Annotated in this window: 200 protein-coding genes, 4 tRNA genes, 2 rRNA genes, 2 pseudogenes and 2 riboswitches (2 of these 210 only partly in view); of the genes and pseudogenes, 77 read left to right on the top strand and 131 right to left on the bottom strand. The window is 64.6% G+C overall.

What is annotated here, in order from left to right; all coding sequences use genetic code 11:
- The 4 genes from AKN83_RS25460 to AKN83_RS25445 all read right to left on the bottom strand — a co-directional run.
- Positions 1 to 959 (bottom strand): 23S ribosomal RNA (locus AKN83_RS25460) (it extends 1,881 nt beyond the left edge of the window).
- 415 nt (positions 960 to 1,374) lie between these two features.
- Positions 1,375 to 1,450: transfer RNA gene (locus AKN83_RS25455), tRNA-Ala, on the bottom strand.
- Positions 1,451 to 1,485: 35 nt separating this feature from the next.
- A tRNA-Ile gene (locus AKN83_RS25450) sits at positions 1,486 to 1,562 on the bottom strand.
- A 210-nt stretch (positions 1,563 to 1,772) separates the two neighbouring features.
- Positions 1,773 to 3,261, bottom strand: a 16S ribosomal RNA gene (locus tag AKN83_RS25445).
- The 16S and 23S rRNA genes sit together here with 2 tRNA genes alongside, the layout of an rRNA operon.
- A 1,004-nt stretch (positions 3,262 to 4,265) precedes the next feature.
- On the opposite strand from AKN83_RS25445, the gene AKN83_RS25440 reads away from it, so the two are divergent.
- Together AKN83_RS25440 and AKN83_RS25435 are read left to right on the top strand one after the other, a co-directional pair.
- Positions 4,266 to 6,329 carry a M23 family metallopeptidase gene (locus tag AKN83_RS25440; RefSeq protein ID WP_050405005.1) on the top strand — a complete coding sequence of 688 codons (2,064 nt, stop codon included), beginning with the start codon at positions 4,266 to 4,268 and terminating at the stop codon, positions 6,327 to 6,329.
- 105 nt (positions 6,330 to 6,434) lie between these two features.
- Positions 6,435 to 6,701: a hypothetical protein gene (locus tag AKN83_RS25435; RefSeq protein WP_050405006.1), complete on the top strand. Its 267-nt coding sequence runs from the start codon at positions 6,435 to 6,437 to the stop codon at positions 6,699 to 6,701.
- Positions 6,702 to 6,754: 53 nt separating this feature from the next.
- Here AKN83_RS25435 and clpB read toward each other — a convergent pair whose 3' ends face one another.
- A complete protein-coding gene (gene clpB / locus AKN83_RS25430) occupies positions 6,755 to 9,406 on the bottom strand; it encodes an ATP-dependent chaperone ClpB (RefSeq protein ID WP_050405007.1) in 2,652 nt (883 codons plus the stop codon).
- Between the two features lie 192 nt (positions 9,407 to 9,598).
- Positions 9,599 to 10,162 (bottom strand): helix-turn-helix domain-containing protein, encoded by a 564-nt coding sequence (locus AKN83_RS25425; protein ID WP_050405008.1) that lies wholly within the window; start codon positions 10,160 to 10,162, stop codon positions 9,599 to 9,601.
- A gap of 57 nt (positions 10,163 to 10,219) precedes the next feature.
- On the opposite strand from AKN83_RS25425, the gene AKN83_RS25420 reads away from it, so the two are divergent.
- The 3 genes from AKN83_RS25420 to AKN83_RS25410 all read left to right on the top strand — a co-directional run bounded on the left by AKN83_RS25420 (position 10,220) and on the right by AKN83_RS25410 (position 12,639).
- Positions 10,220 to 10,735, top strand: a complete 516-nt coding sequence (locus AKN83_RS25420) for a GNAT family N-acetyltransferase (RefSeq protein WP_050405009.1) — start codon at positions 10,220 to 10,222, stop codon at positions 10,733 to 10,735.
- Positions 10,736 to 10,790: 55 nt separating this feature from the next.
- Entirely contained in the window at positions 10,791 to 11,573 is a 783-nt protein-coding gene (locus AKN83_RS25415) for an MOSC domain-containing protein (protein ID WP_050405010.1), read from the top strand.
- Between the two features lie 133 nt (positions 11,574 to 11,706).
- Positions 11,707 to 12,639 carry a YARHG domain-containing protein gene (locus AKN83_RS25410; protein ID WP_050405011.1) on the top strand — a complete coding sequence of 311 codons (933 nt, stop codon included), beginning with the start codon at positions 11,707 to 11,709 and terminating at the stop codon, positions 12,637 to 12,639.
- Between the two features lie 79 nt (positions 12,640 to 12,718).
- Here the strand turns inward: AKN83_RS25410 and AKN83_RS25405 are convergent, their stop codons facing one another.
- Positions 12,719 to 13,393 carry a TIGR02594 family protein gene (locus AKN83_RS25405; RefSeq protein WP_050405012.1) on the bottom strand — a complete coding sequence of 225 codons (675 nt, stop codon included), beginning with the start codon at positions 13,391 to 13,393 and terminating at the stop codon, positions 12,719 to 12,721.
- A 245-nt stretch (positions 13,394 to 13,638) separates the two neighbouring features.
- Here AKN83_RS25405 and AKN83_RS25400 point away from each other — a divergent pair, with 245 nt between their 5' ends.
- Positions 13,639 to 14,511 carry an alpha/beta fold hydrolase gene (locus tag AKN83_RS25400; RefSeq protein WP_050405013.1) on the top strand — a complete coding sequence of 291 codons (873 nt, stop codon included), beginning with the start codon at positions 13,639 to 13,641 and terminating at the stop codon, positions 14,509 to 14,511.
- A gap of 146 nt (positions 14,512 to 14,657) precedes the next feature.
- Here the strand turns inward: AKN83_RS25400 and metW are convergent, their stop codons facing one another.
- Both metW and metX read right to left on the bottom strand, forming a co-directional pair.
- Entirely contained in the window at positions 14,658 to 15,323 is a 666-nt protein-coding gene (metW, locus tag AKN83_RS25395; protein WP_050405014.1) for a methionine biosynthesis protein MetW, read from the bottom strand.
- Positions 15,320 to 16,525 carry a homoserine O-acetyltransferase MetX gene (metX, locus tag AKN83_RS25390; protein WP_050405015.1) on the bottom strand — a complete coding sequence of 402 codons (1,206 nt, stop codon included), beginning with the start codon at positions 16,523 to 16,525 and terminating at the stop codon, positions 15,320 to 15,322. The genes metW and metX overlap by 4 nt, the downstream gene beginning before the upstream one ends.
- Positions 16,526 to 16,609: 84 nt before the next feature.
- Positions 16,610 to 16,689: riboswitch (SAM riboswitch) on the bottom strand.
- Between the two features lie 185 nt (positions 16,690 to 16,874).
- Here metX and AKN83_RS25385 point away from each other — a divergent pair.
- From AKN83_RS25385 to AKN83_RS25375, 3 genes are read left to right on the top strand one after another with little or no spacing between them, the layout of a single operon-like run.
- On the top strand, positions 16,875 to 17,723 hold the full coding sequence (locus AKN83_RS25385) for a chorismate mutase (protein WP_050405016.1): 849 nt from the start codon (positions 16,875 to 16,877) through the stop codon (positions 17,721 to 17,723).
- A 24-nt stretch (positions 17,724 to 17,747) separates the two neighbouring features.
- Positions 17,748 to 18,845 carry a histidinol-phosphate transaminase gene (gene hisC / locus AKN83_RS25380; RefSeq protein ID WP_050405035.1) on the top strand — a complete coding sequence of 366 codons (1,098 nt, stop codon included), beginning with the start codon at positions 17,748 to 17,750 and terminating at the stop codon, positions 18,843 to 18,845.
- 8 nt (positions 18,846 to 18,853) lie between these two features.
- Positions 18,854 to 19,786, top strand: coding sequence for a prephenate/arogenate dehydrogenase family protein (locus tag AKN83_RS25375; RefSeq protein ID WP_050405036.1), 933 nt, complete (start codon positions 18,854 to 18,856; stop codon positions 19,784 to 19,786).
- Between the two features lie 149 nt (positions 19,787 to 19,935).
- On the opposite strand, the gene AKN83_RS25370 is transcribed toward AKN83_RS25375, so the two are convergent.
- The 3 genes from AKN83_RS25370 to AKN83_RS25360 all read right to left on the bottom strand — a co-directional run bounded on the left by AKN83_RS25370 (position 19,936) and on the right by AKN83_RS25360 (position 23,612).
- On the bottom strand, positions 19,936 to 20,415 hold the full coding sequence (locus AKN83_RS25370; RefSeq protein WP_244522086.1) for a hypothetical protein: 480 nt from the start codon (positions 20,413 to 20,415) through the stop codon (positions 19,936 to 19,938).
- A 133-nt stretch (positions 20,416 to 20,548) separates the two neighbouring features.
- Positions 20,549 to 22,117, bottom strand: a complete 1,569-nt coding sequence (locus tag AKN83_RS25365) for a hypothetical protein (protein ID WP_244522085.1) — start codon at positions 22,115 to 22,117, stop codon at positions 20,549 to 20,551.
- A 307-nt stretch (positions 22,118 to 22,424) separates the two neighbouring features.
- Entirely contained in the window at positions 22,425 to 23,612 is a 1,188-nt protein-coding gene (locus AKN83_RS25360; protein ID WP_050405019.1) for a DUF2125 domain-containing protein, read from the bottom strand.
- A 176-nt stretch (positions 23,613 to 23,788) separates the two neighbouring features.
- On the opposite strand from AKN83_RS25360, the gene AKN83_RS25355 reads away from it, so the two are divergent.
- The 3 genes from AKN83_RS25355 to AKN83_RS25345 all read left to right on the top strand — a co-directional run bounded on the left by AKN83_RS25355 (position 23,789) and on the right by AKN83_RS25345 (position 29,785).
- Positions 23,789 to 24,397 (top strand): gamma-glutamylcyclotransferase, encoded by a 609-nt coding sequence (locus AKN83_RS25355; protein ID WP_050405020.1) that lies wholly within the window; start codon positions 23,789 to 23,791, stop codon positions 24,395 to 24,397.
- Positions 24,398 to 24,509: 112 nt separating this feature from the next.
- Positions 24,510 to 26,321 carry a caspase family protein gene (locus AKN83_RS25350; protein WP_050405021.1) on the top strand — a complete coding sequence of 604 codons (1,812 nt, stop codon included), beginning with the start codon at positions 24,510 to 24,512 and terminating at the stop codon, positions 26,319 to 26,321.
- Positions 26,322 to 26,491: 170 nt separating this feature from the next.
- Positions 26,492 to 29,785 (top strand): efflux RND transporter permease subunit, encoded by a 3,294-nt coding sequence (locus AKN83_RS25345; protein WP_050405022.1) that lies wholly within the window; start codon positions 26,492 to 26,494, stop codon positions 29,783 to 29,785.
- Positions 29,786 to 29,900: 115 nt separating this feature from the next.
- Here AKN83_RS25345 and AKN83_RS25340 read toward each other — a convergent pair whose 3' ends face one another.
- Positions 29,901 to 30,305, bottom strand: a complete 405-nt coding sequence (locus AKN83_RS25340) for a carboxymuconolactone decarboxylase family protein (RefSeq protein WP_050405023.1) — start codon at positions 30,303 to 30,305, stop codon at positions 29,901 to 29,903.
- 330 nt (positions 30,306 to 30,635) lie between these two features.
- Here AKN83_RS25340 and AKN83_RS25335 point away from each other — a divergent pair, with 330 nt between their 5' ends.
- Entirely contained in the window at positions 30,636 to 32,117 is a 1,482-nt protein-coding gene (locus tag AKN83_RS25335) for an aldehyde dehydrogenase (protein WP_050405037.1), read from the top strand.
- 29 nt (positions 32,118 to 32,146) lie between these two features.
- Here AKN83_RS25335 and AKN83_RS25330 read toward each other — a convergent pair whose 3' ends face one another.
- From AKN83_RS25330 to AKN83_RS25315, 4 genes are all read right to left on the bottom strand, one after another.
- A complete protein-coding gene (locus AKN83_RS25330; RefSeq protein ID WP_244522084.1) occupies positions 32,147 to 32,767 on the bottom strand; it encodes a c-type cytochrome in 621 nt (206 codons plus the stop codon).
- Positions 32,764 to 33,300, bottom strand: coding sequence for a c-type cytochrome (locus tag AKN83_RS25325; RefSeq protein WP_244522083.1), 537 nt, complete (start codon positions 33,298 to 33,300; stop codon positions 32,764 to 32,766). The genes AKN83_RS25330 and AKN83_RS25325 overlap by 4 nt, the downstream gene beginning before the upstream one ends.
- 112 nt (positions 33,301 to 33,412) lie before the next feature.
- Entirely contained in the window at positions 33,413 to 34,216 is an 804-nt protein-coding gene (locus AKN83_RS25320; RefSeq protein WP_050405024.1) for an outer membrane protein, read from the bottom strand.
- A gap of 21 nt (positions 34,217 to 34,237) precedes the next feature.
- On the bottom strand, positions 34,238 to 35,737 hold the full coding sequence (locus AKN83_RS25315) for a cytochrome C (protein ID WP_244522082.1): 1,500 nt from the start codon (positions 35,735 to 35,737) through the stop codon (positions 34,238 to 34,240).
- 233 nt (positions 35,738 to 35,970) lie between these two features.
- Between AKN83_RS25315 and AKN83_RS25310 the strand changes: the two genes are divergently transcribed.
- Positions 35,971 to 36,717: a c-type cytochrome gene (locus tag AKN83_RS25310; RefSeq protein WP_244522081.1), complete on the top strand. Its 747-nt coding sequence runs from the start codon at positions 35,971 to 35,973 to the stop codon at positions 36,715 to 36,717.
- Here the strand turns inward: AKN83_RS25310 and AKN83_RS25305 are convergent.
- From AKN83_RS25305 to ftsE, 5 genes are all read right to left on the bottom strand, one after another.
- Positions 36,701 to 37,225, bottom strand: a complete 525-nt coding sequence (locus AKN83_RS25305; protein ID WP_157113546.1) for a MarR family winged helix-turn-helix transcriptional regulator — start codon at positions 37,223 to 37,225, stop codon at positions 36,701 to 36,703. The two genes, AKN83_RS25310 and AKN83_RS25305, sit on opposite strands and share 17 nt — an antisense overlap.
- A gap of 340 nt (positions 37,226 to 37,565) precedes the next feature.
- Positions 37,566 to 38,327 (bottom strand): lysophospholipid acyltransferase family protein, encoded by a 762-nt coding sequence (locus AKN83_RS25300; RefSeq protein ID WP_050405027.1) that lies wholly within the window; start codon positions 38,325 to 38,327, stop codon positions 37,566 to 37,568.
- Position 38,328: 1 nt separating this feature from the next.
- The gene (locus AKN83_RS25295; RefSeq protein ID WP_050405028.1) at positions 38,329 to 39,048 is read right to left on the bottom strand and encodes a YdcF family protein; all 720 of its coding nucleotides are present in this window, start codon (positions 39,046 to 39,048) and stop codon (positions 38,329 to 38,331) included.
- A gap of 159 nt (positions 39,049 to 39,207) precedes the next feature.
- Positions 39,208 to 40,179: a cell division protein FtsX gene (locus tag AKN83_RS25290; RefSeq protein ID WP_063695513.1), complete on the bottom strand. Its 972-nt coding sequence runs from the start codon at positions 40,177 to 40,179 to the stop codon at positions 39,208 to 39,210.
- A complete protein-coding gene (gene ftsE, locus AKN83_RS25285) occupies positions 40,172 to 40,831 on the bottom strand; it encodes a cell division ATP-binding protein FtsE (protein ID WP_063695512.1) in 660 nt (219 codons plus the stop codon). Before ftsE ends, AKN83_RS25290 begins: the two co-directional genes overlap by 8 nt.
- Positions 40,832 to 41,003: 172 nt before the next feature.
- Between ftsE and AKN83_RS25280 the strand changes: the two genes are divergently transcribed.
- Complete coding sequence (locus AKN83_RS25280; protein ID WP_050403445.1) at positions 41,004 to 41,864, top strand: MJ0042-type zinc finger domain-containing protein; 861 nt, start codon at positions 41,004 to 41,006, stop codon at positions 41,862 to 41,864.
- Between the two features lie 38 nt (positions 41,865 to 41,902).
- The gene (locus AKN83_RS25275; RefSeq protein ID WP_029079732.1) at positions 41,903 to 42,280 is read left to right on the top strand and encodes a response regulator; all 378 of its coding nucleotides are present in this window, start codon (positions 41,903 to 41,905) and stop codon (positions 42,278 to 42,280) included.
- A 146-nt stretch (positions 42,281 to 42,426) separates the two neighbouring features.
- Here AKN83_RS25275 and AKN83_RS25270 read toward each other — a convergent pair whose 3' ends face one another.
- Positions 42,427 to 45,036 carry a TIGR02302 family protein gene (locus AKN83_RS25270; RefSeq protein WP_050403444.1) on the bottom strand — a complete coding sequence of 870 codons (2,610 nt, stop codon included), beginning with the start codon at positions 45,034 to 45,036 and terminating at the stop codon, positions 42,427 to 42,429.
- Between the two features lie 186 nt (positions 45,037 to 45,222).
- Between AKN83_RS25270 and AKN83_RS25265 the strand changes: the two genes are divergently transcribed.
- Together AKN83_RS25265 and AKN83_RS25260 are read left to right on the top strand one after the other, a co-directional pair.
- Positions 45,223 to 45,606, top strand: coding sequence for a carboxymuconolactone decarboxylase family protein (locus AKN83_RS25265; protein WP_018268955.1), 384 nt, complete (start codon positions 45,223 to 45,225; stop codon positions 45,604 to 45,606).
- Positions 45,607 to 45,708: 102 nt separating this feature from the next.
- Positions 45,709 to 46,620, top strand: a complete 912-nt coding sequence (locus AKN83_RS25260) for an NAD(P)-dependent oxidoreductase (RefSeq protein WP_050403443.1) — start codon at positions 45,709 to 45,711, stop codon at positions 46,618 to 46,620.
- Between the two features lie 94 nt (positions 46,621 to 46,714).
- On the opposite strand, the gene lysA is transcribed toward AKN83_RS25260, so the two are convergent.
- From lysA to argH, 3 genes are all read right to left on the bottom strand, one after another.
- Positions 46,715 to 47,980: a diaminopimelate decarboxylase gene (gene lysA, locus AKN83_RS25255; RefSeq protein WP_050403442.1), complete on the bottom strand. Its 1,266-nt coding sequence runs from the start codon at positions 47,978 to 47,980 to the stop codon at positions 46,715 to 46,717.
- Positions 47,981 to 48,076: 96 nt separating this feature from the next.
- Positions 48,077 to 48,346 carry an LPS translocon maturation chaperone LptM gene (gene lptM / locus AKN83_RS25250; protein WP_050403441.1) on the bottom strand — a complete coding sequence of 90 codons (270 nt, stop codon included), beginning with the start codon at positions 48,344 to 48,346 and terminating at the stop codon, positions 48,077 to 48,079.
- 92 nt (positions 48,347 to 48,438) lie between these two features.
- The gene (gene argH, locus AKN83_RS25245) at positions 48,439 to 49,836 is read right to left on the bottom strand and encodes an argininosuccinate lyase (RefSeq protein WP_050403440.1); all 1,398 of its coding nucleotides are present in this window, start codon (positions 49,834 to 49,836) and stop codon (positions 48,439 to 48,441) included.
- A gap of 128 nt (positions 49,837 to 49,964) precedes the next feature.
- Between argH and tlpA the strand changes: the two genes are divergently transcribed.
- Positions 49,965 to 50,645: a thiol:disulfide interchange protein TlpA gene (tlpA, locus tag AKN83_RS25240; protein ID WP_050403439.1), complete on the top strand. Its 681-nt coding sequence runs from the start codon at positions 49,965 to 49,967 to the stop codon at positions 50,643 to 50,645.
- Here the strand turns inward: tlpA and AKN83_RS25235 are convergent, their stop codons facing one another.
- The 3 genes from AKN83_RS25235 to AKN83_RS25225 form a co-directional block, all read right to left on the bottom strand.
- Positions 50,646 to 50,834 carry a putative motility protein gene (locus AKN83_RS25235; RefSeq protein ID WP_050403438.1) on the bottom strand — a complete coding sequence of 63 codons (189 nt, stop codon included), beginning with the start codon at positions 50,832 to 50,834 and terminating at the stop codon, positions 50,646 to 50,648. It lies immediately after the preceding gene.
- Positions 50,835 to 50,902: 68 nt separating this feature from the next.
- Complete coding sequence (locus AKN83_RS25230) at positions 50,903 to 51,121, bottom strand: helix-turn-helix domain-containing protein (protein ID WP_050403437.1); 219 nt, start codon at positions 51,119 to 51,121, stop codon at positions 50,903 to 50,905.
- Between the two features lie 10 nt (positions 51,122 to 51,131).
- On the bottom strand, positions 51,132 to 51,707 hold the full coding sequence (locus tag AKN83_RS25225) for a DUF2975 domain-containing protein (protein ID WP_050403436.1): 576 nt from the start codon (positions 51,705 to 51,707) through the stop codon (positions 51,132 to 51,134).
- Between the two features lie 198 nt (positions 51,708 to 51,905).
- On the opposite strand from AKN83_RS25225, the gene AKN83_RS25220 reads away from it, so the two are divergent.
- Positions 51,906 to 52,163, top strand: a complete 258-nt coding sequence (locus AKN83_RS25220) for a hypothetical protein (RefSeq protein ID WP_157113545.1) — start codon at positions 51,906 to 51,908, stop codon at positions 52,161 to 52,163.
- Between the two features lie 22 nt (positions 52,164 to 52,185).
- Here AKN83_RS25220 and AKN83_RS25215 read toward each other — a convergent pair whose 3' ends face one another.
- Entirely contained in the window at positions 52,186 to 53,043 is an 858-nt protein-coding gene (locus tag AKN83_RS25215) for a LysR substrate-binding domain-containing protein (protein WP_083992205.1), read from the bottom strand.
- 107 nt (positions 53,044 to 53,150) lie between these two features.
- Between AKN83_RS25215 and AKN83_RS25210 the strand changes: the two genes are divergently transcribed.
- The 3 genes from AKN83_RS25210 to AKN83_RS41770 are packed head-to-tail and all read left to right on the top strand — an operon-like array spanning position 53,151 to position 54,864.
- Entirely contained in the window at positions 53,151 to 53,534 is a 384-nt protein-coding gene (locus AKN83_RS25210; RefSeq protein ID WP_050403434.1) for a tautomerase family protein, read from the top strand.
- Positions 53,531 to 54,742, top strand: a complete 1,212-nt coding sequence (locus AKN83_RS25205) for a pyridoxal phosphate-dependent aminotransferase (protein WP_063695510.1) — start codon at positions 53,531 to 53,533, stop codon at positions 54,740 to 54,742. The genes AKN83_RS25210 and AKN83_RS25205 overlap by 4 nt, the downstream gene beginning before the upstream one ends.
- Positions 54,739 to 54,864 carry a hypothetical protein gene (locus AKN83_RS41770; protein ID WP_283807399.1) on the top strand — a complete coding sequence of 42 codons (126 nt, stop codon included), beginning with the start codon at positions 54,739 to 54,741 and terminating at the stop codon, positions 54,862 to 54,864. Before AKN83_RS25205 ends, AKN83_RS41770 begins: the two co-directional genes overlap by 4 nt.
- 14 nt (positions 54,865 to 54,878) lie before the next feature.
- Here the strand turns inward: AKN83_RS41770 and AKN83_RS25200 are convergent, their stop codons facing one another.
- From AKN83_RS25200 to AKN83_RS25180, 5 genes are all read right to left on the bottom strand, one after another.
- Complete coding sequence (locus AKN83_RS25200) at positions 54,879 to 55,760, bottom strand: 3-hydroxybutyryl-CoA dehydrogenase (RefSeq protein ID WP_050403462.1); 882 nt, start codon at positions 55,758 to 55,760, stop codon at positions 54,879 to 54,881.
- Positions 55,761 to 56,007: 247 nt separating this feature from the next.
- Positions 56,008 to 56,958 (bottom strand): electron transfer flavoprotein subunit alpha/FixB family protein, encoded by a 951-nt coding sequence (locus AKN83_RS25195; RefSeq protein WP_063695509.1) that lies wholly within the window; start codon positions 56,956 to 56,958, stop codon positions 56,008 to 56,010.
- Positions 56,958 to 57,707 (bottom strand): electron transfer flavoprotein subunit beta/FixA family protein, encoded by a 750-nt coding sequence (locus tag AKN83_RS25190; protein WP_050403433.1) that lies wholly within the window; start codon positions 57,705 to 57,707, stop codon positions 56,958 to 56,960. Before AKN83_RS25190 ends, AKN83_RS25195 begins: the two co-directional genes overlap by 1 nt.
- 117 nt (positions 57,708 to 57,824) lie before the next feature.
- On the bottom strand, positions 57,825 to 58,397 hold the full coding sequence (locus tag AKN83_RS25185) for a cob(I)yrinic acid a,c-diamide adenosyltransferase (protein ID WP_050403432.1): 573 nt from the start codon (positions 58,395 to 58,397) through the stop codon (positions 57,825 to 57,827).
- 51 nt (positions 58,398 to 58,448) lie between these two features.
- The gene (locus AKN83_RS25180; RefSeq protein ID WP_050403431.1) at positions 58,449 to 58,643 is read right to left on the bottom strand and encodes a twin transmembrane helix small protein; all 195 of its coding nucleotides are present in this window, start codon (positions 58,641 to 58,643) and stop codon (positions 58,449 to 58,451) included.
- Between the two features lie 165 nt (positions 58,644 to 58,808).
- On the opposite strand from AKN83_RS25180, the gene AKN83_RS25175 reads away from it, so the two are divergent.
- On the top strand, positions 58,809 to 59,669 hold the full coding sequence (locus AKN83_RS25175; protein ID WP_430641575.1) for a YihY/virulence factor BrkB family protein: 861 nt from the start codon (positions 58,809 to 58,811) through the stop codon (positions 59,667 to 59,669).
- Here AKN83_RS25175 and AKN83_RS25170 read toward each other — a convergent pair.
- Together AKN83_RS25170 and gluQRS are read right to left on the bottom strand one after the other, a co-directional pair.
- Positions 59,596 to 60,897 carry an ATP-binding protein gene (locus AKN83_RS25170; RefSeq protein WP_050403430.1) on the bottom strand — a complete coding sequence of 434 codons (1,302 nt, stop codon included), beginning with the start codon at positions 60,895 to 60,897 and terminating at the stop codon, positions 59,596 to 59,598. The genes AKN83_RS25175 and AKN83_RS25170 overlap by 74 nt on opposite strands.
- A 178-nt stretch (positions 60,898 to 61,075) precedes the next feature.
- Positions 61,076 to 61,945 carry a tRNA glutamyl-Q(34) synthetase GluQRS gene (gene gluQRS, locus AKN83_RS25165; protein ID WP_050403429.1) on the bottom strand — a complete coding sequence of 290 codons (870 nt, stop codon included), beginning with the start codon at positions 61,943 to 61,945 and terminating at the stop codon, positions 61,076 to 61,078.
- A 266-nt stretch (positions 61,946 to 62,211) separates the two neighbouring features.
- Here gluQRS and AKN83_RS25160 point away from each other — a divergent pair, with 266 nt between their 5' ends.
- Both AKN83_RS25160 and AKN83_RS25155 read left to right on the top strand, forming a co-directional pair.
- Entirely contained in the window at positions 62,212 to 62,865 is a 654-nt protein-coding gene (locus AKN83_RS25160) for a DNA-3-methyladenine glycosylase family protein (protein ID WP_050403428.1), read from the top strand.
- 121 nt (positions 62,866 to 62,986) lie between these two features.
- Positions 62,987 to 64,600, top strand: coding sequence for a glycoside hydrolase family 17 protein (locus tag AKN83_RS25155; protein ID WP_050403460.1), 1,614 nt, complete (start codon positions 62,987 to 62,989; stop codon positions 64,598 to 64,600).
- A 9-nt stretch (positions 64,601 to 64,609) separates the two neighbouring features.
- Here the strand turns inward: AKN83_RS25155 and AKN83_RS25150 are convergent, their stop codons facing one another.
- On the bottom strand, positions 64,610 to 65,497 hold the full coding sequence (locus tag AKN83_RS25150) for a LysR family transcriptional regulator (RefSeq protein ID WP_050403427.1): 888 nt from the start codon (positions 65,495 to 65,497) through the stop codon (positions 64,610 to 64,612).
- Between the two features lie 170 nt (positions 65,498 to 65,667).
- Here AKN83_RS25150 and AKN83_RS25145 point away from each other — a divergent pair, with 170 nt between their 5' ends.
- The 4 genes from AKN83_RS25145 (at position 65,668) to AKN83_RS25130 (ending at position 71,276) form a co-directional block, all read left to right on the top strand.
- Positions 65,668 to 66,639 carry an NAD(P)H-dependent flavin oxidoreductase gene (locus tag AKN83_RS25145; protein WP_050403426.1) on the top strand — a complete coding sequence of 324 codons (972 nt, stop codon included), beginning with the start codon at positions 65,668 to 65,670 and terminating at the stop codon, positions 66,637 to 66,639.
- A gap of 30 nt (positions 66,640 to 66,669) precedes the next feature.
- The gene (locus AKN83_RS25140) at positions 66,670 to 68,187 is read left to right on the top strand and encodes an acyl-CoA synthetase (protein WP_050403425.1); all 1,518 of its coding nucleotides are present in this window, start codon (positions 66,670 to 66,672) and stop codon (positions 68,185 to 68,187) included.
- A gap of 103 nt (positions 68,188 to 68,290) precedes the next feature.
- Entirely contained in the window at positions 68,291 to 69,376 is a 1,086-nt protein-coding gene (locus AKN83_RS25135) for a DUF2855 family protein (protein WP_050403459.1), read from the top strand.
- 112 nt (positions 69,377 to 69,488) lie between these two features.
- Positions 69,489 to 71,276 (top strand): flavin-containing monooxygenase, encoded by a 1,788-nt coding sequence (locus tag AKN83_RS25130; RefSeq protein ID WP_050403424.1) that lies wholly within the window; start codon positions 69,489 to 69,491, stop codon positions 71,274 to 71,276.
- A 272-nt stretch (positions 71,277 to 71,548) separates the two neighbouring features.
- Here AKN83_RS25130 and AKN83_RS25125 read toward each other — a convergent pair whose 3' ends face one another.
- Positions 71,549 to 73,309 carry a chloride channel protein gene (locus AKN83_RS25125; RefSeq protein ID WP_050403422.1) on the bottom strand — a complete coding sequence of 587 codons (1,761 nt, stop codon included), beginning with the start codon at positions 73,307 to 73,309 and terminating at the stop codon, positions 71,549 to 71,551.
- 192 nt (positions 73,310 to 73,501) lie between these two features.
- Here AKN83_RS25125 and AKN83_RS25120 point away from each other — a divergent pair, with 192 nt between their 5' ends.
- From AKN83_RS25120 to AKN83_RS25115, 3 genes are all read left to right on the top strand, one after another.
- Positions 73,502 to 74,059, top strand: coding sequence for an HNH endonuclease (locus tag AKN83_RS25120; protein ID WP_016845270.1), 558 nt, complete (start codon positions 73,502 to 73,504; stop codon positions 74,057 to 74,059).
- Positions 74,060 to 74,282: 223 nt separating this feature from the next.
- Positions 74,283 to 74,423: a hypothetical protein gene (locus AKN83_RS39870; protein WP_157113544.1), complete on the top strand. Its 141-nt coding sequence runs from the start codon at positions 74,283 to 74,285 to the stop codon at positions 74,421 to 74,423.
- 312 nt (positions 74,424 to 74,735) lie between these two features.
- Positions 74,736 to 77,030: a heavy metal translocating P-type ATPase gene (locus tag AKN83_RS25115; protein ID WP_050403421.1), complete on the top strand. Its 2,295-nt coding sequence runs from the start codon at positions 74,736 to 74,738 to the stop codon at positions 77,028 to 77,030.
- Positions 77,031 to 77,124: 94 nt separating this feature from the next.
- Here the strand turns inward: AKN83_RS25115 and AKN83_RS25110 are convergent, their stop codons facing one another.
- Positions 77,125 to 77,502: a hypothetical protein gene (locus tag AKN83_RS25110; protein WP_063695508.1), complete on the bottom strand. Its 378-nt coding sequence runs from the start codon at positions 77,500 to 77,502 to the stop codon at positions 77,125 to 77,127.
- Between the two features lie 61 nt (positions 77,503 to 77,563).
- On the opposite strand from AKN83_RS25110, the gene AKN83_RS25105 reads away from it, so the two are divergent.
- From AKN83_RS25105 to AKN83_RS25085, 5 genes are all read left to right on the top strand, one after another.
- The gene (locus AKN83_RS25105; RefSeq protein ID WP_050403420.1) at positions 77,564 to 78,778 is read left to right on the top strand and encodes a hypothetical protein; all 1,215 of its coding nucleotides are present in this window, start codon (positions 77,564 to 77,566) and stop codon (positions 78,776 to 78,778) included.
- Between the two features lie 431 nt (positions 78,779 to 79,209).
- A complete protein-coding gene (locus AKN83_RS25100; protein WP_050403419.1) occupies positions 79,210 to 79,728 on the top strand; it encodes a MarR family winged helix-turn-helix transcriptional regulator in 519 nt (172 codons plus the stop codon).
- Positions 79,729 to 79,730: 2 nt separating this feature from the next.
- Positions 79,731 to 81,782: an FUSC family protein gene (locus AKN83_RS25095; RefSeq protein ID WP_050403418.1), complete on the top strand. Its 2,052-nt coding sequence runs from the start codon at positions 79,731 to 79,733 to the stop codon at positions 81,780 to 81,782.
- Positions 81,779 to 81,985, top strand: a complete 207-nt coding sequence (locus tag AKN83_RS25090) for a DUF1656 domain-containing protein (RefSeq protein ID WP_050403417.1) — start codon at positions 81,779 to 81,781, stop codon at positions 81,983 to 81,985. Before AKN83_RS25095 ends, AKN83_RS25090 begins: the two co-directional genes overlap by 4 nt.
- On the top strand, positions 81,982 to 82,848 hold the full coding sequence (locus AKN83_RS25085) for an efflux RND transporter periplasmic adaptor subunit (protein WP_050403416.1): 867 nt from the start codon (positions 81,982 to 81,984) through the stop codon (positions 82,846 to 82,848). Before AKN83_RS25090 ends, AKN83_RS25085 begins: the two co-directional genes overlap by 4 nt.
- Positions 82,849 to 82,898: 50 nt before the next feature.
- On the opposite strand, the gene AKN83_RS25080 is transcribed toward AKN83_RS25085, so the two are convergent.
- Together AKN83_RS25080 and AKN83_RS25075 are read right to left on the bottom strand one after the other, a co-directional pair.
- Positions 82,899 to 83,765, bottom strand: coding sequence for a tetratricopeptide repeat protein (locus AKN83_RS25080; RefSeq protein WP_050403415.1), 867 nt, complete (start codon positions 83,763 to 83,765; stop codon positions 82,899 to 82,901).
- A gap of 73 nt (positions 83,766 to 83,838) precedes the next feature.
- Positions 83,839 to 84,495 (bottom strand): FecR family protein, encoded by a 657-nt coding sequence (locus AKN83_RS25075; protein WP_244522080.1) that lies wholly within the window; start codon positions 84,493 to 84,495, stop codon positions 83,839 to 83,841.
- Between the two features lie 468 nt (positions 84,496 to 84,963).
- On the opposite strand from AKN83_RS25075, the gene AKN83_RS25070 reads away from it, so the two are divergent.
- Positions 84,964 to 88,440, top strand: a complete 3,477-nt coding sequence (locus AKN83_RS25070) for a DUF5801 repeats-in-toxin domain-containing protein (RefSeq protein ID WP_157113543.1) — start codon at positions 84,964 to 84,966, stop codon at positions 88,438 to 88,440.
- Positions 88,441 to 88,510: 70 nt separating this feature from the next.
- On the opposite strand, the gene AKN83_RS25065 is transcribed toward AKN83_RS25070, so the two are convergent.
- On the bottom strand, positions 88,511 to 90,280 hold the full coding sequence (locus AKN83_RS25065; protein ID WP_050403412.1) for an alkaline phosphatase family protein: 1,770 nt from the start codon (positions 90,278 to 90,280) through the stop codon (positions 88,511 to 88,513).
- 300 nt (positions 90,281 to 90,580) lie between these two features.
- On the opposite strand from AKN83_RS25065, the gene AKN83_RS25060 reads away from it, so the two are divergent.
- Positions 90,581 to 92,011, top strand: a complete 1,431-nt coding sequence (locus tag AKN83_RS25060; protein ID WP_083992204.1) for a cytochrome c peroxidase — start codon at positions 90,581 to 90,583, stop codon at positions 92,009 to 92,011.
- A 10-nt stretch (positions 92,012 to 92,021) separates the two neighbouring features.
- On the opposite strand, the gene AKN83_RS25055 is transcribed toward AKN83_RS25060, so the two are convergent.
- The 4 genes from AKN83_RS25055 to AKN83_RS25040 form a co-directional block, all read right to left on the bottom strand.
- Positions 92,022 to 92,708, bottom strand: a complete 687-nt coding sequence (locus tag AKN83_RS25055) for a hypothetical protein (RefSeq protein WP_244522079.1) — start codon at positions 92,706 to 92,708, stop codon at positions 92,022 to 92,024.
- 115 nt (positions 92,709 to 92,823) lie between these two features.
- Entirely contained in the window at positions 92,824 to 94,881 is a 2,058-nt protein-coding gene (locus AKN83_RS25050; RefSeq protein ID WP_244522078.1) for a phospholipase C, read from the bottom strand.
- 238 nt (positions 94,882 to 95,119) lie between these two features.
- Positions 95,120 to 96,496 carry a cytochrome c peroxidase gene (locus AKN83_RS25045; RefSeq protein ID WP_050403410.1) on the bottom strand — a complete coding sequence of 459 codons (1,377 nt, stop codon included), beginning with the start codon at positions 96,494 to 96,496 and terminating at the stop codon, positions 95,120 to 95,122.
- Positions 96,493 to 97,320: an EfeM/EfeO family lipoprotein gene (locus AKN83_RS25040; RefSeq protein ID WP_244522077.1), complete on the bottom strand. Its 828-nt coding sequence runs from the start codon at positions 97,318 to 97,320 to the stop codon at positions 96,493 to 96,495. The genes AKN83_RS25045 and AKN83_RS25040 overlap by 4 nt, the downstream gene beginning before the upstream one ends.
- 189 nt (positions 97,321 to 97,509) lie before the next feature.
- On the opposite strand from AKN83_RS25040, the gene AKN83_RS25035 reads away from it, so the two are divergent.
- Positions 97,510 to 98,001, top strand: a complete 492-nt coding sequence (locus AKN83_RS25035; RefSeq protein WP_050403408.1) for a prepilin peptidase — start codon at positions 97,510 to 97,512, stop codon at positions 97,999 to 98,001.
- A 19-nt stretch (positions 98,002 to 98,020) separates the two neighbouring features.
- Here the strand turns inward: AKN83_RS25035 and AKN83_RS25030 are convergent, their stop codons facing one another.
- The 10 genes from AKN83_RS25030 to AKN83_RS24985 are packed head-to-tail and all read right to left on the bottom strand — an operon-like array spanning position 98,021 to position 106,203.
- Positions 98,021 to 98,665, bottom strand: coding sequence for a hypothetical protein (locus AKN83_RS25030; protein ID WP_244522076.1), 645 nt, complete (start codon positions 98,663 to 98,665; stop codon positions 98,021 to 98,023).
- On the bottom strand, positions 98,665 to 99,228 hold the full coding sequence (gene gspM, locus AKN83_RS25025) for a type II secretion system protein GspM (protein WP_050403406.1): 564 nt from the start codon (positions 99,226 to 99,228) through the stop codon (positions 98,665 to 98,667). Before gspM ends, AKN83_RS25030 begins: the two co-directional genes overlap by 1 nt.
- On the bottom strand, positions 99,225 to 100,298 hold the full coding sequence (locus AKN83_RS25020; protein ID WP_050403405.1) for a PilN domain-containing protein: 1,074 nt from the start codon (positions 100,296 to 100,298) through the stop codon (positions 99,225 to 99,227). Before AKN83_RS25020 ends, gspM begins: the two co-directional genes overlap by 4 nt.
- Positions 100,298 to 101,203: a type II secretion system minor pseudopilin gene (locus tag AKN83_RS25015; protein WP_050403404.1), complete on the bottom strand. Its 906-nt coding sequence runs from the start codon at positions 101,201 to 101,203 to the stop codon at positions 100,298 to 100,300. Before AKN83_RS25015 ends, AKN83_RS25020 begins: the two co-directional genes overlap by 1 nt.
- Positions 101,203 to 101,913, bottom strand: coding sequence for a PulJ/GspJ family protein (locus AKN83_RS25010; RefSeq protein WP_050403403.1), 711 nt, complete (start codon positions 101,911 to 101,913; stop codon positions 101,203 to 101,205). The genes AKN83_RS25015 and AKN83_RS25010 overlap by 1 nt, the downstream gene beginning before the upstream one ends.
- Entirely contained in the window at positions 101,910 to 102,314 is a 405-nt protein-coding gene (locus tag AKN83_RS25005; protein WP_157113542.1) for a prepilin-type N-terminal cleavage/methylation domain-containing protein, read from the bottom strand. Before AKN83_RS25005 ends, AKN83_RS25010 begins: the two co-directional genes overlap by 4 nt.
- Positions 102,295 to 102,759, bottom strand: coding sequence for a type II secretion system protein (locus tag AKN83_RS25000; RefSeq protein WP_050403456.1), 465 nt, complete (start codon positions 102,757 to 102,759; stop codon positions 102,295 to 102,297). The genes AKN83_RS25005 and AKN83_RS25000 overlap by 20 nt, the downstream gene beginning before the upstream one ends.
- 15 nt (positions 102,760 to 102,774) lie before the next feature.
- Positions 102,775 to 103,257 carry a type II secretion system major pseudopilin GspG gene (gene gspG, locus AKN83_RS24995; RefSeq protein ID WP_050403455.1) on the bottom strand — a complete coding sequence of 161 codons (483 nt, stop codon included), beginning with the start codon at positions 103,255 to 103,257 and terminating at the stop codon, positions 102,775 to 102,777.
- 53 nt (positions 103,258 to 103,310) lie between these two features.
- On the bottom strand, positions 103,311 to 104,522 hold the full coding sequence (locus AKN83_RS24990) for a type II secretion system F family protein (RefSeq protein WP_050403402.1): 1,212 nt from the start codon (positions 104,520 to 104,522) through the stop codon (positions 103,311 to 103,313).
- A gap of 4 nt (positions 104,523 to 104,526) precedes the next feature.
- Positions 104,527 to 106,203: a GspE/PulE family protein gene (locus AKN83_RS24985; protein ID WP_050403401.1), complete on the bottom strand. Its 1,677-nt coding sequence runs from the start codon at positions 106,201 to 106,203 to the stop codon at positions 104,527 to 104,529.
- Between the two features lie 319 nt (positions 106,204 to 106,522).
- Here AKN83_RS24985 and gspD point away from each other — a divergent pair, with 319 nt between their 5' ends.
- Positions 106,523 to 108,886 carry a type II secretion system secretin GspD gene (gene gspD, locus AKN83_RS24980; RefSeq protein ID WP_172803604.1) on the top strand — a complete coding sequence of 788 codons (2,364 nt, stop codon included), beginning with the start codon at positions 106,523 to 106,525 and terminating at the stop codon, positions 108,884 to 108,886.
- 76 nt (positions 108,887 to 108,962) lie between these two features.
- Positions 108,963 to 109,439, top strand: coding sequence for a tetratricopeptide repeat protein (locus AKN83_RS24975; RefSeq protein WP_050403453.1), 477 nt, complete (start codon positions 108,963 to 108,965; stop codon positions 109,437 to 109,439).
- Between the two features lie 6 nt (positions 109,440 to 109,445).
- Here the strand turns inward: AKN83_RS24975 and AKN83_RS24970 are convergent, their stop codons facing one another.
- The 6 genes from AKN83_RS24970 to AKN83_RS24945 all read right to left on the bottom strand — a co-directional run bounded on the left by AKN83_RS24970 (position 109,446) and on the right by AKN83_RS24945 (position 118,658).
- Entirely contained in the window at positions 109,446 to 110,945 is a 1,500-nt protein-coding gene (locus AKN83_RS24970) for a peptidase (protein ID WP_050403400.1), read from the bottom strand.
- A 2-nt stretch (positions 110,946 to 110,947) separates the two neighbouring features.
- Positions 110,948 to 113,230 carry a TonB-dependent receptor gene (locus AKN83_RS24965; protein WP_050403399.1) on the bottom strand — a complete coding sequence of 761 codons (2,283 nt, stop codon included), beginning with the start codon at positions 113,228 to 113,230 and terminating at the stop codon, positions 110,948 to 110,950.
- Positions 113,231 to 113,336: 106 nt separating this feature from the next.
- Positions 113,337 to 113,531: riboswitch (cobalamin riboswitch) on the bottom strand.
- A 152-nt stretch (positions 113,532 to 113,683) separates the two neighbouring features.
- Complete coding sequence (locus AKN83_RS24960; protein WP_050403452.1) at positions 113,684 to 114,613, bottom strand: CobW family GTP-binding protein; 930 nt, start codon at positions 114,611 to 114,613, stop codon at positions 113,684 to 113,686.
- Between the two features lies 1 nt (position 114,614).
- Entirely contained in the window at positions 114,615 to 116,105 is a 1,491-nt protein-coding gene (locus AKN83_RS24955) for an amidohydrolase family protein (RefSeq protein ID WP_050403398.1), read from the bottom strand.
- 151 nt (positions 116,106 to 116,256) lie between these two features.
- The gene (locus AKN83_RS24950) at positions 116,257 to 116,649 is read right to left on the bottom strand and encodes a hypothetical protein (RefSeq protein ID WP_063695507.1); all 393 of its coding nucleotides are present in this window, start codon (positions 116,647 to 116,649) and stop codon (positions 116,257 to 116,259) included.
- Between the two features lie 152 nt (positions 116,650 to 116,801).
- On the bottom strand, positions 116,802 to 118,658 hold the full coding sequence (locus AKN83_RS24945; protein ID WP_050403397.1) for an ABC transporter ATP-binding protein/permease: 1,857 nt from the start codon (positions 118,656 to 118,658) through the stop codon (positions 116,802 to 116,804).
- Between the two features lie 199 nt (positions 118,659 to 118,857).
- Here AKN83_RS24945 and rpmE point away from each other — a divergent pair, with 199 nt between their 5' ends.
- Complete coding sequence (gene rpmE, locus AKN83_RS24940; RefSeq protein ID WP_016845230.1) at positions 118,858 to 119,085, top strand: 50S ribosomal protein L31; 228 nt, start codon at positions 118,858 to 118,860, stop codon at positions 119,083 to 119,085.
- Between the two features lie 86 nt (positions 119,086 to 119,171).
- Here rpmE and AKN83_RS24935 read toward each other — a convergent pair whose 3' ends face one another.
- Both AKN83_RS24935 and AKN83_RS24930 read right to left on the bottom strand, forming a co-directional pair.
- Positions 119,172 to 119,789, bottom strand: a complete 618-nt coding sequence (locus AKN83_RS24935; RefSeq protein ID WP_050403396.1) for a LysE family translocator — start codon at positions 119,787 to 119,789, stop codon at positions 119,172 to 119,174.
- A gap of 143 nt (positions 119,790 to 119,932) precedes the next feature.
- Positions 119,933 to 120,559 carry an FMN-binding negative transcriptional regulator gene (locus AKN83_RS24930; protein ID WP_050403395.1) on the bottom strand — a complete coding sequence of 209 codons (627 nt, stop codon included), beginning with the start codon at positions 120,557 to 120,559 and terminating at the stop codon, positions 119,933 to 119,935.
- Between the two features lie 59 nt (positions 120,560 to 120,618).
- On the opposite strand from AKN83_RS24930, the gene AKN83_RS24925 reads away from it, so the two are divergent.
- Positions 120,619 to 120,939 carry a hypothetical protein gene (locus tag AKN83_RS24925; RefSeq protein ID WP_050403394.1) on the top strand — a complete coding sequence of 107 codons (321 nt, stop codon included), beginning with the start codon at positions 120,619 to 120,621 and terminating at the stop codon, positions 120,937 to 120,939.
- 15 nt (positions 120,940 to 120,954) lie between these two features.
- Here AKN83_RS24925 and rcdA read toward each other — a convergent pair whose 3' ends face one another.
- Complete coding sequence (rcdA, locus tag AKN83_RS24920) at positions 120,955 to 121,467, bottom strand: protease adaptor protein RcdA (protein WP_050403393.1); 513 nt, start codon at positions 121,465 to 121,467, stop codon at positions 120,955 to 120,957.
- Positions 121,468 to 122,065: 598 nt separating this feature from the next.
- A complete protein-coding gene (locus tag AKN83_RS24915; RefSeq protein WP_050403392.1) occupies positions 122,066 to 122,257 on the bottom strand; it encodes a DUF1192 domain-containing protein in 192 nt (63 codons plus the stop codon).
- Between the two features lie 257 nt (positions 122,258 to 122,514).
- Here AKN83_RS24915 and metG point away from each other — a divergent pair, with 257 nt between their 5' ends.
- The 3 genes from metG to AKN83_RS24900 all read left to right on the top strand — a co-directional run bounded on the left by metG (position 122,515) and on the right by AKN83_RS24900 (position 128,259).
- Positions 122,515 to 124,194, top strand: a complete 1,680-nt coding sequence (gene metG, locus AKN83_RS24910; RefSeq protein WP_050403391.1) for a methionine--tRNA ligase — start codon at positions 122,515 to 122,517, stop codon at positions 124,192 to 124,194.
- A 69-nt stretch (positions 124,195 to 124,263) separates the two neighbouring features.
- Positions 124,264 to 125,262 carry an NAD(P)H-quinone oxidoreductase gene (locus AKN83_RS24905; RefSeq protein ID WP_050403390.1) on the top strand — a complete coding sequence of 333 codons (999 nt, stop codon included), beginning with the start codon at positions 124,264 to 124,266 and terminating at the stop codon, positions 125,260 to 125,262.
- Positions 125,263 to 125,382: 120 nt separating this feature from the next.
- Complete coding sequence (locus AKN83_RS24900) at positions 125,383 to 128,259, top strand: EAL domain-containing protein (RefSeq protein ID WP_050403389.1); 2,877 nt, start codon at positions 125,383 to 125,385, stop codon at positions 128,257 to 128,259.
- On the opposite strand, the gene AKN83_RS24895 is transcribed toward AKN83_RS24900, so the two are convergent.
- On the bottom strand, positions 128,256 to 128,513 hold the full coding sequence (locus tag AKN83_RS24895; protein ID WP_050403451.1) for a DUF7662 domain-containing protein: 258 nt from the start codon (positions 128,511 to 128,513) through the stop codon (positions 128,256 to 128,258). The genes AKN83_RS24900 and AKN83_RS24895 overlap by 4 nt on opposite strands.
- Before the next feature lie 122 nt (positions 128,514 to 128,635).
- Between AKN83_RS24895 and AKN83_RS24890 the strand changes: the two genes are divergently transcribed.
- Complete coding sequence (locus AKN83_RS24890) at positions 128,636 to 130,129, top strand: sensor domain-containing diguanylate cyclase (RefSeq protein WP_063695523.1); 1,494 nt, start codon at positions 128,636 to 128,638, stop codon at positions 130,127 to 130,129.
- Between the two features lie 252 nt (positions 130,130 to 130,381).
- Here AKN83_RS24890 and AKN83_RS24885 read toward each other — a convergent pair whose 3' ends face one another.
- From AKN83_RS24885 to AKN83_RS24855, 7 genes are all read right to left on the bottom strand, one after another.
- Positions 130,382 to 132,433, bottom strand: a complete 2,052-nt coding sequence (locus AKN83_RS24885; RefSeq protein WP_050403388.1) for a DEAD/DEAH box helicase — start codon at positions 132,431 to 132,433, stop codon at positions 130,382 to 130,384.
- 158 nt (positions 132,434 to 132,591) lie between these two features.
- On the bottom strand, positions 132,592 to 133,185 hold the full coding sequence (locus AKN83_RS24880; RefSeq protein ID WP_050403387.1) for a GNAT family N-acetyltransferase: 594 nt from the start codon (positions 133,183 to 133,185) through the stop codon (positions 132,592 to 132,594).
- A complete protein-coding gene (locus AKN83_RS24875; protein WP_083992201.1) occupies positions 133,185 to 134,009 on the bottom strand; it encodes an ABC transporter ATP-binding protein in 825 nt (274 codons plus the stop codon). Before AKN83_RS24875 ends, AKN83_RS24880 begins: the two co-directional genes overlap by 1 nt.
- 12 nt (positions 134,010 to 134,021) lie before the next feature.
- Positions 134,022 to 134,819: an ABC transporter permease gene (locus AKN83_RS24870; protein WP_050403386.1), complete on the bottom strand. Its 798-nt coding sequence runs from the start codon at positions 134,817 to 134,819 to the stop codon at positions 134,022 to 134,024.
- 25 nt (positions 134,820 to 134,844) lie between these two features.
- The gene (locus AKN83_RS24865; protein WP_157113541.1) at positions 134,845 to 136,308 is read right to left on the bottom strand and encodes a phenylacetate--CoA ligase family protein; all 1,464 of its coding nucleotides are present in this window, start codon (positions 136,306 to 136,308) and stop codon (positions 134,845 to 134,847) included.
- A gap of 542 nt (positions 136,309 to 136,850) precedes the next feature.
- On the bottom strand, positions 136,851 to 137,210 hold the full coding sequence (locus AKN83_RS24860) for a hypothetical protein (protein ID WP_050403384.1): 360 nt from the start codon (positions 137,208 to 137,210) through the stop codon (positions 136,851 to 136,853).
- 158 nt (positions 137,211 to 137,368) lie between these two features.
- Positions 137,369 to 137,971, bottom strand: coding sequence for a CGNR zinc finger domain-containing protein (locus AKN83_RS24855; protein WP_050403383.1), 603 nt, complete (start codon positions 137,969 to 137,971; stop codon positions 137,369 to 137,371).
- Positions 137,972 to 138,133: 162 nt separating this feature from the next.
- Between AKN83_RS24855 and AKN83_RS39865 the strand changes: the two genes are divergently transcribed.
- A complete protein-coding gene (locus AKN83_RS39865) occupies positions 138,134 to 138,307 on the top strand; it encodes a hypothetical protein (protein ID WP_244522075.1) in 174 nt (57 codons plus the stop codon).
- 39 nt (positions 138,308 to 138,346) lie between these two features.
- Positions 138,347 to 139,201: an alpha/beta fold hydrolase gene (locus AKN83_RS24850; RefSeq protein ID WP_050403381.1), complete on the top strand. Its 855-nt coding sequence runs from the start codon at positions 138,347 to 138,349 to the stop codon at positions 139,199 to 139,201.
- A 15-nt stretch (positions 139,202 to 139,216) separates the two neighbouring features.
- Here AKN83_RS24850 and AKN83_RS24845 read toward each other — a convergent pair whose 3' ends face one another.
- Complete coding sequence (locus tag AKN83_RS24845) at positions 139,217 to 140,518, bottom strand: PQQ-dependent sugar dehydrogenase (protein WP_050403380.1); 1,302 nt, start codon at positions 140,516 to 140,518, stop codon at positions 139,217 to 139,219.
- Positions 140,519 to 140,969: 451 nt separating this feature from the next.
- Here AKN83_RS24845 and AKN83_RS24840 point away from each other — a divergent pair, with 451 nt between their 5' ends.
- Positions 140,970 to 141,260: a hypothetical protein gene (locus AKN83_RS24840; protein WP_050403379.1), complete on the top strand. Its 291-nt coding sequence runs from the start codon at positions 140,970 to 140,972 to the stop codon at positions 141,258 to 141,260.
- A 93-nt stretch (positions 141,261 to 141,353) separates the two neighbouring features.
- Here the strand turns inward: AKN83_RS24840 and AKN83_RS24835 are convergent, their stop codons facing one another.
- Positions 141,354 to 142,625, bottom strand: coding sequence for a serine hydrolase domain-containing protein (locus tag AKN83_RS24835; protein ID WP_063695506.1), 1,272 nt, complete (start codon positions 142,623 to 142,625; stop codon positions 141,354 to 141,356).
- A 65-nt stretch (positions 142,626 to 142,690) separates the two neighbouring features.
- A pseudogene (locus AKN83_RS40930) lies at positions 142,691 to 142,960 on the bottom strand (UDP-galactopyranose mutase); the annotation flags it as partial.
- Between the two features lie 67 nt (positions 142,961 to 143,027).
- Between AKN83_RS40930 and AKN83_RS24825 the strand changes: the two are divergent.
- Positions 143,028 to 143,867, top strand: coding sequence for a hypothetical protein (locus tag AKN83_RS24825; protein WP_206600810.1), 840 nt, complete (start codon positions 143,028 to 143,030; stop codon positions 143,865 to 143,867).
- A 74-nt stretch (positions 143,868 to 143,941) separates the two neighbouring features.
- Entirely contained in the window at positions 143,942 to 145,099 is a 1,158-nt protein-coding gene (locus AKN83_RS24820) for a caspase family protein (RefSeq protein WP_050403376.1), read from the top strand.
- A gap of 38 nt (positions 145,100 to 145,137) precedes the next feature.
- Here the strand turns inward: AKN83_RS24820 and AKN83_RS24815 are convergent.
- Positions 145,138 to 145,638, bottom strand: a pseudogene (locus AKN83_RS24815) (DUF488 domain-containing protein); the annotation flags it as partial.
- Between the two features lie 225 nt (positions 145,639 to 145,863).
- Between AKN83_RS24815 and AKN83_RS24810 the strand changes: the two are divergent.
- Positions 145,864 to 146,412 (top strand): hypothetical protein, encoded by a 549-nt coding sequence (locus AKN83_RS24810; RefSeq protein ID WP_050403375.1) that lies wholly within the window; start codon positions 145,864 to 145,866, stop codon positions 146,410 to 146,412.
- A 215-nt stretch (positions 146,413 to 146,627) separates the two neighbouring features.
- Positions 146,628 to 147,299 carry an SOS response-associated peptidase gene (locus AKN83_RS24805; protein ID WP_050403374.1) on the top strand — a complete coding sequence of 224 codons (672 nt, stop codon included), beginning with the start codon at positions 146,628 to 146,630 and terminating at the stop codon, positions 147,297 to 147,299.
- Between the two features lie 19 nt (positions 147,300 to 147,318).
- Here AKN83_RS24805 and AKN83_RS38500 read toward each other — a convergent pair whose 3' ends face one another.
- Positions 147,319 to 147,612, bottom strand: coding sequence for a hypothetical protein (locus AKN83_RS38500; RefSeq protein WP_083992219.1), 294 nt, complete (start codon positions 147,610 to 147,612; stop codon positions 147,319 to 147,321).
- A gap of 133 nt (positions 147,613 to 147,745) precedes the next feature.
- Between AKN83_RS38500 and AKN83_RS24800 the strand changes: the two genes are divergently transcribed.
- Positions 147,746 to 148,090 (top strand): hypothetical protein, encoded by a 345-nt coding sequence (locus AKN83_RS24800; protein ID WP_050403373.1) that lies wholly within the window; start codon positions 147,746 to 147,748, stop codon positions 148,088 to 148,090.
- Between the two features lie 2 nt (positions 148,091 to 148,092).
- The gene (gene ligD, locus AKN83_RS24795) at positions 148,093 to 149,016 is read left to right on the top strand and encodes a non-homologous end-joining DNA ligase (protein WP_050403372.1); all 924 of its coding nucleotides are present in this window, start codon (positions 148,093 to 148,095) and stop codon (positions 149,014 to 149,016) included.
- A gap of 90 nt (positions 149,017 to 149,106) precedes the next feature.
- On the opposite strand, the gene AKN83_RS38495 is transcribed toward ligD, so the two are convergent.
- The 14 genes from AKN83_RS38495 to AKN83_RS24725 form a co-directional block, all read right to left on the bottom strand.
- A complete protein-coding gene (locus tag AKN83_RS38495; protein ID WP_083992198.1) occupies positions 149,107 to 149,517 on the bottom strand; it encodes a response regulator in 411 nt (136 codons plus the stop codon).
- Positions 149,518 to 149,779: 262 nt separating this feature from the next.
- On the bottom strand, positions 149,780 to 150,784 hold the full coding sequence (locus AKN83_RS24785; RefSeq protein WP_157113540.1) for a hypothetical protein: 1,005 nt from the start codon (positions 150,782 to 150,784) through the stop codon (positions 149,780 to 149,782).
- Entirely contained in the window at positions 150,705 to 151,748 is a 1,044-nt protein-coding gene (locus AKN83_RS24780; RefSeq protein WP_063695504.1) for a tyrosine-type recombinase/integrase, read from the bottom strand. Before AKN83_RS24780 ends, AKN83_RS24785 begins: the two co-directional genes overlap by 80 nt.
- A 179-nt stretch (positions 151,749 to 151,927) precedes the next feature.
- Positions 151,928 to 152,003: transfer RNA gene (locus tag AKN83_RS24775), tRNA-Phe, on the bottom strand.
- A gap of 140 nt (positions 152,004 to 152,143) precedes the next feature.
- Positions 152,144 to 152,326: a DNA gyrase inhibitor YacG gene (gene yacG / locus AKN83_RS24770; RefSeq protein WP_050403369.1), complete on the bottom strand. Its 183-nt coding sequence runs from the start codon at positions 152,324 to 152,326 to the stop codon at positions 152,144 to 152,146.
- 210 nt (positions 152,327 to 152,536) lie between these two features.
- The gene (locus tag AKN83_RS24765) at positions 152,537 to 153,166 is read right to left on the bottom strand and encodes a Maf-like protein (protein WP_050403368.1); all 630 of its coding nucleotides are present in this window, start codon (positions 153,164 to 153,166) and stop codon (positions 152,537 to 152,539) included.
- A gap of 195 nt (positions 153,167 to 153,361) precedes the next feature.
- Positions 153,362 to 153,826 carry an arsenate-mycothiol transferase ArsC gene (locus AKN83_RS24760; RefSeq protein WP_050403367.1) on the bottom strand — a complete coding sequence of 155 codons (465 nt, stop codon included), beginning with the start codon at positions 153,824 to 153,826 and terminating at the stop codon, positions 153,362 to 153,364.
- Between the two features lie 111 nt (positions 153,827 to 153,937).
- The gene (locus AKN83_RS24755; RefSeq protein WP_050403366.1) at positions 153,938 to 154,444 is read right to left on the bottom strand and encodes a UPF0262 family protein; all 507 of its coding nucleotides are present in this window, start codon (positions 154,442 to 154,444) and stop codon (positions 153,938 to 153,940) included.
- On the bottom strand, positions 154,441 to 155,736 hold the full coding sequence (gene hisD, locus AKN83_RS24750) for a histidinol dehydrogenase (protein ID WP_050403365.1): 1,296 nt from the start codon (positions 155,734 to 155,736) through the stop codon (positions 154,441 to 154,443). The genes AKN83_RS24755 and hisD overlap by 4 nt, the downstream gene beginning before the upstream one ends.
- Before the next feature lie 122 nt (positions 155,737 to 155,858).
- Positions 155,859 to 156,287, bottom strand: coding sequence for a DUF2948 family protein (locus AKN83_RS24745; RefSeq protein WP_050403364.1), 429 nt, complete (start codon positions 156,285 to 156,287; stop codon positions 155,859 to 155,861).
- Positions 156,288 to 156,719: 432 nt separating this feature from the next.
- The gene (locus AKN83_RS24740) at positions 156,720 to 157,544 is read right to left on the bottom strand and encodes an alpha/beta fold hydrolase (protein WP_050403363.1); all 825 of its coding nucleotides are present in this window, start codon (positions 157,542 to 157,544) and stop codon (positions 156,720 to 156,722) included.
- 111 nt (positions 157,545 to 157,655) lie between these two features.
- Entirely contained in the window at positions 157,656 to 158,156 is a 501-nt protein-coding gene (locus tag AKN83_RS24735; protein WP_050403362.1) for a hypothetical protein, read from the bottom strand.
- Positions 158,157 to 158,326: 170 nt separating this feature from the next.
- On the bottom strand, positions 158,327 to 158,635 hold the full coding sequence (locus AKN83_RS24730) for a UBP-type zinc finger domain-containing protein (RefSeq protein WP_050403361.1): 309 nt from the start codon (positions 158,633 to 158,635) through the stop codon (positions 158,327 to 158,329).
- A gap of 146 nt (positions 158,636 to 158,781) precedes the next feature.
- Positions 158,782 to 160,476: an FAD-dependent oxidoreductase gene (locus tag AKN83_RS24725; protein ID WP_050403360.1), complete on the bottom strand. Its 1,695-nt coding sequence runs from the start codon at positions 160,474 to 160,476 to the stop codon at positions 158,782 to 158,784.
- 664 nt (positions 160,477 to 161,140) lie between these two features.
- On the opposite strand from AKN83_RS24725, the gene AKN83_RS24720 reads away from it, so the two are divergent.
- The 3 genes from AKN83_RS24720 (at position 161,141) to AKN83_RS24710 (ending at position 162,933) form a co-directional block, all read left to right on the top strand.
- Positions 161,141 to 161,215: transfer RNA gene (locus tag AKN83_RS24720), tRNA-Thr, on the top strand.
- Positions 161,216 to 161,521: 306 nt separating this feature from the next.
- Positions 161,522 to 162,355 carry a bis-aminopropyl spermidine synthase family protein gene (locus AKN83_RS24715; RefSeq protein WP_050403359.1) on the top strand — a complete coding sequence of 278 codons (834 nt, stop codon included), beginning with the start codon at positions 161,522 to 161,524 and terminating at the stop codon, positions 162,353 to 162,355.
- The gene (locus AKN83_RS24710) at positions 162,352 to 162,933 is read left to right on the top strand and encodes a hypothetical protein (RefSeq protein ID WP_050403358.1); all 582 of its coding nucleotides are present in this window, start codon (positions 162,352 to 162,354) and stop codon (positions 162,931 to 162,933) included. The genes AKN83_RS24715 and AKN83_RS24710 overlap by 4 nt, the downstream gene beginning before the upstream one ends.
- On the opposite strand, the gene AKN83_RS24705 is transcribed toward AKN83_RS24710, so the two are convergent.
- The 4 genes from AKN83_RS24705 to AKN83_RS41765 form a co-directional block, all read right to left on the bottom strand.
- Positions 162,930 to 163,592 (bottom strand): hypothetical protein, encoded by a 663-nt coding sequence (locus tag AKN83_RS24705; RefSeq protein WP_050403357.1) that lies wholly within the window; start codon positions 163,590 to 163,592, stop codon positions 162,930 to 162,932. The genes AKN83_RS24710 and AKN83_RS24705 overlap by 4 nt on opposite strands.
- The gene (locus AKN83_RS24700; protein WP_050403356.1) at positions 163,585 to 164,580 is read right to left on the bottom strand and encodes a M48 family metalloprotease; all 996 of its coding nucleotides are present in this window, start codon (positions 164,578 to 164,580) and stop codon (positions 163,585 to 163,587) included. Before AKN83_RS24700 ends, AKN83_RS24705 begins: the two co-directional genes overlap by 8 nt.
- A 16-nt stretch (positions 164,581 to 164,596) precedes the next feature.
- Complete coding sequence (locus tag AKN83_RS24695; protein WP_050403355.1) at positions 164,597 to 165,364, bottom strand: hypothetical protein; 768 nt, start codon at positions 165,362 to 165,364, stop codon at positions 164,597 to 164,599.
- 259 nt (positions 165,365 to 165,623) lie between these two features.
- Positions 165,624 to 165,749 carry a hypothetical protein gene (locus AKN83_RS41765; protein ID WP_283807396.1) on the bottom strand — a complete coding sequence of 42 codons (126 nt, stop codon included), beginning with the start codon at positions 165,747 to 165,749 and terminating at the stop codon, positions 165,624 to 165,626.
- Positions 165,750 to 165,863: 114 nt separating this feature from the next.
- Here AKN83_RS41765 and AKN83_RS24690 point away from each other — a divergent pair, with 114 nt between their 5' ends.
- The 3 genes from AKN83_RS24690 to AKN83_RS24680 all read left to right on the top strand — a co-directional run bounded on the left by AKN83_RS24690 (position 165,864) and on the right by AKN83_RS24680 (position 169,539).
- Entirely contained in the window at positions 165,864 to 166,184 is a 321-nt protein-coding gene (locus AKN83_RS24690) for a hypothetical protein (protein WP_050403354.1), read from the top strand.
- A 227-nt stretch (positions 166,185 to 166,411) separates the two neighbouring features.
- Positions 166,412 to 167,158: an outer membrane protein gene (locus AKN83_RS24685; protein WP_050403353.1), complete on the top strand. Its 747-nt coding sequence runs from the start codon at positions 166,412 to 166,414 to the stop codon at positions 167,156 to 167,158.
- 236 nt (positions 167,159 to 167,394) lie between these two features.
- Positions 167,395 to 169,539, top strand: a complete 2,145-nt coding sequence (locus tag AKN83_RS24680) for a methyl-accepting chemotaxis protein (protein WP_050403352.1) — start codon at positions 167,395 to 167,397, stop codon at positions 169,537 to 169,539.
- Positions 169,540 to 169,627: 88 nt separating this feature from the next.
- Here the strand turns inward: AKN83_RS24680 and AKN83_RS24675 are convergent, their stop codons facing one another.
- Positions 169,628 to 170,218 (bottom strand): TetR/AcrR family transcriptional regulator, encoded by a 591-nt coding sequence (locus AKN83_RS24675; RefSeq protein ID WP_206600809.1) that lies wholly within the window; start codon positions 170,216 to 170,218, stop codon positions 169,628 to 169,630.
- A gap of 312 nt (positions 170,219 to 170,530) precedes the next feature.
- On the opposite strand from AKN83_RS24675, the gene AKN83_RS24670 reads away from it, so the two are divergent.
- The 5 genes from AKN83_RS24670 to AKN83_RS24650 all read left to right on the top strand — a co-directional run bounded on the left by AKN83_RS24670 (position 170,531) and on the right by AKN83_RS24650 (position 181,331).
- On the top strand, positions 170,531 to 171,793 hold the full coding sequence (locus AKN83_RS24670; protein WP_050403447.1) for an efflux RND transporter periplasmic adaptor subunit: 1,263 nt from the start codon (positions 170,531 to 170,533) through the stop codon (positions 171,791 to 171,793).
- Positions 171,794 to 171,847: 54 nt separating this feature from the next.
- Complete coding sequence (locus AKN83_RS24665; RefSeq protein ID WP_083992197.1) at positions 171,848 to 175,057, top strand: efflux RND transporter permease subunit; 3,210 nt, start codon at positions 171,848 to 171,850, stop codon at positions 175,055 to 175,057.
- Between the two features lie 143 nt (positions 175,058 to 175,200).
- Positions 175,201 to 176,265: an MBL fold metallo-hydrolase gene (locus AKN83_RS24660; protein WP_050403351.1), complete on the top strand. Its 1,065-nt coding sequence runs from the start codon at positions 175,201 to 175,203 to the stop codon at positions 176,263 to 176,265.
- 182 nt (positions 176,266 to 176,447) lie between these two features.
- Complete coding sequence (hemA, locus tag AKN83_RS24655) at positions 176,448 to 177,677, top strand: 5-aminolevulinate synthase (RefSeq protein WP_050403350.1); 1,230 nt, start codon at positions 176,448 to 176,450, stop codon at positions 177,675 to 177,677.
- Positions 177,678 to 177,821: 144 nt separating this feature from the next.
- A complete protein-coding gene (locus tag AKN83_RS24650; RefSeq protein WP_050403349.1) occupies positions 177,822 to 181,331 on the top strand; it encodes a PAS domain-containing hybrid sensor histidine kinase/response regulator in 3,510 nt (1,169 codons plus the stop codon).
- Between the two features lie 192 nt (positions 181,332 to 181,523).
- On the opposite strand, the gene AKN83_RS24645 is transcribed toward AKN83_RS24650, so the two are convergent.
- Positions 181,524 to 182,702, bottom strand: coding sequence for a YncE family protein (locus tag AKN83_RS24645; protein WP_063695502.1), 1,179 nt, complete (start codon positions 182,700 to 182,702; stop codon positions 181,524 to 181,526).
- 158 nt (positions 182,703 to 182,860) lie between these two features.
- Positions 182,861 to 183,535, bottom strand: a complete 675-nt coding sequence (locus AKN83_RS24640; protein WP_050403130.1) for a response regulator — start codon at positions 183,533 to 183,535, stop codon at positions 182,861 to 182,863.
- A 315-nt stretch (positions 183,536 to 183,850) separates the two neighbouring features.
- Between AKN83_RS24640 and AKN83_RS24635 the strand changes: the two genes are divergently transcribed.
- On the top strand, positions 183,851 to 185,515 hold the full coding sequence (locus AKN83_RS24635) for an MFS transporter (RefSeq protein WP_063270686.1): 1,665 nt from the start codon (positions 183,851 to 183,853) through the stop codon (positions 185,513 to 185,515).
- Between the two features lie 79 nt (positions 185,516 to 185,594).
- Here AKN83_RS24635 and AKN83_RS24630 read toward each other — a convergent pair whose 3' ends face one another.
- From AKN83_RS24630 to AKN83_RS24620, 3 genes are read right to left on the bottom strand one after another with little or no spacing between them, the layout of a single operon-like run.
- Complete coding sequence (locus AKN83_RS24630; RefSeq protein WP_050403128.1) at positions 185,595 to 186,068, bottom strand: secondary thiamine-phosphate synthase enzyme YjbQ; 474 nt, start codon at positions 186,066 to 186,068, stop codon at positions 185,595 to 185,597.
- A gap of 55 nt (positions 186,069 to 186,123) precedes the next feature.
- Complete coding sequence (locus AKN83_RS24625; RefSeq protein WP_050403127.1) at positions 186,124 to 186,633, bottom strand: hypothetical protein; 510 nt, start codon at positions 186,631 to 186,633, stop codon at positions 186,124 to 186,126.
- Positions 186,634 to 186,664: 31 nt separating this feature from the next.
- Complete coding sequence (locus AKN83_RS24620; protein ID WP_050403126.1) at positions 186,665 to 187,288, bottom strand: 2-hydroxychromene-2-carboxylate isomerase; 624 nt, start codon at positions 187,286 to 187,288, stop codon at positions 186,665 to 186,667.
- Positions 187,289 to 187,565: 277 nt separating this feature from the next.
- Here AKN83_RS24620 and AKN83_RS24615 point away from each other — a divergent pair, with 277 nt between their 5' ends.
- From AKN83_RS24615 to AKN83_RS24595, 5 genes are all read left to right on the top strand, one after another.
- On the top strand, positions 187,566 to 187,937 hold the full coding sequence (locus AKN83_RS24615) for an AtpZ/AtpI family protein (protein ID WP_050403125.1): 372 nt from the start codon (positions 187,566 to 187,568) through the stop codon (positions 187,935 to 187,937).
- Between the two features lie 72 nt (positions 187,938 to 188,009).
- On the top strand, positions 188,010 to 188,759 hold the full coding sequence (locus AKN83_RS24610) for a F0F1 ATP synthase subunit A (RefSeq protein ID WP_050403124.1): 750 nt from the start codon (positions 188,010 to 188,012) through the stop codon (positions 188,757 to 188,759).
- 55 nt (positions 188,760 to 188,814) lie between these two features.
- Positions 188,815 to 189,045: a F0F1 ATP synthase subunit C gene (locus tag AKN83_RS24605; RefSeq protein WP_016847054.1), complete on the top strand. Its 231-nt coding sequence runs from the start codon at positions 188,815 to 188,817 to the stop codon at positions 189,043 to 189,045.
- 114 nt (positions 189,046 to 189,159) lie between these two features.
- Positions 189,160 to 189,726 carry a F0F1 ATP synthase subunit B gene (locus AKN83_RS24600; RefSeq protein WP_050403123.1) on the top strand — a complete coding sequence of 189 codons (567 nt, stop codon included), beginning with the start codon at positions 189,160 to 189,162 and terminating at the stop codon, positions 189,724 to 189,726.
- Positions 189,727 to 189,729: 3 nt separating this feature from the next.
- Positions 189,730 to 190,215 (top strand): F0F1 ATP synthase subunit B family protein, encoded by a 486-nt coding sequence (locus AKN83_RS24595; protein ID WP_050403122.1) that lies wholly within the window; start codon positions 189,730 to 189,732, stop codon positions 190,213 to 190,215.
- 107 nt (positions 190,216 to 190,322) lie between these two features.
- Here the strand turns inward: AKN83_RS24595 and AKN83_RS24590 are convergent, their stop codons facing one another.
- The 11 genes from AKN83_RS24590 to AKN83_RS24540 all read right to left on the bottom strand — a co-directional run bounded on the left by AKN83_RS24590 (position 190,323) and on the right by AKN83_RS24540 (position 204,331).
- Positions 190,323 to 190,970, bottom strand: a complete 648-nt coding sequence (locus AKN83_RS24590; protein ID WP_050403121.1) for a hypothetical protein — start codon at positions 190,968 to 190,970, stop codon at positions 190,323 to 190,325.
- 129 nt (positions 190,971 to 191,099) lie between these two features.
- Positions 191,100 to 191,687, bottom strand: coding sequence for a GNAT family N-acetyltransferase (locus tag AKN83_RS24585; RefSeq protein WP_021076543.1), 588 nt, complete (start codon positions 191,685 to 191,687; stop codon positions 191,100 to 191,102).
- Between the two features lie 59 nt (positions 191,688 to 191,746).
- Positions 191,747 to 193,036, bottom strand: a complete 1,290-nt coding sequence (locus AKN83_RS24580) for a M16 family metallopeptidase (protein WP_050403120.1) — start codon at positions 193,034 to 193,036, stop codon at positions 191,747 to 191,749.
- Positions 193,036 to 194,451 carry a threonine synthase gene (gene thrC / locus AKN83_RS24575; protein ID WP_050403135.1) on the bottom strand — a complete coding sequence of 472 codons (1,416 nt, stop codon included), beginning with the start codon at positions 194,449 to 194,451 and terminating at the stop codon, positions 193,036 to 193,038. The genes AKN83_RS24580 and thrC overlap by 1 nt, the downstream gene beginning before the upstream one ends.
- A gap of 1,057 nt (positions 194,452 to 195,508) precedes the next feature.
- The gene (locus AKN83_RS24570; RefSeq protein WP_050403119.1) at positions 195,509 to 196,135 is read right to left on the bottom strand and encodes a glutathione S-transferase family protein; all 627 of its coding nucleotides are present in this window, start codon (positions 196,133 to 196,135) and stop codon (positions 195,509 to 195,511) included.
- 154 nt (positions 196,136 to 196,289) lie between these two features.
- Positions 196,290 to 196,883 carry a GNAT family N-acetyltransferase gene (locus tag AKN83_RS24565; RefSeq protein WP_050403118.1) on the bottom strand — a complete coding sequence of 198 codons (594 nt, stop codon included), beginning with the start codon at positions 196,881 to 196,883 and terminating at the stop codon, positions 196,290 to 196,292.
- A gap of 268 nt (positions 196,884 to 197,151) precedes the next feature.
- Complete coding sequence (locus AKN83_RS24560) at positions 197,152 to 199,596, bottom strand: penicillin acylase family protein (protein WP_050403117.1); 2,445 nt, start codon at positions 199,594 to 199,596, stop codon at positions 197,152 to 197,154.
- A gap of 60 nt (positions 199,597 to 199,656) precedes the next feature.
- On the bottom strand, positions 199,657 to 201,159 hold the full coding sequence (gene glpK / locus AKN83_RS24555) for a glycerol kinase GlpK (RefSeq protein ID WP_050403116.1): 1,503 nt from the start codon (positions 201,157 to 201,159) through the stop codon (positions 199,657 to 199,659).
- A gap of 108 nt (positions 201,160 to 201,267) precedes the next feature.
- Positions 201,268 to 202,281 carry an SGNH/GDSL hydrolase family protein gene (locus tag AKN83_RS24550; RefSeq protein WP_050403115.1) on the bottom strand — a complete coding sequence of 338 codons (1,014 nt, stop codon included), beginning with the start codon at positions 202,279 to 202,281 and terminating at the stop codon, positions 201,268 to 201,270.
- A gap of 14 nt (positions 202,282 to 202,295) precedes the next feature.
- Positions 202,296 to 203,069 carry an SGNH/GDSL hydrolase family protein gene (locus tag AKN83_RS24545; RefSeq protein ID WP_050403114.1) on the bottom strand — a complete coding sequence of 258 codons (774 nt, stop codon included), beginning with the start codon at positions 203,067 to 203,069 and terminating at the stop codon, positions 202,296 to 202,298.
- Entirely contained in the window at positions 203,066 to 204,331 is a 1,266-nt protein-coding gene (locus AKN83_RS24540; protein ID WP_063695501.1) for an OpgC domain-containing protein, read from the bottom strand. The genes AKN83_RS24545 and AKN83_RS24540 overlap by 4 nt, the downstream gene beginning before the upstream one ends.
- Positions 204,332 to 204,605: 274 nt before the next feature.
- Here AKN83_RS24540 and apaG point away from each other — a divergent pair, with 274 nt between their 5' ends.
- Positions 204,606 to 205,004 (top strand): Co2+/Mg2+ efflux protein ApaG, encoded by a 399-nt coding sequence (gene apaG, locus AKN83_RS24535; RefSeq protein ID WP_050403113.1) that lies wholly within the window; start codon positions 204,606 to 204,608, stop codon positions 205,002 to 205,004.
- Between the two features lie 29 nt (positions 205,005 to 205,033).
- On the opposite strand, the gene AKN83_RS24530 is transcribed toward apaG, so the two are convergent.
- The 3 genes from AKN83_RS24530 to AKN83_RS24520 form a co-directional block, all read right to left on the bottom strand.
- Complete coding sequence (locus AKN83_RS24530) at positions 205,034 to 206,035, bottom strand: Hsp33 family molecular chaperone (RefSeq protein WP_050403112.1); 1,002 nt, start codon at positions 206,033 to 206,035, stop codon at positions 205,034 to 205,036.
- A 194-nt stretch (positions 206,036 to 206,229) separates the two neighbouring features.
- A complete protein-coding gene (argF, locus tag AKN83_RS24525) occupies positions 206,230 to 207,156 on the bottom strand; it encodes an ornithine carbamoyltransferase (protein ID WP_050403111.1) in 927 nt (308 codons plus the stop codon).
- A complete protein-coding gene (locus tag AKN83_RS24520; protein WP_050403110.1) occupies positions 207,156 to 208,361 on the bottom strand; it encodes an aspartate aminotransferase family protein in 1,206 nt (401 codons plus the stop codon). Before AKN83_RS24520 ends, argF begins: the two co-directional genes overlap by 1 nt.
- 495 nt (positions 208,362 to 208,856) lie before the next feature.
- Here AKN83_RS24520 and AKN83_RS24515 point away from each other — a divergent pair, with 495 nt between their 5' ends.
- Entirely contained in the window at positions 208,857 to 209,369 is a 513-nt protein-coding gene (locus tag AKN83_RS24515) for a GcrA family cell cycle regulator (protein WP_021076557.1), read from the top strand.
- Between the two features lie 140 nt (positions 209,370 to 209,509).
- On the opposite strand, the gene phoB is transcribed toward AKN83_RS24515, so the two are convergent.
- From phoB to AKN83_RS24450, 13 genes are all read right to left on the bottom strand, one after another.
- The gene (phoB, locus tag AKN83_RS24510) at positions 209,510 to 210,220 is read right to left on the bottom strand and encodes a phosphate regulon transcriptional regulator PhoB (RefSeq protein ID WP_016844067.1); all 711 of its coding nucleotides are present in this window, start codon (positions 210,218 to 210,220) and stop codon (positions 209,510 to 209,512) included.
- 131 nt (positions 210,221 to 210,351) lie between these two features.
- The gene (gene phoU / locus AKN83_RS24505; protein ID WP_050403109.1) at positions 210,352 to 211,068 is read right to left on the bottom strand and encodes a phosphate signaling complex protein PhoU; all 717 of its coding nucleotides are present in this window, start codon (positions 211,066 to 211,068) and stop codon (positions 210,352 to 210,354) included.
- Positions 211,069 to 211,079: 11 nt separating this feature from the next.
- Positions 211,080 to 211,898, bottom strand: coding sequence for a phosphate ABC transporter ATP-binding protein PstB (gene pstB, locus AKN83_RS24500; protein WP_050403108.1), 819 nt, complete (start codon positions 211,896 to 211,898; stop codon positions 211,080 to 211,082).
- The gene (gene pstA / locus AKN83_RS24495) at positions 211,895 to 212,740 is read right to left on the bottom strand and encodes a phosphate ABC transporter permease PstA (protein WP_050403107.1); all 846 of its coding nucleotides are present in this window, start codon (positions 212,738 to 212,740) and stop codon (positions 211,895 to 211,897) included. The genes pstB and pstA overlap by 4 nt, the downstream gene beginning before the upstream one ends.
- Positions 212,741 to 212,744: 4 nt before the next feature.
- Positions 212,745 to 213,734, bottom strand: a complete 990-nt coding sequence (pstC, locus tag AKN83_RS24490) for a phosphate ABC transporter permease subunit PstC (protein ID WP_050403106.1) — start codon at positions 213,732 to 213,734, stop codon at positions 212,745 to 212,747.
- A gap of 221 nt (positions 213,735 to 213,955) precedes the next feature.
- Positions 213,956 to 214,966, bottom strand: a complete 1,011-nt coding sequence (pstS, locus tag AKN83_RS24485) for a phosphate ABC transporter substrate-binding protein PstS (protein WP_050403105.1) — start codon at positions 214,964 to 214,966, stop codon at positions 213,956 to 213,958.
- Between the two features lie 136 nt (positions 214,967 to 215,102).
- Positions 215,103 to 216,416, bottom strand: coding sequence for an ATP-binding protein (locus AKN83_RS24480; protein WP_063695500.1), 1,314 nt, complete (start codon positions 216,414 to 216,416; stop codon positions 215,103 to 215,105).
- Positions 216,417 to 216,500: 84 nt separating this feature from the next.
- On the bottom strand, positions 216,501 to 217,556 hold the full coding sequence (locus AKN83_RS24475; protein ID WP_050403104.1) for a putative bifunctional lysylphosphatidylglycerol flippase/synthetase: 1,056 nt from the start codon (positions 217,554 to 217,556) through the stop codon (positions 216,501 to 216,503).
- Positions 217,557 to 217,909: 353 nt separating this feature from the next.
- Entirely contained in the window at positions 217,910 to 218,137 is a 228-nt protein-coding gene (locus AKN83_RS24470; protein WP_050403103.1) for a SelT/SelW/SelH family protein, read from the bottom strand.
- 16 nt (positions 218,138 to 218,153) lie between these two features.
- The gene (locus AKN83_RS24465) at positions 218,154 to 219,062 is read right to left on the bottom strand and encodes a haloalkane dehalogenase (RefSeq protein WP_050403102.1); all 909 of its coding nucleotides are present in this window, start codon (positions 219,060 to 219,062) and stop codon (positions 218,154 to 218,156) included.
- Entirely contained in the window at positions 219,059 to 219,649 is a 591-nt protein-coding gene (locus tag AKN83_RS24460; RefSeq protein WP_050403101.1) for a TetR/AcrR family transcriptional regulator, read from the bottom strand. The genes AKN83_RS24465 and AKN83_RS24460 overlap by 4 nt, the downstream gene beginning before the upstream one ends.
- 108 nt (positions 219,650 to 219,757) lie before the next feature.
- Positions 219,758 to 220,054 carry a hypothetical protein gene (locus AKN83_RS24455; RefSeq protein ID WP_050403100.1) on the bottom strand — a complete coding sequence of 99 codons (297 nt, stop codon included), beginning with the start codon at positions 220,052 to 220,054 and terminating at the stop codon, positions 219,758 to 219,760.
- 2 nt (positions 220,055 to 220,056) lie between these two features.
- Positions 220,057 to 221,443, bottom strand: partial view of an OmpA family protein gene (locus AKN83_RS24450; RefSeq protein ID WP_050403099.1) — the 3' portion only. 8 nt of this gene lie beyond the right edge of the window; the window shows 1,387 of its 1,395 coding nt (coding positions 9–1,395); its start codon lies off the right edge, out of view — the gene reads right to left on this strand; it ends in the stop codon at positions 220,057 to 220,059.

Raw genomic sequence — 221,443 nt, 5'->3', positions numbered from 1 at the left:
AGCCCATCCAGTGCTCTACCCCCTGAGGTATTCATCCGAGGCGATACCTAAATATCTTTCGCGGAGAACCAGCTATTTCCCAGTTTGATTGGCCTTTCACCCCTAACCACAAGTCATCGGAGCCTTTTTCAACAGGCACCCGTTCGGTCCTCCAGTGAGTGTTACCTCACCTTCAACCTGCTCATGGCTAGATCACTAGGTTTCGGGTCTAATACAACGAACTTGACGCCCTATTCAGACTCGCTTTCGCTGCGCCTTCGCCTATCGGCTTAAGCTTGCTCGTTAAATTAAGTCGCTGGCCCATAATACAAAAGGTACGACGTCACCCAGAACGTATCTTGGGCTCCGTCTGTTTGTAGGTGTCCGGTTTCAGGTCTATTTCACTCCCCTCGTCGGGGTGCTTTTCACCTTTCCCTCACGGTACTGGTTCGCTATCGGTCGCTGAGGAGTACTTAGGCTTGGAGGGTGGTCCCCCCGTGTTCAGACAGGATTACACGTGTCCCGCCTTACTCGTGGATACATCATCGCATTACTCGTACGGGGCTATCACCCTCTGAGGCCCAGCTTTCCTGACTGGTTCCGATTGTCTTTGATGTATCACTGGCCTGGTCCGCGTTCGCTCGCCACTACTAACGGAGTCTCGATTGATGTCCTTTCCTCCAGGTACTTAGATGTTTCAGTTCCCTGGGTTTGCTTAAAACCTCCTATTTTATTCGGAGGTCTCATACCTTCTCTTGATAACCGGAAATCCAAAACCTCGCGGTCTGATTTCTTCCATTTCTGGTCGAACCCCAAAACACAAGGTCTTGGAGTTCCGGCTATCGAAGGTGGGTTTCCCCATTCGGAAATCCGTGGATCAAAGCTTCTTCGCAGCTCCCCACGGCTTATCGCAGCGTAGCACGTCCTTCATCGCCTCTCAGCGCCAAGGCATCCACCGAACACCCTTAAGGCACTTGATTGCTCTCATTATCAATGTCCACACACTCGGCAGAATGTTGTCTGCGCAACTGCCCAAAGACCGAAGTCTCAGGCACGCATCCTCGATGAATGCGATTGCACAGCCGGACATTGACTAGAAAGACCAGCTTGCTTCGTAAGATCGGCCCGATAGCGAGGCGGTCAAGCTTCGCTACAAAGATCGTTTTACAACTCGCTCATCTCACTCATCTTGCGATGAACTGCGATGCGCGAGCGCCGAAAACGATCTGGAGATTAGGAATGGTACCCGCGAATTGCTTCGCAGATCCAAACTCGGATCGATCTCCTCTTTACGATGTCAGAAAACACGCACGTCACCGTCCATCCGGACCAATGAGTGCGAAGTGATGTTTCGCGGACGATTTTGACGAGGCATTCTCGAGCTTCAATTCCATCTGGTGGAGCCAGACGGGATCGAACCGACGACCTCATGCTTGCAAAGCACGCGCTCTCCCAGCTGAGCTATGGCCCCGTACCAGAAGACGAATGCTCCGCACTCGATCAAAATGGTGGGCCTGGGAAGACTTGAACTTCCGACCTCACGCTTATCAAGCGCGCGCTCTAACCAACTGAGCTACAAGCCCCTAACACGAGAGACATGCCGGCGCGCACCCGACGTGAAGTCGGTGCACCGCACAGCGCTCAGCCCCTGGCGCGTGTTCGTCCGCGAAGAAAGAGAAACGAAGACGGCGAAATCCCGCCAATGGAGCTCAACAATCCGAGGACTGTTGGCCCCTGAATGTTTCTAAAACGGTTCGATAGTGAGCGTGAGCTCGCTGAAGAACCATCCTTAGAAAGGAGGTGATCCAGCCGCAGGTTCCCCTACGGCTACCTTGTTACGACTTCACCCCAGTCGCTGACCCTACCGTGGCCGGCTGCCCCCTTTCGGTTAGCGCACCGTCTTCAGGTAAAACCAACTCCCATGGTGTGACGGGCGGTGTGTACAAGGCCCGGGAACGTATTCACCGTGGCGTGCTGATCCACGATTACTAGCGATTCCAACTTCATGGGCTCGAGTTGCAGAGCCCAATCCGAACTGAGACGGCTTTTTGAGATTTGCGAAGGGTCGCCCCTTAGCATCCCATTGTCACCGCCATTGTAGCACGTGTGTAGCCCAGCCCGTAAGGGCCATGAGGACTTGACGTCATCCCCACCTTCCTCGCGGCTTATCACCGGCAGTCTCCTTAGAGTGCTCAACTAAATGGTAGCAACTAAGGACGGGGGTTGCGCTCGTTGCGGGACTTAACCCAACATCTCACGACACGAGCTGACGACAGCCATGCAGCACCTGTCTCCGGTCCAGCCGAACTGAAGAACTCCGTCTCTGGAGTCCGCGACCGGGATGTCAAGGGCTGGTAAGGTTCTGCGCGTTGCGTCGAATTAAACCACATGCTCCACCGCTTGTGCGGGCCCCCGTCAATTCCTTTGAGTTTTAATCTTGCGACCGTACTCCCCAGGCGGAATGCTTAAAGCGTTAGCTGCGCCACTAGTGAGTAAACCCACTAACGGCTGGCATTCATCGTTTACGGCGTGGACTACCAGGGTATCTAATCCTGTTTGCTCCCCACGCTTTCGTGCCTCAGCGTCAGTATCGGGCCAGTGAGCCGCCTTCGCCACTGGTGTTCTTGCGAATATCTACGAATTTCACCTCTACACTCGCAGTTCCACTCACCTCTCCCGAACTCAAGATCTTCAGTATCAAAGGCAGTTCTGGAGTTGAGCTCCAGGATTTCACCCCTGACTTAAAGACCCGCCTACGCACCCTTTACGCCCAGTGATTCCGAGCAACGCTAGCCCCCTTCGTATTACCGCGGCTGCTGGCACGAAGTTAGCCGGGGCTTATTCTTGCGGTACCGTCATTATCTTCCCGCACAAAAGAGCTTTACAACCCTAGGGCCTTCATCACTCACGCGGCATGGCTGGATCAGGCTTGCGCCCATTGTCCAATATTCCCCACTGCTGCCTCCCGTAGGAGTTTGGGCCGTGTCTCAGTCCCAATGTGGCTGATCATCCTCTCAGACCAGCTACTGATCGTCGCCTTGGTGAGCCATTACCTCACCAACTAGCTAATCAGACGCGGGCCGATCTTTCGGCGATAAATCTTTCCCCGTAAGGGCTTATCCGGTATTAGCACAAGTTTCCCTGTGTTGTTCCGAACCAAAAGGTACGTTCCCACGCGTTACTCACCCGTCTGCCGCTGACATATTGCTATGCCCGCTCGACTTGCATGTGTTAAGCCTGCCGCCAGCGTTCGCTCTGAGCCAGGATCAAACTCTCAAGTTGGACTTGAAACCTTGAACCGGCTGATCACAACGTTTGACGAGGTCCCACCATTCTTCGTCGACCGAAATCAACGAGCCGCCCGCGATTCACATCGTTGGCAGCGATGGTGTAACCTTTAAAACGTGTACCGCCGAAGTCTTTCGTCCACTCTCAGAAGTCAAAAGCCGAAGCTTTCAAGTTTTCCGAGAGACGCAAGGACTCCGCCGTCCACGTTTCTCTTTCTTCATCTTCACTTGTCAAACAGCCCGGGGTCCGACGACCCCACACCCTTAGAGGGTGGTTCTACCCTTCACCGGCAGACAGTGAACCTCAACCGATTTATGTCGGCTGTTGTGTCACTCATCTAAGTGAGGAGCATCAGAGGCGCGTTCGCTCGCCTTGGTCAGTGACCCGGCGGCGCCGCGCTCAGTGGTTGGTTTATAGTCCCCACCCCTCGGGATTGTCAACGGCCATTGTCAACAAATCGTCGCACGCCCAAATCGCTTGTGCAGTGCAAAGAAATTCTCGTTCTTTCCGTGACTTAAGCTGGAGGTAAAAATCCGTCGTCCAGCCCTCGCGCCAAAAAACTTTAAAAAAGTTTGTCGCCGAGCAGCTCGTGAGACCCTCCGGAACGGGTTCCCCGGGGCTCCAGACCGGGCCGCGGCATCGACGTGCATCAGGAAGCTTTTCCATCTCAAATGCCGCACTTGAGCCACAATCCTGCGACGTTCTCGCTATAACGAATGCATTGGACCGCTCGAAACCTGTGGGGGCTCGGGTGGTTTTTCTGGGGGACCAGGCGATTTTCTCCAAGAACCCGTCGCCTCTTCCCTTCGCGGCCGAGCAACATCGAGAGATCTGCACACCATTGACGTTCGAGATCGCGGCTAGCTAATGGCCATCGGCTTCTCGATTTCGATGCGTGTGGCTCGCCAGACTGCCGGGATTCCTCTTCCGGGGATGAAGGCGGGGACGAGAACGAGCAGAGGTCGATCGCAGTTGCGGGAATTTGGGGGGATATCGGGTTGAGCCAACGGGCGTCACGCGGAAGCGGCATTGGGCGCGAGACCGGGATGATCGATCTCGGTCACGAACCGCCGCTTTCAGTCGACGGCACCGAGGCTGCGGTGATCGATCGCCGCCGTGTCTCCGTACAATGGTTCAGCGGCACCATTCTGACCGGACTATGTGGCGCGGCCCTGATCGGCGGCGCCGTTTTTGCGTCGCTCGACGGCGAGATGACTTTCGCCAAGGTGCCGGAGCGCGTCGAAGGCGCGCTGCGCGGTGCCTTCAACGGCAATGATCGCGTCGTCAGCCTGCACAAGGGCGACCGCCTGCCGCCGCCGAGCGAATCCTCCGCCTCCCGCAGCCTGGTGCGCGTGTCGACCGTGACCCGCGTCGGCAATCGCGACGTGATGCGGGTGCGGCCCTTTATCCGGATTTCAGGCAATCTCTCGATGACCACGAGCGATCTGTCGTCGAAAATACCCGCCTTCAACGCGCAGCGTCTGTTGACCGATGTCGGCTCCGACACACCGGCGGCGACCGAGGATCCGAATGCGGCCGCTGCCGCCGAGCCCGACGCCGAGGTCTCTTTCGTCACCAAGGATCTCGGATCCGTGCTGCCGAAAGCCAAGCTCGCCGCCGTCGTCGCGCTCGACGACATCCTGATGCGGGTGCGCGATGCCGCCAATTGGCGCGGCTCCGGCGGCTCGGTGCGCTACGCCTCGCTTGCCAATGCGGCAGCCGACGCGACCGGCGCCGGACCCGACATGCGGATGGCCTACGCCACCGAGGGCAACACCGCTGATCCCTATGCGGGCTTCGAGACCCGCGTGGTGCCGGAGAACGTCACGCTGCTGCCGAAGACCAAGGAGCAGGTCACCGGCGGCAATCCAGTCGGCGAACGGGTTCACCTCGTCAAGAAGGGCGACAGCATTACCTCGATCCTGCGCGATCAGGGCGCAACGCCCGACGAGGCGAAGGCGATTGCCGCAACGCTCGGCCCGCGCGGGCGCGACGGCGGCCTGAAGGAAGGCCAGAAGGTGCGGATCCTGATGGCGCCGGCGGCGCCGGGCGCCCGGCTGCAGCCTTATCGCGTGATCGTCGCCAACGAATCCGTCGTCGAGGCCGTCGCCGCCCTGTCCGATCTCGGCAAATACGTCGCCGTCGACGTGCAGAGCATGAACACCACGACCGACACCGCCGACAATTCCAGCGACGATGACGAGGATGATGGCAGCGGCGTGCGGCTCTATCAGAGCATTTACGAGACCGCGCTGCGCAACAAGGTGCCGCCGACCGTCATCGAGGACATGGTCAAGATCTACTCCTATGACGTCGATTTCCAGCGCAAGGTCCAGCCCGGCGACTCGTTCGACGTGTTCTTTGCCGGCGAGGATGAGGGCGTCACCAGCACCGAAAAGACCGAAGTGCTCTACGCCGCGCTGACCGTGGGCGGCGAAACCAAGAAGTACTACCGATTCCAGAGCTCGGACGATGGCCTCGTCGACTACTATGACGAGACCGGCAAGAGCGCGAAGAAGTTCCTGGTGCGCAAGCCGGTCAACAACGCGATCATGCGTTCGGGCTTCGGCGGCCGCCGCCATCCGATCCTCGGCTATGTGAAGATGCACACCGGCGTCGACTGGGCCACCGCCTACGGCACGCCGATCTTCGCTTCCGGCAACGGCGTGCTCGAGAAGGTCGGATACGAAGGCGGGTACGGCAAATATATCCGCATGAAGCATTCCAATGGCTACGAGACGGCCTACGGCCACATGTCGGCCTTCGCCAAGGGCATGGAGATCGGCAAGAAGGTTCGGCAGGGCCAGGTGATCGGCTTCGTCGGTTCGACCGGCCAGTCCACCGGACCGCACGTCCACTACGAAATCCTGGTCAACGGCCGATTCGTCGATCCGATGCGCGTGAAACTGCCGCGCGGCCGCTCGCTCGAAGGCCCGATGCTGGCGAACTTCGAGAAGGAACGCGACCGGATCGAAGCCCAGATGTCCAGCCGCGGCAGCTCGCGCATCGTCTCGGATGCCACGAGCTCGACGTCGCAGACGCGCTCCATCACCAACCGCTAATAGCGTCCCGTCTGCCGGCGGGAACCCGGCAACCGTTCGGGACGGAACGATTCGCACCGGATTCGGCTTGTTCAACCTGGGCCCCCCCGTGCAGAGGAGGCAAGCATGACCAACCTCACCCGTGACGACGTGCTGAAAGCCGTCGGCCACGCCGACGATGTCACCATCGCCAGAATCATCGCATCGGGCGCAACCGTCGCCGAACTCGCCGAGGCGCAGGCCTGGCTCGCCAACGACGAGCCGCTGATGAATGCCGGCAGGCCGCTGGCCACCGGCCGCGCCCGCGAGCTGGTCGACATCCTGTCCGAACTCGAACCCGCTGATGACGACGAGCCCGGTCAGCTCAGCCCACCGACCGCTCCGCAAGAATAGCCTGGATGACGAAGCCCTCCCCGTGATCGCGGGGAGGGCTTTTTGCACGCGCGTCAGTTCAGTTTGCGCTTCGAGACCGGGGCATCGAACTGCACGATCTCGGCGGTCTTGGACACCTGACCGTTGAAGGTCAGCACATTGCCCTTCTCCGAGATCACAACGCGATCGCCGTCCTTGACCTCGCCGGCCAGGATCATCTCGGCCAGCGGGTCCTGCACGCTGCGCTGGATCACCCGCTTCAGCGGGCGGGCGCCGTAAGCCGGATCCCAACCCTTTTCCGCGAGCCAATCCCGCGCCTTCGCATCCAGCACGAGCTCGATCTTGCGATCCTCGAGCAGCCTGGTCAGCCGTGCGAACTGGATCTCGACGATGCGGCCCATCTCGCTCTTCTGCAGGCGGTGGAACAGGATGATCTCGTCGATGCGGTTCAGGAATTCCGGCCTGAAATGCGCCCGCACGACGCCCATCACCTGGTCGCGGACCGCCGCGGTGTCCTCGCCTTCCGGCTGATTCACCAGGAACTCCGAACCGAGGTTCGAGGTCATGATGATCAGCGTGTTGCGGAAGTCGACGGTGCGGCCCTGACCATCGGTCAGGCGGCCGTCGTCGAGCACCTGCAACAGCACGTTGAAGACGTCGGGATGCGCCTTCTCGATCTCGTCGAACAGCACCACCTGGTAGGGCCGGCGCCGCACGGCTTCGGTCAGCGCTCCGCCCTCGTCGTAGCCGACATAGCCGGGAGGCGCGCCGATCAGTCGCGAGACCGAGTGCTTCTCCATGAACTCGGACATGTCGAGGCGGACCATCGCGGTCTCGTCGTTGAACAGGTCAGCGGCGAGCGCCTTGGTCAGCTCGGTCTTGCCGACGCCGGTCGGCCCTAAGAACATGAACGAACCGGTCGGCCGGTTCGGGTCCTGCAGGCCTGCACGGGCACGGCGCACCGCGGTTGCCACCGCCCGCACCGCTTCGGCCTGGCCGACGACGCGCTTGGCAAGCGCATCCTCCATTTTCAGGAGTTTGTCCTTTTCGCCCTCGAGCATCTTGTCGACCGGCACGCCGGTCCAGCGCGAGACGACCTGCGCGATGTGGTTGGCGGTGACCGCCTCTTCCATCATCTCGCCGCCGTTCGGCTTGCTGCTCTCCTGCGCCTCGATGTCGGCGAGCTTGCGCTCCAGCTCGGGAATCCGGCCATAGGCCAGCTCGCCCGCCTTCTGGAATTCGCCGCGGCGCTGCGCATTGGCAAGCTCGACGCGGAGTGCATCGAGTTCGCTCTTCAGCTTCTGGGCGTTGGAGAGCTTGTTCTTCTCCGCGCTCCAGCGCGCCGTCAGCGCGGCCGACCGCTCCTCGAGCCCTGCGAGCTCCTTCTCCAGGGTCTGCAGGCGGCTCTTCGAGCCGGCATCGCTCTCCTTCTTCAGCGCCTCCTGCTCGATCTTCAGCCGGATGATGTCGCGATCCAGCGAATCGAGCTCTTCCGGCTTGGAATCGACCTGCATCTTCAGCCGCGCCGCCGCCTCGTCCATCAAATCGATGGCCTTGTCGGGCAGGAAGCGGTCGGTGATGTAGCGGTTCGACAGCGTCGTCGCGGCCACCAACGCGGAGTCGGTGATGCGCACGCCGTGGTGCTGCTCGTATTTATCCTTGAGGCCGCGCAGGATCGAAATGGTGTCCTCGACCGTCGGCTCGCTGACATAGATCGGCTGGAACCGGCGGGCCAGCGCGGCATCCTTCTCGACATGCTTGCGGTATTCGTCGAGCGTGGTCGCACCGATACAGTGCAGCTCGCCGCGCGCCAGCGCAGGCTTCAGGAGGTTGGACGCGTCCATCGCGCCGTCGGTCTTGCCGGCGCCGATCAGCGTGTGCATCTCGTCGATGAACAGGATGATGCCGCCCTCGGCGGACGAGACCTCCTGCAGGACGGATTTCAGCCGTTCCTCGAACTCGCCGCGATATTTCGCGCCGGCGATCAAGGCGCCCATGTCGAGCGACAGCAGCTTCTTGTCCTTCAGGCTCTCCGGCACGTCGCCGTTGAGGATGCGCAGCGCTAGGCCCTCGACGATCGCGGTCTTGCCGACGCCGGGCTCACCGATCAGGACGGGATTGTTCTTGGTCCGCCGCGACAGAACTTGAATCGTGCGGCGGATCTCCTCGTCACGGCCGATCACCGGGTCGAGCTTGCCGTCACGCGCGGCCTGCGTGAGATCGCGGGCATATTTCTTCAGCGCGTCATAGGCGTTTTCTGCCGTCGCGGAATCCGCGGTGCGGCCCTTGCGCAGCGCTTCGATCGCCGCGTTCAGGTTCTGCGCCGTGACGCCGCCCTTGCTCAGGATGGAGGCGGCCTCGCTGCCCTTCTCGAGCGTCAGCCCGAGCAGCAGCCGCTCCACGGTGACGAAGCTGTCGCCGGTCTTGTCGGCGGCCTTTTCCGCTGCATCGAAGGCGCGCGCCAGCTCCGGCGACAGGTAGACCTGTCCGGCACCGCCACCCGAAACCTTCGGCAGCTTGTTCAGCGCCTCTTCGGTCGCTTTCAGGATTGCCCTGGAATTGCCGCCGGCTCGGTCGATCAGACCGCCAGCGAGCCCCTCATTGTCGTCCAGCAGCACCTTCAACAGATGCAGCGGCGAGAACTGCTGGTGACCGTCGCGCATTGCGAGCGATTGGGCAGACTGGATGAATCCGCGCGAGCGCTCGGTGTACTTCTCAATGTTCATTCGTTTTCCCTCGGCCTGCCGTCACCACCCATTCAGGCGTGGTTCCGGCATCTTCATTGGGTTTTCCGCGGGCCGCGTTGACGTTCCTCAACCAGCCTCTGGTCGTCGCCATCATTTTTCAGGCTTGCCGCAGATGTGGGCACTTGGTTCCGAAACGGAAGAGCCACAGTCTGCGATTTCACCCGATCGAGCTCAGCGCCGCACGATGGCGACAAGGTAGCGGCAGGGCTGAGCAGTTTCGTTACGGAAGACGATGTCCGACGGCGGCCCGAGCTCGACGCGGTCACCCGCAGCGAGCTCATGACGTTCCGCCCCCTCCATCAAGGTGAGGCGGCCGCTGATCACCCAGACCACCTGACGGATCAGGTGATAGGCGCTGGCCGGGAAGCCGGCTTCCTGTCCCGCAGGCAGCTCGACTTCTACCAGCTCCAGCGGATTGGCCGGATGCAGGAACACCTGCCGCCGCAGATAGGCCGCCTTTGGATCGCGCCACACCGGCTGATCCTTAGCCCGCTGCAGGCGGGAACTGGCTGAGGCAACCTCGAACAGCGCGGCCATGGTCAGGCCATAGGCCGTGGCAATCCGCGACAGCGTCGCCGCCGTTGGGCTCGCCTCCGCCCGCTCGATCTTGCTCAGCATGGCCTTGGACACGCCTGCCCGCCCGGCGAGTTCTGCCAGCGACCAGCCGCGCCCCTCCCGCTCGGCGCGAACCCGCCGCCCGAGGGCCTCATCGGGCCTGTCTTCTATAATTGACATGACGTCTCATATAGTGGACGATCGGGCCTGTGCAAGAGGCCCGTCGAGGAAAGACCAATGATTATCCGCCCCGCCGCCGAGCAGGACATTCCCGCAATCACCGCGATCTTCAACGAGGCGGTGGTCAACTCGAATGCGATCTGGACGGAGAAGCAGGACACCGAGGCCGAACGGCTGGCCTGGATGAAGGCCCGGCTGGCGTTGGGCTACCCGGTGCTGGTCGCAGCCGAAGGGCCCGTGGTGCTTGGATACGGTACGTTCGGCGACTTCCGCGCCTTCCCAGGTTACCGCTACAGCGTCGAGCACAGCGTCTACATCCATGCCGACCACCGCGGCCGCGGGCTCGGCCGGGTCATTGTCGACGAGCTGATCGCCGCGGCCATTGCGCTCGGCAAGCACGTCATGATCGCCGGCATCGACGGCGGCAATCCCGCCTCGCTCCGGCTGCACGCGCAGGCCGGCTTTGTCGAGGTCGCGCGGATGCCGGAGGTCGGGCGCAAGTTCGGCCGCTGGCTCGAACTCGTGTTCATGCAGCGCGTGCTGGACACGCCTGGCGCGGCGCGGCCCGACTAGCTGCCTTGGCGTTGGCGGTGGTTCTCCTCGTCCGCCAAACAAGATAGAGCGGGGCATGGACAATACGCACGCTTGCTCCGCCCGGATCACCGGCATCTATCGCTATCCCGTCAAGGGTCTGACGCCCGAGCCGCTGCCCCACGCCGAACTCAAGGTCGGCGAGACGCTTCGCTCGGATCGCCGCTACGCGATCGAGAACGGTCCGAGCGGTTTCGATCCGGCGGCGCCGAAATGGCTGCCGAAGCCACATTTCCTGATGCTGCAGCGGGACGAGTGGCTGGCGCCGCTGCAGGCCCATTTCGACGATGACAGCCATGTGCTGACACTGCGGCAGGATGGCGCAATGGTGGCTCAGGGCGATCTCGAAACGGCAGAGGGGCGCCTGGCGATCGAGCGCTACTTCGCCGATCGTCATGCCGGCCGGATCAAGGGGCCGCCCAAGGTGCTGGTCAGCCCCGGGCACAGTTTCTCGGACGTGCCGCGCAAGGTGGTATCGATCATCAACCTGGCGAGCCTGCGGGCGATCGAGGAGATGGTGCAGGCGCCGGTGCATCCGCTGCGCTTCCGCGCCAACCTCTATGTCGAGGGCTGGCCGGCCTGGCATGAAGCTGGCCTGCTCGACCAGACCATTGCGATCGGCAGCGCGCGGGCAAGGGTTGTGAAACGGATCACACGTTGTGCTGCGGTCAATGTCGATCCCGACACCGGCGTGCGCGACCTCTCGGTCCCGAACACGCTGATGCAGCGCTTCGGCAACAATGAATGCGGCATCTACGCGGAGATCATCGGCGACGGCGGCGCAGCCGTCGGCGACACCATTGTCGCGGAACCGCACTAGGTCACGCCAGGTTCCGTATTCCTTGAAGACGGCATAAACGTGGATCGAATTGCAATGTTCGGTTGCGTGCAATAGACTTCACTCGAAATTTTGAATGCAGCAAATTTGTCGAAATTGATTGCACGGGGTTGCCATGAGCATGATCATGGTTTCGTACCGGCGGGTCGATCAGGACACAGCGGGCCGCATCGCCGACCATCTGATCGAGAAGTACGGTGAGAAATCCGTCTTCTTCGACGTCAACAGTATTCGCACCGGCGCCAACTTCGTCGACCGGATCGCCAAGGCCATCGTCGCCTGCGACATCGTCATCGCGGTGATCGGTCCGCATTGGATCGGCAAGACCGACGATGGGAAACCGGCGCGTCTGGAGGATCCCGCAGATTCCGTGCGCTTCGAGATCGAGACGGCGCTGAAGCACAACAAGACGCTGCTGCCGCTGCTGGTGAACGGCGCAACCATGCCGGAGGCTGCCGAGCTGCCGGAATCGCTTCGCTTCCTGCACTTCTGCAACGCCGCCCGGGTCGACTCGGGTCAGGATTTTCGCATGCACATGACCCGCCTGATCGATACGATCAACGAGGTCCTGAGTGAGGCCGGGCGGTCGCCGCTGCGTGAAGTTTCGCCGATCAAGCGCTACTGGAAGTACGGCGCAGGCCTCGCCGCCGCAGCATTGGCGCTGGCCGTATGGACCGTCGGGCCCGCGTTCGAACATACCGTGGTGAAGTCAGGCGGACAGGGCGATCAGACCACCGTCGGACGCACGACGCCGCCCGCCGTTCCGACCTCCGTCACGCAGCGCGCCAAGGCGCATGACGGTTTTCTCTTTCCCGATTCCGATCGACGATTTCTAGCCGAGGCAGACCTCAAGGATATGTCGGCGATCGAGCTGCGGATCGCGCGAAACGAGATCTTCGCGCGGCATGGCCGGTTCTTCAAGGATCAGGTGCTCGCGAACTACTTTTCGCAATTCGCCTGGTATCAACCCGCCGCGGTCGAAGTCCCCCTGAGCAATCTCGAGGCAACCAACGTCGACACGATCGAGGCGAAGGAGCACGAGAAGTAAGGCCAGCCGGCCCTATCGGTTGACGTCGCACCGCGCATGGCCACCTCCCCCTTCTCTGAGAGAGGTGGCCAGTCCCTGATCAATTCGTCGGCATTACATAGGCGTAGATCCGGCCACGCGGGACCGGCAGCTCGCGGACGCGGTGGCTGCTGTTGCCGGAGATCATGATCGGATTGCCCTTGGCATCGACGCCGGTGATGATGCCAACATGACCGCCGCCGCGGCGGCCCATCACGGCGATGGCGCCGACCTGCGGACCGGAAACGCGCTGGCCATATTTGGCGAACGAGCTCGCCATGTCGGAGCCGGTGCCGCGATGGCCGGTCTGCTGCAGCACCATGTTCATGAAGCGCGCGCACCACAGGCTGGAGCGGCCGGTCGGGTTGCCGCCGCCGAGGTAACGGCGCGCCGTGTCGACGATGCCGGATGAGCCGAAACCGCCGGTCGCGCTCACGCCGCCGGTGTTGGGCACGGCTTCAGCGGAGCTCGGCAACCGGGCCGCGTTGGCCTCGGTGAAATCTCCGCCCGCCTCCGCCTGTGCGCGGCGCTCGGCGCGCGACAGCCGCGCGGTGTGCCGATAATAATGATGATGACCGGTGTGGCGCGCGAGATGGCCGTCATGGGCCGAATGCGCGTGGTGCGAATGACGCGGGCGGGCGGAGGCCGAAGAAGCCGAAACGACAGCGAGAGTGAGCGAACACAGAGCCAGCGCCAAGACTCGAAGCGACCGGCGATACGCAAGCAACTGAACCATACTTCACGAGATCCTCTGAAACGCCCCCCCAACTCCCCGTCGCGCTCCCAAGGAAACACCCAAGGGAATGCGGCGGTGGGTTTTGAAAATCGGGATGTGGCGCGAGGAAGATTTCATGCGGCGCGGCGAGAACGATTTTCGGGTCATTCCGCGCAATTTCCGTGACGAAAATCGCCAGAACTGCCGCATTGCGGCCGCGGAAATTAACTGCAAATCTGGAGGCGGCCAACGAGAGGAGAATTTCAATGCCCCATGCCATCACGAAAGATCATGTCCGCCTCTATTTCGAGGAGGCCGGCAGCGGGACCCCGATCATCTTCCTGCACGAATTCGCAGCTGATCACACCAATTGGGAACCGCAGATGCGCTACTTCTCGCGCGGCCACCGCTGCATCGCCTATTCGGCGCGCGGCTACACGCCGTCGGACGTGCCGGCGGACGCCGAGGTCTACACCTACAAGCATTTCTACACCGACGCGCTCGCGGTGCTCGACCATCTCGGCATCGCGAAGGCACATTTCGTCGGGCTCTCGATGGGCTCCTATTCGTCGCTGCAGATCGCGCTCAACGCGCCGCAGCGCGCGCTGTCGATGACGCTGGCTGCGATCGGCTCCGGCTCCAGCCTCGAGAATCTCGATGCCTTCCGCGCGCAGTGCCGCGCCAATGCCGAGCAATACGAGGCCATCGGCGCGGTCGAGGTCGCCAAGGTGACGCGCGAGGCGCCGAGCCGGATCCCGTTCCTGGTGAAGGACCCGCGCGGTCACGCGGATTTCTACGCCGCGCTCGCCCGCCACGACGCGAAGGGCTCGGCCAACACGATGCGCAGCTTTCAGGGCGGCAGGCCCTCGATCTACACCATGACCGAGGCCATCAGGCGCGTGCCGACGCCGGCGCTGATCCTGTGCGGCGACGAGGACGACAATTGCATCGCGCCCAGCATGTTCCTGAAGGCGCACCTGCCGGCCGCCGGCCTCTCGTTCTTCCCGAAGTCAGGCCACGTGCTCAACCTCGAGGAGCCGGCGCTGTTCAACGAGATGGTCGAGCGCTTCATCGCCCTGGTCGAGGCCGGTCGCTGGCCCGTGCGCGATCCGCGGTCGCTGGTGGCGGCACCGGTCTAGGCCGTCATTCCCCGGTGCGCAATTGCGCAGCTGAGGGCGATGCCTAGCATCGAACCCGGAATCCGTTCATCCACGGAATTTGCGGCCCGATGGATTCCGGGTTCTCGCTTCGCGAGGCCCGGAATGACGATCGCAACTAACCGCTCCTACTTCCTCCCACCCCGGCTGAGCAGGAACACGCCTTGCTCGCCGAACATGTTCCACACCCACCAGGGCAGGTTGAGCGGCACCGGGCGGCCGTAGAGATCGAGCGCCACGGCGCGCTCCATCTTGACGTTGATCTCCTCGCAAAGCTGCACGAAGTCCTTGATGGTGCAGAAATGGATGTTCGAGGTGTCGTACCAGCTCGCCGGCAGATTCTCCGTGCGCGGCATGTGGCCGCCGATCAGGAGCTGCAGCCGCATCTTCCAGAACCCGAAATTCGGGAACGAGACGATGGCGCGCTGGCCGATCCGCAGCAGGTTCTCCAGCACCACCTTGGGCTGCCGCGTCGCCTGCAGGGTCTGCGACAGGATCACATAGTCGAAGGCGTCATCGGGATAGTTGACGAGATCGGTGTCGGCATCGCCCTGCACCACCGCGAGGCCCTTGGCGACGCAGCCATTGACGCCCTCGCGCGACAATTCGATGCCGCGGCCGTCGATGCCGCGGCTCTCCAGGAGCTGCAGCAATTCGCCGTCGCCGCAGCCGACGTCGAGCACGCGCGAGCCCGGCCTCACCATCTCGGCGACCAAAAGATGATCCCTGCGATAACCGCCGCCGGTCCGCTCCGGCGCGACGCCCGGCAAGGGCAATGTCTGCTGCATGCTCATGACTGGCCGTCGTCCTTCAGTCCGCGCGCCTTGCCTGCGGACAGCAGGAAGGCGCGGGAGATTTCGAGGAATTCCGGCACGTCGAGCAGAAACGCGTCATGGCCGCGATCGGTCTCGATTTCGGCGAACGACACCCGCGCGCTCGACGCGTTCAGCGCATGCACCAGCGCGCGCGATTCCGAGGTCGGGAACAGCCAGTCGCTGGTGAACGAGACCACGCAGAACCGCGTCTTGATGCCGGTGAACGCCTTCGCCAGCACGCCGTTGTGGTCGGCGGCGATGTCGAAATAGTCCATCGCGCGGGTCAGGTACAGATAGGAGTTGGCGTCGAAGCGCTCGACAAAGGACGAGCCCTGGTAACGCAGGTAGCTCTCGACCTGGAAATCGGCGTCGAACGAGAAGGTCGGCAGCTCGCGGTCCTGCATCCGCCGTCCGAACTTGCGGTGCAGCGCGGCGTCCGACAGATAGGTGATGTGCGCGGCCATTCGCGCCACCGCCAGGCCGCGATGCGGATGGGTGCCCTCGTCGACATAGCGGCCGCCGCGCCAGTCCGGATCGGCCATCACGGCCTGGCGGCCGAGCTCGTGGAACGCGATGTTCTGCGCCGAGTGCCGCGTCGAGCAGGCGATCGCGAGTGTCGCGAACACGCGCTCGGGATAAGCCGCGGTCCATTGCAGCACCTGCATGCCGCCCATCGAGCCGCCGACCACGCAGAACAGCGTCGCAATGCCGAGGCGATCGATCAACATCGCCTGGGCGCGCACCATGTCGGGGATCGTAATGATCGGGAAATCGAGCCCCCACACCTTGCCGGTCGCAGGGTTCAGCGACGCCGGCCCGGTCGAGCCCATGCAGCCGCCGATCACGTTGGAGCAGATGATGAAGTATTTGTCGGGATCGATCGGCCGGCCCGCGCCGACCATGGTGTCCCACCAACCGGGCTTGCCCGTGACGGGATGGGTGTTATTGACGTGCTGATCGCCGGTCAGCGCGTGGCAGATCAGGATCGCGTTGGACCTGTCGGCATTGAGCTCGCCATAGGTTTGATAGGCGATCTGGAATGGCGCGAGATCGACGCCGCAATCCAGCTTCAGCGGCTGATCCATGCCGAACTTCGCCACCAATGACGACGGATGATCGGCCTCATGGGCGCGATCATCGGTTGGGGTCTGCGGGCTCGGTATTGGACGCACGTTGCTCATCTAGGCGACCCTGCCTCCGCGCGGGAGGGCTCGAACAGAAAATCAGGCCATAAAAAACCCGGCCTGAACAAGGTTCGGCCGGGAGCTGATCTGTCCCCGGCCTGTTTAGCGAGTTGTTTAACGTGGCTGCAAGCCGGCCGGCTCAAATGACCACGGAGTGCAGCGAACCTAGTCCTCAGGCCCCCCGTCGTCAAGGCGGCCAGCGAACGTCCCCTTGCCCGGCGCCGATGGTTAACCGAATGCGCAAGGCACGCCTGCGACGTTTCTCTTTGCTTTCGCTGCCCGTCTTTCCTAATCAGGGACCTGTCCGGCACGGCATCGGGCCGCCCGGACGACAAGGTTTGAGAGCATGTCCAACCTACCCCCGTCGCCACCCTCGCTGCAGGAGCTGCGCAAGGAGATCGATGCGATCGACGAGCAGGTTCACCGCCTGCTGATGGCGCGCGGCGACATCATCGACCGCCTGATCCAGGTCAAGAAGACTCAGGAGGTCGGCTCGGCGTTCCGCCCGGCGCGCGAGGCCAGCATGATGCGCGAGCTGGTGCGGCGCCATCGCGGCATCCTGCCGCTCGACACCATCGAGAGCATCTGGCGCGTCATCATCTCGACCTTCACCTACGTGCAGGCGCCGTTCGCGGTGCATGCCGACGTTTCGGTCGGCGAATCCGCGATGCGCGACTCGGCGCGGTTTCACTTCGGCTTCGTGGTGCCCTACGTCTCGCATTTCAGCGCCCAGGCCGCTATCGAGGCCGTGGCCAAATCGAAGGGTGACCTCGCGCTGGTCTCTGCGATCGCGAGCCGTACGCCGTGGTGGAATGCGCTCGAGACCGATGGCGCGCCGAAGATCATCGCGCGACTGCCGTTCCTCGAACGCGCCGACCATCCCGCGGCGCTGCCGGTGTTCCTGATCTCGCGGGTCGCCGACGACGCCATGGTGACGGAGGTCGAGATGTGGAGCGTGCGCGTCTCCGGCTGGAACGCCGATGTCGCCCGCGCGCTGGCCCCGCTCGCCGAGATCGTGGCGGTCCCCGACACCGCCTTCGACGGTGCCGCCCTGCTGGTCTCGGTCACCGGGCAAGACTTCGAGAAGATCAAGCTCGCCTTGATCGAAGCCGGCGCCTCGGTCCGCTCGTCGGCCCTCGTCGGCAGCCACGCAACGCGCTATACGGTCCCCTCTAACGGGTCGCCAAAGAGCTAGCCGTCTGTTTATCCGGAGTTGATGATGTCCCGCCCCGTGCCGAACCCCGGCATCCTCGATATTGCGCCCTACACGCCCGGCAAGAGCCCGGTGCCGGAACCGGGCCGCAAGGTGTTCAAGCTGTCCGCCAACGAGACGCCGTTCGGGCCGTCTGCGAAGGCGATCGCGGCCTACAAGGCCGCCGCCGACCATCTCGAGGACTATCCGGAGGGCACCTCGCGCGTGCTGCGCGAGGCGATCGGCCGCGCTTACGGGCTCGATCCCGACCGCATCATCTGCGGCGCCGGCTCCGACGAGATCCTCAATCTCCTGGCGCACACCTATCTCGCCCCCGGCGACGAGGCGATCTCGACCACCCATGGCTTCCTGGTCTACCCGATCGCCACCATGGCGAACGGCGCCAGGAACGTGATCGCGGCCGAGACCAACTTCACTGCCGATGTCGACGCCATCCTCAAGGTGGTGACGCCGCGCACGAAGCTGGTCTGGCTCGCCAATCCGAACAACCCGACGGGCACCTACATCCCGTTCGACGAGGTCAAGCGGCTGCGCGCCGAACTCCCCTCGCATGTTCTGCTGGTGCTCGACGCCGCCTACGCCGACTATGTCTCGCGCAACGACTACGAGCTCGGCATCGAGCTGGTCGCGACCACGGACAATACGGTGGTGACGCACACCTTCTCGAAGATCCACGGCCTTGCGGCGCTCAGGGTCGGCTGGATGTTCGGCCCGGCGCATATCGTCGATGCCTGCAACCGCATTCGCGGTCCGTTCAACGTCACGACGCCGGCGATGCTGGCGGCGGTGGCGGCGATCGAGGACACCGAGCATGTGCAGATGTCGCGGACCCACACCGAGCAATGGCGCAACTGGCTGACCGAGGAGATCGGCAAGCTCGGGCTCAAGGTGACGCCGAGCGTCGCCAACTTCGTGCTGATCCATTTCCCGACCGACAAGGGCAAGACCGCGGCAGAAGCCGACGCCTATCTCACGCGACGCGGTCTCGTGCTGCGCGCGCTCAACAATTACAAGCTGCCGCATGCGCTGCGCATGACCATCGGCACCGAGGAAGCCAACCGCCTCGTGGTCGAGGGCCTGCGCGACTTCCTGGGTGGAAAGTGAACACCGACGTGACCACCGCTCCGCTCTTCAACCGCATCGCCCTGATCGGCTTCGGCCTGATCGGCGGCTCGATCGCGCGCGGCGCACGCGCGCAGGGCCTGGTCGGCGAGATCGTGACCACCGCGCGCTCTTCGAAGACGCGCGCCCGCGTCGCCGAGCTCGGCATCGTCGATCGCGTCGTCGAGACCAACATCGAGGCGGTGAAGGATGCCGACCTCGTCATCCTCTGCATCCCGGTCGGCGCCTGCGGCCCGGTCGCGGCCGAGATTGCCGGCCATCTGAAACCCGGTGCCATCATCTCCGACGTCGGCTCGGTGAAGGGAGCCGTCGTCAAGGACATGGCGCCGCATCTGCCTGACGGCGTGCACTTCGTGCCGGCGCACCCGGTGGCCGGCACCGAGCACTCGGGCCCGGATTCCGGCTTCGCCGAACTCTTCATCAACCGCTGGTGCATTCTCACGCCGCCCGAGGGCACCGATCCTGTGGCGACCGACCGGCTGCGCACATTCTGGGCCGCGCTCGGCGCCAAGGTCGAGATCATGACGCCGGATCATCACGATCTCGTGCTCGCGATCACCAGCCATCTGCCACATCTGATCGCCTACACCATCGTCGGCACCGCCGACGAGCTGGCGCAGGTGACGGAATCCGAGGTCATCAAGTTCTCCGCCGGCGGCTTCCGCGACTTCACCCGTATCGCGGCCTCGGACCCGACGATGTGGCGCGACGTGTTCCTCGCCAACAAGGACGCCGTACTCGAGATGCTCGGCACCTTCACCGAGGATCTGTCGAAGCTCACCCGCGCGATCCGGCGCGGCGACGGCGAAGCGCTGTTCGACCATTTCACCCGCACTCGCGCCATCCGCCGCGGCATCGTCGAGATCGGCCAGGATTCCGCCGCGCCCGATTTCGGCCGGCCGCATGCGAATTTGACGAAGTAGGCGCTCTTTCCACTCGTCGTCCCGGCCAAAGCCGGGCCCACATGTGGTTCGGCCGGAGAGTCACACGTCCGCATTCCCGCGACATGAATCGTCCGAGCTGTGCATCTCGCTTGGCCGCTCTGAGCGGATGGATAGGGTAACGGCGGCGCTCACCGTCGCAACCGCTGATCCCGGATCGGCCCCGCGGCCGATATCAGCGCAACCTTCTGTGTCAGCCGCTGGCGGCCGACGAGGCCGGCGGTTGCCAGCATGACGCCGCCGCCGAACCACAGCGAGCCGATCACGAACTCCCAGGCACGCGGCGGAATCTCATCGAACACGATGCCGTAGACCGACACCAATGCCGACAGCGCGGCAAGGAAGATGCCGCCCGCGCTCAGCAGCTCGACAGCATCGATCCGCCCCGTGGCGCGCAGGGCGGGCCTTGGAATATCGATGCCGAGATAGAAGCCGACGGCGCCGATCACGATCGCCGTCGCGATGAAGGCGAGTGTACCGAAGAAAGCGATGTGCCCTTTCGCAAGCTGGGCCGCAACGAAGGTGCCGGCCATGGCGCCGGCCATCGCCAGACCGGTTCGCTGCAACACATGCGCGGCGCGGCTGACCATCATCAGTTCGCGGGCGAGCACGGCTCTCTCCTTTCTGCTCATGATCCTCATCTGCAGGTGTCCTTTCCAGAGCAGTACGAATTCCGCCTCTCCCCGTAAGAACGGGGAGAGAGTGCTGAGCCGTCGCGGTTGCACAGCCGAGTCCCACCACCGTTTAGAACGGGTAGTAGCGGATCTGGGTCATGACGATGTGGTCGTCGGTCTTCGGCGCGCCGCCGACGCCCTCGAAGGCAAAGCGCTGGGTGTAGGAATATTGCGCGCCGGCCTTGATGGTGCCGTAAGAGCCCTTGAAGATCGTGTCGTAGAAGCCGACGGTATACTGCCTGACCTCCGAAGTGTTGCCGTTGCAGGTCGCGGCCGGCGAATTCTCGATGTTGCAGCCGAGATTGTTGTAGAGCGGATTGCCATAGCCGAACGGCACCGTGCCGACATTGGAGAAGGTCGCCTTGGTCTTCTCGAGCCCGGCATAGGCGTAGAGATCGAGCTCCGGCGTCGTATGCCAGACCGAGCCGACCAGGAAGGCCGTGATTGGCAGCGGCTGGATCGAGCCATCCTGGCGCACCGTCGCATCCGGGAACGGCGTCGCCGTGAAGCGGCCGAGCGAGCCATAGGATGCCGAGGCCTGCACTTCCAGCGTCTTCGGAACGATCTCGGCCGAGAGGTGCCCGCCGAAGCTCACCGTGTTGACGTCGTGATTGGCGAAGTTGAAGCGATCGTAAAAATCGCGATACAGCGCCCATGCTTCGACGTGCAGCTTGTACGGCCCGAGCCGCGGATCCCAGGCTCCCTTCACGGTGACATCAGGCACGTGGTTGAGGCTGACATTGTTCAGGCTGTTGAAGAAACTGCCGCCCGGGCCGGTCAGGTTCACCAGCAAGTTCGGATTGAGCACGCCTTGCGGCCCGAGTGCGGGCGTGCCGATCAGCGGCGTGTTGCCGCCGAAGAACGAGGTCTGCGGGTTTTCGGCCGAGACCGCGAGCTTGAACTCGGGCCCGATATCCTGCCAGACCCGGAGGCCCGGCTGCCGGGCGCCGAGGAAGCCCGGCACCAGCTCGAAATCGATCACGCCTGGCGTATCGGCGCCGCGCGGATCGATGCCCGCCTTGCTCGGCGTATTCAGCGACCACGACTGGCCGGCGAGCACATGCAGGCCGAGATCGTTGCGATCGATCTCGATGCTGGCCTGCCGCAGCCGCGGGTTGAACGAGTTGGTCGCAACCGAATTGGCGGTCTGCGCCGCGCCTTCGAAATCGAGCTCGCCATAGCCGGCGACGTGGATGGTCTCGGTGGCATTGGCTTCGGCGAGCACCGAGAAGCGGGTCTGGCGCGCGGTGAAGCGCGACTCGCCGGTGTTGTAGTTCTTGCTCTGCTGGAACGGGATGAAGTTGTAGATCGAGCCCGAATCCGAGGCGAGATTGCGGCTGCGATAGATGCCGGTGAGATCGACCCAGCCGCCGAAGGTGAAGGTGACGCCCTTGTAGCACAGCTTGCCCGAGGCGCAGGGATCGAACGGCACCGGCGCCTTGGCCGCCATCCGCGTGTTCTGCATTGCGCTCTGTCTTGCCGCCAGTGCCTCCTCCTTGCGCGCCTGCACTTCCATTTTCTGTTCGAGCTGCCTGAGCCGTGCCTTCAAGGCCTTCAGCTCTGACGCATCGTCGTCCGCCAACGCTGGACCTGCCGACAACAGCATGCTGCCGAGCAGAATTCCCCCGAGAATTCGCATCGCTTCCTCCACACGAGGTTGTTTCCTCAGGCGAGAGAGAGCGGAACTCGGGGAATGATATTCGCGATGGCCCGCAATATTCCGGTCACGTTTTTCTCATCGCGACCGCGGGAATGTTTTGCCGCGACGGGCGATATCGCGCGCGAGAAATAAGGAGTCCGCCCTGTTTGCCGGCTCCGTCATTGCAAGGAGCGTTAGCGACGAAGCAATCCATGCTTCCGCATATGCGGCGCAATGGATTGCTTCGCGGAGCCTGTCATCCGGCGGCGCTTCGCGCCGACCGGGTGGCTCGCAACGACGGAAGCGCTCAGAACAGCGGCGGAATCTGCGCGACTTTCAGCGGGCCCAAAAACACCGCGCCGTCGGCGAAGCGCAGCGGAAAGCTGCGCGCCTTCTTGCCTTCGAGCGCAGCTTCCGTGCCGAGCGAATTGATGCCGGCGGAGATGCCGGCATTGGCGTTCTGCTTGATCACCTTGCCGAGGCCGGGGATCGCGCGATCAAGCGCGCCAAACAAATTGCTGAGGTCCTGGCTCTTCACACCGGGCGCGACGCGATCGAGCGTTGACTGCGGCACGCCATCCTCCAGCATCTTGTCGATGCCGAGCGCGGGAATGACGCGCTCGAGGCCGGCGACCGTCATCTGCAACTCGCCCTCGATGCGGCCTTGCGCGTTGAGGCGGAGCGTACCGGCCGCAACCGACAGCACATCGCCCTGCTCGATCCGCGACTGCTGGATCTCGACGCTGCCGCCGGCCGCCTGGATCTCGCGGAAGCGATCCGGCCAGGGCTTCGGCGAAAAATCCTTCAGGCCGTTCAGCCGCGCATGAATGTCCGCGTTGAACGGCTGGGTGAGCAGCGGATGCACGTCCTGCAGGGTGCCGCCGGCAATCTGCAGCACGGTCTCGATCGCCGGGCTGTCCGGCGCCGAGCCTTCGACCTGCCGGCCGTGCAGCTCGATATGGTTGACGCGCATCAGCGGCGTCGGCGCGGCACCGCCGGTGCGATCGACCGCGAGATTGTCGAACAGCAGCGAGGCGCGCTGCGGCACCGCCGGCAGGCCGACCACGCTGGAGCGTCCGAGGCTCCAATTGACCTGCAGCGTCGGCTGCGCGTTGCGCTCGGCGATCGTGGCCGGGCCCTTGAACTCCGCGATCACGAGCTTGGGATCGTAGATCTGCGCCACGACCAGGATCTCGGCGAGCCGCGCCACGAACGACATTTGCGGCGAGGCAGTCTGCGACACCAGCATCACGCTGGGCTGCTCGCAGCGGATTTCGAGCCGGAACGGGTAGCCCGCCACCGAGCGCTTGTCGCAGTCATAGACCCGGCCGGCCTTCGCCTCCTGCGCGCGCCAGGCATCGGCCTGCACCCCGACCTGCGAGGCGGCGAAGAACCAGAAGCCGCTCCACAGCACCGCGGCGATCAGCACCGCGACGGGGACGGCATAAAGGCCGAAGCGCGAGCGACGGCGGGGGGCGGAGGTCATATCGGACATGCGGCGTCCTTTGGAGCGCGAATTTGTCAAAATCGAAGCGGCAGCAAGCCGCGGGCAAACCTTACGTTGCTGTTGCGCAACCCTCGCGCAACCTTTGCGTAACCCTTAGGTAACCCTTGGAAACATCACGGAATCTGCTTCGCTTCGACCTCGTGTTCTGCTAGCCCATCTCCGCGATGTCAGCAAATCCTCCCCACTCCGAAACCGACGGCGACCTCTGGGTGTTCGGCTACGGCTCGCTGATGTGGAAGCCGGGCTTCGAGTTCCTCGAGCAGGTGCCGGCACGGCTGATCGGCGAGCATCGCGCGCTCTGCGTCTATTCGTTCGACCACCGCGGCACGCCGGAGAAGCCGGGACTGGTGCTCGGGCTCGACCGCGGCGGCGCCTGCCGCGGCATCGCGTTCCGCGTTGCCGCCCGCCTGCGCCACGACACCATCGCCTATTTGCGGGCGCGCGAGCAGACCACCAACGTGTATCGCGAGGTGATGCGCTCGGTGTGGCTGGAGAATGCGGCGCGCGATCGCGTCTCCGCGCTGGCCTATGTGGTCGACCGCGGCCATGTGCAATATGCCGGGCGGCTGTCGCTCGCCGAGCAGCTGCGCCTGGTGCAGCAGGGCCATGGCCGCTCCGGCAACAACCGCGACTATGTGCTGTCGACCGTCGCGACGATCGAGCAGCAGGGATTTCGCGATGCGCCATTGCACCAGCTTGCGGTGATGCTGCATGACGCGGGCACCGCACTGCATCGCGATGCGCGCGCGGCGGGCGGACCTGATCCGGCCTGAATGCGGCGTGCCATCGGCATCGATCGCATAGATTGAAGAGTTCGCGGAGTTTTGCCACGGCGCGAACAATATTGTGGTCTCAATTTCCGGTCGCTGGAATGGAATGACTGGAATGCGCCCCTCATTGCCAAAGCTCGCCGCCATCGGCCTGCTGTTGCTGCTGAACTCACCATCTCATGCCGGTCTGCGAGAGGATGGCGCGGCGTGCGACGCCAAGGAGCCGCACCCGGAGCTCGCGATCCCGGCCTGCACCCGCCTGATCGCGGCCAATCCGAGGGGGCGCGACCTCGCGACCACCTATTACAACCGGGCGCTGGCCTGGCATAACAAGGGCGATCTGGAGAAAGCCAAGGCGGACTACGATCAGTCGATCGCGATCAATCCGTCGTTTGCGCCCTCCTATGGCCAGCGGGCGAAGGTCTATCTGCAAAACCAGGACTATGACCGTGCGCTGAGCGACTTCGATCAGGCGATCCGGCTCAAGCCCGCAGGTCCGTTCAGCGCGGGCTGGTTCAACAATCGCGCCGAGCTGTTCGTCGCTACCGGCGACTATGATCGCGCGCTGGCCGATTACGGCAAGTCGATCGAGCTCGATCCCAGCTCCTGGTACGCCTACGTCAATCGCGCGCTGGTCTACGATTTCGGCGGCAAGGATCGGCTCGCGGCGCTGCATTGCCAGAGTGCGATCAAGCTCGCGCCCCGCGCAGCCGGCCCCTATTATTGCCGGGCCGTCGTCGAGATCAGCGCCGGCGATCTCGACAGTGCCGCGCGGGATATCGAACACGCGATCGCGATCCAGGACGGGCAATCCGAGTTCTACTCGCTGCGTGGCCTGACGCTGGCCAGCAAGGGTGAGCTCGACCAGGCCATGCGCGACTACGACCACGCCACGCAACTCAACGCCCAGGGCGCGCTGAACTACGCACGCCGCGGCCTCGTCGACGAGCAGAAGGGCGATATCGATGGTGCGCGCGCCGACTTCCGGCATGCGCTCGACGTCATCGGCCTCGATCAGCTCGACCGCACCCAGGGCCAGCGCGTCGCCAGGGAAGGTTTGCAGCGGCTGGATCAGGTCGCCAGCCCGGAGAAGAGCGTCGTCGCCGATCACGGCGCGGCCAAGCCTGGCGCGGCCAATCCTGCCGCCGCGCTCGCGGCGGCCGTTCCGGTGCCGCCGATCGGCGCGAGTCCCAAGGCCACACCAACCGAACGGCGCATCGCCCTGGTCGTGGGTAACTCGAAGTACCGCTCCGTCCCGGTGTTGCCGAACCCCGGACAGGATGCCGCGGCGATTGCCGACACGCTGCGCGCCGTCGGCTTCCAGGATGTCCGCCTCGTCACCGATGCCACGCGGGACGGCCTGGTCGAAGCCCTCAAATCATTCGCCGACGCGGCTGACGGCGCCGACTGGGCCGTGATCTACTATGCCGGGCACGGCATGGAGATGGCCGACGAGAACTATCTGGTGCCGGTCGACGCCAAACTCGCCACCGACCGCGACGTGTCGTTCGAGGCCGTCGCGCTGACCCAGGTGATGGGCGCCACCGAAGGGGCGCGCAAGCTGCATCTGGTCATTCTCGATGCCTGCCGCGACAATCCGTTCGCCAACCAGATCAAGCGTACCGTCGCGTCGCGCTCCATCGGCAGGGGATTGGCGCAGGTCGAGCCCGACAGCGGCACGCTCGTGGTCTACGCCGCCAAGCACGGCCAGGTCGCGCTCGACGGCGACGGCGGTCACAGCCCGTTCGTGACCGCCCTGATCAAGCGCATGCAGACGCCGCGGATCGAGATCCGCAAGCTGTTCGACCTCGTGCGCGACGACGTCATGGCGGCGACGGATCGGCGGCAGCAGCCCTTCAGCTACGGTTCGGTGCCGGGAGCCGAGGATTTCTATTTCGTCGGCGCCAGCCAGAACGCGGCGAAGTAGTCCGTGTCTGCCCGATCGAGAACGATGCGATCGAGAATGCGGCCCTCGTCGGGCGTCTGTCGCTATCCGGCAAATCACGGCGGGTGTATGGCAGCGGCCTGTGACATTTAGGCTTTTGCGTCGCGGCATGGACGGATAGAAGCTCATCCGCGAACATCGGCACTGATGCAATGAACCTCTCCGCCCCCTTCATCCGCCGGCCGGTCGGCACCACGCTGCTGTCTCTTGGACTGGTGGTGGCGGGCATCATTGCGTTCTTCAAGCTGCCGGTGTCACCGCTGCCCGACGTCGACATCCCGACCATCATGGTGCAGGCGACCCTGCCCGGCGCCAGCCCGGCCGACGTCGCTTCCACCGTGGCGAGCCCGCTGGAGCGCCATCTCGGCCAGATCGCCAGCGTCACCGAAATGACGTCGTCGTCCTCGCTCGGCTCCGCCCGCATCACGCTGCAGTTCGACATCGACCGCGACATCAACGGCGCTGCGCGCGATGTGCAGGCGGCGATCAACGCGGCGCGCGCCGACCTGCCGACCAACCTCCGCGCCAATCCCACCTACCGCAAGTTCAACCCGGCCTCGGCGCCGATCCTGATCTACACACTGACCTCGGACACGCTGACGCCGGCCGAGCTCTATGACGCCGCCTCGACCGTACTGGCGCAGAAGCTGTCGCAGGTCGAGGGCGTCGGCGAGGTCTCGGTGGGCGGCGGTTCGCTGCCCGCGGTGCGCGTCGAGCTGATCCCGCCGGCACTCTACAAATACGGCATCGGGCTCGAGGACGTCCGCGCCGCGCTCTCGAGCGCCAATGCGCACAGCCCGAAGGGCGGGATCGATGTCGGGGACCAGCGCTACCAGATCTACGCCAACGACCAGGCGAGGCGCGCCGCCGACTACAAGCCGCTGGTCGTCGCCTACCGCAACGGCGCCGCGGTGCGCCTGACCGACGTCGGCGACGTCATCGATTCAGTCGAGAATGTGCGCACGCTCGGCCTTTCCAACGGCAAGCCGGCCGTCGTGATGATCGTGTACCGGCAGTCGGGCGCCAACATCATCAAGATGGTCGACAGCGTGAAGGGGCTGATGCCGCAGCTCAGGGCCTCGGTCTCGCCCGCGATCGACATCACGCTGGCGATGGACCGCTCGAAGACGATCCGGGCCTCGCTGCACGACGTCGAGATCACGCTGCTGATCGCGGTCGCCCTGGTGATCCTGGTCGTGTTCGCCTTCCTGCGCGATGCGCGGGCCACGCTGGTACCGGTGGTCGCGGTCGGCGTATCGCTGATCGCGACCTTCGCCGTGATGTATCTGCTCGGCTACACCCTCGACATCTTCTCGCTGATGGCGCTGACGGTGGCGACCGGCTTCGTGGTCGACGACGCCATCGTGGTGCTGGAGAACATCGCCCGCCACATGGATGCCGGGATGTCGCGGCTGGAGGCGACGCTGGTCGGCACCCGCGAGGTCGGCTTCACCGTGCTGTCGATGAGCGTGTCGCTGATCGCGGTGTTCGTGCCGATCCTGCTGATGGGCGGGCTGGTCGGCCGCCTGTTCCGCGAATTCGCCATGACGATCACGATCGCGATCGTAATCTCGCTGGTGGTGTCGCTGACCACGACGCCGATGATGTGCGCGGTGCTGCTGCGCAAGGAGGAAGGCCAGCCGCACGGCCGGATCTACCGGATCAACGAGCGCGTCTTCGAGCTGATGCTGAGCGGCTACCGCGCGACGCTCGGCCTCGCGCTGCGCCATCCGCTGCTGGTGATGCTGATCCTCGGCTGCACGCTCTATCTGAACTTCCATCTCTACTCGGTGGTGCCCAAGGGCTTCGTTCCGCAACAGGATACCGGACTGTTGATCGGCTCGATCCAGGCCGACCAGAGCACCTCGTTCCAGCTGATGCAGCAGAAGCTGACCCAGTTCATCGACATCGTGAAGTCAGATCCGGCGGTCGACACCGCGGTCGGCTTCACCGGCGGCGGCGGCGTCGGCCCGGGCGGCACCAACACCGGCACCGTGTTCGCCTCGCTGAAGCCGATGGGCGAGCGCAACCTGCGCGCCGACAAGGTGATCGAACGGCTGCGCGACCCCCTGGCACAGGTGGCGGGCGCCACCCTGTTCCTGCAGTCGATCGGCGATCTCGGCGCCGGCGGCCGCTCCGGCAATGCGGCCTATCAATACACGCTGAAGGGCTCGACTTTCGAGCAGCTGAACGAGTGGACGCCGAAGCTCGTCGCTGCCTTGCAGAAGGAGCCGACGCTCGCCGACGTCAACACCGACCAGCAGAACAAGGCGCTGCAAGCCAATCTCGTGATCGATCGCGACGCCGCCTCGCGGCTCGGGATCTCCGTCAGCCAGCTCGACAACACGCTCTATGACGCGTTCGGGCAGCGCCAGGTCTCGACCATCTTCGTCGCGCGCAACCAGTATCACGTCATCATGGAGGTCGCGCCGCGTTTCTCGCAGGACCCGCAGACCCTGAAGGAGGTCTATATCTCGACCTCGGGCGGATCGGCGAGCGGCACGCAGAGCACCAATGCGGTGGCCGGCACAGTGGCCTCGTCGTCGCAGAAGAGCTCGATCAGCTCGGTCGCCGCCAGTGTGGTGCGCAATCAGGCCACCAACTCGATCGGCGCCACCGGCAAGGGCGTTGCCTCGACCGGAACCGCGGTCTCGACCAGCGCGGAGACGATGATCCCGCTGTCGAGCGTCGCCCGCTTCGAGCACGGCGAGACGCCGCTCGCGGTCAACCACCAGGATCTCTTGGTCGCCAGCACCATCTCGTTCAACCTGCCGCCGGGCGTCTCGCTCAGCACCGCGACCACCACGATCGAGAACGCGATGCATGCGCTCGGCATGCCGGCGGGCATTTCCGGCGGGTTCGCGGGCTCCGCGAAGGTCTTCCAGCAGGCGCTGGCGAACGAGCTGTTCCTGATCCTCGCAGCACTTGCGACGATCTACATCTCGCTCGGCATGCTCTACGAGAGTTACATCCACCCGCTGACCATCCTCTCTACCCTCCCCTCGGCCGGCGTCGGCGCAGTGGCGGCGCTGATGCTGTCGCACACCGATTTTGACATCATCGGCATGATCGGGGTGATCCTGCTGGTCGGAATCGTAAAGAAGAACGCCATCATGATGATCGACTTCGCGCTCGATGCCGAGCGCCAGCGCGGGCTGTCGTCGCGCGATGCGATCTACGAGGCCTGCCTGATGCGCTTCCGCCCGATCATGATGACGACGCTCGCCGCGCTGTTCGGCGCGGTGCCGCTGATGATCGGCCTCGGCGAAGGCAGCGAGCTGCGCCAGCCGCTCGGCATCGCGATCTTCGGCGGCCTGATCCTGAGCCAGATCCTGACCCTCTACACTACGCCGGTGGTCTATCTCTATCTCGACCGCGCCAGGCTGTGGACGCAACGGCGCCGTGCGGCGCGCCGCGCACGCCGGGCAGCGGCACGCGCGTCCTGACCGGGCCGCGCACTCACACCATGTTACCCTGCACAGCTGGCGTCGGCGACGCCTGAGCGAATGTCCGCCAAGGGCCGATGGGGTCATGAGCAGATGCAGCGAATTGACGCCAAGGCTATTTCGGTGCGGACAGTCTATCAACTTCCTGTTGGAATTTCTGCATGTCGTAACCCGAGCCTTGCAGCATCGTGCTGTTGAAACGAACCAGCGCCGCGGTTGCAATGGCCTCCTTGATTTGCGCATCGGTCGCGCCAGCGCCTTTTGCCAATTTGGTGTGGCCGTAAACGCAATAGACACAGGGAATCTGTGCTGCCACGCCGAGGGCAATGAGTTGCTTGGTCTTCGCGTCCAAAGCTCCGTTGGGGTTCATCACGGCCAGCTGTTCGTCCCAATGCGGCTTCAGTACCTGGTCCGGAAATGTCCGTTTGAAATAATCAGGGGCCTCCTGAGCGCTGACGCCTGGTCCCGTTGCCAAGGCCAACAGCAGTGCCAAACCAGCATTCGCCAGTAAAGTTCTCATGACTGATCTCCCTTAAGGGGACGCCGACAAAAGATCAGCGCGTAACCATGGTCTCCTGCAATGAAAGTCGACGCATCGCCTCGCTGTGGCTCGAAGCCACACCGGCGGCTTGCGGCGCCCCTGATTACAGCAGGGAAATGCGACCGGCGAAATATGCTCGATGGTCTATTTTGCGCAGCAGCAATTGGGAGTCGCCAATGTCTCCTGCAGGTCACAAGAGGACATCTCGGCGACCGCCTGTCAGCCTTACCTCCGGCTGCGTTATGTCGGCGTCGCGCAATGCGTGATACCGTTTCGCCAGGCAGAACCGTCGCCTTGCGGGAGGATGTCATGAAGACCTATCAGCTCTACATCAACGGCCAGTATGTCGACCCTGCCAATGGCGAGTGGTTCGACAGCATCGATCCCTATCGCGGCGAGGCCTGGGCCAAGATCCCGCGCGGCACCGCGGCCGACGCCGACAAGGCGGTAAAGGCCGCCAATGAAGCGATGTGGCGCGGACCGTGGGCGAAGATGACGGCGTCCGCCCGCGGCAAGGTGATGCGCAAGCTCGGCGACCTCGTCGCGGCCAATGCGGAGCGTCTCGCCGAGATCGAGGTGCGCGACAACGGCAAGCTGATGGCCGAGATGCTGGGCCAGCTGCGCTACCATCCGGAATGGTGGTGGTATTTCGGCGGCCTCGTCGACAAGCTCGAGGGCGGCCTGGTGCCGATCGACAAGGCCGATACCTTCGCCTACACGACGCATGAGCCGGTCGGCGTCGTCGCGGCGCTGACCGCGTGGAATTCGCCGCTGCTGTTCGTCGCCTGGAAATGCGCCGCGGCGCTCGCCGCAGGCTGCGCCGTGGTCGTCAAGCCCTCGGAATTCACCTCGGCCAGCACGCTGGAATTCGCCGCGCTCACGAGAGAGGCCGGAATCCCCGACGGCATCTTCAACGTGGTGACCGGCTTCGGGCCCGAGGCGGGCTCCGCATTGATCTCGCATCCCGGCGTCGCGAAAATCACCTTCACCGGATCGGACACGACCGGCGCAAAGGTCTACGAGGCCGCGGCCAAGAGCCTCAAACGCGTCTCGCTCGAGCTCGGCGGCAAGTCGCCGAACATCGTGTTCGAGGATGCGGACCTCACGGCGGCTGCGGCCGGCGCGATCTCCGGCATCTTCGCCGCCACCGGCCAGACCTGCATCGCCGGTTCGCGCCTGCTGGTGCAGAGCTCGATCAAGGAGAAGTTCGTCGCGCGCGTGCTGGAGCTGGCGAAATCCGCCAAGATCGGCGATCCCATGCAGGCCGACACCAATGTCGGCCCGATCACGACGCCCGCGCAGTACAAGAAGGTGCTCGACTACATCGATATCGCGAAGGCCGAGGGCGCGCGCTGCCTGCTCGGCGGCAAGCCGGCATCCGGCGACCGCATCAGGGGCGGCCAGTTCGTCGAGCCGACCATCTTCACCGACGTCGACAACACCATGCGGATCGCGCGCGAGGAGGTGTTCGGGCCGGTGCTGTCGATCATCTCCTTCGACACCGAGGAGGACGCCATCCGCATCGCCAACGACACGATCTACGGCCTTGCCGCTGGGATCTGGACCAAGGATCTCGCGCGCGCCATCCGCGTGCCGAAGCAGCTCCGCGCCGGCACGGTGTGGGTCAATACCTACCGCGCCATCAGCTACATGATGCCGTTCGGCGGCATGAAGTTCTCCGGCGTCGGCCGCGAGAGCGGCATCGACGCGGTGCGCGAATATCAGGAGACCAAGAGCGTCTGGATCTCGACCGCGACCGACGTGCCCGCGAACCCATTCGTGATGCGGTGAGAGTCTGCCGGCAGGCGGCGGACGATCAGCTACTTGATGAAGCTGAGGTAGGACGCCAACGCCTCGATTTCGGCGGATGCCAGCGGGCGGGCAACGAGAGGCATCGGCGATCCCGGGACGGAGTGGTAGCCTTGGGCCCATTGCTCCAACCGAGCTTTCAGATAGAAGCGTGAGAGTCCACCGAGGCGGGGGATATCCCGGATGCCCTCGGCATTCGGACCGTGGCAAGCGTAGCAGGCCGCTATATTCGCATCCGGAATTCCTTCCATGTAGATTGTGCGGCCCGTCGCGGCGAGGTTCCTGTTGCCGTCGTTGGCGGGCCTCGGCGGGATCGTCGCAAAATAGGCGGCAAGATCGCGAGCGGCTTGCGGTCCGAGGACGGCTGTCGCGCTCCACATATACTGCCTCGAGAGCGGATTATCGCGGAAGCGCTCGTGAAAGCTCTTCAGTTGTGTTTCAAGATAGGCCGGCCGCTGACCGGCGAGCCGCGGCGCGATCGCATATCCCTGTGCCGATGTGCCGTGACACCAGGTGCAATTCTGAACCGACACGGTCGGCTCGCCGGCCACGGCAGTGGCCATCGGGGCGGTCAACGCCGAGAGTACCATCAGCAGCGCGGCCGTGCAGGCGGAACGCGTGATGATGCTCATGGCAGCGTGCTCACATAGGCGGCGACGGCTTCGATCTGCGATCTCGACATGTTGTGCGCGGTCGGCGCCATGACAGCGGAGGTGTCAACTGACGTTCCCTGTCCTCGCACTCTCGACCAGCCGGTCAGCTGGCCGACCGTATATTCGTAAAGCTGCCCGGCAAGCCGCGGGATCTCGTTCTGACCGCGTCCGTCGCTGCCATGACAGGCAGAACAGGCCGGCACGTTGGCTTCGGGCAGTCCTTCGTCGAAGATTCGTTTACCCGCAGCGAGCGAACGCGACGGCGCGCCCCCGATCGGCCTCGGATCGAGATGTCGGAAATGCGACGCTAGGGCCGCGACCATCGACGGGCTCAGCGCATGCGCGACATTGGCCATGATCGGATTGACGCGCCGGCGTTCGACGAAGGCGCGCAGCTGGCTCTGGAGGTATTCTTGTTGTTGACCTGCCAGCCGCGGCATCGGGAAGTAGCCGCGGTAGCCTTGGCCCGACAGGCCATGACAGGTTTTGCAGTAGTCGAGCTTCGCCTGCACCTCGTCCGCCCGGCTTGCGGCCGAGAGGCCGGCCGACAATGATACGGCAAGGATCGCCGCTCGTATTGTCAAACAAGAGCCCAAGCTGCTCATGGTCCGCATTCGACTCGATCTATTGCCAATTCCAAACATGGAAGTTCACGCCAAGCTTCACCGTCTGCAGGGTCGTCTTGATGCTCAGTGGGCCAACCCCGTTGTTGACGTCGTTCATCAACGCGGTATGGGTGCCGAAATCGTAATAGTCGTACTCGAGCCGCGCCGACCAATCGTCGCTGAACGCCCATTCGACGCCGGCACCCACGGTCCATCCGAAGCGGTCACCCAGCCCCTCGAAGTCGAACGGGATCGCGGGCGCGACAGCACCAGCTGCGGTGAAGTTTCCTGTGAGGCTGTACTTGCTGTTTGCCCACGCGACGCCGCCCTTCGCATAGAACAGCCAGTGATCGGCGGCATAACCGACCCTGCCGGTCACCGTCGGAATGAAATCGGTCTTGATCGTCAGGAGTGCCGTGTCGGGCGCGCTGTCGGGAAGAGCGAGCAGCCGCTCGCCCTTCATCGTTGAACCGGAAGCCGCGCCCTCGATGCCGATCACGAAATTCGAGGGGGTCTGGTAGTCGCACCCGAGTTGACCGCCGATAATAGCGCCGCGCTGGTCGAGGCCGACGGTGGCAGGGCCACCGGTGGTAAAACCCGGTCCGCCCAGATTGACGTTGTCCTGCACCAGCAACACCGGATCGGTAACGGTGTTGCTCATCCAGGACCCGCCGCCGTGCATGCCGATATAGCAGCTCGTCCAAGTGAACCTTTGCACGAACGTCGCCTTGACCGGCATCTGGGTCGGCAGATCAGCGGCGAATGCCGGCGCGGCGGAGATGAGGGCCAGCCCTGCAATTCCGAACAAGGAAAATTTGCTCATGCGTAGATCTCCGTTGCACCGCTACATCGCAAACCATGCGTGAAGGAAGACAGTGTTGTTGTCCTGGGCGCCAAGCGTGGTGCCGTTGAATTTGTTGTAGTAGACGTATTGCAGGCCGATCTTGGCGTTGAACCACGGCCAGCCCGGCGCTTTACCCATTCCAAACGGAATGTAGTCGAGCTCCGCCATCCAGCCGCTGCTGTTCGGACTATTGTTCGCGAAGCCACCGCCAACCGAATAGAGATTGGCGTCAGGCGTGCCCCAGATCTTGAAATACTGACCGGTCAGCGCGAAGCGATTGTCGCCGCCGAATGTGACCTCGCCGGTGAGACGAAGCGAGTTGAGCAGATTGCTCGGGTTGGCGGACGCGCCCGTCGGAAAGCTCGCGTTGAGCTGCTGGAATTCGCGCAGATAGTTGGCGCGAAGCGTGACCCAGTAGTTGGAGCCCTGGTACTGATACTGCGAGTCGAAGCCGACGTCGGTGAACCTGTCCGCGATGCCGAGTACGCCGGTCGTTCCCTGCACGAAGGTCGAATCGATCCACGGGTTGACATTGAAGACCATGCCATAGGTGCCGATCATGAACGTGTGCGGCCCCCAGTGCGGTTCGAGCGCCACGCGCCAATAGGGCGCCACGCCGCTGAACAGGCCCGGCGCGCCGAACGGATCCACGCCCAGCGAGTTCTGCTGCCCGAAGCGAAGCGTCTGGTAGCCGGTTGCCTCGAGATAAAGCATGTCGTTGATCATCGTATAACCGCCGACACCCACGGCATGCGCCGCAAAGGCACCCTCGATTATCGTCCTGGCGCCGGGCGTCGAACCAAGGTTCGAGACAGCGTAGGGAAACGTCCAGGCCGGCGTCGTATTCCAGAGGTCCTGAACAGTCGGATTATTGTTGGCCGTGATTCCGTAGATGATATCGAGCGGCCCGATCCTGGTCGTGCTCGCAAAACGTACGTCGGTGTTGTCCCAGGTCCAGGTGTGCAGGAATTTGTCCGCCGGGGCGCCGCTCAGTCCGGACACCGGACCTGGCGCGTTGTAGGTGACTTGAGCGAACGCGCCGATGTTGCTGGTGACCGCGCCGCCCCAGAAGCCGCTGAACGGCGTCAGGACCGTGTTGTCGTTGGGTCGATAGGGATCGGTCGGCGCAGGGATATCGGCTTGCGCGTGGGTGAAGCCCGCAATTGCCATCATGGAGATCGGAGGCACCCAGCCCCGCTCGCCGCTCGATGTGGCGGACTGCGCAGCACCACCGCCGTCGGTGCGGTTGGCGTAGTCGCGTAGCGCCGCATAAGCTTGTTGCGGTCCGTTGTTATTGCCGAACGGCGTCGTCTTGTAGAGACCGCCGCCGGTCGTGTAGCCGAGAAGCTTGAAGCGGCGGCCAAACGGCGTCAGCCCCGGGAAGCTCGTATGACAGGTGCCGCAAGGCTGCCCGGTCTGCCGCGCGAAGCTCGGCAATGCGCTTGCCGGCGCCGCCCCGCCGATCATCACGAGCAGAACGACGGCGGCACAAATAGCCATGACGGCGGCAATGCCGCCTCTGCTCCACACTCGATCGGAACGTCTATGCTCCATCGCGGTTCATTCCGTCTTGCGGCGCAACTTTTTTCAGAGGAGAGAGCGACGCGCCGCGGACGAGATAATGCAATGGTCGCGCTAGCTGTGAAGCCACTTCATCGCAGGCGACTGCGTTTCCATACGACGCGCGCCATTTCGGCAACGAGCGTTGCATCTGCAACGCCACGGAATGTTGCATGTACAACGAGATTGCATGCGCTGTGATTTGTAAATTTGAAGTGGACCGATGCGCGCGGCACAGCGTAGCTTGCGCGTGCATCTATGGGGACACGTCAATGAACTTGCGATTGAACCGGCATGCTGCTCTCGCCACTGTCCTTGCGCTCGCCTCCACATCCATCGGTGCATATGGCGCCGCGGCAGAAAACATTTCCGCGCAGGCTCTCAAGGCAAAGACGGATTACTGCAAGACCTGTCACGGGCTCGACGGGCAAGGCTTTCGTGGATCGGCCCCCATGCCACGGCTAGCGGGCCAGCAGCCGGAATATCTCGCAAGCCAATTGCAGGCATTCATCGACCGCAGGCGGACCAATCCCGTGATGAACAACGTCGCACACGTGCTCGACCCTGAAATGGTCAAGGCGCTCGCGGCCTATTTCAAAGACCTCAATCCGAAACCGCTCGGAGGCGGAGCCAAATCGCCATCGTCCGACGGTAAGAAGATCTACGAGGAAGGCGTGCCGAGCGCCAACATTCCACCCTGCGCGTCCTGTCACGGCACGGACGGCAAGGGCGCCGACGCGTTTCCGCGCCTTGCCGGTCAGCTTCCCGACTATGTCCAGCGCAAGCTGGCCAATTGGGACAAGGAGCGTGGCCAGAAGAAGGATCAGCCCGACAACTCATCGATTATGCAGCCGATAGCGCACGATCTGACCGAAGCCCAAGTGAAGGCCGTCGCCGCCTATGTCAGTCAGCTGAACTGACCAGCGCCGAGGATGGCGGCTCGGAAGATCCCTCGATCGGATGCGTGATGCGGTCTGCGATGCTGATCAGCGCCATCGTACCATCGTTGCCGAGCAGCGCCTTGGCCTCGTCTTGTGCCGCCAGCCATGCCGACTGGGCGCTGAGCAGCAAATCCTTTCCTGCGTTGGTCAACGCGATCGGTCTGCTGCGGCCGTCGGCGTTGTCGCGCACTTCTTCGACCCACCCTTCGCAAAGGATCAATTTCAGATTTCGGGTGAGCGTCGAGCGCTCGAGATGCTGCAGGCGAGCGATCTCGGCGCGGGTGATGGAGCCGGCTTGATCGATCATCGAAAGAAGGACGAATTGTGCCGAGCTGATGCCGAACGGCCGAAGCGGCTTGTCGAAGAGTTCCGTGACGGACCTGGATACGTAGCGGGCTCTCATGAAGAGGCTGTCACCCATCCGCGTGATCACGCCATTGTTCAGAGCTGACTTACCCCCGACTTTTCGCATCAGCGCCTCCGCCAAGGTTCTATCTGAAACCTGCGTCGGTTCGCCGCGGTGGTGATTGCGATAGATCAAAAATGATCGGCTCTCGCCCGGAGTTACGGGCGCGACTCACTCGCAACTGTGGAGGGTGACATCGGGGAATGCCCATGACCTGTGATGCAAACTGACTGGAGCGCCGCGAACGTCATGTTCGATCGGCCCTATTCCGCGGTGAGCTGCACTCGCGCGATGTAAAGACTGCAACGTCGGCATCGGCTCGTTCTCAGGCCGGTCGCCCCCGAATGACGGCTCGATCGGTGACCGGTCCGAGGCGCTTCGCAACCGTCCCGCTACTACCGAGCGTCGTCGAGCACGCGCCCTACCCTTTCGCCGAACTCGGCACGCCGCCGAACAATTTCGCCTGCTCGGCGCGGCCGGCGTCGACGATGCGGGTGGTGGCGGTTTCGATCTGATCGCGCAGGCGGGTCATAAACTCGTCGCGCGGCAGGCCCGGCGGCAACGGATCGAGGAATTCGACCACCAACGTGCCGGGATAGCGCATGAATGTGCGGCGCGGCCAGAACAGCCCCGAATTGAGCGCGATCGGCAGGCACGGCACGCCGCTCTCGGCATAGATCTGCGCGACGCCGGCCTTGTAGTTCGGCGCGGCGCCGGGCGCGGTGCGGGTGCCTTCGGGAAAGATCACGAGCTGCCGGCCGAGCTTCACCTCGGCGGCCGCACGCTTCAGCGTCTTGATCAGCGACCGCGGGCCGCCGCCGCGCTCGACCGAGATCATGCCGACCTTCTTCAGGTACCAGCCGAACACCGGGATCATCATCAGCTCGCGCTTGAGGATGAACAGCGGATGCTCGAAGAAGCGCACCAGCGCGAACGTCTCCCAGAACGACTGGTGCTTGGAGGCGACGACCAGCGGCCCTGCGGGAATCTTCTCGACGCCGCGGAACTCGATCCGGATGTTGCAGATCACGCGCATCAGGAACAGGCTGGTGCTGGCCCACGCGGCCTCGATCGCCATCAGCGCGCCGCGCGGCAACAGCAGCGCCGGCAGCGCGACGATGCAGAGCAGCACCAGCACCAGATAGAACAGCACGTTGAAGATCAGCGAGCGCAGGAAAATCATTTCAGTCCTTGTTCGCCTGCGCCGTTGCCGGGCGGCGCGGCGCAGCTGCCGGCTGCTCGGCGAGATCGGAGGTCAGGTCGAGGCCGATATCGGCCAGCCGCACCCGCATCTCCGCAGCGACATATTTGGCGTATTCCGATAGCAAGAGACGGAACGTTCCGCCACTCGTCCACCATGGCTCGTCGCGCCATTTGTCGCCGACGACGGCGAACGGGATCAGCGTGATATCCGGCATCGCATGTGACAGTTCCACGATCGCCCGCGGCATGTGGTAGTTCGAGGTCACCACGATCAGCGACTTGAAGCCGCGCTCGTGCGCCCAGCGCCGCGTCTCCGCCGCATTGCTGCGGGTGTTGACCGCCGAGCGGTCGAGATCGACGCAGCACCGCATCAGCCCCTGGCTGTCCGGCACCGAGCGCGAAATGTCATTGGCGTCGTTGGTCGGATGCACGCCGGAGATCAAGAGGCGCTTGCCGTAACCCGCAGCCAGCAGTTCCATGGCGTCGGACACCCGCGACGAGCCGCCGGTCAGCACCACGATGCCGTCGGCATTGTGCGGCGGATCGGTCTCCACACCGCGCAATTGCGACAGGAAGCCGATGAAGCCGACCGCGGCGGCAACGAAGGCAAGCGCCAGCGGCACGACGATGACGACGCGCAGCCAGCCGCGCGCCTGCGCGGCATGGCCTTTCGGCGACGTATCGTCGGGCTGCAAACTCATGTGATGCTGATATCCTTCCCCCCGGGGATTTTAGAGCATGATCCGGAAAAGTGGAAACCGGTTTTGCCCGGCAAGGGCCGCACGTCTGCGAGCGAAATCACACTCCGGCGACGCCCCGCGATCACGATACCGCCCCCATGATTGCGACGCCGCGGGCCGTCAGTCGATGTCGTCGAGCGTGGCAAACAGGGTGCGCCGCGACGCCCACGCGGTGATCGCCGCGATCAGCACCGCCTGCAACGCCAGGACGAGGTAACCCGACGGACGCAGCGAGAACGTGCCGAGCAGGGCCGCGAACTGGTCGCCGACCGGCGTGCCGGAGAACCAGTTGGCGATCGATTCCGAAAAGCCGAACGCCAGCATCGCCGCGCCGCCGCCGATCAGTCCGCCCTCGAGGCCGAGCCTGAGGAAATGCCGCAGGAAGCGGTTGGCGATGAAGCTGTCGCCGGCGCCGACGAAATGCAGCACCTCGACGATTGGACGGTTGGCAGCCATCGCGCCGCGGGTCGCGAACGACACCGAGATGATGGTGGCGATGATCACGAGGATCAGGATGCCGACGCCGGCAAACACCGTGGCGCCCGTCATCGAGCGCATGCGCTCGATCCAGGCGCGATGATCGTCGACGCTGGCGGTCGGCGCCGCCTGCGTCACCCGCGCGCGCAAGCCGGCGAGATCGAGCGTGGTGCCGGGCTGCACCCGCGCCACGATCACGCGCGGCACCGGCAGTTCGTCGATCGAGAGTCCGCTGCCGAGCCACGGCTCCAGCAGCTTGGCGGATTCCTCCTTGCTGAACGGACGAACCTCGAGAATGCCGGGCTGCGCCCGCATCGCCTCCACCGCGGCCTGCGCGTCGCGGTCGAGGTCGCGGCCCGGCGAGGGGCGCACCTGGATGGTGATCTCGCTCGACACTTCGGATTGCCATTCGGCCGCCGACGCGCTGACCAGCAGCACGGTGCCTGTCGTCAGCGAGGCGAGGAAGGTCATGATCGCGACCACCGCGACCAGCGCGCGGCCGGAGATCGAGGCGCGCGGCACGATCGGCGACATGTTGCGCGCCGTGGCCGGGACCTGCGGACGCTCGCGCCCGAGATCGACCAACGACACTTTCTCGTCGCCGCTCCTATTCATAGATGTGCAGCCGTCCCTGATGCAGCACCAGCCGCCGCGCCTCGTATTGATCCATCAATGTAATGTCGTGGGTTGCGATGATGACCGCGGTGCCGGACTTGTTGAGCTCGATGAACAGCCGCAGCAGGCGGCGCCCAAGCGTCGGATCGACGCTGCCGGTCGGCTCGTCCGCCAGCAGCAATTGCGGCCGCGAGATCACCGCGCGCGCTATCGCCGCGCGCTGTTTCTCGCCGCCCGACAGGATCGGCGGCAGCGCATCCATCCGCTCGCCGAGGCCGACCCATTTCAGGAGGTCGATCACCTCGCGGCGATAGGTCGATTCCTCGCGGCCCATCACGCGGAACGGCAGCGCGACGTTCTCATAGGTCGTCATGTGGTCGAGCAGGCGAAAATCCTGCAGCACGATGCCGATCCGCTTGCGCAGGTCGGCGACCTGATCCTTGCCCAGCAGGGAGACGTCCTTGCCGAACAAATTGACCAGCCCCCGGGTCGGCCGCAGCGACAGGAACAACAGCCGCAGCAGCGAGGTCTTGCCCGCGCCGGACGGCCCGGTGAGGAACTGGAACGAATGCGCCGGGATCATGAAAGAGAGGTCGCGCAAAATCTCCGGGCCGAGCCCGTAGCGCAGACCGACATTTTCGAACCGAACCAATGCGCTAGCTCCGTTCGAGAGGGCCTGTGGCCCAATACCCAACAAAGACGACCCGAACATCCGCCGAGCGGCCGCAAACCGCACAGAACGCTTGTGCGTCGGTTATGGTTTCCGATTCGTTAACGGTCGCTCGGTAGCATCCGGGCATACCACACGGTGGAGATTCGGCTCCATGCATATCGTTTGCCCGCATTGTACAACATCCTACGCCATCAATCCGGCCACCCTGGGCGAGGCCGGCCGCACGGTCCGTTGTTCCCGCTGCCGCGAGGTCTGGCTGGCTCGACCGGAGGACGCGATCGGGGCGACTGCCCCTACACTGGCCTATGAGCCCGCGGGCTCCAATCTCGCCGACGAATGGGAGGCGATGGGCCGCGAGGAGGCTGACACGACCCCGGTGGTCGAAAGCCCCTCGATTTCAGCCGATTTGCCCGCCGACGGGGACGCCGCCACGGAATGGCCGGCGGTGGCCGAAGCGGATGCCGCGGCCCATGCCGACACCCGGGATGCCAGAAAGCGCCGCTTCCGCCTGCCGCGGTTTCCTCGCCTCTTCCGCTTGCCGTCGCTCCCCCGTATTCCGTTCATGCCCGTGATTGGTGCCCTGCCGACCACCTGCGCGGCGATGGGCGCGCTGATCATCGCGCTGTTCGTCTGGCGCAATGACGTGGTGCGGCTGCTGCCGCAGACCGCGCTGTTCTACAAAATGGTCGGGCTCGACGTGAATTTGCGCGGCCTCGCCTTCAAGGACCTCAAGATCACCAACGAGACCGTCGACGGCAAGCCGGTGCTGGTGATCGAAGGCATGATCGTCGGCCAGACCAGGAAGCCGGTCGAATTGCCGCGGCTGCGCTTCTCGGTCCGTGACGCCCAGGGCGCCGAGATCTATGCCTGGAATGCGGTGCTGGAGCAGCCGGTGCTCAATCCCGGCGAGCGCGCTTTCTTCAAGTCGCGCCTCGCCTCGCCGCCGCCCGAAGGCCGCAATATCGACGTACGCTTCTTCAACAAGCGTGATCTCACCGGCGGCCGCGCGTGAGGCTGCCGGCCAACACTTTCGGGAACTGACCAATCGCCATGACGCGTGTTCTGATCGCCGACGACGAAGACTCGATGCGCTCGCTGGTAGCGCGCGCCATCGCCATGGACGGCCACGAGACCGTGACCGCGCAGGACGGCGCCGAGGCACTGGAGATGCTGACGCGCGACGAGGGCGCGTTCGACCTGTTGCTCACCGACATCCAGATGCCCGTCATGGACGGCATCGCGCTGGCGCTGACCGCGGCGCGCGATTTTCCCGAATTGAAAATCCTGCTGATGACCGGCTTCGCCCATCAGCGCGAGCGCGCTTCGGGCCTCGAGGCGATCGTGCATGACGTGGTGACCAAACCGTTCTCGGTCGCCGATATCCGCACCGCGGTGGCGGACGCGCTTGCGGCGAGGAAGGCGAGTTAGCAACCGCTCCCCGCACACCACTGTCATGCCCCGCGAAAGCGGGGCGTCCAGTACGCCGCGGCCTCTCGATTCGATCGCTGGCGTCTCTGGAATACTCGATCGCTCGGTCATCGAGCCGGGCGATGACAGTGGAATGTGTTGCGGGCTCAGTAATCCTTCAGCAACCGCTCGATGTAGTCGAGCTCGAGCTGCGGGCGTGACGGATCGGCGAGGCGGCGGCGCAGCTCTTCGAGGATGCGGCGGACGCGCTGAACGTCGATTTCGCCGGGGATCTTCACCGTGTAGTCGTCGCCGAATTCGCGGCCATGCAACGGACGGCCGAGCGGATCGGTCTGGTTGCCGCCGCTCTGCTGGCGGCCGGCGCGGTTGCCGGGGCCATCGCCCTGCTGGTCGCCATCGCCCTGCTGCATCGCGTCGGCGAGGCTCTGCGCGCCCTTGCGCAGCGCATCGAGCGCGCGACCCTGCGAATCCACCGCGCCGTCGGCATTGCCCTCGCCGAGCCGCCCGGAGGCATCGCCCATTGCGGAATCGGCCTGGTCGAGCCCGTCACCGTCGTCGCCCTGGTCGCCCTGATCGCCGCCTTGCTCGCCCTGCTGCGCCTGATCGCCCTTCTGACCTTGCCCCTTCTGGCCCTTCTGGCCGCGCTGCTCCGGACCCATGCCGCGCTTGGCGAGCTCTTCCTGTAGCTTCTTGAGACGATCGCGCAGCGCCTGCTGATCCTGCTGCAGGTCGCCCATCGACTGGTCGCCCTGCTTGCCGCGCATCCGGTCGCGGCGGGAATCCTGGCCCTGCTTGAAGGTCTTGTCGCGCAACTGCTGCTGCTTGCGGATCATGTCGCCGAGTTCGTTGAGCGACTGCTGCATGTCGTCGTCGCCCTGATTGGGCTGCGCCATCTGCAGGTTTTCCAGCATCTGCTGCATCTGCTCCAGCAACTGGCGCGCCGCATCCTTGTCGCCGGAGCGCGACAGCCGCTCCATGCGGTCGAGCATGTTCTTGAGGTCCTGCTGGCTCAGGACCTTGGCATTGGGATCGAGCGGGCGTGCGAGCTGCTGCGGATTGTTGCGGAACTGCTCGACCATCTGGCGCAGGAAATTGTCCAGTGCCGCACGCAGATTGTCGGTGAGCTTCTTGATCTCCTCGTCGGTCGCGCCGCGTTCCAGCGCCTGCTTGAGCGCCTCCTGCGCCGCGCGCAGCGCCTTGTCGACGTCGCTGATATTGCCGTCCTCGATGGTGACGGCGAGCGCCCACATGCTGGCGACGACCTCGCGCAGCTGGTCGTCGGTGCGCGCCGCCTCAAGCTGGCGGGCCACGGTGTGAAGGCCTAGATAATAGCCGGTTTCCGGCATGAACATTTCCGGCGCGATCATCAGCGCGTCGAGCGCGGCGTAGACCTGGCCGTTCTGGTTGGCATCGAGCGCCAGGATGCGGCGCTGCTCGATCAGCGCGCGCGCCAGCGGCTTGGTGAACAGCCGCTCGGGCAGCCGCATATTGAACGGCTCGCTCTTGCCCTCATTGCCGGCTTCGTCCTTTGCGGACAGCGTCAGCGTCACGTCGGCGCCGGCGTAAGGATCCTCGCTGAGATCCTTGACGGTCTGGCCGACGCCGTTGCGGGTGCGCGCATTCGGCAGCACCAGCGGAAATTGCGGCGGCTCGAACAGCGGGCGCGGCTGCGCGGCCTTGCCGTCGGCATCTTTCGGCGCATCGGCCGGCCGCGCTGCGAACTGCGCGCGCGCTTCGGTGACGCCGTAATCGTCCTCGAGCCTGTAGGACATCTGCAAGGCGCCGCGCGCCTGCCGCTCCGGATCCTTGGCGAGTGCAATCGACGGCGGACGGTCCGGCGTCGCGGTGAACTTCCACTGCGGCTGGCCGGCCGGCGCGCGGACATGCGCGGTGCCGTCGCCGGAAATCTTGAAATGCCGCTCGTTGGTGCCCTTGGGCGCCTGCCCCTCCGGCGCAACCTCGGCGACGCCGCCACCGACCACGACGTCGATGGTGCCGCCGCTGGAGCGTACCAGCAGCGTGCTGCCCGAGGGAACCGCGAGCGGGGTGGTATCGGCCGCGTTGGCATCCTTGTTGGCGTTGGACAGGATGATCGGCGGCTTGCCGGTATAGTTCGGCGGCGTCACCCAGGCGTCGACCCGGATATTGGCCGGCGCCATGATGCCATTCCAGTCGAACGCGGAGGCGACCCGCAGGCCGCGCTCGTCGCCGGCGGCGACATAGGTCGCGACCAGCATCACGATGACCAGCGCGCGCAGCGCCCAGGGATCGTGCAGCGACACCCGCGGCCGCGGCAGCCCGGCGCGGATCCGCTTGAGCGAGGCCAGCGTGCGCTCGCGCTGCGCCTGCCACAGCGCCAGCGCGAACGGATCCCTGTTGGTGAGCGTGTCGGAGAGCGTGGTCGCGGGGCGATGGCGGATACCTGCGCCGCGGTCGAGCCGGCTCAACCCCTCCTCGCGGCTCGGCCAGCGGAAGCGCAGCAACGGCAACAGCGCCGCGAGCGCGGCTATGCCGAACAGGGCAGCGCCGGCCACGCGTGCGGCAAACGGCAGCGCCAGCCACAGCCCGGCCCAGGACGCGACCAGGAACAGACCCACGACCGTCAGGAACCGCGCCAGATGCGGCCAGGCCCGTTCCCAAGCAATCGCGAACTTTGCCCGCTGCAGAGCCTCGGTCAGTTTCAACCGCGCGATCGCATCGCTGTCGCGCGCGGCGCTTGACGGGTTGTCAGACGGGTCGATGTTGGCTCCGCTCAATAAAATCTCCGGGGTAGCCGGCAGGTCAGCCTAGCACAGCGGCGGCTTTGAGGCACCCGTTCCGGGGCGTAACCCACACCGGGAATTACGCATAACACGAAGGCGTGACTGCGGCGGTTCGACCCCGTAACTTCCCGGCCCGAACCCGAACCTTGACGCCTAAGCCTTAACGCATGAGGAAACGACATGGACCAGAAGACGCACGACAAGGGGCTCGAAATCCGCAAGGCGGTGCTCGGCGAGGCCTATGTCAACAATGCACTGAAGAATTCGGATAGCTTCAACAAGCCGTTCCAGGAACTGGTCACCGAATATTGCTGGGGCGCGGTCTGGGGCCGCGAAGAGCTGCCGCGCAAGACGCGCAGCATGCTCAACCTCGCCATGATCTCGATCTTGAACCGGCCGCACGAGCTGAAGGCGCACATCAAGGGCGCGCTGACCAACGGCGTGTCGCGCGACGAGATCCGCGAGATCTTCATGCAGGTCTCGATCTATGCCGGCATCCCGGCCGGCGTCGACAGCTTCCGCATCGCGCGTGAAGTGTTCGCCGAGCTCGACAATAAGGCGTGAGCGAACTCCACTCGCTGTCGTCCCGGCCAAACGAGGCGCGAGCCGGGACGACGTCGAGTGCGAGGCGGACACCGCACATAACGACGTAGAGGAAACAACACCATGGAAATCGGATTTATCGGCCTCGGGAAGATGGGCTTCCCGATGGCGCGCCGGCTGATCGAGGCTGGCCACAAGCTCACCGTATTCGATACGAGCAAGGATGCGCGCGATCGGCTGGTTGCGCTCGGCGCCACTGCGGCAACGTCGCCCAAGGATATCGCCGACCGCGTCGAGACCGTGATGGCGAGCCTGCCGTCGCTGCAGGCCTCGCTCGAGGTCGCGACCGGCACAGGCGGTGTGATAGAGGGCACGCGCGTCAAACGCTTCATCGATCTCTCCACGGTCGGCTCGCAGATGGCCGTGAAGATCCACGATCTCCTCGCCAAGAAGAACATCGTGCAGATCGACAGCCCGGTCTCGGGTGGCGTGTCGGGCGCCGAGAAGGGCACGCTGGCGGTGATGGTGTCGGGCCCGCGCGCCGATTTCGAGTTAGTGAAAGGCGCGCTCGACGTCATCGGCAAGGTGTTCTTCATCGGCACCAAGCCAGGCTCCGGCCAGACCATGAAGCTCGCCAACAACTTCCTGTCGGCGACCGCGATGGTCGCGACCTCGGAAGCGGTGGTGATGGGCGTCAAGTCCGGGCTCGATCCGGCCGTGATGATCGACGTCATCAATGCGGGCTCGGGGCTGAACACCGCGAGCCGCGACAAGTTTCCGCGTTCGGTCTTGCCGCGCAGCTTCGACTTCGGCTTCGCCACCGGTTTGATGGTGAAGGACGTGCGCCTCGCCGTCGAGGAGATGCGTTCGCTCGGGCTGTCGATGGAAGTTGCCGAAGCGGTCGGCCGGCTCTGGGAAGTCATCATCCGGGAGGAAGGACCGGAGTCGGATTTCACGGCGGCGATCAAGCCGATTGAGAAGGCCGCGGGCGTGATCGTCGGCGGTAGTGGAAAAGGCAGTCACGCCGCGAAGTAACGCCTGCGTAGGTGAGTAGGGCGCAGCGAAACCCGTCAATTGCGTCCGCGGAGCGAGATGATGGGCTTCGCTGCGCCCTACCCACCCTACAAGATCACAGCCACGGCGCGGGCTTGTCCATCGCGATCAGCGCGTCGACGTCGATGCGCGGGCGGACCACGGCGTATTGGTCGTCCTTGACCAGCACTTCCGGCACCAGTGGCCGCGTGTTGTAAGTGCCGGCCTGCACCGCGCCATAGGCGCCGGCGGTCATGATCGCCAGGAGATCGCCGGCCTTCGGCTGCGGCAGCGCACGGTCGAGCGCGAGATAGTCGCCGGTCTCGCAGACCGGGCCGACCACGTCGGCGACCATGATCGGGGTATCAGGTGCAGGCTGACGCACGGCTAAGATGTCGTGATGCGCCTCATACAGCGTCGGCCGGATCAGGTCGTTCATCGCGGCGTCGATGATCACGAAGTTCTTTGCATCGCCCGGCTTCACATGGATGACGCGGCTAACGAGGATGCCGGCATTGCCGACGATCAGGCGGCCCGGCTCGAACATCAGCGTGCAGCCGAGATTGTGCGTGACGCGCTTGACCATCGCAGCATAGGTCGCGGGCAGCGGCGGCGCGGCACGATCCAGATGATAGGGAATGCCGAGGCCGCCGCCGAAATCGACGTGCGAGATATCGTGGCCGTCGGCGCGCAGCGTCTGCACGAATTCGGCGAGCAGGCGGAACGCCGCCTCCAGCGGGCCGAGATCGGTGATCTGGCTGCCGATATGCACGTCGGTGCCGGTGACCTTGATGCCCGGCAGCTTCGCCGCGCGGGCATAGACCTCGCGGGCGCGCGCGATCGGAATGCCGAACTTGTTCTCCGACTTGCCGGTCGAGATCTTGGCGTGGGTGCCGGCATCGACGTCGGGATTGACCCGCACCGAGATGCGCGCGGTCGTCTTCATCTCGACGGCGAGGCGCGAGAGCATCTCGAGCTCCGGCTCGGACTCGATGTTGATGCAGAGGATGTCGGCGGTGAGCGCGGCGCGCAGCTCGGCCTCGGTCTTGCCGACACCGGAGAACAGGATCTTCGAGGGCGGGATGCCGGCCGCGAGCGCCCGCTTCAACTCACCGCCGGACACGACGTCGGCGCCGGCGCCGAGCTTGGCCAGCGTGCGCAGCACCGACTGGTTGGAGTTGGCCTTCATCGCGTAGCAGACCAGCGTCTTCTCGCCGGCAAAGGCCTCGGTGAAGACGCGGTAGTGGCGCTCCAGCGTCGCGGTCGAATAGCAATAGAACGGCGTGCCGACGGCCTCCGCCAGCTCGATGAGATTGACCGCCTCGGCATGCAGCACGCCGTTGCGATAGTCGAAATGGTTCATGACAGGCTTGATTGTTTGAGCATGATCTCCGCGCAAACGCTTCGCGTTTGTCGCAGGGAAAACCGGTTTCCACTTTTCCGGATCATGCTCCAGATACTAGTTGCCGAGCAGCGGATCGAGCACGAACGACCGTTTATTGCCTTTCGACGCCGCCGGCGCGGCATCCGAGCCATAGGTCGGATTAAACACGCTCGGCTGAGCCGCGCGCTCACTCTCGGTGTCGCCCGGAGTTGTGGCCGGCGCGGCGTTCGCGGTCGGCGGCAGGTCGAGCGGTCCCTTGCGGCCGCAGCCGCCAAGCGCAAGCGCAGCAGCGCTCAGCACAATAATGGCCCATCCCGAGGGGGTCAGGCGGTTCTTGCTAATCACGACGAATTCCCCAATTCGGGCGGCACCATACAAACATTGGCGTGCTCTGGCGAGAGGCGGAGACCCGAGAAATCACGGCCAAATTTTCGAGATCAGCCCAATTTTCGCTCTTTTTCCAGCCGCTTGGCCCAGGCTTTGGCCTGCGCCATCACATTCTTCGGCGCGGTGCCGCCAAACGAGGTCCGGCTCTTGACCGAGGATTCGACGCTGAGCACCCTGAGGGCGTCGGCGGTGATCTTCGGTTCGACCTCCTGCATGGCCTTGAGCGGCAGTTCGTGCAGCGCCATGCCCTGCGCCGAGGCGAGGCCAACGATGCGCCCGGTAACATGGTGGGCGTCGCGGAACGGCATTTTCAGGGTGCGCACCAGCCAGTCGGCAAGATCGGTCGCGGTGGCATAGCCCTCGCCGGCCGCAGCCTTCATCTTTGCCTCGTCCGGCACCAGATCCTCGACCATGCCGGTCAGGGCGCGGATCGCGAGCGACAGCGCCTCGAACGCCTCCATGGCGCCCTGCTTGTCCTCCTGCATGTCCTTTTGATAGGCGAGCGGCAGGCCCTTCATCACGATCAGGAGCGCTGACAGCGCGCCGATCACGCGGCCGGTCTTGGCGCGCACCAGTTCGGCGGCGTCCGGGTTGCGCTTCTGCGGCATGATCGACGAGCCGGTGGTGAACTTGTCGCTGAGCTTGACGAGACCGACCAGCGGCGAGGTCCAGATCACGATTTCCTCGGCGAAGCGCGACATGTGCACCGCGCAGATCGCCGCCGCCGACAGCGTTTCCAGCACGAAATCGCGGTCGGACACCGCGTCGAGCGAATTGGCCATCGGCCGGTCGAAGCCGAGCGCCTTGGCGGTCGCCGTACGATCGATCGGGAATGAGGTGCCGGCGAGCGCGGCCGCACCCAGCGGCGATTCGTTCAGCCGCTTGCGCGCATCGGCAAAGCGGCCGCGGTCGCGCCCGGCCATCTCGACATAGGCCAGCAAATGATGACCGAAGGTCACGGGCTGCGCGGTCTGCAGATGGGTGAAGCCCGGCATCACGGTTCCGGCATGCTCCAGCGCGCGGGCGACCAGCGCCTGCTGGAACGCGGCCAGCGCCGCATTTGTCTCGTCGATGGTGTCGCGGACATAGAGCCGGAAATCGGTCGCGACCTGGTCGTTGCGCGAGCGCGCGGTGTGCAGGCGGCCCGCCGCGGGTCCGATCAGTTCGGACAGCCGCGACTCGACATTCATATGGATGTCCTCGAGCGCGCGCTTGAAATCGAAATCGCCCTTGCCGATTTCTGACAAAATCGTGTCTAGACCTTTGCCGATATTTTTCGCATCAGCTGACGTGATGATGCCTTGCGCAGCGAGCATCGCGGCGTGGGCCTTGGACGCGGCAATGTCCTGGGCATAAAGGTGACGGTCGACGTCGATGGAGACGTTGATTTCCTCCATGATGGCGTCGGGACGCTCCGAGAACCGGCCGCCCCACATCTTGTTGCTCATGACATCTCGCTCACGAATTTGTATTTCAGGCCGTGCTGTTTCCTGCGCCGGAGTGGCGAAACAGCGTGGCGGTTCCGGACGTATTCCCGGCACTGCATAGCCATATCTGACCCAGGATGACAAACGATATGCCCGAGACGACCCCATCCGAACCGATCGTCAAGCCGACGGCCAAATGGCGCATCCCGCTGGTGATCGGCGCCGTGCTGGCCGGGGCCGTGATCGGCTATGTCGGGGTCTCCGGCCTCAGGCATCCCGCCGGTGGCGACGTCGCGTGCAACAGCGCGGTGGATCTGGCCAAGAAGATCGCCCCGCTCGCCCATGGCGAGGTGGCGGCGCTGACCATGGCGACCACCCCCTTGAGGCTGCCCGACCTGACCTTCGAGGACGCCAACGGCCAGCCGAAGAAACTCTCGGATTGGCGCGGCAAGACCGTGCTGGTCAATCTGTGGGCGACCTGGTGCGTGCCCTGCCGCAAGGAAATGCCGGCGCTCGACAGCCTGCAGACCAAGCTCGGCGGCAAGGATTTCGAGGTGGTCGCGATCAACATCGACACCCGCGACCCGGACAAGCCGAAGAACTTCCTGAAAGAGGCCAATCTGACCAGGCTTGACTATTTCAGCGATCAGAAAGCCAAGGTCTTTCAGGACCTTAAGAACATAGGCAAGGCGCTCGGCATGCCGACCTCCGTGCTGGTCGACGGCAAGGGCTGCGAAATCGCCAATATCGCCGGTCCCGCCGAATGGGCGAGCGATGATGCGATCAAGCTGGTGAAGGCGGCGCTGGCTCCGGCCGCGGCGGGGTTCTGATCAGGCGACGGCGTTGAGGTTGCCGCCGATGCCGGGACCGAGATTGGCGGTCGACGGCGTGCCGAGCAGGGTCTGAACCGCGAACTTTTCCGCGTCGAGGTTCTGCTTGGTCACGCGGGTCGCGATCTGACCCTGCAAATTGCCCTGCTGCATCGACAGGATGCTCGACACCATGCTCATCATGTCCATACGCGGCACTCCCAAACGCGCCCTTGCGTAGCGCGCGAAAGTTAATGTTTGGGTAACGTATGGCCGCGTCAGGCTGACGCATCGTCGTCCTCATGGCGCAGCAAGTCACCGGGCTGGCACTCCAGGTAGGTGCAGATCCGTTCCAGCGTGTCGAACCTGACGCCCTTCACCTTGCCCTGCTTGAGCAGCGACAGATTCGCCTCGGTGATCCCGACATATTCGGCGAGTTCCTTCGATTTCACGTTGCGCTCGGCGAGCATCACGTTGAGCCGGACCCGGATCGGCATCGCAGCGGCCTCAGACGAATTGCGCGTGCTCGTCGGCGATCGCATTGGCTTCGGCCATCACCCAGGCCGTCACCGCAACCAGACCCGCGAACAAGAGCGCCAGCAGCATGTCGGAACCGAGCGCGATGACGATGGACTTGCCCTGCGCGTAGGTTTGCCAGCTCAGCAGGATCGACAGCAGCGCGCCGATCACCGGCTTCAGCAAGGTCGAGACCAGCATCGCGATCGCAAGGTCACGCAATCCGGCGACGTTTGCGGCCGTGAAGAAGCGCCCTGCCGCGAACGATGTGAAAGCGCGGCGCACGCGCGACAAGCCCCAGATCAAACAGGCGAGCGGCAACGCCGAGACCAGCAGAGCCATCAGGCGGACAAGCCAGCCGATCGGATGGAACGCAATGCCGGTCAGCCCCGCATCGCGCAGGATCGCCTCATCCGGACTCCCCAGCCAATAGGCCAGCAATCCGACCGCGAGCACGAACGAGATGCCGGTACACGCATAGGCGAGCACGCGGCTCACCGCACGGATGCGTTCGAGGCGGGCCGGCCGCGCGGATGGGGAAAGCTCTGGCGAGAGGGACGCGGACATGGCTCAACCTCGGGATTGCTGATCTGATATTATTGTTTTAAGATAATTAATATCTGCAAGTCAACATGCCTTAGGAGATGAAAGTTTATGCTCGTTCGTCCCGCTCACGCCGTCTGGGCCGTCCTTCTATTGACGACAACCGCACATGCGCAGCCCTCGACATCGCACGGGCAGATCTCGGTCGCGCAGGTCAGGGCCATGCTGGACCAAGCCGCGACCAATCCGACCGCGCGCCAGACGCTGACGGCCTATCTGGCCGGTACCGGCGAAACCGCCGGCTGGCTGCTCGATGCCGCTCGCGGCCTGCCCCCCTGCGCGCGGCGGCTGACGCTCGACGCGCAGCAGGCGCGGGATGCGATCGCAGGCACGGCGGCCACCGCTGCGACCGAGACACCGGCCACGCCGCTGATCATCCACGACATGCTCGAGCGCGCGGGATGTCGCCTGACAGACTGAGGAGCGGACAATGCGTGCGCGATCAGGCCGCGTTCGCCGCGAAGGCCGCGCCGAGGGTGCGCAATGCCTGCCGGGTCCGCGCGTCCGACAGCCTTGAGTGAAGCATGACGTCGCGCGACGGCAATGGCGGCAGGCCGAGCTTTGGCCCGAGGTCGACGGTGTCGGCCGGCGCCACCCGGCGCGCCAGCGCGGCGACGGCGAGCCCTGCTGAAATCGCGGCGCCGATCGTCGAAAGCCCGCCACCGACGAACGCCTCTGTCCAGGCGATGCCGGCGGCGTCGAGCGTCTCGACCGCCATCGCGCGCACGCTGCAAGGCTCGGCTTGCGTTGCCAGGCGCAGCGGCTCGCCGGGCCGATGGTGAAAATCGGGCGCAGCCATCCAACCGAACGGTTCTTCGAACAGCACGTCGCCATCGCGGCGCCTGGCATCGTGGCGCAGCACGATCGCGGCATCGAGCTTGCCGTCGTCGAATGCGCCGAGCACCGAACGCGACGTATCGACATGCAACTGGATCACGAGACTCGGGTCGGTGCTGTTCATGCGTTTCAACAGTGAGGCAAGTTCCGAACCGACGATGTGGTGGCTGATGCCGACGACAAGCCGGCGGCGTTCGACCGCAAACGACCCGATCGCCGATTGATGCGCCGCGACCAGATTGCGCGCCGCCCCGAGAAATGCGGCGCCTTCAGCGGACAGCCGGACCAGCCGCGGCGTCCGCTCCAGCAGCCGGCGGCCGAGCCCATCTTCCAGCCGCCTGATCTTCAGGCTGATCGCGGACTGCGTGGTCTCCATCACCTGCGCCGCGCGTGTGAAGCTGCTGAGGTCCGCGACCAGGACGAAGGCCTGCACCGCCTCGACGTCGAGCGCTTTCATGATCATACATTTAAAAATGAAATCATTGAAATACATTATCATACCGTTTTTAAATGATCAACGAACTCCTAGGATCCGGCGCAGTCAACAATTGCCACCAGGAGATAACATTCATGCCGCTGACCCGTGTCTCGCTGCGACGGGGCAAGCCCGCCGCCTACCGCAAAGCCATTCTCGAGGGCCTCTATCGCGCCATGCGCGAGACCTTCGATGTGCCGGAGGGCGACCGCTTCATGACGATCTCCGAGCGCGATGGCGACGATTTTGCCTATGGCGCGGACTATCTCGGCATCAGGCGCAGCGACGACTTGGTCATCATCCAGATCACGGTCAGCAACACCCGCCCGGTGGCGCAGAAGCAGAAGCTCTATCGACGGATCGCCGAACGGCTGACGGAAAGCCCCGGCCTGCGCACTGAAGACATCTTCATCAACCTCGTCGAGGTGCTCCCCGAGAACTGGTCGTTCGGCAACGGTGAGGCGCAGTACGTCCGATGACGCCGACACCGATCCTCTCGCCGCGCATGGACGGCATCAACGCCTCGCCCGCATCGGTGCTGCGCCGCCGCGCCCGCGAACTGCGCGCCGCCGGGCGCGACATCATCGAGCTGTCGTCGGGCAATCTCGACTTCCCGACACCGGACCATGTGATCGCGGCGGCCCATGACGCGGCCTTGCGCCGCGAAACCCGCTACACCGATGTCGACGGCACGCCGGAACTGAAGCGGGCGGTGCAGGCCGCACTGCTGCGCGACCATCGTCTCGACTATCGGCTCGACGAGATCGTCATCACCAACGGCTCGACCCAGGCGCTGTTCAACGCGCTGCTGGCGACCCTGGCGCCCGAGGATGAGGTGATCGTCCCCGCGCCGTACTGGGCGCCCTATCTCGGTCAGGTGCGGCTGGCGGGCGCGACGCCGGTCGTGGTGCCGTGTGCGCAGAACAACGGCTTTAAGCTGCGCGCGGAGGATTTGCAGGCGGCGATCTCGGCGCGAACGCGCTGGATCGTGATCAACAATCCGGTCAATCCATCCGGTGCGCTGTATTCTTCGGAAGACCTCTCCGGGATCGCTGCGATCCTCCTGCAGCATCCGGACATCTGGGTACTCGCCGACGGGCTCTACGAGCACATCACGTTCGACGGTGCGCCCGCGCCAACGCTTGCGGAGATCGAGCCGCGCCTGAAGCCGCGGACGCTCACCGTCAGCGGCCTCGCCAAGAGCTACGCCATGATGGGATGGCGGATCGGCTATGCCGCCGGACCATCGGCGCTGATCCGCGCGATGATCACGATCCAGTCGCAGACCACCTCCGGCGCCTCGTCGATCAGCCAGGCCGCCGCGGTCGCCGCGCTCGAGGGCGCGCAGGATGTGCTGGCCGAGCGTGCCGCCATCCTTCGCACGAGGCGTGATCGCTTTGCCGACCTCGTGAACGGATGCAGCGGGCTTTCCTGCACGCCGCCCGAAGGCACGTTCTATCTGCTGGTCAGTTGCGCCGGCGCGATCGGCAAGCGCGCGCCCGACGGCAAGCTGATTGCGACCGATCGCGATTTTGCCACCTATCTGCTTGAGCAAGCCGATCTGGTGGTGTTTCCCGGCGAGGATCTCGGGCTGTCGCCCTACGTCCGGCTCAGCTTCGCCAATCCGTCACCTGTCATCGAGGAAGCGGGAAGACGGTTGAAGCGTGCCTGCGAGGCCTTGCAATGACGGCACATGGCCAGAGCCAGCGCCTCGCGCTGGCGGCGCATCTGCTCGGACTTGGAACGGGTGTGGCGATGATTGCAGGTCTCGTGCCCGCGACGCTTGCGCTGCTGCGGGCACTGACTTGAAACGAGAGTGGTAATTACCGGGTCGGGACCGGCTTGTCGCCGCGGTAGTCGTAGAAGCCGCGCTGGGACTTGCGTCCGAGCCAGCCGGCCTCGACATATTTCACCAGCAGCGGGCACGGCCGGTACTTGGAGTCGGCGAGCCCCTCATGCAGCACCTGCATGATCGATAGGCAGGTGTCGAGGCCGATGAAGTCGGCGAGCTCGAGCGGGCCCATCGGATGGTGCGCGCCGAGCTTCATCGCGGCATCGATCGCCTCGACGTTACCGACGCCCTCATACAGCGTGTAGATCGCCTCGTTGATCATCGGCAGCAGAATGCGGTTGACGATGAAGGCGGGGAAATCCTCCGACACCGCGACCTGCTTGCCGAGCTTGGCGACGAACGCCTTGGCGGTGTCGAAGGTCGTGTCGTCGGTGGCGATGCCGCGGATCAGCTCGACCAGCTCCATCGCCGGCACCGGATTCATGAAATGAATGCCGATGAATTTCTCCGGGCGGTCAGTCGAGGCGGCAAGCCTTGTGATCGAGATCGATGACGAGTTGGTCGCGACGATCGCTTCCGGCTTCAGCACCGCGCAAACCTCGTGGAAGATCTTGCGCTTGGTCTCTTCCTTCTCGACCGCGGTCTCGATCACGAGATCGCAATCGGCCAGCGCATCGATCGTCTCGGCGGAGGCGATGCGGTCGAGCGCCTGCTTGCGGTCGCTTTCGCTGATCGCCTTCTTGGCGACCTGGCGGGTCAGATTGCCGTTGATGGTCGCCAGTGCCGCCTTCAGCCGGTCGGCGGACACGTCATTGAGCACCACGTCGAAACCGGCCAGCGCCGCCACATGAGCAATGCCATTGCCCATCTGACCCGAACCGATCACGCCGACCTTCTTGATTGCCACCGTCATCTTGTCATCCACCGGAACGGCGCGCATGTCGCGCCTGCCCAATTCCAACGATACCCGAAGTGCAGCCTTCCGGGTTGCCCAATCCGCCGGAAAACGCTTCCCGGGACCATGATGTGATTACGACGTAATCGCACCCGATCCATCTTTCCCCGCCGGACACGATCCTTTCGGAAAACCGTTTCCGGATAGTTGCCCCAAGAGTAATAACACCGGCCGGAGCTTACTCACCCGGCCGGTGCTTTGTCGCTTACTTTCCGAGCTTGCCGAGCGCCTCGGTCAGCTCCGGAACCGCCTGGTAGAGGTCGGCGACCAGGCCGTAATCGGCGACCTGGAAGATTGGCGCGTCCTCATCCTTGTTAATGGCGACGATCACCTTGGAGTCCTTCATGCCTGCCAGATGCTGGATCGCGCCGGAGATGCCGACCGCGACATAGAGTTCCGGGGCCACCACCTTGCCGGTCTGGCCGACCTGCCAGTCGTTCGGCGCATAGCCGGCGTCGACCGCGGCGCGCGAGGCGCCGACGCCGGCGCCGAGCTTGTCGGCGAGCGGCTCGATGTACTTGGCGAAGTTCTCGCGGCTCTGCATCGCACGTCCGCCCGAGACGATGATCTTGGCCGAGGTCAGCTCCGGACGGTCGCTCTTGGCGACTTCCTCGCCGACGAACGTCGACAGGCCCGGATCGGCGGCGGATGCAGCGTTCTCGATCGCCGCGCTGCCGCCTTCGCCGGCCGCGGCGAAGGTCGAGGTGCGGACGGTGATGACCTTCTTGGCGTCCTTCGACTTCACGGTCTGGATCGCGTTGCCAGCATAGATCGGCCGCTCGTAGGTGTCGGGCGCAACGACCTTGATGATCTCGGAAACCTGCATGACGTCGAGCAGCGCTGCGACGCGCGGCATCACGTTCTTGAAGCGCGAGGTCGCGGGCGCGACGAAGGCGTCATACCCCGGCGCCAGCGCCACGATCAGCGCGGCCAGCGGCTCGGCAAGATCGTGCTCATAGGCGGGGCCTTCGGCCACCAGCACCTTGGTGACGCCGGCAAGCTTGGCGGCGGCTTCGGCCGCCGCCTTGGTGCCCTGGCCGCCACCGGCAACCAGCACATGGACGTCGCCGCCGAGCTGGCTCGCCGCGGTCAGCGCCTTGTTGGTCGAGTCCTTCAGGGTCTCGTGGTCGTGTTCGGCAATCAACAGCGTCGTCATCAGAGAACCCCGGCTTCGGTCTTGAGCTTGTTCACGAGTTCGGCGACGTCCTTGACCTTGACGCCCGCCTTGCGGCCCGCCGGTTCCGCGGTCTTCAGCACTTCCAGACGCGGCGTCACGTCGACGCCGTAGTCGGCGACGCTCTTGTCGTCGATCGGCTTCTTCTTCGCCTTCATGATGTTGGGCAGCGACGCATAGCGCGGCTCGTTGAGGCGCAGGTCAGTGGTGACGATCGCCGGGCCCTTGAGCTTGATGGTCTGCAGGCCGCCGTCGACTTCGCGCGTGACCTTGAAGTCGGATCCTTCGACTTCGAGCTTGGAGGCGAAGGTCGCCTGCGACCAGCCGAGCAGCGCAGCCAGCATCTGACCGGTCTGGTTCGAATCGTCGTCGATCGCCTGCTTGCCGAGAATGACGAGGCCGGGCTGCTCCGCCTCGACCACGGCCTTGAGGATCTTGGCGACCGCGAGCGGCTCGACGCTGCCTTCGGCCTTGACCAGGATGCCGCGGTCGGCGCCCATCGCAAGCCCGGTGCGAATGGTCTCGGAAGCCTGCGCCGGTCCGATCGACACTACCACCACTTCGGTCGCCTTGCCGGCTTCCTTCAGCCGCAGCGCTTCCTCGACGGCGATTTCGTCAAACGGGTTCATCGACATCTTGACGTTGGCGAGCTCCACGCCCGTCCCGTCACTCTTGACGCGGACCTTGACGTTGTAGTCGACGACCCGCTTTACCGGCACAAGAACCTTCATCGATCCTCTTTCGCTTTGATTTTATGGGTTTCGGTTGGCTGGCGCGGAACCTAAAGGTCCCGTTTCCCCCGGTCAACGCGGCAAAGCCAAAAAACCGTCCCTCGGTTTTGAACCAGTTTAGCGGTTCTGGCCCGGCACCCACAACACGTCCCCGGCCCCTTTATTATTCTGGAAGCGGCTGGCAACGAACAGGAAATCCGAGAGCCGGTTCATATAATGGATGCCAGCTTCATTGACCGGCTCGTCCGGTCGGGCGGCGAGTTCCACCATCATCCGTTCCGCGCGACGACATATCGTCCGGGCGAGGTGCAGATATGCGGATGCAGGCGTCCCGCCGGGCAGCACGAACGAGGTCAGCGGCGCGAGCTGGTCGTTGAGGCCGTCGATGTCGCGCTCGAGCCGCTCGACCTGGCTCGCCAGCATCCGCAGACGTTCAGCCTTGCCCTCGCGCTCGGGCACCGCAAGGTCGGCGCCGAGATCGAACAGATCGTTCTGGATCCGGCCGAGCATCGCATCGACCTCGGGACTGTCGGCCAGATGCAGCCGCACCACGCCGACAGCGGCATTGGTCTCGTCGACGGTGCCATAGGCGGCAACCCGCAGATCGTATTTTGGCCGCCGCTCGCCGGAGCCGAGCGCGGTGGTGCCGTCATCGCCGGTGCGCGTGTAGATCCGATTGAGAACGACCATGGCCGTGATCTCCTAAGGTTTTGCGCATCGCGCCCGCCGCTCGAAAGCGCTCTAGCGCCCCATCGCCCAGACCGCGAGCATCGCGATGACGATGGCGACGAACTGAAACAGCACGCGCAGCCGCATCAGCTTCTGCGATGTGTTCGGCGAGCCGCCCTTCATCATGTTGACGAGGCCGAGCAGAAGCACCAGCGCGACGGCGCCGACGGCGATGGGAAGAATGATCGTGCTGAGGACAGATGTCATCTGCGGTACATAACACCGCAGGACGCGGACTTCCACACGGCGGCAGATGCAACCAACTGGCTTTTCACTGCGTAATATCAGATGCTGGGCCCGTCCTCGGACCGAGCGGTTGTCGACAATGCCGGGTGGAATGTGAAGCAGCTTCGTTACGTCACCCACGTCGTGATGGATGCCTTTTACACGTTCCTCGCCGACGACGGTTGGGCGATCGCGAGCCACATCGCGCTGTCGACCCTGATGGCGCTGTTTCCGTTCCTGATCGTGCTGACCTCGCTGGCCGGCTTCTTCGGCTCCAAGCAACTCGCCGACCAGGCAGTCGGGCTGTTGCTGCAGGTGTGGCCGGATCAGGTCGCCGGGGCGCTGTCCGGCCAGATCCACGATGTGCTGACCAATACCCGCGGCGACATCCTGACCATCGGCGCGGTGCTCGCGGTGTACTTCGCGTCCAACGGCGTCGAGGCACTGCGGGTGGCGCTGAACCGCGCCTATGCCGTGATCGAGCCGCGGCGCTGGTACTGGCTGCGGCTGGAATCGATCGGCTACACGCTGGTTGCGGCGTTCACCTCGCTCGCGATGGCATTCCTGATCGTGCTCGGACCGCTGATCATCGAGGCGGCGCGACGCTACATCCCGTTCTTCGTCGAATCGAACGAGAGCCTGCTCAACACCGCACGTTACGGCATCACGGTGCTCGCCCTGGTGGTCGCGCTGTTCATCCTGCATGCCTGGCTGCCGGCAGGCCGCCGCGGCTTCACTCAGATCCTCCCCGGCATCATCTTCACCGTGGTGGCCTCGCTGATCTCGGGCATCGGCTTCGGCATGTATCTGGCGCGCTTCGCCAACAACTACGTCACGATGTATGCGGGGCTCGCATCGGTGGTGATCGCGCTGGTGTTCCTGTATTTCATCGCCGCGATCTTCGTGTTCGGCGGCGAATTGAACGCTTCGATCATCAAGTCGCGGCTGCCGCGCGGCGTGACGCTTCAAGCAGCGCAGTCGCGAGCGCCCGCGGAGAAACAGGCTTGACCAGGAAGGCATCGGCACCGGCGGCGCGCGCCGCGGCTTCGTCCTCGGCTCGGCCGGAGATCCCGACGATCACGATGCCGCCCTGCGGCGGCGGCAGCGCGCGGATGCGCTTGATTGCCTCGACACCGCCGATGCCGGGCAGCACCATGTCCATCAGTACGGCGTCGAAGGCCCCCTGTGCGAGCCGCTCCGGCGCACCCTCGGCCTGACCGACGAATTCGGCATGGTGACCAAGCTCGGTCAGGATCGTGTTGAGCACGACGCGACCGAACGGATTGTCCTCGACGCTGAGCAGCCGCAGCCCCTGCGATGACGGCACCGCTGCGCCCTCGCGCGCCGGCGCGCCGGCCGGTGCTGCGGCCGAAGCCAGCACCACATTGAGCGTGAAGACGGTGCCGCCGCCTGCACGCTGGGCCACGGCGATGTCGCCGCCCATGGCGCGCGCGAGCTGCCTGACCGAGGAGAGGCCGAGCCCTGCGCCGCCGAATCGCGCGGCGATCGTGACATTGGCCTGCGAGAACGGCCGGAACAGGCGCTTGACCTCCGATAACGTCAGGCCGATGCCGCTGTCGGAAATCGTAAAGGCAACGTCGATTCGGCGCTCCGCCTTGCCCTTGGCCTCTCCCTTGGCCGCACGCACCGGCGCGACGTGCAGCTCGATGCTGCCCTGCTCGGTGAACTTGACGGCGTTGTCGATCAGGTTTTCCAGCGCCGCGCGCAGCCGGACGGGATCGCCGACCGCAAACGTCGGCAGCTTCGCGGAGATCTCGACCGAGGCCCGCAATCCCTTGGCTGCGGCGCGGCCGGCCAGCGAATCGCCAGCATGGCGCGCCAGCGTGCGCAGGTCGAAGAAGTCCTGCCGGATCTCGAGCCCCGGCCCCTCGCTCCGGGCGGCGTCGACGAACAGGGTCGCGAGGCTCGCCAGATGCTCGGCCCCGGCCTTGATGGTATCGACCCAGCGCCGCTCGCGCTCGCCGAGATCCGACGTCGCAAGCAGGTTGCTGATCGCGAGGATCCCGGTCAGCGGGGTCCGGACTTCATGGGCAAAGACGGCAAGCGCGGTCTCGACCATGCCCGGCGCGGCCTTCGGGGCAGCCCGCTTGCGGCTCGGCTTGACCGCGCGCGTCTTGGCGGAGCGCGTCTTGGCGGAGCGTGTCTTGGCAGTGCCTGTCTTGGCAGTGCGCACTTTGGCGGTCCGCGTTTTTTCGGCGCGCGCCTCCGGCGGCATCCCTTTGGACTGCCGCTTGCTGCGCCGTACGCGCGATTTTGACGCCATGGTCTCCGTGATCCCCGCCCCGGACAACAACATGGCATGCCAAACGTGCCGGAGTCACGGCGCGGTTTGCGGTGCGCCACAGCAGAGCCCCGTGATGGTAACCATGCTGTTTCGCGAGCGCGGGCGGGATCTATCGCAAGCCGACCAGGCGGCGAATATCGGCCGGGCTGGCGCCCTCCGCCCGCAGTTCGCGCAGTCCGGTCGCCCGGGTCGATTTCGACAGCTTTTGGCCGGCAGCGTCCTGGATCAGTGCATGGTGCCGGTAGGTCGGCACAGGCAGGCCAAGTAGCTCCTGCAGCAACCGATGCACACTGGTCGACCAGAACAGGTCAACGCCCCTGACCACATCCGTGACGCCTTGCAGCGCGTCGTCGATCACGACCGAGAGATGGTAACTGGTTGGGGTCTCCTTGCGCGCCAGGATCACGTCGCCCCAGGCCTCCGGCCGGGCCGCCACGTCCCCCGTCTCGCCGGCCGGGCCCTCGCCTGCCTCCCGCCAGCGCAGGCCGCCGCTGCGGGCGCATGCCGCGGTCATGTCGAGCCGCAGCGCGAACGGCGCACCTTGCCCGATCAGCCGGTCGCGCGCCTCGGCCGGGAGGGATTTCGCCGTTCCCGGATAGAGCGGCGCGCCGTCCGGATCGCGCGGCCATGCACCGCCGGCCTCGCGTTCCGCGACCAGCCGCGCGACCCCGGCGCGGCTCTCGAAGCTCGGATAGACCAGTCCCTGCGCCGCCAGACGATCGAGCGCCGCGCGATAGGCGGCAAAATGCTCCGACTGCCGCCGCACCGGGGTCTCCCAGGCGATGCCGAGCCAGGCCAGATCCTCATAGATCGCCTGCTCGAACTCGACCCTACAGCGCGTCGCGTCGATGTCCTCGATCCGCAGCAGGAAGCGTCCGCCCGAATCGCGCGCCAGATCGTGGTTGAGCAGCGCCGAATAGGCATGGCCGAGATGCAGGAAGCCATTCGGACTCGGTGCAAAACGGAAAACGGGTGGCATGGCTTTTGATCGTGCGTCATTGCCGGGCCCCGCCCGGCGATCCTTGTTTGGGCATGATCTTCGCGCGAACGCCCTGCGTTTGTCGCGCGGGAAAACCGGTTTCCACTTTTCCGGACCATGCGGCTGGACAAGACTCTGTTACGGTAGGAGATGGATGCGCGGGTCCCGGCTCCGCCAAGGCTTCGCCGAGGCCCTCGCATCCAGGCCCGCCGGAGCTTTAGCAGAGGCGGCAAGCCCGCGCATGACGAGCCAATGCAGATCCCGCAATGCTGATCCATCTCGAAACCCAGGCCGACCTCGACGACGCCATCCACAAGCTGGTCGACCAGGATCGACGGCTGCGCCCCATCCTCGAGCTGACCGGCATGCCGACGATCCGGCAGCGCGAGCCGGGATTTGCCGGACTTGCCGCGATCATCTGCGGCCAGCAGCTGTCGACCGCGAGTGCTGCCGCGATCTGGGGCCGCGTCAGCCAGGCGTTCGACCCGTTCCACCATGATACGATCCGCAAGGCGCGGGCCGACCGGCTCGGCCGGCTCGGGCTCTCCGCGGCCAAGATCAAGACGCTGAAGCACATCGCGCGCGAGCTCGCCGAGGAGCGGCTGAACCTCGACGTGCTCGCCAACGAAGAGGCCGATGCCGCGCACAATACGCTGACCGCGCTGCCCGGGATCGGCCCGTGGACCGCCGACGTTTATCTCTTGTTCTGCCTTGGCCATGGCGATGCGTGGCCGGCGGGCGACCTCGCCGTGCAGGAAGCGGTCAAGGTCGGGCTCGGGCTGAAGGAGCGGCCGACGCCGAAGCAGATGGCCCCGCTTGCGGAGCCGTGGCGTCCGCTGCGTGGCGCCGCCGCACATCTGTGGTGGGCATATTATCGCGTATTGAAGAATCGCGAGGGCGTGATCGCCGGTGCAAGGTAGGTCGTGGAGAAAACACTCCAACTGCGTGGTCGCCTGATATAGCATCGGCCGACCAATACTTGTTCAATTGCCGGCCTCGCCAATTTTTGCCCAGCGCATCCTTCCTCCAAGGGGGACAGACCTGCTATCGCTTCGCATCCCGCTGACGCTTCTTCTGATATCCCTCGGGGCTATCGCCGCGGCGTGGTGGCGGCTGGGCATCCCGGTCAGCCTGCCTCGCGCACCGATTGACCCAAATGACAAAGTTCAGTGCATCTCCTACGCCCCGTTCCGCAACAATCAGACATCGCTTTCGCCGGAGACGCAGGTCTCGCCAGAACAGATCGCGGAAGATCTCGCGCAACTCGCGAAGATATCCAATTGCATCCGGACCTACGCGACCGATCTCGGACTCGACCAGATTCCCGGGCTCGCAGCCAAGGCGGGGCTGAAAGTCATTCAGGGCATTTTCCTGGATCGGGACCGCAAGAAGAATGCGACACAGGTCGAAACCGCGATACGCCTCGCCAAGGAATATCCGGACACGATCACAGCACTCGTGGTTGGCAACGAGGTTCTGCTGCGCAAGGAAATGTCGGTGTCCGACCTCACTGCCATGATCCGCTCGATCAAGGCCCAGGTCAGCGTTCCCGTGACCTATGCCGACGTCTGGGAGTTCTGGCTGAGCAATCGCGAACTTTACGACGCGGTCGATTTCATCACGATTCACATCCTGCCATATTGGGAGAATATCCCAATCCCCGCGGAGCATGCCGCGGCTCATGCTGACGAGATTCGACGGCAGATTGCGGCGGTCTTTCCCGGCAAGGAAATCCTGATCGGCGAATTCGGCTGGCCGAGCGAAGGGCGCATGCGCGAATCGGCGCTGCCCTCGCGGACCAATCAGGCGCGGGTGGTCTCGGAGGTGCTCGACCTTGCGCGGCGCGAGCATTTCCGCGTCAACCTGTTCGAGGCCTACGATGAAGGATGGAAGCGAGAGATCGAGGGCACGATCGGCGGAACCTGGGGACTGTTCGATTCTGACGCGCGCGCGCTGAAATATCCGCCCGGACAACCGATCAGCAACTTTCCGCTCTGGAAACTGCAGATGGTCAGCGGAATGGCGCTGGCGATCCTGGTGTTCGGCGCCGCGTGGCTGACCTTGCGCCGCAAGCCCAGGGAGCCAAAGGAAGCAAGACTCGCATCATGGCTTGCGGTCGGGCTATCGGCGACCACAGCCGGAATCCTGTTTGGGGTGGCCGCCCAGAAAATGGTCTATGAAAGTTACGGCACGGGTGGCTGGCTGCTGTGGGGCTCGCTGCTGGCAGCGGCAACGGCTTCGCCGGTGCTTGGCGCCAACGCCCTGATGTCGGGTCGCGCATCGCCCAGCTTTCTGGAATTGCTGGGTCCGACCGGCCACCACACTGGGTCGGCGCTGGTCACCATGCACGGACTGGCCTTGATCGTCACCACAGTGGTCGGGACCGCGACCGCACTTGGCCTCGTGTTCGACCCGCGCTTCATTGATTTTCCCTTCGCGCCTTTCACGATGGCCGCGGTGCCGTTTGCGGCGATTGCGCTGCTCAATCCTCCCACCAAGGGAAGCCGTCCGCTTGCGGAATCGATATTTGCCGGCATTTTTGTCGTGGCGGCGATCTATGTCGGCTTCAACGAAGGACCGGAGAACTGGCAGTCGCTGTGGACTTGCGCTGCTCTTCTGCTGCTTGCGGTGACGTTATGGCGGGCGCGCGCGTGAGACTACGCTCTAACCGCGCAGCCTGACGCGGTCCTCGCGTGCGCAATCGGTGACGAAGCCGATGACGGCGCGCACCGAGGGAAGCTCGACCAGGTCGGGATGGGCGAGCAGCCAGAGATCGGAGAGGCTCGACAGCTTCTGCGGCGCGACCCGCACCAGATCGGGATAATCCGCCCCGACCAGGCAGGACAGCGCGCAAATCCCGAGCCCGGCCCGCGCCGCCGCGAGCATGTCGCCCTGCGAGGAGCAGCGCATCACCAGCGTGCCCTGCCGCGTGATGACATCGCTCCATTGCGCCAGCCGCGCATTCGAGGCCTGGTCGGCAAAGCCGATCACGCTGTGCCCCCGCCACTCGTCCGGCCGCTCCGGCAACTTGCGCCCGGCGGCATAACCGCGTGACGCGTAGAAGCCGGCGCCGAGCCGTCCGATCTTGCGCCCGATCAGGTTCTCGTCCCCGGCATCGACCGGCCGCAGCACGACGTCAGCCTCTCGCCGCCGCACGCTTGCCGGAAACGGGTGGGTGATGATCTCGAGTTGGATGTTGGCGTGATCGCGCAGGAACGGCCCGAGGCGCGGCATCAGCCAATGCGCCGCCAGCGTGGCGCCGATCGACAGCTTCACGACGCCGCGGGCCTGCTCCCCGGTGGCGGATGCCGCCGCCTCCGCGCGCAGGGCTGCAGCCGCCATCACCTCGGTGTGCTCGCGGAATTTGCGGCCTTGCGACGTCAGCGACAAGCCGTCATTGGATCGGGCGAACAGACGGGTCCCGAGCTGCTTCTCGAGCGCTGCGACGTTGCGGCCGACGGTGGGATGGCTGATGCGCAACCGCCGCGCCGCGCCGGCGAAGCTGCGCGTCTCCGCCACCGCGACGAACGTCTTGCAAAGCTCCCAGTTCATGCCGCCGCCCGCTCTGTTCATTTCTGGCTAGTCATCTGTTCAATATTGAACGCCATGACGCAGCCGTCCAGCCTTATATTGCCGCGCCAAGGGAGCCGCCGCTTCCGGCCATCACAACAAATCGCGACCCGCACCGGCACCGGCCGGGCGGCGCATGGAGGATACGAACAATGCCGCTGCCCGCCTCGCTCGCCAATAGGCTCGAACTGCCGGTGGTCGGTTCCCCGCTGTTCATCGTCTCGGGGCCCGAGCTCGTGATCGCGCAGTGCAAGGCCGGCATCGTCGGCTCGTTCCCGGCGCTCAACGCCCGCCCGGTCGAGAAGCTCGACGAATGGCTCACGCGGATCGAGAACGAGCTCGGCGAGTACCAGGCGCTTCACCCGGAAAAGAAGGTCGCGCCCTACGCGGTCAACCAGATCTGCCACGCCTCCAACGACCGGCTGATGCACGACATGGAAACCTGCGTGAAGCACAAGGTGCCGATCATCATCACCTCGCTGCGCCCGCCGTCCGAGATCGTCGAGGCCGCGCATTCCTATGGCGGCGTGGTGTTCCACGACGTCATCAACGTGAAGCACGCCCGCAAGGCCGCCGAGCAGGGCGTCGACGGATTGATCCTGGTCTGCGCCGGCGCCGGCGGCCATGCCGGCACGCTGTCGCCGTTCGCGCTGGTGCGCGAGGTCAAGCAGTGGTTCAAGGGTACCATCCTGCTGTCGGGCGCGATCTCCGACGGCTGGAGCATCGCATCCGCGCTCGCGCTCGGCGCCGACCTCGCCTATGTCGGCACCCGCTTCATCGCCACCGAGGAAGCCAACGCCGACATCAGGTACAAGCAGGCGCTGACCGAATACGCCGCGCACGACATCGTCTATTCGAACCTGTTCACCGGGGTTCACGGCAACTACCTCGGACCCTCGATCGCGGCCGCGGGCCTCGATCCGGCCAACCTGCCGGTCGCCGACAAGTCCAAGATGAATTTCGGCTCCGGCGGCAACACCAAGGCCAAGGCCTGGCGCGACATCTGGGGTTCGGGCCAGGGCATCGGCCAGATCACCGACGCCCCGCCGGTGGCCGAGCTGGTGACGCGGCTGAAGGCGGAGTACACCGAGGCGCGCAGCGACTTCCTGCGGGCCAGCGCCTGACGCCCGGACAACCGCCTGGAGAAACCCGGCATGATCATCAGCGGCGATAGACAGATCAGCTATGGCGACATTCACGCCCGCATCGCGCGGGCGGCGACCGGCTTCCGCGCGCTCGGCGTGCAGGGCGGCAAGCCGGTCGGCATGATGTTGCGCAACGATTTCGCGCTGTTCGAGGCGGTCGCAGCCTCAGCCGCACTCGGCAGTCCGGTGGTACCGATCAACTGGCACCTGAAGGCCGACGAGGTCGGCTACATCCTGTCCGACAGCGGCGCCGACACGCTGGTCTGCCACGCCGACCTGCTGCCGCAGATCCGCGACGGGTTGCCGCCGGGGATCAAGCTGCTGGTGGTGACGACGCCGCCGGAGATCGCCGCAGCCTATGGCGTGGCGCCGGAGCTCACGCGCGTGCCCGATGGCGTCGCCGACTGGGATCAATGGCGCGACACCCATGCCCCGCTGGCCGACGCGCCGCTCGGCGCCGCGCCGATGTTCTATACGTCGGGCACGACCGGACTGCCGAAGGGCGTTCGGCGCAAGCCGATGCGTCCCGAGCAGCTGCCGGCGGCGGCCCGCATCGGTGCGCTCACCTACGGCATCAAGCCCGATGAGGATCAGGTGATCCTGATGAACGGGCCGATGTATCATTCGGCCCCGCATTCCTACGGCATGCTCGCGTTCCGTAACGGCTGCAGCATCGTGCTCGAACCGCGCTTCGATCCCGAGGATCTGCTGCAACTGATCGAGCGTCACCGCGTCACCCACATGCACATGGTGCCGACCATGTTCGTGCGGCTGCTGCGGCTGCCGGAGGAGACGCGGCGCCGCTACGACCTGTCGTCGCTGCGCTTCATCATCCATGGCGCGGCGCCCTGCCCGGTCGACGTCAAGCGCGCGATGATCGAGTGGTGGGGCCCCGTGATCAACGAATATCTCGGCTCGACCGAGACCGGCATCCCGGTCTGGCATTCGTCCGCCGAGGCGCTGGCCAAGCCCGGCACCGTCGGGCGGGCGATCGAGGGCGGCATCGTCAGGATCTTCCGGCCCGACGGCACGCCATGCGACATCGGCGAGCCCGGCGAGATCTTCATGCGTCAAACCTTGATATCGGACTTCGACTATCATGGTAACGCCAAGGCGCGCGCCGAGGCCGACCGCGAGGGCCTGATCAGCGTCGGCGATGTCGGCTATCTCGATGCCGACGGCTATCTGTTCCTGTGCGACCGCAAGCGCGACATGGTGATCTCGGGCGGCGTCAACATCTACCCCGCCGAGATCGAGAACACGCTGATCGGCATGGACGGCGTCCGCGACTGCGCGGTGTTCGGCGTGCCCGACGACGAATATGGCGAGCGGCTGTTCGCCTGCGTCGAGCCGGAAGCGGGCGCTGCGCTCTCGGTCGCGGCGATCCAGGATTTCCTCCGCGGCAAGCTCGCCAATTTCAAAGTGCCGAAGGACATCCGCTTCATGGACGCGCTGCCGCGCGAGGCGACCGGCAAGATCTTCAAGCGCAAGCTGCGCGACCTCTACCGCGAAGGGCAGCTTCGCTGACGAGGTGACGGTGAGGCGAACGGCGTTTGAAACTTAGTTGCTGTTGCAAACGCCCGGCGATCGACGCCACGATGCGCCCGCATCCGAAGCCGGGATCATCGCCATGAACGCCACTGACTTCATCGTCATCCGCAACGACCTGCAGCAATGCAAGGTGATCGAGACGCGATTGCCCGATGCGGCGGCGCTGCCGGACGACGCGCTGCTGGTGAAGGTGACCCGCTTCGCCTTCACCGCCAACAACATCACCTACGCCGTGATCGGCGAGCAGCTGAAATACTGGCACCTGTTCCCGGCGCCGGATGGCTACGGCATCATCCCGGTGTGGGGCTTTGGCGAGGTGCTGGCCTCGAAACATCCCATGATCGCAACCGGCGAAACGCTGTTCGGCTATTTCCCGATGGCGACCCATCTTGTCATTGAGGCCGCCGACGTCAGCAAGCGCGGCCTGCGCGATGCGGCCGCGCACCGCCAGGAGGTCTCGCCGGTCTACAACGCCTATGCCCGCGTCTCCGGCGATCCGAGCTATGCCGGCCAGCAAGGCGATTTCCGCGCGCTGCTACTGCCCTTGTTCATGCTCTCGTTCCTGGTCGACGACTTCCTTGCCGAGAACGCGTTCTACGGCGCGCGCCGCGTTATCCTGTCGTCGGCTTCGAGCAAGACCGCATTCGGGCTCGCCCATCTGCTGCACAAACGCGGCATCCGCGTGATCGGGCTGACCTCGAAGGGCAATGTCGATTTCGTCAATTCGCTCGGCTGCTATGACGAGGTCGTCACCTATGACCAGGTCACCGCGATCCCGCCGGCCGAGCCTGTGGCCTATGTCGACATGGCCGGCAACAGTGCGTTGCGCGAGGCCCTGCACCGGCACTTCGGTGCGCAGATGGTCTATTCCGGCCGGGTCGGGCTGACGCATCGTGCGAGCGAGCCGGACGAGACGACGCTGCCCGGCGCCAAGCCGGTGTGGTTCTTCGCACCCGACCAGATCCGCAAGCGCGCCAAGGAATGGGGTCCCGGCGGCATCGACCAGCGCTTCGGCGCCGCATGGACGGAGCTCGTGCCGCATCTGCCCAACTGGCTCGATGTGGTCGAACGGCGCGGCCCGGCCGCGGTGCGCGAGGCCTATCTCGATACCCTGCAGGGCCGCTTTCCGCCGGATCAAGGCCTGATCCTCTCGCTGGCCGAATAGGCGATATCCCGTCACGCCCTTTCTGCAACCTTGCCAATGGGTATAGGCTTGCGGGCAAGGGAACGCCGCCAAGAAAACGTCACCAAGGGCGGCCGATGACGAGAAACGCCCAATGCTCGACAAGACGGACGATATTTCGGTCGCCGCCGACAATTGGCTTGTGCAGTTCGAGGATGCGCTGGCGGGCCCCGACGATGTGCTGCTGAAGCCGCTGTTCCATCCCGAGAGCTACTGGCGCGACGTGCTGGCGCTGAGCTGGAACATCCAGACCGTCAACCGCGCCTTTGCCATCGTCGAGGAACTGCCCGCACATGCCCGCCGCAGCGCGCCGCATGATTTCCGCATCGACGCCGAGCGCGCGCCGCCCCGCCGGGTGATGCGCGCCGGCACCCAGGCAATCGAGGCGATCTTCAAGTTCGAAACCGCTGTCGGCCGCGGCCACGGCATCGTGCGGCTGATCCCGGATGCTGCCGACGGCGATCGGCTGAAGGCCTGGACCTTGCTCACCGCACTGGAGGAGCTGAAGGGATTCGAGGAACAGCAGGGACACACGCGGCCGCGCGGACAGGCCTATTCCCGCGACTTCCGCGGCCCCAACTGGCTCGACCTGCGCAAGGCATCCGCGGAATATGCCGGCCGCGATCCCGACGTGCTGGTGGTCGGCGGCGGACAGGCCGGGCTTGCGATCGCCGCGCGGCTGCAACAGCTAAAGATCGATGCGCTGATCGTCGACCGCGAAGCCCGCGTCGGCGACAATTGGCGCAAACGCTACCATGCGCTGACGCTGCACAACCAGGTGCAGGTCAATCATCTGCCCTACATGCCGTTCCCGCCGAACTGGCCGACCTACATCCCGAAGGACAAGCTCGCCAACTGGTTCGAATCCTATGTCGATGCCATGGAGCTGAACTTCTGGACCGGCACGGAATTCGCCGGCGGCAGCTATGACGAGGCAACGGGGCGTTGGACTGTCGAGCTGCGCCGCGCCGACGGCACGACGCGCAAGATGCAGCCGCGCCATGTCGTGATGGCGACCGGCGTCAGCGGCATTCCGAACGTGCCTGATATCCCGTCGCTGCAGAATTTCTCCGGCAAGGTCATGCATTCCAGCGGCTATGAGGACGGCGAGCATTGGGCCGGCAAGCGCGCGCTGGTCATCGGCACTGGCAACAGCGGCCACGACATCGCGCAGGATCTGCATTCCTCCGGCGCCGAGGTGACGCTGGTGCAGCGCTCCTCGACCCTGGTCACCAATATCGAGCCGTCGGCGCAGCTTGCCTATGCCGCCTACAATGAAGGCTCGCTCGAGGACAACGATCTGATTGCAACCTCGATGCCGCTCGCGCTCGCCAAGCGCAGCCATGTGCTGATGACCGAGCAGTCGAAGGAGTTCGACAGGCCGCTGCTCGACGGTCTCGCACGCAAGGGCTTCAAGCTCGATTTCGGCGACGGCGGCACCGGCTGGCAGTTCAAGTACCTGACCCGCGGCGGCGGCTACTACTTCAACGTCGGCTGCTCCGACCTCGTCGCCAGCGGCGCGATCGCCCTGAAGCAGTTCGCCGATATCGAGACCTTCGTGAGCGACGGCGTCCGGCTGAAGAGCGGCGAGACCGTTGCCGCCGACCTGATCGTGCTCGCGACCGGCTACCGGCCGCAGGAAGAGCTGGTGAAGCGGCTGTTCGGCGAGGCGATGGCCGCGCGGGTCGGCCCGATCTGGGGCTTTGGCGACGGCCAGGAGCTGCGCAACATGTACACCCGCACGCCGCAACCCGGCCTGTGGTTCATCGCCGGCAGCCTCGCGCAATGCCGCATCAACTCGCGCTATCTCGCGCTGCAGATCAAGGCGATCGAGGAGGGCCTGCTGCCGCGCGACGTCGGGCCGGTGGCGAAGCTGACATAACCATCATCGTCATTCCGGGATGCGCGCAGCGCAGGCCCGGAATCCATAACCACGATCGGGAGCATGGATTCCGGGCTCGCGCTACGCGCACCCCGGAATGACGAAAGAGGAGGCGGATTCCGACGTAGCGTCGAATACCCTAACTCCGTCACCCCGAGGAGCGCGCATCGCGCGCGTCTCGAAGGGTCGACGGCCCGGCTGGTGGCCGTGCATCCTTCGAACCTCGCTCTGCTCGCACTTCTGGATGACGGATCGAAAGCGCTCCCGCGCCATCAGATCTCGCCGATCACCTCGCGGCGACGCTGCTCGGATTCTTCCGCGTAGCGCCGCATCGCGTGGGCTTCGGTGAGCAGGCCGATCGGCCGCCGGTCGCCATCGCCCTCGACCACAGCGAGCGATTCCGCTTCGGCCGCGTCGAACACCGCGATCGCCTCCTGCACGTTCATGCCGGGATGCAGCACCACGTCGGCGTAGCGCAGGATGGCGGCAAGCCCCTTGTCGGCCTCGATATCGGGCGCATGCGCTTCGGCGACCAGCGCGAGCCCGGCGTAGCGTCCCTCGCCGTCGACCGCGACGACCTGGGTCTTCGAGCCCGGCGGGAATTTCTCGCGAAACGCCTCGATCGGCATCGCGGCGTTCACCGTCGTCATGTCCTGCCGCATCATCCTGCCGACCGTGAGATCGCGGATCCAGCCGATATCGGCGGCGCTGCGGATGGTCTCGCCGCGCAGATGCAGCCGCCAGGTCGCGAACGAATAGCCGAACAGCTCGCGCGTGATCGTGGTCGAGATGATGACCGCGACCAGCACCGCGGTGGTGAGCCAGAGATTGCCGGTGGATTCCAGCGCGATAAACGACATCGTCAATGGACCGCCGATCACCGAGGCCGACAGCGCGCTCATGCCGATCACCGCATAGGCGTTTGGGTCAAGGTTCAGCCCCGGCCATCCGATGTCGACGCCGGCTGCGAACAGCCGGCCGCCGAGCGCGCCCATGAACAGCGTGGCAAAGAACAATCCACCGCGGAAACCCGAGCCGAGCGACACGATCGAAGCCACCGCCTTCAGGGCGAACACGCCGGCGATAAAGGTGAGCGGCATCGCCACGATGCCGGCGAAGCGCAGCGCACCGTGGCCCGACGACATCACCTGCGGCGTCAGCAGCGCCATGGCGCCGACCGCAAGCCCGCCCAGCGCCGGCCGCAGCGGCGGCCAGAGCCGGGTCTTGGCGAGCAGCGCCTCGCACAGCGCTACCCCGCGCATGATCGCAATCCCGGTCAGGGCCGCGACCACGCCGAGCAGCGCGGCAATCGCGAGATCCCGTCCGAGCACGTCGCCGACGGTTCCGACGCCGACACCGAGCGGCAGCGGCTCGAAGGCATGGGCGACGAAATAGCCGGTCACCGCCGCCACCCCGACCGGAGTAAGGCTTGCCGGCGTGTAGCCGCCGATCACGAGTTCGAAAGCGTAGAACGCGCCCGCCAGCGGCGCGCTGAAGGCTCCGGCGATGGCCGCCGCCGCGCCGCAGCCCACCATGATTCGCTGGTCGTTGCGGCGGAGATGGAAACCGCGGCCGAGCGAGGCGGCCAGACCACTGGACAACTGGGTGTAGCCGGCCTCGAGCCCGACCGAGCCGCCGACGCCGCTCGACCAGATCGTCTGCAGCGCCACGATCACGCTGCCGCGGAACGACATCCGGCCGCCATAAAGCGCGTTGGCCTCGATCGGGTCGATTTCCCGAGCCGGCCGGACCCGGAGCAGCAGCAGGAACGCTACGCCAAGCACCAGTCCGCCTACCGTGGGAACCACAAGCGCCCGCACGGGATCGATGCTGGGCTGGCTCGACAGCCGTTCGCCCAGCGGCAGATTGAACAGCACCGAGTGCAACACCGTGACCAGGCTGCTCATGACCGCGACCACGAGGCCGCCAATGGCGCCGATCAGCAACGCCAGCACCACGAGGCTCGTCTCGTGCGCACGCACGAATGCGCGCAACCGGCGCGGCGCCTCGAGATAGCTTGTGGTCGCGGTCATCGGCAGGGTCCGTCACTGGCCGACAGGGCCTTACGGCCCCCTTTACGGGCCTCGCGGGCGGGAGGCAATCGCGGCAGGAACATGGCAGGGCATGGCGGATAAGCCGCTCATTGCTCTTCACAATCCCGTCACGCTGCCTGTAGTATGTGAGTGCATGCTGCTTCGCAGCTAATGGGAGATCAGGAGCGTTATTTGAACGCACATGTCTCGCAAGGCGGTTGGCCGGTGCTGGTCTTGAATGCGGACTTCCGGCCGCTGAGTTATTACCCGCTGTCGCTCTGGTCCTGGCAGGACGCGATCAAGGCGGTGTTCCTCGATCGTGTCAACATCGTCGAATATTACGACCGGGCGGTACGAAGTCCTTCCTTCGAAATCCAGCTTCCGAGCGTCGTATCCCTCAAATCCTTCGTCAAGCCGACCACCCACCCCGCCTTCACCCGGTTCAACGTTTTCCTTCGCGACCGATTCAGCTGCCAATATTGCCTGTCGGGCGACGACCTCACCTTCGATCACATCATTCCGCGCAGCAAGGGTGGCCAGACCACCTGGGAGAACGTCGTCGCCGCCTGCTCGCCCTGCAATTTGCGCAAGGGCAATCTGACGCCGCAGCAGGCCAAGATGTTTCCGAAGCAGACGCCCTACGCTCCGACGGTGCACCAGCTCCACCGCAACGGCCGGCTGTTCCCGCCGAACTATCTGCACGAGAGCTGGCTCGACTATCTCTACTGGGATACTGAGCTCGATCCGTAGCGCGCGACACGGTCGTCATTGATCGGAGTCCGGCTACTTCGCCCGGATACCGGTCGAGTCTTTCGAGTCGGAAGCAACATTCGAGGCATTGTCGGTCGGCGGTTGCGACTGGCGACCCAAGTGAGCCCGATCTTCGAAGGAACAGAACTATGACCTCCAAGACGGCGAAGCCGTCGCCGATATCGGTCCAACGCCCGACTATGAACGCGAGCGTGACATTGATATGAAAGAGGCCGCCAGCAAGGGCGGCCTCCCGGAACAGCTTAAAATGAAGCAGTCCTCGTTGCTCGGTGATGGACAAATGTATCTGGCCAGCTTTGCAACGTATCTGCTTGTTGCACAGTCAGCGCCGAACTGGCCTTGATCGTTGTCAAAGCAGCCCGAGACGGCTCTTGCCTTGCGCAGTCACTGCGCATTTGTAGCCTCAAGTCGGTCCAGATACCGGCTCAGCCACCGCACGACACTCTCGCGTCGAGATGACGCTCAAGTACGCCGAACAATCTCAGGCGAGCGGCGCGGTTGTGGCTTCGCGAAGTTCTCAAGGTCAGGCATCACTTCACGCAATCTGACAGCCCACCTAACCATCCTGATATTGCCTTCAGCCACATTGATTTCCATCAAAATGGAGGTCGGGGATTCTTGAGACAATAATGTAATTGGCTTTAGAGCGGCTCGGATGTACTTGGTGTGGTCTGAAGGTGTTTTCCGCCGAACGCTCATCGCGGTCGCGATCGCGGGGCTCGTTTCCGGACTCTTGGCGTGGGGCGCCCACAGACCCGAGCTGGCGAAGTGGTGTTGGGTAAGCGGCACCATCCCTGTCATTACCGGTTTGTTTGTTGCCATGGTGCGTGACCTCTCGGTAGGTCGCATGGGCGTCGATTCAATCGCATTCGTCTCAATGTCCGGCGCGCTTCTTCTCGGCGAGGCTCTCGCCGGGATTGTCATTGCCATCATGTATGCGGGCGGCAATGTGCTCGAAGACATTGCCGTTGCCCGAGCTCAACGCGACCTCCGGTCGCTGATCGACCGTGCACCGAGAATTGCTCATCGGCAGGCTGGATCGACTATCACTGACACACCCATCGAGCAAGTTGCTATCGGCGACATCATCCTGGTGCGCTCCGGCGAGGTCATTCCGGTCGACGGTGTCATCACCAGCCTGGCGGCGACCATCGATGAATCGGCGCTGAGCGGCGAGCCCATACCCGTGTCTCGGCAGGCAGGCGAGCCAGCGCGCAGCGGCTCGCTTAACGCAGGCGGGCCATTCGAAATCCGTGCGTCTGCCACCGCCGGTGAGAGCACCTATGCGGGCATATTGAGGATGGTGAGTGCGGCGCAGACCGCAAAATCGCCCTTTCTCCGCCTGGCGGATCGCTATGCACTTTTGCTGTTGCCGATCACCCTGCTGCTCGCCGGCGGCGCTTGGCTTTTCTCTGGCGATCCCATCCGTGGGCTTGCAGTGTTGGTTGCTGCGACGCCGTGTCCACTTATTCTAGCGGCCCCGGTCGCATTCATATCGGGGGTTGCGCGGGCTGCCAAGCGCGGGATTCTGGTCAAAGGAAGCAGTCCCCTCGAAGCGCTCGCGGAAACTCATACGGTGATGTTCGACAAGACTGGCACTCTGACCGTTGGTGGTGCCCGTCTTGTTGCAATCGAAGTCGCTCCGAACCATCAAGCGGACGAGGTGCTTCGGCTGGCGGCGTCGCTTGAGCAGGTATCACATCACATCGTTGCGGTGGCAATCGTTCAGGCGGCGACTGCGAAGGGCCTCAAGCTGACTGCTGCGTCACACGTGCGCGAAACCGTGGGAGCAGGCCTCGAGGGCGTAATCGATGGGAGAACGATTCGGGTCGGCTCGCACCAGTTGGTCAATGGATCTCAAAAGCCCGAACCGTGGGTGGTTCGCACCCTCAGGCGTGCCGCGTGGCGTTCGGCATTAAGCGCGTTCGTCGCTGTGGATGGACGCACGATTGGCGCTCTGTTACTGGGTGACGAGCTTCGGCGCGAAACGCCCCGCGCGGTTCAGGCTCTGCGAACGGCCGGAGTTTCACGTATCGTGATGGTGACCGGTGACCGGGCGGAGGCAGCGGAGACGATCGGCGCCGCGCTTGATCTTGACGCAGTCCTTTCGGACCGTGAGCCGGCTGATAAGGTCGATGCCGTCGCCACCGAACAGCGCCGGAACGTTACGGTTATGGTCGGGGACGGCATCAACGACGCGCCCGCATTGGCGGCCGCGAACGTGGGCGTTGCGCTTGGCGCGCGAGGTGCGAGCGCGTCCTCGGAAGCGGCTGATGTCGTCATCCTTGTCGATCGTCTCGATCGCGTCTCCGACGCGATCGGCATTGCGAAGCGGACCCGCTCGATAGCCTTGCAGAGCATCATTTCGGGAATGACGTTGTCCGCCATCGCAATGGCCTTCGCCGCAGTCGGATGGTTGCCTCCGGTCGCCGGAGCTCTGACCCAGGAAGTGATTGATGTGGCCGTTATCCTCAACGCCTTGCGTGCATTGAGTCCCGGCCACGCGAACGGTCGCCCGACTATGCCTATCGCTGCGGCCAGTTCGCTTCAAGCGGATCACGAGCAGTTGGAGCCAACGCTCAATCGCTTGAGGGAGGTCGCAGACGCACTGGATCACGCTGAAGGTTCCGGCGCAGTCGCCATGATTTCGGAAGCAGATCGGATTACGAATAAGATCGTGACCCATGAGCGGGACGACGAAAGCCGCGTCTACCCGCGCGTCGCAAGATACCTGGCGGACCGTCATGGGCTTGGGGCAATGAGCCGCGCACATCGCGAGATCATCCATCTGTCGCGCCTCCTGAGACGGCTCGCTGATGGGCTGAGGCCCGAGGATATTGATCCCTACCTGATCAGGGACGCACAGCGGGTCATCGAATCGATTGAGGCACTCGTGCGCATCCATAACGCCCAGGAGGAAGACATCTATGAATATGCAATCGGGGCATAGGCGCGAGCAGCGGGAGGATCGGAGATGGCCCATGCTCGCATCAACGCCTACGAGACGGGGTTAGCTATCGGTATTCTACCGGGTGGCTGGCGTCTCAATGCGACTGAGTATTCGTGACGTTCTCGCCGACCCCCTTCCCTGGCAGCAACTGGTCGAGCCCTTGGAACATCATCATCCGCCCGAGGTCCGTTTCGATAATCATGCATCCTCCGCGGCTCAATAGCCGCAGATCGCCCGGAGTGCTGCCGGCTCTCCGCAACCGGGTGGCATGGGGTTGGCAGTCGGCACACTTCTCCGTGCATCTGCGGTGCGTTAAGGTTAGCGAGCGCGTCGCGTTAACCTCCACAGGTTGAATTTCTTGACGGCTCACAAATGACGCCGGAGAGTTGACGCACGGACGCGCGCCCAGACCGAGCAGCACCAGATTTCTTGCTTGCGTGATGTCGATCGACCCGAAGTTCTCGACATTCATTTGATCCTATCGTCCGACGACGCTGCCGCATTTGGGCAAGAGACGAAGTGGCGAGAAGCGCATGCTGAGCTCCATGTCCCATACGGCTGTCAGGGTTATCGATCCGCCTGACGACCTGTCGATCGCGCCGGACCTGCCGCGTGAGCAGTCCGATCCCGTAGTGGTCCAGGCGCCCACGCCAATGTCACGCAAGGGCAGCGCCAGGCCGATGACGACGGCTGACGTTCCCGCGGTCGCGCGGCTGTTCCTCAAGGTCTTCAGGAATATCGACAAGCCCGCGGGTGCCGATCTCAAGGATTATTTCCACGCATTGACCCTCGGTTCACCGTCCTACAGCGCGGCGACAGGGACGCAAATCTACCAGCAGCAGGACGGCCACATCTCGAGCGCGCTGCTCTCCGTCCCGATGCGCTTCATCGCCTGCGGTAATGTCATCCCGGGACGGTTGCTCGGCGTTTTCATGACCAACGGAGACTCGGCCGGTGCGGCGCAGCTCAATCTTGGTCTGCGACCAAAACGAGCGAGTCTTTCATTCTGTGACAGTGCATCGCCGACCAGCGCCAGGTCGCTGCTCGCCATCGGCGGAAAGACGATTCCGCTGCAGAACCTGGAATGGGTGCGCACGTTCCGTCCGTTCGGAGCACTCGTCGAACGCCTTTTGCCGCGCTTCATGCGCCGACTCGATCCGGCTCTGGCAACGCTCGCGCGTGCCGTTGATGCTCTCCTCAGTCGCCTGCGCAGTGATGAAGGGATCGAGGGAGGCAGCGAACTGAAGGTGCAGGAGATGTCGGTCCCGGACTTCCTCGTGCAGGCACCCCGGTTCATTGCCCACTACGCCGTCCGGCCGCTGTGGTCGGAAGACGAACTCGGCTGGCTGGTCGGCCTGGCTGCGCAGAACACCAGGCTCGGCGCATTCACGATCCGCGCGGTCGAAGACCGGTCCGGAGCGGTGATCGGATGCTTTGTCTACTATGCGGCCCCGGGGCGGACCGCGCATGTTCTGAACATCCTGTCGCTTCCGGACCAGGAGGTCGGCGTGCTCTGTGCGATGTTCCGCCACCTCGAGCGCACCGGCCATGCCAGAGCCCGCGGCCGTGCGCAACCCGCCCTGATGGCAGGGCTAGGACTGCAGCGCCGGCTCGTGTTCCGGCACCGCGCCTTCGCCATGGCGTTGACGCGCGTTGCGGAGGTGAACGACGCCGTCGTGCGCGGCGATATCTATGTCGGCGGCCTTGCCGGCGAGGACTGGAGCCGGTTGATGCACGACTTCGGCTGAAATCGGACAGCGCGCGGCGATCGTGTGGCAGCAACCGCAGCTTGCGGCTAAGTCGACTGCTTGGCGAGAGCCGCGTCGCCCTCTTCGCGTCCGGGAACGCTGACGTGCACTTCTGATGCGATAGACGCGGACTGGCATGAGCCGGCCCGCGAGCGGCGGCCATCCCGCGCGATCTCTGTCTCGCGAAACGCGACCGTGCAGCAGGCGGCGCCGGCGACGCCTGCGGCCCCCTCCAGCCGGCCGGCTGGACAAAAATATCGAAAACAACCCCATGCACAGTAGGGGTTGGGGCCCACTCGTCATCCACCCGCATCGGGTAGATGCCCATCCACATACCGACGCCCCTGCTGCGTGATCGCATTTGCGTGATCCGCAGCCATGTCCGCGGCAATATCATTGCAGCCTAATAGTTTGTATCCTATCTAATTTGCATGCCTCCTTCGCAATCCCATATCCACGCCGAGATCGGCCGCCTGATCACCAGGCTCGCGCGAATCTGGCGTCGCGAGTCGGATCAGGCGCTGTCCGATCACGGCCTGTCCTACGCGACGGCGATACCGCTGCTGGTGCTGTCGCGGCACGGGGAGAACGTCCGACAGGGCGTGCTCGCCGACGAACTGGGGATCGAGGGGCCTTCGCTGGTGCGGCTGATCGACCTGCTGCAATCCGAAGGCCTGGTCGAGCGACGCGGGGACCCGACCGATCGGCGCGCCAAGACGCTGCATCTCACCGCGGCCGGCGAAGCCAAGGTCGAGCAGACGAACCGGGTGCTGCGCCGCGTGCGGGCCAGCGTGCTCAAGGATATCGGCAGCGAGGAACTTGCGATAACCTTCGAGACGCTGCAGCGCATCGATGCGCGGGCGAGCCGCCTGCAGAACGCCAAGAGCCCTGCAGCCAAGACCGCTTCAGATAAGACAGCTTCAGATAAGGCCGCTCAAGAGGCGAAATAGTCATGCGCGCGGAAGAGCCGTTCCTGGTCCGCCACGCGGACATCATCTTCGCGTTGAAGACGTTCGCCGCGTCGATGCTGGCGCTCGTCATCGCATTGGCGATCGATCTGCCGCGGCCCTATTGGGCGATGGCGACGGTCTATATCACGTCGCAGCCGCTGGCCGGCGCGACCAGCTCAAAGGCGTTCTTCCGCGTGATCGGCACCCTGGTCGGCGCGACCATGACGGTCGCGCTGGTGCCGAACCTGATCAATGCGCCGGAGCTGCTGTGCCTCGCGATCGCGCTCTGGGTTGGATTATGCCTTTATCTGTCGCTGCTCGACGGCACGCCGCGCAGCTATGTCTTCATGCTCGGCGGATACACCGTCGCGCTGATCGGCTTTCCGTCGGTGGCCGACCCGGGCAGCATCTTCGATGTCGCGCTGGCGCGGGTCGAGGAGATCTCGCTCGGCATCATCTGTGCCAGCCTGGTGTCGACGGTGGTATTTCCGCGCAGCGTCGCGCCAGCGGTCGGCGAACGCGTCAGGAGCTGGCTGTCGGATGCGCGACGGCTGTCCCGCGACGTGCTGCTTGATCACGGGACCAGCGAGACGCGCCGGGCCCAGCGCCTTCGCCTTGCGACCGATATCGTCGAGATCGATACGCTGGCAACCCATGTCGCCTATGACCGGCTGGCCGAAATCGGCACCGTGCGCGGCCTCGCCGAGATCCGGCTGCGCATGCTGATGCTGTTGCCGATCATCACGTCGATCGAAGACCGGCTCGCCGCACTCGGCGAAGCGACGCTGCAAAGGCAGCCGGAGCTGCGGCACCTGCTCGCCGATCTCGCCGCATGGATCGTGGACGACGAACGCCAGCGGCAATCCGGCGACCAGATCCGCGCTGCGATCGCCGAGCGGCAATCTGCCCTCGACGGCCTCGCTCCGCGGGAGCGTATCATCACGATCAGCCTGCTGCTCCGGCTGCGCGAGCTTGTCGACATCTCGGCCGACTGCCGCGCAGTCGGCGATGCGATTGCTGCGGGCAAGGATATCTCCGGCGTCCCGCTGGCGTTCCACCCGGAATCCGGCGCGGCGCCGGTCCGTCATCGCGACCACGGCATGGCGCTGTGGTCGGCCGCGGGCGCGGCAATCGCCATCCTGATCTGCTGCGGCCTGTGGATTGCGACAGGCTGGCCGGATGGCGCGTCGGCGCCGATGATGGCGGCGGTCGCTTGCTCCTTCTTCGCCGCACAGGACGAGCCGGCGCGCAGCATCCGGGCCTTCGGCCTGTTTTCGCTGGTCGCGATCGTCGTCGTCGCGATCTATCAGTTCGCGCTGGTGCCGGGCATCACCCATGTCGAGGTCCTGATCGCCGCGCTGGCGCCGACCTTCCTGACCTACGGCTTCCTGATCGCGCGGCCGAAAACCGCGCCGATCGGCATGGCGCTCGCCGCCAACACCGCGACGCTGCTGGCGCTGCAGTCGACCTACAGCGCGGATTTTGCCGGCTTCGCCAACACGGCGGTCGCCTTCTTCCTCGGCGTCGTCATCGCCGAGATCGTAACGCGGGTCGCGCGCGGCGTCGGTGCCGAATGGGTCGCCAAGCGGCTGATGACCTCGGGCTGGCAGACGCTCGCGGTCGCGGCCGAGCGGCGCGGCCACGGCGACCGGGCGCAGTTTGCGGGCCTGATGCTGCATCGGCTGGGGCTCCTGGTGCAGCGCATCGCCTTCATCTCCGAGAGCGACCGCCGCGACGCCGACAGCCTGGTCCAGCTGCGCATCGGGCTCAACATCATCGACCTCAGGCGCGCCCGCTACGGCCTTGTCGCATCGACCGTGCGCGCCATCGACGACATGCTGGACGCCCTCGCGGCCGCGTTTCGCGCCCATGCGGACGGAGCCATGCCGGCCGAACTGCTGTCATGCATCGATGCGGCGGTGACCGCGGTCGTCAAGGACCCCAATGAGCGCGCGCGGGACGATGCGTTGCTCGGCCTCGTCGGCATCCGCCGCGGCCTGTTTCCGCACGCAGCTGCGTATCGATCGCAGCCGGAGGAGAGTTTTGCTGCATGAGATATGAGCTCGACATCTACGGCGTCCTGGTCCCGGCGCTGCTGCTGTGGCTGATCGTTGCCTATGCGCTGAGCGCGGGGATCAGCCGGATCATGCAGCGCTTCGGGCTCTACCGGCTGGTCTGGCATCGCGCGCTGTTCAATTTCGCCCTGTACGTATGCCTGCTCGGCGTCGTCGTTTATGTTTCGGAGTTTCTGCCATGAAAGGGAATTTCGCCTGGTTCGGCCGAGTTGCGCTGACCGCCATCGCGCTCGTCGCCGCGCTTGCTGTCGGCCGCGCGCTGTGGATCTACTACATGGAGTCGCCGTGGACGCGCGACGGCAGGGTCCGGGCCGACGTGGTTCAGGTCGCTCCCGACGTCTCCGGCTTCGTCACCGACGTGCTGGTCAAGGACAATCAGCAAGTGCATCGCGGCGATATCCTGTTCCGGATCGATCGCGCACGCTTTGCCCTAGCCTTGCAACAGGCCGACGCTGCGGTCGCCGGCCATCGCGCGACGCTGGATCAGGCCGAGTCCGACCTCAAGCGCTACAGCGCGCTGACCACCGATGCGGTGTCGCAGCAGAAGCAGGAGCAGGTCCTGGCGACGCAGCTTCAGGCCAAGGCCGCCTATGACCAATCGGTCGCCGATCGCGCGGTCGCGCAGCTCAACCTCGATCGCAGCGAGGTGCATGCATCGGTCAACGGCACCATCACCAATATGGACCTGCGGCCCGGCGCCTACGTCACCGCGGGCAAGGGCGTGATGGCGCTGGTCGACACCGATACGCTGCATGTCGAGGGCTATTTCGAGGAAACCAAGCTCGCGCGCATTCGGGTCGGCGACAAGGCGCAGGTCCGCCTGATGGGCGAGCCGGTCCGCCTCACCGGACATGTCGAGAGCATTGCAGCCGGCATCGCGGACCGCGACCGCACCGACGGTGCCAACCTGCTCGCAAACGTCAATCCGACTTTCAGCTGGGTCCGGCTCGCACAGCGCGTCCCGGTGCGCATCGCGCTCGACCATCTGCCGGATCGCATCGCGCTGGTCGCCGGCCGCTCGGCCACGGTCGAGATCATGAACTAGAGCATTTCGGTTCTGATTGAAGCAGAACCGAAGCTCCAGACTGTCGTTCGCTATTGCACGCCGTAGCGCGTGAAATCGTCGCCGACGCTGCCCTGGATCGCCTTGGCCGCCGCGATGTCGACATTGCCGCCGGCCTTGTCGCCTCGCTTCAGCTTCGCCAGCCCGCGGCCGTAGAGTGCGCTCGCGAGCTTCGGATCGATGCGAAGCGCGGCGCTATAGTCGTCGATCGCTGCGCCAAAATCGCCGGTCTTCAGATAGATCAGGCCGCGCGAATCGTAGGTCGCCGCATTGGCTTCCCCCGCTTGCAGCGCCTTGTTGCAGTCCTGCAGCGCCTCCTGCAGCGCGCCGAGGATGGCGCGGCTCCAGCAGCGCCCGTTCCACACGCCGTCGAGTTTCGGCTCGAGGCGAATGGCCTGATCGTAATCCTGCACGGCGCGCGCATAGTCATTTTTCTTCAGGTAGGCACCGGCGCGATTGGCGAAGGCTTCGCCGTAGTTCGGATTGAGCCGGATCGCCTGATCGAACGCGTCGGTCGCGCGATCGTATTCGTGCTTCCTGAGGTAGACCACGCCGCGGTTGTTGAACGGCTTGGCGTAGGTTGGATTGAGCTCGATGGATCGATCAAAATCCCCGATGGCGCGGTCATAGTCTTGCTTGGCGGCGTAGGCGTTGCCGCGGTTGTTGTAGGCGATCGCAAGACCAGCCGGCGTCATGTCCTGTCCGGCATCGATCAATTCCGTGCAGGCGCCGATGCGCGCATCGGCCGGCGCGTGATCGAGGCCGCTGCACAGCTCGATGTTGCGCAGATAGTTGCTCTTTTGCTTCGGGTCCTGCGCGCCCGCCGGGGCTGCAAGCAACAGCAGGATGCACAGCACCGGCAGGCCGCCGCCCCCCACAGAACCTGCACGAGGCTTCATGCCGGGCTCCGGTTTTGACGATGCAGCGTCGCTCGTTTCCATGAGTGGCCGCTCAAGCCAACGCCCTGCTCGCTTAGCACCCTCGACAGATATTCGGATTGAACCTGTGGTTGGGGTTCTGCTCGGGCTGCGGCGCCGCGCGTGTCGCGGGCTTTCTGAGAAGCTTGCTCTTGCCCTCTTCCACGAGCGTCGCGAACCTGACCGTTCCATCGTCGGAGATTTCGATGCGCGGCGTGGTGCCTCGAATTCCCATCGTCGCGGCGGGCGTGTCGATCTTCATGTCACCGGTCTTCGCGACGTTGCCGGCAACGAAGGTGAACGTTCCATTGGCCAGCTTGAACAAGGTCGAATTCGACTTGCCGTTCGGGTCGTAGACGAACTCGGTCATGGTCATCTTGGCGTTGCTCGACAGATTGAACGAGGTGCCATCGGTGAAGTTGATCGCGACCCTGCCGTCGGCTCCGGTCTGCACGACGTCGCCCATATAGACGAGGTCGCCGACCTTCGCCTGAGGCAATTGATCCGACAGCGCGGCCTGAACGACGGCCGCACTCGCATGTTCGATCGTGACCGAGCCGGTGGCTGTCACGACCTTCCCGATGTACTTTGCTGCGGAATCTTGAACAGCGGGCTGGGCCGATCCGGTTTGCGCCTGCACCGGAACGGACGTCAGTGCTGCGAGCGTGAAAACGGTGCCGGCGAGCAATTGAATAATAAAATCGATGCGCACGATCCACTCCCTCGAGAAGATCTTGTCGTGCCGCGGCGCGGTGGTGATGTGGACCGCCGGGCCGAGACCGCAGGACCTTGAGTGTCAAGTTGCAGCAGACAGGCCTAAACGCCTGGACCAGTTCGACTAAAAATTAATAGGTGGACAATCGACTTGGTAAATATACATTAAATCCAGTGGGGCTGCACTCGCGATAAAGGACAGCAGTTCTGTCGTTTTGCGATAGCTCCCCGCGGTACTGGAATCTCATTTCGACGACGAATTTAATTTCAATCAGGACGTTTCCGCGGGCAAGCCTATGGCGACCGAAGCGGGGTCATTTCACCTCGTCGCGGGTGCAAGCCAGACCAAGAAACATACGGCGCCGCGTTCTGCCTGAGCTGTTTAGCAGGCGAAAAGCCAATGTTAGTCGCGTCCGACGTAGCGTTCGGGGACGCGTGCCTGGCCAGGTTTGGCCAGCTGCCCCGAGTGGTTGGCGTTGTTCAAACGGCGGCCGGCTGTGGCACGGTCACGCGTGCACGCGGCGTTGCCATTCAAATCGGGCCCGGTGATCCCGTTTGCCAGGGTGACGTCATCGAGATCGCAGCCGGCGGCCGGGTCGCAATCCGCATGGTCGATGGCACGGTGCTCGACCTGCCGGCTGACACCCGGCTGGAATTGGGCGACTTGGAAGACCGAGGTCGCCCCCTGCGCCCGGTGAGATTCGCCAAGGCCAGAAGCATCTTGCGCATGATCGGCGGCCGGCTGACGGGGTCGAGCGTGCTGGCGGCGGACACGCCTGTCGGCACCATTCGGGCGAGCGGCCTTGGCATGCTGTCGTTTGCGGCGCTGACCCTCTCACTCCTCGAGAACGCGCGGGCTGCGGAGCCGAACGTCACAATCCTGGACGACGACAAGATCAACTACAAGGACCTCCACCACGGAGTGTTCGAGCTGGTGACCAAGGAGGCGATCCCCAGACACATCGTCGTCGACGATCCCGGCGTGACGGTCATCCTGAGCCCCAAAGGGTCGTCGGTCGGGGTGAACCAGGTCACCAACAGCCCCGCCCACATGGAGGAACTGCGCGACGCCCAGCAGGAGGCGCTTGCCAATCTCGAGAAGGGAACGGGAGCGAGAGGCTCCGGAATGCCCGCTCTCGAAGAGTCGCCGCTGTTGCAGCCGATCAATTTCCAGCCTGACTCGCCGTCGCTGGTGCCAGATCCGCTCGCGCCCGTGCCAATTATCAAATTCGCTTTCATTGATATCTTCAACCCACCGCCACCACCGCCGCCGCTCAAGCTGACCTTCGGAGCAGCGCCGTCGCTGACATTGAGCGCGACGCACCTGACGGCGACGGCGCTGGACGACAACATCGCCGGCTCCTCGCCGAACGGGGCTCTCACCACGACGTCGGGGGACTTCTCGGTGAAGTTCGCCAGCGCACAGGACGCGGCGGGCGCAGCAGTCAGCTACGCCCTGACGATCACCGGCAGCAACGGCGCTGCGTCGGGAGTGATCGACTCGCACACTGGCCTGGCCGACGTGCTGGTTCTGAACGGCAACACCGTCGAAGGCCGCGTCGGCGCGCCCGGTGGGACGCTGGCATTCACGATCACGGTTGATCCGGCGACGGGGTTCGTGACCTTTGCCGAGTACCGGGCGGCGACACGGCCGCCTGGCACCAACACCGACGACAGCGAAATAGTGTCGCTGGCGAGCGGGGTCGTGACCCTGATTGCAACCGTGACAAAGGACGGCCAGTCGCAGGATGTGACCCTCGATCTCGGCAGCAAATTGACCATCATCGAAGACGACCCGAGCATCAGCACGAGCGGAACGGTTCCCTCGCTGACGCTAAGCGAGAAGCATCTGACGGCAACGCCGCTGGACGACAACATCGCCGGCTCAGCGCCGGATGGAACGCTGACCACGACCTCGGCCGACTTCTCGACGGCATTCAACGCGGTCCAGGGCGCGGACGGTGCAACGACCAGCTACGCGTTGGCGATCACCGGCGGCAACGGCACTCCGTCGGGCCTGATCGACTCGCACACCGGCCTGGCCGATCTGCTGGTTCTGAACGGCAACACCATCGAGGGCCATGTCGGCACGAGCAGCGGCACGCTGGCGTTCACCATCGCGCTCGATCCGGTCACCGGACGAGTGACCTTCACCGAGTATCGGGCGGTGAAGCAGTCGCTCGGCACCAGCCCGGACAGCGGCGAAGGTGTGGCGTTGAACGCCGGCCTCGTAAGCCTGGTGGCGACGATCACTGACAGGGACGGAGACTTCAAGAGCGCGAGCGTTGATCTCGGCAAGCAGCTGACGATTTTGGACGACGGTCCGAGCGTCAAGACGAGCGGCGCAACTCCGTCTCTGACGTTGAGCGAAGCGCATCTGACCGCAACGCAGTTCGACGACCACATCGCGGGCTCGGCGCCGGATGCGGCCTTTACCACGACGTCCGCCGACTTCTCGACCGCGTTCACCTCGGTTCAAGGCGCGGACGGCGCGACCATCCGCTACGCGCTGACGATCGCCGGCGGCAACGGCACCGCATCCGGCCTGATCGATTCGCACACGGGCTGCGCCGACGTGCTGGTCCTGAACGGCAACACCATTGAAGGCCGTGTCGGCACGACGAACGGCACGCTGGCGTTCACCATCTCGCTCGATCCAGCCACCGGGAGCGTGAGCTTCACCGAATATCGGGCAGCGATGCATCCGGCCGGCGACAGTGACAGCGTATCGTTGAATACCGGCGTCGTAGGCCTGGTTGCCACCATCACGGACAAGGACGGCGACTTCCAGAGCGCGTCGATCGATCTCGGCAAGCAACTGACGATCACGGACGACAGTCCGACGATTTGCAACTTTTCAAAGATTTGCGTCGCCGACCATGACAATCAGTTCGCGACCGGCACCTACGATGTCAATTTTGGCGCTGACGGTGACGCCGCGATGCTCGTTGCCATTCATAATGGTGCAGTTGACAACACCGGATTCGATCTGGCCGCGTCGCACCTGGCCGACGGCAATACCGCGGTGCACGTCACTGGAAATGGCGACAACTTCACCTTCTACTATTCGACCCACGAGGTAGGCGGCGGCGTCGAACTGGACGCCTATCGTGCGGATTGCGGCGGCACCCTGACCGATCCGTATTTCAAGCTGCTGATCGATCCGCACGGAACCTTTTGCTTCAATCTCGAGAACGTCGATCTGCTCAAGGACGTCACCGCGACCGGCTCCGATTTCGGCGCCCCGGACGAGGCGAAGCCGTCACTGACCGCGGCGGACGGACAACTCGTTATCACCGGCTCTGACAGCTGCGGCCATCCCCTCGACGTCAAGGCGTCGAGCAGCGGCATTGCGGTCGGCGATTGCGGGCTGCAGATGGACCCAGACGAGCAGTTGAACCTCGCGTTCTCCGGGAAACAGTCGCAAGTCGGTCTGACCCTCGATCAATGGCAGGGTTGCGGAGCTGCGAGCGTAACCTTCAAGGTCCTTGATGGCAGCTGCGACGTCCACGACTTCAGCATCTGCGTTCCGAAGCCACCCGATGGCTGCACCGGGATCGTGGTGAAGGAAACCTCGAATGCTTCGCTGATCAATACCTACAGCTTTGACAATACGACGTTGACCTACACGCTCTACGTCGGAAAGGAGTTCAATCAGGTCCAGGTCGACTACGATCATGCGGCAGACGGCAACGCCACGTTCACGGTCAACAACATCGCCTATACCGAGAAAACGACCATCCCGGGCACCGATCTGCTGTTCGACGTGTCCGCCATCGACAAGGACGGCAATGCAGCCACGGCCATCCTTCCGGTCGATGTTCAGGACCTCAAGACCTGGACGTCTGCCCCGACATTCGCGCCCAGCCCGGTAAGCGCTGCGATGGCCGGCAGCATTCTGCCAGACCAGGTTACTCACGTACAACACGATCTGATCTTGTAGCGGGCCCTGAGCCCTGATGAAGATCCTGGCCCGCGTCGCATGTCGGCGCGGGCCAGGATTGTTTCATGCGTCAGTGCCAGCCTTCGCCGGCCTTCAGCGCCGCCGAGAGGCTGCGCACCGGGCGCGTCACCAGCGGCTCCAGATCGAAGCGCTTTTCGAGCATCCGGAGGATCGACGTGGTGTCGAAGTCCTCATGCGCGACGCCCGACTTGTTGAAGCGCTTGGCGATCAGCAGCGCCGGAACGCGGGTGCCGGGGCCCCACTGGTCCGCAGCCTTGGCTTCGGCGCCATGGCGATTGAACGGCGGGGGCGGAACGTGGTCCCACTGTCCGCCGAACTCGTCATAGGTGATGACAATCAGCGTGTCCCTGCCATCCGGCCCTTCGACGATCGCCTTGACGAGATCCACGAGGTGCTGGCTGCCTTCGGATTCGCTGGTGTAGCCCGGATGCTCGTTCTCCTCGCCGATCGGCTTGACGAAGCTGACCTGCTTCAGCCGGCCGTTCTTGGCCGCCTGGATGAATTCCGCCTCGTCCTTCAGGTGATCCCTGCGGGCCTGCGTTCCCGGCGCGTAATTGGCGAAGTAGTTGAGCGCCTGATGGTGGTACTGGAAGTCCACGTCGGGGCAGTTCGGGAACACCGCCGTCGAGACATGGTTCGGATCGGTGCAGGTCGTGCCGTTGCCGTTGGTCCAGCCGGATGCGCCGACATCGCCATTGGCGTTCGACCAGCCGCCCGAATACCAGGCCCAGTCGACATGCTTGGCCGACAGCCGATCGCCGATGTTCGGCGTGTGCAGCGGCGGCAGGCGCTTGATATCCGGAGTGCCCGGCGAATAGGGCTGATAGGTCGGCTGCGTGGTGTTGACCGCGTAGTCGCCGCAGGCGAGGCCGGCCGGCAAACCGGGCTGGTTGCACTTCGCCGTCAGCTGCGCGTCCTTCACGGTCGACAGCGGCGTATAGAGCGGCGTGCTGGTCGGCATGCCGTTGGCATCGACGATCGCGTGGAAGTCGTTGGCGCTGCCGTCGTTCAAGGCACCGACGAACTGCGGCGCCGCGGCCGCGACCAGGAACTGGTGATTGAGGAACGAACCGCCGAACGCGCCTTGGAAGAAACTGTCGGCGATGACGTAATTCGGCGCGCCGTGGCTGTGCAGATAGGTGTAGATCGGCAGCTTCTTGGTGTCGTAATAACCCATCACGAGACCTGCAGCGTCGCTGCCGGTCATGTAGCGGTTCTGCCGGCCACCGTTGAGCTGGTACTGCTCGCTGTAGAAGCGATGCACGATGTCCTCGGTGCAGCCGCCGGGCGAGCCGGTGCCGTTGAGGAAGCCATGCGCCGCGAAAGCGCCGAGCGGCTTCGGACAGGTGGTCGCCGAGGTCGGGATGAAGTCGTTGATCTCGAACGGCTTGTTCTTGAAGGCGCTGAGGATCGCGACCGAGCCCGTGTTGTCGGTGCAGGTCGTCGGCTGCGGCGACGGCGAGGTCAGGTTGACGTCATTCTGCAACAGGCAGGCATAGACGGTCTGGTTGTCCTGCCGGACCTGCAGCGTATGCGCCTGATCGGCGTCGGAGGTGCCGTTGATCCGGTCGCGGCCGACATCGCCCCAGTGCCCGTAGAGGTTATCGAAGCTGTGGTTCTCCTGGTAGATGACGACGATGTGCTTATACTGGTGCACACCTTCGTGGCCGCGGTCACGCAGATCACGCAGCTCGTCCCTGACCTCGTGCTTGAACTCATCAATGATCTTTTCGACCAGATTTTCGGCGTTTGCCACCGGTGAGATGGCAACGGCGCCAGCAACAACTGCGAGCGCCGGAATGGCTCCCCAAAGCCGCATAGTGCTCTCCTGATTTTAGAAAGGAATAGAAATGGAGTTACACGCTATGCAAAACACATTTCGCTGGGATGACTGTTTTTCGACGCGCGCACAAACGGGTGAAAGATGCGCATGCGCCCGATCAATTTTCGTTCTGTCACATTCAGATCGGCTTCGTTGATCGATCGTCATCAAACCGCAATCAACCGTCGTCTATCCAAACAGATGGTCATTGATCCTGCCGACAGGAAACTGTCGCCTCCGTGACATCTTCCGGCGTACGGCAGCGCAAATACATTGTGACGGGGGCGTTTTCTCGCAATGGCTTGGGATATTCTGGCGTCCGGCTCCGGAAAATGTCGTGCTGCATCGGCCGATCGTGGCGTCACAACGGCACGGGCCGCGCTGCTCGCGCTCATCGTCACGTTGCTGCCGTTGCGCGCGACCGCATTCCCGCTCGGCGGCGACCAGACCGTGCTGCCGGCGGGCACGGAATTTTCCGAGGATGCGCTGGCGCGGCCGCGCGAAATCTTTCATTCCGAAGCGATGGCCGGGCGCAAGTCCTATCTGGTCAATCTCGGCGATCTCGCGTTCAATTCGCCTTCCATCCTGGGCGGCAAGGCCCGCCAGGCCGAGATGAGCTGCGGCACCTGTCACGTCAACGGCGCATCGAACCCGAAACTGTTCGTTCCGGGCCTATCCTCCCGCCCCGGCACCTTCGACACGACCAGCCTTGTCTTCAACGCGAAGACGTTCAACAGCATCCTCGACCCGGTCAGGATCCCGAGCCTGCGGGGCGCCCGCTTCCTCGCGCCTTACGGACATGACGGGCGCATGACCTCGCTGCGCGACTTCGTATATAATGTCATCGTCAACGAGTTTTCCGGGCCGCGGCCGAGCGACGCAGTGCTCGACGGCCTGGTCGCCTATATCAACGACATCGACTTCCTCCCCAATCCGAAGATCGCGCCCGGCGGCCGGCTCGCCGCGCAGGCCAGCGTCGAGGAACGGCGCGGCGAGGCGCTGTTCTTCAAGCCATTCCCGAAGCAGGCCGAGCTGAGCTGCGCCGGCTGTCATGTTCCCGCCGGAACATTCAATGACCAAGTGCGTCACGACGTGGGATCGGGCGGACTGGTCAAAACGCCCACTTTGCTGAACGCGAATTTCAATGCGCCGTATTTCCACGACGGCCGCTACGACAGCTACGAACAGGTCGTCGAGCATTTCGATCGCGTGTTCGACCTCGAACTGTCGACCCAGGACACGCAGGACCTCGTGGCCTACCTGAATGCGGTCGGCGACGGCGAACGGCCGTTCGACAAGGACGGCGTCGTGCTGCGGATGAAGGAAGTGCAGGAGCTATCGAGCGTGCTCGAGGTCGCGATCCCGACCGCCGACACCGCGGTGGTGTCGCTGGCCGTCACCGGGGTCGGCGCCGAACTGCGCGAACTGACCGAGCACATCCCCGACATCCGGAACAGTTCGATCGGCGGCAAGGACGAGCGGCTTGCCGCGCGGGCGATCCTGAAGGATCTCGTTCTGACCTTGCGCCGCATCGACCTCGAGGTCGGAGCCGGCCGGATCGAGGAAGCGATGGCGGAATACCGCAAATTTGCCCAGCTGGTGAATTTCGACGTTCCGGTCGCCCTGAAAAAGGCCGAGCCCTGGTCCCTCTTCAACAGCAACGTGCATCAGTCGCACTACACGGCGCTTGGCCGGATGCTGCCGGTGACGAGCCGGCAGTCACAGTAGCGCGACGCGCTCACTGAGAGGCCGGCGGCTCGACCCATACATCGCTCTGCTGGATCCTGCGGATCAGTGCTTGCGGGTCGAACTTGCGCAAACCTGCGGGAACCTCGAAGGTTTGCACGGGCTGCGGTTCGTCGCGGATGCGATCGGCCGCGATCACCGTCCCGTCAGCAGTTTTGATCTGGACCGGAAACCTATGTTCGCGGTCGACCCAGCCGGTAAAGCTCAAACCGGACGGCGCTTCGATTCGATAGACGTCGGTGTTGCGCCCCCCGATTGCTCCCTCTCCGTCGCGTTGACAGTGCCATGTCGCGAGATCGACCGGCGCGGACAGCTGCGCGATCGCCTGCCATTGCCGGCACGGGTCGTCCGGATCGACCGGAACGAACATCCGGGTCAGCGGGCTGGACTGCCGTGCGTCCATAAAGACATGTGCGCCGGGACGGACGAAAACCGCCGCGGGCTTCACCATATCGATCAGGAAGAAGCCATCCGGCAACGCCATTGCTTCGATCCGGACCTTCTGGTGCGAGACGCGCAGCGTTCCCACCATGGTTGTCGCTTCGTCCTTACGCGCAACGAGGTCGGCTGAGAACTGCTGGGCCACGGCCGGCATCGGAGCATGGGCCAGGATCGCAGCGGCAACCAGGAAGGCCGCCGCGCCCCGGCCTGTCGAGCACGTCTTCTCATTGCGCTTCATCGTATGTTTCCGGCGATCAGATGGCTTGCAGAACATGACAGCGCCGACCGAACCATCGGTTCGATCGGCGCCGATCTCGGTTCAAATCAAGACCTCGTCCTGGACGAGAGCTCGATCACTCGGTGTAGGGCAAATTGACCGGCTTGCTGAAGTCGAACGCGTCGAACAGGTCGGACAGCGCCGGGCTGTTGGTCGGGACGTACTCGTTGTTCCTCGCGTAAGTCGGGTTCGGCAGGTTGTCGCGGCTGCGGTGCGTGAGCGGCTCGAGAGCCCAGTTGCGCTCAATGAACTTCAGCAGCGAAACGTGGTCGGCATAGTTGTGGTTGATCTTGCCGCCCGTCGAATAGGGCGAGAGGATCAGGGTCGGGATACGCGGTCCGTCGCCGAAGAAGTCGATCGACTGCGTGTAACCGGAGTCCCAATAGCCGCCGGCTTCGTCCCAGGTGATGAAGACGGCAGTGTCGGCCTTCAACTCCGGATTGTTGTCCAGCGCGTTGAGCACGTTCAGGACATAGGCCTCGAACAGATCAACCTTCGAGCTCTGCGGATGACCGTCGAGCAGGCCGTCCGGCTTGCCGAACGACACCGCGGGCAGCGTGTTGTGCTGGATCGCCGTGATCAGATCCGCGGTGTCCTTCATGTGAGCCTGACGCACGGCCGGATTGGCCATGATCGAGGTCGCATACTGGAACGGATTGCAGATCTGGCAGTAGGCAACACCGAGCGCGTGCGCCGGATCGGCGACCGCGGCGGCGCTGAGGTTGGGGTTCGACGGATTGGCGGCAACCGCGGCGTTGGAAAGCGCCACGGCGTCGTTGAACGCACCACCATAGAACGCCCAGGAGATGTTCTTCTCCATCAGCGCATCGCCGATCGTGCGAACCGACGACGGCGGGACGTTGTTGCCGCCGGACAGCGCGCCGTTCGGCAGATAGCCCGGATTGACGTTGTTGAGCATGTAGTAGTGGTTGGGCTTGCAGTTCGGCTCCGCCGCGTACGGCAGATTGTTGAGGTAGGTGACGATCGGCTTCACGCCGGGCTGGAACACGTCCGAGCAATTGCTCCAATTGCCGTCGACGGTGTAGCGGTTGACCGAACCCGCAACCGGATTCGGGTTGGCGATCAGGTTGGCCGGCGGCGTCACCGGATTGCCCTTGCCGTCGCTCCAGAACGCCGCATCGCCGGTGCCGAGCATGAAGTGGTTCGCGCCGGTGCCACCGTGGAACGACTGGTGGAAGTTGTCGCTGAGGGTGAAGCGGTCGGCGAGCATCTTCAGGATCGGAGCCTGACCCTGCTGAACATTGTAGAAGCCCATCGAGTTGGCCATGCTCTTGTTGGACGCCGAATAGGTCGCCATCACGAACGGGAACAAATCGTTCAGGCAGCCCGAATTGTTCTTCTTGGTGGCGTTGGCGGCGCTGCAATCTTCCTGCTGCCAATCCTGATAGAAGCGATGGGTCGAGTCGCCGGTGTAGTCGTCGTCGCTGATCTGCTCGCCCTGCAGCTGGAACGGTCCGTTCAGACCGCCGGCGCCGGGAATGCGGGTATCCAGCACACCGGTCGGCAGGCCGCTGAAGCCGGTGGTCAGGATGTCGAGGTCCGCCGGGTCCATATCCTTCTCGACGCTGGCCTCGGCGATCGTCTTGAACGGAGGCGAGGTGTCGCTCTGCGCGGTCGGGGTGCCGTTGGTGTTCGGCTGCGGCATCAAATTGGTCGCGTTGTAGGGCGACTTCGCGATAACAGGCGCGCCGATGTAGAACGACGGCTGGCCTGCGACCGAATACTGCTGCGCTTGCGCGAAGTTCGGTCCCGGCGTTCCATCCTCGTTGACGATGCCCTTCGACAACAGGTTGGAGATAGTCTGCCCCTTGCCCTTCGGCTTGTAGATACCGAAGGTGTGATCGAGGCCGCGGTTCTCACCGATCAGGATGATGACGTGCTTGATCGGCGAAGCGGTCTTGCCCTTGCCGCCGTGATCCTTGTCGTCATGATCGTGGTCATGCTTGACGCGATCAGCTTCCTGATGCGCCTGGTGATTGTGATGCGGACGCTTGTCCCAGTCACTGTGTCCGCCCGGATAGTGGGCGGCATATGCGGCTGTTGCGGCGAGCACCGTTGACGCGATGCAGAGCGCGGTGCTGGTTCGCCAGTGCTTTTTGTAGTTCAAACTCATTGTCGACCTCAGGGTGTTTGCGGTTAGCAACGCACCCTGCTTAGTGCGACAGTATGACGCATGGTTTTCGCTTGCGTGAAAGCGCGCGAGAAATTTCGAAACGTTCGAATATTCTCTGTGGAGATATCTGCTGCTGCACACTGCAACTCCACGATTCGTCTTTTCAACTGAAGATCGAATATTGTTGGAGCGCTCCACGCAGCAGCGCGGATCGCGAATGCTCTACAGTTCAGCCCAATCAATGCGCGATGTGCCTGGAGCGCATCACCTCGCGAAGCGCAGCGTAATGCTGATCATGCACATCTTGATTGAACAACGACCACGGCTCGGCGCTCGCCAGCAACGCAGGCACCGCAGCCGCCATCAGGTTGCGATAATTCCTGAACTCGTTCGCAGCATCGGCGTTGCGGCCCGCTGCAACGGCCATCTCTATCCGCCGCAGCGTGAGCACGAGCTCCTTCAGCCCGTTGCGCGCCAGCACGCGCTGCTGCTCGCCGCCCGACACGCTGGTGTTCTTGCGATCGGGATATTGCTCGGTCAATTCGCGCAGCTCGCGGCCGATCGTATCGACGGCAAGCGCGACGATGTCCTTGTCGCCGGCAGGAATCGCGGTCGCCAGCACCGTCGAGAAATCGTTGATCTCCTTCAGCGTCGCGCTGGCGCCGTCGCGTTCATACGGCTGCACGCCGTCGCCGACCGCCGTGAGATAGGCGACGAGGTCGCCCTTGTCCTGCGCCGAGAGGCCGAGCTGAAAGGTCCGGTCGAAGTAATCGACGACCTGGCTGAAATTGTCGAAGCGGCCATCGTGGAAATACGGTGCGTTGAAGTCGGCGTTGCGCAGGGTCGGCGTCTTGAACAGACCGCCCGAGCCGACGTCATGCTGCTGGTGATCGACGAAGCCGGACGATGGAACGTGGCATCCCGCGCAGCTCAGCGCCGGATCGTGTGGGAACGGTTTTGTGAACAGCGCTTCGCCGCGGCGCTCCGCGTCGGTGATCTTGCCGGCCAGCCGGCCGGCGGGACCGAGGCTCGGATTGGGCAAGAAGTCGATGTCGTGAAGATAGGCCACGATCGCATCGAGCGTTGCCGGCGACGGCTCGGGACCTGCGAACTCGCTGGTGATGACGTTGTGGACGAAGTCGCGCAGCGAGGCGAACCGGCCATCGGCGCCGTAGGGCGCAAGATAGCGTGCGCCGCGCAAGCTCGGAATCCGCACCGGATCGAACGAAAGGTTGTTGGCCTTCGGGTTGAACAGCGCCCCGGTGGTGTCGAACGTCCCGGGCCGGCTCGACATCTTCGGCATGAAGAATTTGGCGTTGTTCGCGCCGTTGACGTGGCAGGTGCCGCAGCTCACGCCGGCCTGCCGCGCCACCTCGCCGAGCAGCCCCGGCGAATTGAAGGCGAGGTCGCCGAGATTCACCAGATACGACTTGGCTCCGGTCCGCTCCGACTGGAACACCTCGCGCGGCTTGTCGAGCGCATCCTCGTTCAGCTCGGTCGCAACCGGCAGCACCGTCTTGTCGCCGTCGACCGGAAACGCCGCGACGCGGCCGAGCAGCGCCAGGGCAATGGCCGCGGAGAGCAACGCAGCCCGGCGCAGGTGAAGCGATCTCATCGCGCCTGCGCCTCCAGCGTCGGGCGCTGCAGCCCGAGCTTTGCCGAAGCGCTCTGCAGCGCGACGACCAGCTCCTCGCTGGTCTGGCGCAGATCGGCGATATCGACGTGCGGCAGATCGGGCGTGGCGACGATCGCCTCGAGCCGCTCGATCCGGTTCGTCACCATCTCGTCGAGCTTGCCGTCGACCGTGTTGAGCGCGGCGGAGAAAATCGTGTGATAGGCGAAGTCGATGCCCGCGATATTGTTGCGCATATCGTCCAGCGAGGTGCCGCTGATGCGCGACTCGCCGCCATCGGCTTTGCTTTCGCCGACCTCGTAGGCGAGCCGCACCGTGCCATCCAGAAGGCCCTGCGGCGTCAGCTTGATGTCCTTGAGCTTGCCGTGCAGATCGTTGAGGTGCTCGACCAGGCCCGTCGCGTCGGTGGCGACGTCGGTGCTACCGGCTCCGAACAGCTTGGCCTCGATGGCGTGAAACCCGCTGTCGGCGTTGGGCCAAGCGTCGATCTGCGCATCGAGTTCGGGGACGAAGCCTGCGGTGAACACCTCCGAGCGTTCCCAGCCCGCGCGCGCCGACAACCAGGCCTTCCTGGCGCCGGGCAAATCCGCGGCGGCTGCGCGCTCGCGCAAAGCGCGCGCCCCCGCCAGCGCACTGCCAACGCCCTCGATCAAATACGGCCGATAGCGCTCGGCACCGTCCTCGAGAGCGCCCGCATTCGCGGCGCGCAGGTTTGCCGACGCTGCCAGCAGAGCCAGGCAAGCCGCCACTCGCATCTTGTGCATAGTCAACCCACTCGTCTGCCGCGAGGGGCTCGCGGCGAGCAACGGGGCGAACTATTGTCGGTATCCTATGCGGATTTGTGACAGCGCAGACTTTTTGTCGCATCTTTTCTGCTTCGCTATCGTCGCTGACGATCACAATCCCGCAAACGCGTTGCTCGATAGAAAATGCACTGTTCAACGCGCGCGAGTTGTTGCAACACAGCGTTCACGCGTCACACTTGTCCCGCCATCATGCCAATCGATCGCGAAGCTCTTTATTTCATCGCATCCTACGGCGCGCTTTGTGTGCTGTGCTGCACCGTCGCGCTGATCGACCTTCGCCATGGCATCATTCCCGATTGGCTGAATCTTGCGATCGCGGCACTCGGGCTTGTAAATGTGGTCATAACAGAGAGCATGCCAGCCGCGTTCAGCGCGATGGCGATCGCCGCTCTCGTCGGCGCCCTGTTCTTGCTGTTGCAGCGCCTTTACTTCGTCTTGCGGCATGTGGACGGCTTAGGACTCGGCGACGTCAAGTTCCTTGCCGCGGCGACGATCTGGGTCGGCGCATTGGGGATTCCGACCTTGCTGCTGATCGCGGCGCTCGCAGCACTTGCCGTTGCCGGCAGCCTGCAACTCGCCGGACACGAGATGAAGCGCCAGACCTCGATCCCGTTCGGCCCTTTTCTGGCGCTCGGACTTCTCCTGACGCCGGCCCTGCAGGGCTGGCTCGGATTGAACTAGCGCGGAAGCGAAAGCGCCGTCATTTCTGGATCCGCGCGGCCAACGGCCTCCTGTCAACACTGACCGGAACGAGGCGGACGTCCCCGCTCTCCTCGGTGCCCGGCTGGGGTAGCGAGAGCACGGCATCATGCTCGTCTTTCTGCATCGTGACTTCGCGGCCGCTGATGGTTCGCAGCTTCCATCCCTGGAAATCGTCGCCGAGCTTCAGCCGCAATGCGGTCTTGTTCGATTGGTCGAGAAAGATCCCGAAGCTTTCATCGTCTCCCGCGATGGTGCCGACCAGCGACAGCGGCGGCGGCTCGAGCGCGACCTTGCGCGGCGGCGGCGGCAACGGCTTGCTGACTTCCGGCTCCGCGACGACGGCAGGCGACGGCCGTCGCGACGGCGAAAACACCGGGCGGTCGCGGGTGTTGGACAGCGTCTTGAGCGGAATGCCCCACAGCGGATTTGCACTGAGCGGCCGGGGCGTCGGCGCAGGCGCAGGCGCCACCCGGACCGACGTCACTGGTTCGGACGGCGGCGATAAACTGAGCACCGGTCCGCCCAGGCGGGTATCATCGAGCATCCCGGCGTCCAGTGCATCGCCGGATGGGTCAGGCACCGCAGCCGGCACCGAATAGGCCGACACCGCCAACAGCGCGATGGTTGCAGCGAAGCGTCGCATCATTTGGCTCCTCGCCATTGCCCGGATACGCCGAGCAGCACGCGCAGCCTGCCGGGATCGGCGCCCTTGGCCGCTTCGTCGGCGACGGGTTGCACGACCAGTTGGTCGATGAACAGGAACGGCATGCCGGCTTCGAGATCGTAGAGCACCTGCTGCAATTGCGCCTGTTCGATCTCGCTGCTCGCGACCATGCTGATGAAGCCGGCCTTGGCCGGCGCGTTGGGAACGTCGAGCTGCGTCGACAACACATTGCCGCCGGCCTTGATCACCGCGCCCGACACGCGTTGCAGCAAGGTGGCGCCGGCAACCGTGACGGTCGCGCCCTCGAGATAGGCCGAACCGGTCGGCATCGCAGGCTGGCCGGGCGCGGTGTTCGCCTTGGACCGTCCCTCGAGCTGCTCGAGCATTCCGGCCGACGCCGCAACATCGCTGCGCAGGCCGATGATGTCCGAGAGCGACGAGATGACGACGAACAGCAGCAGCACGAATAGGCCGAGATAGCTCGCGGTCGCGACCAGCGGCGAGGTGCTGACGGCGGTCAGCGATCGGGATGCTGCACTCATGAGCCGGACCCGAAATAGGCGGATATGTTGGCCTCGACGTGGAACCGCTCCGCCGATTCATTCGCGGCGCGGGTCGTCGGCGCGAAGAACGTCGCGCGGGTGAATTGCGGCGACTGCTCCAGCAGGCGGATCAGGGATGGCGCATCCTGGGTCAGCCCCACCACCTGCACCTTGTTGCCCTCGATGCGCAGCTCCGTCACATAGGTGCTGTCGGGCAGGACGCGCGAGATCGCTTCCAGAACCATGACGCTCGACGGCGTCGTCTGCTTGCGCTTGGCGAGCAGGCCGATGCCGGACGAGTCGCCATTGGCATCGAGACGCAGCGCAGCGCGGCGCTGCGAGATGCGGTGTTGCAGGTCCTCCTGCTCGGATTGCAGCGATCCGCCGACATAGACGTTGAGCAGCAACGAGACCGCGGCCGCGACCGCCGTCGAAACCAGGCCGATGCGCAACAGGCGCGGTACCGCAGGTCCGGCAAGGCCGCGCAGCGATCGGTCGAGCAGCGTCACCTGCTGCGGGGCGCCGTCACCGCCAACCGCCGGCGCCGAGACGGCAACGGAAGCGGCGCCGAGCATGCTGGCCATCCGGATCAGCGGATCGACCTTGCTCGCCGCGGTCGCACTGAATGCGACTTCGATCCGGTCATTGGCGATCGGCCGCGGCGAACCCCAGCCAAAGACCGCATCGGCGGCGGTCCATGGTGTCAGCCGGTCGACCTGCGCACGGATCATGCCATCGAGGAAGTCGCCAGCCTGGCTCGGGAAATCGAGCACGCGGCTGACGATGTGATCCGATCGCAATCGCACCTCGATGCGGCTGCCGTCGAACACCGTCTTCCACTCCGCCGACAACGGCGGTTGCGGTGCGTCGTGATCGAGCCGGAACGAAACCGGTGCCGACGGCGAGCCATCCCTCGCCACGGCGGCGCGGGCCGTGAACGTGCCGTCGGCGTTCTCGTCGAGCTCGATGCTGCGCCGGCGCATGAAGCTGCCCGCAACGCCGTCGACGGCGGTCGCGACCGCGCCGATCCATTGCTCGAACCATTGCCGTGCGTCAGCGAGTATTGCCATCAACCTCTCCTCTGCGGCAGAACCAAACTGCGCGGCTCGACATCGTTCTGCCAGGACAACACACGATAGGGCTCGACCTTGTCGCCGAGTGCGATCACGGCTTCAGACGTGGTGCGGTGACCGTTGCGGAACCGGATCGAGATTGCGATCCGGTAGCAAGGGCTCTGCGCAGTCGATGCCGCAGTCTGCGGGTTCGGCGCCTGCGATCCGGCGGCAGGGGCGCCGTTCGGCGCGGGAGCAGGCGAACCGAAGCTGTCCTGCTGCTTCCCCGATGCAAGTGCCACCTCGGGCGCCGCGATCGCCGGATCAACATCCGGACTGCCGTTGAACACCGTCACGAACGGCAACACCCGATCGACGAAGGCCTCGGGGATGCTGGCGACCAGGGCCAGCTCGTTGACATGGGTGAACAGCCCTTGCCGCGGCGAATAGCCGAGCGCGTTGTAGCGCGCGGCCTCCACATTGTCGCTGCCCGGCGCGGGCCGGGTTCGCCAGCCGACGATCCGGTCGGCATATTCGGTCGCGGCGTCCTTCCGGGCGCCGAGCACGACGAAGAGGCCGGTCAGCATCTCCTTGGACGCATAGTTCAGGTCGACGCGGCCGGCCTCCGATATGAAGGTGACAGCGACGCTGGCGTCGTCCAGCCCGAAATGAAACGCCCCGTGCTGCGGCCTCGTCTTCTCATCCGTCAGCGTCAGCTGGTAGGCGGTGAGCTCGAGCCCGGCCGACACCAGCGCCTCGGTCTGCAACGACAGATCGCTGGCTGCCAACGCACGCGCGGAGGCGGCAAGATAGGCCGAGAAGATGATCGCCAGCGACGACAGCGCGAGCAGGATCCAGAGCACCGCAACGATGACGAATCCGCGGTCGGGCGGCGATCGGCCGATATTGCCGGAGGCGCCCATCACGTCTTCCCCTGGTCTGTGGTCGCGCCGTCGGAGCTCTGCTTGTCGCCGCAATTGCCGTCCGGCTTGGTGCAGTCGCTCGGGATCTGGACATGGACCGGCGCAATGGTCGACACCGACAGGACGCGCTGGCTCGCCGCATCACGCACCGTGAGCCGGATCATCGCCGGCAGCTTGTTGGCATCCTTCCACACACCCTTCCAGGCGCGGTCGGGACCGGCATAGGCGAACGACAGGCGATAGGGTGCGCGCAGCAGCACGACGGGGCTGCCGAGATGCACCTGCTCCGACAGCGACACCCCGTCGGCCAGCGGCGTGAAGCGCGCCTGCGAACGAACCGTGACGAACTCGCCGCGATCGCGGGTCTCGCCAAGGCGCACCACGTCGAGCCCCGGCCCCGCATTCGGCCCCACCGACGTGCGCACGAACATCACGGACAGTTCCGATCCGTCGAACAACGGCTTGTGGGTATCGCGGTTGGCGGCAACGAACTCGGCCGCGGCAAGATCGGCGCCGATCCGCTCCAGCGCGATCCCGATCAGCTCGCTGCGCTGGATCCGGTCGAGCCCCCGGTTCCAGCTCGGCAGCCATTGCGCCGTGATGCTGGCGAGCGCCGACAGCAGCAGCCCCATCAGCGCCAGCGCGACGATGGTCTCGATCAGCGTGAAGCCGCGTTCACCCGTTCGCTGTGCTGTGCCTGCCGGGGTCATTCCGAAGACCTCGGCATCAGGCGCACGGTACGGATGTCGGACAATGCACCGCCTGGGGATTTGACGCGAATGCGCACCAATTCCGGCGTCCAAGGCAAATTGCCCTCGGGCACCGTCCAGTCACCACCAAGCGGACTGATCTCGATGGTCCAGCGGTAGCCCTCCGCCTGCCCCGTCGACGTGCCCGACTGCAATTCGGCGCGCGGCGGAATGCCGACCGTCATCAAGGTGCGCACCGCCTGCATCAGCGCAACGTGCTGCTCCATGGCCCGGACGCCGCGCGTCTTGACGCCCATGACGGCGCCGATCGCAACGATCGAGACAGCCACCAGCGCCAGCGCCACCAGCACCTCGATGATGGTGAACCCCGCTTCCTGGCGGTTAGTTGGCGGCGACGTCACGAGCAACGATTTCAACCCTTCCGGTGAGCCAGTTGACGCGAACCTCATATCCCGCATCGAGCCGCGTCAGCGCGATGGAGCCGCCGCAGGAACCGCCATTGGCGAAGAAGCGGATGGTCGACAGTGCGGCGCGGCGCTGACAGCTCTGCGGCAGCACCGCATCGAACCGCACGTCGTCGGGGATCCGCACCGTCATGCGCGACGCGCCGGAGTGGATCACCCGGCTCGGCGCGTCGACCAGCGTCGCGACGCTGGTGCTGCGCTCGATGGCGGCATTGCGATCGGCCTTCAGCAGCGTTGCGGTCTGCAGCGCATAGGCCTGCAAGCGCGAGCGCGAGGTCTGGTGCGGAATAAACGGCAGCAGCACGGCGGCCAGCAACGCGATGATGGCAAGGACGCACACCATCTCGAGCAAGGTGAAACCGCGCTGCGACGCCTCATTCATGCGCGCCATGCATCCCTATTGCTGGTCATTGTTGGCGGCCGTCGTCTTTTCAAGCGAGATGTCGGCCGAGGTGCCGCTGCCGCCCTCCTGACCGTCGGAGCCGTAGGAGACGATGTCGTAAGGCCCGTGCTCCCCGGGCGAGCGATAGAGATAGGGATGGTTCCAGGGATCGTTCGGAACGTTGCCGCCCTTCAGATACGGACCGTTCCAGGCCGCGACGCCCGGCGTGCGTCGGACCAGCGCGGCAAGCCCCTCCGCCGTGGACGGGAATCGGCCGGCATCGAGATAGAACAGGTCGAGCGCGCTGGAGAAGCTCTGCAGCTGGATGCGCGCGGTCTTGACCTTGGATTCGCTGAGATAGTTGAGCACGCGCGGCCCGATCAGCCCCATGATGAGGCCGATGATCGCGATCACGACCAACATCTCGACCAGCGTGAAGCCCTCCTGCCCCGAACGCCATTGCTTTTGCGACTCCGCGCGATCGCGTCCCGCTCGCATGGAGAATGTTTCGATGATCGTGTTGCGCGATATCATGACCGATGACCCCTGCTCTAACCGACTAGCTGCGTGACCGACAGCAGCGCCGTCATGACCGACACGATCAGCCCGCCGACGACGGTGCTGATGGTGATGATCGCCAGCGGACCAACGATGCCGACGACACGGTCCAGGCTGCGCTGCAATTTTGCTTCGTAGAATTCCGCGACCCGCCCGGCCAGCACCGGCAGCTGCCCGGTCTCTTCACCGAGCCGCAGCATGCGGACCGCCATCGGCGGCAGGCTGTCCGCCACGGCGAGCGCTTCCGATAGTTTTCCGCCGTGGCGGACGCGGTCGGCGGCGGCGGTCCAGTTCGCCTCGCTGCCGGTCACCGCCATGATGTCGACGAGGATGCGCAATGCGGCCGTGAGGTTGACGCCGCTGCCGAGCAGGACGCCCAGATTGCGGCAGAACAGGCTGGCGCGATAGAACTGGAAGGCGCTGCTGATGCCCGGCACCCGCGAGATGCCATTGACCAGCGCAGCGCGCACGCGCGCCTGCCGGAGCAGCCACCACGCGAGCGCAATCGTCGCCGCACTGATCAGGCTTGCCGCCGTGGCATTGGCGCGCAGGAAATCCGACACCGCGATGAAGCTGGCGAGCGCCGTATCCGACTTGCCGCCGAAATCGCCGAGCACGGTCGAGAATTGCGGCAGCACGAACAGCAGGAAGAACAGCATCACGCCGGATGCCGCGACCAGCACGAAGGCAGGATATTGCATCGCGTCGGTCAGCTTGCGCCGCATCTGCTCGGAGCGCGCGCGCTCGGTCCCCAGCATCTCCAGCACCGAATCGAGTGTGCCGGAGATTTCCCCGACCCGGACCAGGGCGATGTACATCGGCTGGAACAGGGTCGGATGATCCGCCACCGCGTCGGCAAAACTCTCGCCGGTGAGCAGGGCGGCGCGGATCTTCGCCACCACCGGACGCATCCGGCCGACATCGGCATCGCCCGACAGCAGCTCCAGGGCATCGTCGAGCCGCGCGCCGGCCTTCAGCAGCAGCGCGAGATCGCGCGTGAACGTGGTGACCTCGGCAGCACTCGGCCCGCCGAACAGGCTGCGGCCACCGGCGGCACCGGATGCGCGCTTGTCCTCGGTGGTTTCGATCGGCAGCAGCTTGAGATATTCGATCCGTCGCGCCACCTCGGCTGCGGTCGGGGCGGCGATCGTGCCGTTGACGATCTCGCCGGTCTGGGTCAACGCGCGGTAGCGATAATTCGGCACGACGTCACCGCACCGTCGCAACGCGGAGGATCTCGGCGGGCGAGGTCAGTCCGGCACGGCATTTGGCAACCCCGTCATCGAGCATCGTGGTCATGCCCGCCTTGATCGCCATGGCATCGATCTTCAGTCCGTCGGTTCGCTCTCCGATCAGTTCGCGCAGTTCATTGGACAATTCGAGCAACTCGAACACGCCGAGCCGGCCGCGATAGCCGGTCCCGCCGCAACGTTCGCAGCCGCACGGCTCCTGAATGATCTCGCCTGCCCGGAACCCGAGCACGGCGAGCCGGGGCTCCTCGGTTAAATCGGCGGCTGCCAGCGGCCGCGCCGTCTTGCAGCGCTCGCACAATTGCCGGACCAGCCGCTGCGCGATCACGCCGCGCAGCACTGAACGCAGCAGATAGCCTTCGACCCCGAGGTCGAGCAGGCGCGGCACCGCGGCGGCCGCCGTCTCGGTGTGCAGCGTCGTCAGCACCAGATGCCCGGTCAGCGCCGCATGCACCGCGACATGCGCGGTCTCGGAGTCTCTGATTTCACCGACCATGATGACGTCGGGGTCCTGACGAACGAAGGACCGCAGAGCGGTTGCGAAGGTCAGACCGATCGCCGGCTTGACCTGGGACTGGTTGACGCCGGGGATCTCGTATTCGACCGGGTCCTCGATCGTCAGAATCTTGCGGCTGGGCTCATTGAGGATCGACAGGATCGTCGCCAGCGTCGTGGTCTTGCCACTTCCGGTCGGTCCCGTGATCACGACCATGCCGTATGGCAGCTTCAGCAGCCGCCGCAGCCTGGCTTCGTCGGGCTCGGAGAATCCCAACTTCTCGACGACCAGCAGGCCGCGATCCTTGGGCAGGATGCGGATCACGGCGGATTCGCCGTGTTGCATCGGCATGATCGCGACGCGGATATCGATGTCGGTGCGCCCGGCCCGCAGCCGCGCCGCGCCGTCCTGCGGCAGGCGACGCTCGGCGATGTTGAGATTGGCGATGATCTTGATGCGCGAGACCACCGCCTGTGGCAGCACCCCCGACAGCGCCGCGACCGGCCGCAGCAGGCCATCGATGCGCAACCGCACCATGAGCCCGGCGGCAAACGGCTCGATATGGATATCGCTGGCACGCAGCTCGACCGCCTTCTCGATCAGATCATTGACCGCGCGCACCACCGGCGCGCCGCTGGCGAGATCGCGCAGGCTCTCGATGTCGTCTTCGCGGGGCAGCGCCGCCGCCGTATCGGCGGCCTCGGCCTCCTCAGTGCTGGAAGAATTGTTCAGCGCGATGGCGACGTCTTCCGACGATGCCACCTTCACATCGATGCCGGCGCCGAGCACGATCTGTGCCGCCCGCAGCGTTGCCTGATCGGTCGGGTCGACCACCGCGAGGACGGTGCTCCCATCGGCCGCCCGGCACGGATAGACCATGGTCTCGCGCAGGAAACGCGGCGAGAACGCACCGACCAGCGGTTCGGCCGAGGTCATATCCTGGAGCGTCAGTCGGCCGAGCGCGAAGAAGCGCGCGGCCTCATCGGCGAATTCGGTCGGTGAGAGGCTGGTGACCTCCCACAGCTTCAACTGCCTGACGTCGGCGCCCAGCCCGCTCCGCTCAGGCGATCCGTCGGTCTGCGCCAGGTGGTTGTTCTGACGGAGATAATCCACGAACCGAACGGACAGGTCGTTGGCCATTCTCGATATCCCGCCACACTATCCAGGATCAGTCCGTGCCATCCGCCGCAGCGTTGGGCTCCCGGCAATTCTGCGGTTATCGATCCGAAGTGTGACAGCTGTGCGAAGTCACATCGTTCGCTCCGCTCAAGAACGCTTGACGTGGCTTCGCGGACACGACGGCGCGCCGCGCGGCATGGTTCTGGTGCGATGCGATGGCCGGAACGACAATCATGTAACCAATTTATTTCTGTCATGTTCGATCGCTAAGACTGCGCTGGGGTAGGACCGATCGTCGCAAGTCCATCGAAATTTCAGTCAGTCAGAGCGAAGGGCCTTCATGCAACGCGCAGGCACAGTGGGCCGCTGCCCGACGATCCGTGGCGGCCTGGCAGCCATTTTTGCCCTGACGTCACTGGGGTTGCTGGCGTCGTGCAATTCCGCGACGGTCGGCGAGAGCGTCGACGCATCCCAGGTCGACGTCACCGACAAGGTGCGATCGCTCGATCTCCTGCCGCGCCAGCCGCAACCGGTGGGCGGGCTGGCGGCGGCGGGCGGCAGCCAGGGCGGCAGCGTCCGTGCGGCGATGTATGAGGGAAGCGACGTAACAGCCGTCGCCGATGCGCGGCCGCAGCCGGCGTCGAACGGCAATGGCTTCGATCTGAATTTCGAGAGCACGCCGGTGGCGACCGTCGCCAAGGTCGTGCTCGGCGACATCCTGCATGTCGGCTACACCATCGACCCGCGGGTACAGGGCACGGTGAGCCTGGTGTCGGTCCGCCCGGTGCCGAAATCCGACATGGTCTTCGTGCTTGAAAACGCGCTGCGCCTGAGCGGCGTAGTGCTATTGAAAGATACCGCGGGCTATCGCCTGACGCCGCTCGGCGACGCGGTCGGCGGCGGCCGCGTCGACGCCGCGGCGGCCAATCCCGAACCCGGATTCGGCATCTCGGTGGTCCCCCTGCAATATGTGTCGGCGCAGACCCTGCTGAAGCTGACCGACAGCTTCGCCACCAGAGCGGGCTCGATCCGCGCCGACACGACGCGCAATCTGCTTCTGATCCAGGGCACTGGCGCCGAGCGCCGCACCGCGGTCGACACCGTGCTCAGCTTCGACGTCGACTGGATGCGCGGCCAATCGGTCGGCATCTTCCCGATCTCGAGCGGCTCGCCCGCGCCTGTCATTGCCGAGCTGGAGAAGATCGTCGATTCCGGCGAGAACGGCCTCAGCCAGAACGTCATCAAGTTCATGCCGATCGCGCGGCTCAACGCGGTGCTGGTGGTGACCAAGAAGCCGGACATGCTGCACACGGCGGCGACCTGGATCAAGCGCCTCGACCGCAACGACACCGCGCGCACCTCGGTCCATGTCTACCGCGTCAAATACGGCGATGCGCGCCAGATCGCGCGGGTTCTGACCGACATGTTCCTCGGCGGATCGTCCGGCAATCTGCTCGACAGTGCCGACAGCCAGCTCGCGCCCGGCTCCGGCACCTCGTCGACGTCGAGCGTCGCCGATCGTCTGTCGCTCAACAACAACTCGAATTCGAGCATGGGTGGCTTCGCGTCCCGCGGCACTTCAGGAACAGGCGCCACCGGCCAGGGATTTGGCGCCGGCGGGCAAGCGAACAATCCCAACAATCAAGGTCAGGGCAACAATGCGGCACTGGATAGCGGCCGCGGCGCCAGCTCTGCCAGCGGCCAGCCCGTCATGCAGGACGTGCGGATCACGCCCGATGTCGTGAACAACAATCTCCTGATCTATGCCGACCAGGCCAACTACCGCATCATCGAGGCGACGCTGGTGCAGATCGACGAGCCGCAGCTCCAGGTCGCGATCGACGCGACGATTGCCGAGGTCACGCTCAACAACACCTTGTCCTATGGCGTGCAGACCTATCTCACCAGCCGGAGCCTCGGCCTGAAGCCGAACATGGGCTCGTTCACAGGCACGCAGTCCACCACGGCACCTACCACCACCGTCGACCCGACCACCGGTGTCGCCTCCGTCGCCGGTTCAGTCACCAATGCCTTCATCAACCGGGCCTTCCCGGGCTTCAACTTCCTGATCGGGTCGGAGACCCAGCCGAGCCTGATCCTAGATGCGCTGCATGCCGTCACTAGCGTCAAGGTGCTCTCCAATCCGTCGCTGGTCGTGATCAACAACCAGGTGGCGACCTTGCAGGTCGGCGACGTCGTCCCGGTCTCGACCGGCAGCGCGACGGTGCTGACCACGAGCAACACGGTGGTCAACACCATCGACTATCGCAACACCGGCATCATCCTGAAGGTCTCGCCGCGCGTCAGCGTCAACGGCACCGTGCGGCTCGATATCGAGCAGGAAATCAGCAACGTTCCCCAAAGCAGCACGGTCAACCTGACGCCGACGGTGTCGGAACGGCGGGTCAAGAGCCAGATCTCGGTGGCCAACGGCCAGACCGTGCTGCTGGCCGGCCTGATCAGCGAACAGCAGAGCGGCAACCGCAATGCGCTTCCGGTGCTCGACCAGATCCCCGGCCTTGGCGATGCCTTCGGGCATCAGAGCAACGGCACCCAACGCACCGAGTTGATCATCTTCATCCGCCCGCAGATCATCCGCAACGGTTCCGACGCCCAGACCGTGGCCGAGGAGCTCCGATCGAAACTGCGCGGCAGCATCGCCACGACAACGACCAATGCGCCGATCACCACCAGCTATCACTGAGCCGGGCGAAGGAACGCTCCGCATGCTCACGCAACGGACAAGCCTCGGCGGGTCGCTCGCCGTCGTGCTTTGGGCCATGACGGCGTCGGTCGCAAGCGCCGATAGCGTCGCGCGCGGAGCGGCCGCGTTCCATCGCGCCGATTATTTCAGGGCGGCTCAAGAGCTCGCGCCGGCCGCCGAGCGCGGCAATCCAAGAGCCCTCGGCATGCTCGGCTTCATGTATGAGCACGGCTTCGGCGTGCCGCAGGCCTACGCTGCTGCCGCCGATCTCTATTATCGCGGCGCCGTGCAGGGCGACCCGTTCGCGCAGGCCCAGCTCGGCTTGCTGTACGACAAGGGCCACGGCGTTCCGAACGACTACGTGCTGGCCTACAAATGGCTCAATCTGGCGGCGGCCCGCAGCAACGGACGGCAGCGCGACGCGTATTTCCGCCTCCGCGATGCGGTCGCATCAAAACTCTCGACCTACGAGATCATTGCCGGCCAACGGTTTGCATTGGGATGGGTTCCGGAGCAGCCGGCGGCGGCGGACGTGCACCTGACGGTGAAGTAGCGGCAGCTATCGCGACGTCTGCATCGGGTTCGTAGGCGCATATCTCCTTCGCAGCTTCCACCGCCGCAACCGGCGCCAGCCGATCACGATCCCGCTGACCGAGACGATGGTGCCGACCGCGGACAGCAGCCAAACCACGACGTCGCGCGCCGGCGCGATGCGCAGCAGCAGCGGAAAGTCCATGCTGTGAAGCGCGTTGAACAGCCAGCGATAGGACCGGCGGCTGTCGTCGCTGCGCTCGAGGATTTCGGCGGTGACGGGCGAGACATGCAGCCAGGTGTGGGCGGGATCGGCGAGGCCGATCCGCAACACGGGAAACTCGCGCATCTGGTGCAGACTGTACCAATAGGCGTCCGGCTGCTCCAGCTGTTGCGCCGATATCATCGCAACTCCCGGCATTGCGCGTCGGGCAGCTGCGATGATCTCGTCACGCGAGAGCGTCACGGGTGCGCCGGTCGCGGGATCGGCGAGGCTGCGGCGGCCGCCGCCGGCGTCGAGTACCATCAGCCGGCGCCCGCCGATCCAGACGAAGCGCGCCTCCACCGCCGATACCTGTGGCGGCGACGGCAAGCTAGCGGCGATATCGGGCGTGTCGTGGCCGCTGTAGCCGACCGCGATCTCGCGCGTGAGGCCGCGGCCGGAGAACGCGCCGCCGGGATTGAGCGACAGCCAGCCGCTGAACATCCAGGTGAAGACGAAGGTGCCACCGACGAGGCCGGCGATATGATGCCAGGCCATCCAGCCACGATAGGGCGAGACGGCGCCGTCAGCGTAGCGGCGCGCCAGCCGCAGGCGGAGAATACCGATCCAGAAGCCGGTGACCGCGACGACCAGACACACCCCCGAGATCCACAGCACCACGTCCCGCCACAGCGGGCCATCCTTGCGCAGCACGGTCGGATAGATCCAGTGCGGGATCGATCCGAGCCAGTTCCAGACACGTTCCCGCCGAGTGGTGTCGAGCGCGATCTCGCCGCCGCGCGAGGAGACGTAAAGCTCGGTGCCGTCGGCGTCGCCGAGGCCGATCAGATAGAGCGGCCGCAGCGGATCGAAGCGCGCGGTGACCGACCATTGATCGCGCGTCACCGTATCGAGCAGTTGCGGCTGCACCGCATGCGGGTGATGCCGGGCGACAGCAAGAGCCTGATCCGGCGTGATGCCGTCGATCAGGCGGCCGTCGATTGCAGAAATGGTGACGGTGGCTCCCTTCCAGCCGGTCACGCGATAGACCGGAATGTCGTCCATCATCGAGAGCCGGAGATCGCGAGGATAGCGCTCCATGCCCGCGATCGCCATCGCGCGATCGGGAGCGACCTGCACCTTGCCCCACGAAAGGACAGGGAGCGCGGACAGGCGCTCGCTGTCGGTGAGGCGCGGAAACGCCACGTACATCATGACGAGGCCGGAGACGAACCACATCGCGAACAACAGACACGTCGCAATGCCGATCCAGCGATGGACGACATAGAGCGATCGCCGCGCGCGCCGGATCAGAGCCTTGCGCATGATCAGAACTTCACGTTGACGGAGAGTTCGGCGGTACGCGGCATGCCGAGCAGCCACTGCCCGGTCCCGTTCGAGGTCACCGCGTAGGCCTTGTCGAACAGATTGTAGACGCGGAACGCGACCGTGGTGCGGTCGTCGGGCTTCCATTTGATGCCGCCATTGACCACATTGTACCCCGGCCGCAGCTGGGTGTTGGCAAGATCGGAGTACATCGCACCGACGATCTGCACGCCGCCATAGACCGACCAGTTGGGCGCGAAGTCCCAGGTCAGCCAGACGTTCGCGACCTGCTGCGGCACGTTGACCGGGACATTGCCGTTGTAGCTGACGATCTTGCCGCCGACCACCTGGCTGTTGTTGTCGTATCGCGCACGCAACAGCGCAAGATTGGCGTCGACGCGCCAGCCATCGTTCAGCGCGAGCCCGACCGATCCTTCGACGCCCCGGGATGATTGCTGGCCGATCTGCAGCGCGACGCCTGCGGTGGGATTGCTGGGATCGGGAATCGTGAGCCCGGTCTTGACGATCTCGTAAGCAGCCAGCGTCCACTCGCCGCGGCCGCCCCAGAACGATTGCTTGACCCCGACCTCGGTCTGCTTGCCGGTCGCGAGCTGGAAGGTTTTCTGCGAGACCGGCAGCGAGATCAGATTGCCGACCGGATCGACGCCGACCGCATACTGGCCATAGTACGCGAGATTCTTGATCGGCTCGTAAACCAACCCGGTGCGCCAGCTGGTGCCCGACAGCGAAACGCCAAAGCTGTTCCCTGGCGTCCTGTAGTCGGTTCGATCGATATCGGGACGATCATATCTGACGCCGGTGACCAGCGACAATTGATCGGTCAGCGACAGCCGATCTTCGGCGAACAAGGCGTATTGATTGACGATCGAGTTGAAGCCGGGCGCAGTCGCAGACGACGTCGCGAAGAATGAGCCGGGATCGAAGACGTAAGGATTGACCGACGATGCGCCGCCATAGGGCGAGTTGTTGGTGTGGGTGAAGTCGATCCGGTTGACGTCGAACCCGGCGACGAACTGGTTCGCGAGCCCGAACACATGACCGCTGAAGGTCGCATCCATCCGGTTGCCGACCTGCTTCTGGTCGTGAAATATCTCGATATAGTTGGAGCGATCGATCAGCTGGGTCTTCGGATTCCAGGTGTAGTTCTCGATGTCGCGCCAGTGTCGCTCGCTGGTCAGATAATACAGCGTGTTATTGACCTTGATGCCGTCGGCAACGTCCCACTCGGTCTTGAACTGGGTCCAGCTGTCCTGGTAGCGGATCGCGCTGTTCAACGCGTTGTAGTTCTTGAAGCGCAGTGCGTCCTGGATCGATCCGCCAACCAGCGGCGTGCCGAAATAGCGCGACGGGCTGCGGTCGCCGTAATCCTCCGACAGTGTGAAGGCGAGATTGTCCGAGGCCTGCACCCGCACGGCGGCGGAGACCACTGCATTCGAGGTCTTGTCGCGATCGACCCAGCCGTCCGACATGTTGCCGGTGGCGTTGATGCGATAGGACACATTGGGATTGATCGGGCCGGTGCTGTCCACCGACAGCCGTCGCGTCATGTTGCTGTCGAGCGAGACCTCGGCCTCGTTAGCGGGCGTACCCTGCGGCTTCTTCGGAACGACGTTGATGACGCCGCCGATCGCGCCTTCGCCGTACAGCACCGAGGCCGGGCCTCGCAGCACCTCGATGCGCTGCGTCGACCAGGTGTCGTAGGGGAACGTCAGGGTGCCGGAGCCGATATAAAAGCGGGTACCGTCATACAGCGTCATCACCGAATTGCTGCCGGCAAAGCCGCGGGTGCTGAACGACAGGCCGCCATTGCCCGGCGCCGGCGTGGCGATGAACCCGGCCGCATTCTGGGTGACGGCATCGAGCACATTATGCTGGCCGCGTTCGGCGATGGTCTGCGCCGTGATGATCTCGACGCTGGCCGGCGTCTGCAGCGGCGTCAGATTGAGACGACTGCCGGTGCCGCCCTGCGTAGTGGCGTTGAGCGTCGGCGGCGCCGATCCCGACGCGCCTGAGGCTGCGGCACGCGGCGCGGCTGCTGTTGCCGCCGCCGTTGCAGGTCTGGCGCGTGCCCGCGACAACGACGCCGAGTTGCGGCTTCGCGCCATGGACTTAGGCTTTCCGGACGTCGAGGGTGCGATCTCGATCGGATCGAGCGTGGTGGGCGGAGGTGTCTGTGCTCCGGCTTCAGCCGGCAGCAGCAGCGATAGCAGGGAGCAAACGAGACCGAGGCGCCATTTCCGCGCAGCGGGAGAGGACGGAGACATGAAAGGACTCGCGGTAACGTGGCACGTCACCGCGAACGCGGACTGGCGCATTGCCGAAAAGGCAGTGCTCCGATCCCACCAGGACGCCCCCGCCCGATGTGCTCGCGTGTGACCACGACTGACGGCAGGTCTCCTGGCTCACGGGTCATCGCCTGTCGACGCCTTCCCGGGCCGATGGCCCAGTGGCAGATTGACGAAAGGCTCGCCGTTTACAGTTGCGGGGACAGCTGCGGCATTGGGGTTACCCTCGCACCGCATTCCCTTTTGATCCCCGAAGGGAACCGTCGCCAAAAACGATAGGTGCTGACGGCAGAGCTGTCAATTCGATGCGATTGTCGCACACATGCTTTGCGGGATCGTGCTGCGGCGATGACACGTCTGCGGATGGCGTGACGAAGTGATCCGTCATCCTTGAGGAGCCGCGTAGCGCGTCTCAGGATGACGGGAAACGCATCACTCAGCTTCGACGCAGCCCTGCATCACCTCGTCGATCTCGGCGCGCGACAGCGCGCCCAGCTCGGCGATGAACACGATTCGCGTGCGCGGCACGCCGGGTGCCGGCACGCCGCCGGTAGCCAACGTCGCGCGGCCGCCGGCGAGCTGAAATACCGTCAGCCGCCCGGGCTGCTCCACCGTCTCGAACAATCCCTTCGCGCGCGCCAACTTCGGCGCCAGTCTGCCGATCGCCTGCTGCAGGCGCGGCAGCGCTACCTTCCGCTCCGAGCTCCAACTCAGCGTCTCAAACCGATCGGACACCGGCCGTCGCGGCGCGGTCTCGCGCGGCGCTGGCACATGATCGAGATCGGCCGGAAAAACCAGTTCGGCCGGCACCTCGCCATGCAACGCATCGACGATCACCGCAGTCGGCCGTACCGCGCGCACGGCATCGCGGATCGCGGCGCAGGCGGCTGCATCAGAGAGATCCACCTTGCTCAGCGCCACCACGTCGGCAGCCCGCAACTGCGACCGCAGCAGCGCATCGTCCAGCGCGGCGACCGGCTGCGTCGCGTCGACCACGCACAGCACGGTCTCCAGCGGCGCCTCCTTCCAGATCACGGGATCCATCAGGTTGCGCACGATGTCGGCGGGATCGGCGATCCCGCTGGTCTCGATCACGATGAATTCGGGACGCGGATCGCGCCGCAGCAGCGTTGCGAGCGTGCGCAGCAGATCGCCTTCCAGCGTGCAGCAGATGCAACCATTGCTCAGGCTGACCACGCCGTCGCTGGCGCCGGCGATCAGTTCCGCGTCGATATTGATCGCGCCGAAGTCGTTTACCACCGCGGCGATGCGCCGCCCTTGCGCATGCGCCAGCAGATGGTTGACGACCGTGGTCTTGCCCGCCCCGAGAAAACCCGCGACCAGCAGGATCGGGACCGGCACGTTAGCCTCCGACAACGGGTCGGCGTACCGGACGGCCAGGCCGTGCCGCGACGTCGAGGACGCCATCATTGATCAGCGGCTGGCCGCTGACCACGAGGTGCCGCACGCCTTCCGCCGGGCGATTCATCGCCGAGAAGGTCGCGCGGTCGCTCAGCGTCTCGAAGTCGAACACCACGACATCGGCGTCCGCGCCCGCCTGCAGCCTGCCCTTGGCGCGCATCGCCGGCGTGCTCGCAGAGAGAATCTCGGCCGGGATCAGCGCGCATTTGCGGATGCCCTCGAGCAGGGACACCTTCCTGCGCTCGCGCACCCATTCGCGGATGAAGCGGGTAAAGCAGCCGGCCGAACGCGGATGCGAAGTCGCATCCTCGGGCAGCGGCCAGGCGTCGCCGGTGTAGGGGCGGCCATCCGACAGTGTCCACGGCATCGCGTCGGACGCGATCGCGCCGCCCGGATACAGCACCGCCATGTCGAGCAGGTCGCGATGGTGCTGATTGTTCTCGATATCGAGCACATGCCACAGCACCAGCGTCGAGGGCTCCGCGGCCTGCGCCGCCAGCAGTTCCTCGCGGCTGCCGAAGCGATGACCGTCAGTCACGCGCTGCACCGAATCATAGCCGAGGCCGTTGCGTTCCTCGAATTTCGGATCGCTGAAGAAGGTCGCCGCCAGCACCGTCGATCCGGTGCCGTAGGGATAGGCCTCGACCGTGATCGGCAACCCCTGCGCCTGCGCCTTGGCGATCAGCGCTACGCAGCGCTCGATATCGATCTTGCTCGACGAGTTGAAATGGCAGATGTGCATATGCGCGCCGGTGGCGCCGGCATAGCCGATCAGGCGGATATAGGCTTCGGCCGCGCTCTCGGGATCGATGCGCGACATGTAGGCGACGTGGGTGAAGGTCGGCACCGCATGATCAGCCGCGAGCTGGCACACCGCGGTCAATTCCTGCACGCCGGCGCCCGGCGCATAGGCGTTGAGAATGCCGATGCCGATGCCGCCCTCGTTCAGTCCGTTGGCAAGGCGCGCGAGGATGCCGCCGACCTCGCCTTCGGTCGCCACGTTCTCGATCCAGCGGCGATCGCGCATCGCTGCGCCGAACGATTCCAGCGAGCTTTCCGCATTCGAGCCGGTCATCGCACCGATCCGCGCGAACGCCCAGTTGGCCGCCGCGCCGTAGTTCAGCACCCGTCCCTTTTCGGCCTGCCGCTTGTACCAGGACCCCACCGGCAGCACGCCGGCCTCCAGGTCGAGCGACGTCGTCACCCCGTCGAACGCCTGCATGCGATCGGCCGGAATAGTCTGGCCATGCGCGTGCAGATCGATGAAGCCCGGCGCGACCACGAGCCCGGTGGCGTCGATCTGCCGCTCCGCGCCGCCGAGCCCCGTGCCGACCGCGGCGATCTTGCCGTCGACGACAGCGACGTCGCCGATCGCATCCATCCCGCTGGCCGGATCCACCACCCGGCCGCCGCTGATCACCAAACCACCCATCTCGCCACTCCCCGCATTCCGAATCCGACCGGTCTCTCGTCGGGCATAGAGAAGCGCATCGCACTGATCGCAGCAACCGGGCAACGGTTGTGGCGACATGCTCTGGCGGAATATCCCCCGTGCCGTGGCGGCGATTGCAGAGAGCCTCTCCCTACGTTCCGGTTGCGCGCCGCGGCGGCAGCCCCCGCCAGAGATCGTTGCCAGGCTTCACGCGGCTCGCCACGAGTTTCGGCGGCATGCGGTCCCTGGCGATCGCTGCTTCGACCGCGCGCTTGAGCCTGACGTTGTCGATCTGGGCCAGGAATCGCCCGATGACCGCGTCCTGGTCCACGCCCCGACCGGAGATCGCCGCGCACAGCTCCGCGGTCGTCCGGCGGAAGAAATGGAAGGCGTCATCGGCCGTGCCGCCCAGCCGGTCGACCTCGCCGGCCACACCGAGCGCGTGCATCCGATCGTCGTCATCGAGCGTCACCGCAAAGCGCAGCACGGCAAGCTGCCAGGCGCAGAGCAGCTTGCTCTCCTGTTCGGCCGCATTCTCGCGCATCAGTCGAACACCCCGCGCGCCGATGCTCCGTCAGGTGTCGAGGGAGGTCAGGCGCGGTGCGACTATCCTTGCGCGGGAATAGGTTTTCGAGGGGAGCGCGCGGGCGAATGCATAGAAATCGCATAGGCGGAGCGCACAGAGCTCCAATTCGCTCAAATCCCTTCGAATTGCAGCCGCGCCAGCCGCGCATAGAGACCATTGGCCGCCACCAGCTCGGCGTGGGTGCCCTGCTCGACGATCCTGCCCTGGTCCATGACCAGGATGCGGTCGCAGGACAGCACGGTCGCCAGCCGATGCGCGATCACCAGTGTCGTGCGATGGCGCATCAATTCCTCCAGCGCGGTCTGCACCAGCGTCTCGCTCTCGGCGTCGAGCGCCGAGGTCGCTTCATCCAGCAGCAGCAGCGGGGCATCGCGCAGGATCGCGCGCGCGATCGCAATGCGCTGGCGCTGGCCGCCGGACAGCGTCACGCCGCGCTCGCCGAGCTGGGCATCGAAGCCGTCGGGCAGCCGGCGCAGGAATTCGGTGGCATGCGCGAGGTCGGCGGCGCGCTCGACCTCGGCGTCGGTGGCGTCGGGCCGGCCGAACCGGATGTTGTCGCGGGCGCTCGCGGCGAACACCACGGAATCCTGCGGCACCAGCGCGATCCGCGCGCGCACCTCGGCCGGATCGGCCTGCCGGATCGGCACGCCGTCGAGCGAGATGGCACCCGATTTCGGATCATAGAAGCGCAGCAGCAGATGGAACAACGTGCTCTTGCCGGCGCCGGACGGCCCGACGATCGCGACCTTCTCGCCCGAGCGCACAGCCAGCGACACGCCATCGACCGCCAGCGCATTGGGCCGGGTCGGATAGGCGAAGCTGACATTGTCGAAGCCGACATCGCCGCGTGCCGGCTGCGGCAGCGCGCGCGGCGACGCGGGCGCTGCGATCTGCGGCCTGACACGCAGGATCTCGAACAGCCGTTCCGCCGCGCCCGATGCGGCCGAAACCTCGCCCCAGACCTCGCTGAGCTGGCCGAGGCCGCTTGCGGCGAATGCCGTGTAGAGAATGAACTGGCCGAGCCGGCCTGGGCTGATGGCGCCGATCAGCACGTCGTGCGAGCCGACCCACAGGATCACGACGACGCTGGCGAACACGATGAAGATCACGATCAAGGTCAGCACCGCGCGCGCCTTGGTCGAGCTGCGCGCGGCCTCATAGGCCTGCTCGACCTCGCCGGCAAAGCGCGTCCGGGCGAGCTTCTCGCCGGTATAGGCCTGCACGGTGCGGATCGCATTGACCAATTCGCTCGCATAGGCGCTGGCGTCGGCCAGCGTGTCCTGGGCGGTGCGCGACAGCCGCCGCACCCAGCGGCCGAACGCGACCAGCGGAATCACGATGATCGGAATCGCGAGCAGCACGAAGCCGGAGAGCCGCGGGCTGGTGATCACCATCATCGCGGCGGCGCCGCAGAACAGCATCACATTGCGCAGCGCGATCGACACCGAGGCGCCGACCGCGGACTTGATCTGGGTGGTGTCGGCGGTGAGGCGCGACACCAGTTCGCCGCTTCGTGCCGAATCGAAGAACGAGGGTGACAGCGAAATCAGATGCGCGAACACGTCGCGCCTGAGATCGGCGACGATACGCTCGCCGATCGTCATGACGAGGTAGTAGCGCGAGGCGCTGGCACAGGCGAGCACGGCGACGACCGCGATCATCACGCTGAAATAGCTGTTGATCATCGCGATGCCTTCGGGCGTGAAGCCCATGTCGATCATCCGTCGCACCGCGACCGGCACGATCAGCGTGGTGATCGCCGCAATCGTCAGCGAGATCAGCGCGAGGATCGCCCGCCCCTTGTAACGCGCCACATAGGGCGCGAGCGCAAGCAGAGGCCGCAGGCGGGCACGGCTCTTCGCCGGCTCCATGATCTGGCCCTCGATGAAAGCCCCCTCATCGAGCAACGCGTCGCGCGGCGGCTCGGGGGTGCCGCGAGGGGTCTCAAGCTGTTCGGCTACACTCATTGTATCTTAGACCGGTTCTATCGCCCCCCCACATAGGCCCGCCGAGCCCCGGCTGGCAAATCCGGTAAAGTCCCAATCCGGTGATGGGCTTGAGCCCGGTTTCTTGGCTTGTTTTGGCAGGCACCATGGGTTATAGAGCCGCCCAAATCCCGTATCCAATACATCTTGAGACGGGCGCTGGCGCGCCGAAGGAACTGTCATGAAAGCCGATATTCATCCGAACTATCATACGATTAAGGTCGTCATGACCGACGGCACCGAGTACCTGACCCGCTCGACCTGGGGCAAGGAAGGCGACACGCTGAACCTCGACATCGATCCCAAGTCGCACCCGGCCTGGACCGGCGGTACCCAGCAGCTGATGGACCGCGGCGGCCGCGTCTCGCGCTTCCAGAAGAAGTTCTCGGGCTTCCTCAAGAAGGACTAAAGTCCGCTTCGGGATCGCACGCAAAACGCCCCCGTTTCGGGGGCGTTTTTGTTTTGCAGGCGCCGCTCCGGGATCGAGCGTGCGACCTACCGATCCCCAAAGGCCAGCCGCGCGCCGAGCGCGACGAGGATGCTGCCGCCGATCCGCTGCATGGCCCGCTGCGATCTCTTCGAGCGCTGCAGCTTCGTCATCACTGCGCTGGCGAAGAACACGCAGACGATATCGACCGCCGAGAACGTCAGATTGACGGCCGCGCCGAGCAGGAACAGCTGGGCCCAGACCGGCAGGCCGGCCGACGCATCGACGAACTGCGGCAGGAACGCCAGGAAGAAAATCGCGGTCTTCGGATTGAGCACCTCGACGACAATGCTTTGCGCGAAGGCGCGCTCCGCGGAGAGCGGCGCAATTGTAGGACGCTTCGCGTCGTCGCGAGCGCGAAACAACGACAGCCCGAGCCAGACCAGATAGGCGGCGCCGACCAGCTTCATCGCTGTGAATAGCGGCGGCACCGCATGAAACAGTAGCGCAAGGCCTGCGGCCGCGGCGACGACATGGACATAGCCGCCGAGATGCAGGCCGAGCGAGGCCATCAGCCCCGCGCGCCGGCCGCCCGCGAGCGTACGGGCAGCGGCGTACAGCATGGCCGGCCCCGGGATCAGCGCGAAGGTCGCGGTCGTGATTGCGAAGGCAAGGTACAATTCCATGCGAGGGCTCAATCTCTAGACGATAGGGAGTTGAGCAGGCGCTTTTTCCTTGCCGTCATTGCGAGCGAAGCGAAGCAATCCATCTGTCCACATATGCCGATGGATGGATTGCTTCGTCGCTATCGCTCCTCGCAATGACAGTCTCACGTCGCCGGGATCATCGCCGCGACCTCACGGTCGACAGGATTGTCGCTGGCGCCAAGGCCCGCGATGACGCCGGCGCGGTCCTCGAGCTTGCGGTTCTGGCTCATCTTCTTCTTGGCGTCGATCCGTGTGATCGGCATCCGGAAGCCGACGATGCCGCGCAGCTGCGCCTTGATGAAATCGTCAGGCGCATCGCTGACCTGCCAGACCTCCTTGCGTGAGCTCTCGTGCAGCGCGGTCAGCCGGGTCACGACTTCGAGCAGACGATCGGCATCCTCGAAGAACTCGGCCGAGCCATAGGCGTGCACGGCAACGTAATTCCAGGTCGGCACCACCTTGCCATGCTCGGCCTTGGTCACATACCAGGACGGCGTCACATAGGCGTCGGGGCCCATGAAGATCGCCATCGCCTCGCCCACGGCGGGCAGCTTCCATTGCGGGTTGGGCCGCGCGACGTGACCATACAGCGTGCCGTAGTCGCCTTCGTTCTCATCGAGGATCAGCGGCAGTGGCGTGCCGATCAGCCCGTCGGCGGTTGCGGTGACCAGCGTCGCGAGCCTTGAGGCCCGCATCGCGGCATGGATCGGGCCGAGCTGTTCGATCTTGAAGTGTGGCGGCAGGTACATCGCGGACCTCTTGGCGGACCTCGTCAATTGCTGCTCGTACCATAGCGCTGGCGGCATACATGCGCGAGGGATTGTTCGAGACGCATATCAGGCTCATCCGCATCGTCTACGCCGCGCGACGCGCAACGCTGATCGCATCGCTTTCGCGTCACATGTCTGATGACGTGAAACTACAGCCGAGCGAAGGCACGCATCTTTTGCTGTGGCTGCGCAAGGTTTTGACGACGTGCAACTGGCGAAGACAGCGCCTGCCGATGCTCGGCTTTGGTGGCTTCGAGCCGGACGAGTTGGAGGCAGCGGCGATCCGGCTGCGGTGCGTGATGGATCAGCACACGTCACAGCGGCGGGCCAAGCCACGTCGCACAGAGGCATCACACTGAGTTGACTGTTCGGCCTTACTGCTCGAACGCGGCCTTGAGCCGGTTGAGCTGCGGCACCAGCGGGTTGCCGATCGACGAGCGATCCGGCGCCGGCGCGTGGATCGTGGTGTCGAGGCGGCGGACGCGCGCCTGCAAATCCATCGAACGCGCGATCAGAATCTGCAATTGCTCGGGCAACTTCTCAATCATGTCGACCGGACCGGGATCGGCAGCCGACAGCTTCACCTTGGTCTTCTCGCGATTGGCCTGGGTCAGCGTCATCTCGCCTTCCTTGACCGCGCGATGCAGCAGCAGCCAGGAGGCGAGCTGCATCAGCCGGGTGGTCAGGCGCATGCTTTCGGTGGCATAGGTCAGGCTGACGGACCGTTCCAGCGCCTTGGCCTCGGCACGCCCATCGCCGTCGAGATAGGCGGCGGTCTGCTCGACCAGGTCCATGCCTTCCCGGAACAGCACGCCGAATGCCGCAGAATTGGTCAGCCGTTCACTGAACAGCACAAGCCCGGCTTCGTTCTGGGAACGATCCGCCATGGTTAACGCCCTCACACCATCGTAACGCCCACTGGCATCTGACGCGCCAGCTTATGATGAACAAATCATTGCGCGGGCGCGCGGCAGAGTCCAGCCGCAACCGGATTTATGGTTTCCAACGGATAGGACGCACAAAAAAGAGCCGCCGTTTCCGGCGGCTTTTGAAGTTGATAACAGGGAGGCGTCAAACAGAGTGGACAGGAGCCACTCGGTGTCCAAACGAGGACAATGCAGTCATAATCGAGAAAGCTTAACCGATCGTAAATGAACGGATTTCTTCAGGCTTTGTTTGCCATGTCGGCCATTGACCTAGTTTGGGACAGGCGATCGCAGCATGTGAATGCGCAACCTGAATCGAGCGCGGCGAAGTCCGGGCACGATGCATGTTCTCCTTCCCCCTGGAAGGGGGAAGGTCGGGATGGGGGTCAGCCGCGGGCGACGCTGCGAGTGGAGAGGGCAGATCCCCACCCGCTTTGCTCTGGCGAGCAAAGCGACCTCCCCTTTTCAAGGGGAGGTGGAGAGCAGCGTAGCCCGGATAGCGCGGCCCCAGATTGCGCTTCGCTCTATCCGGGCTTCGGGGATCGAATGATGCAGCGCGCTACGACTTGAAGAACGCGTTCGCGGCGTCCTTCGACGCGCGTTTCTTGGTCATCGCTTCCTTCAGGCGATCGACCTCGGCATTGAGCAGCGCGATGCGCTCGGTCAATTCCTCGACCGACAGCAGCGAGAGATCCTGTCCGACCTCGTGGGTGATCTTCTTCCGCGGCCGGTCCTCATCCTCGATCGGCATGTGTCCTCCCCGCGATGGTGATCTGGCGCCGTGCGTCCAGCGATGCTAGATATCTGCGTGCAGGAGAATTTTGCAGTGACTTTCGTGTGCGCGCAACATCTGACGCGAATGCCCCGGCCCGACCGCAAGGAGTCTGACCGGACGGGATAGTGCGCCTGCGCGCAAGGCATGAGCCGCCCCCAAGCCCTTCCGATCATGCGGGAGGGCTTTTTGATTTTTCCGGGGTCGGCATCACCGAACGCGAAAGACCCTGACCCATGACCAAAATTCTCATCACCAGCGCCCTTCCCTATGTGAACGGCGTCAAGCATCTCGGCAACCTGATCGGCTCGCTGCTGCCGGCCGACGTCCATGCCCGCTTCCGCCGGCAGACCGGTGACGACGTGCTGTTCATCTGCGCGACCGACGAGCACGGCACGCCGGCCGAGCTCGGCGCGATCGAGGCAGGACAGGACGTCCGCGCGTACTGCGACGCGCAGCACGCCGTCCAGGCCGACATCTACCGGCGCTTTGGCCTCTCATTCGATCATTTCGGCCGCACCAGCGCGCCGCACAACCACGCGCTGACGCAGCACTTCTATCGCCGGCTCGACGCAGCCGGACTGATCGAGGCGCGCACCTCGCGGCAGGTGTTCTCGCCCGTCGACCAGCGCTTCCTGCCCGACCGTTACGTGCTCGGCACCTGCCCGCATTGCAGCGATCCCAACGCGCGCGGCGATCAATGCGACCATTGCGGCACGCTGCTCGACCCACCGGAGTTGATTGATCCGCGCTCGGCGCTATCAGGCGACCGCACGCTCGAGATCCGCGACAGCCGCCATCTGTTCCTGCGTCAGTCGCAGCTGGTCGACCGCATCGGCGCGTGGATCGACAGCCGCACCGGATGGCCGCCCTTCGTGGTGTCGACCGCCAAGAGCTGGCTCAATGCCGAGCTGCGCGACCGCTGCATCACGCGCGATCTCGCCTGGGGCATCGCAGTCCCGCGCGCGGGTTTTGACGGCAAGGTGTTCTACGTCTGGTTCGATGCGCCGATCGGCTACATCGCGGCGACCCAGGAATGGGCGGCAGCGGCGCCCGGTCGCGACTGGCAGGATTGGTGGTGGCAGGCCGACGATATCAGCTACATCCAGTTTCTCGGCAAGGACAACATCCCTTTCCACACCGTCAGCTTTCCGGCGACGCTGCTCGGCTCCGGCGAGCCCTGGAAGACCGCCGATGTGATCAAGGGATTCCACTGGCTGAATTACGAGGGCGGCAAGTTCTCGACCAGCAGGAAGCGCGGCATCTTCACTGACGCGGCACTGGAGGAACTACCGGCCGATCTCTGGCGCTGGTGGCTGATCGCCAACGCGCCCGAAAGCGCTGACACCGATTTTGCCGTCACCAGATTCGTCGCCGACGTGAACAAGGATCTCGCCGATATCTTCGGCAACCTCGTCAACCGCATCGTCAGCTTTGCGCATCTCGTCTTCGACGGTTGCATCCCGGATGGCGGTGCACCGGGTGACACCGAGCGGCAGCTCGCGGCTGACCTGGAGCAGCGCATCGCAGGGCTCTACCGCCATCACATCGCTCTGGAGTTTCGCGCGGCTGCCGCTGCGACCCGCGCGATCTGGGACACCGCGAACGCCTACCTGCAACACACCGCGCCATGGACCGCGATCAAGTCCGATCCGGTACGGGCGGCGGTCGTCACCCGCACGGGGCTCAATCTGGTCGCGCTTGGCGCGACGCTGGCGTGGAGCATCGTGCCCGATCTCGCGGCCCGCGTGCTCGGTGCATTCGGTCGCGACGATGTGATCCCGCGCTGGCCCAATGGCCCACTCCTCCCGCTGCTGGATGGCGGCGCCGGCACGCCGGTCGCAAGGCTCGGCCTGCCGGTCGAGAAAATCAGCCCCGAAAAAGCCGACCATCTGACGAGGCGGTTCGGGACTTAATGGCGTTTCGCTTCGTTGCAAAAGGCGGTATGCCACCAGCCAATCCTCTTCACTGACCAGGGACGAACCATGCCAAACCTGCCCGCGCAAATGACCGTCGTTGCCATCAGCAAGCCAGGCGGCCCGGAGGTGCTGGTGCCGGAGACCCGTGCGGTGCCGGTGCCAAAGGCCGGCGAAATCCTGGTCAAGGTCGCGGCCGCCGGCGTCAATCGCCCTGACGTCGCGCAGCGCTCCGGCTCCTATCCGCCGCCGCCCGGCGCCAGCGACCTGCCCGGCCTCGAGATTGCGGGCGAAGTGGTCGCGCTCGGCGAAGGCGCCAAGCACAAGATCGGCGACAAGGTGATGTCGCTCGTCGCCGGCGGCGGCTATGCGCAATATTGCATCGCGCAGGACGCGCAGGCGATGACCGTGCCGTCCTCACTGTCGATGCAGGAAGCCGGCGCCATCCCGGAAACGCTGATGACCGTGTGGCACAACGTGTTCGAGCGCGGCGCACTCAAGGCCGGCGAGACGCTGCTGATCCACGGCGGCTCGTCGGGCATCGGCACGATGGCGATCCAGCTGGCCAAGGCGTTCGGCGCCAAGGTGATCGTCACTGTCGGCTCGCAGGACAAGGCCGACGCCTGCCTCAAGCTCGGCGCCGACTACGCGGTCAACTACAAGACCGAGGATTTCGTCGAGGCGGTGAAGAAGGCCACTGACGGTGCAGGCGCCGACGTCATCCTCGACATGGTGGGCGGCGACTATATCGACCGGAACTACGACGCCGCCGCGGTCGAGGGTCGCATCGTCCAGATCGCGTTCCTGTCGGGAACACCGAAGGCCACGGCCAATTTCGCCAAGCTGATGGTCAAGCGGCTGCACCACACCGGCTCGACCCTGCGCCCCCGTAGTAATGCGGACAAGGCGGCGATGGTCGCGGCGATCGAGGCAAAGGTGCTGCCGCTATTGCGCGAAGGCCGCGTCAAACCGCTGATGGACAGCACATTCCCGCTGGAAAAGGCCGCCGATGCGCACCGGCGCATGGAGACCAGCGAACATATTGGCAAAATTGTGTTGGTGGTCTAACTCTCGCAGCGGAAGCAGGGGCGGAAACCCTTTGATTCCCTTCGCTTTCGTGTCATTTATCGCGCCACCTCCGGGCCGGTCGCCGGGCCCGGTCAGTTTGTCGATCGCGGAGTACTGACATTGCGTCTGATCAGGTGCCTTGCGCTGCTCGCGCTGGGCCTCATGATGTTTGCCGCTGCGCCTGCCGCGTATGCGATCGACGCGGTCAGCGTGCGCAGCGACGCGCCGGCGATCGACCTCACCGCGGTGCTCGACCATCAACGCAGCGAAACCGACCGCATCCAGGTCTCCACTGCACCTGGAACCGACGGCATCGTGCGCCGCATCGAAGTTCGCGCCCGCGAAGGCGGCCAGAACTGGGTGGTGTTCGCGCTCGCCAACAACACCGACGACCAGCTCGACCGCCTGATCGTCGCGCCGCACTATCGCATCGTGTCGTCGGGCCTGCTGTGGCCCGATCTCGGCCTGTCGCGCATCGCCACCATCACGCCGTCGGTCGGCGATCGTCCCGAGCGGCAGGAGAGTCCGACCGCCGACGTGTTCCGCATCACGCTCGATCCCGGCGCCGTCGTCACCTATGTCGCGGAACTGCGCACAGACAAGCTGCCGCAGCTCTATCTGTGGGAACCCGACGCCTACAAGGACAAGGTCAACTCGTTCACGCTGTACCAGGGCATCGTGATCGGCATCTCGGGCCTGCTCGCGCTCGTGCTCACGATTTTGTTTGTGGTCAAGGGCAGCATCATGTTCCCGGCCGCCGCGGCGCTGGCCTGGGCGGTGCTGGTCTATATCGGCGTCGACTTCGGCTTCTGGGGCAAGGTGCTCGACATGTCGAACAACGCCGAGCGCGTCTGGCGCGCGGCGGGCGAGGCGATCCTCGCGGCGACATTGCTCGTGTTCCTGTTTGCCTATCTCAATCTCAGTCGATGGCACGTCCGCTACTCGCACATCACGATCGGCTGGCTCGTCTTCCTCGGCTCGCTGGTGGCGCTGGCGCTGTTCGATCCCGCGGTCGCCTCCGGCATCGCGCGGATGTCGCTGGTGATGATCGCCTTCGCCGGCTTCGCGCTGATCGTCTATCTCTCCACCCACGGCTTCGACCGCGCGGTGCTGTTGATCCCGACCTGGTTCCTGCTGGTGGTCTGGGTGGTCGCGGCCGGCATGACGGTCGCAGGTTCCGTCACCAACGACATCGTCGGCCCGGCACTGCTCGGCGGCCTCGTGCTGATCGTGATGCTGATCGGATTCACGGTGATGCAGCACGCCTTCGCCGGCGGCGGCGCCACCACCGGTGTGGTCTCCGATGTCGAGCGCCGCGCATTGGCGCTGACCGGCTCCGGCGATCTGATCTGGGACTGGGACGTGTCGGCCGACAAGGTGTTCACCAGCCCCGAGACCGAGGCCCTGCTCGGCCTCAAGCGCGGCACGCTGGAGGGTCCCGCGGCGAAGTGGTTAGAGGTGCTGCACCCGCTCGACCAGGACCGCTTCCGCGCCGCGCTCGACAGCGTGCTCGACCAGCGCCGCGGCCGCCTGGTGCAAGACTTCCGGCTGCGCACGCCCGACGGCCATTTCATGTGGTTCGCGCTAAAGGCGCGCCCCGTTGTCGGCTCCGACGGCGAGGTCTCGCGCGTGGTCGGGACGCTCACCGACGTCACCGAGTTCAAGAACTCGGAAGAGCGGATGCTGCATGACTCGGTGCACGACAATCTGACCGGACTGCCGAACCGCAGGCTGTTCATGGATCGCCTCGGCGCGGTGGCGAACCTCGCCAAGACCATGCCGAACCTGCGGCCGACCTTGATGGTGATCGACCTCGACCGCTTCAAGCAGGTCAACGATTCCGTCGGCATTGCGGTCGGCGACTCCATCCTGCTGACGCTGGCGCGGCGGCTGACCCGCATCCTTAAACCCCAGGACACGCTGGCGCGCATGGCCGGTGACCAGTTCGGCCTGATCCTGCTGTCGGAGCAAGACCCGGCGCGGATCACCAATTTCGCCGAGACCATCCGCAAGACCATCCGCGCCCCGATCGCGTTCAACGACCGCGAGATCTTCCTGACCGCCTCGATCGGCCTTGCGCTGTCCGACCCGGCCGCGCCGCTGACCGACGAGATCATCAAGGACGCCGAGCTTGCGATGTATCATTCCAAGCGGATCGGCGGCGACCGTATCGACGTCTATAAGCCGGCGATGCGGGCGCGGAAGACCGACCGCCTGACCTTGGAGAGCGACCTGCGCCGTGCCATCGAGCGGCAGGAGATCACGATCCTGTACCAGCCGATCGTGCGGCTGGAGGATCGCGCGATTGCGGGCTTCGAGGCGCTGGCGCGCTGGGACCATCCCAAGCTCGGCCGGATGTCGCCGTCGGAGTTCATCAACGTCGCCGAGGAGACTGGCCTGATCGTCGATCTCGGCATGTTCGTGATGGACCAGACTGCGCGCCAGCTCGCGGTGTGGCAGCGCGCGATGCGCGCGCGCGAGCCGATCTTCGCGTCGGTCAACGTGTCGTCGCGGCAATTGCTGCGTCACGATCTGATCCACGATATCCGCACCGTGCTGTCGCGCTCCACGGTGGCGCGCGGCACGCTGAAGCTGGAACTGACGGAATCGCTGGTGATGGAGAACCCGGAGCACGCCGCGCAGATGCTGGCGCGGATCCGCGAGCTCGGCACCGGGCTGTCGCTCGACGATTTCGGCACCGGACATTCCTCGCTGTCCTACCTGCAGCGCTTCCCGTTCGACACCATCAAGATCGACCAGTCCTTCGTCCGCACCACGAGCCGCGGCACCCGCCCGGTAATCCTGAAATCGATCATCGCGCTGGCGCACGACCTCGGCATGGAAGTGGTCGCGGAGGGCGCTGAGACGGATTCGGACGCCGTCGAGCTCTACCAGCTCGGCTGCGAATACGCGCAGGGCTTTGCCTTCGGCGAACCGATGGATGCCGATGCCGCGACGCGCCTGCTCACCGAGGAACGGCTGGAAGCCGCGAGCTAGCGCGGCTTCGGCATCCGCTTGAACCTGACGCTCTTGCCGTCGGCCTGGCGCGTGGCGATGTAGCCGGCCTCGAGACAGGCTTCGCGTTGCGGCATCTTCTCCTGCGGGCTGCGCAGGGTTTCCCACCACGACGCCCGGTGCGCGGCGCGCGGCAGCGCCGCATCGATGATCGCCTCGATCTCGTCGAAGGTCAGCACGAATTCAGGCAAATGCTGCTTCTTCAGATAGTCCCGCAGCGCGTCGTAGTCGTTCACAATATCCTCGATGACAAAAAATCCGGTCCCGGCAACCACCCGTTAACCCATTCGGCGGCCGCTGTCGCCATTTAAGGCGACAACAAGATTTCCCGATGCATGACGGCGCATTGGAGCGGGACATGCCATTTCGACGGGGAAACGAGGCAAGGCGGCGCTGGCGGCTATCGGCAAAGCTGCTGATCGCGGCATCCGTTGCGACCATCCTCGGCTTCTCCGCAGTGTGCGCCGGCGTGATGTTCGACATGCGCCGCGGCGAGGAGCAACTGGCCCGCCGGACCCTGGAGAATCTGGCGTCAGGCATCGAGGCCGACATCAGCCGCAACATCGAACTCTACGACCTGTCGCTGCGCGCGGTCGCCAGCAACCTGGAAATGCCGGAGATCCGCAGCGTCAGCAAGGAATTGCGCCAGCTGATCCTGTTCGATCACGCTGCGACCGCAAAGCATTTCGGTGCGATCCAGGTGTTCGACGCCAAGGGTAATCTGACCATCGACGCGGCGAGCCTCGATCCGCAGCCGGAGAACCGCAGCGACGAGGAGTATTTCACGGTCCAGCGCGACCATCCCGATACCGGGCTGTATGTCAGCCGGCCGATGTTGCATCGCGGCGCCTATGCCATCGTGCTGAGCCGGCGTATCACCGGCGAAGACGGCCGCTTTCACGGCGTCGTGGTCGGCTCGATCCGCTTCAGCTACTTCCACGATCTGTTCGGGCGGCTGAGCCTCACGCCGGGCGACACCATCGCGGTGCTGCGCAACGACCGCACCATCATCATGCGGACGCCGTTCGATCTCGATATGATCGGCAAGAACCTCGCGGAGGCGCAGGCCTGGAAAGCCGAGAACCTGAAGGTGGGCGGCTCGTTCTCCGGCAAGGGCCCGGTCGACGACACGCCGCGTCTCTATGTCAGGCGCAGCAGCAGCGGGCCGCTTTACGTCGTGGTCGGCAAGACGCTCGAAGCCGTCTTCAGTCTCTGGCGCACCGAGGCGATCTGGATCGGCGCGATCATGGCCGTTCTGGTGCTGTTCGTGCTCAGCGCGACGCTGGTGCTTGCCCGCGAGATCGTTCGCCGCGCCGACGCCGAGGACAAGCTCGAGGAACTGGCGACCACCGATGCCCTCACGGGCCTGAAGAACCGGCGCAAGTTCGATGCCGAGATCGACCGCGAATGGCGCCGTGCCGGCCGGCACGGCCAGCCGGTCGCGCTGTTGATGATCGATGCCGATCACTTCAAGGCCTATAACGACACCTATGGACATCAGGCCGGCGATCAGGTGCTGGTCGGGATAGCGATCTGCATTTCGGACGCGGTGCGCCGCGCCGGCGATTGTCCGGCGCGCTTCGGCGGCGAGGAATTTGCCGTGCTGCTGCCCAACATGACCGCGCTCGAGGCCTTCAACCTGGCCGAGACCATTCGCGGCAAGGTCCAGCAATGGTGCGAGGGCGAGTTGATCACGACGGTGAGCATCGGCGTCGCCAGCATGCGGCCGCTCGCCGGCCAGCAATGGTCCGACCTGATCGAAGCCGCCGACAAGGCGCTCTACGCCGCGAAAGCCAACGGCCGCAACCAGTCCGTGCTCGCCACCGTGCCGAAGATCGCGCTGGTCGCGTAGCGGCAAAAAATGCCGCGACTACTCGCAATCGAGTTTCGACACGGAGCTCGCTTCACATCGTCGTCCCGGCGAAGGCCGGGACCCATAACCGCAAGCTTGTGTTGTTGAAGCGAGCTGTGGCCCCAGTATTACACAACAATGAGCATCCAGGGTAATGGATCCCGGCCTTCGCCGGTACGACGCGAAGTTTGTTGCGCTGTCGAGACTCTTGCATCGACATTCTGAACGCGCGGCTGCGCCGCTGACTGCAACTTAGCCCCGCCGCTTCTTCTTCGGCTTCTTGCCGAACTTCGGCTTCGCCGACACGTCCGGCCATTGCGTCAGTCCGGCCTTGCCCTGGTGCTTCTTTTTCTTGCCGAACCTCGGCTCATCGCCGGATGCCGGCCTCGCGCCTTTGCCTTCGCGATCGTATCGGGACGGCCCTCTCGATTCTCGCCTTGGCGCATAGTCCTCTCGCGAACCGCTTGCGCCTTCGCTCGAAAACGCTCTCGCCTCGCGATCCGGCTTGCCGCGCCGCTTTGCGGCCGCGTGATCACGCGGCTCTTCGCCACGCGGAGCGCTGTATCCGCCGTCATTCTGATCGCGCCAAGAGTCCTGTCTGGGCTCGTTCCTGGGCTTGCGCGGCGGCTTTTCCATGTGCGCCTCTCGCTGCGGCGCGTCCGCCAGCGGCTCGATGCGGATGCTGTCTTCCTTGTCGGGACGCTTGATCTTGGCGGCGAAGGAATCCGCTACCCGTGCGGCGATCTCGAACTCGGTGGTCGTATCCGAGATCTTGATGGCGCCGATGTCGCGCTTGTCGATGCCGCCGCGGCGGCAGATCATCGGCAGCAGCCAGCGCGCTTCGGCATTCTTGCGGCGCCCGATGGCGGCGCGGAACCAGACCGTGGCCTCCTCCATGCCGTGGCGCGGAGACTTGCCGGTCTTCGATTCCGGCCCTGAGGCACGCTCCTCGCGGCGCGCGGCGCGATCGCCGCGGTTGCGACCGCGTCCCTCGCCGGGATCGAGAATGTCTTCCGGCGCAGGCAGCCGCGCGCGATAGAACCGGGCCAGCGCCGCAGCGATCGCTTCGGGCGAGCGTTCGGCAAGCAAGGCTTGCGCGAGCACCTGATCCTCGGCGGTCACCTCCTCGGAGAACACCGCATCCTGCAACAGCCGGTCGTGATCGAGCTTGCGGATCTCATCCGCCTGCGGCGCGGAGCCCCAGGCGACATCGATGCCGGCGTGATCCAGCAGCAATTCGGCGCGGCGGCGCCGGGCCGGCGGCACCAGCAGGATGCTGACGCCCTTGCGGCCGGCGCGGCCGGTGCGGCCCGAGCGATGCTGCATGACCTCGGGGTCTTTGGGCAGATCGGCATGAATGACGAGATCGAGGCTCGGCAGATCGATGCCGCGCGCCGCGACGTCGGTCGCGACGCAGACCCGGGAGCGTCCGTCGCGCAACGCCTGCAGCGCCTGGGTACGCTCGTTCTGGGTCATTTCGCCCGACAGCGCGGCCACCGAGAATCCGCGCTCCAGCAGCGCCGCCTGCAAATGCCTGACGGCCTCTCGCGTATTGCAGAACACCAGCGCGCTCGGCGCCTCATGGAAGCGCAGCAGGTTGACGACCGCGTGCTCGACATCGTCGGCGGCGACCCGGATGGCGCGGTACTCGATATCGGCATGGCCGCCCTCGTCGCCCGCGACCTCGATCCGGAACGCCTGCTGCTGATACTGCCTGGCCAGCGCGACGATGCCGCGCGGAAACGTCGCCGAGAACAGCAGGGTGCGGCGGGTGTCCGGCGTCGTCTCGAGGATGAATTCCATGTCCTCGCGGAAGCCGAGATTGAGCATCTCATCGGCCTCGTCGAGCACGACGACCCGCAATCCCGAAATGTCGAGACGGCCGCGCCGCAAATGGTCGCACAACCGGCCAGGCGTGCCGACCACGATGTGGGCGCCTGCGGCAAGCTCGCGCTGCTCACGGCGCGGGTCCATGCCGCCGACGCAAGAGACGACGCGGCCATCGGCATGTTCATAGAGCCACGCGAGCTCACGCTGAACCTGAAGGGCAAGCTCGCGGGTCGGCGCGACGATCAGCGCCAGCGGTGCCGCCGCCGGCTCGAACCGCTCGGCCCCGTCGAGCAGATCCTTTGCCATGGCCAATCCGTAGGCAACGGTCTTGCCGGAGCCGGTTTGGGCCGAAACGAGCAGATCGCGGCCAATGGCATCGTCCGCGAGCACGGCAAGCTGGACGGGGGTCGGTTGATCGTAGTTGCGCTCAGCCAAGGCACGGGCGAGCGGCGGACTTGTGGTCGGAAAGGGCACGAGATGGGAAACCTTGATTGATCCGGGCGCGGAACGTCGAGCGGGACGACCTGAAGCTGCGTACCCGGCAGGCGGCACAGCCGCATGACGATTTGGGCTGCTTTACGCCAAGAACAACCAAACCGCCATGCCCCCATGGCGGAAAAGGGCGGCGTAAATCAGGCCGGTTGCCCGATCGGGGCCTGGCTGCCGGCGATCCGGTCGATCAATCCGGACAGCCGCGACGATGGCGGGCCGGCTGCGACAATCAGGCCGCCCGCCCCTCGCAGGGCGCCCGGCGCCAGCTCGCAGGCCAGAAGACGGTCGCGCTGATATGGACCGGGCATCCGGAGCGCGCCGGTCTGCGCCGCCGAGAAGCCGAAGCGGCTGTAATAGGCGGCATCGCCGACCAGGATGACGGCGCGGTGGCCGAGCAGGTCGGCCCGCTGCAACGCCTGCCGCATCAGCGCCGCGCCGATGCCGAGGCATCGAACCTCCTCCGCCACTGCGAGCGGGCCTAGCAGCAGGCCGGCATGACCGGTGCCGGTCACGACGGTCCACAGCCGCAATGTGCCGACCAAGTGGCCGCCACGGCGCGCGACAAACGCGAGGCCGCGCGCAGGCTTGCGGCCCTCGCGCAGCCGCTCCGAGGCCTTGGCCAGGCGGCCAGGACCGAATGCAGCGTCGAGCAGACCCTCTCGCGCCGCCACGTCCGAACGGCGTTCCTGATGGATCGCAACCGGCTTGTCGTTCGGAAAACCAAATGAGGACATCACGCGACCCTCGCCAGATAGATGAAGACCTCGTCGAGATCCCGGCACTTGAAGCGCTCGGCGAGCTCGCCCGGACGTCCCATCGCGACGATGCGGCCGTGGCTCATGATCACGACGAAGTCGCAGAGCTGCTCGACCTCGGTCATGTTGTGCGAGGACAGCAGGACGGTGGCGCCGCGGCGCTTCTGATAGGCGCGGAGCCGGCTGCGCACCCACTCGGCACGGTCAGGATCGAGCGATGCCGTCGGCTCGTCGAGCAGCAGCACGTCCGGATCGTTGATCAGCGCCTTGGCGACCGCGACGCGGGTCTTCTGCCCGGCCGAGAGCCGCCCGGTGACGCGGTCGAGCACGTCGCCGAGCTCGAAATCCTCGATCAGCTCCTCGACCCGCGCCTTCAGGTTGGCGACGCCATAGAGCCGTCCGAACACCATGAGGTTCTGCCGCACGGTGAGCCGCCCCGGCAACGCGACATAGGGGCTTTCGAAGTTCATTCGGCTCAGCACCTTGTGGCGCTCGGTCGCCATGTCGTGGCCCAGCACCATGGCGCGGCCGAAGCTTGGCACCACGAGGCCCATGATCATGGCGATGGTGGTGGTCTTGCCGGCGCCGTTGCCGCCGAGCAGGCCGACGGTCCAGCCCTTCGGCACGATGAAGTTCACGTCGTCGACGGCCCAATGGCTGCGGTACTTCTTGCAGAGATCCTCGACCGCGATGGCTGGCGCCTCGTCGCGACCGAGGCTGACAGGCGCGTTGTCGTGCGGCGTGGCGTTTGGCGACACCGGTGTCAGATGTCGGCGGGGCAAAAGGCGTTCGATGCGGCTCATGGATCCCTCCCCTTACTCGCCCATGGTGAGCAGGCCGCCCTTGTGGCGTGCGCTCTGCAACAGGGCGACGAATGTGGTGAAGCCAACGCCGAGATAGACGGCATTGAGCGCGAGGCATTCGATCATCAGGTCGGTGCGGAGGGTGCCGTCGAGCAGCACGGCGCGCATGCCCTCGAACACATAGGTCGGGGTCAACGACCAGGCGACCGGGTGCAGCCAGAGCGGCAGCGCCTCGACCGGGTAGTAGACGCAGCTCAGCGGCAGCAGTACGATCATGATCGAATAGGCGAGGCTTTCGGCGCCGAGGCCCTGGCGGATCACGAGGCCGGCGACGACGAGCCCGATCGCCCAGCTGGTCAGCACGAGGTTGAGGAAGAACATGATCAACCCCGGCCCCATCGCAAAGACATTGAAGCTGAACAGCAGCAGCGTCAGCAGCATCACCGGCAAGGTACCGATGACGAGCCGGATCAGGCTCATCAGCATCAGCGAGGCCGCAAGCTCGAAGGGCTGCAACGGGCTCATCATCAAATTGGCGAGGTTGCGCGACCAGATCTCCTCCAGGAAGGTGAAGGTGAAGCCGAGCTGGCCGCGAAACAGCACGTCCCAGAGCAGAACGGCGCCGAGCAAGAGGCCGGCGGCGGAAGCCATCGCCGACTTGCTTTGATAGAGGTAAGTGTAGAGGAATCCCCACACCAGCATCTGCATCGCCGGCCAGTAGACGATCTCGAGCAGCCGGAGCCATGACGAGCGCAGGATGTAGTAGTAGCGCGACGTCATGGCGGCGATGCGGTTCAGTGACGAGCCCATGGCACGCGCTCCTGTTTTGCTGCGATCAATCGAACTCGCGGCGGATCGGGCGGCGCTTGCCGACCTTGGGTGGAAACGCGAGCAGTGCGTTGGCCTGCACCCGGACCGGATGCTCGAGACAGGCTTTGAGCAGATCCTCCAGATGCGCGACCGAGCCATGCAGCCGGCACAGCGGCGTATCCTGGCCGAGCACGACGCGCGCCTCGACGAGGTCGACGCCGCGCTGCACGATCTCGAACTGCGCCAGATGCAGGTTGCAGTCGAACATCCAGCGATAGGTTGCATCCAGGATGCTGCCGGCCGGGACCTTGCGGCCACAGCGGTTGACGAAGGCATCGTTGAGCCGGCCGTCGATGCTGGCGATCTGCGACCAGTTGATATCTGACGGCGCCGGATTGGCCGGCTGGGTGATGTAGTCGCCCTGCACATAGCGGATGAACGGCATCGCCTCGTTGAGCAGGTTGGTGATCACGGCGATGCCGGACTGGCCGGCCGCCTGCGGCTCCATCGTGATGGGGTCGAGCACGTCGAGATGCACGGTGTCCTCGCAGACGTGATACTTGCCATCGGGCATCTCGAGCGCGATCCGCGTCGCCTCCTCGGAGGAATATTCGTCGAGCACGGGAACGCCGAGCTGGCGCGACCATTCCTGACGCGCAGCGCGCGAGGAGTATTCCGAATGCGTCACCGCGAGATTGAGCGAGGAGCGGAACTCGTCGACATGCGGCATCAGCGCATCAAGGCTCGACGGATAGAGCGACAGGATCTTCGGCCCGAGATAGCGCAGATGCTGGGCGACGCGCGCCGGCGGGATCAGGTTCGAGATGAAGGCGGTCGGATAGTCGCCGCCGATCGAATCGAACCACCACGGCACGGTGTAGACGTGGGCGAGCAAGTCCTCGGCGTGGTAGTTGCCGCCGCTCTGCATCGCGAACTGGCGGACGCCCTGGATGGTGTCGGTGATGACCGCGTCATAGTCGACACGGATCAGCAAGGTCTGGCCGGACGAGCCCGACGAGCGCGTCGGAAACAAATCCTCCGGCTTGTACTTCTTGCTGACGCACTGGTCCGGGAAGGCCGCGACGAGCTCGGGCTTGGTGATGACCGGGATCTTCTGGATGTCGTCATAGTCGCGCAGATGCTCCGGCTTGAAGCCGGCCGCATCATACTTGGCGCGGTAGACCGGAATGTCCCGGTAGGCGAGCTCGACCAGTTCCTTGACCCGGGCGAACTGCCGCGCGCGAATTTCGGACACCGGCAAATAGGGATGCCGCATGCATTCGCCGAGATAGTTTTGGGTGGCCGCGACCAGCTCGGGCGCGGCCTCGTTGGAGGGCTGAAAATCCGGGCGGGTGTGCTCGGTCTCCCAGAACTGGCGCTGCGGCGCGCCGGCCGCATCGGCGGGAACGAGCGACGCGGCAGCTTGATCATGCTCCGGCACCAGAGCAACGCCGTCATCGGAAACACTGATTGCAAGGGAAGACGTCATCTTCAGCTCCATGATTGACGGGAGGACCGCCCGTTCATGGCGCTATCAATGGCTCGCTGCGCCGGCTGCCGCCGTGACGCGCGTCACATGGCGTCGTACTCCGCTACGCAGGGCGGGTTGCCGCAACGCCATGTGATGGAGCACCGGCGGGTTATGGCTTCGCCTCACCCGCCCTACAGAACTGCTTGCTTTACGCGGCTACTTGCCCCACGTAGCCTTCCTGACACGTCCCTTGCCGCCGCATTTCTTGCAAGGCTCGGGATAGATCTTCCGTCCCGGCTCGCGCGGCTGCTTCACCGCCGGAAAGCCTGTCCCGTTGCACGCGTCACACTTCTCTTCATTGGAAACAAGGTGCTTCACCATCAACCGTCCCGGATTGAAAAATCCAAAGCCCGCGGGTGCGGACTTCTGCCACCTGTCGAATACGAACGGCGAGGGGTTGGGGTTTCAGGTGCATGGCTGCTTTGCGCCGCGACGCAGCAGACAGATCGGGGGAACGACAACGTCACGACCGCCGTTGTCAGCTTCTTCCTCGCGCGGCGTCACTTCGCCTTGAGCGCGTTGTCGTGGCTATCGAGCGCGGATGCCATCAGCTTCGGCAATTGCGCGGCATAGACCTCGATGAAGGTGGCGTCGCCGCAAGCCTCCGGATCGCGCGCGGCCTGCTCGGCGACGCGTGCGGCCTTGGCCTCGCATTTCGCGAACATGTGCCAGAACCAATCCGGACTCTTGCCGAGCGCCGGCTTGTGCTTCTTGATCACGGCGGCGCCGACCGCGCTCATCGCGTTGACGACGCCGGCGCCCAGCGTGCTGATGGCCCGCGCGTTCAGGATATCCTCGCGCGATTGCGCGGTGACGTTGCTCGCGGCCGCTCGTCCAGTCGTTCGTGCCTTGGCCGGCATGCTCAAGCTCCTTGTCGATCCCGTTGGCGGGCGAAGCATCGGCTGCGGAAGTTGAGGAAGGCTCAAGCGGCATGGTTGAAAACCGCTATGGATTTCATTCCGGTTTTAGGCGCTTCCGAATTATCGGACATGCGGGAATTCCAGGTTCCCTGCCGGTCTCAGCCCTGGCCCTTCATCCGGCTGCGGTGCGCGGCTTGCTTGGCGCGGTTGCCGCAGATCGCCATGCTGCACCAGCGGCGCGCACGCGCCCTTGTGTGATCGGCAAACATCAACGTGCAGGTCGGGCTCTCGCATGCCTTGATGTCGGAAAAGCTTTCCTCGCAGACGACCCTGGCCATCGCCTCGCCGATAGGCAGCAGCAGCGACCGCGCCGAATGCCAGCGCCGTATCCGCTCCAGCGCAAAGCCGTCGTGATCGTCGTGATGGTACGGAGCGATCCGGCTGAACGCCTGATCGCTTTCAAGCAGCCGGTTCAGCGGCTCCAAATCCTTCAGAGCCTTCGGCTGCAGCGGCTTGCCCATATGCTTGCGGACGAAGCCGCGGAACCATTCGCGCAAGTCTCGCGCCTGACCGGCGACATCGTCGAGCTCGCCCGGCTTCGCGCGTGCCTTGAGCTCGTCGAGCACGTCTGACGGCACCAGCTTCGCCTGCACGAGCCAGCGCAACAGGCCGTCGCCATCGGCGATCCAGTCCACCGGCGTGTCGACCGGGGTCGCGATCGAATTGATGAAATCGAGGCCCAAACTATCGGCGATGAACATCGCGGGCGGATCGCGTTGCACAGCTGGACCTCCTGGCGGCTTTTCGACTGCATTTGAAATAACCGCCTAAAACATCATTGACAAGTTACCAACATCTGATCATATGGACGTAACCTGTCAAAATGCATCTAATAGGTTACGACTAGAACCAGGGAGTGGACCGTGTCGAAGGATGCCGCCGTGGTGCCCGCCCACGGCGCGTGGGCCGACGGGTCGCGTTGGGCGCGGGTGATCACGGCGCTCGACGCAGTGGGCATCAGCGCGGTCGCGGCACCGCTCGTCACGAACGTCATCCGGGGACCGGCCAGCGCAAGTTCCACGCAGACCAAGTCCTGATTTCAAACATCACCGCATCACGATCAGAGGGAATGACAGATGTCCGAGATCAAGTATCGCATCGCCGATGTCGACGGCTTCAAGGTGTTCTATCGCGAGGCCGGATCGTCCGGCGCGCCGAAACTGCTGCTGCTGCACGGTTTCCCGAGCGCGAGCCACATGTTCCGCGATCTGATCCCGCAACTCGCGGACACATTCCACATCGTGGCGCCTGACCTGCCCGGATTCGGCCAATCCGACATGCCGGCACGCGACAAGTTCAACTACACTTTCGACAGCATCGCCGCCGTGATCGATCGCTTCACCGAGGTAATCGGCTTCGACCGCTTCGCGGTCTACGTCTTCGACTATGGCGCGCCGACCGGCTTCCGCCTCGCGCTCAAGCACCCGGAGCGGATCACCGCAATCATCTCGCAGAACGGCAACGCCTATGAGGAAGGCCTCAGCGACGGATGGAGCCCGATCAAGGCCTATTGGCAGGATCCGTCACAGGCGAACCGCGACGCGCTGCGCGCCTTCCTGACGCCGGAGACCACGCACTGGCAGTACACCCACGGCACGTCGGATCCGCAAGCCGTGTCGCCGGATGGACAGAACCTCGACAATTACTACATGGCGCGGCCCGGCGCGCATGACGTCCAGCTCGACCTGATCGGCGACTACAAGAGCAATGTCGCGCTCTACCCGACCTTCCAAGCCTACTTCCGCACCCACCAGCCGCCGTTCCTCGCGGTGTGGGGCAAGAACGATCCGTTCTTCCTGCCGGCGGGCGCCGAAGCCTTCACGCGCGACAATCCGAACGCCGTGGTCAAGCTCCTCGACACCGGCCACTTCGCGCTCGAGACCCATGCCGCCGAGATCGCGCGGAGCATCCGCGAGTTCCTCGGCCGCTGAGGTCAGCCCGCGCCACTACGCTCCCGTGACGCGCCAGATCACGTTGCCGACATCGTCGGCGACCAGCAGCGAACCGTCGGGCCCGAGCGCGACGCCGACCGGGCGGCCGTAGGACACCTTCTCGTCGGGCGCAAGAAAGCCCGACAGGATGTCGCGCGCCGGCCCCGAGGGGCGGCCGTTCGTGAACGGCACGAACACCACCTTGTAGCCTGACAGCGTCGAGCGATTCCACGAGCCGTGCTGGCCGATCACCATGCCGTCGGGGAAACCCGGCAGCGTGCCCGCGGGCATCCAGCACAGGCCGAGCGACGCAGTGTGGCCGCCGAGCGCGTAGTCCGGCTGGATCGCCTTGGCGACCATCGCCGGATCCTGCGGCACGCGATCGTCCACCGTCTGGCCCCAGTAGCAATAGGGCCAGCCGTAGAAGCCGCCGTCGCGCACCGAAGTGAGATAGTCCGGCGGCGTCTCGTCGCCGATGCCGTCGCGCTCGTTGACCACGGTCCACAGCACATTGGTGGTCGGCTCCCATGCGAGCCCGACCGGATTGCGCAGGCCGCCGGCGAAGATGCGGCTGGTGCCGGCTGCGAGATCGAGCTCGTAGATTGCGGCACGGCCTTGCTCGACCTCCATGCCGTTCTCGGCGATGTTGCTGAGCGAGCCGACGCCGGCATAGAGCTTCTTGCCGTCGGCGCTCGGCAGCAGGCTGCGCGTCCAGTGTCCGTCGGGTTTGAAGGCGACGAGCTTGCGTCCCTCCGCCGTGATGCGGTCGGCACCCGCGGTGTAGGGAAACGCGACCACGCCGTCGGTGTTGCCGACATAGAAGGTGTCGCCGATCAGCGCCATGCCGAACGGCTGGCGCAGCCCTTCCATGAACGCCCCACGGCTTTCGGCGACGCCGTCGCGATCGCGGTCGCGCAGCAGCGTGATGCGGTTGGCGCTGACGCCGAGCGCGGCGGCGCGGCGCATCGTGGCCTGCATCGCATAGTGGAACACACTGCGCGGCGTGCCGGCGATCTGCGTCGCCTCCGCGATCAGCACATCGCCGTTCGGCAGCACGTTGATCCAGCGCGGATGATCGAGCCCGGCGGCAAAGGCGTTAACCTTGAGCCCTGGTGCTGCGGTCGGAAGCTGACCCTTGTCCCAGCCGCGCGCCGTCGGCATCTTCAGCGTCGGGATCGCGCCCTGCGATTTCGCGACCGGAATCTGCGGCGCGCTGCCCCAGGCGGGCGCCGGCTGTGCGCCCTGCATCCGCCGCCACGCCACGGCGCCGGCCCCGATCGCCGCGACGACACGGGCAAAAACTCCAGACGTGCTCATGAACTTCCCCTGTTATATTCGCGCCTTGTCATTGCGCCTTGCCGGCCGGCCGCGGCTCAGCAGCATTCGCATAATGCCGGCCCTGATGACAGTAGTTATACGATCTTCGCAGCCGTCATCGAATCGGGGAAACTGGCGATACGCTCCCTTGTCAGAGCGTTTTCCTCCCTGAGACCTTGCCCGCCCGGTCGGCGGGCTTCCTTTTACGAAACGCCCGGCCTGTCGAAGCACTGCGGGCGCGGCCGGGGCGTTATAGCCGGAAACGCATAGCGGCTCGGCGCTGGATGAATTCGACCGGGCAGAACGACGGCGCCGGTCTATGCGGCCGCAAGCCCACCTCACCAGATCCTGATCCCAGCTCTGCGCAGCTTCGCCTTCGTGCGTTGCATGGCCCATCAGGAACGCTGGTCCGCGGCGGTCGTTGGTCGCGACACCAGCAAGGAGTGTACGCATGCAACGGAACACCAAGATACTGACCCTTGCGGCAGTGTCCCTGATTGCAACGACCGCAGGCGCGTTCGCGCAGGGCTACTATCCGTATGGGAGTCCCGGCACGCGATATTACGGTGGCCCGCGCTACGGGGCCCAGCCGTACGTGATGTACCAACCGGCGGAACCGGGCTGGTATGGCTACGGCCCGATGAACGGCGCCAACCATCCGGCACCGAGCTCGACCCAGGGTGACGTCGGTCCAGAAGGGAACAACAACGGCACGCTGACCGGTGTCTATCGGCAGTGGTAGCCCGCGCAAATTTGAAGGCCCATCGCCCGGCTTGAGCCATGGGCCTTTTTTGCTGTCCGCCAGATGCGATGACCGGCGCCGCAGCGATGCGGCTCACTTCACCATCGCGCCGTAGACGATGTCCTGCACATTCTCGCGATAATATTTGCGCAGCTCGCCGGGCGCTGCGGTTCCGACCACCACGACGAGGCGCTCCTTCGGATCGCAGAAGAACTGCGTGCCATAGGCGCCGTTCCAGGTGAACTCGCCGGGATTGCCCGGCACCGACGCCAGTCCTTCGCTGGTCCGCACCGCGACCGCGAGCCCAAAACCGAACCCGCCGCGATGTGGCTCGACCGCGGCGACGTTGTTCTTGATCTCGGGCCCGAGATGGTTCGACGTCATGAGGTGCACGGTCTGAGGGCTAAGGATGCGCTTGCCGTCGAGCTCGCCGCCATTGAGCAGCATCTGTCCGAAGCGGACATAGTCGCCGACGGTTGCGAACGAGCAGGCGCCGCCGCAATCGAATTTGGTCGGCGTGTCGAGCAGCTTGATGGCTTGCGGCTTGCCGGTGAGCGGATCGTTGGGGAACGGACGCGCCAGGCGCGCGCGCTGCGCGTCGGCCGGATGGAACGTTGCTTCCTTCATGCCCAGCGGCTTCCATACATTGGCCGAGAGATAGTCGCCGAGCCGCTGGCCGGACACCTTCTCGACAACCGCGCCGAGCACGTCGATCGAGAAGCCGTATTCGAACTCGGTGCCGGGCTGATGCACCAGCGGCAGCTTGGTGATGCGGTCGATGAAGGCCGCCGTGTCGCCTTCGACCGCCGGCGCCGTGCCGTCGGGATAGAGCCGCGCCAGTGCGCTCGAGCTGTCGGGCCGGCCGCCATACATCAGGCCGGAGGTGTGGCGATAGAGATCGTGGATGAAGATCGGCCGGGCCTGCGGCTCCATCGTCAGCGAGCCGTCAGCCTGCTGCACGCCGACCTTCATGTCGGCAAACCCCGGATAGAACTCGGCGACCTTGGCCTGCAGCGGGAAGCGGCCCTGCTCCATCAGCGTCAGCCCCGCGACCGCCGCCATCGGCTTGGTCATCGACGCCAGCGCGAACACCGCATCGATCGGCATCGGCGTGCCCTTGACCGGGTCGAGCTGACCATAGGCCTTGTAGTGCACGAGCTTGCCGTCCCGCGCGATCGCCACCACGGCGCCGGGCACGCGCTTGGCCGCGATCTCGCGCGCGAAGAAGTCGTCGAGCCGAGTCAGCCCCTGCTCCGAGAAACCGGCCTGGTGCGCCGAAGCTTCCGGCAGCGGCGGCGCCGCATGAGCGACGTTGAAGGCAAGACATATGGCGGCGGCTGCCGTGGCAATGGCGATCTTTCGCATTGTTTCCTCACCGGGGACCGCGGGCGATTGTTGTGTGGTTCGCTGCCCGCGCCGGCAGGATTAGATCACGCCGGCAGAGCCGACAAGGCGTCGCGGCGCGCGGCGGTGCTACCGGGGCGCATGTCTCCGCGCGCGAAGAACGGCTCGACCTCGTGCTCGAAGGTCTTCAGCGCGGCGCCGATCGCCTGGTGCATGTCGAGATATTTGTAGGAGCCGAGCCGGCCGCCGAAGATCACGTTCGGACGCGATGCCGTCATGGCATGATAGGACGCCAGCATGGCGCGGTCGGCGGCCGTGTTGATCGGATAATACGGCTCGTCGGCGCGGCCGGCGAAGCGGGAGTATTCGCATTAGATCGTGGTCCGCACCCCGGCATGCGCTCGCTCGGGATGCAACGGCAGCGTGTTCGCCACCCATATGGGCATCCCCGATCCCGGCTTCTTCGGCGGCCCGCCGCCGGAGCAGCGCAACGGCCGGCTGATCTTCGCCAAGTCCGGCTGGAATCCGCTGGCGCTCGAGCGTGGCTGGCGCAAGACGATGCCGCCAAAACTGTTCGCGCTGCTGTTCGACGCGATCGCCGAGGCCCGCGGCAAGACCTGCGGCGCGTTTCCAGAGATCATCGTCGATGTCGCCGAGCAGCATCTCGTCTATCTGAAGCCGGGCGGCGACCTGTTCAACGTGATCCTGACGCGGCTCGACAACTACACCAGAGGCGTACGCACCCGCGAGGTCGGCGCGGTGCTGGCCGACTATCCGGTCGATTTCATCGGCGGTGGCTGGAGCGATCTCGACGTCAGTGGACGTCCGGCCCGCGTGCTCGGCGCGATGACTTTCGACGCGATGCGCGAAGGCCTCGGCAGCTATCTCGCCGCGGTCTCGCTCAATCCCAGTATCGACCTGTCGGTGCACGACCGGGTGTTCTTCGCGCTCGGCGCCGGCACCGTGCCGGTGTTCGACGCCAACCGCTTCACGGCCGCGGAGATGCCGCATCTTAGCCGCTACAGCTTCGGCCAGGACACGACCAGCGTCGCCGCCGCCGTCGAGGCGCTGCTGGCCGATCCCGCGACGGCGCAGGCGGCGACCGCCACTACCATGACCGAGCTCTATCCGCGCTTCTCGATGCAGCGGTCGGTGCAGGACATCCACGAGATCACGATGTCGATCGCGGGTGCCGCTGGCGCCGGTCTGTTGCCGGCCGAGCCGGTGCCGGCCGGCGTCTGGACGCCGAAGCAGGCAGCCTGATCGCACCGCCATTTCGATGGCCGCCTCGCGCCGGCTGCGCTACCGTGGACCAGTCACCTCCGATCGGGTCCAGTATGAACCGCCGCGCGTTTGTTTCGGGACTGGCCATCGCCGCGGCACTCGCGGGCCTCGCCCCGGTGCCGGCCGCGGCCGACGGCAGGCGGGTGGCGCTGGTGATCGGCAACGGCGCCTACAGAAGCGTGCCGGCGCTATCAAATCCGCCGAACGATGCCGGCGATATCGCCGCGGCGCTGAAGCGCCTCGGCTTCGCCGTCACCCTCATCACCAATGGCAGCTTCGACGAGATGCGGCGCGGCCTGATCGCGTTCGGACGCAACGCCGCCGGCGCCGACATGGCCGCGGTGTATTTCGCCGGCCACGGCATGGAGATCAACGGCGACAACTGGCTGATCCCCGTCGATGCCGAGCTGAAGCGTGACACCGATGCCGCCAATGAAGCGATCAGCCTGCAGAGCGTGATGCTGCAGGTCTCCAGCACCGGAAGCCTCGGCCTCGTCATCCTCGATGCCTGCCGCAACAATCCGTTCGCGGCGAAGATGAGCCGCTCGCTCGCGACCCGCGCCGCCGCGAGCAACGGGCTCGGCCGCATCGAGCCGGTCGGCAACGTGCTGGTCGCCTACGCCGCGCGCGACGGCACCACCGCGCTCGACGGCGACGGCCGCAACAGCCCGTTCGCCGCGGCGCTGCTCCGCAACATCGAGTCGCCGGGCGTCGAGGTCACCTTCATGTTCCGCAACGTCCGCGACGACGTGATGGAGGCAACGCGCAATGAGCAGCAGCCCTTCGTCTACGGCTCGCTGTCGCGCAAGGCGATCTATCTGGCGGGCGCGCCGCCGGCCGAGGCGGCGAAACAGGCGAACGCAGCGCCGGTGGCCGCAGCTCCCGCATTGTCGACAGCGCCCGTGGCTTCGACCGGCGCCATCGATCCCGCGTTGGTCGGCACCTGGGAGATCATGGTGGCCAGCGGCCGCGGCCAGTCGCGCTGGATCTGGCAGATCCTGGCCGACGGCACCTACAAATTCCACGCCGAGCCGTTCCGCTCGGCACAATCGCACGAAGGCACCGTCAGCTTCGCCAACGGCCGCTGGACACTGCACGCGCTGAGGGGACTGCGGAATTATCATGATGCCGGCTCCTACGAAGTACACGACAGCATCGCGGTGATCACCGGCAAGCTCGGCACCGGATATTGGAAACGCAGCGTGGAGTGAGGCCTGCGGGCGATGCAGCAGCGCAAGCGGCGCCGCCATCATAAATCCAATTGCTCCGTGCCCGGATACACCACCGTTCGGTCGCTCTGGATCACGGCGCTTTCGGCAAGGCGGGCGGGCTCCAGTCGCCCCTTCCCCATGATGTGCACGACGGTCTCGCGGGAGGCGATGAGATAATCGGCGACGATGCGGCGGTGGCAGCGCCACCAAACGGCTTCCGAGCACATGATCGCGCAGCGTTGCCGGTGCCCTTCGTCGCGCAGCTGTTGCAGGGCGGCATGAAACTGCGCCGACAGGGCGTAGTCCGCGTAGTTATGAAAGCTCTCGTTACTCCAGAGGCCGTTGACCGCAGGCGGCACTCCTCGCGCCCTGCCGCGTAGCCCGCCGAGATCCGCCAGATGCTCATAGGAAATGCCCGCGGCCTCAAGCGATGTGGGGAGCGTATCCTTGTTGAACTGCGGATTGGTGCGGGACCGCGGTACCGTTCGGACGTCGACGACTCGCTCGATCCTGGCCGCGGTAAGGAGGCCGACGAATTCCTACCAACGGCGATACCAACAATTCGTGGAGGCTGGCGGAGTTTGAAGGGAAAACGGAAGCCAAGAGCATGCCGGTTGCAGGCCGGGCGGGTATCTGTTTCAGCGCAGCCATCTGATCGCGCCGCGTGCGACCAAGATTTCAACAGACGATCCGCGGTCCACTTGGTGGCCGGAAGAGCGTTAAGTATTTGTCGCACAGAAGCCAAAATAAATGGGATTGATTTAATGACGAAGGTAGTTCCATCGCAGATCGTTTCATTCATTGACAGAATTTATCCGACAGCCAAATCCAACCCCAATATGTCCGTGTATTCAGCCGACAGCCCTGTTCTAGGTGCCATCATTGATCTCGCCGACGACCTTCCAATCGAATTGCTCACAATGAGCGGGGACGAGTATGCGAGTTATGTTTTCGGCTTGGAGGCAATGCAGGCGGCCATTGATCGCTGGAACCATCGTGGAGGTGATGATCCGCCCCGAACTCACGAAGGCAAAAGTCCCGTGTATCTCGTTCGCGAAGCCCTATCGAAATGCCCGGATCAAACTCCGTCGCCGCAAACAACGGCACTTAGCTTCATTTCGGATCGGCAACTGGCAGACAGCATTCGTCTAGACATCGATAGCGCAACCAATGCATTGCATCGCAATGATTTCAAAGCCGCGACCGTTCTTAGCGGGTCTGCCATGGAGGCACTATTGTTGTGGAACATCCTGGATGTAGGCATCACCTCCAATTCCGAAGATGCGCAAAAACATCAAAGCATCGCCAGATGAATGGTTTTTGGAAGACTACATCACGGCCGCTGAAATTCGAAATCTGATCAAGCCGAACACGGTAACTCAGGCGCGGCTAGCGCAGAATTTTCGAAATCTCATTCATCCGGGCCGCGCTAAACGGCTAGCGGAGACTTGTAACAGAGGTAGCGTGCTTGGCGCGCTGGCAGCCGTCCACCTAATTGTCGCCGATTTGACGACAGCCGTGAAGTTCAATGTGCAATCTCTACTCCATCACGACCAACCAAGCCGCGATCATCAACCTGTTCCGCGTTGTCAATCGCTACGTCGGCAACCTCGCGGCGATGCCGGGCGTATTCCCGGACTACCCAGCGGCCGTTGTTCGCAACACCGACGCCGGGACCGAACTCACGTTGATGCGCTGGGGCATGCCGCCACCGCCGCGGACCAGCGGGCCGCCGGTGACCAACATCCGAAACACGACGTCCGCGCACTGGCGCGGCTGGCTGAAGCCGGAAAACCGTTGCCTTGTGCCCTTCAATAGCTTCGCCGAATACGCGCCAGAGCCGAACCCCGAGACGAAGAAAAAGGACGTCGTTTGGTTCGCGTTGAACGACGACCGGCCGCTAACGGCGTTTGCCGGCATCTGGACCGTGTTCAAGGGCGACCGCGGCACGAAGTCGAAGCCGATCGCCGGGCCTCACAACGTCTACGGCTTCTTGACGACGGCGCCGAACGCCGTCGTCGAACCGATCCATCCCAAAGCGACGCCGGTCATCCTGACTACCGACGAAGAACGTGACGTCTGGATGCGGGCGCCGTGGGATGAAGCGAAGGCATTACAGCGGCCGTTGACTGATGATGCATTGAAGATCGTCATGCGCGGTCCAGATAAGGAAGACCGGGCAACGGATGCGAGCTTGTAGCCTCTGGTATGAGCTGCCCTCACGGCCTACGAGGTTGCTGGCTTTCCGGACGCACTGTCTTGTTGCTATTGGGCATGGCATCGCGACCTTGATCGCCTGTGGCATCCTTTCCACCGGACGTCGATGTGCCACTTCCACTTGTCGTGCTGTGCGACATGCCGGTACTGCCTTGGGGGTCACGGCTCGGCGTCATCGAGCTGGCGGCGGGATCGCCGGTGACCGCACCCCGACCACTCGGGCTGCCCGCTGGTTGCGCCGATGCGGCGCAGGCGGTCAGCAGGAAAATGGCCGCAACCGGAAAAATGCGCTTCATCGGTGTCTCCCGCAAATAAGTACGCTCCAACGCAACCTTCCTGACCAAACGCTTGTTCCAAATCTCAGCGCGACTGCGGAACGAAATTTTGCCGCCACACTTGAACGACAGTTAGTTGCGTGGAGTTCTTGTGATGCGTCGATCGAATTGGACGCCCTCGATTGTCCCCAATGACGATCAAACCGTCTATCTTGTCGCCGATGATTTCGGTCGGATCGGAAAGGCTTGGCGCGAGGCCGATATTGAGGCGACGGACCTCGAAACGGTCATCCAAGACCTGCTCACTGGCGAATACTCCGATCCGATACGGGTCGTGGCCTTCAACACCGCGGAGCGCTGGTCGCAGGATGTTTCCAAAGACGTCGCGCAAGAAATTCAGCGTCGATGCGATCTGCAACTGACCGACGTCCCATCCCACTTGGCATCTTTTGTCGATCGCCACGCTGTCCGCGACCTGCGTCAACTCACCCTGGTTTGACGGTGGGCTTTCAACGAAAGAAGCCAGAAGCGATCGGCAAGAAGGCGCTCTTCCCGGGCTTCATCGCCCCTGCCCTTGCGTCGCCGATTGATAAGGTTCCCCGCGGCGCTCGTTGGGTGCACGAGATCAAATTCGACGGCTATCGCGTACAAGTTCATCTCGCCAATGAGCGGGTGACCGTTTTCACGCGACGCGGTAACGATTGGACGAAGCGCTTCAAGAAGGTTGCCGACGATACTTGGCACGTGTCGGCAGCCTCAGCGATCATCGACGGCGAAATCGTTGTGCCCGGCCCAGACGGGACGACCGACTTCTCTATGTTGCAAAACGAGTTGAAAGGCACGTCCAAACGCATTGTACTCGTCGCGTTCGATCTGCTGTACCTCAACGGCTGCGATCTGCGTAAACTGCCGCTACATGAACGAAAAACGACCTTAAAGAAGATCGTTGCTGGCACAGACATCCAATTCAGCGAGAGCTTCGATGTTGACGGGCCTGAGATGTTTGCTCACGCCTGCAAGATCGGCCTTGAAGGCGTAGTGTCGAAGGTTCGCGACAGTGCCTATCCCATGGGCCGTAGTCGGGATTGGGTCAAGCGAACATGCGCGCAGCGGGAAACGCTGCCGATTGCAGGTTTCGTGCTCGACGGTGACAAGTGGGACGGCATTTATGTCGGTCGGCGCAAAGGCAACGACTTGATCTACGCTGGCAAGGTCGACCATGGCTTCGACAAGGCTTCGATCGCCGATCTACGCAAGCGCCTTGAGCCGTTGATCCGAAAGACACAGCCTTATTCCAAGCGCATCTCCCACCGGGCGATCTGGGTTGAGCCAACGGTACTGGCCGAGATCGAGTACCGCGCGAAGTCCGCGGAAGGTAAAGTGCGGCACCCATTCTTTCGCGGCGTGCGGGAGGATTTGCGGTAAATCGCGAGCCCTGGGGCCGGTCAAGTCCGGCGCGGCGCAAAGGCTGCGCCGATATAGTCATAGTCTGCGGCGCAGCCCTATCGCGCAACCTTACAAAGACAGATCGTACTCGACGGGCGTGAATTTTTCGGTCGGGCATAATGTGATGACCGCAGTTGCGACCGCTCCAACATCGCATGGCTTCTCTAGTCGCTGCACATGGCGGAAGCGCTCAGGGATAGCGTTGGCGTCGTATCCGGTCGCGAAGAGAAAGGGCTTACCAACGCGGATGAGTTCGTCCGCGAGCGGATAAGCTGCGACATTTCGCAAGTTGATGTCGATCACGGCAACGTCGAAGCCGTCGTGTTTGATCGTCATTGCGTCGGGAAGCTCTGCAAGAGGACCGATCACATCGACGCCGCGGGCCCGCAGTGCTTTAGCAAGATCATCGCCAAGGAAATATTCGTCCTCAATGATTAGAACGCGGCAAGGTCGCACGGAAGGTACAGCGTGGTGGGTCATGGTCCACCCTCCAATTGGCCTGTGCTAAGTCAAAGCGACCGCGCGCCTTCCGTTCCTGACAAAGCAAACCCCGGTTCCTCTGAAGTTCCGATTTATGCTCAGCGGGGCCGAGGTTGCGCTCATAATAGCGGCCAATTTGCCAGGCGGAAGCTTCCCGAAGGCTCGACACGACCGGCGCAGACAGGCGGCTCGCGAGATCGTGTATCAAACAGAGCAAACTGCAGAGCGGGCGGCGGCGTCGGCCGCCGCCCGCCTGTTGAGGCTATGCCGTCACGTTCGCGACGCGAAGCACCGCGTCGGCAAGTTCACGGCCAAGCAGCAATCCCCGCCCCTGTTCGCCCCCATCGTGGTTGCTCCGCTGAACCTCTTCGAAGAGCGCCACGGCGCGCGCAAGGATTAGTACGCCGGCCACCGTGCACGGCGGATGCTTCCGGATTTTGGACAACAGCGAATGGATTTCTCGCGCCCGATCCCGCACGGCATCCTTGGCAGTGGCGATACCCGACGTATCGATCGCGATGGCGCAGGCAGTCTCGTATCGCTCGGCCGCGTTGATGCGCGCGGTCAGGTCTGCTTCGAGCCGTTGCCGTGCCTTCCTGCTTCCCCAATCCTCCGGGTACTTCCGGACCTCGGCGAGGAGCGGCCGCAGACGATTGGACTTGAGAACGTCTGGCCATATGGCGCGATCCAGCGGCTCTCCCCCGAGGGGCGTGGCCCGCTCGAAGCAGCCATGGAACGCGCGCCGGTCGGCCGCCGATGCGATGACGATCGATGTCGGCAGTTCGGGCCAGAGTTCGGTAGCGGTCGCCCTAGCCTCCTCCAGACGCGCCAGAGCGGTCCTGTAGGCGGCCTGCCGTTCGTCCAGTTCGGCGCCAAGCGCAAGCAGCGCCGGGTCCTCCACGGCCGCTGCGGCCGCTGTGGTGGCCGAAGGCGGAGCGGCCGCGCCTTCGGCGGCCGGCACGATCAACGCCGCTCCCGCGGCCGGCGCAAGGCCGGCCAGCATAGTCGCGACGACGGAGCGGCGAGACAGCGACGGCGCGGGCGATCGGCCCTCCGCAAGATGCGCAAGAGGTTTAAGGCGACGCGCGCATTTCCACTGGAACGTTGTGCCCGGCACGAAGAATTGGCCGGTAACACCATCGGCGCTATCGACACGATCCTGATCGCCAATGATCTGGCCGTCGCTTTCACGTACCCAGAGCGTGACCGTTCTGGATTTCAGGTCGCGGCGCGGCTCGGCGCCGAAATCGCGCGCGAGGATACCCAAGCCGGCGCAGCGCAGCGTTCAAGGTGCCGTCGGAAATCGGCCGATGCCAAGACCGGATTTGCGGAAAGAGATAGCGCGACGTACCAGTCACTTCGCAAAGGCCCTTGATGATCGCAATCGCCTGCCGCGACAAAGGCACCTTATGGGGCCGCGGCATCTTCATCTTCTCCTTCGGAATGCTCCACACGGCGCCTTGCAGATCGAACTCCGTCCATTCCGCGTGCCGCAGTTCGCCCGGCCGGACAAATGTAAGGGCGATCAGCTGCAACGCCGCGCGCGTCGTGACCTGCCCATCGATGTCGTCTATCGCGCGCATCAGCGCTCCGACCGCCTTGGGCTCCGTGATGGCCGCTCGGTGCTGGACCTTCGGAGAAATGAGCGCTCCGGCCAGATCGCCAGACGGATCGCGTTCAGCACGACCAGTCGCGATTGCGTACCGAAAGACACGGCCGGCGAGGCTGCGTGCGCGCCTTGCGGTATCATAGCGGCCGCGTCGTTCGATCTTGCGGAGCGCATCCAGTAATTCGGACGCGGCTATTTCTGCAATCGGACGGTCACCGACGTCACCGGCAAGCAGGCCGATGAGCCAATTCTTCTTTTCGATCGTCTTGGGGGCGTCGCCTTCTGCCTCGAACTTCGCGATCAGTTCATCTGCAACTATCCGGAACGTATTCGTCCGCGCTATCCGCGCCGCGCTGCGGTCCAGTTTACGTTGCGCCGATGGATCGACGCCCTTCGCCAGGAGCGCCTTGTTTGCATCGCGCGCGGTACGCGCGTCGCCGAGGCTCACGGCGGGGTACGCCCCGAGCGCGATCAACCGTTGCTTTCCGTCGAAACGGTACGCCTGCCGCCAAAGGCGCGACCCGTTCTTCTCAACGAGCAGATGAAGGCCTCCACCGTCGCTGATTTTGTAGGGTTTTTCTGCTGATTTGGCGGCGCGGCAAGCAGCATCGGACAGTGGCATCGAATAGGTCCCCCGGGGCTAAATCTACCAACGGACGACCGACACGATACCAACAGCGATACCAACAAATTCACCGGCTGCCGGCGGAGGGTCGCGAATGTCAGCGCACTAGAAAGTACTGCAAATCAAGCACTTCTAGCATTTTTGCGGAGGGTAGCGGAAGCGGGGGAATGAGCTAATGGTGCCCAGGGGCGGGATCGAACCACCGACACTGCGATTTTCAGTCGCATGCTCTACCAACTGAGCTACCTGGGCATACCCGCGGGGCCGAAAAGGCCGGAGCGAGCGGGCGGTTTATAGAGAGGTCGGGGCGCCGTGTCCACCCGGCTTCGCCAAACGCTTCGCCGGGCGCGGCCCGCCCGGCATTCTTTCCCCAACTTGTTGGGAAACATTGGTTATTCTGGGTCCTCGACGTCGTCATCGCGGCCGGGAACGACATAGCGGCCGGTCAGCCAGCGGTTGAGGTCGACGTCGCGGCAGCGCGGCGAGCAGAACGGGCGGAAGGCCTGCTGGGCGGGCTTGCCGCAGATCGGACAGGGGCGCGCGGCGGCCGGGGGTGTTCGGGCTTGGTCGGTCATGGCTGGGCCTGAGCTTACATCATCTGCCGCATGCTCCGCTGCACGCCCCTCTCCCGCTTGCGGGCAGGCCAAATCGCATATGCGTCTTCGAGCGCCGGCAGTTGACGGCTACTGTGCATGGGGTTGTTTTCGATATTTTGGCAGCGCGCCCTCTGGGACGGGCTATCGCGTCCGGCCATCGACTGCTGTCGCCGCGCGAAACCGGATACCTCACACCGCGACGGCGTTGAGCCAGCCGTGGCGGATCGGAAAGCCTTCGCCGCCGAGCAGGGTCACGGTCTCGTAGAGCGGCAGGCCGACGACGTTGGTATAGGAGCCGACCATCTTGACCACGAAGGATCCGGCAATGCCCTGCACCGCATAGCCGCCGGCTTTGCCGCGCCATTCGCCGGAGCCGATATAGGCCTGGATGTCGTCGTCGCTGAGCCGCTTGAAGCGCACCCGGGTCTCGACCAGGCGCTGGCGGAACGCCTCGCGCGGCGTCACCACGCAGATCGCGGTGTAAACGCGGTGGTTGCGGCCCGACAATAGCCGCAGGCACTGCGCGGCCTCGTCGACCAGATTGGCCTTGGGCAGGATGCGGCGGCCGACTGCGACCACCGTGTCGGCGGCGATGATGAAGGAGCCGCGCAGATCGTCGTCGAGTTGCACCGACTTCAGCGCCGCGTCCGCTTTCGCGCGCGCCAGGCGATTGGCGCAGGCGCGCGGCAACTCGCCCCGGCGCGGGGTCTCGTCGACATCGGCCGGACGCAGCGCGTCGGGCTCGATGCCGGCCTGGTTGAGCAGGGCCAGCCGCCGCGGCGAACCGGAAGCAAGAACGAATTTGGGACGGCCTAGCATGCGGGCTTTGGGGCTGGATCGGGGGGACGGACGCGGGCGGAACCTATCGGATGGGGCATCGATGCACAACCTTGGAACCGGCCGCGAATCGCGCTTCCCCGTGGGCGACAAGGCCCCATAAGCACAGCTGTTTGTCAGTCTGGCGACAAGGGGCAGACCTTGCGAATCGGAACACGCGGGCCCCTGCGTGGAGCCTCACAGGTTCGCCACGCCGGCCTTGGTGAAGCGGCGGCGGATCCGCATCAAGAGCCCATCGCAGACCTCGCGATAGGCGGCGAGCTTCTGCTCGCGATTGCCGCTGGTGCCGGTCGGATCAGGGGTCGGCCAGTATTCGACATCGGCGGCGAGCGTCCGGGTCAGATCCAGCGCCTTGTGGTGCGCCTCGGGCGACAGCGTGATGATGAGGTCGAAGTTCAGCCCCTCCCAGTCCTCGAGCTCCTCGAAGGTCTGCGGCTTGTGACCGGAGATGTCCTGGCCGAACTCGGCCATCACGGCGACCGCGAACGGATCGAGCTCGCCCTTCTTCACGCCGGCGGAGCGGACATAGACGCCTTGCGGAAACATCTGCTGCAGCAGGCTTTCGGCCATCGGCGAGCGCACGGCGTTGTGGCCGCATGCGAACAGCACGGCCTGCGGGGTGCGCGCGCGCGGCGCTTCCATGCGATCAGGCTTTTCTCGACCGGGGTACGCCCCCGTCAGTCATGTCGAGGATCATGCGCCTCCCACTTTCGCGCATGATCTGATCCGAAAACCGGTACCCACGTTTCGGGATCATGCGCCCTCACCCTTCCAGTGCAGCACAGTGATCAGCGTGAACAGCCGCCGCGCGGTCTCGAAATCGACGCGCACCTTGCCCTTGAGCCGCTCCTGCAGCGTGCGCGAGCCTTCGTCATGGATGCCGCGGCGGCCCATGTCGATCGCCTCGATCTTGTCCGGCGTCGCGGTACGGATCGCCTGATAGTAGCTGTCGCAGATCATGAAGTAGTCCTTCACGACACGGCGGAACGGCGTCAGCGACAACAGATGCGCCACCACAGGCGCGCCGTCCTCCTTCCTGATATCGAACATCAGCCGGTTGCCGGTGATCGCGATATGCAGGGTGTAGGGTCCCGGGGCGGCCGCGCCTTCGGGCGCGAACAGGTTCTGCTCGACCAGGTCGTAGATGGCGATCGCCCGCTCATGCTCGATGTCGGGCCCGGAACGGCCGATCGATTCCTCGTCGAGCGTCACCGCGACGATGCGATTGTTGGAATCCTCGTCGTCTGGCGGCTTGTTCATGAGAGGTTGAGGCGCAATCCGACGGAACGTGAATGGGCATCGAGACCCTCGGCCTGGCCGAGCGTCATCGCGGCGGGCCCGAGCGCACGAAGCTGATCCGGCCCGCACCGCAGGATCGAGGTTCGCTTCATGAAGTCAAGCACCCCGAGACCCGACGAGAACCGCGCCGAGCGGGCGGTCGGCAGCACGTGGTTGGAGCCGCCGACATAGTCGCCGATCGCCTCCGGTGTATGGGGCCCGAGGAAGATCGCCCCGGCGTTGCGGACCTGTTTCGACAGGTCCTCGGCGTCCGCGGTCATGATCTCCAGATGCTCCGCCGCGATCGCATTGGCGAGCTCGACCGCGTCGTCGAGCTTCGCCACCATGATCACGGCGCCGAAGTCATCCCACGAGGCGCGCGCAATCGTCGCACGCGGCAGCGTCGCAAGCTGCGCCTCGACCGCGCGCTCGACATCGGCCGCGAGCCGCGGGCTGTCGGTGATCAGGATCGACTGCGCGCTGACGTCATGCTCGGCCTGCGCCAGCAGATCGGCCGCGATCCAGTCGGCATTGCCGGTGTCGTCGGCAATGACCAGCACCTCGGAGGGGCCGGCGATCATGTCGATGCCGACCTTGCCGAACACCAGCCGCTTGGCCGCGGCGACATAGGCGTTGCCGGGGCCGACGATTTTTGCCACTGGCGCGATCGTTGCCGTGCCGTAGGCCAAAGCCGCGACCGCCTGGGCGCCGCCGACGCGGTAGATTTCCGAGACGCCGCCGAGATGGGCGGCCGCCAGCACCAGCGGGTTGAGCTTGCCGTCCGGCGCCGGCACCACCATCACGACCCGCGGCACCCCGGCGACCCGCGCCGGCACCGCGTTCATCAGCACCGAGGACGGATAGGCCGCGGTGCCGCCGGGCACGTAAAGCCCGACCGCATCGACCGCGCTCCAGCGCCAGCCGAGCTCGACGCCGGCGGCGTCGGTGAAGCGCTCGTCCTTGGGCAGCTGGCGGCGGTGAAAGGTCTCGATCCGGTCGCGCGCGAATGTCAGCGCCTCGACGGTCTTGGGGTCGCAGGCCGCAACCGCAGCGTCGACCTCGGCAGCGGTGACGCGCAGGCCGGCGGCGTCGACGTCGAGCCGGTCGAACTTCTTGGTCGCCTCGAGCAGCGCCGCGTCGCCGCGGGCCGCCACGTCATCGACGATGGCGCGGGTGGCGCGCTCGACGTCGGCCGATACCTCGCGCTTGGCCGCCAGGAATTCGCGGAAACGCTGGTCGAAATCGGCGCTCTGTCGGTCCAGGCGAACGGGCATGGCGGCTTTCTGAAGAGGAGTTCGGGTCCCTGCTCAATGGCGCGGCGGATAATGGCCGTCAACCCTTGGCAGCCACGCAACCTCACAGCCCTCGTCCGGCGAAGGCCGGGACGACGGCATGATTACCCCGGCGCCACCCCGAGGTCGTCTTCCCCGAGATCGGTCAATTCGCACTCCAGGCACTCGACATCGAGCCGCAGCGCCCCGCCCTCGCCGAACATCAGGAGCGCGCTGCCGCCCGGCGGGTCGGAGGCGTGGAATTCGATCCCGAGCAGTTCCAGGGTGGCCTCCGGGGCCTCCAGGTCGATATTGCGCGACTTGCATGCCAGCACCCGGTCGAACCGGAGCGCGGCGATCAGCCGGCGCGAGCAGGTGCCGCCCGACAAGGTCTGCTCCCAGTCCAGCCGGTTCAGGCCGACCACGAGGCGCTTCTGGTCCTGCCGCCAGATGATGTCGGCAGGGTGGACGCGGGCGTCCTGCACATGGGCGGAGATCACCGCCAGGTCATCCGCATCGAGGGCGATCAGTTTCAGGGGGGCAGGTGGGGACATGACGGGGGTTATAACGCCTTGCGGCCCGGGATGTACCAGCGGCCGCAAGGAAATCCCGATCGAGGGAACCGGCGGCGCCGAGCAAAATATCGAAAACAACCCCATGCAAAGGAGCTGGCGCCAGCAGCATGACCCGATCTCCGATTGCGCATTGTAAATTTGCGCAAGTCGGGCAGGCCCGACTTGCGTTGGGGGAGGGTGGGGAGAGGGATAAGCCTCGGGTCGAGGTAATCGATGAAGCGATCGGCTTCGCAACCTTGATTGCGCGGATTGGAATGCATCTCGAGAGCGCGCGCCGTGTGGGCCACTCCTCGCCCTAACCCTCCCCCGCAAGGGGGGAGGGAACCCTTCCGCCGGTGATTCCCTTACGCAACAGCCTGCCAAGTCCGCATTGGATGGCGTTGCGAAGTGCGAAGCACACAGCCCCGGCCCTCACCCCTTGATGAACGCCAGCAGATCCTTGTTGATGGTCTCGGCCTCCGTCGTCGGCATGCCGTGCGGAAAGCCCTTGTAGGTCTTCAGCGTGCCGTTCTTCAAGAGCTTGGCCGAGAGCGGCGCGGAGTCGGCGTAGGGCACGATCTGGTCGTCGTCGCCATGCATCACCAGCACCGGCACGTTGATCTTCTTCAGGTCCTCTGTGAAGTCGGTCTGCGAGAACGCGACGATGCCGTCGTAATGCGCTTTCGCGCCGCCCATCATGCCCTGCCGCCACCAGTTCTGGATCACCGCTTCCGACGGTTTTGCGCCGGGCCGGTTGTAGCCGTAGAACGGCCCCGCCGGCAGATCGCGGTAGAACTGCGAGCGGTTGGCCGCGAGCTGGGCCTGCAGACCGTCGAATACCGACTTCGGCAAACCGCCGGGGTTGGCCGCCGTCTGCACCATCAGGGGCGGCACCGCGCTCAGGATCGCGGCCTTCGCGACCCGGCTCTCGCCGTGACGGGCGATGTAATGCACCACCTCGCCGCCCCCGGTGGAATGGCCGACATGAACGGCGTTCTTCAGATCGAGATGCGCGGTGACGGCCGCGAGGTCGTCGGCATAGTGGTCCATGTCATGGCCGTCGGCGACCTGGGCGGAGCGGCCGTGGCCGCGGCGGTCGTGGGCGACGACGCGAAAGCCGTGGCCCACGAAGAACAGCATCTGGGCGTCCCAGTCGTCCGACGACAGCGGCCAGCCATGGCTGAACACGATCGGCTGGCCCGAACCCCAATCCTTGTAGAAGATATCGACGCCGTCTTTGGTGGTGATGGTGGGCATTGGCTTGCTCCTCTTGTTGCCGATATTCAGGCGCGAACGCACCTCACGCGCGTCAGCGCACGTCACCTTCTATGCTGTGCGGCGCCCCAGAATGATGTCACCCGCCCCGGATCAGGCGAACGTGACCGGCCTGAACCGGCGCCAGGCGCCGATGATCACCACGGCGAAGAACACCAGCACGATGCCCTGCACCGTGGCAAACACCGGCCCGGACGGCGGGTTCGGCGGCACCGCCGGCGCTAGCGCCTGCAGCGCAGGCACCTTGAGGAAGCTCTGGATCACGAGCACGAAGACGTTGAGATAAAGCGAGACCATCGCGGTCACGATATAGATCGGGCGCCAGGCGCCCTTGAGCTGCATCGCATACAGCGCGATGCAGGCGATCGCAAGCAGCACCAGCGAGAGGCCGCCGATGACATGCGACGGCAGCAGTTTTTCGGTCACCAGCGGCGGGATCACGAAGCCGGTGGCGTTGGTCAGGATCGTGAGGATGAGGAAGATCGCGGTCAGCCCGGGCATCGCGCGCGAGCCGAGCAGGCCGAACATCACGATCACGCCGGCGACGATGGCGATCAGGCTGATAATGACGTGCACAAGCACCAGCGTCGTCATGTGGCGCACTCCCCGTTGAGAACCCGCACCACGTTACGATGCGGTTTTGAAAATTGCTACATGGTTCGATGGCAGGACGGCTGACATCTCATGAAAATTCGTCGGCGCCGGCACTTGCCGAAAGTGGTCGCACGCGTGTCATACGCCCGTGCGCCCTGTGAGACATTGAATCAATAATAGCGCGGGATCGGCCCGTTATGCGGCGTCTTGCGTTTCGACAGGTCGAACAGCACCTCGTCGACATAGCACCAGCCCCAGCCTTCCGGCGGATCATAGCCCTCGATCACGGGATGGCCGGTGGCGTGGAAATGCGCGGTCGCGTGCCGGTTCGGCGAGTCGTCGCAACAGCTGACATGGCCGCAGGTCCGGCAGATCCGCAAATGCAGCCAGCGGCTGCCGCTCTTCAGGCATTCCTCGCAGCCGAGCGCACTCGGCGTGACATCCTGGATACCGGCGATGTGGGTGCAGCCTTTTGTCATTTGCGCCTCGCATCTGAAATGAGTTCTTTTGAACCGTCATCCTTGAGGTGCGAGCGGAGCGAGCCTCGAATGATGCACGGCCCGCATTGTGGCCGATTCATCCTTCGACACGCCGCTTCGCGGGCTCAAGGATGACGGAGGAAAAGCTACAGCGACGGACTACCGTCATCGGCGAGATAGCCGTGCAGGGCCGCAACCACCTGCGCGCCCTCGCCGATCGCGCCGCCGACGCGCTTGACTGATCCGGAGCGGACGTCGCCGACAGCGAACACGCCGGGCACCGTGGTCTCGAGCTGTGGCACGGCGCGTGCGCCCTCACCGTTCTGCACGCCGGTCATCACGAAGCCGCCGCGGTCGACCTGCACGCCGCAGCCCTCGAGCCAGCCGGTCGCCGGATCGGCGCCGACGAACAAAAACAGATTGCGGATATCCATCGTGAACTCGTCGGGCGCAAGCCGGCTGCGCCAGCGCACGCGCTCCAGCGTCTCCACGCCTTCGAGCCCGGTCACCTCGGTGTTGAACATCAATTCGATGTTCGGCGTCGCCTCGATACGCTCGATCAGATAGCGCGACATGCTGGCCCCGAGCCCGCCGCCGCGGATCATCATGTTGACCTTGCGCGCATGCGCCGACAGGTACACCGCCGCCTGGCCTGCCGAGTTGCCGCCGCCGACCAGCACGACATCCTGCTGGGCGCAGAGCCGCGCCTCGATCGGCGAGGCCCAGTACCAGACACCGCGGCCTTCATAATTCTCGAGATTGTCGATCGCCGGCCGGCGATAGCGCGCGCCGCTCGCGACCACCACCGACTTGGCGCGCAGCGTGTGCCCACACCCGGTGGCGAGCGTGAACGCGCCCGACGCCTTCGAGCAATCCAGCGATTTGATCGAGACCGGGATCAGCATCTCGGCGCCGAATTTCTGCGCCTGGTTGAAGGCGCGCCCGGCCAGCGCCTGGCCGGTGATGCCGGTCGGGAATCCCAGATAGTTCTCGATCCGCATGCTGGCGCCGGCCTGGCCGCCGAAGGCACGGGAATCGAACACGGCGACGGACAGGCCTTCGGAGGCCGCATAAACCGCGGTGGAGAGCCCGGCTGGACCGCTGCCGACCACCGCGACATCGTAGAGCTTGTCTTGCGCGCTGTCGCCGATCATGCCGAGCGCCATCGCAAGCGCGGTCTCGGACGGATTGCGCAGCACGGTGCCGTTCGGGGTGACCACCAGCGGCAGCTCGGCACGGGTGGGCGAATAGCGTGCGACGAGATCGGCGGCATCCGTGTCGGTCTCTGGATCGAGAACGTGATGCGGCTGGCCGTTGCGCGCCAGGAAGTTCTGCAGCGGCGCCATGTTGCCGACCGAAGCGGAGCCGATCAGCACCGGGCCACCGGCGCCGCCCTGGATCAGGCTGACGCGGCGCAGGATCAGCGCGCGCATGATGCGCTCGCCGAGATCGGCCTCGGCGACCAGCAGCGCGCGCAGCCGCTCGGGCGGCAGCAGCAATGTCTCGACGGGGCCCTCGGCATGGCCGTCGACCAGCGCGGCGCGCCCCGAGAGCTGACCGATCTCGGCAAGGAATTGCCCCGGCCCCTGATCTATGACCGGCGTGACGCGGCCGAGGCCGTCGCGCTGGGAGATCGCCACGCAGCCCGACAGCACCACGAACATGCCGGGCCCCGGCTTGCCCGTCTCGAACAGCGCCTCGCCGTCCTTGTACGCACGCGGCTCGCCGAAGCGGCGCATCCGCTCGATCTCAAGCGCCGTCAGTGTCGGAAAGGTCTGCTCATGACGCGGGAAGGCATAGGCGGAGGCGTTCAGCCGGTCGATCGTCGTCTCTACAGCCATCTCAGCGACCCACTTTCGTTGCAACGCACGCCACCCGGCTGGCGTTTCGATTTTCATTAGAGCCAGACGCCAGGCCCGGCTTGTCGTTTTGCCAGATTTTCTGCACGACCTGATGTCCACCTGGCGGGAAAGGCTCTAGCGGCCTGGCCCATTTCCGCCGGCGTCATCTCGCGAGCCGTCCTCTAGTGACCCCTGGGCTGGCTGGGAAGCCACATCCTCGCGACCGCGCGCCTGCGATTTCCGCCGCTTCAGGTTTTCGCGCAGCGCCAGCTTGAGACGATCCTGTCGTGAATCCTTCCCGCGGGCTCCGGCCTGCCCGCCGCCTCTGTCCTGCTCGCCTGTCATTGCAAAACTCTCGAACCGCCGTCGCGCCTTCCGCGAGAGCGAACATAGCCAAAGGCCGCCGCCCGCGCACCCTGCCCGGTCGGCCAGTTGCGCCAGGCGGCGTGATTCGGCGGCGGGGCAAAATCCGGCTTCCTGCCACGATCGGAACCCAATCAGACCGAAATCGGCCGGATCGGGCAGAATCGGCGGCGAGGAAGGTCAGTTTCTGCCGATTTCGTCGGCAACGGGGGCGCTGTTTCCCTTGCGCCAACGGGAGGCCTGTGGCAAGAACCGCCCGCTTGGACGGGCCCTTGGGGCCGATTCAATTTTTCCCGGGCACGCTGCCGTAGCTCAGTGGTAGAGCACTCCATTGGTAATGGAGAGGTCGACAGTTCAATCCTGTCTGGCAGCACCACCTATCCTGCTGGATTCATTAATTTTATTGGAAGCTCGGTCCTGAGTGCCGCGTAAGGCCATGATTTCTTCGGACTTCATCAACGTCCGAACGTACCCGGTCCGACCGCCTCAGCTCCTCCATCCGCCTCCATACCGAAGTCGTCGTTCAGGTACGCGGTAAGCGCGTGCAGTTCAGCCATTCCAATGAAAACAGCCGCAGCGTTAAGCAGGAGTGCGATCGGCTCCTCCGGTACTTGGCGAACCACGGCAGCAATTGTAGGGTGTAGATATTTCTCACTAAACTACAGATTTTCAGCGAGCTATCATGCGTGAACGAATTGACCTTCGCGAAGCACTCAATGCCATCTCGGATGTAGTTCAAAATAGACCGCGCGCGCTTCGCGAGTTTGACCAAATCTACATGAAGAGCGGCGACATGGTGCTCCAAAGTGAGTTTGTCGCCAGTTGGGCCGACAAGCGCCGCCTTGCTTTCATTGGAGACGGTGATGCGATCAGCGTTTGTACCGCGTACCTTCAAAAGAGGGGCATCATCGAGTATGGCCCGTCCAGAATCACGGTCTTTGATTTCGACGAGCGAATCGTCCAGGCGGTGAAGCGTTTCGCGGATAAGGAACGAATAGAGCACTTGGACGCGGTACTCTACAATTGCCTTGATGAGTTTCCTCAACCCAACCGTTTTGATTTTTTTTATACCAATCCCCCATGGGGCGCCAGCAACAACGGAGAGAGCGTAAACGTCTTCGCACAACGAGGCATGGAGGCTATCGGCTACAAAGGAGAAGGCGCAATTGTTATCGCAGACGATGAAGAACTCGAATGGCCGAAGCAGGTGCTAGGGAGCGCACAATCATTTGCATCGTCATCGGGGTTTTATGTTTCCCGGATGATGCCACGTATGCACACTTACCATTTGGACGATAACCCGGACCTCCGATCTTGCAATTTGATCGTTTCTTCACTGCCCGGCGATTCGCGAAGCTTCGTGAGCGAGGCGATAACCGACCGATCGCGACTTGAGAATTTTTATGGAAAATCTCAGGCGCCCCGCGTTCGCTACGTTCGAGAGCGAAAGCGCCTCGACTACGGAAAAGCTTCTGAGGATGAGTATCGCCTTGAACTTTTGGAGATAGCAAAATGACTCAAATTATTAAGCCTGGCGCAGGCATCCTCTTTATGAAAGTGGGGACGCACGCCAAAGAAAGCCTTGAGGACATCATCGCTCGCAAATCGAAGGAGATACAAGATACCGGCTACGCCATGTGGGGCTACGGCGGCAATACGTGCCATCCGAGAACGATGGTTCAACCGTTCGTGCAGAGCTTCAGGCAAAAAGGACAGCCGATCTTCCTTTGTATGCAACAGATGACTTCAAATCACTTTGCCGAGCAACTGCGCGCCAGCGAATGTTCGTCGGATGGAATCAACTGGACAAAGATACCCAACACCATCAACGTGCTCGGATCGCGTTTTGCGCTGGTAATCAAAGGCCTTCGAAAGGAAGAACACATTCTTCCACTCGACCAGACGCGCGTTGCAGTCGGAAACAACGTGGGTCGACTTGGCAGCAGATATCTGCTCGGTCAGGTAGACAAAGCTTGTCTAGAAGTTACCGATAAGCCTGAACAGACCAACGAGGCGCAGACTAAGGAAGTCCAAATAAATCTAGTGGCTGAACTGGCCGATCCTTACGCGGTCTTTCTCCGCGATCACACTTAAAGATTATCTGAGGCGACAAGAGCCCTTTTCGCCTGCAGCCGCAAGGCAGCAACGTAGCTTGTCAACCCTGCACGAATCGTCTCCAGTGTATATTGCCCCGAGGCACACGAAAAACAGATGGCGAGCGCAACGTCCACCTTGCGCTCACTACATACGCGGCTTTGCAGAAGGTCAAGGCTCTCCCACATCAGCAATGAGAGAAAGAGTTGCTCGAGGCAACCCACCGCTTGCGTCAGTCCGGCAACTAACTCGTGATGACCTCCAAGCGCCTCAATAGCTTGAATGGCACGCTTGTCGCCGGTCAACAACAATCCAACGGCGTCCCGCATTAGGAGGACCGCCAGCAGCAGACTCTCACCGCTATCAAGCGCTAGATTGAATTGCTGGGCTGCGGCTTCGATCTCAGCAGCAAGTGATATCTCCGCGTCCGACGGCTCGACAATCTTTGCCTGATCAAGAAACAGCTCGAAATTATGAACGGCGCGTTCTTTGTTGCAGATGGATTTCGATCTTTTTATTCGATCCACGATTACAAAGGATGCGCTGCCCAGAATGAAATAGGTACCGATACGACCCAAGCAAAGAAGAACCTCTATCGACAGGTCGTAACAACAGGCTTTTAAAATGACATCGTTGTCGCAAAGAAGTTCACTAGGCATCCGGGACCGCCATGACTGCCCGGAGGTAATCGGCCGAATCTGAACCTATTGCGCTCCAATCGATCTGCTTTGCAGCTAGAAAATTTACCTCGCGCCACACCGGCTTGCTTTGATCGTAAATCATCTTCAAAGCCGAGTTCGCCTGCGCCCACTTCTTGTCTTGGTAGGCAAGGCAAAGTGCCAGCGTTCCGGGTTCGATATTGCGCTCGGGACCAGTGACCAATACGGCCCGAGCTAGTTGCGCGGCGGAGAAGTCATCCAGATTGGTTTCAATTTTTGGACTGGCATCTCCCGTGAGCAGTTGAAGCGCATAATGATCCGCGGCACTTTCCTCATCATCATCCGGCTCAATCTGTGCGGGGTCTTCCATGTCCACCACAGCATCGGTTGCCTCTAAGTGCCTCAACGCAATGTGGCCTATCTCGTGCGCAAGAGTGAAAGCAATAGGAGCGGGATACAATGCGTCGCGTCCTAAGAGGATAGCGAACCTGTCTTGCACGCGAACAACCATTGCATGCATCCCCTTCGCTGACAGGGGGAACACTCTCAAATGTATGACGGGAACTCCCACCCCCCAACACGCGGCGAGCAAGCCCTGGAGGTCAACAAAGCGCTGCCCGCCAAGAATTGCCTCGCGAAGATCGTCGGGCGATACCCCCCTGAGGCTACTAGTTGCTTCCACGCCCCTGACCAGCAAGCGACCGACGGCAATGCCGAAGGAAGAAAGCGCGGCTCGCTGCCCCTCTTCCTCCTTCGTCAAATGCTTGAAGTGCGAGTTCTCCTTCCAAACAAATTCAACGCGGTCGCCCGCAAGACTCTGAGGGGAGAGCCCGAGCCTTCGTGCAAGTGTGAAGCGGAGCTCTGCACTTGCTGAAGGCGACTTGGATGCATCGTCGCTCCACCATAGTGGCCACGCGGCCTCAACCGCCTGATCAGTCAGACCAGCGCGCTTAAGCTCCTTTCTTAACTTTGCAGTTCGCTCGTCCACGGCGCACCGCTCACATTTAGAGTAGAAAAAGCTGCTTCTCGCTAACTCCCAAACCGGGCGTCGAGTCTTCACGGAGCAAGGACACTAGATCAAGCCACTGAGCCACGGATACAATATGCTCACTCGAACCGAATAGCGCTAGTGACCTCTGCTTGGTCAGGTCCATCGGAATGGGGTCCACCAGCTTGACCCAATAACTTCCATGGAGCTTTGCTCTAAGGTTTATTCGATATTGAGCGTCAGACTGCATCCGCCCGGTACAACGTACGAGCGCCGTCACCTGTGACGAACCGATCGCGCCACCACTTGGCCCAACGTTTCGAAATGCCGAGGGATCAAAGCTGCCATAGTCGCTCAATTCCAGTCGATGGCTCGACTTGCAGAAGAGCGCAAAATGAGAGCTTTTGGTGCCGCTTCGCGCTTCGCCTTTGCTCGTCACCAACGAGCCGGCGGGCAATTGTTGCTCGATCCCGTCGCAATCAATGAATCTACGCCAGATCAGCGTGAAACTCGGGCTGACATCTGCCAGTTTTGGACGGCTTTTCATAACTGAAAAGACAACGTCTACGTCCGTCCTACTCCTAGCTAACGAGGGAGTGCAGCGATTCGGCGCGTTACCAACGCCCCAGCAGAATATGCCGCCGTTGGCTTGACGCTCGTATTCCTTGCGGAGCACTATCTCCTCAAGCCGTTGCCCGCCCTCAGATTGCATGCGAGACCAGCACACAATCTTATCTTCGACGGCATCTATAAGGCGCGGGGAGCGCGCGGCTGCGTTCTTCATTGGCATCTCTGCTGAGGTTCGCTTGCAGTTGTACGCGCTTACTCGGCAGTGCACGTCGAGCCCTTGGATAAGTCGCCGCACGGCTGGGGACTACCCTGTGCGAATCGTGTGTATATGCTTCGCGAATCGGGGAAAAGCGTTTTCTGCCTGTGGAAGTCTCGGCCCACTTGCGCGCCGGTGTGCTGGACGCACGTGCTCCTCCGCGGCGCGAAGGCGCCACATAATCCAGAGCAACCAAGCCCAGGCAAGATCAATGGAATCAATGCCCGAGCAGCAGGCCCACGCCGCCGATCATCAGTGCGACGTAGACCACGAACACACTGCCGACCCATTTCCAATCGATCTGTGCGTGCTCGGGGCTCAGGCTTTCGATGATGCCGTGCATGATGGTTTCCTTTAGAAGTCGCATCAGCGGCGTATAGCCCGCAGCTCGAGCACGTCATGTGACTCACTTCACACACCCAAGTTCACACACCCAAGTCGCGGAGCGGACCCAAGAGTGACCGGCCCAGAACTAAGAAAATTGCGCGAACATCTCGGCGAGGCGCTCGGCCGCAAGCTGACGGCGGCGGACATGGCGAAGCTGTGCGGGTTGCCCGCGGCCGGCGGCGCCGAAAAGCTCCGCAAATGGGAAGTCACCGGCCCGACCCCGAAGGTCGCGGGCCTGCTGCGCGTGCTGGCAATGGCGAGCGAGCACTATCCGATCCTGGAGAAGTTCGACGTGTTCGATCGCCACGACGTTCCGGTCAAGGAACGCGCCGCGCGCCGCGAAGCGTTCCGCGAACAGATCCGCGACGACGTGCGCAAGCGGCTCGACTAGCAGGGGGCCTGGTTAACGGAACCAGCGCGTCGCGCACGGTGCGTTAAGCCTTCTGTCATTCCCCCTTAAGCGTTCGTTAGGCACAACAAAACGTTTCACCGCAAAGGGTGCGACTTAACGCGCCAAGTCGTCATTCGGTGACAGCATTTTATTCAAATGCGGTCTAACGCATCGCCATGGATGGCGCCATTCACGCTGCGCCTCATGACTTGTCCGGAGACTGCCCCATGAAGAAGTTCCTGCTCGCAACCGCAGCCGCAGCTGTTACCGTCGCTGCCTTTGGCGCGACCGCCCAGGCCGCCGACCTCGGCTCCCGTGGCTATTACCAGAAGGCGCCCGCACCTGTTTACGCCGCGCCGCTCTACAACTGGACCGGCTTCTATCTCGGCGGCCATCTCGGCGGCGTGTTCTCGCAGAACAGCACGTTCAACGGCCTCGCGCTGTCGGACTCCAGCGCCCGCTTCATGGGCGGCGTGCAGGGCGGTTACGACTGGCAGCTGTCGCCGATGTGGGTGATCGGCCTCGAAGGCCAGTATTCCTGGGTCGGCGGCCACCAGCTCAACGCGATCTTCCCGGGCGGTTACGTCTACAACAACAACCAGCGCGGCATAGCCTCGATCACCGGCCGCGTCGGCTACACCTGGGGCCCGGGCCTGATCTATGTGAAGGGCGGTTACGCCTATTCCGACAACAACGAAACCGTGACGCTCGGCGGCGCGCAGGTCCCCTTCGCACTCAGCGACAACCACAGCAACGGCTGGACCATCGGCGGCGGCGCCGAATACATGTTCGCACCGAACTGGTCGGCCAAGGTCGAGTACCAGTACTACGACTTCGGCGACAGCCGCTTCACCGCGCCCGGCGCGCTGGTGCCGGTCGGCAGCTTCCACAATGACGAGCACACGGTGAAGGCCGGCCTCAACTACCGCTTCAATCTCGGCAACCTCGGCGGCCCCGCTTACGGCCGCTACTGAGGTTACGGACCGCCACAACCAGGAGTGGAAAGGCCGGCTCGCGCCGGCCTTTTTGCGTCCGATCGCGCGCATCGATTCCGCACAGCGGACCAAAACAGTGCGGCGCGCGACCCCCCTCAAAAATCCTGCGGATCGCCGCAATTTTCCCGATTTTGTTAACCCGCCGCACCGATACTCCCGCGCCGGGGAAACATCCAAGAGTAGTGGCCAAGGGTATGGCCAGGGGGCACGGGGCAATGGCGTTTCGGTTCAAGCTCGGCAAACCAAATCTCAAGCGCATCCGCCTGCCGCAGATGGGCGTCAGGGGCAGCCTGTTCGCGGCGTTCGCCGTGATCGCAGGCATGGCGCTGGTGATCAGCGCAGGCGCTGGCATCGTGCTGCATCAGCTCGGCGGCACGATGAGCGATCTCTCCGGCCGCGACATTCCGCGGCTGGCCGCGAGCCTACAGCTTGCCGCGCAGAGCGCCTCGCTCGCAGCCCAGGGGCCCGGCCTGCTCGCCGTCTCGAGCGAGGATGCGCTGAACGACCGCACCAGGAAGGTGCAGGAGGTCGCGCAGCAGACCAATGCCAAGCTTGGCGAGATCATCGAACTCGGCGCCGACAAATCCGTCGTCAGCGCGCTGCAGGAGAACGTCAAGAACACCGACGAGGCGACCAAGAGCCTGATCTCGGCGGCGCATGAGCGGCTCGAGGTCGGCGCGCTGCACGACAAGCAGTACAACGCGCTGCGCAAGGCGCAGGACGCCTTCGTCTCCGCCGCCGGTCCCGCGATGCTCGACGCGCAGACCCGGCTCAACGCCATCCTCGGCGCGGCCGATGTCTCCGCCGACGCTGCCACCGAGGCGGCCCGAACCGTGGGCCAGATCAGCAACGTGCTCGCCGCCGGCAATCTGATGGCCGCCGACATGACCGCGGCGCTGTCGGCCAATTCCAGCGAGACGCTCGATGCGATCGAGGCGGAGTTCAAGAAAGGCCGCGAGCGCGTCAAGTCCAACCTCGAGGACCTGCCGAACAATCCGGCGATCGTTGCCGTGCGCGATACCGCCTCGAGGCTGCTCGTGCTCGGCGAAGGCAAGACCGGCGTGTTCAAGGTCCGCCAGAAGGAGCTCGACTCGATCGATTACGGCCAGACCATCCTGGAGGAGACCCGCAAGCTCAATGTCGGGCTCGGCATCAGCGTCCAGCAGCTGGTCGACGCCGTGCAGAAGGATACCGACGCGTCGACCTTCCAGGCGCGGCAGCAGATCTCGCTCGCGACCACGGTGATGATCGGATTGGGCGCGCTGACCTTGGTCGGCTCGTTCCTGTTCGTCTGGCTCTATGTCGGGCGCAACATCCTGCGCCGCATCCGCGGCCTGCAGCGCTCGATGCAGCTGCTGTCCGACGGCGACCTCGACACCGAGATCCCGCAGAGCCGCCAGCGCGACGAGATCGCGGTCATGGCCGACGCGCTGCAGGTGTTCCGCGAGAGCATGATCGAAAGCCGCGAGCTCGCCGAAAACCAGAACAAGGACCGCACCGCCAAGGCGGAGCGCGCCTCGCGCATGGAAACCCAGATCGTCGCGTTCGAGTCCAATGTCCGCAGCGCGCTCGGCAGCCTGCAGACCGCGGCGAACTCGATGCAGGCGACCGCGCAGAGCATGTCGGCGACCGCCGACCAGTCGAGCGCATTGGTCAATGCGGTCGCCTCGGCCGCCGAGGAAACCTCGGTCAACGTGCAGACGGTGTCGGCCGGCACCGAGGAGCTGTCGTCGTCGATCTCCGAGATCGGCCGCCAGGTCGTCACCTCGGCCGAGATCGCCCGCAAGGCGGTCGAGGAAGCCAGCGCCACCGACAGCACCATGCAAGGCCTTGCCGACAACGCCGCGCGAATCAGCGTCGTGGTCGACCTGATCCAGACCATCGCCTCGCAGACCAACCTCTTGGCGCTCAACGCCACCATCGAGGCGGCGCGCGCCGGCGAGGCCGGCCGCGGCTTTGCCGTGGTCGCCTCCGAGGTGAAGAACCTCGCGAGCCAGACCGCCAAGGCGACCGAGGAGATCCGCCAGCAGATCGTCAGCATGCAGGAGGTGACGACGACGGCCGTCACCGCGATCCGCAACATCTCGAGCACGATCGGCGAGATCAACGACGTCACCACCGCGATCGCCGCCGCGGTCGAGGAGCAGGGCGCGGCGACCCGCGAGATCGCCCGCAACATCCAGCACGCGGCGGGCGGCACCAGCGAGGTGTCGAGCAACATCGTCGGCGTCTCGACCGCCTCGGCCGAGGCCGGCACTGCTGCCGCCGAGGTGCTCAGCGCCTCCGACGCGCTGCGCCGCGAGGCCGACGTGCTGCGCTCGGAGATCGACGGTTTCCTGTCGAACATCCGCGCGGCGTAACCGACGCCGTCATTCCGGGGGCGATGCGACAGCATCGGACCCGGAACCTCGAGATTCTGAGGTGCGCAATTGCGCACCATAGTTCGCCTCAATGTTCTGCCGAACGTTGCGGCCAGGCCTGCATTGCCAGGCGGCCGATCTTGCCCAGCTTTTCGCGCGGTGCTCCGTCGCGCGCCTGGACAGCCATGCCGCGAACGACCGCGCTGTAATAGGCGGCCAGCATATCGCAATCGGTCGCCGGCGGCACATCGCCGTTGGCAACGCCCCTGCGCATGCGGTCGGCCATCACGCTTTCCGAGAACGCGCGATGCTCGACCATCATCTCACGAATGTTTTTCATCCCCGGCGAGCAATGCGTGCCGGCCAGCGAGATCATGCAGCCAAGCGGATGATCGCCTCGCGTGAACTCGTCTGCGGTGGCCGCGAGCAAGTGTGCGAACGCGGTTTTGGTGTCGATCGACGGATCATTGAGAATGGCGAGAAACCATTGGCCCGCCCAATCGAGATAGCTGCTGGTCGCTTCGCAATACAGCGCTTCCTTACTGTCGAATGAATTGTAGAAGCTCGAGGCGCTGATCCCCATCGCGTCAATCAGTTCGTCGAACGACGTACCTTCATAGCCGCGTTCCCAGAACAGCTTCATCGCGGCCTGCAGCGCGGCGGCGCGATCGAAGACCAAAGGCCGCCCTCGGCCGCGCTTTGGGTTGCGCACCTTGGGATTATTGACCGTGTCGTCCTTGGCTTTCTTCCCTTGAATTATTTTTGGTGTCATCGCTCCAAAATTCCTTGAACGGCGCCTCCCCGAGGTTATATCGCGGACAAGATATTGGAGGAGTTGCTCCAGATATCAACCCCACGCGGTATTTTTCCTCTCCGGCAATGACAGTGACCAGGCAACACCGCCCCGATGCGCCGCAACGCTCAGCCTGCCGTCGGCGGCACCGGGCCCGGCCGGGTTTCGGGCGACCAGGGAAAGAATGACGGACGTCTCATGGACCAGATCACCGACAACACAAAGGTAGCACGCGAGCCGCTCAACCGACCGGCAGGGCAGCCGCGGAGACGCAGCTGGCGAACCGGCGTCATCGTTGCGGCAATCGCAGTCGCGGTCGGATCGGTCTATTTCGGCTTCGCGCCCCATTTCGCGCCCCATGGAGGCAACAAGGCCGCAGCGGCAGCGCCGCCGGCTCCGCCGGTGACAGTCAGTCAGCCGCTGCAACGCGAGGTCAGCAACCGGATTGACTTCCTCGGCCAGTTCTCCGCGGTCGACCGCGTCGAGCTGCGTGCCCAGGTCGGCGGCACTCTGACCGAGATTCACTTCAAGGACGGCCAGATCGTTCATAAGGGCGATCTTCTGTTCGTCATCGATCCGCGCCCCTACGAAATCAAGCTCGCTCAAGCACAGGCCGCGCTGCAGACAGCAAAAGCCCGCGTCGAACTCGCCAACAATCAGCTGACGCGCGCGACGTCCCTCAAGCGCAGTGATTTCGCGACGCAGGAAACCGTTGATCAGCGTACCAACGAGCAGAACGCATCGCAGGCCGCGGTCGAAGATGCCAAGGCGCGCGTGCGCGACGCTGAGCTTGATCTCGACTATAGCCGCGTGCGGGCGCCCTTTACGGGACGCATCGGCGCGCGGCAGGTTTCTATCGGCAGCCTGATCGCGGGCAGCCGCGCCGCGACCAGTCCGACGACATTGCTGGCGACGCTGGTCTCTCTCGACCCGCTCTATGTCGATTTCGACATGAGCGAATCCGATTTCCTGACATTCTCGCGCGAGCGTGCCCACATTCAGGGGCCGCTTGCCAACAAGGTCCTGATCCGGCTTTCCGACGAGAACGATTTCAAGCGCGACGGAACGCTCGATTTCATCGATAACGCGCTCGATCGCTCCAGCGGCACGATCCGGGCGCGTGCGACGGTACCGAACCCCGATCTGCTCCTGGCGCCCGGTGCGTTTGCACGGCTGCGGGTCGAGATCGCGCCGCCGGCGCCGGCCTTCTTGCTTCCCGATGCCTCGGTCACGCTCGACCAGTCGCAACATCTGGTGATGACCGTCGGGCCCGACTCCGCGGTCAAGCCGAAGATCGTCACGACGGGCGATCTGCGCGGCGGGTTGCGGGTTATCCGGTCGGGCCTCGAGCCCGGTGACCGCGTCGTCATCGACGGCCTGGTACGTGCCATTCCCGGCTCAAAGGTCACGCCGCAGGACGGCACTATTCACTACGACACCAGCGCCGACGGCCGCGGCTAGATCAAAGACCGATAGCAAGACCAGGCGTCGCTTTCCTGACTTCCGGAGCTTCAAATGAGCCACAGCTTCATTGACCGGCCGATCTTCGCAACGGTCCTCAGCGTGTTTGTGACGCTGATCGGTCTCGGCGCGCTCGCGATTCTGCCGATCGCGCAGTACCCGGAGATCGTGCCGCCCACCGTTCAGATCACCACAAGCTATCCCGGCGCCTCCGCCGAAGTGGTCTCGCGCACCGTTGCGACGCCGCTCGAGCAGGAGATCAACGGCGTCGAGAACATGCTCTATATGAACAGTCAGGCGACCGGCGACGGTAAGCTCACCATAACGGTCACATTCCGGATCGGCACCGATCTCAACGTTGCGCAGATGCTGACGCAGAACCGGGTGCAGGATGCCCTGCCGCGGCTTCCGGAGGACGTGCAGCGGCTCGGCGTGCAGGTCAGGAAGTCGACCCCGAACATCCTGCTCGCCGTGCACCTCTATTCGCCGGATTCTTCACGCGACCTGCTCTACATCTCGAACTACGCGACATTGCATGTGAAGGATGCGCTGGCGCGGTTGCCGGGCGTCGGCGACGTGACGATGCAGGGCGGCCGCGAGTACGCCATGCGCATCTGGCTCGATCCGGACAAGGTGGCGGCCCACAATCTGAACGCAAGTGAGGTGCTGGCCGCACTGCGCGCCCAGAACATCCAGGTATCGGCCGGAATTCTGAACCAGCCACCGGTCGCCTCGAAGCAGGCCTATCAGCTCAACGTGCAGACACTCGGCCGGCTCTCGACGCCGGAGCAGTTCGCCTCCATCGTGCTGAAGTCGGACGGCGAGGGTCGCGTGACGCGGTTGCGCGACGTTGGGCGGGTCGAGATCGGCGCCTCCGATTACGGCTCGACCGCCTTCATGGACCGACAACCCGGGTTGCCGCTCCTGATCTTCGCCCAGCCAGGCGCCAATTCGCTGGCCGTCGATAAGGAAGTGCTCGAGGCGATGCAGAAGCTCGGCAAGGAATTCCCGCCGGGCGTCGAATACAAGATCATTTATGACCCGACCATCTTCGTCGGCAAGTCCGTCGATGAGGTGATCAAGACGATCTTCGTTGCGATCCTGCTCGTGGTCGGTGTGGTGTTCCTGTTCCTGCAGAGCTGGCGCGCCGCGATCATTCCGGTGATTGCGATCCCGGTCTCGCTGGTGGGAACGTTCAGCTTTCTGTATCTGCTCGGCATCTCGCTGAACAATCTTTCGCTGTTCGGACTTGTGCTCGCGGTGGGCATCGTGGTCGACGACGCCATCGTCGTCGTGGAAAATGTCGAGCGCAATCTCGAGCGCGGCATGACCCCGGTCGAGGCCGCTCACGTCACCATGACGGAAGTCGGGGGCGCCTTGATCTCGATCGCCCTGACGCTGTGTGCCGTGTTCGTTCCGTCGGCGTTCCTGTCGGGTATCACAGGCCAGTTCTTCCGCCAGTTCGCCGTGACGATCGCGGCGTCCACCCTGATTTCCTGCTTCGTGTCGCTGACCTTGAGCCCCGCCCTCTGCGCTGTGCTGTTCAAGGCGCATGAGCCCGGCCACAAGGCGCAGGGCTCGTGGATCGCCCGGCTGCTGCAGGCAGGATTTGCCCGCTTCAATACCGGCTTCGAATGGCTTTCGACCGGCTATGGACGCCTGACGCGCCGGCTGGTGCAGATCACCGGGGTCGTGCTCGTGATCTATGCGGCGCTGATCGGCCTTGCCGGCTTTCAGTTCGCACGGGCGCCGACCGGCTTCATTCCCGAACAGGACCAGGGCTACCTGATCACGGTGTTGCAGCTGCCGCCCGGCGCGACGCTCGACCGGACCGAAGCGGTCGTGAAGAAAGCGATCGAGATCATTATGTCGACGCCGGGCGTGGAGCATGTTGCGCCGTTTGCGGGTCTCGATGCGACGACCTTCACGATCGCCTCCAACGCCGGAACGATCTTCTCGGGCCTGCCGTCGCTTTACAACCATGAGGTCGACGGCGTGACCGCGGCCAGCGTGCTCGCCGATTTGCGCAAGCGGCTGTCGGTGATCCAGGAGGCCTACGTGCTGACGATCCCGCCGCCGCCGGTGCAGGGCATCGGCAATGCCGGCGGCTTCAAGATGATGCTGCAGGATCGTGCCGGGCTCGGCTCGGAGGCACTCGCCAAGGCGGCGCAGACGCTGGTCGCTGCCGCCAACAAGGATCCGAGCTTCGCGGGGGTCTTCACTCTGTTCGGCACCCGCGCGCCGTCGATCTATGCCGACATCGACCGCGAGCGCGCCGAGAAAGTCGGTCTGACGCCCACCGATGTGTTCAACACCCTGCAGGTCTATCTCGGCTCGCAATATGTCAACGACTTCAACTATCTGGGCCGAACCTACCAGGTGATCGCGCAGGCCGATGGCTCGTTCCGGCAGGACCCGCAGGATGTCGCGCGGCTGAAGGCCCGCAACTCATCAGGCGAGATGGTGCCGATCGGCACCGTAGCGCGGATGAAATCCGAGAACATGGCTTACCGCGTGCCGCGCTACGACCTGTTCCCAGCGGCCGAGGTGATGGGCGTCGCGGCGCCCGGCGTGGCGACCGGCAGCGCGCTGCATCGGATGGAGGAGTTGGCCCATGAAGTTCTGCCGCCCGGCATCGGCTTCGAATGGACCGAGCTTGCCTTTCAACAGCAGCTGCCAGGAACATCATCGTTGCTGGTGTTCGGCGCCGCCGCCCTGTTCGTGTTCCTGGTGCTCGCCGCCCAGTATGAAAGCTGGAATCTGCCGCTTGCGGTCGTGATGATCGTGCCGATGTGCCTGCTCGCCTCCGTGACGGGCCTGCTGTGGCGCGGCATGCCGATCGACGTGCTGGCTCAGATCGGCTTTGTCGTGCTGGTTGGTTTGGCAGCCAAGAACGCGATCCTGATCGTGGAGTTCGCGCGCCAGACCGAGGAGACCGGTGCAAGCCCGGCTGAAGCTGCCGTCACGGCGGCACGCACAAGGTTGCGGCCGATCCTGATGACGTCGCTTGCCTTCATCTTCGGCGTCGCGCCGCTCGTGGTCGCAACAGGCGCCGGCGCGGAGATGCGCCAGTCGCTCGGCACCGCGGTGTTCGCCGGAATGCTCGGCGTGACCGCCTTCGGCCTGCTGTTCACGCCGGCGTTTTACACCGTGGTCCGCAAGTTCGGGCGCAAGCCGCAGCGCGCGGGAACGCACGAAGCCAAGTCTTCGGGTGGTGTGAGCGGACACAGCCGTCCCGTGGGGAGCGTGCATCCAGCCGAATGATCCTGTCGCAAGCGATGCCGCGTAAGGCGAAGCGACCAGCGCAATCCGGGCTGCGGAATTCGGGTGCCGTTCGAGCCCATTCTCCGGACGACGATCTGCTTTTTCGGCTGGCGCGACGGGCAATGTGCCGCTAAGCCGGTAGCATGCATACGAAGACCGACAGCCTTCCCTCCTCGGCGGAGGCATTGCGATACCCCTGGGAGAACCATCCCGGCCACGATCAGGTCGTGGAGGTGGCCCCGGGCGTCCTTTGGGCGCGGCTGAAGCTGCCGTTCCGCCTCAACCATGTGAACATCTATCTGCTCGCCGACGGCGACGGCTGGACGATGGTCGATGCCGGCTTCGGCAACGAGGAATCGATCGCGGCCTGGACCACGCTGTTCGAGGGACCGCTGAAGCACGTCAAGGTCAAGCGGCTGATCGTGACGCATTCGCACCCCGACCATGTCGGCCTCGCCGGCTGGATCACCGAGCGGTTCGACTGCCCGCTGTTCATGTCGCAGGTGGAATATCTGCAATCGGTCTATCACCAGAACCGCGGCACCGAAGAACGGCGCAACGCGCAGCGGCTGTTCTTCCGCCGTCACGGCATGGACGAGGACCTGACCGAGAAGCTGCTCGGCCGCGGCCAGGATTACCTGAAGCGCGTGTCGGTGCTGCCGCCGTCCTACCACCGCCTCACCCACGGCGACGAGGTCGTGATCGGCACGCGGCGCTTCAAGGTGATCACCGGCGGCGGACACGCGCTCGACCAGGTGATGCTGTATTGCGCCGCCGACAAGCTGTTCCTGTCCGCCGACCAGGTGCTGAGCAAGATCTCACCCAATGTCAGCGTCTGGGCGGTCGAGCCCGAGCAGAACTCGCTCGGCGAATACCTGGCCTCGCTGGCCAGCCTGACCACCACCCTGCCCTATGACGTGATGGTGCTGCCGGGACATGGCGTGCCGTTCTACGGGCTGAAGACCCGGATCAAGCAGCTCGCCGATCACCACGAGGAGCGCTGCCGGCTGATCGCCGACGCCTGCCGCGAGGTGCCGCAGACCTCCAAGGGACTGGTCCCGGTCGTGTTCCACAAGCACGTGCTGGACGAGCACCAGATGGGTTTCGCCGCCGGCGAACTGGTCGCCCATGTCAACTATATGCTGGTCGAAGGCCGCCTCACGGCCGAGATGCACGCCGACGGGATGCTGCGTTTCAAGACCACCTGAGCCCGCCCGGGCCGTAATACCCCGGGCAATTTGACCGAAATCAAGCCTGCTGATCGGCCGCTAGGGCAATTTGCCCAACTGCGACGCATGCCCAGATGTGGGTCAATGCATGGACATTAGAGCTGGAAAAGCTCTAAGAAGAGGCAGCTTTTCCGGTCAGGTTCCGCTTTCTGGGTTCGCCGATGAATTACAGCCAGTTTTTCCAAACCGCCCTCAACCGCCTGCATGACGAGCGGCGCTACCGGGTGTTCGCCGACCTCGAACGGATCGCGGGACGCTTCCCGCACGCGACCTGGCATTCGCCGACGGGCAGCCGCAACGTCGTGATCTGGTGCTCCAACGACTATCTCGGCATGGGCCAGCACCCCAAGGTGGTCGGCGCCATGGTCGAGACCGCGACCCGGGTCGGCACCGGCGCCGGTGGCACCCGCAACATCGCGGGCACCCATCACCCGCTGGTGCAGCTCGAGGCCGAGCTCGCCGATCTCCACGGCAAGGAAGCCTCGCTGCTGTTCACCTCGGGCTATGTCTCGAACCAGACCGGCATCTCGACGCTCGCCAAGCTGATCCCGAACTGCCTGATCCTGTCGGATGCGCTGAACCACAATTCGATGATCGAAGGCGTGCGCCAGGCCGGCTGCGAGCGCCAGATCTTCCGCCACAACGACGTCGCGCATCTCGAAGAGCTTTTGATCGCCGCCGGTCCCGACCGGCCGAAGCTGATCGTCTGCGAGAGCCTTTATTCGATGGACGGCGACGTCGCGCCGCTCGGCAAGATCTGCGATCTCGCCGAGACATACGGCGCCATGACCTATGTCGACGAGGTGCATGCGGTCGGCATGTACGGGCCGCGCGGCGGCGGCATTGCCGAGCGTGATGGCGTGATGCACCGGATCGACGTGCTCGAGGGCACGCTGGCCAAGGCGTTCGGCTGTCTCGGCGGCTACATCGCGGGCCGCGCCGAGATCATCGACGCGGTGCGCTCCTACGCGCCGGGCTTCATCTTCACCACCGCGCTGCCGCCGGCGATCTGCTCGGCCGCGACCGCCGCGATCCGCCATCTGAAGACCTCGAACTGGGAGCGCGAGCGCCACCAGGACCGCGCCGCCCGCACCAAGGCGATCCTGACCGCCGCCGGCCTGCCTGTCATGTCGAGCGACACCCATATCGTGCCGCTGTTCGTCGGCGATCCCGAGAAGTGCAAGCGCGCCTCCGACCTGCTGCTCGAGGACCACGGCATCTACATCCAGCCGATCAACTATCCGACGGTCGCCAAGGGCACCGAGCGGCTGCGCATCACACCCTCGCCCTACCATGACGACGGCCTGATCGACGCGCTGGCCGAGGCCCTGCTCCAGGTCTGGGACCGGCTCAGCCTGCCGCTGCACCAGAAGCCGCTGGCCGCCGAGTAACCCTATCCGCCTCCAACGGCGAATTTGGGCCGGCCGTGCATCGCGCGTCGGGCCCTTTGCGTTATAATCCTGACACCCGGCCCCTTTGTTTGAGCACGCTTTTCCGGATCATGCCCTAGAGGCCGGGACAGGAGATGAGCAGGGATGCTGCACGACTGGGGCGTTATCGCCACGGCGTTCGCCTACATCGGATTGTTGTTCTTCATTGCCAGCCGCGGCGACCGCACGCCGCCGGACGCGCGCGGCCGTGCCAGCCAGTGGATCTATCCGCTGTCGCTGGCGATCTACTGCACCTCCTGGACCTTCTTCGGCTCGGTCGGCTTCGCCACCCGCACCAGCGTCGACTTCCTGGCTATCTATGTCGGCCCGATCGTGATGATCGGGCTGTGCACGCCGCTGCTCCGCCGCGTCATCGCGCTCGCCAAGTCGCAGAACATCACCTCGATCGCCGACTTCATCGCCGCGCGCTACGGCAAGAGCCAGGCAGTCGCAGCCACCGTGGCGCTGATCGCGATCATCGGCTCGGTGCCCTACATCGCGCTGCAGCTCAAGGCGATGGCCTCGTCGCTGGAAACCATCTTGAGCGAGGACCAGGCGTTCTCGAAGATCCCGATCCTCGGCGACATCGCGCTGATGGTGACGCTGGCGATGGCGGTGTTCGCGGTGCTGTTCGGCACCCGCCACACCGATGCGACCGAGCACCAGCACGGGCTGATCCTGGCGATCGCCGCCGAGTCGATCGTCAAGCTGGTCGCCTTCATCGCCGCCGGTGCCTTCGTCACCTTCTGGATGTTCTCCCCCGTCGAACTCTACGAGCGCGCCCTGAAGACGCCGGAGGCGGTCCGCGCGATCGAGTATGTGCCGTCGATCGGCAATTTCCTGATCATGACGCTGCTGTCGTTCTGCGCGGTCATGCTGCTGCCGCGCCAGTTCCACGTCAGCGTGGTCGAGAATTCGACGCCCGGCGAAGTCACCCGGGCGCGATGGCTGTTCCCGCTCTACCTCATCGTCATCAATGTCTTCGTGATTCCGATTGCGATCGCCGGCCTCGTCATCTTTCCGTTCGGCGCGGTCGATGCCGACATGTTCGTGCTGGCGCTGCCGATCGAGGGCAATTCGCAGCTGCTCAGCCTTGCCGTGTTCGTCGGCGGACTTTCGGCGGCAACCGCGATGGTGATCGTCGAATGCGTCGCGCTGTCGATCATGGTCTCCAACGACATCGTGCTGCCGCTGGTGCTGCCGCGCAGCGACGACATCAGCGTCGGCCAGAAGGATTTCGGCGACTTCCTGCTGAAGGCGCGCCGGTTCTCGATCTTCGCCATCATGGTGATGGCGTACTTCTATTACCGCGCGCTCGGCAACACCCAGCTGGTCGCGATCGGCCTGTTGTCCTTTGCCGCGATCACCCAGCTCGCGCCGGCCTTCTTCGGCGGGCTGTTCTGGCGGAGAGCCACCGCACGCGGCGCCATGGCGGGCATGCTGGTCGGCTTCGCGACCTGGCTCTACACGCTGTTCATCCCGAGCTTCCTGGAAACCTCGACCGCAGGGTTGATGCTGCTGCAGCACGGACCGTTCGGGATCGAGGCGCTGCGGCCGCAGGCGCTGTTCGGCGCCGACCTGCCGCCGCTGCTGCACGGCGTGCTGTGGAGCCTCGCACTCAACATACTGACCTATGTGCTGTTCTCGCTGGCGCGCGCGCCGTCCGCGATCGAGTTGTTGCAGGCCGATGTGTTCGTGCCCAACGCGCTGGCCCCGATCGCGCCGAGCTTCCGGCGCTGGCGCACCACGGTGACGGTGCAGGACATCGAGGGCACGGTGAAGCAATATCTCGGCCCCGACCGCACCCGCGAGGCGTTCGCCGCGTTCGCGGTCGACCGCAACATCGTGCTGCAGGCATCGGCGCCGGCCGATTTCGAGCTGCTGCAACACGCCGAGCGGCTGATCGCCTCCTCGATCGGGGCTGCGTCCTCGCGCCTCGTAATGTCGCTGCTGCTGCAACGGCGGACAGTGTCGGCCAAGGCCGCGCTGAAGCTACTCGACGATTCGCACGCCGCGCTGCATTTCAACCGCGAGATCTTGCAGACCGCGCTCAATCACGTGCGCCAGGGCATCGCGGTGTTCGACGCCGACCTGCAGCTGATCTGCTCCAACCGCCAGTTCTCCGAGCTGCTCGCGCTGCCGCCGCATCTGGTGCAACTCGGCATCCCCTTGCCCGAGATCCTCGAGTTCATGGGCGCGATCAGTCCGCCGCAGGCCGGCGACAGCGACAACCTGCTGCAACTGCGGCTGCGCGCCTACACCACCGAGGGCGAGCCCTATCTGGAACGCTTCACCGACCGCCATCTGGTAATCGAGGTCCGCGCCAACCGCATGCCGGGCGGCGGGCTCGTCATCACCTTCTCCGACGTCACGCCGAGCTTCGAGGCCGCGGAGGCGCTGGAGCGCGCCAATGCCACGCTGGAAAAGCGCGTGCGCGACCGTACCGAGGAGCTGACGCGACTGAACTCGGAACTCGCGCTCGCCAAGGGCATCGCGGAAGACGCCAACGCCTCCAAGACCCGCTTCCTTGCGGCGGCCAGCCACGACATCCTGCAACCGCTCAACGCGGCACGGCTCTACGTCACGAGCCTGGTCGAACGCCAGAACGGCGGCGAGGATTCGCGCCTGGTCGAGAACATCGACGACTCGCTCGAGGCGATCGAGGACATCCTGGGCGCATTGCTCGATATCTCCAGGCTCGACGCCGGTGCCATGACGCCGGCGATCACGAGCTTCCGGATGGCCGATCTGATGCGCTCGCTGGAGATCGAGTTCATGCCGATCGCGCGCGACAAGGGCCTCGATCTGCGCTTCGTGGCCTGCTCGCTGCCGGTCGAATCCGACCGCTCGCTGCTGCGCCGGCTGTTGCAGAACTTCATCTCGAACGCGATCAAATATACCCCGCGCGGCCGCGTACTGGTCGGCTGCCGCCGCCGCGGCGACGCGCTGCAGATCAGCATCTACGACACCGGCGTCGGCATCCCCGTGCAGAAGCGCGGCGAGATCTTCAAGGAATTCCATCGCCTCGAACAGGGCGCCCGGATCGCCCGCGGCCTTGGTCTTGGCCTGTCGATCGTCGAACGGCTGGCGCGCGTGCTCAACCACCGCATCGCGATCTCCGCCAATGTGAGCGGCGGCTCGGCATTCTCGGTCACCGTGCCGGTCGCAACCGCCGTCAACCATACCGCCGCCGTCACGACGGCGACGCCGCTGTCGAAGACGCCGATGAGCGGCTCGCTGATCGTCTGCATCGAGAACGACCCAGCGATCCTCGACGGCATGAAGACGCTGCTGACGGCGTGGGACGCCGAGGTGATCGCGGTGCTCGATGCCGATGGCGCGATCAGCGCAATCGAGGCCGCCGGCGGCCGCGTCACCGGCGTGCTGGTCGATTATCATCTCGACCGCGGCAACGGCGTCGCCGCGATCCGCGAGATCCGCCGCCGCTTCGGCGACGGCATTCCGGCGATCCTGATCACCGCCGACCGCAGCCCCGCCGTGCGTTTGGCCGCGCGCGAGGAAAACATCGCGGTGCTGAACAAGCCGGTCAAACCGGCCTCGCTGCGCGCCCTGCTCGGGCAGTGGCGCACGCAGCAGATGGTGGCGGCGGAGTAGTGGCAGCGATGCAATCCGGGCGCGCATCTCGCGCTGGAGCGCGATGAGATTAGGTCAAGCTGGATCGGCATCGGAGGTTCACCTCTCCCTTGGGGAGAGGTGAACCGAGACCGCGGCAAGCCGATTTAACCAAAACTCATCCCGCTTTAGATGATGCGACGAGATTGCATCGCAAGATCATCAAGCGTCGGTTCAGTTCGGCCCCATTCGGGCCGACGCCGGGTGCCCCGGCACCTGAAAGTGCTTGCCGGTGTCGGTGACGTTTGTTCCGTCGACCTTGAGGATCGAGAAGTCCTGGCTGAGGTAGTTCCCGACCAGGATGTATTTTCCGTCAGGCGTGAAGACGGCTGCCTCAGGCAGGCCGCCGACTTCGATATCTCCGGTCTTGATCACTTTCTTGCCGTCGATCTTCAGGACCGAGACGCTGCCGTTCTTTTCATAGAAGAACGCATTCTTCATGTTCGAGCCGCGCAGGATCACTGCGACTGCGAGGTCCCCCTTCGGACTGACGGCAAGCCCCTCCGGTCCATCGCCGACCACCACGCGGTCGATGATGCGCGGCGGCTTCGCTTCGAGGTCGATGACGCTGGTCGTGTCGACGCTGCCGTCCGACGCACCTGCATTGCCATTGTCCGACGTCAACGCGATCTTGCTGTTCGGGGTCACTGCGACGTTGTAAGGCCACTGGCCGGCCGGCAGGTCCATCTTGTTGTAGGTGATCTTGTCTCCGGCGACGTCGAGCACCGATATCTTGTGCGCGGGAAAACGCACGGCCAGTGCGTGCTTGCCGTCTGGCGCGAACGCGACATGCGCGACACTGTCAGGCATCGGTATCGTGTCGGTGACCTTGACGTCAGTGCCGTCGACCGACAATACGCTGATCGAATTGTCGCCGCGGTTGGCGACCAACGCCATCTTGCCGTCGGGACTGAAGCTCAACCCCGATGGCTGCTTTCCGCCCACAATGGTCGCTGCCAGCTTGGGCGGGGTCGCCTTGAGATCGATCACATAGATCTTGTTGTCCGGCACCTGCTTCAGAGCGTCGCCTTCCTTCACCACGTCCACGGAATCCGCGACCAGCGCCACTGTTCCGGTCGGATCGATAGCGACGTTGACCGGGGGGCCGACCACCGAGTTCTTCAATGGGAGAGCAGCCGCAATCTTCGGGTTCTCGGGATCGGCGAGATCGACGATCAGCACCTGATCCTTGCCGGGCGCTGACAGCACCGGCTTGCCATCGTCGTCCCACAACAGCTTCTCGTCGAGGCCGACGATCATCAGCGGCCTGGCCAGAGCGCAGGTGAAAGAGCCGGCACCGAGCAGGATTGCTGTCGCTAGAGACAATCCGGCGGCGCGGGTTACAGAGGTCATGGCGTTCTCCCCAAAAGCACACGGCCTCTCACGGGCCGATGCCGGGCAGAATACCCGGTTTTCGACCGATGCACACTCAACAGGGGAACTAGATGGCGTCGCGGCCGCCCGCGGTTCATGTCACCCGTCGGCTCGCAATGCCGCCGAGTTGGCAGGGATTACGTCGAAGGCGTGCCCTGCCGCCATTGGCCGCCGGCGATCTTGGCGGCGGCGATCACGGCTTGCGTCCGGCTTTCGACGCCGAGCTTCTGCAGGATGGCCGAAACATGAGCCTTGATGGTCGCTTCGGAGACGCCGAGCTCGTAGGCGATCTGCTTGTTGAGCAACCCCTCGGACAGCATCATCAGCACCCGCACCTGCTGCGGGGTCAGCGTCACCAGACGGTCGCGCAGCCGCGTCATGTCGGGATCGCCGGCCGCCGACAGATCGGTGTCCGGCGGAACCCAGACGTCGCCCTCCATCACCTTCATGATGGCGTCACGCAGGGTGTCGACGCCGAAGCGCTTGGGGATAAAACCGGAGGCGCCGAAATCGAGCGAGCGGCGGATGGTTCCGGCATCGTCGCTGGCGGACACGATGACCACCGGAATCGCCGGATATTGCGCCCGCAGATAGATCAGGCCGGAGAAACCGCTGATCCCCGGCATGCTCAAATCGAGCAGGATCAGGTCGACCTCGGAGTCGCGTTCCAACAGGGCGGTCAGGTCCTCGAACGATCCGGCCTCGCTGATCGTGGCTGAACTCACGACGCTGGACACCGCCTGACGCAACGCATCCCGGAACAGCGGATGGTCGTCGGCGATGACAAGATGAGTATTGGCAGCAGCAGTCATCTCAGTCCCACAAGCGTGCCTCGGGAAGCCCACGCCGTTCGGTTGTCACCCGCGCGGCAGTACCACGCAAGCTCTTGATAATACCAGATGCCAACGCAGTTAACCCGCCGAGCTTGTGCGCCGCAATAGACGCACGCGGGGGCGTTCCATCCGGCCCTCGCCTCTCAAGATAGGTTCAAGCGTGCAAAAGCCAAAAGTCTTATTGGGGCGGGTTTCACTGCGATGTTACCCTCGACTTAAGCCTAAGGCCCGTTCGGGCTTAACCCGCCAGCCGGGGGCGAGCATGGCAACAATAATTCGGGGGGAGCAATCCAGATGTCCACTATGACTGCAACTTCGGCACGGCCCGCCGGCATGACAAAGGATGAGCGGTTCGTCATCCTGGCGTCGTCGCTCGGCACCGTGTTCGAGTGGTACGACTTCTATCTCTACGGTTCGCTGGCCGGCATCATCGGCGCGCAGTTCTTCTCCGATTATCCGCCGGCGACGCGTGACATCTTCGCGTTGCTGGCCTTTGCCGCGGGCTTCTTGGTGCGCCCGTTCGGCGCCATCGTGTTCGGCCGGGTCGGCGACATCGTCGGCCGCAAATACACCTTCCTCGTCACGATCCTGATCATGGGTCTGTCGACCTTCATCGTCGGCCTGTTGCCCAGCGCCAAGACCATCGGCATCGCAGCACCGATCATCCTGATCTCGCTGCGCCTGTTGCAGGGCCTCGCCCTCGGCGGTGAGTATGGCGGTGCGGCGACCTACGTCGCCGAGCATGCCCCGCAGGGCAAGCGCGGCTACTACACCTCGTTCATCCAGACCACGGCAACGCTCGGACTGTTCCTGTCGCTGCTCGTGATCCTGTTCACCCGCACCTTCACCGGCGAGAAGGACTTCGCCGATTGGGGCTGGCGCATTCCGTTCCTGGTGTCGGTGCTGCTGCTCGGCATCTCGGTCTGGATCCGTCTGCGGCTGAACGAATCGCCGGTGTTCCAGCGGATGAAGGAGGAAGGCAAGACCTCCAAGGCGCCGCTGACCGAAGCGTTCGCGAACTGGGCCAACGCCAAGATCGTGATCCTCGCACTGCTCGGCCTCACCATGGGCCAGGCGGTGATCTGGTACACGGGCCAGTTCTACGCGCTGTTCTTCCTGCAATCGATCCTGAAGGTCGACGGCTACACCGCCAACCTCCTGATCGCCTGGGCGCTGCTACTCGGCACCGGCTTCTTCCTGGTGTTCGGCGCGCTGTCGGACAAGATCGGCCGCAAGCCGATCATCCTGGCAGGCTGCCTGATCGGCGCACTGACCCTGTTCCCGATCTTCAAAATGATCACGACCAACGCCAACCCGGCGCTGGAGAAGGCCTATGAGACGGTCAAGGTGCAGGTCGTGGCCGATCCCGCCGGTTGCGGCGATCTGTTCAACCCGGTCGGCACCCGCGTCTTCACGGCGCCCTGCGACACCGCCCGCGCCTTCCTCGCCCAGTCGTCGGTGAAGTACTCCACCGTACCGGGCCCGGCCGGGTCGCCGGTGAAGGTCACCGTCAACGACAAGGAAGTGCCGTACACGGACGCCAAGACGTCGAACCCCGCGATCCTCGCCGCGGTGCAGGCGGCGGGCTATCCGAAGCCGGGTGACGCCGGCATCGTGAAGATGTCGAACCCGTTCGACGTCTTCCGTCCGCAGGTCGCAGCAATCATCGGGCTGCTGTTCATCCTGGTGCTCTACGTCACCATGGTCTACGGCCCGATCGCCGCGATGCTGGTCGAACTGTTCCCGACCCGCATCCGCTACACCTCGATGTCGCTGCCCTATCACATCGGCAACGGCTGGTTCGGCGGCTTGCTCCCGGCGACTGCGTTCGCGATCACCGCTTCGACCGGCGATATCTACTCCGGTCTCTGGTATCCGATCATCTTCGCGGCGATCACCGTCGTAGTCGGCGCGCTGTTCATTCCGGAAACCAAGGACGTCGACATCACCAAGACCTGATCGTCGACACCGCAATCAAAATGCATCGGCCGCGGAGCGATCCGCGGCCGATATCATTTTGATTGTCAAATCGAACGCGTCAGCGCGTGGCACCGATGAATTGCAGCACGATCTCGCGTCGGTGCGCTCTGGCACGATGCTCGATCAGATAGATGCCCTGCCAGGTGCCGAGCGCCATCTCGCCGTCGAGCACCGGGACCTGCAGCGAGGTCGCCGTCAGCATGGTCTTGATGTGCGCCGGCATGTCGTCGGGACCTTCGGTGTCGTGACGCCAGCCGCCGTCCTCGGGCGCCGCGCGATCGAGCGCCGTCATCAGATCGACCAGCACCGTCGGATCGGCATTCTCCTGGATCGTCAGCGAGGCCGAGGTGTGACGGATGAACAGCGTCACCGCACCCTCGCCGGCGCGCGCGTCGCGCAGGAATTTCGCGACCTCGCGCGTGATGTCGGTGAAGCCTGCGCCAAGCGTTTCGACCGTCAGGCGCGAGCTGACGATGGTGGAGGCCGAGACGGCGGACAGCGCCGAGCGGGACACTTGTTTCGATGAATTCATCTGGCTCTCTACACGTCATCCCGGCGAAGGCCGGGACGACATTGCGCAAGCAAAATCAAATCTTGCCGCCATTGACGTCGCGCTGCACGCGGTTGGCCATCTCGATCAGGCGCCGCCAGGCCCGCTCGACGAACGACATCATGCGATCCATGTCGCGGTCGCTCGGCAGCGGAATCTCGATCTTGCGCTCGCCCTCTGCGACCTTCGGCTCCGGCTTCTTCAGCTGATCCGATTTCGGCAGCGCCTCGTCGGTCTTGGCCGATGGCGCGCGCGCGGCGAGCTCGCCTTTGAGCCGGTCATTGTCGGTTTGCAGGCGCCCGATCTCGGCATCCAGCGCCGCCCGCTCGTCGGGCACCATGTAACAGGCCCAGCCGGCGCTGGAATTGGTGCAGGTCGAGACCGCACCGGTGCGGGTGTCGAGCCGCAGGAAGCCATCGCCGGCCGGCGACAGCGCGTAGCGGCCGTTCTCGGAATCGGGCGCAGATTGCGCGAGCGCCGCGCCGCTTGAGATCAGGATGGCAACAACTGCGATGGACAATTTCGAGGACGACATCGCGATGGGCATGGCTTGCTCCGCCTCAACCTGATTCCTGCCCCTAAACCACAGAGCTATAGGGCTTGCGACCTGACTTCAACGCGTCCTCGAGCAATTCGATCCGATCCTGCCCCCAGAACACCTCGCCATCGAGCACATAGCCGGGCGAGCCGAACACGCCCGCGTCCAATGCAGCTTGGCGATTCTGCTCATAGGCCGCGCTGATCGCATCAGAGGCGGAGCGCTCCACCACCTGCCGGCCGGGCAAGCCGGCATCGTCGGCGAGCTTCACCAGCGTCGCAGCGTCGGCAAGGTTGAGCTCATTCTCCCATATCGCAGGATAGGCCCGTTGCAAGAATGGCTCGGGATCGAGCCCGGCCTCGAGCAGCGCAATCACAACGCCGTCGGCAAGCCGCCCATTGAACGGCCAATTGGCCGGCTGCAGGTGAAAATTCAGCCCGCGCTTGTCGCGCCAGCGCTGCAACTCGATCATCCGGTAGCGCTGTCGCACCGGATGGCGCTGGGCGAGCGGCAGCCCACCGGTCTCCGAGAACAGATCGACCAGCAGCACGGGCCGGCAATTTACCTTGAGATCGTAAGTATTTACGAGCCGAACGAAGGGCTTGTGACCGATATAGGCCCAGGGTGATTGCAGCGAGAAGTAGTAATCGATCTGGCGTGGCATACGGAACCTTGACTGCACGAGGAGGATAAGAACTTTCGGCGATCCCGGCAGAGCGGGAAATGCCAGACAACATCGCTTCACAGCATACTAGCTGCTGCACTGCGAACACTGCGTCACTCTGACCTTGAATATCTCCAAATAAAACCAGCAGAATCAAAGCAATAAGCGGTTACGACGCAATCTTGACTTGATTAGACTCGGTAAGTATGGTCCGCGCGGCTTTTGACGGGGACGGGCGCAATTTCCATCATCCGCGGCATCGGTTAGTGTTTGCAGCATGGCTGAGAACACCAACGACGGCGCAGATGGAAGTCGCGATCAATCGCCTCCCGACGAAGCTGCGCTTTCCGCAAGGCTCGGAAGTCTCGATCATCGGTTGTCAGAAATTCGCGACAGCCGCAGGAGCAAGACTGATCAATCCGGTACTGAAAGCGGGGACAGTGCCGCCAGAGCTTCGGCAATGGCGCTCGGTTTTCGTCTTTCCTCGGAGCTGATCGCGGGCGTTGCCGTCGGAGCGGCGATTGGCTGGGGATTCGACCGTTTGCTGTCGACGTCGCCATTCGGCTTCATCGTGTTGACGCTGCTCGGCTTCGTTGCCGGCGTGGTCAACGTGGTGAGGTCCGCGGGCGTGGCCTCGGGCAAGCGCTGAGCGCTGGCGGGAAGTCACGACATTTGAAATTCGATTACCGGCACGATGGCCGGTGGACCAAGAGCCGCGCGGATGAAAATCGACCCGATCCACCAGTTCAATATCGAGCCCCTCTTCACGCTCGGCCACATCGGCAATCACACGATCGCCTTCACCAATTCGTCGCTCTTCATGCTCATCGCGGTGCTGCTGATCGCGCTCTTGATGCTGGCGAGCGGCCGGGAACTGGTTCCGGGCCGCCTGCAGTCGGTCGCCGAAATCTCCTACGAATTCGTCGCGTCGACGATTCGCAGCACGGCCGGCTCGGAAGGCATGAAGTTCTTCCCGCTGATCTTCTCGCTCTTCATGTTCCTGTGCGTTTCGAACCTGGTCGGCGTGATCCCCTACACATTCACGATCGCGAGCCACCTGATCGTCACCGCGGCGCTGGCACTGCTGGTGTTCTTCACGGTGCTGATCTACGGCCTCTATAAGAACGGCCTGAAATTCTTCAGCATCTTCGTTCCCCACGGCGTTCCGATCTACATCCTGCCGCTGGTCATGTTCATCGAGGTCCTGTCGTTCTTCCTGCGGCCGGTCTCGCACAGCGTTCGTCTGTTCGCCAATATGCTGGCCGGCCACATCGCGCTGAAGGTGTTCGCGGGCTTCGTCGCGATGCTCGGCTTCTCGCTCGGCGCGCTCGGCTGGTTCGGCGGCGTGCTGCCGCTCGCGCTCACGATCGCGCTGTATGCGCTCGAACTGCTGGTCGCATTCCTGCAGGCCTACGTGTTCGCGATCCTGACCTGCATCTACCTCAACGACGCCATTCATCCGGGACACTAAGCGGTCCGGGGAATCTCCACCCACCAATCTGTCTATCTTTCTCAAGGAGCTACAAATGGAACCGGCAGCAGCAAAACTTATCGGCGCGGGCATCGCGTGCATCGGCATGGGCGGTGCGGGCGTCGGCGTGGGCATCATCTTCGGCAACTACCTCGCCGCTGCGGTGCGTAACCCCTCGGCCGCTCAGGGCCAGTTCGGCAACCTGATCTTCGGCTTCGCCGTGACCGAAGCGCTCGGCATCTTCTCGCTGCTGATCGCGCTGCTCCTGCTGTTCGTTCCGCTCTGAGCGGCACCCCGGTTCCGCTTTCGCGGCAACCCGGTTCCGCTCTCGCGGTAACCCCTTCGCGCCGCCCAAAGGTCATCTCAAGGGCGGCGCGCATGACAGCAACAGGAGAACACCATGGCTGAGAGTCATGGCGAGGCAAAAGGCCAGAAAGCCGGCGCCCACACCGAGGCCGATGGCGGACATCACGGCGGAGCCTTTCCGCCGTTCGATTCCTCCAATTTCGCCTCGCAGCTGGTGTCGCTGGCGATTGCATTTGTCGCGCTCTATCTGATCGTGTCGCGTATCGCACTGCCGCGCGTCGGCGGGACGATCGATGCACGCCAGAACAAGATCGAGGGCGATCTGGCCGAGGCGCAGAAGCTGAAGGACGAGTCCGACGCGGCGCTGAAGGCCTATGAAACCGAGCTGGCGAATGCGCGTGCCAACGCGCAGGCGATCGGCAACGAGACCCGCGAGAAGCTGAACGCGGCCTCGGAAGCCGAGCGCAAGGCTCTGGAAGAGAAGCTGGCGGCCAAGCTCGCCGACGCCGAGAAGCAGATCGCAACGACGAGGACCAACGCCATGAGCAACGTCCGCGGCATCGCGGCGGATGCGGCCGGCGCCATCGTCCAGCAACTTGCCGGCGTCACGCCGGACGCGAATGCGGTCAACAGCGCCGTCGACGCGTCGCTGAAGGGATAGACGATGTTTTACGAACCGGAAACCTGGGTTGCGATCGCCTTCGTCCTTCTGCTGGTCGTATTCGGCTATCTCGGCGTCCATCGCACCCTGCTGACGGCGCTCGACCATCGTGCCGAGCGCATCAAGGCCGAGCTGGATGACGCCCGCCGTCTGAAGGACGAGGCCAACAAGCTGCTCGGCGAGTACAAGGCGCGCCGCGCCAGCGCGGAGCGCGAAGCCGCCGACATCATCTCCAGCGCCAAGGCCGAAGCCGAGCGGATTGCGGCCGAAGCCAAGACCAAGATGGAAGATTTCGTCGCCCGGCGAACCAAGACCGCCGAGAGCAAGATCGCCCAGGCCGAGGCGCAGGCCGTGGCCGATGTGCGCGCCGCCGCGGCCAACGCCGCCGTGACCGCCGCCTCGACCATCCTGTCGCAGTCGGTCAAGGGCTCGGTTGCCGACGACCTCGTCGGCAAGGGCATCGCCGAAGTCCGCTCCAAGCTGAACTGACGCGATCACACTTCCTTCCGGAAAAGGCCGGCGCGAGATCATCGCGTCGGCCTTTTTCTTTGTTCCTGCCGCTTCTTGTTCTACCGGCCCCGTCACGGCCGCCGCCGCTACTTCTTTTTGCGCGGCGCGCGGGGCTTGGGCTCCGGCTTCAGCGCCTGCGGATCGAAGCCGATATAGAAGATGTAGTCGTCGTTCTCCGCGGCCGACGGCGCCGGATAGACCACATCCTCGGCAACCAGGCTGAACGGCACGCTGCCGCTGTCGTCCATCTGCACCGTGGTGGTGTAGGCCTTGGTGGCGATGGTCTTCTCGCCGACGCCGCCCTTCACCACGGCGACGCGCAGCGGCACCTGGATGGTCGGCGGCGCGCCCGAGGGGCCGACAATCACCCGCCCCTGGATACCGATCTTGGCGGTGATCTGGCCGCTGTTCAGATCGCATTGCCGCGCCGTGCGCGTGATCGAGGCCAGGAACTTGACATCGTTGCCGACCGCCTCCTTGCCATCCACGGCCACCGAATAGGTCGACGCGCCGGAGCGGATCTGCACCGGCGGACAGGTCAGCTGGGCGTCGGCGTCGTTGAGCTGCTGCGGCGCTGCCGGCGTCGCCGGCTTCGCATCGGACGAACCGCCGCCGAACAGGCTCTTGAAACGGTCGCTCAGCGACTGCGCCGAGCCGGCCTCCGGCAGCAGGGTGGCACCGAGACCGATCGATATCGCCGCCGTGAGCGCCAACCTGATCACCCTGTCACCCATTCAATATCCTCAACTCTCCAAACACGGTTCCCCGTTTCGCGGGCGTTATAGCAAGCCAATGGCGGCGAACCCAAGGCGCCTAAAGGGCGCCGGGCGCCGCCGCCCGCCATCGGCCGATAGGCTCAAGATTCAGCCGCGGAAATCCTCGTGCAGCAGACCGAACAGCAAATGGTCCTGCCAGATCCCGTTGATGCAGAGATAGCGCCGCGCCAGGCCCTCGCGGGTGAAGCCGCACTTCTCCAGCACGCGGATCGACGACGCATTGGAGGGAATGCAGGCCGCCTCGATGCGATGCAGGTTGAGCTCGCCGAACAGCGAGGGCAGCAGCACCCGCAGCGCCGTCGTCATGTAGCCGCGATGGGCGTGCGGCAGGCCGACCCAGTAGCCGATCGTGCCGGCCTGGACGATGCCGCGACGGACATTGGCGAGCGTGATACCGCCGATCATCACCCCGTCCGATTCGCGGAAGATGATGAACGGATAGGACCGATCGGCGGCGATATCCTCGCTGTAGCGGCGCAAGCGGCGGCGGAAGCCGGCGCGGGTCAGGTCGTCGGAGGGCCAGATCGGCTCCCATGGCGTGAGATAGGCGCGGCTGAACTCGCGCAATTGCGCCCATTGCGGGAAATCCGACATTTGCGGCGCACGCAGCAAAAGCCCGTGACCCCGCGGCATCAGTGCGGCCGGTCCACCAGACGGCAAACGAAACAGGGCCATGGCCCAACACTCCCCCGCCCATTCGGGCGTGACACCCTGCCCGCGAGCCTTGCGGCTCCCTAGTGCAGCAGCGTCTTTGCCTTCGACTTCGTCAATCCTTCCGCAAAAGACACTGCCGTGTCCAGACCTCTTCCGCTGCCGAGTGCAACGACGGCAGGCCGGCTACGCGACAGCAGCGCGCGGGCGGCGTCGCGGCTCGATTCGACGCTGACCGCGTCGATCCGTGCCACCAGTTCTTCCACCGTCTGCGGCCTGCCATAGGCTAGCACATGGCGCGCCAGCTGCTCGGCCCGGGATGAGCAGCTTTCCAGCGCCATCAACAGGCCGGCCTTCATCTGCGCCTTGGCGCGGGCGACCTCGGCCTCGGTCAGGGTTTCCACCGCGTCATTGATGACGTCGACGATGACTTCCATCATTTCCGGCGCGTCGGCGGGATCGGTCCCGGTATAGAGGCCGAAAAAGCCGGTGTCGGTATAGGGCGCGTGGAAGGTGTAGATCGAATAGCACAGCCCGCGCTTCTCGCGCACCTCCTGGAACAGCCGCGACGACATCCCGCCGCCGAGCGTGTTGGTGAAGACCTGCAGCGAGAACAGCGACAGGTCGGTCTGCGGCACGCCCTCGAGCGCCAGGGTCAGATGCGCCTGCTCGAGATCGCGATGCACCACCCGCGAGCCGCCCTTGCCGAACATTGCGGTCTGCGGCTTCGGCGCCGGCGTGGCGTCGAAGCTGGCGAATTTCTCGGCAACGTCCTCCACGACCCGCTTGTGATCGACGGCGCCGGCGGCGGCGACCACCATGTCCGGGGCGCGGTAATGCGTCGACAGATAGCCGCGCAGCGTGTCGCGGTTGAAGGCCTTCAGCGTCTTGGCGGTGCCGAGCAGCGAGCGCCCCATCGGCTGGTCCGGATAGCAGAGCTCGTTGAGATGCTCGAACACGACATCGTCGGGGGTATCCTGCGCTGCACCGATCTCCTGCACGATGACGCTCTTCTCGCGCTCCAGCTCGTCCGGCACGAAGGACGGATTGGCGAGGATGTCGGACAGCACGTCGAGCGCCAGCGGCACGTCCGCCTTCATCACCCGCGCGTAATAGGCCGTGGTCTCGGTCGAGGTCCCGGCATTGAGGTCGCCGCCGACCGCCTCGATCTCCTCGACGATCTCGCGCGAGGAGCGCCGCGCGGTGCCCTTGAACGCCATGTGCTCGAGGAGATGCGAGATGCCGTGCTCGTTCGGCTTCTCGTCGCGCCCGCCGACGCCGGCCCAGACCCCGAGCGCCGCGGTCTCCAGATGCGGCATGGTGTCGGTGACGATGGTCAGTCCGCTCGGCAGCTTGGTGATTTCAACGCTCATCAGGCAACTCCCTGCTTGGCGGCACGGCTGACCAACAGCACGAAGCGCTCAACCTCGGCGGCATCATTCTTCATGACCGTGATGTGTTCGGATTTCGTCATCAGGCTTCCGAGCCAGGCCGGCAGCTGCGGACGCACGCCGCAGGCGGCCTCGACCGCATCGGGGAATTTGGCGGCATGCGCGGTCGACAGCACGATGTTCGGGATCCTTGAATCCGAGGTGTCGCGGTCGGCGACCGCGAGCGCCACCGCGGTGTGCGGATCGACGAGATCGCCGGCTTCGCGCCAGGCGGCGCGGATCGCCGCCGCCGTCTCGGTTTCGTCGGCGCGGCCGGCATCGAAATCACGGCGCACCGCGGCCAGCGTCGCATCCGGCAGCACGAAGCGGCCGGACTGTTTCAGCGAAGCCATCAGGCGGCGAACCTGATCGGCGTCGCGGCCGCTGGCCTCGAACAGCAGCCGCTCGAAATTCGAGGACACCTGGATGTCCATCGACGGGGAGGCCGTGGCGTGCACCTCGCGCACCTCGTAATTGCCGGTCTTCAGCGTGCGCGGCAGGATGTCGTTGACGTTGGCGGCAATCCGCAGCCAGCGGATCGGCAGCCCCATGCGCTTGGCCACATAGCCCGCGAAGATGTCGCCGAAATTGCCGGTCGGCACTGTGAAGTCCACCGTCCGCTGCGGTGCGCCGAGCGCAACCGCCGAGGTGAAATAATAGACCACCTGCGCCACGATGCGCGCCCAGTTGATCGAGTTGACGCCCGACAGCGCCACCTGGTCGCGGAAGCGATGGTTGTTGAACATCTCCTTCACCAGCGCCTGGCAATCGTCGAACGTGCCTTCGATCGCGAGCGCATGGACGTTGGCAGCGCCGGTCGTCGTCATCATGCGGCGCTGCACTTCGGAGATGCGCCCGTTCGGGAACAGCACCACGAGGTCGACATTGTCGAGATTGGCAAACGCCTCGACCGCTGCGCCGCCGGTATCGCCCGAGGTCGCGACCACGATGGTGGTGCGCTGCGCGCGCTTGGCCAGCACGTGATCCATCAGCCGCGAGATCAGCTGCATCGCGACGTCCTTGAACGCCAGGGTCGGCCCGTGGAACAGCTCGAGCAGGAACTGGTTCGGCCCGGCCTGATCGAGCGGCACCACGGCGGGATGGCGGAAGGTGGCATAGGCCTCGTTCGCCATGCGGCCGAGCTCGGCGTCGGAAATCTCGCCGGCGACGAACGGCCGGATGATCTCGACCGCGACCTCCCAATAGGGCCGGCCGAAGAAGGCTGCGATGGTCTCGCGCGAGAGTTGCGGCCAGGTCTCGGGCACGTAGAGCCCGCCGTCGCGGGCAAGCCCGGTCAGCATCACATCGCAGAAGCCAAGCACCGGGGCCTCACCCCTGGTCGAAATATACCGCGTCAAACCGCCCTCCAAAGGCTTCGATCCGAGCCTTAAGCCTTTGATATCATGGAATTATCGAGTTCGCCGCATGCGAACCGAATGGTTCACCATAGAAGATCGGACCAGCAATGGGTAGCCCGAAGCGTCGGACGCCGGGGCGTGCGGTGGGGCGGATAGGGTTGTCTGCGAATTGACCACCGTCCGCACCACATACGCCGATGTCATCGCCCGGCTCGACCGGGCGAATCCGCCCAGTATTCCAGAGACGGTCATTGTTGAACCGAGAGGCCGCGGCGTACTGGATCGCCCGGTCGAACCGGACGATGACAGTTGTGGTAGGGATATAGCTTCGCATTCTCGCGACATGAATCGTCCGAGTTTTGCTGTTCGTTCCGCCCTCTCTTGCAGAGGGCGCAGGGAAAGCCGAGTGCCGATCGCACCCATGGGCCCCGAGCAAAAGGGTAGAAAGCTCGGGGGTAGGACCACAGGTGTAACCGGAAACAACCCGGCCTTCCCTGCGCGATGGGCTACGGCTTACTTCGTGCTCTCCCCGGCGAGACTTGGCTTGCTTGTCACCGTCTTCGCAACGCACGACCTGCGCAATCGGAAGAGACACCTGCCATTAGGGCGTCAGGACCACACGACTTCACCGTCCGCTTCGTGCGCACTCGTCAGTCGCGCACTACCGCGTCCACCGCATCTCGACCCGCGTTCGTGACGACCGCAAAGCGCCCCTCGATCGGGCGAGACGGGCGGACCATACACTGTGTCGCACTTCGGATAAAGCGAAATATTTTTCACGACGGGGCTTGCGCCGTCGGGCAACTCAGTGGCACGCGCGCGTGAGAGACGCACCGACGGCAGGGTTCCCTCTCCCCTTGCGGGAGAGGGTTAGGGAGAGGGGTGCCACACGACGCGCTCTCTCCGTATCCGTCACGGCGACAAGCGAGCAAGTTGCGAGGATTGTACCTTCATCGATCATCTCGCCCGGAGCCACCCCTCTCCCCACCCTCTCCCACAAGGGGAGAGGGAGCCTGAGAACGTGCTCACCTAACGCTCGCGCGAGACGTCACCGTCTCTAACCGCTCGGCGGCGCCAGCGGCTGCACGATCTCCTGGAATGCCGGCAGCGCTTCGCAGCGCGCGGCGTGGGCCTTGAGCGCCGGATAGCGTGCCTCGAACAGATGCGGATGCGCCTCGCCGGTGAAGCGCAGCGCGCAGGCGACCGCGATGTCGGCATGGCCGATGCGATCGCCCAGCCAATAAGGCGACGGCACCGCGGCACGCTCCCGCTCCAGCACCGCGAGCACGCCCGCAATCTGCGCCTCGCAGCGCTCGACCCAGAGTTTCAGTTGCTCCTTGCGCAGCACACGCTCATAGACGAGGCTCACCGCCTTGTCGGCGAGCCCGGTCGCGAGCGCCGTGATGCGCAGATGCCTGCGCCGCTCGGGCCCCGAGCGCGCGATCATCGCCCGCTCCGGCCCGACCAGTTCGTCGAGGTAATCCAGGATCGCACTGCTCTCGATCAGCGCTTCGCCATCATCGAGCACCAGCGTCGGCACCCGCCGCAGCGGATTGTAGGCCGCAACCTTCTCTGCATCGCCAAAGGTCGACCACGGTCTGTGCTCGAACGGCAATCCATAGAGCCGCAGCGCAATCGCGGTGCGGCGGACAAAGGGCGAGTCGTATTGGCCGATCAGGAACATCCGTCATCTCGAAGGTCATGCCGCGGCCGAGCGCGCCTTGAAAGCAGGCGTTCGAAGTGTGGCGGCTACGCCGGGGTCAGCGGTTGCGCTTTGCACCATCCTAGATGGCTCGCGCTGTGTTGCAACCGGATCATGATCCGGTCTGCATCATGAGCTATCCAATCACCGGCACATGCCTCGCCGCATCGCGCGGCAATCTGCCATCGAGCCTTGGATCATCCGCCACCTCGATCTGTCGCAGGAACGGGCGGAAGCCGGAGCGCTGGTAGAACGCGATCGCGGAGGGATGGTCGAAGGTGCAGGTGTGCACCCAAAAACGGGTGATGTCGCGCGACCAGGCGATCTGCTGCGCGCGGTTCATCAGGAAGCGCGCGGCGCCGGTGCCGATGAATTTTGCGGTGACGCCGAAATAGAGCAGCTGGCATTCGTCCGGCTCGCTGAAATCGAGCTCGAGCAGGCCTTCATCATGGCCGTCCACAGCCAGTCCGTAGAGCTCGATGCCGGGCCCGTGGATCCGCGACGCAAGATCGGAATCTTCGAGCCCGGTGCGGGTGAACCACAGCCACTCTTCGCCGACGCGGCGATAGAGATCGCGATACCAGTCGAGCGCCGGCGGCTCGACCTTGCGCAGGCGCCACGCGCCGGGCGGATCGTCGCGAAGCGGTGGACGTTGCATCATCTCCAGATGCGTGACGACGGCGGCGATCTTGCCGGGAGGGATGTCGGAATAGCCGTCGGTCAGTGTCATCACGCAATCTCGGTTTTCATATTGCTCGTCGGAAATATCCGCATGTCTCGCGGCAGATGCAACGCAATGGCGTGCAACAAAGTTACCCATCTTTCGGTGGGGATCACACTCGCCGTCGTCCGGGCGAAGGCCGGGAGCCATAACCACAGGGTTGGATTGTTGAACGACGCTGGGCCCCAGCACGCAAGGGCAATTGGCATCGGTGGTTGTGGCCGGCCTTCGGCGGGCCGACGGTGAGTTTGTGGCGCAGCCAGTGAGGTACTCGCCCTCACCTCGGCGTCAGCGTGATCGCCTCGGCGGTTGCGGCTTCCACCGCCGGGCGGCTGTAGAGCAGCGGGACATATTGGCCGGTGGCCCAGAGCGGTGCGAGGTCGCGGTAGTGGCCGCTGAAGGGATCGCCGGATTGGCCTGGTGTGTTGATGGTGCGGCTCGCATCCCAATTGCCGACATCGAGCACCATGCGGAACGAGGCACCGGCGAGCAGGTGATAATCGGAGCGGCGATAGGTGGCGGCGCGCGGCACGTTGGCGGCGCCGCCGAACGCGAGCGGGCCGACCTGCATCTGCGTCGCGGTCGCCTTGTCGGCGAGCGGCATCAGCGCGTGATCGAACCTGGCGACATGCAGGCGGCCCCAGCGCCACATCGATGCATCGGGCCCGAGCTTGCCGGCGACGTCGGCGACCGCCTCGCCGAGGCTGTCGCGCAGCACGCGGTCACGTCCGCCGGCGGGATCGCCGCCGAGCGCCGCGTCCGGCTTTTCGAGATAGCCGACGATCGCGGAAATGCTGGAGGCTTCCGGCGCGATTAGCTCGGACGCCTTCGGCGCCGTGGTCTTGAGCAGCACCGGGCCGAGATGGTTGGCGATCCAGACCTCGTAGACGGCGGCTGCCGCGCTGTCTTCCGCGTCGCGCGCGTCCCACGCCTTCAAGAGATCGAGACCTTTCTTGACGTTGGCATCGTCGGACGTGAGCGGCTTCAGCAGCGCGATCAGGCGCCGCGCCAGCATGCCGGTGTCGTCGTTCTGCAGCGCCATCGCGTCCGCCAGCGTCACCTTGCTGTTGGCCTGCAGCACCTCGGTGATGCGCTGCCAGCGCGCGCTGTCGGACCATTCGAAGCCGACCCGCCGCTCATTGACCGGATAATCCGCCGGCAGGTTCATCTGGTTGGCGGTGGCGATGAAGCCCTGCTTCGGCTGGTATTGCTTCGGCAATTCGTCGAGCGACAGAAAGCCCTGCCACTCGTAGCGGCCGTCGCCGGGCACCGGCATCAGGCCATCGAAGCTCACGCGGCGCGGCGTCTTGCCGGCGGCGACCCAGCCGATATTGCCTGAGGTGTCGGCATAGACTTGGTTCTCCGACGGCGCGCCCCAGCGCCGCATCGCGCCGAGGAAGCCGGTCCACGACTTCGCGGTCATGTAGTCTGACGAGCCGAAATAGGCCGAGGTGCCCGGCTCGAACCAGATCGAGCGCACCGCGAACGCATGCTTCTTGTCGGCGTCGACATAGATCACCGGGCCATGGCGGGTGAACTTCAGCTCGAGGTCGCGGTCGGCCTCGCCCTTCACCGGCTCCTTCTCGTGCACGATGCGCATGTCCTCCCAGCCGCTGCCATAACGGTACTGGTTCGGGTTGTCCGGGTTGAGCTCGTAGACGTAGAGGTCTTCCTGGTCGACGTTGAAGATGGTGAGGCCGAACGCGATGGTGTCGTTGTGGCCGATCGAGATGCCGGGCAGCGCCGGCTCGCCGGCGCCGATCACCGAGATGCCTGGCGCGTTGAGGCCGACAATGTAGCGCAGCGACGGCACCGAGTGCTCGCGATGCGGATCGTTGGCGAGGATCGGACGTCCGGTCGCGGTGCGCGAGGCCGCGATCACCCAGTTGTTGGAGCCGATGGTGTCGCGCTGCTGATCGGCTTCGGCAAGGTATGTATCGGGATCATGCGCCAGCGCGGCCTTCTGGTCCTTCTGAGCGGCGAACTTGACCGGCCGCGTGGCAAGGTCATAGGCCGCGAGCACGCCCTTCGGCACGCTGCACGGGTCGAGCCCGTCGGGAATCTTGGTGGTCCAGGTGGGCTCCAGCTTGACGCGGAAGCGATCGGCATCGAGGCCGGCAGCACAGGCGACCAGCGAACGCTTCACCTCGGAGGCGACGTTGCGGGTGAGACCATGGCTGCGGACGCGCACCACATCCTCCGCCGACCACAGCTCCGGCATGTTGCCGGCGATCCTGAACTCGATCGGCAGCGGCCGCTTGCCGGCCTTGACGTCGGCGACATAGGCATTGACGCCGGCGACGAACGCCTCGGCATAGGTCTTCGCCTTCGGACCGTAGGCTGCCCATTCCGCGTTCATGTCGCCGCGGTAGAGAAACAGGCGCAGCGCCTTGTCCTGCTCGGCATAGGCGGGACCGAAATCCTTCGCCAACAGGCCGAGCCCGCGCTTGCGCCAGAGATCGATCTGCCAGAGCCGGTCGCGCGCGGCGTTGAAGCCTTGCAGGAAGAACAGGTCGTGCTCGTTGCCGGCATAGATGTGCGGGATGCCCCAGACGTCGACCAGGATCTGGCCCGGCGCGTTCAGCCCGGCGACGTCGGTCTTGATCTCGCGGGCCGCCACCAGCGGGCTCGCCTTCTCGCGCGCCGCGGCGGGAGCGGCCAGCATTGCCGTACAGAGCGCGGCGGTGAATAGTTTCGCGACGCGGTTGAGATCCGTGTTCATGTTGTTCTCCGATGGTTGTTGTTTTTGGTAGGCGACTTGAGCCGGAATTTTTCTCCGGCGCTACTCCCCCTCGTCGCTCGCCAGCACGCCTTTCACCGCGCGGGCCCAGCCGGCGAGCTTGCGATCACGCGTCGCCTCGCTCATCGCCGGCCTGAAGCGGTGCTCGAGCCGCCAATTGTCGGCGAATTTCGCGGGCTCCGGATAGACGCCCGCGTCGAGGCCGGCGAGATAGGCGGCCCCGAGCGCCGTGGTCTCCTGAATCATCGGGCGATCGACCGGCGCGTTGAGCAGATCGGCGAGCCGCTGCATGGTCCAGTCGGAAGCGGTCATGCCGCCGTCGACGCGCAGCACGGTGTTGGCGGCATTGGCCTCCGGCCAGTCGGTGCGCATCGCAGCCCACAGGTCGAAGGTCTGGTAGCAGACGCTCTCCAGCGTCGCATGCGCGAGCTCGGCCGGGCCGGTGTTGCGGGTGAGGCCGAACAGTGCGCCGCGCACGCGCGGATTCCAGTACGGCGCGCCCATGCCGACGAAGGCCGGCACCAGATAGACGCTCTGCATCGAGTCGGATTTGTCGGCAAGCGGTCCGGTCTCGGCGGCGTGCTTGATGATGCCGAGCCCGTCGCGCAGCCACTGCACCGCGCTGCCGGCGACGAAGATCGAGCCCTCGAGCGCGTAGGTACGCTGGCCATTGAGCTGATAGGCGATCGTGGTGAGCAGCTTGTTCTTCGAGGCGACCGGCGTGGTGCCGGTGTTGAGCAGCGCGAAGCAGCCGGTGCCGTAGGTCGACTTCATCATGCCGGGCTCGAAGCAGGCCTGACCGATGGTCGCGGCCTGCTGGTCGCCGGCGATGCCTGATATCGCGATCGGGCCGCCGAACAGATCCGCCGTGCTCTCGCCGAACCGGGCGGAGGAATCCTTCACCTCGGGGAGCATCGAGCGCGGCACGCGCAGGAGCTTGATGAGGTCGTCGTCCCACGCACCGGTGTGGATGTTGAACAGCAGCGTGCGCGAGGCGTTGGTGGCGTCGGTCGCGTGCACCCGCCCGCCGGTGAGCCGCCACAGCAGGTAACAGTCGACGGTGCCGAACAACAGCTCGCCGCGCTCGGCGCGTTCGCGCGCGCCGGGCACATGATCGAGGATCCAGGCGACTTTCGTGCCCGAGAAATAGGGGTCGATGATCAATCCTGTTTTGGCCGAGATCGCCGGCTCATGGCCTTCGCTCTTCAATTTGGCGCAGATGTCGGCGGTGCGGCGGTCCTGCCAGACGATGGCGCGGTGCACGGCCTGGCCGGTGGCGCGGTCCCACACCACGGTGGTCTCGCGCTGGTTGGTGATGCCGATCGCGGCGATGTCCCTGGCTTTGAGGCCGGCCTTTTCCAGCGCCTCGCGGCACACCATCACGGTCGAGGTCCAGATGTCCTCCGGCTCGTGCTCGACCCAGCCGGAGGCCGGGAAATGCTGCGGAAACTCCTGCTGCGCGACCGCGGCGATGGAAATATCGCTGCGAAACACCATGGCGCGCGACGATGTGGTGCCCTGATCGATGGCCAGCACGAAAGACATGAGCGTTTCCCTTGAGGCTTGGTCGAGGCGCCAAGGGAGCGGATTACCGCGGCGAGGTCAAGATTGCTGGTGCGTGTGGCGGGACTGTCGAGCCGGCCGGCAAACCGATCACATCGGCCGGTAGGTCCGCACGTCGGCGGGGACGTTGACGCCGATCTTGATCGCGCCGACCGAGCGGATGATGTCGTCGCCGAGCAGCTGGGCGAAGCAGGCGTAGCCCCAGTCGTTCATGTGCAGGCCGTCGGCGATGACGAAATCGTCGATCGGGATCGCCTGTTTCTCGTGCCAGTCGCGCATCACCTCGAAGCGCGGGAAGATGCCGACATGGCGCAGCGCAGCGATGCGGCCGAGCAGCTTCACCATGCCGCGCGCGCTCTCGGGGCGCTCGGTGACGCGCGGCGAATATTGCGGATCGACCAGCACGATATCGGAGCCGTCGGCCTGGATGCGCGCGACGCCGTCCTCGACCTGCTTGGCGGTCTCCGACGGATCGAGGTTGCGCAGCACCGCGTTGGTGCCGACCTGCCAGATCACCATGTCGGGATGCATGTCGATCACTTCGGTCTGCAGCCGCTTCATCATCTCGGGGGCATCCTCGCCGCCCTTGCCGCGATTGAGCACGGTGATGTCGGCGGAGGGATACTGCCGGCGCAGCTGCGCGGCGAGCCGGCTCGGATAGGTGAATTCCGGTGCTGACGATCCATAGCCCTGGGTCGAGGACGAGCCGAACGCGATGATGACGACCGGCTTGCCGGCGGCGAGCTTGGCTGCGACATGCGGCAGCGAGCCGGTCGAGTTCGGCACGCCGGTCGGCTGATGACAGGGCACGCGGTGGAAGATGTCGCTGGCGGATTTCGCCACCTGCTTCACCTTGTCGAGCGCCTTCGCGGCGACGCCCGGTTGCGGCTGCGGACTGGCCGCATCGGCTTCGACCGTGGCTCCCTTGCTTGCATCAGATCTCGCGGCCGAGGGCTTGGCATCCGACGACAGCGCCGCATGCTGGTCGGCCTGGCCGGTCTGCGCGCGCGACGGCACGACCGAGAGCGGCGCGAGCAGCGCCAGCGCCGCGACGGCGCACAGGCTCCGCCGTACGGAAGAGCAAAAAGGGAAGGCAAAACGCATCAACTCGGCTTCCTCTAATTCTGCTGCACCGGGCCCAGATGGGCCGCATCGATCACGAATTTCGCCAGCGCGCGGCCGAGACAGGCATGAACCTTCTTGGCCAGGTCGACACCATGCGAGGTGCTGAACAGGTCAAAATATCCGGCGTCGCTCCACTGCTTCATGATCGCGAAGCGGTCGAACAGCGGAACGTCGTGCTGCTGCGCCACCACCTTGATATTGTCGAGATATGGCGGCGCAGAGATCATGGTTTCCGTACGCGGGCTGTATTGCAGGTTGACCAGCACCACGTCGGCCCCGGCGCCCCGCAACGCAACAACGCCATCGTTGATGGCGGTGCGGAAATCGTCAGGATCGACTGCTCGCATAGCATCGACCGTTCCGGTCTGCCAGATAACCAAAGTAGGCTTTTTGGCTTCAACAAGCTTAACGAGGGTTCCCGCAGTCTCCTCCGCGGTGCTCTTTCCCTGTAATTCTACGGATAAATCGATCTTGGCCGCCGGAAACGCCTCCTTCAGGGCTGCCTGCATCGTGGCCGGATAGGCGCTCGCCTCGTTGCCCGGGATGGTCGAGGAGCGGCTGCCGACCACCAGCACGTTGAGCGGCTGGCTGGCCTTCACCGCGTCGGTGACCTTCGGCAGCGCGCTCTCGCTCGAAAGCAGATAGGCCGGCACATCGCAGGGCGGAGCCGGTACAGGCTGCTCGGGGGGGTCGCCGGCGCGCGCGGGCGCTGCCGCCAAACAGGCGGCCAGCAGCGTCAGGCCCAGCATCGTCCATGCGGACTTCATGCTCCCCCTCCCGCCAGATCGGCGTTGCCGGCGGCGCCTTTTTTCGAGGCGCCTTTGTCAGCGGAGTGCTTGTACCACGAAATAATCCACGCCATGCCGCACATGATCAGGATGCCGCACACGCTGATCAAGGCGTGCAGTGCGGCACCACCCGAGACCTCGGCAAGCACGAAATGACCGGCAAAGGCGAGGAATACCCCGAGGCAGAATATCTCAAGTGAGTGCTGGCCACACAGGATCAATGGTCGCAGCCAGCGCGATTTCAAGCCCGGCCAATCCCGAGGCAGGAAGCGCACGGTGAGCGCGGCAAGCGCCAGGAAATGCGCGAACCGCAACACGTCCAGGTCGGTCTTGTTGATCGGATACATCCACTGCTCGATCAGCTTCGGCATGATGTGGCCGAGCTGCGGCACGTACCAGGTCAGGGTCACGAAGAACGACGCGACCAGATAGGCGATGCAGATCCACATCGTGATGTTCGACGACAGGATGCGCGACATCCGCCGCGCGCCACCGAGCGCGCACCAGGCGCCGAACACGAACAGCAATTGCCAGGCGAACGGGTTAAATGCCCAGAATCCGTTCGGATAGGCCGATAGGTAAAGATCGAACTGCCAGGTCAGCGCGTAGAGCAACACCGACAGGCCGAGCGTGACGTCGGGCTTCCACTTCATCAGCCACAGGATCAGCGGCAGGAACAGCATCAGCACAATGTAGAGCGGCAGCACGTCCATGTTGACGGGACGGAAGCGCAGCAGCAGCGCCTGCACGATGGTGACGTCGGGCTGCTTGAGGAAGTCCATGATCCCCATCTCTTCAGTGTAGAGCGGGTTCTCGAACGAGGTCGCGACATAGGAGATCTCGGCGAGGAAGATCGTGAACAGGAAGACATGCGCGACATAGATCTGCCAGACCCGGCGCAGGATGCGCGCGGTGGCGATCACGAAGCCGCCCTCCAGCATCGCCCGGCCATAGACGAAGGCCGCGGTGTAGCCGGAGATGAAGATGAATATCTCGGTGGCGTCGGAGAAGCCGTAGTTGCGGATCGTCAGCCAGGTCAGAAGATTGGTCGGCAAATGATCGATGAAGATCAGCCACAGCGCGAGCCCGCGGAACAGATCGAGCCGGAGCTCGCGCTCGCCGGCTGCCGGCAGCGTGATCGCGGGCGCCGCAGCTTTCGCCTTCACCTCGGCATCAGCCCTTGCCTCGGTGTTGGAATCAGGCACCGGCGAACCGGCTATGGGATCGGCAATCGAGCTCATCAAGCACCATGTCGGCCGCGGACGCCCCCGCAGGCCGTGCTGAAAGGATCATATCGGTCCACCACTTGCCGACAAAGCGCAGACTGCGGCGACATGCGGCCGCGCTTTAGAGCGGAACTATGTTGAAACCACGATGAACGGACCGTCGCGGGTCCGGCTGGTCACGGCCCGGCTGGCGATTGGTTCCGGCTGGCCAATTGGCTATGATGGCGCATTGTTTGAGCGTGATCCCCTTGCAAGCGGATCACGCACCACGACCACCGGATTGAGCCGTATGTACCGCGCCGTTACCCGCCAGATCGAAGTCACCGTCGAGCCGAACTTCATGCCGGAGCGCTCGTCGATCGACCGGCGCGAGTATTTCTGGTCGTACAAGATCGTGATCGTCAATTCGGGCCCGGAAACGGTGCAGCTGCGGACGCGGCACTGGATCATCACCGACGCCACCGGCCGCCGCCAGGAGGTGCGCGGCGAGGGCGTGGTGGGCGAGCAGCCGGTGCTCGCGCCCGGCGAGCGCTTCGAATACACCTCAGGCGTGCCGCTGCCGACCGCCTCCGGCTTCATGACCGGCAGCTACCAGATGGTCACCGAAGCCGGTGAGCGCTTCAGCATCGACGTGCCGACATTCTCGCTGGACAGCCCGAGCCCGGATGGGAAGCGGGTGCTGAACTGACGGCTCCATCCGGGCTACGATCGACGCGTCTACTCGACGCCCGCCTCTTCCGGCGTGAATTCGTACACCGACGAGCAGAACTCGCAGGTGACGACGACCTTGCCGTCCTTGACCATCTCGGCGCGATCGTTCGGCGCAAAGCTCTTCAGCATCGACGACACCGCATCGCGCGAGCAGGAGCACTGCGCGCGCAGCGGCTGCGGATTGAAGACGCGCACGCCGCGCTCGTGGAACAGGCGGTACAACAGCCGCTCGCCGGAGAGATCGGGATCGATCAGCTCGACGTCCTCGACGGTGGAGATCAGCGACTGTCCCTCGACCCAGGCATCGTCATCCGGCACGCTATGGGCGGCTGTGCCTTCGGGGGCATCGCCGGGATGCAGATCGGCTTGCTTGGCGCGCTCGGGCGCCTTGGGCAGGAATTGCAGCAGGATGCCGCCGGCGCGCCAGTGCAGCTTGCCGCCCTCGCCGCCGCGCATCTCCTCGCCGACCGCAAGGCGGACCCGGGTCGGAATCTGCTCCGAGCGCAGGAAATATTCGTGAGCCGCCTCTTCCAGGCCGCCGCCGTCGAGCGCGACCAGTCCCTGGTAGCGGCTGGTATTGGAGCCCTGATCGATCGTCATCGCAAGGTGGCCCTTGCCGAGCAGTTCGCCTGAAGTTTGCCCGGGCTTGAGTTGCGCGGCATCGTAGCGCGCATAGGCGCGCAGCCGATCGGGCGCCTGGAAATCGACGATCAGGAGCGAGACCGGGCCTTCGGTCCGGGTCTGCAGGATGAAGCGGCCCTCGAACTTGACCGACGAGCCGAGCAGCGTGGTCAGCACGATGGCCTCGCCGAGCAGCTTGCCGACCGCCGGCGGATAATCGTGCTTGTGCAGGATCTCGTCGAGCGCGGGGCCGAGCCGGGTCAGCCGGCCGCGCAGGTCCAGCGCGCCGACCTCGAAGGCCAGCACGGCATCGTCGACAGGAACCGCAGACGGCGCGCGAACGGGCGTCTCGGGCTGGATTTTGATGTCGGGGGATTGTGAAACCATGGCGCTCTATCTGGGGTCTCGGACCGTGAAATAAAGGGGTTCAGCATACCGAGGATCGACGTCGTCCCTGCGAAAGCACAGACCCTAACCACAGGATTTTGTCGCGGCACGAGGCGTCTCCCCTTGTGCCTTTTCACGGGCCGGGGCGTATGGGTCCGGCCTTCGCCGGGACGGCAACATCTACTGATCTACGACTACGCGACCGCGTCGAAACACCAGGCCAGAATGCCCTTCTGCGCATGCAGGCGGTTTTCCGCTTCGTCGAACACCACCGATTGCGGACCGTCGATCACCTCGTCGGTGACCTCCTCGCCGCGATGCGCGGGCAGGCAGTGCATGAACAGTGCGTCCGGCTTGGCGAGCGACATCAGCTTGGCATTGACCTGATAGGGCTTCAGCACGTTGTGGCGGTGCTCGCCCTCCTTGTCGCCCATCGACACCCAGGTGTCGGTGACGACGCAGTCGGCGCCGCGCACGGCGGCTTCCGGATCGGTGCCGAGCACGATCGGCGCGCCGGTGGCCTTGATCCAGTCCCGCATCGGCTTCTTCGGCGAGAGCTCGGGCGGCGTCGCAATGTTGAGATTGAACTTGAAGCGCTCGGCGGCGTGCGCCCAGGAGGCCAGCACGTTGTTGTCGTCACCGGTCCAGGCCACCGTCTTGCCCTGAATCGAGCCGCGCTTTTCCTCATACGTCATGAGGTCGGCCATCACCTGGCAGGGATGCGAGCGCCGGGTCAGGCCGTTGATGACGGGCACCGTTGCGTGGGCGGCGAGTTCGAGCAGCGCGTCATGATTGAGGATGCGGATCATGATCGCATCGACATAGCGCGACAACACGCGCGCGGTGTCGGCGATGGTCTCGCCGCGGCCGAGCTGCATCTCCGCGCCGGTCAGCATGATCGATTCACCGCCGAGCTGGCGCATGCCGACGTCGAACGACACCCTGGTGCGGGTCGACGGGCGCTCGAAGATCATCGCCAGCGTCTTGCCTTCGAGCGGCTTCCTGGGCTTCTCATGCGCCTTCAGCTTCGCCTTCATGGCGGCGCCGGCTTCGAGCATGTTGCGCAGCTCGGCGAGCGGCAGCTCGTTGATGTCGAGGAAGTGACGGACCGGCTTGCTCATTATCCAGCCGCCTTCTTCGGCTGCGTCGCCGACAATGTCGCGCAGGCGCGCTCGAGCGAGACGATCGACTGGTCGATCTCGGCCTCGGTCACGATCAGAGGCGCGAGGAACCGCACCACGTTGTCCCCGGCGCCGACGGTGAGCAGCTTCTCGTTGCGCAGCGCGGCGATCAGATCGCCCGAGGGCACCACGGCCTTGACGCCGATCAACAGGCCCTCGCCGCGCACCTCCGACAGCACGCCGGGATAGCGGTCGACGACCGACGCGAGTTTCTGCTTGAGCAGCAGCGACATCTTCTGCACGTGCTCGAAGAAGCCGGGCTTGAGCATAACGTCGAGCACGGCATTGGCGGCGGCGACTGCGAGCGGATTGCCGCCGAAGGTTGAGCCGTGCGAGCCCGGCGCCATGCCGGCCGCGGCCTGCGCGGTCGCCAGCACCGCGCCGATCGGGAAGCCGCCGCCGAGCGCCTTCGCCAGCGACATCACGTCCGGCGTGACGCCGGTGCGCTTGTAGGCGAACAGCTCGCCGGTGCGGCCCATGCCGGTCTGCACCTCGTCGAATGCGAGCAGCAGGCCGTGCTCGTCGCACAGGGCGCGCAGCGCCTTGAAGAAGGCCTGCGGCGCCGAGCGCACGCCGCCCTCGCCCTGCACCGGCTCGATCAGGATGCCGGCGGTGTTCGGGCCGATCGCCTTCTTCACCGCCTCGATGTCGCCGTGCGGCACCTGGTCGAAGCCGTCCATCGGCGGGCCGAAACCTTCGAGGTATTTCGCCGAGCCGGTCGCAGCCAGCGTACCCAGCGTGCGGCCATGGAAGGCGCCTTCGAAGGTAATGATGCGGTAGCGCTCGGGATGGCCCTTGGAGAAGTGGTAGTGGCGGACCAGCTTGATCACGCCCTCCATCGCTTCCGCGCCGGAATTGCAGAAAAACACAAAGTCGGCAAAGCTCTGCTCGCACAGCCGCGCGGCGAGCACTTCGCCGTCCGGGCTCTTGAACAGGTTCGACATGTGCCAGAGCCTGGTCGCCTGCTCCTGCAGCGCCTTGACCAGATGCGGATGCGCATGTCCGAGCGCGTTCACCGCGACACCCGAGGTGAAGTCGAGATAGCGGTCGCCGCTGGTTGCGATCAGCCAGGCGCCCTCACCGCGCTCGAAGCCGAGATCGACCCTGGCGAAGACGGGGAGCAGATGCGACGAGGCGTTGGTCATGGCGTTCACTGCCGGTTTGAAACCGTCAATTGCTGCGCGGCTTGACGCCAGCGCAGCAACCGCCAGCTTCGGAAAACAAAACGGCCGCCTTTGCGGGCGGCACGTGCACATCATTCTATGCTGCGGCCGGTCAGTGTCAATCGCCAGGAGCCGGCCCCTGCCGGCGTTCCTGCGATGCGAAACCAGCGCAATCCGGAGCATTCCGGTGCGGTGGAAAAGCCTCACGGCAATGCTTAACTGTGTGGGAACATGTGGACGCACGGCCGCGGACTCTTGCGCCAGAGTCACGCCATATTGTAGCGTTTGACCTGTCGGGTACGACATCTCGTGCGGCAGTACTGGACCCTCTAAGTAGCCTTCGTTCTCGCGTAAACGTTCGGGCGCAACACCGTGCCCGGCGAGGGCTAAGGGATTCTGGCCGCAGGGATATTTGTCCAGATTGGCTCGCAGCGCCGCTCCGTTGATTGGCCGGCGCCATGCGAAAGGAAGAATGCGATGACGGTATTGACCTGGTCCGACGATCGCGTCGAGCAGCTGAAGAAGCTCTGGGAATCCGGCCTCTCGGCCAGCCAGATCGCGGCGGAACTTGGCAATGTGACGCGAAACGCCGTGATCGGCAAAGTGCATCGGCTCGGCCTCTCCGGCCGCGCCAAGGCCCCTTCCACGGCCGCGCCGCGGCAGCGCAAGGCCCGCCCCGCCCAGCACATGATGCGGGTGGCGCGCCCGGTCTCGCGCGGCAACACCGCGCTCGCGCACGCTTTCGAGGTCGAGATGGAGCCGGATCCGATCTCCTTCGACAATGTGGTGCCGATGAGCCAGCGGCTGTCGCTGCTCGAGCTCAACGAGGCCACCTGCCACTGGCCAGTCGGCGATCCCTCGAGCCCGGAATTCTTCTTCTGCGGCGGCAAGGCGCTCGCCGGCCTGCCCTATTGCGCGCATCACTCGCGCGTCGCCTACCAGCCCGCCGCCGATCGCCGCCGGCCCTCGGCGAAGCCACAGATCAAGTAAGCACTCGGGAAACTGCCTGGACTGCAAAAACAAATCCCCGCGCAAGCGGGGATTTTTTTGTGGCTCGTAGCCCGGCTACTTCACCGGCGTTGTCCCGGCCAAAGCCGGAACGACATTGTGCTTGCGATTGCTGCACTGCCTTACGGCTGCGGCTCGGCCTTTGCAAAGCGATCGTCGAGCGCGTAGCCGGCGCCGCGCACGGTGCGGATCGGATCCTGCTCGCGGCCGGGATTGAGCAGCTTGCGCAGGCGGCCGATATGCACGTCGACGGTACGTTCATCGATATAGATGTCGCGGCCCCAGACGCTGTCGAGCAGCTGCTCGCGGCTGAACACGCGGCCGGGATGCTCGAGGAAGAATTCGAGCAGCCGATACTCGGTCGGCCCGAGATCGATCGGACGGCCCGAGCGCGCCACGCGGCGCTTCTCGCGATCGAGCTCGATGTCGCCATAGGTCAGCACGGTCGCAAGCCGCTCCGGACTCGCACGGCGCAGCAAGCCCTTCACCCGTGCCAGCAATTCCGGCACCGAGAACGGCTTGACGATGTAGTCGTCGGCGCCGGTGGCAAGCCCGCGCACGCGCTCACTCTCCTCGCCGCGCGCGGTCAGCATGATGATCGGAAGCTGCTTGGTCTCGGGCCGCGCACGCAGGCGACGGCACAGCTCGATGCCGGACAGGCCCGGAAGCATCCAGTCCAGCACCACGAGGTCGGGAACGCGCTCCTTCAGGCGGGTGTCGGCATCGTCGCCGCGCCCCACCGTTTCGACATCGTAGCCTTCCGCATCGAGGTTGTAGCGCAACAGTGTCGTCAGCGCTTCCTCGTCTTCGACTACCAGAATGCGTGCGCTCATCGGTTTAAGTTCTCTCTCTGTGGTGATCCGTTGCCCAGACGCAAACCGAAACGCTTACTTTCCTGAGCATAACCCCTGCGGAAAACGGCTTGTCGTGAAGACAATCCGGCTCCGCGCCCGCGGATCATGTCCTAGGTACCCGGCACAGTGGTGGCAAAGTTGGTCATGTCGCCCTTCGGACGCTTGTCGGTGATCTGCTGGCCTTCGATCATGTAGAACACGGTCTCGGCGATATTGGTGGCGTGATCGCCGATCCGCTCGATGTTCTTGGCGCAGAACATCAGATGGATGCAGAACGAGATGTTGCGCGGATCCTCCATCATGTAGGTCAAGAGCTCGCGGAACAGCGAGGTGCAGATCGCGTCGACCTCCTCGTCGCCCTTCCAGACGTTCATCGCCGCCGGCAGATCGTGCGCGGCATAGGCGTCGAGCACCGACTTGACCTGCGACAGCACGAGGTCGGTCATGTGCTCCAGGCCGCGGATCAGCTTCAGCGGCTGGAAATCGCTCTCCAGCGCCGCGACGCGCTTGCCCATGTTCTTGGCGAGGTCGCCGATCCGCTCGAGATCGGTGGCGACGCGCATCGCGCTGACGATCTCGCGCAGGTCGATCGCCATCGGCTGGCGGCGGGCGATCGTCAGCACCGCGCGCTCTTCGATGACACGCTGCAGATTGTCGATCTCGATGTCCGCGGCGACCACGCGCTTGCCGAGCGCGACGTCGCGACGGATCAGCGCGTCGACCGACTCGGTAATCATCCGCTCGACGAGCCCGCCCATCTCGGCGACCAGGCGGGTCAATTCCTGCAGGTCGCTGTCGAATGCCTTGGCGGTATGTTCAGAAGCCATCGTCATTCTCCTCAGCCGAACCGGCCGGTGATGTAGTCCTGGGTGCGTCGATCGCTCGGCGAGGTGAAGATCTTGTTGGTGTCGTCGAACTCGATCAGCTCGCCGAGATACATGAAGGCGGTCTTGTCGGAGACGCGCGCCGCCTGCTGCATGTTGTGGGTGACGATCGCGATCGTGTAGTCCTCGGAGAGCTCCTGGATCAGTTCCTCGACCTTGGCGGTCGAGATCGGATCGAGCGCAGAGCACGGCTCGTCGAACAGGATCACCTCGGGACGCACCGCCACGGTGCGCGCGATGCACAGCCGCTGCTGCTGGCCGCCAGAAAGCGACAGGCCGGAAGCGTTCAGCTTGTCCTTGACCTCGTTCCACAGCGCACCGCCGCGCAGCGCCTTCTCGACCCGGTCGTCCATCTCGGACTTCGAGATCTTCTCGTAGAGGCGGATGCCGAAGGCGATGTTCTCGTAGATCGTCATCGGGAACGGCGTCGGCTTCTGGAACACCATGCCGACGCGCGCGCGCAGCAGATTGAGGTCGAGCTTGGGATCAAGAATGTTGGTCTGGTCCAGCATCAGCTGGCCGACAGCGCGCTGGCCCGGATAGAGATCATACATCCGGTTGAAGATGCGCAGCAGGGTCGACTTGCCGCAGCCCGACGGGCCGATGAACGCCGTGACGCGGTTGGTGCCGAGCGTCAGGTTGATGTTCTTCAGCGCGTGGTGCTCGCCGTAATAGAAGTTGAGGTTGCGCACCGTGACTTTCGGCGGCGCTTCCGGCAGCGGCACCTGCGGAACGTGGCTCGCGGCGGTCGTGGAGACGGAAAGCTCGGTCATTTTGCGGCCCTTTCGGCACCAAGGATACGCGCGCCGATATTCAGCGCGAGCACGGTGAAGGTGATGAGCAGCGCACCGCTCCACGCCAGCTCTTTCCAGTAGGCGTAGGGGCTCTGCACGAAGTTGTTGATGGTCACCGGCAGGTTGGCCATCGTCTTGGTCAAGTCCCAGCTGAAGAACTGGTTCGACAGCGCGGTGAACAGCAGCGGCGCGGTCTCGCCCGCGACGCGGGCGGTCGCCAGCAGCACGCCGGTGATCAACCCGCTGCGCGCAGCACGATAAGCGATCCGCTTGATCACCAGCGAACGCGGCAGGCCGAGCGCGGAGGCCGCCTCGCGCAGCGGGTTGGGCACCAGCAGCAGCATGTCCTCGGTGGTGCGCACCACGACCGGGATCACGATCACTGCGAGCGCAAGCGCACCCGCGATCGCCGAGAAGCCGCGCATCGGCACCACCACCGCGCCATAGATGAACAGGCCGATGATGATCGACGGCGCACTGAGCAGGATGTCGTTGATGAAGCGGATCACCGAGGTGAGCTTGTCGTGCTTGCCGTACTCGGCAAGGTAGGTGCCGGCGAACAGGCCGAGCGGCGCGCCGATGCCGACGCCGATCACCGTCATGATCACGGAGCCGACGATGGCATTGAGCAGGCCGCCATCGGTCGAGCCCGGCGGCGGCGTATTCTGGGTGAACAGTTGCACGCTGAGGCCTGCGATGCCGTTGTAGAGCAGCGTGATCAGGATCAGCGCCAGCCAGGTGACGCCGAACAACGCCGCGCCGACGCAGAGCGTGCGAACGACGATGTCGCTGCGGCGGCGGGATTTGTAGATCGGGTTCATGGCGTTACTTCCCCGCCTTCTTTTCAAGCCGCATCAGCATCAGCCGCGCGCCGGCGAGCACGAAGAAGGTCAGCACGAACAGCAAGAGGCCGAGCAGGATCAGGCCGGACTGGTGCAGGCCGTCGCTCTCGGCGAATTCGCTGGCGATCGCCGCCGAGATCGTGGTGCCCGGCGCGAAGATCGACGACGAGATGCGGAACGAGTTGCCGATGATGAAGGTCACCGCCATGGTCTCGCCGAGCGCGCGGCCGAGCGCCAGCATGATGCCGCCGATCACGCCGACCCGGGTGTAGGGGATCACGACGCTGCGGACGACTTCCCAAGTGGTGCAGCCCATGCCGTAGGCGGCTTCTTTCAGCACCGGCGGCACGGTCTTGAACACGTCGACCGAGATCGCGGTGATGAAGGGCAGCACCATGATGGCCAGGATCAGCGCGGCGTTGAACAGGCTGAGATAGGACGGCGGGCCGGCAAACACCGCGCCGAGCACCGGGACGCCCTCGAATATCCGGATCATGAAGGGCTGGAACGTGTTGGCCAGGAACGGGCCCAGCACGAAGAAGCCCCACATGCCGTAGATGATCGAGGGGATGCCGGCGAGCAGCTCGATGGCGATGCCGATCGGACGGCGCAGCACTTGCGGGCAGAGCTCGGTTAGGAACACGGCGATGCCGATGCCGACCGGAATGGCGATCAGCATCGCGATGACGGAGGTGATCAGCGTGCCGTAGATCGGGCCGAGCGCACCGAGCACCGGCGGATCGGCCGAGGGCGCCCAGCGCTGTGTCCAGAGGAAAGCGAAGCCGTATTCCTTCATCGCCGGCCAGGCGCCCGCGATCAGCGACAGAATGATGCCGCCGAGGATCAACAGGACCGAAATCGCCGAGATACGGGTGATCCAATAGAAGGTGAGATCACCGAGCTTGAAGGCGCTGAGGGCCTTGGCGCGATCATAAGGTCCGGCGGCTTCCATCACATCGCTCTGAACAGCCATGTCTGCCACGCCAATTCCCTCATTACTATGTGAAAGCCACGCAAACCGCTACGCCCCGAAGCGATCTTCACTGACGCATTGGGCCGGGCGTCGTTCCGGTTACGCCTCCCGAGGCGCGGCCCGCCCCGCGTTTCTTGCCGCGGTGATGGAGCCAGGATCCCAAATCGCTCAACCTGTGCCGCCCTCGAGAGGCGGCACAGGCGTGGTTCGAAGCGCCAGACTTAGCTCTTGATGTCCGCGGCCCAGGTCTTCTCGATCAGCTTGACGACCGATTCCGGCATCGGGATGTAGTCGAGCTCTTCGGCGGCCTTGCCACCCTTCTCGAAGGCGTACTTGAAGAACTTGAGCGCTTCCTGCGAGGCCGCCTTGTCGGTCGAGTCCTTGTGCATCAGGATGAAGGTCGCCGCGGTGATCGGCCAGGAGGCTTCGCCCGGCTGGTCGGTCAGGATCACGTAGTAGCCGGGAGCCTTGGACCAGTCGGCGTTCGACGCCGCAGCCTGGAAGGCGGCGATGGTCGGCTGCACGGTCTTGCCGGCCTTGTTGACCAGCGCGGTGTAGGTCAGCTTGTTCTGCTTGGCATAGGCGTATTCGACATAGCCGATCGCGTTCTTGGTCTGGCTGATGTTGCCGGCAACGCCTTCGTTGCCCTTGGCGCCGACGCCGACCGGCCACTCGACCGCGGTGCCGGAACCGACCTTGGACTTCCAGTCGGCGTTTGTCTTGGACAGGTAGTCGGTGAAGTTGAAGGTGGTGCCCGAACCATCCGAACGGCGCACGACGGTGATCGCGTCGGCCGGCAGGGTCAGCTTCGGATTGAGCTTGGCGATCGCCGCGTCATTCCACTTGGTGATCTTGCCGAGGTAGATGTCGCCGAGCACTTCGCCCGAAAGCACGAGATCGCCGGGCTTGATGCCTTCGACGTTCACGACCGGAACGATCGCGCCCATCACCATCGGCCACTGGACGAGGCCGTCCTTCTCGAGCTGCTCGGGCTTGAGCGGCGCGTCGGTCGCGCCGAAGGTCACGGTCTTGGCCTGGATCTGCTTGATGCCGGCGCCGGAACCGATCGACTGATAGTTCAGGCCATTGCCGGTGTCCTTCTTGTAGGCGTCAGCCCACTTCGAATAGATCGGGAACGGAAACGTTGCGCCTGCGCCGGTGATATCGGCAGCGAAGGCTGACGTCGAAGCGGCCACCATGCCGGCAACGACGATTGCTTTGATGAAATTCATGGGGTGGTCTCCATCTTGTGAGCGAAGCGCCAATTGCGCCCGATCGCGCCCACGCCGGTCCGTCTAGGAGCGGTCGGTGCTGCTTTTACGAAGGTTGGATGACAGTTGGATGACAATGCTAAGCAGCTGGAAACGCTTAGCTTTGGGTCGGCAGCGGGGTCTTCGGCCGGGGAAAACAGGCGGTAAAAGTCGCGCCATTCTTCGGCACGCTCTCGATCAGAAGACGCCCGCGATGACGGTTAAGAATATGTTTCACCAGCGATAATCCGAGGCCGGTTCCGCCTTGGTTACGGCTGTCGCCGACGTCCACCCGGTAGAACCGCTCGGTCAGCCGCGGCAGGTGCTCCGGGGCGATGCCGGGGCCGAAATCCCGTACCATGACCCGGATTTCGGGGCTCCCCTCGCCCGATGCGCCCGAAACGGCCTGATTGAGCGACACTATGACGCGGCCGCCCGAGGCGCCGTATTTGAGCGCGTTCTCGATCAGGTTCTCGAACAGGCGGAGCAGTTCCTCGCGGTCGCCGGCGATCGTGACCGGGCCCTGTGGCAGGTCGACATCGATCTCGACCTGACGCTCGCTGGCCAGCGCCTCGAGCCCGTCGGCCACCTGGCGGATGATCGGCACGATATCGATCGAGGCCTCGGGCCGCACATGGGCCGACAGTTCGACCCGCGACAGCGACAGCAGGTCGTCGATCAGCCGCGCCATACGGGTGGCCTGCGTGTGCATGATGCCGAGGAAGCGCTCGCGCGCCCGCGCGTCCTCGCGCGCCGGCCCCTGCAGCGTGTCGATGAAACCGGACAATGCGGCGAGCGGCGTGCGCAGTTCGTGGCTGGCATTGGCGACGAAGTCGGCGCGCATTTCCTCGACCCGGCGCAGCGGCGTCAGGTCGTGGAAGGTCATCAGCATGCATTTCTCGGTGCCGCCGAACTGGGTCGGCACCGGCACCGGCGTGATCACCAGTTCCATCCAGCGATCGATCGGAACGTGGTCGGAGTAGGTGGCGCGGCGCGGCTCGGTGGTCGCGATCGCCTCGCGCAATGCGGTGATAATCTCCGGCGAACGCAGGGCAAATTGCGCCAATTCGTTCTTGCGCAGCGCCGGCGCAAGCTGGGCCGCGGCGCTGTTGAGATGGATGACGCGTCCGGCACGGTCGAGCAGCACGGCCGGGTCCGGCATGCCGGCGACGACGGCGCTGACGGCGCTAGCCTCGACCGGATTGCCGTGGCGGACATCCTCGCGCGAGGTGCCGGCATCATGCAGCCGCCATGGCACCAGCGCCGCGGCCGCAATGCAGACGAACACCGCGCAGGCGCGCACCAGCGACAACTCGCCGAGCGCGACCACGACGCTCAGCGCCAGCGCGGCAGCGAGCAGGATCAGCGCAGAATGGCGCAAGCGGTCGGGCCAGGGCGAGAAGATCGATTGCGGCGTATCGTCAATTGCCATTGCGGCGGCTTTCTTCCCGTTTGTTCATGTCTCGCCCGGGCACGGTCACGTCGACCTTCCCTCGGGAGGCATCGGGCCGCGTCATCAGACGCCGGAGTCACCGCGCTTGCGGACCAGAACCGCCTCGTGGTGCGGCTCGGCGCGGGGACCCGAATCAGTCTGCGGCAGCCGTTTGAGTCGGGCGCCGACAATAACCTCCCGAAACGTCAGCAAGATTACAGATATGACGAATGGCGCAATATAGTAGAGCAGCCGGAATAGCAGCATACCGCCGAGCAGGTCCTCGCGGTCCATCTGCCAGAGGCCGACCAGCATGGCGGCGTCGAACACCCCGAGCCCGCCGGGGGAGTGGCTGGCGAAGCCGAGCAGGGTCGCCGACACGAAGATGACCGCGACCACGACGAAGCCGAGATTGGGCTCGTCTGGCACCAGCACGTACATCGCCAGCGCGCAGAAGCCGAGGTCGACGATGCCGATCGCGATCTGCAGCAGCGTCAGCGGGCCGCCGGGAAGGGTCACCGTCCAGGGACCGCGGCCGACCACCCGCGGCTGCGTCCAGACCCAGACCACATAGGCGACCAACGCGATGATGATGCCGCACGCCAGGGTGCGGTTGAGCCAGGGCGGCAGCTGGTCGATGTTGGCTGCGGCTTCCGGATGATAGGCGATGCCGAGCCCGAGCACGGCGGCATTGCCGAGCCAGAAGGTCAGGCCGGCGAGAAAGCAGATCTTGGCGACGTCGATCGCGTTCAACCCCCAGGCCGAATAGATCCGGTAGCGCACCGCGCCGCCGGTGAAGACGCTGGCCCCGACATTGTGGCCGATCGAATAGGAGGTGAAGGCCGCGAGCGCATTGACGCGATAGGGCACGTGGGCGTGACCGATCGCGCGCACCGCGAACAGATCGTAGAAGGTCAGCGTGAAGTAGCCGGCTGCGACGAACAGTCCCGCCAGCGCGATTTGTCGCGGCTCGGTGCTCTTGATGGCCTCGAGCACCTCATTGGTGTCTATGCCGCGCAGCATGTGATAGAGGACGTAGCAGGCGATGCCGATGACGGCGATGCTGATCACAACACCGAGCCGATGCAGGATTTGCTTCTGGCGCAGAAACGCCATCGCCCTGCGTATTGCTTCCAGCATCTAGACCTCGAATTGCGATCCCGCGACGACGGCTCCCGGGCGAACTCCGCCGGCGCTTCGCTGTGCCCCGCCCCCTGTAGCGCGTTTTAAGCCGGAGTGGAATTCGTCAAACGACGATAAAACGCGCATCTTCAAGATATTAGGGATGATTCATGACAGCGGGTGCACAAATATGCGCGTTTCCCGCCACCTTCGACAAGACTTGACATCGACGTACGGCAGTTAGCCCGCCCAACGCTGAGCAAGGCCATCCGGGAAACTACGGGAGCGGGAGCGGCGCGGCGGCGCCCACGCAACAAAAATCGCCGCCGCAATGGTCATGCGACGGCGATCAAGCAGGCCTGCGTCAATTTTTACGCCCGCGCCGTAGTCACCGCGGTGACGATTTCGGCGGCATCGGGGAAATGTCCCTTCACGCGCTTGGCGATCACTTTGCCGCCAAGCCTGACCTCGAAGATGCCGCCCTTGCCGGGCACCAGCTCCGCATCGAGGCCAAGGCGTTCGCGCAGCAGCGCGGCGGCTTCCCTGGCGCGCTTCTCGTAGCCGCAGGGACGGCAACAGGTGATCGAGAGGTCGGTCATGGCGTGCGCTCCCCACTCATGCTGCGAGATGCTGGGCGTTCGCAGCCTCGATGCCGGCGATCCAGCCAGCCACCGAGCGGCCGATCGCCTCCGGATGGTCTTCCTGCAGATAGTGCGCGCCGGCGCCGAGCTGAATGACCGCGCAATGCTGCAACTTGGCCGCGAAATCGGCGGCGAAGCCCGGTGACACCAATGCCCCCGGCGAACCCGCGAACAGCAGCTTCGGATAGGTCGATGCCGCGAGCGCCGCGTGCGCCGTGGTGAGCGCCTGATCGACATCGGCAGGCTCGCCCGCGATCGGCAGCTCGCGCGGCAGCATCAGGGTCGGCTTGCGGCTCTCGCGCGCTGGAAACGGCGCACGGTAAGCTTCCATCTCTTCTTCGCTGAGCTTTCGCAGGATCGAGCCGGGCAGCACGCGTTCGACGAACGCATTGTTGTCGAGGATCATCGTCTCGCCCACTCCCGGCGTGCGGAATTTCCGGAACGTGTCCCGTGCGGCCTCGTGCTGGTGAAAGTCCGACCAATCCCGCATCGGGCGGATGAACTCCATGAACGCGAGCCCGCGCACCAATTGCGGACGGCGCGCAGCGAGATGGAACGCGAGCGCCGTGCCCCAATCCTGCGCGACGAGATACGCCGAGCTGATGCTGAGCTCGTCGATCAGCGCATCGAGATAGTCCGCATGGTCGAAGAAGCGGTAGGCGATGTCGGGCTTGCCGGACAGACCGTAGCCGATCAGGTCGGGCGCGATGCAGTGTCCGACCGGCGCGACCAGCGGCATGATGTTGCGCCAGATATAGGACGACGTCGGATTGCCGTGCAGGAACAGCACGTGCGGCGCGTTGCTGCGCCCGATCTCGCGATAGGCCATCGTGGTCCCGAGCACGGCGCGATGATGCAGGCTGATGTCGGCAGAAGTGGTCATGGCAACTCCTTGAACACGGTTTGGAAGGCGATCGTCTTGAAACGCTCGAGCGCGTCGGCGCTGCGCTCGACCTTCATGCGCAGCATCGCGCCCTGCCAGGATGCGAGCAGGAAATCGGCAAGCGCATCGGGATCGAAGTCGGACGCGATCTCGCGCTTGGCCTGGGCCTCGCTGATGCAGGCGGCGAACGGCACGCGCCATTCCCGGAAGATGTCGTCGAGCTGCGCGCGCAGCATCTCGCTCGAGCCCGACGCCTCGAGGCTGAAATCGCCGATCAGGCAGCCGCGGGTGAAGCCGTCATACGCGAGCTTGCCGGTGATGAGATCGAGATAGCGCCGGAGCCTGTCGCGCGGCGTCAGGGTCGTGTCGCCGAGTGCTTCCGCAACGAGCCCGCGCACGTAGTGGAAGTAACGGTCGAGCACTTCCGACGCGAACAGCTCCTTCGAGCGGAAGTGGTTGGTGAACGAGCCCTGCGGCGCGCCAGCGGCGGCGGTGACGTCGCGCACGCTCGTGCCGTGATAGCCGGTCCGGAACATTGCCTTCAGGCCGGCGTCGAGGATGGCATCGCGGAGAGAGGGCTTTGGCATGCATCCAGTCTAATACGTACGTACGTATTGATGTCAAGCTATAAAATGAACCCGGCTCGCCGAGCGCTTGGCGAGGTCGCTCAGGCCTGCTGGATTAAGGATTTGGGGTCAGTTCGCCGGCCTGCTGCGCGAAACCACCCAGTCGCGCAGCCAGGAGCCGATCGCGCAGCCGACCAGATAGAGCGCGAACATGATCAGGAACAGGTCGAGCCAGTAGCCGAAGCGGCCGGGCACGACCCGCGCAACCGACGCCGCGACGATGGCGGCGGCAAGCAGCGCGAGCCAGCGCATCCACACCTTCGAGACGCCCTGCGCCCGATGCACCACCGCAATCCAGCCCATGCCGAAGCCGAGCAGCGCGGCGCCAAGCAGCCAACCCCAGAAGAATGTCGCGAGCACGATCATCGCTACTTCACCACGAATTCGATGCGGCGATTCTGCGCCTTGCCGTCTTCACTCTCGTTGCCGGCAAGCGGCTGCGTGCTGCCATAGCCGATCGGCGTGAAGCGGTTGGCAGGCAGTCCGGCGCGCACCAGGTAATCGACCACGGCCTGCGCGCGGCGCTCCGACAAGGCCTGATTGGCCGCCTCCTCGCCGTCGCTATCGGTATGGCCGGCGACTTCGATCGTCGCGTTGGGACAGCGCAACGCGGTCTCGACCAGGCGGTCGAGCAGACCGGCGGAATCGGGCACGATATCGGCCTTGCCGGATTCGAAGCGGATCTTGCCCTTGGAGAGGATCTCGGAAAACAGCTGCTGGCACACCGTGGGATCGACCGGCGCCGCCGCCGGCTTGACGGTGACCTCGGCCTTGTATTGCCAGCCCTGCGGAAAATCCTTGCCGAGCCCGTCGCGGATCTGGCCGGCCGCAGCGTCATACAGCGCATCGCCCGACAGCTTCACCTCGCGGTCCGACACCACGAGCGTGCCGGTCGACAGCCGCGACAGCGCACCGAGCGCCGGCACCACCGCCGCCGCAAAGCCGGACGGCGCGCCGAGGCTGGCCTTGAGATTGTCGACGACCTTTTCGCTGAAGAACTTGCGGCCGGCAGCAGCGACCAGCGCGGCATGCACGTTGTTGTCGGGCACGTAGCCGGTCAGCGTCAGCGTCACCGCGACGGGATCCTTGTAGGCTTGGAATATGTAAGGCGGCGCCTTGATGTCGTTGGCGGCGATCGAATAGCCTTCCGGCAGGTTCTTCAGCGCCGCCGCGATCGCTTCACGTCCACCGAGCTCGCGCGCCATGCCGGCAAGCGCGACCTTGTTGTCGGTCAGCGTGATCTTGCCTTCCTTCAGCTTGCCGATCTGGTCGAGCAGCAGCAGCGCCGCCGGGTCGAACCGCGACGGCGCGCCGCGCGCGAGAGCCATCTGATCCACCACCTCGACGCCGCCGAGACTGACCTTCGCGGCCTCGGTCAGCTTGCTCTTGCTCGACGGCAGGGGCGCATTGCCGCCGAGCGTCACCCGCACCACGTCGCGTTCGGCGGACCACACATAGGGCTTGGCCTCGGGAACGAGGCGGGTTTCGTCATTGACCAGCCGGACGCCCGGCACGGCCTCGACCGACGCCACCGCGCTGAGGCGGCCGTCCTCGGAAAAGGCATTGGCCGCAAAGGTCACATCGCGGCCATCGACGCTGATGCGGCGCTTGTCGAGCACGGTGTCCTTGAGTGCGGCATTGGAACGCGCAGCAAGGTCCGCCTCGACCGTTGCCGTTGAGGTCCAGGCCGCGATAGCCCACAGGATGACCAGTGGAATCACGCCCGGCCACCACTTGCTACTCCACTTGAAAAGT

The sequence above is a fragment of the Bradyrhizobium embrapense genome, from assembly GCF_001189235.2.
Classification (GTDB): Bacteria; Pseudomonadota; Alphaproteobacteria; order Rhizobiales; family Xanthobacteraceae; genus Bradyrhizobium; species Bradyrhizobium embrapense.
The sequence above is the reverse complement of the archived record's forward strand: the minus strand, read 5'-3'. Positions and strand labels throughout refer to the sequence as shown.

Bases quoted from the DNA above. Each gene is read 5' to 3' on its own strand.
- AKN83_RS25290 (WP_063695513.1), bottom strand. From the start codon at position 40,179: ATGAATAGGAGCGGCGACGAGAAAGTGTCGTTGGTCGATCTCGGGCGC.
- AKN83_RS24620 (WP_050403126.1), bottom strand. From the start codon at position 187,288: ATGCCACGCCAGATCGATTACTACTTCTCGCTGCAATCACCCTGGGCC.
- AKN83_RS25160 (WP_050403428.1), top strand. From the start codon at position 62,212: ATGCTGATCCATCTCGAAACCCAGGCCGACCTCGACGACGCCATCCAC.
- AKN83_RS25350 (WP_050405021.1), top strand. From the start codon at position 24,510: ATGCGCCCCTCATTGCCAAAGCTCGCCGCCATCGGCCTGCTGTTGCTG.
- AKN83_RS24600 (WP_050403123.1), top strand. From the start codon at position 189,160: ATGGCTGAGAGTCATGGCGAGGCAAAAGGCCAGAAAGCCGGCGCCCAC.
- metG (WP_050403391.1), top strand. From the start codon at position 122,515: ATGACCAAAATTCTCATCACCAGCGCCCTTCCCTATGTGAACGGCGTC.
- AKN83_RS24610 (WP_050403124.1), top strand. From the start codon at position 188,010: ATGAAAATCGACCCGATCCACCAGTTCAATATCGAGCCCCTCTTCACG.
- AKN83_RS38495 (WP_083992198.1), bottom strand. From the start codon at position 149,517: ATGACCCACCACGCTGTACCTTCCGTGCGACCTTGCCGCGTTCTAATC.
- AKN83_RS25225 (WP_050403436.1), bottom strand. From the start codon at position 51,707: ATGTCCGCGTCCCTCTCGCCAGAGCTTTCCCCATCCGCGCGGCCGGCC.
- AKN83_RS25265 (WP_018268955.1), top strand. From the start codon at position 45,223: ATGGACCAGAAGACGCACGACAAGGGGCTCGAAATCCGCAAGGCGGTG.
- AKN83_RS25220 (WP_157113545.1), top strand. From the start codon at position 51,906: ATGCTGGACCAAGCCGCGACCAATCCGACCGCGCGCCAGACGCTGACG.
- pstA (WP_050403107.1), bottom strand. From the start codon at position 212,740: ATGAACCCGATCTACAAATCCCGCCGCCGCAGCGACATCGTCGTTCGC.
- AKN83_RS25420 (WP_050405009.1), top strand. From the start codon at position 10,220: ATGATTATCCGCCCCGCCGCCGAGCAGGACATTCCCGCAATCACCGCG.
- AKN83_RS25200 (WP_050403462.1), bottom strand. From the start codon at position 55,760: ATGACGGTGGCAATCAAGAAGGTCGGCGTGATCGGTTCGGGTCAGATG.
- AKN83_RS24765 (WP_050403368.1), bottom strand. From the start codon at position 153,166: ATGCTAGGCCGTCCCAAATTCGTTCTTGCTTCCGGTTCGCCGCGGCGG.
- hemA (WP_050403350.1), top strand. From the start codon at position 176,448: ATGAATTACAGCCAGTTTTTCCAAACCGCCCTCAACCGCCTGCATGAC.
- AKN83_RS25125 (WP_050403422.1), bottom strand. From the start codon at position 73,309: ATGACCGCGACCACAAGCTATCTCGAGGCGCCGCGCCGGTTGCGCGCA.
- gluQRS (WP_050403429.1), bottom strand. From the start codon at position 61,945: ATGCCACCCGTTTTCCGTTTTGCACCGAGTCCGAATGGCTTCCTGCAT.
- AKN83_RS25175 (WP_430641575.1), top strand. From the start codon at position 58,809: ATGGATGCCTTTTACACGTTCCTCGCCGACGACGGTTGGGCGATCGCG.
- AKN83_RS24475 (WP_050403104.1), bottom strand. From the start codon at position 217,556: ATGCTGGAAGCAATACGCAGGGCGATGGCGTTTCTGCGCCAGAAGCAA.
- AKN83_RS25385 (WP_050405016.1), top strand. From the start codon at position 16,875: ATGTCCAACCTACCCCCGTCGCCACCCTCGCTGCAGGAGCTGCGCAAG.
- AKN83_RS24515 (WP_021076557.1), top strand. From the start codon at position 208,857: ATGACGGTATTGACCTGGTCCGACGATCGCGTCGAGCAGCTGAAGAAG.
- AKN83_RS24975 (WP_050403453.1), top strand. From the start codon at position 108,963: ATGACGGCGTCGGTCGCAAGCGCCGATAGCGTCGCGCGCGGAGCGGCC.
- AKN83_RS24835 (WP_063695506.1), bottom strand. From the start codon at position 142,625: ATGCGAAAGATCGCCATTGCCACGGCAGCCGCCGCCATATGTCTTGCC.
- AKN83_RS24665 (WP_083992197.1), top strand. From the start codon at position 171,848: ATGAGCCACAGCTTCATTGACCGGCCGATCTTCGCAACGGTCCTCAGC.
- hisC (WP_050405035.1), top strand. From the start codon at position 17,748: ATGTCCCGCCCCGTGCCGAACCCCGGCATCCTCGATATTGCGCCCTAC.
- pstS (WP_050403105.1), bottom strand. From the start codon at position 214,966: ATGAATTTCATCAAAGCAATCGTCGTTGCCGGCATGGTGGCCGCTTCG.
- AKN83_RS24605 (WP_016847054.1), top strand. From the start codon at position 188,815: ATGGAACCGGCAGCAGCAAAACTTATCGGCGCGGGCATCGCGTGCATC.
- AKN83_RS24660 (WP_050403351.1), top strand. From the start codon at position 175,201: ATGCATACGAAGACCGACAGCCTTCCCTCCTCGGCGGAGGCATTGCGA.
- AKN83_RS25235 (WP_050403438.1), bottom strand. From the start codon at position 50,834: ATGGACATGATGAGCATGGTGTCGAGCATCCTGTCGATGCAGCAGGGC.
- AKN83_RS25135 (WP_050403459.1), top strand. From the start codon at position 68,291: ATGAACGCCACTGACTTCATCGTCATCCGCAACGACCTGCAGCAATGC.
- AKN83_RS25090 (WP_050403417.1), top strand. From the start codon at position 81,779: ATGAGATATGAGCTCGACATCTACGGCGTCCTGGTCCCGGCGCTGCTG.
- AKN83_RS24860 (WP_050403384.1), bottom strand. From the start codon at position 137,210: ATGCCGGCCAAGGCACGAACGACTGGACGAGCGGCCGCGAGCAACGTC.
- AKN83_RS25405 (WP_050405012.1), bottom strand. From the start codon at position 13,393: ATGGTTCAGTTGCTTGCGTATCGCCGGTCGCTTCGAGTCTTGGCGCTG.
- AKN83_RS25205 (WP_063695510.1), top strand. From the start codon at position 53,531: ATGACGCCGACACCGATCCTCTCGCCGCGCATGGACGGCATCAACGCC.
- AKN83_RS24590 (WP_050403121.1), bottom strand. From the start codon at position 190,970: ATGGGTGACAGGGTGATCAGGTTGGCGCTCACGGCGGCGATATCGATC.
- AKN83_RS24745 (WP_050403364.1), bottom strand. From the start codon at position 156,287: ATGTCCCCACCTGCCCCCCTGAAACTGATCGCCCTCGATGCGGATGAC.
- AKN83_RS24715 (WP_050403359.1), top strand. From the start codon at position 161,522: ATGCGTGAACGAATTGACCTTCGCGAAGCACTCAATGCCATCTCGGAT.
- AKN83_RS25085 (WP_050403416.1), top strand. From the start codon at position 81,982: ATGAAAGGGAATTTCGCCTGGTTCGGCCGAGTTGCGCTGACCGCCATC.
- AKN83_RS24840 (WP_050403379.1), top strand. From the start codon at position 140,970: ATGCAACGGAACACCAAGATACTGACCCTTGCGGCAGTGTCCCTGATT.
- hisD (WP_050403365.1), bottom strand. From the start codon at position 155,736: ATGCCCGTTCGCCTGGACCGACAGAGCGCCGATTTCGACCAGCGTTTC.
- AKN83_RS25185 (WP_050403432.1), bottom strand. From the start codon at position 58,397: ATGGTCGTTCTCAATCGGATCTACACGCGCACCGGCGATGACGGCACC.
- AKN83_RS25410 (WP_050405011.1), top strand. From the start codon at position 11,707: ATGAGCATGATCATGGTTTCGTACCGGCGGGTCGATCAGGACACAGCG.
- AKN83_RS25130 (WP_050403424.1), top strand. From the start codon at position 69,489: ATGCTCGACAAGACGGACGATATTTCGGTCGCCGCCGACAATTGGCTT.
- AKN83_RS24905 (WP_050403390.1), top strand. From the start codon at position 124,264: ATGCCAAACCTGCCCGCGCAAATGACCGTCGTTGCCATCAGCAAGCCA.
- AKN83_RS24685 (WP_050403353.1), top strand. From the start codon at position 166,412: ATGAAGAAGTTCCTGCTCGCAACCGCAGCCGCAGCTGTTACCGTCGCT.
- AKN83_RS24530 (WP_050403112.1), bottom strand. From the start codon at position 206,035: ATGGTTTCACAATCCCCCGACATCAAAATCCAGCCCGAGACGCCCGTT.
- AKN83_RS25195 (WP_063695509.1), bottom strand. From the start codon at position 56,958: ATGACGACGCTGTTGATTGCCGAACACGACCACGAGACCCTGAAGGAC.
- AKN83_RS24650 (WP_050403349.1), top strand. From the start codon at position 177,822: ATGCTGCACGACTGGGGCGTTATCGCCACGGCGTTCGCCTACATCGGA.
- AKN83_RS25280 (WP_050403445.1), top strand. From the start codon at position 41,004: ATGCATATCGTTTGCCCGCATTGTACAACATCCTACGCCATCAATCCG.
- AKN83_RS25030 (WP_244522076.1), bottom strand. From the start codon at position 98,665: ATGCGACGCTTCGCTGCAACCATCGCGCTGTTGGCGGTGTCGGCCTAT.
- AKN83_RS41765 (WP_283807396.1), bottom strand. From the start codon at position 165,749: ATGCACGGCATCATCGAAAGCCTGAGCCCCGAGCACGCACAGATCGAT.
- AKN83_RS24470 (WP_050403103.1), bottom strand. From the start codon at position 218,137: ATGACCGACCTCTCGATCACCTGTTGCCGTCCCTGCGGCTACGAGAAG.
- AKN83_RS24730 (WP_050403361.1), bottom strand. From the start codon at position 158,635: ATGACAAAAGGCTGCACCCACATCGCCGGTATCCAGGATGTCACGCCG.
- glpK (WP_050403116.1), bottom strand. From the start codon at position 201,159: ATGTCTTTCGTGCTGGCCATCGATCAGGGCACCACATCGTCGCGCGCC.
- AKN83_RS24480 (WP_063695500.1), bottom strand. From the start codon at position 216,416: ATGGCAATTGACGATACGCCGCAATCGATCTTCTCGCCCTGGCCCGAC.
- AKN83_RS24865 (WP_157113541.1), bottom strand. From the start codon at position 136,308: ATGACGTCTTCCCTTGCAATCAGTGTTTCCGATGACGGCGTTGCTCTG.
- AKN83_RS24985 (WP_050403401.1), bottom strand. From the start codon at position 106,203: ATGGCCAACGACCTGTCCGTTCGGTTCGTGGATTATCTCCGTCAGAAC.
- AKN83_RS24805 (WP_050403374.1), top strand. From the start codon at position 146,628: ATGTGCAATCTCTACTCCATCACGACCAACCAAGCCGCGATCATCAAC.
- AKN83_RS25215 (WP_083992205.1), bottom strand. From the start codon at position 53,043: ATGATCATGAAAGCGCTCGACGTCGAGGCGGTGCAGGCCTTCGTCCTG.
- AKN83_RS25355 (WP_050405020.1), top strand. From the start codon at position 23,789: ATGTCAGCAAATCCTCCCCACTCCGAAACCGACGGCGACCTCTGGGTG.
- AKN83_RS24855 (WP_050403383.1), bottom strand. From the start codon at position 137,971: ATGTTCATCGCCGATAGTTTGGGCCTCGATTTCATCAATTCGATCGCG.
- AKN83_RS41770 (WP_283807399.1), top strand. From the start codon at position 54,739: ATGACGGCACATGGCCAGAGCCAGCGCCTCGCGCTGGCGGCGCATCTG.
- clpB (WP_050405007.1), bottom strand. From the start codon at position 9,406: ATGAACATTGAGAAGTACACCGAGCGCTCGCGCGGATTCATCCAGTCT.
- AKN83_RS25080 (WP_050403415.1), bottom strand. From the start codon at position 83,765: ATGAAGCCTCGTGCAGGTTCTGTGGGGGGCGGCGGCCTGCCGGTGCTG.
- AKN83_RS25105 (WP_050403420.1), top strand. From the start codon at position 77,564: ATGCTGAGCTCCATGTCCCATACGGCTGTCAGGGTTATCGATCCGCCT.
- gspG (WP_050403455.1), bottom strand. From the start codon at position 103,257: ATGCGAGCGGGACGCGATCGCGCGGAGTCGCAAAAGCAATGGCGTTCG.
- AKN83_RS25425 (WP_050405008.1), bottom strand. From the start codon at position 10,162: ATGTCAATTATAGAAGACAGGCCCGATGAGGCCCTCGGGCGGCGGGTT.
- metW (WP_050405014.1), bottom strand. From the start codon at position 15,323: ATGAGCATGCAGCAGACATTGCCCTTGCCGGGCGTCGCGCCGGAGCGG.
- AKN83_RS24455 (WP_050403100.1), bottom strand. From the start codon at position 220,054: ATGATCGTGCTCGCGACATTCTTCTGGGGTTGGCTGCTTGGCGCCGCG.
- AKN83_RS24540 (WP_063695501.1), bottom strand. From the start codon at position 204,331: ATGAGCTCGATTGCCGATCCCATAGCCGGTTCGCCGGTGCCTGATTCC.
- AKN83_RS24820 (WP_050403376.1), top strand. From the start codon at position 143,942: ATGAACCGCCGCGCGTTTGTTTCGGGACTGGCCATCGCCGCGGCACTC.
- AKN83_RS25045 (WP_050403410.1), bottom strand. From the start codon at position 96,496: ATGAGATCGCTTCACCTGCGCCGGGCTGCGTTGCTCTCCGCGGCCATT.
- AKN83_RS25000 (WP_050403456.1), bottom strand. From the start codon at position 102,759: ATGAATGAGGCGTCGCAGCGCGGTTTCACCTTGCTCGAGATGGTGTGC.
- AKN83_RS25170 (WP_050403430.1), bottom strand. From the start codon at position 60,897: ATGCCGCCGGAGGCGCGCGCCGAAAAAACGCGGACCGCCAAAGTGCGC.
- AKN83_RS24850 (WP_050403381.1), top strand. From the start codon at position 138,347: ATGTCCGAGATCAAGTATCGCATCGCCGATGTCGACGGCTTCAAGGTG.
- AKN83_RS25310 (WP_244522081.1), top strand. From the start codon at position 35,971: ATGTACAACGAGATTGCATGCGCTGTGATTTGTAAATTTGAAGTGGAC.
- AKN83_RS24695 (WP_050403355.1), bottom strand. From the start codon at position 165,364: ATGAAGAACGCAGCCGCGCGCTCCCCGCGCCTTATAGATGCCGTCGAA.
- argH (WP_050403440.1), bottom strand. From the start codon at position 49,836: ATGAGCAACAAGATGTGGGGCGGCCGGTTCTCGGAGCGTCCCGACGCC.
- AKN83_RS24935 (WP_050403396.1), bottom strand. From the start codon at position 119,789: ATGGAATTGTACCTTGCCTTCGCAATCACGACCGCGACCTTCGCGCTG.
- AKN83_RS25035 (WP_050403408.1), top strand. From the start codon at position 97,510: ATGCCAATCGATCGCGAAGCTCTTTATTTCATCGCATCCTACGGCGCG.
- AKN83_RS25330 (WP_244522084.1), bottom strand. From the start codon at position 32,767: ATGAGCATCATCACGCGTTCCGCCTGCACGGCCGCGCTGCTGATGGTA.
- AKN83_RS24870 (WP_050403386.1), bottom strand. From the start codon at position 134,819: ATGGGCTCGTCACTGAACCGCATCGCCGCCATGACGTCGCGCTACTAC.
- AKN83_RS24680 (WP_050403352.1), top strand. From the start codon at position 167,395: ATGGCGTTTCGGTTCAAGCTCGGCAAACCAAATCTCAAGCGCATCCGC.
- phoU (WP_050403109.1), bottom strand. From the start codon at position 211,068: ATGGCTTCTGAACATACCGCCAAGGCATTCGACAGCGACCTGCAGGAA.
- AKN83_RS25415 (WP_050405010.1), top strand. From the start codon at position 10,791: ATGGACAATACGCACGCTTGCTCCGCCCGGATCACCGGCATCTATCGC.
- AKN83_RS24615 (WP_050403125.1), top strand. From the start codon at position 187,566: ATGGCTGAGAACACCAACGACGGCGCAGATGGAAGTCGCGATCAATCG.
- AKN83_RS24880 (WP_050403387.1), bottom strand. From the start codon at position 133,185: ATGTCCTCATTTGGTTTTCCGAACGACAAGCCGGTTGCGATCCATCAG.
- AKN83_RS25015 (WP_050403404.1), bottom strand. From the start codon at position 101,203: ATGGGCGCCTCCGGCAATATCGGCCGATCGCCGCCCGACCGCGGATTC.
- AKN83_RS24955 (WP_050403398.1), bottom strand. From the start codon at position 116,105: ATGGGTGGTTTGGTGATCAGCGGCGGCCGGGTGGTGGATCCGGCCAGC.
- AKN83_RS24645 (WP_063695502.1), bottom strand. From the start codon at position 182,702: ATGACCTCTGTAACCCGCGCCGCCGGATTGTCTCTAGCGACAGCAATC.
- AKN83_RS24945 (WP_050403397.1), bottom strand. From the start codon at position 118,658: ATGAGTGTAGCCGAACAGCTTGAGACCCCTCGCGGCACCCCCGAGCCG.
- AKN83_RS24585 (WP_021076543.1), bottom strand. From the start codon at position 191,687: ATGGCCCTGTTTCGTTTGCCGTCTGGTGGACCGGCCGCACTGATGCCG.
- AKN83_RS24725 (WP_050403360.1), bottom strand. From the start codon at position 160,476: ATGGCTGTAGAGACGACGATCGACCGGCTGAACGCCTCCGCCTATGCC.
- AKN83_RS25210 (WP_050403434.1), top strand. From the start codon at position 53,151: ATGCCGCTGACCCGTGTCTCGCTGCGACGGGGCAAGCCCGCCGCCTAC.
- AKN83_RS24810 (WP_050403375.1), top strand. From the start codon at position 145,864: ATGACGAAGGTAGTTCCATCGCAGATCGTTTCATTCATTGACAGAATT.
- AKN83_RS24465 (WP_050403102.1), bottom strand. From the start codon at position 219,062: ATGACCACTTCTGCCGACATCAGCCTGCATCATCGCGCCGTGCTCGGG.
- AKN83_RS24570 (WP_050403119.1), bottom strand. From the start codon at position 196,135: ATGTTCCTGATCGGCCAATACGACTCGCCCTTTGTCCGCCGCACCGCG.
- apaG (WP_050403113.1), top strand. From the start codon at position 204,606: ATGTACCGCGCCGTTACCCGCCAGATCGAAGTCACCGTCGAGCCGAAC.
- AKN83_RS25190 (WP_050403433.1), bottom strand. From the start codon at position 57,707: ATGAAGGTTCTTGTGCCGGTAAAGCGGGTCGTCGACTACAACGTCAAG.
- AKN83_RS39870 (WP_157113544.1), top strand. From the start codon at position 74,283: ATGAAAGAGGCCGCCAGCAAGGGCGGCCTCCCGGAACAGCTTAAAATG.
- AKN83_RS25145 (WP_050403426.1), top strand. From the start codon at position 65,668: ATGCCGCTGCCCGCCTCGCTCGCCAATAGGCTCGAACTGCCGGTGGTC.
- AKN83_RS24705 (WP_050403357.1), bottom strand. From the start codon at position 163,592: ATGCCTAGTGAACTTCTTTGCGACAACGATGTCATTTTAAAAGCCTGT.
- AKN83_RS25230 (WP_050403437.1), bottom strand. From the start codon at position 51,121: ATGCCGATCCGGGTCCGGCTCAACGTGATGCTCGCCGAGCGCAACGTG.
- AKN83_RS24780 (WP_063695504.1), bottom strand. From the start codon at position 151,748: ATGCCACTGTCCGATGCTGCTTGCCGCGCCGCCAAATCAGCAGAAAAA.
- metX (WP_050405015.1), bottom strand. From the start codon at position 16,525: ATGAGCAACGTGCGTCCAATACCGAGCCCGCAGACCCCAACCGATGAT.
- AKN83_RS24635 (WP_063270686.1), top strand. From the start codon at position 183,851: ATGTCCACTATGACTGCAACTTCGGCACGGCCCGCCGGCATGACAAAG.
- AKN83_RS25340 (WP_050405023.1), bottom strand. From the start codon at position 30,305: ATGAGAACTTTACTGGCGAATGCTGGTTTGGCACTGCTGTTGGCCTTG.
- AKN83_RS24875 (WP_083992201.1), bottom strand. From the start codon at position 134,009: ATGAGCCGCATCGAACGCCTTTTGCCCCGCCGACATCTGACACCGGTG.
- AKN83_RS25010 (WP_050403403.1), bottom strand. From the start codon at position 101,913: ATGACCCCGGCAGGCACAGCACAGCGAACGGGTGAACGCGGCTTCACG.
- AKN83_RS25400 (WP_050405013.1), top strand. From the start codon at position 13,639: ATGCCCCATGCCATCACGAAAGATCATGTCCGCCTCTATTTCGAGGAG.
- AKN83_RS25365 (WP_244522085.1), bottom strand. From the start codon at position 22,117: ATGCGAATTCTCGGGGGAATTCTGCTCGGCAGCATGCTGTTGTCGGCA.
- AKN83_RS25150 (WP_050403427.1), bottom strand. From the start codon at position 65,497: ATGAACTGGGAGCTTTGCAAGACGTTCGTCGCGGTGGCGGAGACGCGC.
- AKN83_RS25060 (WP_083992204.1), top strand. From the start codon at position 90,581: ATGGCTTGGGATATTCTGGCGTCCGGCTCCGGAAAATGTCGTGCTGCA.
- AKN83_RS25020 (WP_050403405.1), bottom strand. From the start codon at position 100,298: ATGGCAATACTCGCTGACGCACGGCAATGGTTCGAGCAATGGATCGGC.
- AKN83_RS24890 (WP_063695523.1), top strand. From the start codon at position 128,636: ATGCCATTTCGACGGGGAAACGAGGCAAGGCGGCGCTGGCGGCTATCG.
- AKN83_RS24930 (WP_050403395.1), bottom strand. From the start codon at position 120,559: ATGTACCTGCCGCCACACTTCAAGATCGAACAGCTCGGCCCGATCCAT.
- AKN83_RS25180 (WP_050403431.1), bottom strand. From the start codon at position 58,643: ATGACATCTGTCCTCAGCACGATCATTCTTCCCATCGCCGTCGGCGCC.
- AKN83_RS24670 (WP_050403447.1), top strand. From the start codon at position 170,531: ATGGACCAGATCACCGACAACACAAAGGTAGCACGCGAGCCGCTCAAC.
- AKN83_RS24970 (WP_050403400.1), bottom strand. From the start codon at position 110,945: ATGCGCAAGGCTCTGATCCGGCGCGCGCGGCGATCGCTCTATGTCGTC.
- AKN83_RS25435 (WP_050405006.1), top strand. From the start codon at position 6,435: ATGACCAACCTCACCCGTGACGACGTGCTGAAAGCCGTCGGCCACGCC.
- AKN83_RS25300 (WP_050405027.1), bottom strand. From the start codon at position 38,327: ATGATTTTCCTGCGCTCGCTGATCTTCAACGTGCTGTTCTATCTGGTG.
- AKN83_RS25100 (WP_050403419.1), top strand. From the start codon at position 79,210: ATGCCTCCTTCGCAATCCCATATCCACGCCGAGATCGGCCGCCTGATC.
- AKN83_RS25095 (WP_050403418.1), top strand. From the start codon at position 79,731: ATGCGCGCGGAAGAGCCGTTCCTGGTCCGCCACGCGGACATCATCTTC.
- AKN83_RS24560 (WP_050403117.1), bottom strand. From the start codon at position 199,596: ATGAACACGGATCTCAACCGCGTCGCGAAACTATTCACCGCCGCGCTC.
- pstC (WP_050403106.1), bottom strand. From the start codon at position 213,734: ATGGCTGTTCAGAGCGATGTGATGGAAGCCGCCGGACCTTATGATCGC.
- AKN83_RS24740 (WP_050403363.1), bottom strand. From the start codon at position 157,544: ATGCCCACCATCACCACCAAAGACGGCGTCGATATCTTCTACAAGGAT.
- AKN83_RS24925 (WP_050403394.1), top strand. From the start codon at position 120,619: ATGCGCGAGGGATTGTTCGAGACGCATATCAGGCTCATCCGCATCGTC.
- AKN83_RS24845 (WP_050403380.1), bottom strand. From the start codon at position 140,518: ATGAGCACGTCTGGAGTTTTTGCCCGTGTCGTCGCGGCGATCGGGGCC.
- AKN83_RS25260 (WP_050403443.1), top strand. From the start codon at position 45,709: ATGGAAATCGGATTTATCGGCCTCGGGAAGATGGGCTTCCCGATGGCG.
- pstB (WP_050403108.1), bottom strand. From the start codon at position 211,898: ATGACCGAGCTTTCCGTCTCCACGACCGCCGCGAGCCACGTTCCGCAG.
- AKN83_RS24640 (WP_050403130.1), bottom strand. From the start codon at position 183,535: ATGACTGCTGCTGCCAATACTCATCTTGTCATCGCCGACGACCATCCG.
- AKN83_RS24950 (WP_063695507.1), bottom strand. From the start codon at position 116,649: ATGCGCGAGAATGCGGCCGAACAGGAGAGCAAGCTGCTCTGCGCCTGG.
- argF (WP_050403111.1), bottom strand. From the start codon at position 207,156: ATGAGCAAGCCGGTCCGTCACTTCCTCGACATCAACGAGCTGCCGCTC.
- phoB (WP_016844067.1), bottom strand. From the start codon at position 210,220: ATGAGCGCACGCATTCTGGTAGTCGAAGACGAGGAAGCGCTGACGACA.
- gspD (WP_172803604.1), top strand. From the start codon at position 106,523: ATGCAACGCGCAGGCACAGTGGGCCGCTGCCCGACGATCCGTGGCGGC.
- yacG (WP_050403369.1), bottom strand. From the start codon at position 152,326: ATGACCGACCAAGCCCGAACACCCCCGGCCGCCGCGCGCCCCTGTCCG.
- AKN83_RS24965 (WP_050403399.1), bottom strand. From the start codon at position 113,230: ATGTCTCCGTCCTCTCCCGCTGCGCGGAAATGGCGCCTCGGTCTCGTT.
- AKN83_RS25050 (WP_244522078.1), bottom strand. From the start codon at position 94,881: ATGAGTTTGAACTACAAAAAGCACTGGCGAACCAGCACCGCGCTCTGC.
- AKN83_RS25335 (WP_050405037.1), top strand. From the start codon at position 30,636: ATGAAGACCTATCAGCTCTACATCAACGGCCAGTATGTCGACCCTGCC.
- rpmE (WP_016845230.1), top strand. From the start codon at position 118,858: ATGAAAGCCGATATTCATCCGAACTATCATACGATTAAGGTCGTCATG.
- rcdA (WP_050403393.1), bottom strand. From the start codon at position 121,467: ATGGCGGATCGTTCCCAGAACGAAGCCGGGCTTGTGCTGTTCAGTGAA.
- AKN83_RS25115 (WP_050403421.1), top strand. From the start codon at position 74,736: ATGTACTTGGTGTGGTCTGAAGGTGTTTTCCGCCGAACGCTCATCGCG.
- AKN83_RS24710 (WP_050403358.1), top strand. From the start codon at position 162,352: ATGACTCAAATTATTAAGCCTGGCGCAGGCATCCTCTTTATGAAAGTG.
- AKN83_RS25140 (WP_050403425.1), top strand. From the start codon at position 66,670: ATGATCATCAGCGGCGATAGACAGATCAGCTATGGCGACATTCACGCC.
- AKN83_RS24915 (WP_050403392.1), bottom strand. From the start codon at position 122,257: ATGCCGATCGAGGATGAGGACCGGCCGCGGAAGAAGATCACCCACGAG.
- AKN83_RS24760 (WP_050403367.1), bottom strand. From the start codon at position 153,826: ATGGAAGCGCCGCGCGCGCGCACCCCGCAGGCCGTGCTGTTCGCATGC.
- AKN83_RS24735 (WP_050403362.1), bottom strand. From the start codon at position 158,156: ATGACGACGCTGGTGCTTGTGCACGTCATTATCAGCCTGATCGCCATC.
- lysA (WP_050403442.1), bottom strand. From the start codon at position 47,980: ATGAACCATTTCGACTATCGCAACGGCGTGCTGCATGCCGAGGCGGTC.
- AKN83_RS24550 (WP_050403115.1), bottom strand. From the start codon at position 202,281: ATGCGTTTTGCCTTCCCTTTTTGCTCTTCCGTACGGCGGAGCCTGTGC.
- AKN83_RS24580 (WP_050403120.1), bottom strand. From the start codon at position 193,036: ATGAGCGTTGAAATCACCAAGCTGCCGAGCGGACTGACCATCGTCACC.
- tlpA (WP_050403439.1), top strand. From the start codon at position 49,965: ATGCCCGAGACGACCCCATCCGAACCGATCGTCAAGCCGACGGCCAAA.
- AKN83_RS24520 (WP_050403110.1), bottom strand. From the start codon at position 208,361: ATGACCAACGCCTCGTCGCATCTGCTCCCCGTCTTCGCCAGGGTCGAT.
- gspM (WP_050403406.1), bottom strand. From the start codon at position 99,228: ATGAGTGCAGCATCCCGATCGCTGACCGCCGTCAGCACCTCGCCGCTG.
- AKN83_RS24625 (WP_050403127.1), bottom strand. From the start codon at position 186,633: ATGCCCATCGCGATGTCGTCCTCGAAATTGTCCATCGCAGTTGTTGCC.
- AKN83_RS24565 (WP_050403118.1), bottom strand. From the start codon at position 196,883: ATGACACTGACCGACGGCTATTCCGACATCCCTCCCGGCAAGATCGCC.
- AKN83_RS24755 (WP_050403366.1), bottom strand. From the start codon at position 154,444: ATGAACAAGCCGCCAGACGACGAGGATTCCAACAATCGCATCGTCGCG.
- AKN83_RS25110 (WP_063695508.1), bottom strand. From the start codon at position 77,502: ATGAATGTCGAGAACTTCGGGTCGATCGACATCACGCAAGCAAGAAAT.
- AKN83_RS25345 (WP_050405022.1), top strand. From the start codon at position 26,492: ATGAACCTCTCCGCCCCCTTCATCCGCCGGCCGGTCGGCACCACGCTG.
- AKN83_RS24595 (WP_050403122.1), top strand. From the start codon at position 189,730: ATGTTTTACGAACCGGAAACCTGGGTTGCGATCGCCTTCGTCCTTCTG.
- AKN83_RS25275 (WP_029079732.1), top strand. From the start codon at position 41,903: ATGACGCGTGTTCTGATCGCCGACGACGAAGACTCGATGCGCTCGCTG.
- AKN83_RS25360 (WP_050405019.1), bottom strand. From the start codon at position 23,612: ATGTCCGATATGACCTCCGCCCCCCGCCGTCGCTCGCGCTTCGGCCTT.
- AKN83_RS24545 (WP_050403114.1), bottom strand. From the start codon at position 203,069: ATGAAGTCCGCATGGACGATGCTGGGCCTGACGCTGCTGGCCGCCTGT.
- AKN83_RS25065 (WP_050403412.1), bottom strand. From the start codon at position 90,280: ATGCGGCTTTGGGGAGCCATTCCGGCGCTCGCAGTTGTTGCTGGCGCC.
- AKN83_RS25295 (WP_050405028.1), bottom strand. From the start codon at position 39,048: ATGAGTTTGCAGCCCGACGATACGTCGCCGAAAGGCCATGCCGCGCAG.
- AKN83_RS38500 (WP_083992219.1), bottom strand. From the start codon at position 147,612: ATGAAGCGCATTTTTCCGGTTGCGGCCATTTTCCTGCTGACCGCCTGC.
- AKN83_RS24460 (WP_050403101.1), bottom strand. From the start codon at position 219,649: ATGCCAAAGCCCTCTCTCCGCGATGCCATCCTCGACGCCGGCCTGAAG.
- AKN83_RS25320 (WP_050405024.1), bottom strand. From the start codon at position 34,216: ATGAGCAAATTTTCCTTGTTCGGAATTGCAGGGCTGGCCCTCATCTCC.
- AKN83_RS25055 (WP_244522079.1), bottom strand. From the start codon at position 92,708: ATGAAGCGCAATGAGAAGACGTGCTCGACAGGCCGGGGCGCGGCGGCC.
- AKN83_RS25315 (WP_244522082.1), bottom strand. From the start codon at position 35,737: ATGGCTATTTGTGCCGCCGTCGTTCTGCTCGTGATGATCGGCGGGGCG.
- AKN83_RS24800 (WP_050403373.1), top strand. From the start codon at position 147,746: ATGCGTCGATCGAATTGGACGCCCTCGATTGTCCCCAATGACGATCAA.
- AKN83_RS24630 (WP_050403128.1), bottom strand. From the start codon at position 186,068: ATGAATTCATCGAAACAAGTGTCCCGCTCGGCGCTGTCCGCCGTCTCG.